Source organism: Flavobacterium aeripolare (genome assembly GCF_013294025.1).
Taxonomy (GTDB): domain Bacteria; phylum Bacteroidota; class Bacteroidia; order Flavobacteriales; family Flavobacteriaceae; genus Flavobacterium.
In genome coordinates this window covers 1-230,686 of sequence record NZ_JABSNL010000004.1, presented here as the reverse complement: position 1 = coordinate 230,686, position 230,686 = coordinate 1, and the positions used below count along the sequence as shown (strand labels likewise).

Annotated in this window: 206 protein-coding genes, 4 tRNA genes and 1 riboswitch (1 of these 211 cut by a window edge); of the genes, 85 read left to right on the top strand and 125 right to left on the bottom strand. The window is 34.8% G+C overall.

From position 1 onward, the window contains the following. On the bottom strand, positions 1–1,543 hold the 5' portion of the coding sequence (locus HNQ00_RS06985) for a hypothetical protein (protein WP_173837601.1). Its footprint begins 89 nt before the window's first position; the window shows 1,543 of its 1,632 coding nt (coding positions 1–1,543); it begins with the start codon at positions 1,541–1,543; the stop codon falls past the left edge of the window. A 193-nt stretch (positions 1,544–1,736) separates the two neighbouring features. Here HNQ00_RS06985 and HNQ00_RS06980 point away from each other — a divergent pair, with 193 nt between their 5' ends. Beyond that, positions 1,737–2,144, top strand: a complete 408-nt coding sequence (locus HNQ00_RS06980; RefSeq protein ID WP_173837600.1) for an OsmC family protein — start codon at positions 1,737–1,739, stop codon at positions 2,142–2,144. Positions 2,145–2,372: 228 nt separating this feature from the next. Next, entirely contained in the window at positions 2,373–3,248 is an 876-nt protein-coding gene (gene fabD / locus HNQ00_RS06975) for an ACP S-malonyltransferase (RefSeq protein ID WP_173837599.1), read from the top strand. A gap of 105 nt (positions 3,249–3,353) precedes the next feature. Here fabD and galE read toward each other — a convergent pair whose 3' ends face one another. After that, entirely contained in the window at positions 3,354–4,367 is a 1,014-nt protein-coding gene (gene galE, locus HNQ00_RS06970; RefSeq protein WP_173837598.1) for a UDP-glucose 4-epimerase GalE, read from the bottom strand. Positions 4,368–4,444: 77 nt separating this feature from the next. Then, positions 4,445–5,575, bottom strand: coding sequence for a DegT/DnrJ/EryC1/StrS family aminotransferase (locus tag HNQ00_RS06965; protein WP_173837597.1), 1,131 nt, complete (start codon positions 5,573–5,575; stop codon positions 4,445–4,447). 169 nt (positions 5,576–5,744) lie between these two features. Here HNQ00_RS06965 and HNQ00_RS06960 point away from each other — a divergent pair, with 169 nt between their 5' ends. Both HNQ00_RS06960 and HNQ00_RS06955 read left to right on the top strand, forming a co-directional pair. Continuing rightward, positions 5,745–6,989 carry a 3-deoxy-D-manno-octulosonic acid transferase gene (locus HNQ00_RS06960; protein WP_173837596.1) on the top strand — a complete coding sequence of 415 codons (1,245 nt, stop codon included), beginning with the start codon at positions 5,745–5,747 and terminating at the stop codon, positions 6,987–6,989. Positions 6,990–7,417: 428 nt separating this feature from the next. Then, entirely contained in the window at positions 7,418–7,636 is a 219-nt protein-coding gene (locus tag HNQ00_RS06955; protein ID WP_173837595.1) for a PG1828 family lipoprotein, read from the top strand. 142 nt (positions 7,637–7,778) lie between these two features. On the opposite strand, the gene HNQ00_RS06950 is transcribed toward HNQ00_RS06955, so the two are convergent. The 4 genes from HNQ00_RS06950 to mutS all read right to left on the bottom strand — a co-directional run bounded on the left by HNQ00_RS06950 (position 7,779) and on the right by mutS (position 11,154). Next, the gene (locus HNQ00_RS06950; RefSeq protein WP_173837594.1) at positions 7,779–8,126 is read right to left on the bottom strand and encodes a DUF1508 domain-containing protein; all 348 of its coding nucleotides are present in this window, start codon (positions 8,124–8,126) and stop codon (positions 7,779–7,781) included. A gap of 105 nt (positions 8,127–8,231) precedes the next feature. Further along, positions 8,232–8,317 (bottom strand) — tRNA-Leu (locus HNQ00_RS06945). An 11-nt stretch (positions 8,318–8,328) separates the two neighbouring features. Then, a tRNA-Gly gene (locus tag HNQ00_RS06940) sits at positions 8,329–8,404 on the bottom strand. Positions 8,405–8,547: 143 nt separating this feature from the next. Beyond that, positions 8,548–11,154, bottom strand: coding sequence for a DNA mismatch repair protein MutS (gene mutS, locus HNQ00_RS06935; RefSeq protein WP_173837593.1), 2,607 nt, complete (start codon positions 11,152–11,154; stop codon positions 8,548–8,550). Positions 11,155–11,313: 159 nt separating this feature from the next. Here mutS and HNQ00_RS06930 point away from each other — a divergent pair, with 159 nt between their 5' ends. Continuing rightward, positions 11,314–11,748 (top strand): DUF1573 domain-containing protein, encoded by a 435-nt coding sequence (locus tag HNQ00_RS06930; RefSeq protein ID WP_173837592.1) that lies wholly within the window; start codon positions 11,314–11,316, stop codon positions 11,746–11,748. A gap of 69 nt (positions 11,749–11,817) precedes the next feature. After that, positions 11,818–12,348: an RNA methyltransferase gene (locus tag HNQ00_RS06925; RefSeq protein WP_173837591.1), complete on the top strand. Its 531-nt coding sequence runs from the start codon at positions 11,818–11,820 to the stop codon at positions 12,346–12,348. Here the strand turns inward: HNQ00_RS06925 and folK are convergent. Continuing rightward, positions 12,345–13,484, bottom strand: a complete 1,140-nt coding sequence (gene folK / locus HNQ00_RS06920) for a 2-amino-4-hydroxy-6-hydroxymethyldihydropteridine diphosphokinase (RefSeq protein WP_173837590.1) — start codon at positions 13,482–13,484, stop codon at positions 12,345–12,347. The two genes, HNQ00_RS06925 and folK, sit on opposite strands and share 4 nt — an antisense overlap. A gap of 139 nt (positions 13,485–13,623) precedes the next feature. Between folK and sppA the strand changes: the two genes are divergently transcribed. Next, positions 13,624–15,381: a signal peptide peptidase SppA gene (gene sppA, locus HNQ00_RS06915; protein WP_173837589.1), complete on the top strand. Its 1,758-nt coding sequence runs from the start codon at positions 13,624–13,626 to the stop codon at positions 15,379–15,381. A 214-nt stretch (positions 15,382–15,595) separates the two neighbouring features. Next, positions 15,596–18,277 carry an AsmA-like C-terminal region-containing protein gene (locus tag HNQ00_RS06910; protein WP_173837588.1) on the top strand — a complete coding sequence of 894 codons (2,682 nt, stop codon included), beginning with the start codon at positions 15,596–15,598 and terminating at the stop codon, positions 18,275–18,277. A 231-nt stretch (positions 18,278–18,508) separates the two neighbouring features. On the opposite strand, the gene HNQ00_RS06905 is transcribed toward HNQ00_RS06910, so the two are convergent. Further along, entirely contained in the window at positions 18,509–19,303 is a 795-nt protein-coding gene (locus HNQ00_RS06905; protein ID WP_173837587.1) for a DUF2797 domain-containing protein, read from the bottom strand. Between the two features lie 96 nt (positions 19,304–19,399). Here HNQ00_RS06905 and HNQ00_RS06900 point away from each other — a divergent pair, with 96 nt between their 5' ends. Then, positions 19,400–20,926, top strand: a complete 1,527-nt coding sequence (locus tag HNQ00_RS06900) for a GH3 auxin-responsive promoter family protein (RefSeq protein ID WP_173837586.1) — start codon at positions 19,400–19,402, stop codon at positions 20,924–20,926. Positions 20,927–21,022: 96 nt separating this feature from the next. Here HNQ00_RS06900 and serB read toward each other — a convergent pair whose 3' ends face one another. From serB to HNQ00_RS06880, 4 genes are all read right to left on the bottom strand, one after another. Continuing rightward, positions 21,023–22,258, bottom strand: a complete 1,236-nt coding sequence (gene serB, locus HNQ00_RS06895; protein ID WP_173837585.1) for a phosphoserine phosphatase SerB — start codon at positions 22,256–22,258, stop codon at positions 21,023–21,025. Between the two features lie 157 nt (positions 22,259–22,415). Further along, entirely contained in the window at positions 22,416–23,648 is a 1,233-nt protein-coding gene (clpX, locus tag HNQ00_RS06890) for an ATP-dependent Clp protease ATP-binding subunit ClpX (protein WP_173837584.1), read from the bottom strand. A 70-nt stretch (positions 23,649–23,718) separates the two neighbouring features. Continuing rightward, on the bottom strand, positions 23,719–24,393 hold the full coding sequence (gene clpP / locus HNQ00_RS06885) for an ATP-dependent Clp endopeptidase proteolytic subunit ClpP (protein ID WP_026707631.1): 675 nt from the start codon (positions 24,391–24,393) through the stop codon (positions 23,719–23,721). A 413-nt stretch (positions 24,394–24,806) separates the two neighbouring features. Beyond that, positions 24,807–26,132 carry a trigger factor gene (locus HNQ00_RS06880; RefSeq protein WP_173837583.1) on the bottom strand — a complete coding sequence of 442 codons (1,326 nt, stop codon included), beginning with the start codon at positions 26,130–26,132 and terminating at the stop codon, positions 24,807–24,809. A gap of 453 nt (positions 26,133–26,585) precedes the next feature. Between HNQ00_RS06880 and HNQ00_RS06875 the strand changes: the two genes are divergently transcribed. Then, positions 26,586–27,164 carry an FRG domain-containing protein gene (locus tag HNQ00_RS06875; RefSeq protein ID WP_173837582.1) on the top strand — a complete coding sequence of 193 codons (579 nt, stop codon included), beginning with the start codon at positions 26,586–26,588 and terminating at the stop codon, positions 27,162–27,164. Between the two features lie 296 nt (positions 27,165–27,460). Next, positions 27,461–27,802 (top strand): DUF3024 domain-containing protein, encoded by a 342-nt coding sequence (locus HNQ00_RS06870; RefSeq protein WP_173837581.1) that lies wholly within the window; start codon positions 27,461–27,463, stop codon positions 27,800–27,802. Between the two features lie 107 nt (positions 27,803–27,909). Here HNQ00_RS06870 and HNQ00_RS06865 read toward each other — a convergent pair whose 3' ends face one another. Both HNQ00_RS06865 and HNQ00_RS06860 read right to left on the bottom strand, forming a co-directional pair. Continuing rightward, on the bottom strand, positions 27,910–28,167 hold the full coding sequence (locus HNQ00_RS06865) for a Txe/YoeB family addiction module toxin (RefSeq protein ID WP_173837648.1): 258 nt from the start codon (positions 28,165–28,167) through the stop codon (positions 27,910–27,912). A 1-nt stretch (position 28,168) separates the two neighbouring features. After that, positions 28,169–28,423, bottom strand: coding sequence for a type II toxin-antitoxin system Phd/YefM family antitoxin (locus HNQ00_RS06860; RefSeq protein WP_173837580.1), 255 nt, complete (start codon positions 28,421–28,423; stop codon positions 28,169–28,171). Positions 28,424–28,697: 274 nt separating this feature from the next. Here HNQ00_RS06860 and HNQ00_RS06855 point away from each other — a divergent pair, with 274 nt between their 5' ends. From HNQ00_RS06855 to HNQ00_RS06830, 6 genes are all read left to right on the top strand, one after another. Beyond that, positions 28,698–29,867: an MFS transporter gene (locus HNQ00_RS06855; protein WP_173837579.1), complete on the top strand. Its 1,170-nt coding sequence runs from the start codon at positions 28,698–28,700 to the stop codon at positions 29,865–29,867. A gap of 118 nt (positions 29,868–29,985) precedes the next feature. Then, a complete protein-coding gene (locus HNQ00_RS06850) occupies positions 29,986–30,501 on the top strand; it encodes a DUF2975 domain-containing protein (protein ID WP_173837578.1) in 516 nt (171 codons plus the stop codon). Between the two features lie 2 nt (positions 30,502–30,503). Further along, positions 30,504–30,719, top strand: coding sequence for a helix-turn-helix domain-containing protein (locus HNQ00_RS06845; protein WP_074721690.1), 216 nt, complete (start codon positions 30,504–30,506; stop codon positions 30,717–30,719). Positions 30,720–30,825: 106 nt separating this feature from the next. Next, the gene (locus tag HNQ00_RS06840) at positions 30,826–31,194 is read left to right on the top strand and encodes a hypothetical protein (protein ID WP_173837577.1); all 369 of its coding nucleotides are present in this window, start codon (positions 30,826–30,828) and stop codon (positions 31,192–31,194) included. Between the two features lie 74 nt (positions 31,195–31,268). Further along, complete coding sequence (locus HNQ00_RS06835; protein ID WP_173837576.1) at positions 31,269–31,451, top strand: hypothetical protein; 183 nt, start codon at positions 31,269–31,271, stop codon at positions 31,449–31,451. Positions 31,452–31,518: 67 nt separating this feature from the next. Further along, on the top strand, positions 31,519–32,508 hold the full coding sequence (locus HNQ00_RS06830; protein ID WP_173837575.1) for a phosphotransferase: 990 nt from the start codon (positions 31,519–31,521) through the stop codon (positions 32,506–32,508). Positions 32,509–32,517: 9 nt separating this feature from the next. Here the strand turns inward: HNQ00_RS06830 and HNQ00_RS06825 are convergent, their stop codons facing one another. From HNQ00_RS06825 to HNQ00_RS06740, 18 genes are all read right to left on the bottom strand, one after another. After that, a complete protein-coding gene (locus HNQ00_RS06825; RefSeq protein ID WP_173837574.1) occupies positions 32,518–33,018 on the bottom strand; it encodes a CAP domain-containing protein in 501 nt (166 codons plus the stop codon). A gap of 257 nt (positions 33,019–33,275) precedes the next feature. Next, positions 33,276–34,100 carry an MOSC domain-containing protein gene (locus HNQ00_RS06820; RefSeq protein ID WP_173837573.1) on the bottom strand — a complete coding sequence of 275 codons (825 nt, stop codon included), beginning with the start codon at positions 34,098–34,100 and terminating at the stop codon, positions 33,276–33,278. A 181-nt stretch (positions 34,101–34,281) separates the two neighbouring features. Then, positions 34,282–34,353: transfer RNA gene (locus HNQ00_RS06815), tRNA-Glu, on the bottom strand. A 264-nt stretch (positions 34,354–34,617) separates the two neighbouring features. Beyond that, the gene (locus HNQ00_RS06810; protein ID WP_173837572.1) at positions 34,618–36,951 is read right to left on the bottom strand and encodes a multicopper oxidase domain-containing protein; all 2,334 of its coding nucleotides are present in this window, start codon (positions 36,949–36,951) and stop codon (positions 34,618–34,620) included. Then, positions 36,941–37,423: a DUF305 domain-containing protein gene (locus HNQ00_RS06805; protein ID WP_173837571.1), complete on the bottom strand. Its 483-nt coding sequence runs from the start codon at positions 37,421–37,423 to the stop codon at positions 36,941–36,943. The genes HNQ00_RS06810 and HNQ00_RS06805 overlap by 11 nt, the downstream gene beginning before the upstream one ends. 23 nt (positions 37,424–37,446) lie before the next feature. Continuing rightward, positions 37,447–40,293, bottom strand: a complete 2,847-nt coding sequence (locus HNQ00_RS06800) for a heavy metal translocating P-type ATPase (protein WP_173837570.1) — start codon at positions 40,291–40,293, stop codon at positions 37,447–37,449. An 86-nt stretch (positions 40,294–40,379) separates the two neighbouring features. Then, entirely contained in the window at positions 40,380–40,940 is a 561-nt protein-coding gene (locus HNQ00_RS06795; RefSeq protein WP_173837569.1) for a helix-turn-helix domain-containing protein, read from the bottom strand. Between the two features lie 74 nt (positions 40,941–41,014). Continuing rightward, positions 41,015–42,229, bottom strand: coding sequence for an efflux RND transporter periplasmic adaptor subunit (locus HNQ00_RS06790; protein ID WP_173837568.1), 1,215 nt, complete (start codon positions 42,227–42,229; stop codon positions 41,015–41,017). 2 nt (positions 42,230–42,231) lie between these two features. Continuing rightward, a complete protein-coding gene (locus tag HNQ00_RS06785; RefSeq protein WP_173837567.1) occupies positions 42,232–43,473 on the bottom strand; it encodes an efflux RND transporter periplasmic adaptor subunit in 1,242 nt (413 codons plus the stop codon). 2 nt (positions 43,474–43,475) lie between these two features. Further along, positions 43,476–44,723 carry a TolC family protein gene (locus tag HNQ00_RS06780; RefSeq protein WP_173837566.1) on the bottom strand — a complete coding sequence of 416 codons (1,248 nt, stop codon included), beginning with the start codon at positions 44,721–44,723 and terminating at the stop codon, positions 43,476–43,478. Beyond that, positions 44,710–46,647 carry an efflux RND transporter permease subunit gene (locus HNQ00_RS06775; RefSeq protein WP_173837565.1) on the bottom strand — a complete coding sequence of 646 codons (1,938 nt, stop codon included), beginning with the start codon at positions 46,645–46,647 and terminating at the stop codon, positions 44,710–44,712. Before HNQ00_RS06775 ends, HNQ00_RS06780 begins: the two co-directional genes overlap by 14 nt. Before the next feature lie 7 nt (positions 46,648–46,654). Next, complete coding sequence (locus HNQ00_RS06770) at positions 46,655–47,935, bottom strand: efflux RND transporter permease subunit (protein ID WP_173837564.1); 1,281 nt, start codon at positions 47,933–47,935, stop codon at positions 46,655–46,657. A gap of 64 nt (positions 47,936–47,999) precedes the next feature. Next, entirely contained in the window at positions 48,000–48,689 is a 690-nt protein-coding gene (locus HNQ00_RS06765; RefSeq protein ID WP_173837563.1) for a DUF3347 domain-containing protein, read from the bottom strand. A gap of 49 nt (positions 48,690–48,738) precedes the next feature. Then, complete coding sequence (locus tag HNQ00_RS06760; protein ID WP_173837562.1) at positions 48,739–49,086, bottom strand: heavy-metal-associated domain-containing protein; 348 nt, start codon at positions 49,084–49,086, stop codon at positions 48,739–48,741. 149 nt (positions 49,087–49,235) lie between these two features. After that, positions 49,236–49,556, bottom strand: a complete 321-nt coding sequence (locus HNQ00_RS06755; RefSeq protein ID WP_173837561.1) for a hypothetical protein — start codon at positions 49,554–49,556, stop codon at positions 49,236–49,238. Between the two features lie 134 nt (positions 49,557–49,690). Then, complete coding sequence (locus HNQ00_RS06750) at positions 49,691–50,035, bottom strand: phage holin family protein (RefSeq protein ID WP_173837560.1); 345 nt, start codon at positions 50,033–50,035, stop codon at positions 49,691–49,693. Positions 50,036–50,049: 14 nt separating this feature from the next. Beyond that, the gene (locus HNQ00_RS06745) at positions 50,050–50,814 is read right to left on the bottom strand and encodes an alpha/beta fold hydrolase (protein ID WP_173837559.1); all 765 of its coding nucleotides are present in this window, start codon (positions 50,812–50,814) and stop codon (positions 50,050–50,052) included. A 155-nt stretch (positions 50,815–50,969) separates the two neighbouring features. Beyond that, positions 50,970–51,683, bottom strand: a complete 714-nt coding sequence (locus HNQ00_RS06740; protein ID WP_173837558.1) for a pyridoxine 5'-phosphate synthase — start codon at positions 51,681–51,683, stop codon at positions 50,970–50,972. 115 nt (positions 51,684–51,798) lie between these two features. Here HNQ00_RS06740 and HNQ00_RS06735 point away from each other — a divergent pair, with 115 nt between their 5' ends. The 8 genes from HNQ00_RS06735 (at position 51,799) to murI (ending at position 60,166) form a co-directional block, all read left to right on the top strand. Further along, on the top strand, positions 51,799–52,455 hold the full coding sequence (locus tag HNQ00_RS06735; protein WP_173837557.1) for a CBS domain-containing protein: 657 nt from the start codon (positions 51,799–51,801) through the stop codon (positions 52,453–52,455). 62 nt (positions 52,456–52,517) lie between these two features. Continuing rightward, a complete protein-coding gene (locus tag HNQ00_RS06730; protein ID WP_173837556.1) occupies positions 52,518–53,402 on the top strand; it encodes an NAD kinase in 885 nt (294 codons plus the stop codon). A 172-nt stretch (positions 53,403–53,574) separates the two neighbouring features. Continuing rightward, positions 53,575–54,327 (top strand): type IX secretion system protein PorG, encoded by a 753-nt coding sequence (porG, locus tag HNQ00_RS06725; protein WP_173837555.1) that lies wholly within the window; start codon positions 53,575–53,577, stop codon positions 54,325–54,327. 4 nt (positions 54,328–54,331) lie between these two features. Continuing rightward, positions 54,332–55,072: an isoprenyl transferase gene (locus HNQ00_RS06720; protein ID WP_173837554.1), complete on the top strand. Its 741-nt coding sequence runs from the start codon at positions 54,332–54,334 to the stop codon at positions 55,070–55,072. After that, positions 55,005–57,728 carry an outer membrane protein assembly factor BamA gene (gene bamA, locus HNQ00_RS06715; protein ID WP_173837553.1) on the top strand — a complete coding sequence of 908 codons (2,724 nt, stop codon included), beginning with the start codon at positions 55,005–55,007 and terminating at the stop codon, positions 57,726–57,728. The genes HNQ00_RS06720 and bamA overlap by 68 nt, the downstream gene beginning before the upstream one ends. A 34-nt stretch (positions 57,729–57,762) precedes the next feature. Then, positions 57,763–58,737 (top strand): OmpH/Skp family outer membrane protein, encoded by a 975-nt coding sequence (locus HNQ00_RS06710; RefSeq protein ID WP_173837552.1) that lies wholly within the window; start codon positions 57,763–57,765, stop codon positions 58,735–58,737. Positions 58,738–58,774: 37 nt separating this feature from the next. Then, the gene (locus HNQ00_RS06705) at positions 58,775–59,275 is read left to right on the top strand and encodes an OmpH/Skp family outer membrane protein (protein ID WP_173837551.1); all 501 of its coding nucleotides are present in this window, start codon (positions 58,775–58,777) and stop codon (positions 59,273–59,275) included. Positions 59,276–59,389: 114 nt separating this feature from the next. Then, positions 59,390–60,166 (top strand): glutamate racemase, encoded by a 777-nt coding sequence (murI, locus tag HNQ00_RS06700; protein WP_173837550.1) that lies wholly within the window; start codon positions 59,390–59,392, stop codon positions 60,164–60,166. A 1-nt stretch (position 60,167) separates the two neighbouring features. On the opposite strand, the gene HNQ00_RS06695 is transcribed toward murI, so the two are convergent. After that, positions 60,168–61,403 (bottom strand): aromatic hydrocarbon degradation protein, encoded by a 1,236-nt coding sequence (locus HNQ00_RS06695; protein WP_173837549.1) that lies wholly within the window; start codon positions 61,401–61,403, stop codon positions 60,168–60,170. Further along, positions 61,404–62,726, bottom strand: coding sequence for a DUF4270 family protein (locus HNQ00_RS06690; RefSeq protein WP_173837548.1), 1,323 nt, complete (start codon positions 62,724–62,726; stop codon positions 61,404–61,406). Between the two features lie 364 nt (positions 62,727–63,090). On the opposite strand from HNQ00_RS06690, the gene HNQ00_RS06685 reads away from it, so the two are divergent. From HNQ00_RS06685 to HNQ00_RS06670, 4 genes are read left to right on the top strand one after another with little or no spacing between them, the layout of a single operon-like run. Continuing rightward, positions 63,091–64,083, top strand: a complete 993-nt coding sequence (locus HNQ00_RS06685) for a Kelch repeat-containing protein (protein ID WP_173837547.1) — start codon at positions 63,091–63,093, stop codon at positions 64,081–64,083. Then, complete coding sequence (locus HNQ00_RS06680) at positions 64,067–64,429, top strand: DUF4907 domain-containing protein (RefSeq protein WP_173837546.1); 363 nt, start codon at positions 64,067–64,069, stop codon at positions 64,427–64,429. Before HNQ00_RS06685 ends, HNQ00_RS06680 begins: the two co-directional genes overlap by 17 nt. Then, a complete protein-coding gene (locus HNQ00_RS06675; RefSeq protein WP_173837545.1) occupies positions 64,429–65,517 on the top strand; it encodes a sensor histidine kinase in 1,089 nt (362 codons plus the stop codon). Before HNQ00_RS06680 ends, HNQ00_RS06675 begins: the two co-directional genes overlap by 1 nt. Positions 65,518–65,550: 33 nt before the next feature. Then, complete coding sequence (locus HNQ00_RS06670) at positions 65,551–66,264, top strand: LytR/AlgR family response regulator transcription factor (RefSeq protein WP_173837544.1); 714 nt, start codon at positions 65,551–65,553, stop codon at positions 66,262–66,264. Positions 66,265–66,277: 13 nt separating this feature from the next. On the opposite strand, the gene HNQ00_RS06665 is transcribed toward HNQ00_RS06670, so the two are convergent. Further along, entirely contained in the window at positions 66,278–66,796 is a 519-nt protein-coding gene (locus HNQ00_RS06665) for a gamma carbonic anhydrase family protein (RefSeq protein ID WP_173837543.1), read from the bottom strand. 222 nt (positions 66,797–67,018) lie between these two features. Here HNQ00_RS06665 and HNQ00_RS06660 point away from each other — a divergent pair, with 222 nt between their 5' ends. The 4 genes from HNQ00_RS06660 (at position 67,019) to HNQ00_RS06645 (ending at position 69,745) form a co-directional block, all read left to right on the top strand. Next, entirely contained in the window at positions 67,019–67,918 is a 900-nt protein-coding gene (locus tag HNQ00_RS06660; protein ID WP_173837542.1) for a NifU family protein, read from the top strand. 116 nt (positions 67,919–68,034) lie between these two features. After that, positions 68,035–68,235: a dodecin family protein gene (locus tag HNQ00_RS06655; protein WP_173837541.1), complete on the top strand. Its 201-nt coding sequence runs from the start codon at positions 68,035–68,037 to the stop codon at positions 68,233–68,235. 162 nt (positions 68,236–68,397) lie between these two features. Next, positions 68,398–68,808, top strand: a complete 411-nt coding sequence (locus HNQ00_RS06650; protein ID WP_173837540.1) for a YtxH domain-containing protein — start codon at positions 68,398–68,400, stop codon at positions 68,806–68,808. A gap of 103 nt (positions 68,809–68,911) precedes the next feature. Further along, positions 68,912–69,745: a mechanosensitive ion channel family protein gene (locus HNQ00_RS06645; RefSeq protein ID WP_173837539.1), complete on the top strand. Its 834-nt coding sequence runs from the start codon at positions 68,912–68,914 to the stop codon at positions 69,743–69,745. On the opposite strand, the gene tsaB is transcribed toward HNQ00_RS06645, so the two are convergent. The 7 genes from tsaB to HNQ00_RS06610 form a co-directional block, all read right to left on the bottom strand. After that, positions 69,746–70,417 (bottom strand): tRNA (adenosine(37)-N6)-threonylcarbamoyltransferase complex dimerization subunit type 1 TsaB, encoded by a 672-nt coding sequence (tsaB, locus tag HNQ00_RS06640; protein WP_173837538.1) that lies wholly within the window; start codon positions 70,415–70,417, stop codon positions 69,746–69,748. A 133-nt stretch (positions 70,418–70,550) separates the two neighbouring features. Beyond that, positions 70,551–71,846 (bottom strand): efflux RND transporter periplasmic adaptor subunit, encoded by a 1,296-nt coding sequence (locus tag HNQ00_RS06635; protein ID WP_173837537.1) that lies wholly within the window; start codon positions 71,844–71,846, stop codon positions 70,551–70,553. Positions 71,847–71,852: 6 nt separating this feature from the next. Further along, positions 71,853–73,223 carry a TolC family protein gene (locus HNQ00_RS06630; RefSeq protein ID WP_173837536.1) on the bottom strand — a complete coding sequence of 457 codons (1,371 nt, stop codon included), beginning with the start codon at positions 73,221–73,223 and terminating at the stop codon, positions 71,853–71,855. 80 nt (positions 73,224–73,303) lie between these two features. Continuing rightward, positions 73,304–74,419: an efflux RND transporter periplasmic adaptor subunit gene (locus HNQ00_RS06625; protein ID WP_173837647.1), complete on the bottom strand. Its 1,116-nt coding sequence runs from the start codon at positions 74,417–74,419 to the stop codon at positions 73,304–73,306. A 35-nt stretch (positions 74,420–74,454) separates the two neighbouring features. Then, positions 74,455–75,723: an ABC transporter permease gene (locus HNQ00_RS06620; protein WP_173837535.1), complete on the bottom strand. Its 1,269-nt coding sequence runs from the start codon at positions 75,721–75,723 to the stop codon at positions 74,455–74,457. A gap of 2 nt (positions 75,724–75,725) precedes the next feature. Then, on the bottom strand, positions 75,726–76,970 hold the full coding sequence (locus HNQ00_RS06615; protein ID WP_173837534.1) for an ABC transporter permease: 1,245 nt from the start codon (positions 76,968–76,970) through the stop codon (positions 75,726–75,728). Beyond that, positions 76,963–77,664 carry an ABC transporter ATP-binding protein gene (locus HNQ00_RS06610; RefSeq protein WP_173837533.1) on the bottom strand — a complete coding sequence of 234 codons (702 nt, stop codon included), beginning with the start codon at positions 77,662–77,664 and terminating at the stop codon, positions 76,963–76,965. The genes HNQ00_RS06615 and HNQ00_RS06610 overlap by 8 nt, the downstream gene beginning before the upstream one ends. 169 nt (positions 77,665–77,833) lie before the next feature. On the opposite strand from HNQ00_RS06610, the gene HNQ00_RS06605 reads away from it, so the two are divergent. Continuing rightward, positions 77,834–79,237 carry a DUF4403 family protein gene (locus tag HNQ00_RS06605; protein WP_173837532.1) on the top strand — a complete coding sequence of 468 codons (1,404 nt, stop codon included), beginning with the start codon at positions 77,834–77,836 and terminating at the stop codon, positions 79,235–79,237. 5 nt (positions 79,238–79,242) lie between these two features. Here the strand turns inward: HNQ00_RS06605 and HNQ00_RS06600 are convergent, their stop codons facing one another. The 19 genes from HNQ00_RS06600 to HNQ00_RS06510 all read right to left on the bottom strand — a co-directional run bounded on the left by HNQ00_RS06600 (position 79,243) and on the right by HNQ00_RS06510 (position 104,108). After that, positions 79,243–79,476, bottom strand: coding sequence for a hypothetical protein (locus tag HNQ00_RS06600; protein ID WP_173837531.1), 234 nt, complete (start codon positions 79,474–79,476; stop codon positions 79,243–79,245). After that, positions 79,469–80,008: a DUF420 domain-containing protein gene (locus HNQ00_RS06595; protein WP_173837530.1), complete on the bottom strand. Its 540-nt coding sequence runs from the start codon at positions 80,006–80,008 to the stop codon at positions 79,469–79,471. The genes HNQ00_RS06600 and HNQ00_RS06595 overlap by 8 nt, the downstream gene beginning before the upstream one ends. Before the next feature lie 5 nt (positions 80,009–80,013). Further along, entirely contained in the window at positions 80,014–80,700 is a 687-nt protein-coding gene (locus tag HNQ00_RS06590; protein ID WP_173837529.1) for an SCO family protein, read from the bottom strand. Position 80,701: 1 nt separating this feature from the next. Then, positions 80,702–81,352, bottom strand: coding sequence for a hypothetical protein (locus HNQ00_RS06585; protein ID WP_173837528.1), 651 nt, complete (start codon positions 81,350–81,352; stop codon positions 80,702–80,704). 75 nt (positions 81,353–81,427) lie between these two features. Next, the gene (locus HNQ00_RS06580) at positions 81,428–81,778 is read right to left on the bottom strand and encodes a cytochrome C oxidase subunit IV family protein (RefSeq protein ID WP_173837527.1); all 351 of its coding nucleotides are present in this window, start codon (positions 81,776–81,778) and stop codon (positions 81,428–81,430) included. An 18-nt stretch (positions 81,779–81,796) separates the two neighbouring features. Further along, a complete protein-coding gene (locus tag HNQ00_RS06575) occupies positions 81,797–82,825 on the bottom strand; it encodes a cytochrome c oxidase subunit 3 (RefSeq protein WP_173837526.1) in 1,029 nt (342 codons plus the stop codon). A gap of 42 nt (positions 82,826–82,867) precedes the next feature. After that, the gene (locus HNQ00_RS06570) at positions 82,868–83,455 is read right to left on the bottom strand and encodes a cytochrome c oxidase subunit 3 (RefSeq protein WP_173837525.1); all 588 of its coding nucleotides are present in this window, start codon (positions 83,453–83,455) and stop codon (positions 82,868–82,870) included. Positions 83,456–83,457: 2 nt separating this feature from the next. Beyond that, positions 83,458–84,372: a heme o synthase gene (cyoE, locus tag HNQ00_RS06565; RefSeq protein WP_371738961.1), complete on the bottom strand. Its 915-nt coding sequence runs from the start codon at positions 84,370–84,372 to the stop codon at positions 83,458–83,460. 287 nt (positions 84,373–84,659) lie between these two features. After that, positions 84,660–85,403: a deoxyribose-phosphate aldolase gene (gene deoC, locus HNQ00_RS06560; protein ID WP_173837523.1), complete on the bottom strand. Its 744-nt coding sequence runs from the start codon at positions 85,401–85,403 to the stop codon at positions 84,660–84,662. Between the two features lie 176 nt (positions 85,404–85,579). Then, positions 85,580–85,960 carry a VanZ family protein gene (locus tag HNQ00_RS06555; RefSeq protein ID WP_371738933.1) on the bottom strand — a complete coding sequence of 127 codons (381 nt, stop codon included), beginning with the start codon at positions 85,958–85,960 and terminating at the stop codon, positions 85,580–85,582. After that, on the bottom strand, positions 85,953–86,333 hold the full coding sequence (gene gcvH / locus HNQ00_RS06550) for a glycine cleavage system protein GcvH (protein WP_173837521.1): 381 nt from the start codon (positions 86,331–86,333) through the stop codon (positions 85,953–85,955). The genes HNQ00_RS06555 and gcvH overlap by 8 nt, the downstream gene beginning before the upstream one ends. A gap of 85 nt (positions 86,334–86,418) precedes the next feature. Then, positions 86,419–93,594, bottom strand: coding sequence for a T9SS outer membrane translocon Sov/SprA (sov, locus tag HNQ00_RS06545; RefSeq protein WP_173837520.1), 7,176 nt, complete (start codon positions 93,592–93,594; stop codon positions 86,419–86,421). 24 nt (positions 93,595–93,618) lie between these two features. After that, a complete protein-coding gene (gene ruvA / locus HNQ00_RS06540; RefSeq protein WP_173837519.1) occupies positions 93,619–94,200 on the bottom strand; it encodes a Holliday junction branch migration protein RuvA in 582 nt (193 codons plus the stop codon). Between the two features lie 71 nt (positions 94,201–94,271). Continuing rightward, positions 94,272–96,557 carry an NADP-dependent malic enzyme gene (locus HNQ00_RS06535; RefSeq protein ID WP_173837518.1) on the bottom strand — a complete coding sequence of 762 codons (2,286 nt, stop codon included), beginning with the start codon at positions 96,555–96,557 and terminating at the stop codon, positions 94,272–94,274. A gap of 152 nt (positions 96,558–96,709) precedes the next feature. Further along, positions 96,710–97,144, bottom strand: a complete 435-nt coding sequence (locus HNQ00_RS06530; protein ID WP_173837517.1) for a CBS domain-containing protein — start codon at positions 97,142–97,144, stop codon at positions 96,710–96,712. A 204-nt stretch (positions 97,145–97,348) separates the two neighbouring features. Continuing rightward, complete coding sequence (locus tag HNQ00_RS06525; protein WP_173837516.1) at positions 97,349–99,091, bottom strand: alpha-amylase family glycosyl hydrolase; 1,743 nt, start codon at positions 99,089–99,091, stop codon at positions 97,349–97,351. 6 nt (positions 99,092–99,097) lie between these two features. Next, a complete protein-coding gene (locus HNQ00_RS06520; protein WP_173837515.1) occupies positions 99,098–100,036 on the bottom strand; it encodes a carbohydrate kinase family protein in 939 nt (312 codons plus the stop codon). 4 nt (positions 100,037–100,040) lie between these two features. Continuing rightward, on the bottom strand, positions 100,041–101,348 hold the full coding sequence (locus HNQ00_RS06515) for an MFS transporter (RefSeq protein ID WP_173837514.1): 1,308 nt from the start codon (positions 101,346–101,348) through the stop codon (positions 100,041–100,043). A 135-nt stretch (positions 101,349–101,483) separates the two neighbouring features. Further along, the gene (locus HNQ00_RS06510) at positions 101,484–104,108 is read right to left on the bottom strand and encodes a TonB-dependent receptor (protein WP_173837513.1); all 2,625 of its coding nucleotides are present in this window, start codon (positions 104,106–104,108) and stop codon (positions 101,484–101,486) included. Between the two features lie 156 nt (positions 104,109–104,264). On the opposite strand from HNQ00_RS06510, the gene HNQ00_RS06505 reads away from it, so the two are divergent. Continuing rightward, complete coding sequence (locus HNQ00_RS06505; RefSeq protein ID WP_173837512.1) at positions 104,265–105,293, top strand: LacI family DNA-binding transcriptional regulator; 1,029 nt, start codon at positions 104,265–104,267, stop codon at positions 105,291–105,293. A gap of 2 nt (positions 105,294–105,295) precedes the next feature. Here the strand turns inward: HNQ00_RS06505 and queG are convergent, their stop codons facing one another. The 10 genes from queG to HNQ00_RS06455 all read right to left on the bottom strand — a co-directional run bounded on the left by queG (position 105,296) and on the right by HNQ00_RS06455 (position 118,736). After that, complete coding sequence (queG, locus tag HNQ00_RS06500; protein WP_173837646.1) at positions 105,296–106,219, bottom strand: tRNA epoxyqueuosine(34) reductase QueG; 924 nt, start codon at positions 106,217–106,219, stop codon at positions 105,296–105,298. 104 nt (positions 106,220–106,323) lie between these two features. Then, positions 106,324–107,346, bottom strand: a complete 1,023-nt coding sequence (gene ruvB, locus HNQ00_RS06495) for a Holliday junction branch migration DNA helicase RuvB (protein WP_173837511.1) — start codon at positions 107,344–107,346, stop codon at positions 106,324–106,326. A gap of 81 nt (positions 107,347–107,427) precedes the next feature. Beyond that, on the bottom strand, positions 107,428–109,224 hold the full coding sequence (locus HNQ00_RS06490; RefSeq protein WP_173837510.1) for a cytochrome c oxidase subunit I: 1,797 nt from the start codon (positions 109,222–109,224) through the stop codon (positions 107,428–107,430). Between the two features lie 28 nt (positions 109,225–109,252). Beyond that, positions 109,253–110,416 (bottom strand): cytochrome c oxidase subunit II, encoded by a 1,164-nt coding sequence (locus HNQ00_RS06485; RefSeq protein ID WP_173837509.1) that lies wholly within the window; start codon positions 110,414–110,416, stop codon positions 109,253–109,255. Positions 110,417–110,435: 19 nt separating this feature from the next. Beyond that, on the bottom strand, positions 110,436–111,788 hold the full coding sequence (locus HNQ00_RS06480) for a cation-translocating P-type ATPase (protein ID WP_173837508.1): 1,353 nt from the start codon (positions 111,786–111,788) through the stop codon (positions 110,436–110,438). A 27-nt stretch (positions 111,789–111,815) separates the two neighbouring features. Continuing rightward, entirely contained in the window at positions 111,816–112,361 is a 546-nt protein-coding gene (locus HNQ00_RS06475; RefSeq protein ID WP_173837507.1) for a c-type cytochrome, read from the bottom strand. A gap of 7 nt (positions 112,362–112,368) precedes the next feature. Beyond that, positions 112,369–112,893, bottom strand: coding sequence for a DUF3341 domain-containing protein (locus HNQ00_RS06470; protein ID WP_173837506.1), 525 nt, complete (start codon positions 112,891–112,893; stop codon positions 112,369–112,371). Further along, positions 112,886–114,289, bottom strand: a complete 1,404-nt coding sequence (gene nrfD, locus HNQ00_RS06465) for an NrfD/PsrC family molybdoenzyme membrane anchor subunit (RefSeq protein WP_173837505.1) — start codon at positions 114,287–114,289, stop codon at positions 112,886–112,888. The genes HNQ00_RS06470 and nrfD overlap by 8 nt, the downstream gene beginning before the upstream one ends. 38 nt (positions 114,290–114,327) lie before the next feature. After that, on the bottom strand, positions 114,328–117,381 hold the full coding sequence (locus HNQ00_RS06460) for a TAT-variant-translocated molybdopterin oxidoreductase (protein WP_173837504.1): 3,054 nt from the start codon (positions 117,379–117,381) through the stop codon (positions 114,328–114,330). A gap of 32 nt (positions 117,382–117,413) precedes the next feature. Further along, a complete protein-coding gene (locus HNQ00_RS06455) occupies positions 117,414–118,736 on the bottom strand; it encodes a c-type cytochrome (RefSeq protein ID WP_173837503.1) in 1,323 nt (440 codons plus the stop codon). 217 nt (positions 118,737–118,953) lie between these two features. Here HNQ00_RS06455 and HNQ00_RS06450 point away from each other — a divergent pair, with 217 nt between their 5' ends. Then, complete coding sequence (locus HNQ00_RS06450) at positions 118,954–119,343, top strand: SPOR domain-containing protein (protein WP_173837502.1); 390 nt, start codon at positions 118,954–118,956, stop codon at positions 119,341–119,343. Between the two features lie 869 nt (positions 119,344–120,212). Here the strand turns inward: HNQ00_RS06450 and infB are convergent. The 4 genes from infB to HNQ00_RS06430 all read right to left on the bottom strand — a co-directional run bounded on the left by infB (position 120,213) and on the right by HNQ00_RS06430 (position 125,302). Further along, positions 120,213–123,161 carry a translation initiation factor IF-2 gene (gene infB, locus HNQ00_RS06445; RefSeq protein WP_173837501.1) on the bottom strand — a complete coding sequence of 983 codons (2,949 nt, stop codon included), beginning with the start codon at positions 123,159–123,161 and terminating at the stop codon, positions 120,213–120,215. Positions 123,162–123,209: 48 nt separating this feature from the next. After that, positions 123,210–124,463, bottom strand: coding sequence for a transcription termination factor NusA (gene nusA, locus HNQ00_RS06440; protein ID WP_173837500.1), 1,254 nt, complete (start codon positions 124,461–124,463; stop codon positions 123,210–123,212). Positions 124,464–124,476: 13 nt separating this feature from the next. After that, positions 124,477–124,941 (bottom strand): ribosome assembly cofactor RimP, encoded by a 465-nt coding sequence (gene rimP, locus HNQ00_RS06435; RefSeq protein WP_173837499.1) that lies wholly within the window; start codon positions 124,939–124,941, stop codon positions 124,477–124,479. A 290-nt stretch (positions 124,942–125,231) separates the two neighbouring features. Then, a tRNA-Gln gene (locus tag HNQ00_RS06430) sits at positions 125,232–125,302 on the bottom strand. Positions 125,303–125,557: 255 nt separating this feature from the next. Here HNQ00_RS06430 and HNQ00_RS06425 point away from each other — a divergent pair. Both HNQ00_RS06425 and HNQ00_RS06420 read left to right on the top strand, forming a co-directional pair. Beyond that, positions 125,558–128,839: a glycosyltransferase family 117 protein gene (locus HNQ00_RS06425; protein WP_173837498.1), complete on the top strand. Its 3,282-nt coding sequence runs from the start codon at positions 125,558–125,560 to the stop codon at positions 128,837–128,839. 96 nt (positions 128,840–128,935) lie between these two features. After that, entirely contained in the window at positions 128,936–129,610 is a 675-nt protein-coding gene (locus tag HNQ00_RS06420; protein ID WP_173837497.1) for a polysaccharide deacetylase family protein, read from the top strand. A gap of 1 nt (position 129,611) precedes the next feature. Here HNQ00_RS06420 and HNQ00_RS06415 read toward each other — a convergent pair whose 3' ends face one another. After that, positions 129,612–129,908, bottom strand: coding sequence for a thioredoxin family protein (locus HNQ00_RS06415; RefSeq protein WP_173837496.1), 297 nt, complete (start codon positions 129,906–129,908; stop codon positions 129,612–129,614). Positions 129,909–129,982: 74 nt separating this feature from the next. After that, a complete protein-coding gene (locus HNQ00_RS06410; RefSeq protein ID WP_173837495.1) occupies positions 129,983–131,215 on the bottom strand; it encodes a metallophosphoesterase in 1,233 nt (410 codons plus the stop codon). 269 nt (positions 131,216–131,484) lie between these two features. On the opposite strand from HNQ00_RS06410, the gene polA reads away from it, so the two are divergent. After that, positions 131,485–134,322 (top strand): DNA polymerase I, encoded by a 2,838-nt coding sequence (gene polA, locus HNQ00_RS06405; RefSeq protein WP_173837494.1) that lies wholly within the window; start codon positions 131,485–131,487, stop codon positions 134,320–134,322. A gap of 77 nt (positions 134,323–134,399) precedes the next feature. Here polA and HNQ00_RS06400 read toward each other — a convergent pair whose 3' ends face one another. After that, a complete protein-coding gene (locus HNQ00_RS06400; protein WP_173837493.1) occupies positions 134,400–135,422 on the bottom strand; it encodes a LacI family DNA-binding transcriptional regulator in 1,023 nt (340 codons plus the stop codon). 328 nt (positions 135,423–135,750) lie between these two features. On the opposite strand from HNQ00_RS06400, the gene rplM reads away from it, so the two are divergent. The 4 genes from rplM (at position 135,751) to tsf (ending at position 138,495) form a co-directional block, all read left to right on the top strand. Further along, complete coding sequence (rplM, locus tag HNQ00_RS06395) at positions 135,751–136,206, top strand: 50S ribosomal protein L13 (protein ID WP_066333626.1); 456 nt, start codon at positions 135,751–135,753, stop codon at positions 136,204–136,206. Next, a complete protein-coding gene (gene rpsI / locus HNQ00_RS06390) occupies positions 136,206–136,592 on the top strand; it encodes a 30S ribosomal protein S9 (RefSeq protein WP_173837492.1) in 387 nt (128 codons plus the stop codon). Before rplM ends, rpsI begins: the two co-directional genes overlap by 1 nt. A gap of 171 nt (positions 136,593–136,763) precedes the next feature. Beyond that, the gene (rpsB, locus tag HNQ00_RS06385; RefSeq protein WP_173837491.1) at positions 136,764–137,558 is read left to right on the top strand and encodes a 30S ribosomal protein S2; all 795 of its coding nucleotides are present in this window, start codon (positions 136,764–136,766) and stop codon (positions 137,556–137,558) included. A gap of 112 nt (positions 137,559–137,670) precedes the next feature. Further along, positions 137,671–138,495, top strand: a complete 825-nt coding sequence (gene tsf, locus HNQ00_RS06380) for a translation elongation factor Ts (RefSeq protein ID WP_173837490.1) — start codon at positions 137,671–137,673, stop codon at positions 138,493–138,495. A gap of 124 nt (positions 138,496–138,619) precedes the next feature. Here tsf and HNQ00_RS06375 read toward each other — a convergent pair whose 3' ends face one another. The 5 genes from HNQ00_RS06375 to HNQ00_RS06355 all read right to left on the bottom strand — a co-directional run bounded on the left by HNQ00_RS06375 (position 138,620) and on the right by HNQ00_RS06355 (position 146,842). Continuing rightward, complete coding sequence (locus HNQ00_RS06375; RefSeq protein WP_173837489.1) at positions 138,620–141,124, bottom strand: carboxypeptidase-like regulatory domain-containing protein; 2,505 nt, start codon at positions 141,122–141,124, stop codon at positions 138,620–138,622. An 84-nt stretch (positions 141,125–141,208) separates the two neighbouring features. After that, positions 141,209–141,868 carry a GLPGLI family protein gene (locus HNQ00_RS06370; protein ID WP_173837488.1) on the bottom strand — a complete coding sequence of 220 codons (660 nt, stop codon included), beginning with the start codon at positions 141,866–141,868 and terminating at the stop codon, positions 141,209–141,211. 1 nt (position 141,869) lies between these two features. Further along, complete coding sequence (locus tag HNQ00_RS06365) at positions 141,870–142,637, bottom strand: GLPGLI family protein (protein WP_173837487.1); 768 nt, start codon at positions 142,635–142,637, stop codon at positions 141,870–141,872. Between the two features lie 671 nt (positions 142,638–143,308). Next, positions 143,309–145,567, bottom strand: coding sequence for a TonB-dependent receptor (locus HNQ00_RS06360; protein WP_173837486.1), 2,259 nt, complete (start codon positions 145,565–145,567; stop codon positions 143,309–143,311). Between the two features lie 465 nt (positions 145,568–146,032). Beyond that, on the bottom strand, positions 146,033–146,842 hold the full coding sequence (locus HNQ00_RS06355; protein ID WP_173837485.1) for a GLPGLI family protein: 810 nt from the start codon (positions 146,840–146,842) through the stop codon (positions 146,033–146,035). Positions 146,843–147,487: 645 nt separating this feature from the next. Here HNQ00_RS06355 and HNQ00_RS06350 point away from each other — a divergent pair. From HNQ00_RS06350 to HNQ00_RS06305, 10 genes are all read left to right on the top strand, one after another. Then, positions 147,488–148,135 carry a queuosine precursor transporter gene (locus tag HNQ00_RS06350; protein WP_173837484.1) on the top strand — a complete coding sequence of 216 codons (648 nt, stop codon included), beginning with the start codon at positions 147,488–147,490 and terminating at the stop codon, positions 148,133–148,135. Further along, on the top strand, positions 148,128–148,700 hold the full coding sequence (locus HNQ00_RS06345) for a DNA-3-methyladenine glycosylase I (RefSeq protein WP_173837483.1): 573 nt from the start codon (positions 148,128–148,130) through the stop codon (positions 148,698–148,700). The genes HNQ00_RS06350 and HNQ00_RS06345 overlap by 8 nt, the downstream gene beginning before the upstream one ends. Before the next feature lie 113 nt (positions 148,701–148,813). Continuing rightward, positions 148,814–148,910, top strand: a riboswitch (TPP riboswitch). An 87-nt stretch (positions 148,911–148,997) separates the two neighbouring features. Further along, positions 148,998–149,204 carry a sulfur carrier protein ThiS gene (gene thiS / locus HNQ00_RS06340; protein WP_173837645.1) on the top strand — a complete coding sequence of 69 codons (207 nt, stop codon included), beginning with the start codon at positions 148,998–149,000 and terminating at the stop codon, positions 149,202–149,204. Between the two features lie 298 nt (positions 149,205–149,502). Continuing rightward, positions 149,503–151,326, top strand: a complete 1,824-nt coding sequence (thiC, locus tag HNQ00_RS06335; RefSeq protein ID WP_173837482.1) for a phosphomethylpyrimidine synthase ThiC — start codon at positions 149,503–149,505, stop codon at positions 151,324–151,326. 40 nt (positions 151,327–151,366) lie between these two features. Then, positions 151,367–151,960 carry a thiamine phosphate synthase gene (locus tag HNQ00_RS06330; RefSeq protein ID WP_173837481.1) on the top strand — a complete coding sequence of 198 codons (594 nt, stop codon included), beginning with the start codon at positions 151,367–151,369 and terminating at the stop codon, positions 151,958–151,960. Beyond that, positions 151,933–152,688, top strand: a complete 756-nt coding sequence (locus HNQ00_RS06325; RefSeq protein WP_173837480.1) for a hydroxymethylpyrimidine/phosphomethylpyrimidine kinase — start codon at positions 151,933–151,935, stop codon at positions 152,686–152,688. Before HNQ00_RS06330 ends, HNQ00_RS06325 begins: the two co-directional genes overlap by 28 nt. Further along, entirely contained in the window at positions 152,681–153,319 is a 639-nt protein-coding gene (locus HNQ00_RS06320; protein ID WP_173837479.1) for a thiamine phosphate synthase, read from the top strand. The genes HNQ00_RS06325 and HNQ00_RS06320 overlap by 8 nt, the downstream gene beginning before the upstream one ends. Further along, positions 153,300–154,076 carry a thiazole synthase gene (locus HNQ00_RS06315; RefSeq protein WP_305793625.1) on the top strand — a complete coding sequence of 259 codons (777 nt, stop codon included), beginning with the start codon at positions 153,300–153,302 and terminating at the stop codon, positions 154,074–154,076. Before HNQ00_RS06320 ends, HNQ00_RS06315 begins: the two co-directional genes overlap by 20 nt. 323 nt (positions 154,077–154,399) lie before the next feature. Beyond that, entirely contained in the window at positions 154,400–155,515 is a 1,116-nt protein-coding gene (thiH, locus tag HNQ00_RS06310) for a 2-iminoacetate synthase ThiH (protein ID WP_173837478.1), read from the top strand. A gap of 459 nt (positions 155,516–155,974) precedes the next feature. Then, on the top strand, positions 155,975–156,685 hold the full coding sequence (locus HNQ00_RS06305) for a HesA/MoeB/ThiF family protein (RefSeq protein ID WP_173837477.1): 711 nt from the start codon (positions 155,975–155,977) through the stop codon (positions 156,683–156,685). Between the two features lie 817 nt (positions 156,686–157,502). Here HNQ00_RS06305 and aat read toward each other — a convergent pair. Next, positions 157,503–158,144 carry a leucyl/phenylalanyl-tRNA--protein transferase gene (gene aat, locus HNQ00_RS06295; protein ID WP_173837475.1) on the bottom strand — a complete coding sequence of 214 codons (642 nt, stop codon included), beginning with the start codon at positions 158,142–158,144 and terminating at the stop codon, positions 157,503–157,505. Positions 158,145–158,213: 69 nt separating this feature from the next. On the opposite strand from aat, the gene HNQ00_RS06290 reads away from it, so the two are divergent. Further along, positions 158,214–158,951 (top strand): phosphatase PAP2 family protein, encoded by a 738-nt coding sequence (locus HNQ00_RS06290; protein ID WP_254598452.1) that lies wholly within the window; start codon positions 158,214–158,216, stop codon positions 158,949–158,951. 55 nt (positions 158,952–159,006) lie between these two features. Here the strand turns inward: HNQ00_RS06290 and HNQ00_RS06285 are convergent, their stop codons facing one another. Both HNQ00_RS06285 and HNQ00_RS06280 read right to left on the bottom strand, forming a co-directional pair. Next, complete coding sequence (locus tag HNQ00_RS06285; protein ID WP_173837474.1) at positions 159,007–159,384, bottom strand: DUF3127 domain-containing protein; 378 nt, start codon at positions 159,382–159,384, stop codon at positions 159,007–159,009. A 27-nt stretch (positions 159,385–159,411) separates the two neighbouring features. Further along, positions 159,412–160,287 (bottom strand): flavin reductase family protein, encoded by an 876-nt coding sequence (locus HNQ00_RS06280; RefSeq protein ID WP_173837473.1) that lies wholly within the window; start codon positions 160,285–160,287, stop codon positions 159,412–159,414. A 187-nt stretch (positions 160,288–160,474) separates the two neighbouring features. Here HNQ00_RS06280 and HNQ00_RS06275 point away from each other — a divergent pair, with 187 nt between their 5' ends. Then, positions 160,475–161,632, top strand: a complete 1,158-nt coding sequence (locus HNQ00_RS06275) for a sensor histidine kinase (RefSeq protein WP_173837472.1) — start codon at positions 160,475–160,477, stop codon at positions 161,630–161,632. Between the two features lie 37 nt (positions 161,633–161,669). Here the strand turns inward: HNQ00_RS06275 and HNQ00_RS06270 are convergent, their stop codons facing one another. Together HNQ00_RS06270 and greA are read right to left on the bottom strand one after the other, a co-directional pair. Continuing rightward, a complete protein-coding gene (locus HNQ00_RS06270) occupies positions 161,670–162,059 on the bottom strand; it encodes an HIT family protein (protein WP_026709582.1) in 390 nt (129 codons plus the stop codon). Between the two features lie 56 nt (positions 162,060–162,115). Next, positions 162,116–162,592, bottom strand: coding sequence for a transcription elongation factor GreA (gene greA, locus HNQ00_RS06265; protein ID WP_026709581.1), 477 nt, complete (start codon positions 162,590–162,592; stop codon positions 162,116–162,118). A 260-nt stretch (positions 162,593–162,852) separates the two neighbouring features. Here greA and HNQ00_RS06260 point away from each other — a divergent pair, with 260 nt between their 5' ends. Next, on the top strand, positions 162,853–163,266 hold the full coding sequence (locus tag HNQ00_RS06260) for a Rieske (2Fe-2S) protein (protein ID WP_173837471.1): 414 nt from the start codon (positions 162,853–162,855) through the stop codon (positions 163,264–163,266). A gap of 3 nt (positions 163,267–163,269) precedes the next feature. Here the strand turns inward: HNQ00_RS06260 and HNQ00_RS06255 are convergent, their stop codons facing one another. The 11 genes from HNQ00_RS06255 to pnuC form a co-directional block, all read right to left on the bottom strand. Further along, a complete protein-coding gene (locus tag HNQ00_RS06255) occupies positions 163,270–165,942 on the bottom strand; it encodes a carboxypeptidase regulatory-like domain-containing protein (protein WP_173837470.1) in 2,673 nt (890 codons plus the stop codon). Positions 165,943–165,947: 5 nt separating this feature from the next. After that, positions 165,948–166,661: a GLPGLI family protein gene (locus tag HNQ00_RS06250; protein ID WP_173837469.1), complete on the bottom strand. Its 714-nt coding sequence runs from the start codon at positions 166,659–166,661 to the stop codon at positions 165,948–165,950. Between the two features lie 82 nt (positions 166,662–166,743). Further along, positions 166,744–166,992, bottom strand: a complete 249-nt coding sequence (locus HNQ00_RS06245; RefSeq protein WP_173837468.1) for a hypothetical protein — start codon at positions 166,990–166,992, stop codon at positions 166,744–166,746. A gap of 342 nt (positions 166,993–167,334) precedes the next feature. Continuing rightward, the gene (locus HNQ00_RS06240) at positions 167,335–168,048 is read right to left on the bottom strand and encodes a GLPGLI family protein (RefSeq protein ID WP_173837467.1); all 714 of its coding nucleotides are present in this window, start codon (positions 168,046–168,048) and stop codon (positions 167,335–167,337) included. A gap of 87 nt (positions 168,049–168,135) precedes the next feature. Continuing rightward, positions 168,136–168,906, bottom strand: coding sequence for a GLPGLI family protein (locus HNQ00_RS06235; RefSeq protein ID WP_173837466.1), 771 nt, complete (start codon positions 168,904–168,906; stop codon positions 168,136–168,138). A gap of 365 nt (positions 168,907–169,271) precedes the next feature. Then, positions 169,272–169,502: a hypothetical protein gene (locus HNQ00_RS06225; RefSeq protein ID WP_173837464.1), complete on the bottom strand. Its 231-nt coding sequence runs from the start codon at positions 169,500–169,502 to the stop codon at positions 169,272–169,274. A gap of 286 nt (positions 169,503–169,788) precedes the next feature. Further along, the gene (locus HNQ00_RS06220; RefSeq protein ID WP_173837463.1) at positions 169,789–170,511 is read right to left on the bottom strand and encodes a GLPGLI family protein; all 723 of its coding nucleotides are present in this window, start codon (positions 170,509–170,511) and stop codon (positions 169,789–169,791) included. Positions 170,512–170,677: 166 nt separating this feature from the next. Then, positions 170,678–172,915, bottom strand: a complete 2,238-nt coding sequence (locus HNQ00_RS06215; protein ID WP_173837462.1) for a TonB-dependent receptor — start codon at positions 172,913–172,915, stop codon at positions 170,678–170,680. A gap of 253 nt (positions 172,916–173,168) precedes the next feature. Further along, a complete protein-coding gene (arfB, locus tag HNQ00_RS06210; RefSeq protein ID WP_173837461.1) occupies positions 173,169–173,573 on the bottom strand; it encodes an alternative ribosome rescue aminoacyl-tRNA hydrolase ArfB in 405 nt (134 codons plus the stop codon). Between the two features lie 31 nt (positions 173,574–173,604). Next, positions 173,605–175,716: a DUF4301 family protein gene (locus HNQ00_RS06205; protein WP_173837460.1), complete on the bottom strand. Its 2,112-nt coding sequence runs from the start codon at positions 175,714–175,716 to the stop codon at positions 173,605–173,607. Further along, on the bottom strand, positions 175,677–176,300 hold the full coding sequence (gene pnuC, locus HNQ00_RS06200) for a nicotinamide riboside transporter PnuC (RefSeq protein WP_173837459.1): 624 nt from the start codon (positions 176,298–176,300) through the stop codon (positions 175,677–175,679). Before pnuC ends, HNQ00_RS06205 begins: the two co-directional genes overlap by 40 nt. 311 nt (positions 176,301–176,611) lie before the next feature. On the opposite strand from pnuC, the gene HNQ00_RS06195 reads away from it, so the two are divergent. Continuing rightward, a complete protein-coding gene (locus HNQ00_RS06195) occupies positions 176,612–176,893 on the top strand; it encodes a hypothetical protein (protein ID WP_173837458.1) in 282 nt (93 codons plus the stop codon). Beyond that, complete coding sequence (locus tag HNQ00_RS06190; protein WP_173837457.1) at positions 176,894–177,292, top strand: group III truncated hemoglobin; 399 nt, start codon at positions 176,894–176,896, stop codon at positions 177,290–177,292. It begins immediately after the preceding gene. Between the two features lie 40 nt (positions 177,293–177,332). Here the strand turns inward: HNQ00_RS06190 and HNQ00_RS06185 are convergent, their stop codons facing one another. Further along, a complete protein-coding gene (locus tag HNQ00_RS06185; RefSeq protein WP_173837456.1) occupies positions 177,333–178,001 on the bottom strand; it encodes a 4'-phosphopantetheinyl transferase family protein in 669 nt (222 codons plus the stop codon). A gap of 270 nt (positions 178,002–178,271) precedes the next feature. On the opposite strand from HNQ00_RS06185, the gene ahcY reads away from it, so the two are divergent. From ahcY to HNQ00_RS06160, 5 genes are all read left to right on the top strand, one after another. After that, positions 178,272–179,588, top strand: a complete 1,317-nt coding sequence (ahcY, locus tag HNQ00_RS06180) for an adenosylhomocysteinase (RefSeq protein WP_173837455.1) — start codon at positions 178,272–178,274, stop codon at positions 179,586–179,588. A gap of 262 nt (positions 179,589–179,850) precedes the next feature. After that, the gene (locus tag HNQ00_RS06175; RefSeq protein ID WP_173837454.1) at positions 179,851–180,366 is read left to right on the top strand and encodes a hypothetical protein; all 516 of its coding nucleotides are present in this window, start codon (positions 179,851–179,853) and stop codon (positions 180,364–180,366) included. Positions 180,367–180,465: 99 nt separating this feature from the next. Next, positions 180,466–181,008, top strand: coding sequence for a hypothetical protein (locus tag HNQ00_RS06170; RefSeq protein WP_173837453.1), 543 nt, complete (start codon positions 180,466–180,468; stop codon positions 181,006–181,008). Between the two features lie 147 nt (positions 181,009–181,155). Further along, a complete protein-coding gene (locus HNQ00_RS06165) occupies positions 181,156–181,566 on the top strand; it encodes an Rrf2 family transcriptional regulator (protein WP_173837452.1) in 411 nt (136 codons plus the stop codon). A 60-nt stretch (positions 181,567–181,626) separates the two neighbouring features. Further along, positions 181,627–182,259 (top strand): NAD(P)-dependent oxidoreductase, encoded by a 633-nt coding sequence (locus HNQ00_RS06160; protein ID WP_173837451.1) that lies wholly within the window; start codon positions 181,627–181,629, stop codon positions 182,257–182,259. Between the two features lie 59 nt (positions 182,260–182,318). Here the strand turns inward: HNQ00_RS06160 and rpmA are convergent, their stop codons facing one another. Both rpmA and rplU read right to left on the bottom strand, forming a co-directional pair. Next, positions 182,319–182,585: a 50S ribosomal protein L27 gene (gene rpmA, locus HNQ00_RS06155; protein WP_026709571.1), complete on the bottom strand. Its 267-nt coding sequence runs from the start codon at positions 182,583–182,585 to the stop codon at positions 182,319–182,321. Positions 182,586–182,609: 24 nt separating this feature from the next. Further along, on the bottom strand, positions 182,610–183,047 hold the full coding sequence (rplU, locus tag HNQ00_RS06150) for a 50S ribosomal protein L21 (protein ID WP_026709570.1): 438 nt from the start codon (positions 183,045–183,047) through the stop codon (positions 182,610–182,612). 248 nt (positions 183,048–183,295) lie between these two features. Between rplU and HNQ00_RS06145 the strand changes: the two genes are divergently transcribed. Continuing rightward, positions 183,296–184,621: a M16 family metallopeptidase gene (locus HNQ00_RS06145; protein ID WP_173837450.1), complete on the top strand. Its 1,326-nt coding sequence runs from the start codon at positions 183,296–183,298 to the stop codon at positions 184,619–184,621. 10 nt (positions 184,622–184,631) lie between these two features. After that, complete coding sequence (locus tag HNQ00_RS06140; protein WP_254598451.1) at positions 184,632–186,050, top strand: M16 family metallopeptidase; 1,419 nt, start codon at positions 184,632–184,634, stop codon at positions 186,048–186,050. A gap of 55 nt (positions 186,051–186,105) precedes the next feature. Here the strand turns inward: HNQ00_RS06140 and HNQ00_RS06135 are convergent, their stop codons facing one another. The 5 genes from HNQ00_RS06135 to mutY all read right to left on the bottom strand — a co-directional run bounded on the left by HNQ00_RS06135 (position 186,106) and on the right by mutY (position 190,622). Further along, positions 186,106–186,993: a DMT family transporter gene (locus HNQ00_RS06135; RefSeq protein WP_173837449.1), complete on the bottom strand. Its 888-nt coding sequence runs from the start codon at positions 186,991–186,993 to the stop codon at positions 186,106–186,108. Between the two features lie 203 nt (positions 186,994–187,196). Next, a complete protein-coding gene (gene gldD / locus HNQ00_RS06130; protein WP_254598449.1) occupies positions 187,197–187,763 on the bottom strand; it encodes a gliding motility lipoprotein GldD in 567 nt (188 codons plus the stop codon). Positions 187,764–187,773: 10 nt separating this feature from the next. Further along, positions 187,774–189,072 (bottom strand): gliding motility-associated protein GldE, encoded by a 1,299-nt coding sequence (locus tag HNQ00_RS06125; protein ID WP_173837447.1) that lies wholly within the window; start codon positions 189,070–189,072, stop codon positions 187,774–187,776. Between the two features lie 23 nt (positions 189,073–189,095). Beyond that, on the bottom strand, positions 189,096–189,536 hold the full coding sequence (locus HNQ00_RS06120; protein WP_173837446.1) for a single-stranded DNA-binding protein: 441 nt from the start codon (positions 189,534–189,536) through the stop codon (positions 189,096–189,098). A 45-nt stretch (positions 189,537–189,581) separates the two neighbouring features. Further along, complete coding sequence (mutY, locus tag HNQ00_RS06115) at positions 189,582–190,622, bottom strand: A/G-specific adenine glycosylase (RefSeq protein WP_173837445.1); 1,041 nt, start codon at positions 190,620–190,622, stop codon at positions 189,582–189,584. Between the two features lie 134 nt (positions 190,623–190,756). On the opposite strand from mutY, the gene HNQ00_RS06110 reads away from it, so the two are divergent. Beyond that, positions 190,757–191,047, top strand: coding sequence for an HU family DNA-binding protein (locus HNQ00_RS06110; protein WP_016989051.1), 291 nt, complete (start codon positions 190,757–190,759; stop codon positions 191,045–191,047). 338 nt (positions 191,048–191,385) lie between these two features. Further along, positions 191,386–192,930, top strand: a complete 1,545-nt coding sequence (locus HNQ00_RS06105; protein ID WP_173837444.1) for an Rne/Rng family ribonuclease — start codon at positions 191,386–191,388, stop codon at positions 192,928–192,930. Positions 192,931–193,218: 288 nt separating this feature from the next. On the opposite strand, the gene HNQ00_RS06100 is transcribed toward HNQ00_RS06105, so the two are convergent. After that, entirely contained in the window at positions 193,219–194,385 is a 1,167-nt protein-coding gene (locus HNQ00_RS06100) for an MFS transporter (RefSeq protein ID WP_173837443.1), read from the bottom strand. Positions 194,386–194,467: 82 nt separating this feature from the next. Continuing rightward, on the bottom strand, positions 194,468–194,911 hold the full coding sequence (locus tag HNQ00_RS06095) for a nucleoside deaminase (protein ID WP_173837442.1): 444 nt from the start codon (positions 194,909–194,911) through the stop codon (positions 194,468–194,470). 122 nt (positions 194,912–195,033) lie between these two features. On the opposite strand from HNQ00_RS06095, the gene HNQ00_RS06090 reads away from it, so the two are divergent. Both HNQ00_RS06090 and HNQ00_RS06085 read left to right on the top strand, forming a co-directional pair. After that, positions 195,034–196,821, top strand: a complete 1,788-nt coding sequence (locus HNQ00_RS06090) for a 1-deoxy-D-xylulose-5-phosphate synthase (protein WP_173837441.1) — start codon at positions 195,034–195,036, stop codon at positions 196,819–196,821. Positions 196,822–196,850: 29 nt separating this feature from the next. Continuing rightward, positions 196,851–197,819 carry a DUF3078 domain-containing protein gene (locus HNQ00_RS06085; protein WP_173837440.1) on the top strand — a complete coding sequence of 323 codons (969 nt, stop codon included), beginning with the start codon at positions 196,851–196,853 and terminating at the stop codon, positions 197,817–197,819. Between the two features lie 2 nt (positions 197,820–197,821). Here HNQ00_RS06085 and HNQ00_RS06080 read toward each other — a convergent pair whose 3' ends face one another. Next, positions 197,822–199,168, bottom strand: a complete 1,347-nt coding sequence (locus HNQ00_RS06080; RefSeq protein ID WP_173837439.1) for a deoxyguanosinetriphosphate triphosphohydrolase — start codon at positions 199,166–199,168, stop codon at positions 197,822–197,824. 210 nt (positions 199,169–199,378) lie between these two features. On the opposite strand from HNQ00_RS06080, the gene HNQ00_RS06075 reads away from it, so the two are divergent. From HNQ00_RS06075 to HNQ00_RS06040, 8 genes are all read left to right on the top strand, one after another. Beyond that, entirely contained in the window at positions 199,379–200,443 is a 1,065-nt protein-coding gene (locus HNQ00_RS06075) for a flavin monoamine oxidase family protein (RefSeq protein WP_173837438.1), read from the top strand. Between the two features lie 11 nt (positions 200,444–200,454). Continuing rightward, positions 200,455–201,279: a helix-turn-helix domain-containing protein gene (locus HNQ00_RS06070; protein ID WP_173837437.1), complete on the top strand. Its 825-nt coding sequence runs from the start codon at positions 200,455–200,457 to the stop codon at positions 201,277–201,279. Between the two features lie 1,926 nt (positions 201,280–203,205). Next, on the top strand, positions 203,206–203,364 hold the full coding sequence (locus HNQ00_RS06065; RefSeq protein ID WP_173837436.1) for a hypothetical protein: 159 nt from the start codon (positions 203,206–203,208) through the stop codon (positions 203,362–203,364). 27 nt (positions 203,365–203,391) lie between these two features. Next, positions 203,392–203,925 (top strand): carboxymuconolactone decarboxylase family protein, encoded by a 534-nt coding sequence (locus tag HNQ00_RS06060; protein ID WP_173837435.1) that lies wholly within the window; start codon positions 203,392–203,394, stop codon positions 203,923–203,925. Between the two features lie 141 nt (positions 203,926–204,066). Continuing rightward, positions 204,067–204,387 (top strand): thioredoxin, encoded by a 321-nt coding sequence (gene trxA, locus HNQ00_RS06055; RefSeq protein ID WP_173837434.1) that lies wholly within the window; start codon positions 204,067–204,069, stop codon positions 204,385–204,387. A gap of 4 nt (positions 204,388–204,391) precedes the next feature. Continuing rightward, complete coding sequence (locus HNQ00_RS06050) at positions 204,392–204,820, top strand: OsmC family protein (protein WP_173837433.1); 429 nt, start codon at positions 204,392–204,394, stop codon at positions 204,818–204,820. Between the two features lie 50 nt (positions 204,821–204,870). Further along, complete coding sequence (locus tag HNQ00_RS06045) at positions 204,871–205,332, top strand: YHS domain-containing (seleno)protein (protein ID WP_217425085.1); 462 nt, start codon at positions 204,871–204,873, stop codon at positions 205,330–205,332. A 165-nt stretch (positions 205,333–205,497) separates the two neighbouring features. After that, positions 205,498–206,232, top strand: a complete 735-nt coding sequence (locus tag HNQ00_RS06040) for a hypothetical protein (RefSeq protein WP_173837432.1) — start codon at positions 205,498–205,500, stop codon at positions 206,230–206,232. 63 nt (positions 206,233–206,295) lie between these two features. Here the strand turns inward: HNQ00_RS06040 and HNQ00_RS06035 are convergent, their stop codons facing one another. Further along, positions 206,296–206,757, bottom strand: coding sequence for an Lrp/AsnC family transcriptional regulator (locus tag HNQ00_RS06035; protein WP_173837431.1), 462 nt, complete (start codon positions 206,755–206,757; stop codon positions 206,296–206,298). A gap of 155 nt (positions 206,758–206,912) precedes the next feature. On the opposite strand from HNQ00_RS06035, the gene metE reads away from it, so the two are divergent. Beyond that, positions 206,913–209,234 (top strand): 5-methyltetrahydropteroyltriglutamate--homocysteine S-methyltransferase, encoded by a 2,322-nt coding sequence (gene metE / locus HNQ00_RS06030; RefSeq protein ID WP_173837430.1) that lies wholly within the window; start codon positions 206,913–206,915, stop codon positions 209,232–209,234. A gap of 44 nt (positions 209,235–209,278) precedes the next feature. On the opposite strand, the gene HNQ00_RS06025 is transcribed toward metE, so the two are convergent. From HNQ00_RS06025 to HNQ00_RS06000, 6 genes are all read right to left on the bottom strand, one after another. Further along, entirely contained in the window at positions 209,279–209,779 is a 501-nt protein-coding gene (locus HNQ00_RS06025; protein WP_173837429.1) for an RDD family protein, read from the bottom strand. 129 nt (positions 209,780–209,908) lie between these two features. Continuing rightward, the gene (locus tag HNQ00_RS06020) at positions 209,909–210,247 is read right to left on the bottom strand and encodes a hypothetical protein (RefSeq protein ID WP_173837428.1); all 339 of its coding nucleotides are present in this window, start codon (positions 210,245–210,247) and stop codon (positions 209,909–209,911) included. Between the two features lie 353 nt (positions 210,248–210,600). Continuing rightward, the gene (locus HNQ00_RS06015; RefSeq protein ID WP_173837427.1) at positions 210,601–211,998 is read right to left on the bottom strand and encodes a cyclodeaminase/cyclohydrolase family protein; all 1,398 of its coding nucleotides are present in this window, start codon (positions 211,996–211,998) and stop codon (positions 210,601–210,603) included. 194 nt (positions 211,999–212,192) lie between these two features. Next, positions 212,193–214,604 carry a ribonucleoside-diphosphate reductase subunit alpha gene (locus tag HNQ00_RS06010; protein WP_173837426.1) on the bottom strand — a complete coding sequence of 804 codons (2,412 nt, stop codon included), beginning with the start codon at positions 214,602–214,604 and terminating at the stop codon, positions 212,193–212,195. Positions 214,605–214,861: 257 nt separating this feature from the next. Further along, positions 214,862–215,839 carry a ribonucleotide-diphosphate reductase subunit beta gene (locus HNQ00_RS06005; RefSeq protein WP_173837425.1) on the bottom strand — a complete coding sequence of 326 codons (978 nt, stop codon included), beginning with the start codon at positions 215,837–215,839 and terminating at the stop codon, positions 214,862–214,864. A gap of 340 nt (positions 215,840–216,179) precedes the next feature. Beyond that, the gene (locus tag HNQ00_RS06000; RefSeq protein WP_173837424.1) at positions 216,180–216,749 is read right to left on the bottom strand and encodes a DUF3109 family protein; all 570 of its coding nucleotides are present in this window, start codon (positions 216,747–216,749) and stop codon (positions 216,180–216,182) included. A gap of 259 nt (positions 216,750–217,008) precedes the next feature. On the opposite strand from HNQ00_RS06000, the gene HNQ00_RS05995 reads away from it, so the two are divergent. The 3 genes from HNQ00_RS05995 to HNQ00_RS05985 all read left to right on the top strand — a co-directional run bounded on the left by HNQ00_RS05995 (position 217,009) and on the right by HNQ00_RS05985 (position 218,792). Beyond that, complete coding sequence (locus HNQ00_RS05995; protein ID WP_173837423.1) at positions 217,009–217,584, top strand: MarC family protein; 576 nt, start codon at positions 217,009–217,011, stop codon at positions 217,582–217,584. 127 nt (positions 217,585–217,711) lie between these two features. After that, positions 217,712–217,918 (top strand): hypothetical protein, encoded by a 207-nt coding sequence (locus tag HNQ00_RS05990; protein WP_173837422.1) that lies wholly within the window; start codon positions 217,712–217,714, stop codon positions 217,916–217,918. Between the two features lie 121 nt (positions 217,919–218,039). Beyond that, positions 218,040–218,792 carry a lysophospholipid acyltransferase family protein gene (locus HNQ00_RS05985; protein WP_173837421.1) on the top strand — a complete coding sequence of 251 codons (753 nt, stop codon included), beginning with the start codon at positions 218,040–218,042 and terminating at the stop codon, positions 218,790–218,792. A gap of 3 nt (positions 218,793–218,795) precedes the next feature. Here the strand turns inward: HNQ00_RS05985 and HNQ00_RS05980 are convergent, their stop codons facing one another. The 3 genes from HNQ00_RS05980 to HNQ00_RS05970 are packed head-to-tail and all read right to left on the bottom strand — an operon-like array spanning position 218,796 to position 221,401. After that, positions 218,796–220,373 (bottom strand): S41 family peptidase, encoded by a 1,578-nt coding sequence (locus HNQ00_RS05980; protein ID WP_173837420.1) that lies wholly within the window; start codon positions 220,371–220,373, stop codon positions 218,796–218,798. A 1-nt stretch (position 220,374) separates the two neighbouring features. Continuing rightward, entirely contained in the window at positions 220,375–220,806 is a 432-nt protein-coding gene (locus HNQ00_RS05975) for a deoxycytidylate deaminase (RefSeq protein ID WP_173837419.1), read from the bottom strand. Position 220,807: 1 nt separating this feature from the next. After that, entirely contained in the window at positions 220,808–221,401 is a 594-nt protein-coding gene (locus HNQ00_RS05970) for a HupE/UreJ family protein (RefSeq protein WP_173837418.1), read from the bottom strand. Positions 221,402–221,590: 189 nt separating this feature from the next. Between HNQ00_RS05970 and HNQ00_RS05965 the strand changes: the two genes are divergently transcribed. Beyond that, positions 221,591–222,025: a TerB family tellurite resistance protein gene (locus HNQ00_RS05965; protein WP_173837417.1), complete on the top strand. Its 435-nt coding sequence runs from the start codon at positions 221,591–221,593 to the stop codon at positions 222,023–222,025. Positions 222,026–222,095: 70 nt separating this feature from the next. On the opposite strand, the gene fbp is transcribed toward HNQ00_RS05965, so the two are convergent. Further along, entirely contained in the window at positions 222,096–223,115 is a 1,020-nt protein-coding gene (gene fbp / locus HNQ00_RS05960; protein ID WP_173837640.1) for a class 1 fructose-bisphosphatase, read from the bottom strand. 169 nt (positions 223,116–223,284) lie between these two features. Here fbp and HNQ00_RS05955 point away from each other — a divergent pair, with 169 nt between their 5' ends. The 3 genes from HNQ00_RS05955 to HNQ00_RS05945 all read left to right on the top strand — a co-directional run bounded on the left by HNQ00_RS05955 (position 223,285) and on the right by HNQ00_RS05945 (position 226,301). Next, on the top strand, positions 223,285–223,794 hold the full coding sequence (locus HNQ00_RS05955; RefSeq protein ID WP_173837416.1) for a GNAT family N-acetyltransferase: 510 nt from the start codon (positions 223,285–223,287) through the stop codon (positions 223,792–223,794). Between the two features lie 34 nt (positions 223,795–223,828). Then, on the top strand, positions 223,829–225,085 hold the full coding sequence (locus tag HNQ00_RS05950) for an aspartate kinase (RefSeq protein ID WP_173837415.1): 1,257 nt from the start codon (positions 223,829–223,831) through the stop codon (positions 225,083–225,085). Between the two features lie 148 nt (positions 225,086–225,233). Beyond that, positions 225,234–226,301, top strand: a complete 1,068-nt coding sequence (locus HNQ00_RS05945) for a glycosyltransferase (protein ID WP_173837414.1) — start codon at positions 225,234–225,236, stop codon at positions 226,299–226,301. A gap of 69 nt (positions 226,302–226,370) precedes the next feature. Here HNQ00_RS05945 and HNQ00_RS05940 read toward each other — a convergent pair whose 3' ends face one another. The 3 genes from HNQ00_RS05940 to HNQ00_RS05930 form a co-directional block, all read right to left on the bottom strand. Beyond that, complete coding sequence (locus tag HNQ00_RS05940; protein WP_173837413.1) at positions 226,371–228,308, bottom strand: OmpA family protein; 1,938 nt, start codon at positions 228,306–228,308, stop codon at positions 226,371–226,373. An 11-nt stretch (positions 228,309–228,319) separates the two neighbouring features. Then, complete coding sequence (locus tag HNQ00_RS05935; RefSeq protein WP_173837639.1) at positions 228,320–229,246, bottom strand: PorP/SprF family type IX secretion system membrane protein; 927 nt, start codon at positions 229,244–229,246, stop codon at positions 228,320–228,322. Positions 229,247–229,276: 30 nt separating this feature from the next. Further along, positions 229,277–230,686, bottom strand: a 1,410-nt coding sequence (locus HNQ00_RS05930; RefSeq protein ID WP_173837412.1) for a T9SS type B sorting domain-containing protein, incomplete at its 5' end; no start/stop codon positions are given.

Here is a 230,686-nt window from a genome sequence, read left to right as displayed (position 1 = left end):
CTATCATTGTAACTGGCAACTGACTCGATATTTGAGAAGATCCTACAAAGATGTTAGGATAGTCTTTTACTTTAAAGTAATAAAAACTATTGCCATTTTTAACGTCATTTTGGATTCTAGTAATCACTGTTGTTAGCACTTTTCTATTAGAAACACTATTTGGATTTACCTTATTATCTGACATGTTGTAGACATTTTTATACGATGTTAATGCCTCACGCATGGTATTCCCTACTCCCACAATAGTATAATCAGATATGGCAACCATAGCAAACATTTTTACTAGTCCCCCTTTATCTTTTAAGGTCATCACATACGTTGGAATATTATTGATATTATATGGAATAGGCAACGAAGCTTGATATCCTTTCTCCTGCACTTTACCCTGTGCTGAACTTTGAGCAGCATACTCTGTAGCGCCACCTTGTTTGTAAAAAGTAGCTTCTTTTGTTCGCGTATCTACTAACACAAATCCTACCGCAGATTCATCTTTTCCTACAGAGGTTAATCCTGTGTACCAATATGATCTGTTGTCGTTACCATACACTAAAGTCAATCCTTCGGTAATTTGAAGTTTGTTTTCATTAGAAAAGTTCCAATATCCCTGCACGTATTCTCCCCAATCGTTTAACTGTTCTTCTATAAATTTAATCGGTTGAATGCGATCTACCCATTTAGGTGTGTTTGCAATCGAATATTCTTTCATTTGGCCTGTTTGTGCATTGATTAGAACAATTCCTGTTGCTTCGTCTCCGCTGAAACCAATTTCTTTTTTGAATGTAGTCACTACCCAAAAAGGCAGTCCTTTATCATCAATCTCAAAACTAAAATCTTCTAAACCTACCGTAGCATAGCCGTTTAAATACAATAATCGTTTAATATTTGATTGAAAATACGCCTTAGGTTGGTACTTAATTTTTACTGGGCTTCCGCCAATGTTTTGCACCAACTTCACATCTCTTTCATTTGTAGCCGAAACCATTACATATCCTGCTGATCCAGATCTATTGTTCATCCATTTAAAAAAACCAGAGTGCAACAACGGAGCTACCCAATACAAGTCATTGTTCACCTTTTGAATACAAAATTCTCCTAATTCTACTTGGCTACCTAATGCAGGTTGTGATCCCAATACTTTCTCTCCTAATAAGTGTGCTAAATCCTCATCTACCACTCTAATTTCATCAATAGAAATAGGAGCAATATGATTAGAAATTTTATTACCATCAGCAACTTTACCTAGGAGTGTTTGATAAGCTGCTGTTCTAAAAACAGGCAAACTAGTCAATAGCGGTGTAATCACGAGATAAGCTAGCACCACAAGCATGAAGTACAAAACAAATTTATTAGGCCTTTTAGCAATTTTTACTTGCTTTTTGTCTGGGGAAATTTGCAAACCTGTTGAGATGATAACCCAGAACACACTTAAGAATAGCAGCGCAATAGGAAATCCCACAAAACCGTAATTGATTGTAGGCATCCCTACATAAAAAAGTAAAATCGCAACTATAATAAAAAGCGAACCCGAAACTATATTTTTCATAATAAAAGAGCATTTAATAATTAGTAGATAAATCCTTATTTTGTTACATCAAACCTAAAGTTAATTCTAGGGAAATTTAGATAAGTTGAGCTCCAAATAATTATTTAAAAAACAGTAAATTAGCACTAGCTCAAACCAATTGTGGCAGCCACTTTATCCTAAATTTCAAATACACATTTTAAAATACTAACAAATGGAAAACGCACTCGAAAATGACATTACAGGACATATAGGAATACAGAAATATTTGTGCACTATTACATGGCGCAACGGCCAATTTATAATGGACGAACCTGAAAAAATTGAAGGCCAAGATTTAGGACCTGATCCCTATACTACGCTGCTTGCCTCGTTAGCAGCTTGTACGCTCTCTACTTTAAGAATGTACATTGATCGAAAAGGATGGGACATACCCGAAATCAATATTGCCTTAAATTTTCATCAAGAAAGCAATCCCGAACTCACTACAACAATTACTAGAAAAATCACTTTTCCTGTTGCTGTTGAAGCTGATATAAAGAAACGATTATTGATCATTGCCGAAAAATGTCCAGTCTCTAAATTATTGAAGAGTACTATTATAATTGATACGCTGTTGTAATAATTCCTTATATAAACTAAACGAAATATCTAGCCCCGATTGCACCGGCATCCTCCTAGTCCTGATCTTTAAGGACTAGGAGATAGAGGTAAAAGCGGGAGAATGGCTTGTTGCTTAACGGGAGTTGCTGCTTCTAAGTAGAAAAATGTTGTTTGTAAAAAAAAATACTATTTTTGCAGCTGGTTTAATTTCGAAAATAGTAAACCATTCAATCTTTAAATTTAAAATATGAAAGCATACGTATTTCCAGGACAAGGCGCACAATTTACAGGAATGGGAAAAGATTTATATGAAAATTCTCCTCTAGCAAAAGAATTATTTGAGCAAGCAAACGAAATTTTAGGCTTTAGAATCACAGACATCATGTTTGAAGGAACGGCTGAAGAATTGAAAGAAACAAAGGTAACACAGCCTGCGGTTTTTTTACATTCGGTTATATTAGCTAAAACTTTGGGCACTGATTTCAAGCCAGAAATGGTTGCAGGACACTCCCTTGGAGAATTCTCAGCTTTAGTAGCTAATGGTGCTTTGTCATTTGAAGACGGATTGAAATTAGTTTCACAAAGAGCATTAGCGATGCAAAAAGCATGCGAAATCAAACCATCAACTATGGCGGCAGTTTTAGGACTTGCTGATAATGTAGTAGAAGAGGTTTGCGCAAGTATTGATGGAGTTGTAGTTGCAGCAAATTATAACTGCCCAGGACAATTAGTTATTTCAGGAGAAACAACTGCTGTTGAAGCGGCTTGTGTAGCTATGAAAGAAGCGGGAGCAAAACGCGCCTTATTATTGCCTGTAGGTGGTGCTTTTCACTCGCCTATGATGGAGCCCGCAAGAGAGGAACTAGCAGCAGCTATTGAAGCAACTACCTTCTCTACTCCTATTTGCCCAGTATATCAAAATGTAACGGCAAGCGCAGTTTCGGACGCAAGCGAAATCAAGAAAAACTTAATCATACAATTGACAGCTCCGGTAAAATGGACACAATCAGTACAACAAATGATTGCCGATGGCGCTACTTTATTCACTGAAGTAGGTCCAGGAAAAGTCTTGGCTGGATTGATTGGAAAAATCGATAAAGAAGCTGCTACTGCAAATGCATAGGTGACATTCTTCAAAGTTTATATTAAGCTATAAAGCAAAAAATCCCAAAAAATCTTCTTGATAGTTTGGGATTTTTTGATAAGTATAATTTAATGTAAAAAACAATTAGCTACGTACTTTTTGTTCCCATTTCCAAGCACTTGCCATCGCTTCGTCTAATGTAGATGCTGCTTTCCAACCTAAAACCGTATTGGCTTTATCAGTATTAGCGTAAGCTTCTGTAATATCACCTTCACGGCGACCTACAATTTTATACGGCAGTTTTGTTCCACTTACTTTTTCGAATGCTTGAATTACTTCTAACACTGAACTTCCGGTTCCCGTTCCTAAATTAAAAGTCTCTACTTTATCAAGATTCTTTTTATCTAATAATCGTTTTAAAGCAATTACATGGGCTTTAGCCAAATCGACTACGTGAATATAATCACGTACCGCAGTTCCATCAATTGTAGGGTAATCATCTCCATAAACGGAAAGTTCTTTTCTTAATCCCATTCCCGTTTGTGTAATAAACGGAACTAAATTTTGAGGCACTCCTAGTGGTAATTCTCCTATCTCCGCTGAAGGGTGCGAACCAATAGGGTTAAAATAACGCAATAAAATAGCATTAATATTAGTCACCTTGGCTGTATCTGTGATGATCTCCTCTCCTATCTGTTTGGTGTTTCCATAAGGTGACATCGCTGTTTGTATAGGAGCATTTTCGGTTATTGGCATTTTTTCAGCTTGACCATATACTGTACATGACGAACTAAAAATGAAATTAGCCGCGTCTTTTTTCTGTAATTCTTGCAAAAGATATACCAGCGCATTGATATTATTTTCATAATACAACAAAGGATTCTCTACACTTTCACCCACCGCTTTTGAAGCAGCAAAATGTATCACCCCTGCAATGTCTTGATTTTTACTAAAAAAATCCTGCACACTAGTTTTTACTCTTAGATCTAATTTTTCAAATGCTGGAACCTTACCCGTAATATTTTTTATACCCTCTAAAACGCTTAGTGACGTATTAGACAAATCATCGATAATTACCACCTCAAAACCTTGATTTTGGAGCTCTACAACGGTATGCGAACCTATAAATCCCAATCCTCCTGTAACCAGTATTTTCATCTTTTATGTTTAAATATTAATGGTTATGCTATTTTTTTGCTTCATAAAAAAGACGCGATTAATCGCGTCTTCATTCCTTATTTTAAAAATTCTAAAACACTATCGGTAATGAATTTTATTTGTTCGTCATCAAGTTCAGTATGCATTGGTAATGACAATACCTCTTGAACCAATTGATTTGTAACTGGAAAATCTTCTTCCTTATATCTTTCGTCTACATACGCCTTTTGTGAGTGTAGCGGAATTGGGTAATAAATAGCACAAGGAATTCCTTTATCTAATAAATGTTGCATTAAGCCATTTCTATCAGCATCAAGAATACGTAATGTATATTGATGAAATACATGACAGTCACAGATATCACAAATTTGAGGCGCAATAATATTTTTGTGCCCTTCAAAAGCTGCAGAGTATTTTCTCGCTGCATCTTGCCTCGCTGCATTATATTGATCCAGTAAAGGTAACTTTGTGTTTAAAACTGCTGCTTGAATACTATCTAAACGAGAATTTACACCCACAACATCGTGGTGGTAACGTTCGTACATTCCGTGATTTACAATTCCGCGTAACGTATGTGCCAGTGCATCATCATTTGTAAAAATTGCACCACCATCACCATAACACCCTAAATTTTTAGAAGGAAAAAACGAAGTCGCTCCTACATGTCCTATAGTACCCGCTTTTTGCTTAGCACCGTCAGACGATTTACAGTTGGCTCCTATAGCTTGCGCATTATCTTCTATCACATATAAGTTATGTTCTTTGGCAATAGCCATAATCGCTTCCATATTAGCAGCACGCCCAAATAAATGAACAGGAACGATTGCCTTTGTTTTTGGAGTAATTGCTTTTTTGATTGCATCAATAGAAATATTCATATTGTACATATCAACATCTACTAATACTGGTGTTAATTGCAACAATGCAATAACTTCAACAGTAGCAGCAAAAGTAAAATCGGCAGTGATTACTTCGTCACCTGGTTGCAAACCTAATCCCATCATTGCTATTTGCAAGGCATCAGTACCATTTGCACAAGGAATTACATGCTTAACACCTAAATAATCCTCTAAATTCTTTTGAAATTTATGAACTTCGGGTCCGTTGATGTACGTATTTGTATCTAAAACTTCTTGGATAGAAACGTTAACAGTCTCTTTTATTTTTTCGTATTGACTTTTTAGGTCAACCATTTGTATTTTTTTCATTCGATAAAAATTATAAATACAAAATTAAGAATTTATAATCACACTAAATTCAGAATAGCTTTTTATTTGCATAGCTGACGCCAACAGTAAGAGTACAGTGCTTGGCGAGCTATAGTAAAAACAAGATTCGGAATAAAATATGTATTTTAGCTTCCAAAAAATACAACTCATGTTTTTCCTATACAATTGTTTTGCAATCATCACTTCAAAAATACTTGCTTTAATAGCACTCTTTAATCCAAAAATGAAGCTGTTTGTCGCAGGAAGAAAAGATGTTTTTACCATTCTATCACAAAAAATAGCACCTCAAGACAAAACGATCTGGTTTCACGCCGCATCTTTAGGAGAATATGAGCAAGGGCTACCCGTTATCGAAAAGGTAAAAGCCACTTACCCTACACATAAAATCATTGTTACTTTTTTCTCTCCATCTGGATATGAGGTTCGAAAAAACAATACAGTAGCTGACCTTACCCTCTACTTACCATTAGACACTAGAGGAAATGCCAAGGAATTTATTGCATTGGCACAACCTGATTTAGTATTCTTCATTAAATATGAATTTTGGCCTAACTATTTAAACGAACTCCAATCTAGAAACATAAAGACATATTTAATTTCGGGTATTTTAAGAGAGAACCAAGCATTCTTTAAATGGTATGGAGGTTTTTATCGAAAGGCACTCGACGCCTTTACCTACTTTTTTGTTCAAAATGAACAATCAAAAAAACTGTTAGCAAGTATAGGCAAAAATAATGTCGCCATCTCGGGAGATACTCGCTTTGATCGCGTAGCAGCTATAGTAGAGAAAGACAACCGCTTAGATTTTATTTCAGAATTTAAAAATGATCAGCTTACCGTAGTTGTTGGAAGTTCGTGGCCTAAAGACGAAGTACTATTAACACAATACATTAATACAACGAAGCTGGCAACCAAATTTATCATTGCTCCTCATAATATAAAACCTGAGCAAATTAATGAATTGAAAACGGGCATCACCCGCAAGACGATTCTATTTTCAGAACGTGAAGGCAAAGACCTAAGTGAATACGATGTCTTAATTATAGATACTATAGGAATTTTGACAAAAATATACAGCTATGCTGATATTGCTTATGTAGGAGGAGGTTTTGGAAATCCAGGAGTCCACAATATATTAGAGCCAGCCACTTTTGGCGTACCTATAGTAATAGGACCTAACTATTCCCATTTTGCAGAAGCTACTGCCTTAATCAATTTAGAGGGCTGTACAGCCATTCAAAATTTAGCCGAGCTAACGTTAAAAATGGAGGAATTAGTACGTGACGAAATGCTGCGTTATGAAAAAGGACACATCTGCAGTACCTTTATTGACATGAATAAAGGCGCAACGCAAATCATAATGAATTATGTTGCACAATCTGCTACAATTTAAACTAGAATAACCCCACTACTATAGTGTTACTTTTTTATACACTTAAAGCTTTTAGTAATTCATAAGTAAAGAATTAATTAGGTTATTTATTAGCCTTATTAAAAAGCAGCTCAATAAATAAAGTAGAAGTAAATAGAGCCTTAAAAACCTATAAACCAACACAAAACAGTCTATACCCGCGTTTTGCTTTTCTAATTCAAGCTTTTCATAGGCGCTGTTTTGTTCAAATATTCCTGCCAGAAGCAGCAGTAATTAATTGCACGTTAATCCCTTTTTAAGGAGCACAATTTTTAGGCACAGATATTGCTCTAAACCACTAAGACAAAAAAGATTAATTATTTTTAAAAAAAAATTCAAAAAATAATTTACATATCAAAAATTTTATATCTTTGCGTCGAATTAATAATTAACCTTTATATTAAATTAAGATGAAAAAAGTATTTTTAAGTTTAGCTGCTATTGCTGTATTAACTGTTGTTTCTTGTAAAAAAGCTGACGCTGCTGCTGAAGACACTATGGCTGTAGATTCTTCTGCTGTTGTTGTTGATTCTGCTGCTCAAGTAATGGATTCTGCTGCACAAGTAATGGATTCTGCTTCTACTGTAGCAACTGATGCTGCTGAAACTGCAACTGAAGCTGCACACTAATCAGAATTAAATTCTAAAATCAAAGCCATCCGCGCAAGCGTGATGGCTTTTTTATTTTAGCTATTTTTTACTTTTAAGTAAACACCAATAAAAAGGCGCTCTTTATAAAAAGAGCGCCTTTGCTATTTATTAAAACCAACGTTTAATCAGTAAACGTAAAATCATTATTGGAAAAATCTAAAATCTCAGCTTTAGAACCATATTTTACAATTTCAGCAATTCCTTTCTGCACCATTAACTCTGTACTGTATTTTCTACTCGTTGCAATCACCACTCCATCGACGACAACCCTAAAAAAGAACTTCCCCTTTGTTGTTTTAAACTTAACATAAGAGCAGCTTTCAAAAAGCAATTTCAATCGTTCTGCATCGGCCTCGCAATCCATTCTTAGCTCATAAGGATTACTAGTAAATATCGTCTTTCCTTTTCTTGAAGTAAGCTCAAATTTATAGTCGCCGCTAAAACGTTTTGTAATTACTAGAGAAGCCATATTTAAATATAATTGTGATTTTGAACAAATAAAAGAGAAAACGATAAATACAAATGCTTTAAAAAAAAAGCAAAAAAAAAGCCTCTTCAAAAGAAGAGGCTTTAGTACTCAGAGCGGGACTTGAACCCGCACGAACATTGCTGTTCACTGGATTTTAAGTCCAGCGTGTCTACCAATTTCACCATCCGAGCATTATGTGACGTGGAGCGAAAAACGGGGCTCGAACCCGCGACCTCGACCTTGGCAAGGTCGCGCTCTACCAACTGAGCTATTTTCGCATTTCAATTCTTGATAAGAACAACAATACTTGTTGTGTATTGCGGTGGCAAATTTAAGACATTTATCCAATTAAACAAGTACTTTAGAAATAATATTTTTAATTATTTTATAATACTCTGATAACCTAAACTTTAAAAATAAATTATTTTCTAGTGATCATTCTTTTTATTTCATTCAGCTTCATTAATGCTTCTACAGGCGTGATTGTATTAACATCTAAGTTTAATATTTCCTCTTTTATCTCTTCTAATAAAGGGTCGTCTAAATTGAAAAAACTCATTTGCATTTCGTCTTGCTCTGCCTTAATTCCGTTTAAAACTTCTCCCGAATGATTTTTCTCAAGCTTCTTCAAAATCTTCTGCGCTTTTAACAAAACAATTTGAGGCATACCAGCCATCTTCGCTACATGAATTCCGAAACTATGCGCACTACCGCCTTTTACTAATTTTCGAATAAAAAGCACATTGTCTTTTAATTCTTTTACTGCTACATTATAGTTTTGAATTCTTGAAAGTGACTCTGTCATTTCATTTAGCTCGTGGTAATGTGTAGCAAAGAGCGTTTTAGGTCTTGAAGGATGCTCGTGTAAAAACTCGGCAATAGCCCAAGCAATCGAGATTCCGTCATAGGTGCTCGTTCCACGACCTATCTCATCCAGAAGCACTAAACTTCGATCAGAAATATTATTCAAGATAGAAGCCGTCTCATTCATCTCGACCATGAAAGTAGATTCCCCCATTGAGATATTGTCACTCGCCCCTACTCGAGTAAAAATCTTATCCACAACACCCATTCGCACACTGTCTGCAGGAACAAAACTTCCCATTTGGGCCAGTAGTACAATAAGTGCCGTTTGACGCAAAATAGCCGATTTACCAGACATATTCGGACCTGTAATCATAATTAATTGCTGGGTTTCACGATCTAAGTACACATCATTAGCAATATAAGACGTACCAACTGGCAGCTGTTTTTCGATAACAGGATGCCTACCATTTTTTATTTCTAATTCGAATGTATCGTCTAATTCTGGACAGCTGTATTTATTTTCGATCGCTAACTGTGTAAACGAACACAGGCAATCTAGTTGCGCAACTAAGTTAGCATTTAACTGTACTGGCTTAATATAAGTAGCAATCCAAGCCACTAGTTGCTCAAATAACTCGGCTTCGATTTTATGAATTTTCTCTTCGGCTCCAAGGATTTTAGCTTCATACTCTTTTAACTCTTCGGTAATATAACGCTCTGCATTTACTAGCGTTTGCTTTCTAATCCACTCTGTAGGTACCTTATCTTTATGGGTGTTCCTTACTTCGATATAATAACCAAAGACGTTATTAAACGAAATTTTTAAAGAGGTAATTCCGGTGCGCTGTGATTCACGCGCTTCTATTCCTTCAAGGAATTCTTTTCCAGAGGTAGATATTGCTCTTAACTCATCAAGCTCTGCACTAATACCCTTAGCAATCGCATTCCCTTTGGCAACAGCCACAGGAGCATCTTGATTTAACGTAACTTTAATTTTTTCACGCAACAAATCACAGCTATGCAAACTATCCCCAATTACTTTTACAGCTTCCTGAGAACTTGCTAGAGCCAATGTTTTCATAGGAATAACAGCATCTAATGATTCTTTAAGATACACCACCTCGCGAGGCGATACTTTTCCGGCTGCGATTTTAGAAATCAAACGCTCTAGATCAGAGATTTGTTTAATTTGAGACTGCATTAGCTGCAGTACTTCTTGATTTTCTTGGAGATAAGCAACCACTTGATGGCGACTTTTTATTTTTGAAGCCTCCTTTAAAGGCAATGCTAACCATCTTTTTAATAAACGACCACCCATTGGCGAAAGCGTTTTATCGATCACATCTAGTAATGTAACCGCATTAGGATTATAACTATGATACAACTCTAAATTACGAATCGTAAAGCGATCCATCCATACATAAGCATCTTCGGCAATACGCTGAATTGCGGTGATGTGCTGCACTCTGTTATGCTGTGTTTCTCCTAAATAATATAAGATTGCTCCTGACGCAATTACTCCTTCTTTTAAATCTTCGACACCAAAACCTTTTAAAGAGATGGTTTGAAAATGTTTAGTCAAAGTCTCAAATGCATAATCTTCTTTATAAATCCAATCCTCTAAATAAAAACTGTGATAGTCTTCACCAAAAGCTTGTTTAAAATCACTTTTGTTATTTTTAGGTATTAAAACCTCTGAAGGATTGAAATTTTGTAATAGTTTATCAATATACTCTGCATTTCCCTGAGCTGTTAAAAACTCACCTGTAGACACATCAAGAAAGGCAATCCCTATAGATTTATTAGCAAAGTAAACTGATGCTAAAAAATTATTAGTTTTAGACTGCAATACTTCATCATTCATAGAAACACCAGGAGTAACTAACTCAGTAACGCCACGTTTTACGATAGTTTTAGTCATTTTAGGATCTTCTAACTGATCACAAATAGCGACACGCAAACCTGCTTTTACTAATTTTGGCAAATAGGTATTTATCGAATGATGCGGAAAACCAGCGAGAGCCGTTTCTGTTTCAGATCCTGCCCCACGCTTTGTTAAGGTAATCCCGAGAATCTTAGACGCTCGCACTGCATCCTCCCCAAAGGTTTCATAGAAATCACCTACACGAAATAATAAGCAAGCATCAGGATACTTTCTTTTTATATCATTATATTGTTTCATCAACGGAGTTTCCTTAACGACTTTATCTTTGGCTGCCAAAATATTTACTTTTAAATGATGTTTATTACAGCAGCGAATTTAAATATTATATCTTCAATAACGAATTACTATAAAAAAAATAACGACTTTTAGGGTAATTTTAAGTTATTGGCACGATTTTTTCTTTAAATTTGTTGAAATAATTATAAAATTAAAATCATGAAAAAAATACTTACACTTGCAATGCTAGTTGTTTTAGGAGTTACAACTTCTCAAGCTCAAGAAACTACTAAAAAAGTTAAAGCTGCAACTGCTAAAGTTGATGGAGCTGGAATGACATTTGTTAATGAAACTATCGATTACGGTAAAATTGCACACAACGCAGATGGAAAACGTGAATTTGTATTTACAAATAACGGTAACAAGCCATTAATCATTACAAACACTCAAGGTTCTTGTGGTTGTACAGTTCCTACTTCTCCAAGAGAGCCTATTGCTCCTGGTGCAAAAGGTGTGATTGGTGTAAAATATGCTACTGATAGAGTAGGTCAATTTACTAAAACAGTAACTGTAACGTCAAACGCTGCAGGACAACCTACAAAAGTACTTACTATTAAAGGTGAAGTATTAGCTGATGCAGCTGCAAAAAGCTAATAGCTCTAAAATATATTTTTAAAAGCTTCCCTCACACGGAAGCTTTTTTTTTACAACAAACAAAATAGCATGAGAAAATTAGAGAATAGCGAGTTAGAGCGTAAAAGTGTCGAGGCATTTAAACAATCAGACAAGACCCCAATCACGATTATACTTGACGACATTAGAAGTTTGCACAATATTGGTTCTGTTTTTAGAACTTCAGATGCTTTTTTAATCGAAAAAATATATCTGTGCGGAATCACTGCCACTCCTCCTAACAAGGAAATTCACAAAACCGCATTAGGCGCTACAGAAACTGTGAGTTGGGAACATCACGAAAATGTATTGGAAGTAATTCAAAAATTAAAAAACGATAATGTGATCACGCTAGCAATCGAGCAAGTAGAAAGTGCAACATTTTTACAGCGTTTTACAATCGATCCTTCGCAGCGTTACGCAGTCGTTTTTGGGAACGAAGTACACGGTGTAAATCAAGAAGCAGTGGCACTATGCGATGGCTGTATCGAAATTCCGCAATTAGGAACGAAGCACTCCTTGAATATTTCAGTAAGTGCAGGAATCGTAATTTGGGACCTATTCAAGCAATTCAAGTATTAATTTGAAGCGAGCTTTTTTCGAATTTCGTCCAGAATAAAAAGGTAATCCGATTGGTTTTTGACAAAGTCTTTATCAGAAACATCCACGATTAAAACATTCAAATCTTTTTGAGATTTAATATAGTCTAGATAACCGCTGTTGATTTTATCTAAATAGTCTGCTGCAATATTTTGCTCATAATCGCGACCACGTTTTTTAATATTTTGAAGTAGTCGATCTGAATTTTGATATAAATACACATAAAGGTCTGGCTTGGGCATTTCCTTATATATAATATCAAATAAATTGCGGTACAAGCGATATTCATCATCTGCAAGAGTGATCTTAGCAAATATCAATGATTTAAAAATATGATAGTCGGCTACTAGAAAATCTTTGAACAAATCAAATTGCGCTAAATCATCTGATAACTGCTGGTATCTATCTGCTAGAAAAGACATTTCTAGCGGAAACGCATACCTATTTTGATCTTCGTAAAATTTAGGCAAAAAAGGGTTATCAGCAAAGCGCTCTAGTACTGTTTTAGCATTAAAATCTTCGGCTATTTTATTAGTTAAAGTTGTTTTCCCAGCACCAATATTCCCTTCAAAAGCGATGTAATTGTAATTTTCTAATGGGATATCCCTAAGCGGGTTTTGTAAAGTCCCAATAGTTACGCACACACTATCATCAACCGATGCAGCAACTAATTCTTTGATTGTTTTCTTTAAAACAGGATGTACAATATCTAGTTTTAAATCAGCAAGCGGCAATAGTACAAAGTTTCTTTCTTGCAATAAAGGATGTGGAACTTGCAAATTACTAGTAGCAATTACTTCATCGTCAAAAAAGATTAAATCAATATCTATCAATCTAGCTTGGTATCCTTCTTGCTCCAATCGTATGCGCCCTAACTTTTTTTCTAATTCTAGAATTTGGTTTAACACAACTTCTGCAGTACTAAAAGTATGAATCAATACCGCGCAATTATAAAACGCATCACTTTCAAATCCCCATGATGGTGATTCATAAAGTGATGACACCCTGACTACTGTTCCCACCTCTTGATGGATCAATTGTAAAGAATGTTTGATATTCTCAAGACGATCGCCTTGATTGCTCCCAATAGCTAATATAACCTGATGCTGTACTTTCATATTAAGGACAAATTAACTAAAACAATTTTAGAATTGCCCTATCTTTGGATAAAGTGTTACCTTATTATTTTAAAAATAAAAACAGCAGTCCGCTGTAACAATTACCCCAATTACACTACTTATTAATAAAAATATAGTTATGAAGTTTTTAGGAAATGTATTAGCCACTATAATTGGCTTATTTGTATTCTGTATGCTCTTTTTCTTTGGAATCATTTTCATAGGAGCAGTTTTTGGAGGCGACTCTGAAGAAGTTACAGTAAAAGAAAATTCTGTTATTCAACTTGACTTAAAAAATATCAGTTATGATTTTGCCGGTAAATACGAAGACCCTTGGGTTACCATTTTTTCTGACAATGAAAAAGTAGGCGTTATAGACATTATTCATGCCATAGCAACTGCAAAAACCGATGATGACATCAAAGGTATTTCTATTTTAAATCAAGAATCATCTTTAGGTATGGCTCAAAGTAAAGAGTTAAGAGATGCACTAGAAGATTTTAAAAAATCAGGGAAGTTCATACTTTCTTATGCTAATACGTATTCGCAAAAAGCCTATTATATTAATTCGGTTGCCAATACCGTTTACTTAAATCCAGTGGGAGACATGGACTTTAAAGGTTTATCATCAGAAGTAATGTTTTACAAAGACCTACAAGAAAAGTCAGGAATCAAAATGGAGGTTATCCGTCACGGAAAATATAAAAGCGCCGTAGAACCTTTCTTAGAAAACGAAATGAGTCCTGCAAATAGAGAACAAGTAACAGCCTTATTGACGTCAATATGGACCTCTATAACTGCTGATATTTCGAAAAGTAGAAACCTATCAGTAGCAAGATTAAACGAAATCGCAGATGGATTATTAGCTCGTACGCCAGAGATGGCAAAGGCAACTAAAATGGTAGATATCATTGCTTATGAAGATGTATACCATAACGACATTAAAAAGAGATTAAAAGTAGCTAGCGATAAAGAATATAATAAAATTTCGATTGTTGACTACACTAAAAAAACAGTAACAACATCAGAAAAAATTGAAGGTGATAATCAAATCGCCGTTATCTATGCTCAGGGCGAAATTCAAAGTGGTGAAGGTGATGTAAACACTATTGGTGAAGGATCTATGCGCAGATCATTACAAGAAGCTAGAGAGAATAAAAAAGTAAAAGCAGTTGTGCTTCGTATTGATAGTCCGGGTGGTAGCGCACTTACATCTGACTTAATATGGAGAGAAGTTGAGTTGACTAAAAAAGTAAAACCGGTAGTTGTTTCAATGGGTAATTATGCCGCATCTGGAGGCTATTACATCGCTTGCAACGCATCAACAATATTTGCCGAAAACAACACGATCACTGGTTCAATTGGTGTTTTTGGAATACTACCTAATTTTAGCAAACTAACGTCAAGAATAGGTATTCATGTGGAGCAAGTAAATACTAATAAAAATGCTGCCGCTTATAGCCCTTTTGTTCCATTAGACGAAAATTTCAAAGCCGTTACTCTTGAAGGTGTAGAATACATTTACAAAACTTTTGTGAATCACGTAGCCGAAGGTAGAAAAATGACCTTTGAACAAGTTGACGCTATTGCTCAAGGTAGAGTTTGGTCTGGTTCAGAAGCGATAAAAATTGGTCTTGTAGATAAAATAGGTGGTTTAGATGCAGCTATTAAAGAAGCCGCTTCTTTATCGAAAACAAAAACATACAGCACACAAAACTATCCTGAATACAAAAAGAACTTTAATGACATGCTATCTGGATTGCCATTTGCTAAGACTAAAGAATCATTCATTCAAGAAATTGGTGAAGAGAATTACATCTTAATGCAAAAAGTTAAAAAGATGCAAACGCAAAAAGGTGTTCAAGCTTTAATGCCATTTGAAATTAGCATTCAATAGTTAGCACTAACCAAAATTCAAATCCGCTACTTATTTTGTAGCGGATTTTTTTTTGCGATAAACTCAGCAGTCACATGCTTTACAAGTAGCTGTAACCACCCCTAAACATACATTTGTGAAAATTTTAAAAGCCTAGTATTGTTAAAATGCTATTTTTGTACTCTTAACGATGTTAATTTCATCATTACAGTATTAAATAAATTAAAAAAACAATATGTTAAAGACAATATTAAAAGTTCTTGCAGGTTTGCTATTGCTACTCGTTGCTTCACTATTTGCAATTCCTTACTTTTTTAAAGACCAGATTACCGCTAAGATTACGACAATTATCAACAGTAAAGTTGATGCAAATGTTAGTTTTAAAGACGCCAATTTGAGCCTTTTTAAAAACTTCCCTAATGCAAGCTTAACCCTAGATAGTTTGACAATTATTAACAAAGCACCTTTTGCTGGCGACACCTTAGTTGCCCTTGGCGAACTAGATTTAAAAATGTCTGTAAAAGAACTTTTTAAAGATGCTAACGAGACCATGAATATTCAAGGAATCTCGACTAAAAATGGTGTCGTAAATATTTTATTTAATAAAGACGGCTTAGGCAATTATGACATTGCTATTAAAGACGACAAGCCTGCTACCGAAAGTGGCGATAGCAAATTATCATTGAATATCCAAAATTATAAAGTAGACAACTTAAGGTTTAAATATTACGATGAATCATCAAAGATTAAGTTGGTACTGGACAGCATTAATCATGAAGGTACTGGAGATTTTGCTGCATCAAAATTAGATTTGGTTACTAAGACCACAACAAAGGTATCACTAGATATGGATAAGGTGAACTACATGAAAAATGTAGCATTGACACTTGATGCTGTTTTAGGAATCGATCTAGAAAATAGCAAATACAGCTTTAAAGAAAATAAAGCACTGATTAATCAATTGCCACTTGCATTTGATGGATTTATCCAAATTGTAGAAGGCGGACAAGATTATGACTTAAAATTCAAAACACCTACATCGTCATTTAAGAACTTTCTAGGAGTTATTCCTGCAGCTTACGCTGCTAGTTTAGACAACGTGAAAACTACGGGAGATTTTAGTATTGTTGGTTTTGCTAAAGGAAGGTATTCTGACACCACTGTTCCTAAATTCAGTATTGCTATTGCATCAAATAACGCCTCTTTTAAATATCCTGATTTGCCTAAATCAGTTCAAAATATCGTAATCGACACTAAAATTATCAACGAAACAGGAATTTTAAATGATACTTACGTTAATCTCGATAAGCTTTCTTTCAAGATAGATCAAGATGTTTTTAACGCTAAAGCAAAAATTACTAATGTTACTCAAAATGCTGTTGTTGATGCAATGTTGAAAGGAACAGTTAATTTAGGAAATCTTTCACAAGCGTATCCTATTAAGTTAGACAAGCCGTTATCAGGGATTTTAAAGGCAGATGTTACTACTAAATTTGACATGCAATCTGTAGAGAAAAGTCAGTACCAGAATATCAATAACGCAGGTACGATGAGTTTATCTGGATTTAAATATACCGATGAAAACGGAAAAGCATTGAACATTAGCACAGCACTAGTACAATTCAATCCAAGCCAAGTTAACTTAAAACAATTTAATGCCGCTACTGGTAAAAGTGATATTAGCGTAACTGGAATTTTAGAGAATTTCTATGGCTTTATATTCAAAAACCAAGAGTTAAAAGGAAACTTCAATTTGTCTTCTAACCAACTTGCGGTAAGCGATTTTATGACTACCGGAAGCGCTACAGCAAGTAAAACAACTACCGAGGGTAAAACAGCTACTACAGCTCCACAAGCAACTGACGCGATGAAGATTCCAGCTTTTTTAAATTGTACGCTTAGCGCGAAAGCCAATACGGTTTTGTATGACAATTTAACCTTAAAAGACGTCTCAGGAAAACTAATTGTGAAAGACGAGAAGGTAACCATGGAAAATGTAAAGACAGCTATCTTTGGAGGAAATATTGGTTTGAATGGATCTGTGTCTACCAAAGGAAAAGTACCTGTATTTGACATGAATTTAGGATTGAATCAAGTAGACATCGCACAGTCTTTTACGCAATTAGACATGCTTAAAAAACTAGCTCCTATTGCAGGAATTATTAACGGTAAATTAAACTCAACAATTAAGTTAAACGGAAACCTGACTAATGATATGAGTCCGGATCTTAAGAGTTTAACCGGAGACTTATTAGGTCAATTACTTTCTACGACTGTAAATGCTAGTAACTCGACTTTATTGACAGCGCTGACTTCAAATATCAAGTTCTTAGATTTAAGCAAAATCAATTTTAACGATTTAAAGGCTGCAATCACTTTTAAAGACGGACAGGTAAGTGTGCGTCCGTTTGACATTAAATACAAAGACATTAAAGCAACAATAGGTGGTACGCATGGCTTTGACCAAACGATGAACTATAGTTTAAAATTTGATGTACCGGCAAAATACCTTGGGTCAGATGCTAATGCATTAATAGCTAAGTTAACACCCGCAGATGCAGCTAAATTAGAAAACATACCTATTAACGCCTTAATGACAGGGAATTTCTCAAGTCCGAAAATCTCTACCGATCTTAAAACTGCCGTGACTAATTTAACAAATCAATTAATCCAACAGCAAAAAGCAGCTTTAATTAGCAAAGGAACAAGCAAGTTAACCGACTTGATTAACAAAAATAAAAAACCTGGAGACAGCTCTAAAACAGTGTTACCTACAACTAAAGCCGAAGTACAGGAACAAGCAAAAGTAGAAGTCAAAAAACAAGCTACGAGTTTATTAAAAGGCTTGTTGAATAAAAAGAAAACTACTACTCCGCCGGCAACCACTACTCCAGCCACGGAAACAGAGGATAAATAGTTATTTAAACTCATTATTACCACAAATAAAAGGGATGCACAATACGCTAATTGTGCATCCCTTTTTTTGTGATATTTAAACTAATCGTTGTGGTTAGCATTCTACTGCGTGAGGGATAGTAGCGGCATCCTTTTTATCTTGTTTTCAAGAAAAAAAGATACAGCGAATAGCCCGACCTTAGATAAAATTAGAACAAATTTTATCTAAGGTCACGCCCAAAACAGTTGCTTATTACACCTGAATGCGTACTACATACCCTTCAGAACTGCGAACATTAAATACAGTACCATCTTCAAAAATCAAGTACTGCCCTTTTATTCCCGTTAATTTACCCTGAAAACTAGGTGTTTTATCGAGACTTAAGCTTTTGACTTTAGCAGGATAGTTTATCACAGGATAGTGCATGCGGTACAAGTCGTTTTTATCTAAATTAAAATAGCTTCTCGCTTCCTCAGGAATTAGATTTTCTAGCTGCGCTCTCTCGGCGATTAAGTCGGCTGGAGGAACATCATTAGTTAGCATTTTGCGCCAGTTTGTTTTGTCGGCAAAGTGATTTTTTAAAGCTACCTCGGTGATTCCGGCTAGGTAACGATTAGGTACTTCGATGATTGCGATCGCTTCGTTTGCACCTTGATCAATCCATCGAGTTGGCATTTGTGTACCACGAGTAACCCCAACTTTCACTTCGCTAGACAACGCTAAATACACAATATGAGGTTGTAGCTGTACTCTTTTTTCGTATTCTAAATCTCGATCTTCGATGTCTAAATGTGCCGTGCTTAACTCCGGCTTCATAATCCAATCTCCAACGGCAGCACTAGAATAGAAACAATCATAACAAAAACCTTGACGAAAAATCTTTTTCTTTTTGCCACAATTTAAACACTGATATCCCAAGAAATCTATCGAAATATCTTTACCTAATAATTGGTTCACATTCAAAAAACTGTCTTCAAAAACCAAGTAGTACTGGATTGGGTCTCCGTATTCAGTTTGCATCTTGGTCAGTACGCCTTCGTATTGCATTTAGTTTACTCTTTAAAGTTTGATGTTTAACAAAAAATGTTATTTTTGGTAAAGTTATCATTCGTAACGCATAATTCATAACTCCAATTTTAAAAAATGCCACTAACCATTATTAATTCATTCGCTTCATGGGTTTTAAAACAACGAATCCATCAAATTGAACTTTTCCTTAAATACCCCAATGAGGTACAAGAGGAGTTGCTAATGAATTTGCTAACGGCTGCAAAAGATACAGTTATAGGTACCGATTATGATTATGCCTCTATAAAATCGTATGCCACATTTGCTGAACGCGTACCTATTGTAACATACGAAGATATTCACCCGTTGATTGAACGTACCCGTAGTGGAGAGCAAAACTTGTTTTGGAACACCCCTATAAAATGGTTTGCCAAATCGAGTGGTACCACAAATGCAAAAAGTAAATTTATTCCTGTAAGCAGTAGTGCGCTTGAAGACTGCCATTATAAAGGCAGTAAAGATTTACTGTGCATGTATTTAAACAATAATGAAAATTCAGAATTGTTCACAGGTAAGAGTTTGCGTTTAGGCGGAAGCTCTCAGATCTATGAAAACAACAATACCTCTTTTGGTGACTTGTCGGCTATTTTAATCGAAAACATGCCTATTTGGGCAGAGTTTAGTAGCACGCCTAGCAGTAAAATATCATTAATGAGCGAATGGGAGTCAAAAATGGCCGCCATCATTAACGAGACTAAAAAAGAGAATGTTACTAGTTTTGCTGGAGTTCCCTCATGGATGTTGGTTTTAATGAACCGCATAATTGAAGAAACTGGAAAAACAGATCTCTTTGAAGTATGGCCTAACTTAGAAGTGTATTTTCACGGCGGAGTAAATTTTGAACCCTACCGCGAACAATATCAAAAAATACTACCTAAAAAAGAATTTAAATATTACGAAATATACAATGCCTCTGAAGGTTTCTTTGCCATTCAAGATTTGAACTATTCTAGCGATTTACTGTTAATGCTAGACTATGGTATCTTTTACGAGTTCATTGCAATGGACACTTTTGACACGCCCAACCAAAAAATTGTTCGCCTTGCTGATGTAGAATTGTTTAAAAACTACGCTATCGTTATTACTACAAATTCAGGATTATGGCGTTATTTAATAGGAGACACTGTTCGTTTTACTTCCTTGAGTCCGTACCGCATTAGAGTTACCGGAAGAACAAAACACCATATTAATGTTTTTGGAGAAGAGTTAATGGTCGAAAATACCGATCAGGCTATAGCCAAAGCATGTAGAGAAACCAACACCGAAGTGGTTGATTATACCGTTGCACCCGTTTTTATGGAAGGCAAGGAAAAAGGCGCACATGAATGGATGATTGAATTCAAGAAAGCTCCTGAAAACACAGATGCTTTTCATAAAATACTAGACGATACCTTGCAATCTCTAAACTCTGATTACGAGGCGAAGCGCACCAACAACATGACATTAAATCCATTGATCATAAATATAGCACGCAAAAATTTATTTTACGATTGGTTAAAAGAGCGAGACAAACTAGGCGGTCAACATAAAATCCCTAGACTATCTAACCAAAGAGATTATTTGGAGCAATTGAAGAGTATGCAAGTTAAAATAGCGTTGTAATCACAAGAGATCCCTTTTAAAATACCACTATTTCAAATGGCAGAAAAGCCTTAAATCGATTACGAGTTAAGGCTTTTTTACTTAGTATTAATGGCACTATTCCATCATCATATCAATATGCCTGTCATGATACCCTAGCAAGTATAAAACACCATCTAATCCTAAGCTAGAAATAGAAGTCGACGCGCTTTCTTTTACCTTTGGTTTTGCATGAAAAGCGATTCCTAATCCAGCTAAATTCAACATCGGTAAATCATTGGCTCCATCTCCTACAGCAATTGTTTGATTGATGTGTACCCCTTCTTTGTCGGCAATTAATTGTAATAATTCGGCTTTCTTTTTACCATCTACAATTTCACCTAAATATTTCCCTGTTAGCTTGCCATCGATTATTTCTAATTCGTTAGCGTGCACATAATCTATACCCAATTCTTTTTGTAAATACTTACCAAAATAAGTAAATCCTCCAGATAGTATCGCTGTTTTATAACCGTAATATTTCAATGCCTTCATCAAGCGATGTGCTCCTTGCGTAATAGGTAAGTTCTCTGCTACCTTTTGCAATACTTCTTCACTTAACCCTTCAAGTAATGCCATACGTTGTTTAAAGCTTTCGCTAAAATCAATCTCGCCATTCATTGCTGATTCGGTTATTGCTCTTACTTGCTCTCCTACTCCTGCAAGATCAGCTAGCTCATCGATGACTTCAGTTTGTATTAAAGTAGAGTCCATATCAAAACAAACTAAGCGTCTATTTCTTCTATAAATACCATCTTCTTGAAATGAGATATCAACGTCTAGCGTTCTCGAAATCTCCATGAACTTAGCGGTAATTAAATTCTTGTTCAATATATTTCCTGACACTGACAATTGCACGCAAGAGCGAGGATACATCCCTTTGTCAATAATGGAAACTCTACCCGTCAATCTTTTAATAGCGTAAATATTTAAATTTTGATCAGACAAAATTTGAGTCACAGCAGCCATTTGTGCAGCCGCTAGTGTTTCTCCTAATATGTTTACAATGTATCTTTTTTTAGACTGTCCCTTTACCCAATTCTCATAATCATCAATCGAAATTGGCGTGAACTTCACCTTTATCTCTAGCTCATAAGCCTTAAATAATAAGTCCTTTAAAATAGGTGCCGATGACGAGCCTGCTTTAATTTCGAATAAAATCCCTAAAGATAATGTATCATGAATATCAGCCTGACCTATATCTAATATAGTGGCTTCATAATTGGCCAAAATCGAAGTTAAACCCGCAGTAACTCCCGGTTTATCTTGTCCCGAAACTTTTAATAAAATAATCTCTTTGTCTTCTAGAGTCATAATAACATGCTTTGATCAAACAAAAATCGGGATTCTAAAACTTATAAGGAAAGGATACTATCTATTTTTTAAAACAATAACAAATACGATAATTTAGACCTAAAAAAACCCGTTCAAATCAATGAACGGGTTTATATTTTTAAGAAAAATGCAATTATTATGATGCAATCTCTAAACGTTTCAACAAGTTTTTATTAAGTGTCTCCTCAGCGTACGTTCTATCAATTTCTAATTTTTTATCCTCAGAACTTGGTAATTCATACATTGCATCAGTTAAGATTGCTTCACATAATGAACGCAATCCACGAGCTCCTAATTTATACTCTAGTGCCTTATCAACAATAAAGTCAAGTGCTTCGTCAGTGATTGAAAACTCCACCTCATCCATTAAGAATAACTTTTGGTACTGTTTGATTAACGCATTTTTAGGCTCTGTTAAAATAGAACGTAAAGTAGCTCTATCTAACGGATCCATATGTGTCAATACTGGCAAACGACCAATAATCTCAGGAATCAATCCAAAATCTTTAATATCTTTAGGAATGATGTATTGCAATAAATTGTCTTTATCTATATTATCTGCTGTCTTCGAAGTCGAATACCCTACAGCCTGACGGTTCAAACGTTTCGATATAATTCTTTCGATTCCGTCAAAAGCACCACCGGCAATAAACAAAATGTTTTGCGTGTTTACCTCAACAAATTTTTGGTCTGGATGCTTACGTCCTCCTTTTGGTGGCACGTTTACAACTGTTCCTTCCAATAGTTTCAATAAAGCTTGTTGCACACCTTCACCAGATACGTCACGTGTAATTGATGGATTATCGCTCTTACGAGCAATTTTATCAATTTCGTCAATAAAAACGATTCCGCGTTCTGCTTTGGTAACATCATAATCAGCAGCTTGTAAAAGGCGCGTTAAGATACTCTCAACATCTTCTCCTACATAACCAGCTTCAGTTAATACGGTAGCATCAACAATAGCTAGAGGCACGTCTAACATTTTTGCAATGGTCTTAGCAACTAATGTTTTTCCTGTTCCCGTTTGCCCTACCATGATGATATTACTTTTTTCAATCTCTACTTCGTCGTCTTGCTGCTGTTGCATTAAACGCTTGTAGTGATTGTAAACTGCAACCGACATCACTTTTTTAGTTTGGTCTTGCCCTATAACGTATTGGTCTAGAAAAGCTCTAATTTCTTTCGGCTTTTTCAAAATCAAATCACCCACAAGATTTGTGCTCCCTGATGCTTTTAATTCCTCTAAAACAATTCCGTGTGCTTGCTCGATACATTTATCACAAATGTGTGCATCGATACCCGCTATTAATAAATTAGTTTCTGGCTTCTTCCTTCCACAAAACGAACATTCTAATTTTTCTTTCGCCATTTTTTTTTGTTTTCAGTCTCGGTTTACAGTCACAGTACTGCATACTGCGACTGTAAACTGCAAACTGATTTTATCCTCTTCTCAATACCTCATCAATCATTCCGTATTCCTTAGCCTCATCAGCTTTCATCCAGTAATCGCGCTCACTATCTGCGTGCACTTTATCAAATGTTTGCCCTGAGTGGTGCGAAATGATGTTGTATAATTCATCTTTCAATTTCAACATCTCTCTCAAGTTGATTTCCATATCAGTAGCTACACCTTGTGCTCCTCCTGATGGTTGGTGAATCATTACTCTTGAGTGTGGCAATGCCGAACGTTTTCCTTCTGCTCCCGCACACAATAGTACCGCTCCCATTGAAGCAGCCATACCGGTACAAATTGTAGCTACATCAGGCTTAATGTACTGCATAGTATCGTAAATCCCTAAACCTGCATAAACACTTCCTCCTGGAGAGTTTAAGTAAATTTGGATATCCTTAGAAGCATCTGCGCTTTCTAAGAATAATAATTGTGCTTGTACAATGTTTGCGATTTGGTCGTCGATTCCTGTTCCTAAAAAGATAATTCTATCCATCATTAATCTAGAAAAAACATCCAATTGTGAAATGTTTAATTGACGTTCTTCGATAATATAGGGAGTCATATTTGTAGGGTTCATAGCCGCAACGATTTTATCGTAATACATGGCATTAACTCCTTGGTGCTTTGTAGCAAACTTTTTAAATTCTTTACCGTAGTTCATGTGTATGTGTTCTAAGTTGTACTTTTTTTTATCTAATAGTATGGTATCTATTGCAAAGGTCGTTCCTATTTATAGATGTGCCAATATGTCTTACTTTTTTAGCTCTTGTTGTAGCTATAACTTTCTAAACGTCATTTTTAAATTAAATAATCATATCAAAGCCTCCGCAAAGGGCTCTTATAATCTATAAAAATCTAAAACAAGTATAAAAACTTACAATTAAAAAGTAGGAGCTGTAATTATTGGGAGCACCTAAATTATAAATAACAAAAGAGCGCCAAAAATAAATTTCTGACGCTCAAATATAACTATTTTTTATTGTTTACTCTTTGTAATCAAATCATAAAATTTTAATAATCTACCGCACAATTAAGGCAGTTGCTATTGCAACTTACAACTTGACGACCTTGAATTTATTCTCCGTAAGACGCAGCAATAAATTCGTCGTAAGTAACTTCTTTAGTTGTTGGGTTTGCTTTTTCTTTAAACAATTCCAATAATTTCTCTGCAACCACTTGGTCAGAAAGTCTTTTCACTTCATCTTGGTTAGACAAAACTCTTGCAACAATTCCTTGAACTTCTTCATCCGTAGGATTTGTTTGTCCGAATTGTGCCATTTGCTGACGGATATTTTTTGTAGTAAATGTTTTTAAGTCTTCAAAAGTGATTTTAATGTCAGATTGAGCCATAGCTCTACCTTCGATTAATTGAAAACGCAATCCTTTTTCAGAACGCTCGTATTCAACTTCAGCTTCTTCTGGAGTCATTTTTTTCTCACCTACAGTTTGCAACCATTTTTTCAAGAATGCAGCAGGTAATTCAAACTTTGTGCTCTCAATTAAGAACTCAGTAACATCACCTAATAATTTTTGGTCTGCTTGAGTTGCAAATTGGTTCTCAGCATCTTCTTTAATCTTAGCTTTCAATTCGTCAAGTGAAGCAACTTTACCTTCACCAAACAATTTATCAAACAATTCTTGGTTCAATTCAGCTGGCTCAGCCGTGTTGATTCCTTCGATAGTGAAGTTTACATCAACCTCTAAACCGTGAACATCATCATGCTCTACTTTCATAACGTCCATCAATTGGTGGTCGTCATTAAATAAACCTTTAGTATTTACAGTCACAACATCACCTACTTTTTTACCTATAAAAAGTTTAAAAGTTGCTTCATCTTTAAAAAGTTCAGCATTGATTGTAGTTGCGTTATTAATTCCTTTTTCTTCGTTAGAGAAAGTTCCCGTAACATCAGAGTCAGCAGCAACAACCTCTTGAGGAATTGCAGTACCAAATTGTTTTTGGATACGCGCTACTTGATCATCAATTAATTTATCATCAGCGGTAACAACATATTTTACGATATCATTCTTAGCCTCTAAGTCTAAAGTAAAGTCAGGAACTAAACCAATTTCGTACTCAAAAGTCAACTCTTCAGCATCCCAATCAAAGTTTTCGTCTACTTTAGGAAGCGGAGTTCCAAGAAGGTTTAATCTTTCAGATTGAATGAAACGCTCTAAAGCCAAATCAACAACTTTCTTAACTTCCTCTTCTTTAATTCCTCTACCGTATTGTTTTGCAACAAGATCCTTAGGAACCTGCCCTTTTCTAAAACCTTTTACAGTTGCAAGAGGCATTTTTTCATTTATTCTTTTTGCTACTTGACCTTTATAATCCATGTTCACAACTGTCATTACAATTGTTTCATTAACAGCGTCTATTGCTACTCTTTTGATATCCATCTTGTTCTTTAATTTACATTATAAATTCGGAATGCAAAATTATAAAATTTTTCGAAGCCAACCAAGCTTTTTTATCCACCATCGTTTTGCGTGTAATTCCACATAAAAGCCAGTTCCTTTTATCACTTTAAAATAAAAATTAGACACTTTTTTTGGGCGTGCCCGCAAGGGTCAGGCTGTTCGTTCCCGCTTTTATTATTTACCCTACGGGATAAAAAAATAAAGAGCTCCACTGCCATCCTTCACGCATTGCCTGCGCCATAATATTTTTTTTACAACTCCGAACAATAACTTTACTAAATTCGATTGTTTCAAAATAACAGAAATAAAAAAAACATTTTACAAGAATAACTTTTATATTTGAGAAAGGGTAAGTCATATAACGTTTCGTGCCCACAACTAATTTATAGTTGAAAAACAAATATTTACTTCTTAAAAAGAGAGTCCTATACAATGAAAATTATAGACATTAAAAATTTTATTGAATTTCACAATGTAATTGAGAAACATTCATCAGCTAATTATGTATTTAGAGGTCAGCAAGATTTTGATTGGGAGCTAATTCCTAAAATCGGTAGACCTGAATTTTCTAAAAACGTCCCATCCTACTTTAAGGAAGAAGATATTATTAGTTCTTGGCTGAGATATTCTGGCCATCTTTTAAATAGTAGTCCAGTTGATGAATGGGATGAATTGACTCTAGGACAACATCATGGTTTAGCAACAAGACTTTTAGATTGGACTAAAAACCCATTAGTCGCACTTTATTTCGCAACTTTTGATTTAAACCAAAAAAGCGATGCTTCCGTATTCATTATGGATTTTAAAAACAAAGTATTAAAAACAAAAGAAATCAAACCTTTTGATAGCAAAATTATTGTTTCCGGGGTATTTTACCCTAAAGGTCTCTCCGCTCGCGTTATAAACCAAAGAGGTGTATTCACAATATCTAATAAACCACAATTGAGTTTAGAAAAAATTTTAAATAAAAATACTTTTATAAAGCTTCGAATTAAAGGAACAGCTAAATAAGCGATGTTACGAAACCTTGAACAATATGGAGTTAATGAATTTTCAATATATCAAGATCTTGACAATTTATCCAATTATTTAAATCGTTTCATTATAAGTAGAGAATTAGACATAATGGATTAAAGTTATGCTTTTGCAGATTAAAACTGCTAGCATTAGCATCTCGCTCGTCCCGCTAAAACAAGACATAAGAAAGTAACCTCTTAATTATTTAGCAACTGAGATAGCTCATGTTCCTAGCAATAATTACACAATCAGAAGGCAGGAACTACTCAAACTGATAAAATACATACGTAATGAAATTCGAAATAGCCAGTATCGAGATAGAAGAAATTGAAAACTATTTATCCTACATTCGTCCAGAGGAAGAAATGAGGTCTCAAATTGACATTGGATACCGTGTTGATAAACAAAGTGTGTTCATCTTCGAAATCAGACCTAATTGGATGGATCCCAAAAAGAAAGTTGAAAACGATATTGCCAAAGCCACTTATGTTCAAAAAGATGATCATTGGAAAGCTTTTTGGCAAAGATCCGATTTAAAATGGCATGCCTATAAACCGCAACCAGTCGTAAAGCACTTATTAGACTTTATTCGATTAATCGAGAAAGATGAGTACAGTTGTTTTTGGGGATAGCATTCTTGAACTTATGGCTATTGCGAACTTCTAGTTTTTTTTTTGACTAACCGAAAATACGATTTAAAACTAGCAATAGCTACAAACTAATATCACTTTAAGAACTATCAATCGTAATGATGTCTGCATTTTAAGATTTGGATCTCATCACCAATAAATCGATAAATCAGCCGATGTTCATCATCAATTCTTCTAGACCAAAAGCCAGCATATTTGTGTTTTAGTGCCTCTGGTTTCCCGATGCCTTCAAAAGGGTTCCTCGAAATATCTTTGAGCAGTTCATTTGTTTTTTTTACTTTCTTCTTGTCTATTTTTTGCCAGTACAAATAATCTTCCCAAGACTCGTCAACAAATACATATTTCATTTTAGTCCTCAATTAGGTCTTTAGAAAACGAGTTTCCATTCTTTAATTTTTCAATTGCCGAATCTAATCTTCTCTCGTTTGCTCTGGTCGACAATTCATAATTTGTTGCCATTAACGAATTGTATTCTTCCAATGAAATAACAACGATTCCTGAATCTTTTCCGCGGTTGATAATTAGCGTTTCAAAGTTAATTGAAACTCTATCAAAATACGATTTAATATCTTTTCTGAAATCTGAAATATTTGTGACTACCATAATTACTATATTTTGTACAAATTTATGTACAATATTTCATTTTTATGCACTATTTATCCAGTTAATGAAGATAACTAATTTCTAATTCGTGAAATATCCTTTTATAAATTGTGACTTTTCAGCCTTAATCATTTCGTTCCTCGCAATGATTTTTTTAAGCTAGACATATTCTAGTTAAACCATAAAGCCAAAAGAATATTAAATAAAAGGCTCAATCGTAAATAAAACTTTAATTTTGCTTTCCTACTTTAAAAAGGCTGTAAAACATAAGTAAATGAAACCCTTAAAAAACGTTCTCCCTATAATTGTTATCGCTCAATTTTGCTGCACCTCTCTTTGGTTTGCTAGCAATGCCATCATGAGTGATTTGGTATTGCATTTTAACCTCAACCCAAGTGTTGTGAGCTACTTGACCTCAGCGGTGCAATTTGGCTTCATCCTAGGAACATTAGTCTTTGCATTATTAGCGATTGCCGATCGGTTTTCGCCTTCAAAAGTGTTTTTAATTAGTGCTTTACTTGGTGCCGCATGCAACCTTGGGATTCTATGGGACGGTAATAATCTAGCAAGCATGTTAAGCATTCGGTTTTTGACCGGTTTCTTCCTAGCCGGAATCTATCCTGTAGGAATGAAAATTGCCGCTGATTATTTCGAAAAAGGGCTAGGGAAATCACTAGGGTTTTTAGTTGGCGCACTCGTTTTAGGAACTGCTTTTCCGCATTTCCTAAAGGGTATGACTTCAGGACTTCCGTGGGAACTTGTTATTCTTTGCACTGCTGGGCTCGCTATTTTAGGTGGTTTGATGATGGCGTTTTTAGTTCCTGACGGCCCTTTTAGAAAACCAAGTCAAGGAGTCAACATCAAAGCCTCCTTTGGAATTTTCGAAAATAAAAATTTACGCACTGCTGCCTTTGGCTACTTTGGTCATATGTGGGAACTCTATGCTTTTTGGGCTTTCACTCCGTTGATGCTTACCGCTTACTCCAACCTACATCCCGAAGCACAGTTCAATGTTCCTATTCTATCTTTTATTATCATTGGTATTGGCGGACTAGCTTGCATTTTAAGTGGTTATTTATCAGAAAGTTTTGGAACCAAAAAAATAGCTACCATTGCTTTATTATTGTCTTGTATTTGCTGTCTTATTTCGCCATTACTATTCAACCAACCTTCAGCTACACTATTTATTACTTTCCTACTATTTTGGGGCATGGCCGTAGTTGCTGATTCACCCTTGCTTTCTACACTAGTAGCACAAAACGCTCCCGCCGAAGTAAAAGGCACAGCGCTTACCTTGGTAAACAGTATTGGATTTGCCATAACAATAGTTAGCATCCAATTAGTTAGTTCGTTACAATTGTTGACTAACAGTAGTTTGATTTTCTCTTGTCTGGCAATTGGTCCTATTTTTGGATTATTGGCTTTACGCCAAAAAAACAAATGAAAGTGATTTTAAAATTCCGCATAAAATAAAAAAATATTGTTTTATATTATTTTATTATTGTTTATCGATAATTAATTATTATGTTTGTCATGAATTATAAAACCTAAAAAACATAATCATGAAAAAATTAACCTATTTAAAATTCTTTATTAATTTATTTTTCTTCGCATCTATCTTTTCCACTTTCCTTGTATCTGTTAAATTAAGCAAAATACTTTTTAATTATAAAATTCAAAAGCCGTATGAAATAGAAAATATCGATTTATCAATAATTGATGTAAATTCAAAAATCGTTTTCAGTCTTATCACAGTAAGCTCTTTTATATTTATCTATAGTATTTATCTACTTAGAAAAGTTGTCTTTTTATTCATGGAAAATAAAATTTTTGACCATCAAGTTATTTTACTTTTAAATAAAATAGGGAAAAGTCTAATTTTATCAACAATATTAAAAGGCACACCTATTTTATTTATTAAAATAATCTATCTTATAAAAATAGGAAACACCCCTGTTAATTTGAATTACATAGGTTTAAATTTTCCTGTAATTATAATAGCATTATTTTTTATGGTATTAAGTGAAGTATTTAAAATCGCAAAAAATCTTAAAGACGAAAACGAACTAACAGTATAATTATGGCTATAGTAATAAACGTTGATGTGATGCTTGCAAAAAGAAAAATGCGCTCTAATGAGCTTGCTGAAAGAATTGGCATCACCACCGCAAACCTCTCTATTTTAAAAACAGGAAAAGCCAAAGCAATTCGTTTTTCTACACTCGAATTAATTTGCGAAATTTTAGAATGTCAACCAGGAGACATTATGGAATATGTAAAAGAATCTACCTCTTAATTGAGGTAGATTCTTTTTTTTGAATAATCACAAACCTATTACCTTGTAGGTCTTTATTATATAAATACAAAAACACTTATATTCGCTCTAACTTTAGAACCATCAATTGATCAAACAACTAAAATATCTTATTGCGCTCTTTCTTGCTTTTGGCTTGATGGTAAACGATGGTGCTTTGGTTTCTCCTATTAATTCGGTTGAACAGTATCACTTTTCGAATGCAATTGTCAGTAGCGATGCAAAAACAGCTCGCTCAAAAACAGTCTATTTCAAGCAAATTCTAGCGGTACAATCGGTAATTTCGATTCCGATTACCTACCTTCAATTTGCAATTAGCTTCAGTCTAAGTCTTCCGGATATCTTAAAAATCAGAAGACAACTGTTTCAAAAAATCGTTTCTTCTATTGCCCAAAACCTATTTTTAAACGAGACCCTTAATTCTCGTAACGCACTCTCTAGTTTATACATCGCTTAGAAAATTTTCTAAGTGTTTATGCTTTTTATGGCATAACGATGCTATCAAATGTTCCATCATTTACAAATTACATCATGTATAAACAGAAAAAAAAATCGCGTTTAGAGCAATCTACGCACCCTATTCTTTGGGCTAAAAGAAAAATTATGGTAGTCCTAACCGCTTTTATGATCGGAATGGCTTCCGGAATGAATGTAGGCGACAGCTTGCCGCACCAAAAGCAAAATCAAACCGAACAACAAGACAAAAAAGATTGATTGAGCAGCTGTAAGACTTATTATCAATCCTCAAATGATACCTTTGTGCTCCACTAAAAACCACAACATGACCCATTTTCCAGTTACTAGCACTACACTCTCCGCAACTGCACTTGGACAATTCGCTATCGAAAAATACAATTTGAGTCCGAATGCAATTTGCAAATTGTTTAGAACAGGCATCAACCATACGTATTTCATTACTGATGACGATCATAAATATGTGCTGAGAGTGTATTGCTATAATTGGCGTTCTAAGCGCGAAATAGAAGCTGAAATGGATTTGCTGTTGTATTTAAAGCAAAATAACATTGGCATCTCATACCCTATTGCTGATCGAAATAAGCAATTTATCCAAGATATTAATGCGCCCGAAGGATTGCGTCATGCGGTACTTTTCTCTTTTGCCGAAGGCGGAAAAATGAGGTTTATGAATACTGAAACTTGTTTTAAAATTGGGGAAATGATGGGGAAAATTCACCAAACTACAGTAGACAAAAGCTGCAACCGAATTACGTATAATTCTGAAAGTTTATTACAAAAACCTTACGAACTAACATTACAACATTTTCCGGTAGAGAATCTAGAAATGCAATATATAAAAACTGTTTGCGATACCTTAAAACAAACTCTTGAAAGTATTGATTATTCAAAGGTTTCGACAGGAATTATACATTTGGATATTTGGTACGACAACATGAGTATCACTGAGGACAACCAAATTACCTTATTTGATTTTGACTTTTGTGGTAAAGGGCCACTAATATTAGACGTAGCCTATTTTTGCAAGCAATTATTTCATATTGAAAACGATAAAAACGAATATGAAATAAAGAAAGTGGCATTTTTAAAAGGCTATCAGAACGTAAGAGAATTAACTAATAAGGAAATAGGTTTAATTCCTGAAGCTGCAGCGGCGGTTTGGATTTTTTACCTCGGCGTACAATCGCAACGATTTGATTGGTCTAATGTGTTTTTAACTGAAAACTATTTAGAATTATTGTACGTAGCCCGATTGAAATCGTGGTTGGAATATCATATTGCGATTATCAACTAAGAACAGTGACTAGATTTTAGCAAAAATTGTAGTATAGTACTTTTTACCAGTGGTTTCACATTTTTTAATTGCCACTCCAATATGCGTAAAATTACCTTCGATATTTACTTTGTGTCTTGCACTTTCTAACCATGCGTTAAATGCCTTTGTAGGCTTGTTATAATTGAAGGCAACATTCTCCCCTACTTTTAAAGCAGCAACAGTTTTAATAACTTCATCACAACGCTCTGCAAATCCGTCGTGGCTTGCTACAGCATTCTCAATCATATACCCTGTATGGTCATCTGCTGTTACAGATAGAAAACTAATTCTTTCTAATCTATTTAACCCTACACTTTCTCTATGGTCATTAATTAATTCGATAGTTTTAAGCTCATCAGAATTATAACTATAATAGACCGATTTAGCAGAAGTCTTTTCAGTGATGATATCCATCGCATCAGAAGCACATGAGTTAAACATTAAAAGTGATGATAAAGCTAAAAAAATGTATAAGATATTCGTTTTCATAATGTTGTGTTTTATTTTTGAAACTTTTAAATTCCAAAATCAGTTAGTAATTAAATCATATTTCCTTGATCTCTTTTACTAATTTACAACCTCTTTACGCTTTAATTCTCCATTTTTCGGTGAGTGAACCGTAAGTGTAGACAAAGGGAAGATTAAAACCATTAATCGACTATAAAACAAATACTTAAACAAAAAAAAGCCATGAATTTATCATGACTTAATTTTATTATATATACTGTATTACTACTTCTCTATATCTAAATATCCTTATTGGGAAAAGTAATTTCGTTACCTACCTTAATCTTACCTAAGATTGTAGCAATAACATTTTGACCAAAGATTACATTCTTTCCTGATCTTTTATATTTCGACAATGTAAACAATGGCTCTTTACCTGCAATAACTCCGGTCTCTGGATCCACGGTAGTTAATACACAACGCTCGCATGCATTTGTACCAAAAAATGATACAGAACCAATTTTAAAATGCTTGAATGTCTCTTCTTGATAAGCAGCTCCACCAGTGAAAACAAAATTAGGTCGGAAACGTTTGATGGTAATAGGTGATGCCATACGAGCATTTAGATCGTCTAATGATAATTGACCAATAATTAAATAGGGAAATCCATCTGAGAAAGAAGTAATATCTCCTGTAGTCACTGCATATTTAGGATCTACCTGTCGGGTACTGTCCTCAGGCATGTATACCAATCGTACCTTTCGATTTAAAATAGTAGAAAACCAATCTGAAACTGCTGCACCCACTTCGTAAGATTCAACGCTATCCTCCCAAACTACAGCAGTACATTTTTCACTAACCGCGGTAAATACCGGAAACAAATCTATTTTTACAGCTTCATGACTATTTGATTTATGCGAAATCACTAAGTGCGCACCTTCAATAGCCGTATTAAATAAAGCTAGTTCTGGCGTCGTTCTCTGTGACAAAAACAATCCTTGCTCATCTACTAGCATCCATCGGCGATCGTGCTCTAAACCACGTTGTAAAACAGTAGCAGCATCAAGACTGATTCCGCCTAAAGATTTTATTGGATAGATCCAAATTTCAGAAAGTAGTAACATAAGGTTTTTATTTTTGCTCAAATTTACAAAAAAGGGATTGTGGAGCAAGCAAAAAAAAGCCTCAAAAACAGTTCGTTTTCGAGGCTTATCTTTAATTTGCAATAGGTAAGTTAAACAACTTACATCTTTTACTACCGAACTATTTTTATTTAAAAAAATTATTCTACGTAATAGAATTTTGTAGCCCGTAGCGGAATCGAACCGCTCTTACATGGATGAAAACCATGCGTCCTAACCGATAGACGAACGGGCCTTGCTTTTCTATTGCGGGTGCAAAAGTAGCACTATTTTCCAGTTGTGCAAGCAATTTTTAAAAGAGAATGCAAAATTAATTACAGCCTCATTAAAAAATTAATTCTAAATAATTAATAACTAGACTATAGCATTAAAAACTTAATTCAATATTTTTTTACTACGAAAGCGCACTTTAATAGAAAGCGGCTTTTTTCTGATAGTAATTCAACTTAAAACTAACTACAATTTTAAATTTCGCAATCAAACAAATTGAAAAAACAGTCTAATAATTCAAATTCAATCCAAAACCTACACCCATATCGCTATCATAGTGAGTCGTTATTCCCATATTTTTGCCGACAATATATTTGAGCCCGCCCATATATTCTTTGTCAGTATTGACCATGAATGCCATTCGTAATCTTTTGGTCAATGGTATATCTTCACGCATCAATTGAAAACGAACGTTTCCATCATGGTATACTTCGGCTTGAGCTACTACTAATAGAGGTAACGTATAATTAAATCCTAAACTTACTTGCAGTCTTTTGTCTTTGGTACTACTTTGTCCAAACAAATTTTCTTCTATTTCACCACGATCTAATTTTCGATACCGTGCATCAAAACCTATAAAAGGCATAAACCATTGATTTCTTCCAATGTATCGCCCAATATGCGTTTCAGATTCATAACCATGTTCATCATGATATCCTAATCGCCATTCGGTTCCAAAACTCCATCTTGCATTTTGTAACATCGCTTGACCATCATTTCCATTGGTCGCAAAATCATTTTCGGCCATAAAATGAAGCTCGTTACTTTCGGCTTGTAATTTCTTATATGCTTTCTCTTTATTTGGCAACAGAGGATTTGGTGCTGAGTTTTCATAACTAAAAACCCTGTTCATTCCCGCCATCATGTGATAGAGAATATGACAATGAAAGAACCAATCACCATCAGCATTGGCTTCAAATTCAATTACATCGGTTTCCATTGGCATAATATCTAGAACGTTTTTCAATGGTGCATAATCCCCTTTTCCGTTCAATACTCTAAAATCATGACCATGTAAATGCATTGGATGACGCATCATCGAATTGTTGTATAAAGTGATGCGAACAATTTCTCCTTTCTTGATTAAAATCTTGTCACTTTCTGAAAGTACTTTGTTATCCATACTCCAAACGTAACGATTCATGTTTCCTGTCAGTTCAAAACGAAGCTCTCGAACTGATGCCTCTTTTGGCAACGTAGTTTTTGTTGGAGATTTGAGCATCCCGTAATTCAATGTTACCATCTTGGATTTTTTTGAACTCATGTCCATTTTTGAATGATCCATTTTGGCGTCCTTCATATCCACTTTATCAGACGTCATTCCCATCTCTGAATGGTCCATTTTGGAATGATCCATTTCTTCTGGTTTCATGTTCATCTTGGAATGGTCCATTTTACCATCCATCTTCATGTTTGCACTTGCTGATAATTCTGGATACATAACGGTATTCATATCCATTTTTTGCATGCTCATACTCATTCCCATGTCATCCATGGTACCGTCCATATTCATCATGTTGTTCATCATCTTCATTCCTTCAAAATATTTCAATTTTGGCAGAAGATCGGCGGCTTTTTTTTCACCTTCTCCAATATAAATTGAAGTCGATTTTGTTCTATCCTCCGGAGTTGCTAAAAATGCATAGGAAGTATCTTTTTCAGGAACAGTAACAATCACATCATAGGTTTCAGATACCCCAATAATTAATCGATCTACTTCAATTGGATCAACATCATTCCCATCATTGGCTACCACTGTTATTTTCCCTCCCCCGTAAGTCAACCAAAAATAAGAAGAGGCTCCACCATTAGAAATGCGTAACCGTACTTTATCCCCTGCTTTAAATTGTGATAACTGACTTTCCATTTTTCCATTAATCAAAAACTTATCGTAGTACACATCGCTTACATCCATCGCCAACATTCGCTTCCACTCGTTGGTTAATTTGGTTTTAAAATGCCCCTCTTTAATGGCTTCGGCATAACTTTGTGTCGTTCCTTTTTTTATTGCAAACCAATCTGAAGCATTGTGCAACATTCTATGCACATTTTCTGGTTTATAATCTGTCCATTCACTCAAAATAATGGGAACTTGCGGAAGATCATCAATGCCTTTCCTAAAAGTTGAATCGTCTACTTTTTTCTTTAAAATTAAAGAACCATACATCCCAATTTGCTCTTGCAAACCGCTATGACTGTGGTACCAATGCGTACCCGATTGAACAATCGGGAATCGGTACACATGCTCAGTTCTTGGCTTTATAGGCATTTGTGTCAAATAAGGAACACCATCTTCTTTATTGGGTAAATACAAGCCGTGCCAATGCAAAGAGGTTCCTTCTTTCAATTCATTATACACATGAATTTCTGCAGTATCCCCTTCTGTAAAAGTTAAAGTCGGCATTGGAATTTGTCCATTGACTGCAATAGCTCTTTTCTCTTTTCCTGTAAAATTCACTATGGTATCTCTAACATACAAGTCGTATCGAACTACCTTCTGTGCTTTAATTGCCGATGAAGTTAGTAGTAGTAAAGCGAATAGAATTATAGTATTATTTCTCATTCTCCAACCTTTTTATCATTAATTTCATCTCTTGAATTTCCCTTTTTTGAGCTTTAATTATATCGTTAGCTAGCTTTTTTACTTCAGGATCTTTGATGTCTGCTCTTTCACTAGTCATTATAGCGATAGAATGATGAGGAATCATTCCTTTTAACCATAAAACATCACCTATAATTGGCTTTTGAGTACGAACTAGAAACAAGGCAGCACTAAAAAGAATGACACTCCCTAGAAATATTGCTGCGTTTTTCTTCTTATTTTTATACATCCCCATCATCAGCGACAACATTATCACTGCCATTGCAGCTATCCCCAGACAGCTCATGTAGAACCTAGTAAGACTAAAATATACGTGGTCTATCGAATAAGTATTCAAATACATTGTGATATACATAGCTACGAATGAAAGACCTAACATTAAAAAAAATGTATTGTACTTTTTGTTGTTGTTGTTGTTGTTTGATTTTTCCATGTTTTATCATTTTTATATTACTACTACAATTTTAAATTTCGCAATCTAAGTGCATTTGCAATTACAGAAACGGAACTGAAACTCATGGCCAAAGCAGCAATCATTGGCGATAATAATAATCCAAAGAATGGATATAGAATTCCGGCTGCTACTGGGATTCCGATCACGTTGTAGAAAAACGCGAAGAATAAATTCTGATTGATATTTTTCATCACGGCATGACTCAATTTTTGTGCTTTTACAATTCCTTGCAAATCTCCCTTTACTAACGTGATTTTTGCACTTTCAATAGCAGCGTCAGATCCCGTTCCCATTGCAATTCCTACGTTGGCTTGAGCCAAAGCTGGCGAATCATTAATTCCGTCACCTGCCATAGCAATAATCTTACCTTCGGCTTGTAAACGTTTGATTTCATTCAATTTATCTGCTGGTAAACAACCTGCAATAAAAGAAGTCAAATGCAATTCATCTGCCACGGCTTTAGCGGTATTTTCGTTATCACCAGTAAGCATAATCACTTCAATTCCTTGTGCCATCAATTCTTTAATCGCATTTGCACTGGTAGCTTTGATGGCATCTTTGATCGTTACAAACCCTACTGCTACCCCATCAACTGAAATGTAAGAAACTGTTTTTCCTAGTTTTTGCTCAGCTATGATTGCATCTTCAAGTTCTGCATCGATTTGAGCATTCACTTGATCCATTAATTTTTTGTTTCCTAAAGCTACTTTCTTACCCGCAACAGTTCCCAAAACTCCTTTTCCTGTAATCGAATCAAAATCATTTACTTCCGTTAAGGTTGTGTTTTTCGCTTTCGCAAAATCGACTACGGCTTGCGCCAAAGGGTGTTCGCTATATTGATTTAGTGAAGCAATCATTTGCAGCAACTCTTGCTCATTCTTTTGCGTAGCGTATACTTTATCCACAGAAGGTTTCCCTTCTGTAATGGTTCCTGTTTTATCAGTAATCAAGACATCTACCTTATTCATAGCTTCAAGCGCCTCAGCATTTTTAATTAAAACACCAGATTGCGCTCCTTTCCCTACTCCTACCATAACCGACATGGGTGTAGCCAGACCTAATGCACACGGACAAGCAATAATCAACACCGCAATAGCATTTATGAATCCGTAAACCAAAGCAGGATCAGGTCCATAAATTGCCCAAATGAAGAAGGTAATTATGGAAACCCCAACAACAATTGGCACAAAGTATTTTGCAATTTTATCTGCTACTTTTTGAATTGGTGCTCTAGAACGGCTAGCATCCGTCACCATTTGTACTATTTGCGAAAGCAAGGTTTCAGCACCTATTTTTTCTGCCACCATCACAAACGATTTGGTTCCGTTAATCGTTCCTGAGATCACCGAATCATCAACCGTTTTATCAACAGGAATAGGTTCTCCAGAAATCATCGACTCATCGATCGTAGTTTCCCCTTTAGTTATTTTTCCATCAACGGGAATTTTGTCACCTGGTTTTACACGCAATAAATCGCCTTTTTTAATATCATGGATGGAGATTTTTTTATCTAGTCCGTCCACCACAATTGTTGCCTCAGTCGGCGCCAGTTTCATTAATTCCTTAATAGCCCCACTTGTTCTGCTGTGCGCTCTGGCCTCTAATAATTGTCCTAATAAAACTAAAGTCAGAATTACGGTGGCAGCTTCAAAGTAGAGATGCACTGTTCCATCTTCGGTTTTGAATTCCGCCGGAAATAAATCTGGAAAAAACAATCCAAAAACACTAAATAGAAACGCAACACCAGAACCAATTCCGATAAGGGTAAACATGTTTAGATTCCAAGTGATTACGGATTTATAGGCACGAACAAAAAACATACTGCACGCATAAAAAACTACTGGAAGTGACAAAACAAATTGCACCCAATTCCACGTTTCCATATCAAAGATTTTCATCAAAGGATTATTTGGAATCATATCTGACATTGCAATGATAAAAATAGGCAATGTAAAGGCGATCGAAATTTTCATTTTACGCCATAAATCATTGTAAGTTTTATTGTCTTCGCTTTCGTCTGGTTCTAGAGGCACTAAGTCCATTCCGCAAATTGGGCAATCACCAGGTCCGTTTTCAATAATTTCGGGGTGCATCGGGCACGTATATTGCTGTCTTTGATTCAGCACAGGTTGTTGCACTAAATCCATTCCGCATACTGGACAATCTCCTGCTTCATCATATACTTTATCTCCTTCACAGTGCATTGGGCAATAATATTTGCCTGGCTCTGCAGCGTGCGAATGTGTCGCGCTATGATCGTGATTGTGTGGTGCTGTAGACGCACAATATGATTTTTTTTCAGCTGCAGGAACAGCGGCTTTTTGATTTGTTTCTAAAGGCACTAAATCCATTCCGCAAATTGAACATTTGCCAGGTTCGTTTTCAACAATTTCGGGATGCATCGGGCACGTAAATTGTTGTCTATGATCAGGAACAGGTTGTTGCACTAAATGCATTCCACACACAGGACAATCTCCTGCTTCATCATATATTTTATCCCCTTCGCAGTGCATCGGGCAATAATATTTACCTGGCTCTGTAGTGTGAGAATGTGTGCCGCTATGATCGTGATCATGATTTTGGGGTGTTGCAGATGCGCAACATGATTTTTTTTCAACCTCAGGAATAGCAGCTGTTTCGTCGCCTTCCATCTTTATGGTATAATTACCCAAAGCGGCTAATGCTGTAGCAAAAGTCGTGGTTGGGATATGATTTTCCATTGTGATCACCGCTTCTTTATTATCAAGTGAGACAGTCGCTTGAACACCTTCTATTTCGTTTAATGCTTTTTCTACTTTTTTACGGCAGCCATCGCAGGACATTCCGTCAATTATATAGGTATGTTTCATAGTGCGGCTCTTTTAATCTTTAAACACAAAGATCCGAATACTAAACCGCAATGTTGTTACACAATTATGGAAGACATTTGTATCATTTACAAAGCATCAATCTGTTTTCGGTTTTTATCTTTCATTTTCTTGAAATTCGTTGGAGTTAAGCCTGTTACCTTTTTGAATTGATTACTCAAATGTGCCACGCTACTGTAGTTTAATTGTTCTGCTATTTGGCCTAAACTCAACTCATCATAAACTAATAATTCTTTAGTTCTTTCTATTTTCTGCGCAATAAAATAATGCTCGATCGTCATACTTTCAACCTCAGAGAAAAGTTTACTCAAAGCACTATAATCCTGACCTAGTTCTCCTGAGAGATAAGTAGAAAAATTTACCTTTAACTTGTCATTTTGATGGTGTACCAAATCAATGATTCTATTCTTAATTTTTTCGATTGTTTGTGTTGTTTTGTCTTCTAGCAGTTCGAAACCAAGCGCATGCAAGCCCACAGCTAAATCCTGTTTCTCACCATTTGAAAGCGTTCTTGACAAAGTAGCTTCTCCCAAAGTTAATTCCACCAATGGCAGTTTTAAATTTTCGAATGCCTTTGTTACTGCCATTTCGCAGCGATTGCAAACCATATTTTTTATGTATACTTTCATTAAAACAAAGCGTTTATTTTATATTAAAAACAGCATTCGAACCTCATCAATTATTGCATTCGAATCAAACCAGTTTACATTTTCATTCCGGCCATAGGATCTTTTCCTTTTCGAAATTCAAACTCACTGTTAACAGCGTAAGCTCCAGTGATTACTATTTTAGCTTCAGGATCTAGATCTGAAATAAGTTCTACCATTCCATTAGATTCAGTCCCCAAGGTAACCTTTATATTTTTGAAAACACCTTTACTTTTTTCGACCCAAATCGAACTACCATTTTGGTCTCTAATTACAGCGTCTGCAGGAATAAAAATTCCTTTAGTATTTGACTTGGTCAATTTTACAATGGCTTGCATTCCGGGTTTTAAAGTTAAATTAGTATTGGGCACTTCCATCTGGATCAACAACAATCTCGAACTTGCATTAATCTCAGGATTGATAAACGATACTTTTGCCGAAATTTCCTTCGACGGAAAATCTACAAACGAAATCAAAGCCGTCTGCCCTACTCGCAATTGCTTGGCGTAATTCACATTCACTTGCGTTTCTAACCATAAAGTTGAAAGATTCCCGATTTTCAAAACAGGCGCTCCCTCCATGACATAGCTTCCTTCGGTAGCTGTGATTTCGGCAACGGTACCACTGTAATTACTATAAAGCGTAGTATAAGGTGATACTTCTTTGCCTCTTTTAATCGCTTCAATTTGCGCATTGGAGAGTCCGTAAAAAGATAGTTTTTGCTTAGCCGCTTGCATCATGCTTTTGGCATTTTTACCAAAATCTCCCGGAATCTCCATTTGCTTGTAAGCCGAAATATAATCTTGCTTTGCGATCGCAATGTCCTCGCTGTAAATTTGGTAAACCGCCTGTCCTTTTTTGATTGAAGCACCTTCTGTTTTAAAGTACAATTTTTCTATACGACCCGTAGCTCGTGCCGAAATACTCTTGACATTAGACTGATTCAGGGTTAAAACTCCTGTGAAATTTTCTTGACTCGATTGTTCAGAGGCACTACTTTCTTGCATAGTAATGTTCCCCAATTTTATTTGCTGATCGCTTAATGTGATTTCGTTATAAGCGCCGTTGTCCTTTTGCATCGGCGTTAGCTCCATATGACAAATAGGACATTTCCCTGGATTTTCTTCTTTGATTTGAGGATCCATCGAACAAGTGTAATAAATACTTTCTTGATACTTATGGTCAGCATGTTTTTCTTCATTTTTAGAATTACAACTTACTACAAGTGCAATCATTAAAATAAGCATCCCAAATTGATGTAGCTTCTTCATCTTTATTTTGTTTTTATAAAGCTCCCGCTATCTATTAAATATTGTGCATTTGAAACTAATGCATCCTCAGTAGTTACTCCTTCTAAAATTTGAACCAAATTCTCTCTTTCTAATCCCGTTTTTACTTTAACAGCACGATAGCCTTTTTCTTTCTTTACAAATGCAACTTTATCTGTACCTAGACTTACTAAAGCTTCTTTTTGCAACCACAATCCCGCTGTGGCATTTGTCGTAACTTTTGCTTCTAAGCGCAAGCCTACGGGCAACTTCAATTTTGAATTATCAAGGTATACCCTGATGCGATTAGTCTTTTCGTTAGGATCTAATTGGGTGTCTATGAAGTTTACTTTTGCATGAATCACTTCTTTTGCATCTAATTCTGTTGTAATGGCAATCGCTTGATTTAACTGCACAAGACTAGCATAACCTTGAATGATATTAAAAACGCCCCAAACTTTATCTGTGTTTAGCAATCTAAAAACGGTAACATCCTTTGTAATATAATCGCCTTCTTTTAATCCTAAAACTTCGGTGGTACTACTTTGCATTTTAGTTTCAGCAGCAGCGTCCATTTTCTCGGTTCCATCTACAATTCCGTTTGCAGGACTGTAAATAGTGATAATAGGATTTACTTTTTTGGCTGCAGCCAAAGCATTAATTTGTGCTTTAGTCATTCCGTAAAGTGCTAGCTTTTGCTTAATGGCATTGATGATGGTCTTATTTTCAGCGTCGTTAGTGATGAGGTAGATAAAATTTTGTTGTTCAGTCACCAATTCTGGACTGTAAATATCAAAGAGCTTTTGCCCTTTGGCTACAGCCTGAAACTTTCGATTCACATACATTCTTTCGATTCGACCACTAATTCGAGCCGAAATGGTAACTGCCGAATTAGGATCATATGTTAGCAGTCCTGGTAAATTCACCAGACTACCTATAGCCGTATCTTTTAACCTTGTGTTTTCAAATTCTCCTACTACAAAACCATCTGTGCGCTGCAATAAATAGGCAATATCCTGACTATCTTCAGGCTGCTCTTCACTTACTTTTTTTACTAAATCCATTCCGCAAATTGGACAACTTCCAGGCTCGTGCTTGATAATTTCAGGATGCATAGAGCAGGTATACACATCAGTAGCACTATCATGTGTTGCTTCATTATGGAACAATTCTGATTTGTAATATACCGCTAATCCGGCCAATACAACTATCAAAAACAGCACACTATATTTTATATATTTGTTCATACTTATTCTATTTCGAGTTGTTTTTCGATTGCGATTTGCGTCTTGAAAATGTTCTGTAATTTATCTAGCTTATCAATTTGAGCCATATTTAAAGCTTCCCAAGCATCTAAAACTTCAGATAATTCTCCTGTGTTATTTTGCCATGACAACACCGATGTATCATAATTACGTTTTATAGCGGGAATGATACTTTTTTCGGCAATTTCGAACTGCTTTTTGAGATTAACTAACTCTTGACGCATTCCTGAAATGGCACCAGCAGCTTCGTTTAGAATCATTTGCTTTTGCCACTCCAGACTTTCATTTTTGATTTGGATACTATTAATAGCTGCCTTATTTCCTTTAGTAGACCACGGCATTGGGATAGTCACCATTCCCATTAATGAAAATTGTTGTGAACGATCCCCAAACGGAACCATGTGATCGTATTTTACTCCAAACTCTGGCAGTAATTTTGACTTTTCGATCGCAATTTTCATTTGGTTTAATTCCATTGTTTTATCAATAGCTTTCAAGTCGCTTCTACTTTCTGACAAGGCAGCATCATCCATAAGTACTAAGTCAAAATTCTTGACAGTATACGCAGTGTCAATTTCGAAATTGCTGTTTTTATCGCGAGACATCAAAGTGTTAAGCATCACTTTTTTCTGAATCAAATCATTTTGCATGGTTACAATCAAACTTTGTTGTGCACTGTATTGCGATTTGGCTTTGTAATAAGTCGAAAGCTTGTCTTTATTGTACTTGAATCGTACTTCGATACTTTTAATCATGTATTCGAGTAAGAGCAAATTCTCTCTGGTGATTTTTAGCTTTTTATCTATAACAACCCACTCATAATAATTTGTCTTAGCCAGTGCATTCAATTCATTAATCGTGAAATTTTTGTTTTCAGTTTCTACAGATGACATGGCATACATATAATCAGCATCTGCTTTTAACCTTGAAGCATTAGGAATCATCTGCGTTACCCCAATCATGTAGGATCCCATTCCCGGACTTATATCTGTGGCTTTCCACATTTTAGTATTATAAGGTGTCATGAAAAAACCGGTTGTTACCTGAGGAGCACTCCAGCTTTTAGCCCCTTTTGCATTAGCATCCATACTTTGAATCTCAGCATCGTACATTTTCAACTGCGGGTTATTTTCTTTTACAGCTGTCAATACCTCCTCTATAGAAAGTGTTTGCCCATTGGTTAAACCAAAAATTAAAAAGCAGAAGAACGTATATATTTTAATGTTTCGCATCGATAATATCTATTTTACCTTTTGTTTTTAGTTCGTGTAATTTTGACATTTCAAAAACAACTGGTGTTACTAGTAATACATAAATTATAGAAGAAATTGTTCCCCCAATTAAGGGAACCGTGATTGGAATCATCACATCGGCACCCGTTCCTGTGGACCAGAGAATAGGAATCAAACCAAAAAGCGCTACAAAAACCGTCATTAATTTAGGACGCAACCTTTTAGCAGAACCTTCAATAACATATTCTCTAATAATGTCTTCGTTGATCGTTTCGGCCGTGTTTCCGTGTTTTGCAACCATTTTTGTCATGGCCTCGTTGAGGTAAATTGTCATTAACATTGCGGTTTCTATCGCCATACCAAATAGTGCAATAAATCCAACAGCCACCGCCACTGATAAATTAATACCGTAGAAATACACCATAAAAACCCCACCTATTAAAGCAAAAGGAACTGTTATCATGGTAATCATTGCCTCTTTCATCGAATTGTAAGTAAAGTATAAAATGATAAATATGATCACGATAACGATAGGTAGAATCAACGCTAGAGTTTTATTGGCTCTAATTTGGCTTTCCCACTGTCCACTCCATTCTACGTAATATCCTTTTGGCATTTTGGCCATCATGGTATTCAATTTATTCTGTGCGTCTTCGACAGTACTTCCTAAATCGCGATCACGAACATTAAACAAAACACTTCCGCGCAACATTGCGTTTTCGCTATTAATCATCGGAGGTCCGTCACTAATGGCAATATCAGCCACTGTTTCTAAAGGAATGGGACCAAAATCCATAGTTTGCACCTGCAATTTTTTAAGTCCGTCAATGCTGTTTCGATATTCTTGAGCGTAGCGTGCATTTACAGAAAAACGTTGTCTCCCTTCAATAGTTGTCGTTAATGTCATTCCGCCAATGGCAGCTTCTACGACATTATTGACATCGTCAACGGTGAGTCCGTAGCGCCCAATTACATCTCTTTTTGCCGTAACATCAATATATTTTCCGCCAGTAATAGGCTCTGCAAATAGATCCTTAACACCTTCTGTACCTTCTAATGCTTTTTTAATTTTTTTCGAAAGCGCATCAATTGTGTCTAAACTTGCACCGTAAATCTTGATTCCTACATCGGTGCGAATACCTGTAGAAAGCATGTTGATTCTATTAATAATAGGCTGCGTAAAACCATTTGTCACTCCAGGAATTTGGAGTTTATTATTAATTTCGTTAACGATATCACTCTTCGTCTTGCCTGATCGCCACTCATTATGCGGTTTTAACAATACAATGGTTTCGATCATACTGATTGGGCTATTGTCTGTAGCCGTGTTTGCTCTTCCTGCCTTTCCTAAAACATGGGTAACCTCAGGAATAGATTTAATCAATTTATCTTGGACCTGTAAGATTCTTTTAATCTCAGCATTGGAAACATCAGGTAAAGTAACTGGCATAAATAATATCGAGCCCTCATCAAGAGCCGGCATAAACTCAGATCCTAGTCTTGTGTACATGAGTCCGCCAATTAGTAAAGCTATAATATTTACAGCCAAAACAGATTTGCGCCATTTCAAGCAAAAAATCAAAATGGGTGTATATATGGTCTCTAATTTTCTATTGATAGGATTTTTAGACTCAGGTCGTAATCTTCCTTTAATTAAATAACTAATTAGAACCGGAGTTAAAGTGATGGCGACAAATGCATCTACAATTAGTATGAATGATTTTGTCCAAGCAAGCGGGCTGAACAACTTTCCTTCCATTCCTGTTAAAAGGAAAACCGGTAAGAAAGAAGCAATCACAATTAAAGTCGAATAAAAAACCCCAGGTCCTACAAGCTTAGAAGAATCCTCGATGAGTTTCATACGTTCCTCGTGAGACAACGGATCGTGCTCTTTTTTAAATATATTTTTGAATAATTTTTTCATGGCCAAATTAGGGATTACTATCAAGTTCTTCTTGCCTTTCAGATATGCTTCTATATGCGTTCTCGACCATTACGATTCCGTCATCGACCACCACACCTATTGCAAGAGCGATTCCGGTAAGCGACATAATATTTGACGAGATACCAAAAGCTTGCAACAAAATAAATCCCACCGCGACCGAAATTGGCAACTGTATTAAAATAATCAATGCACTTCGCCAGTGGAAAAGAAACAGTAAGATTACTACTGAAACAGCAATCATCTCTTCGATAAGTGTTCCTTTAACTGATGCTACAGCTTTTGAAATCAAATCAGAACGATCATAAGAGGTTTCGAATGTCACGCCATCAGGCAAACCCTTTTGCACTTCTATCATTTTCTCTTTGACTGCAGCAATAACTTTGTCAGCGTTTTCACCATAGCGCATCACTACGATACCACCTACAACCTCACCTTCACCGTTTGCATCAAATACACCCAAACGTAAGTCACCACCCATCTGTACTGATCCCACATCGCTCACCTTTACAGGAACCGAATTGTAGTTTTTGATAGCGATATCCTCAACATCCTTGATATTCTTAATATACCCTAATCCTCTCACAACATACGAGCGATCACTCATTTCAAATTTTCGACCACCCACATCGTTGTTACTTGTTTTGACTGCTTTCATTATCTCCATCATGCTCACATTGTAGTACTGCATTTTAAGAGGATCTAATACCAATTGATATTGTTTTTCGAAACCACCAAAAGAAGCCACCTCAGCAACACCAGGAACTGTTTGCAAAGCAAATTTCACGTACCAATCTTGCAAAGCACGCTGTTCCCCAAGATCCATCTTATCTGTTTTTAAGTGGTACCAAAAAACATGACCAACACCCGTACCATCAGGCCCAAGTGTAGGTGTGACATTTTCTGGCAACAAGCGTTGCGCAAAATTCAAGCGTTCTAGCACTCGGGTTCTTGCCCAATAGGGATCTACCTCATCATCAAAAATGATATAAACAAAACTCATCCCAAACATAGAAGAGGCACGAATGTTCTTGATTTTAGGAATTCCTTGAAGGTTTGAAACCAAAGGATAGGTAACCTGATCTTCAATTACCTGTGGGCTTCTACCCATCCACTCCGTAAAAACAATCACCTGATTGTCAGACAAATCAGGGATTGCGTCAATAGGATTTTGCTGTACGCTATAAATTCCCCATCCAAAAAGGACAAGAGAAACGAGCAACACGGCTGCACGATTTTTTAAGGAAAAGGATATTAATTTTTCAACCATAACCAGAGGATGTTAGACAAAATTATTTTTTTGTCAAAAAGATTAGAGGACATTGCGTTTATTATTACAACTCTTTGCTTATTCCACCACAAGTCAACATCTCAGCACCGTAGTAAGGATTTTTAATATCTTTAACTTCACTAATCCAGTATCCATTTTTACCGTGGTTGTACATTGGGCAATAGTCTTGATACAATTTTTTATCGGTATCAAACATTTGGATTAAATACGTCATGTTTTGACTTAGAGCTGCAAATTGTGCTCTTTGATCTGCAATTTTACCTGAGTTGGTTGCAATATTAGTCGTTTCTTCAACTACTGCTTTTGTGATTGTAGTGTATTGATTTTGCAATTCTTTTTCGATCACATCAGACTTTGCTCCTTTAATAGCACGTTCTAATTCCATACTAGCGGCAGCGGCAGCTTTACTATTATCAGCAGCAAGTTTATTTTTAAGGTCGATATATTTATCTAAAATTAAATCGATAGAAAAAGCTGCCTTGCTTTTTACAATTTGTAATTCTTGTACTGCTACAGTATCGTCCTTTTCAACTACTTTCTCTGTTAGTTTCATGCCGCACTCTGTACAAGTATCTCCTTTTTTTCCAATTACTTCTGGGTGCATTGGGCAAGAATATTTTTCGTTGTCAGCCAACATTTCTTTTTTGTCTGCTGCTGAATCTGCTTTGTTGTCTTTACAAGATGCTAGCGCTAAAACTAATGATAAGACTCCTACTTTTACTAAATTTTTCATGTTAGATTTTTTAAATTGTTTGAATTAAATAAATAGAATTGATTGGTAATTATTTTGACTCTTCGCGGTATTTACAGCAAGAAGGTAGTTTTTTATACACATTTTCGGGAGCTATACTATGATCACTGTCGTAACCTGCTGTTGCAATGCGTTTAAGTATTTCATCCTGAGTAGTTGCATTTGCATCATAGACTAATGTTGCTTGCTGAGACTTTTGATCCCATGTAACCATTGCTACATCTTTTATTGAGCCTGCTTTTTCAATCTTTCGTTGGCACATTTTACAGTTGCCTTTAACTGAAGCTGTAGTAGTTTTAGCATTTTTAATTTGGGCTTGCATAGCCGCTGCTGATAATAACAAGCCTGTTACCATCAATACTTTTTTAATTGATTTCATTCGATAAAAATAAGATTAAAATAAACGGATAAAACATACAAACAACAGTATTGGCACTATTATTAAGTGTAGTTCTAACGTTTATAAGTAATGGGATAAAGCGAATAAAGCTTTGAATTTGACAGAATAATGGCTGTCACAAAATGCTTTTAGCTTATTTTAGGAATAAGCCAGATAGATGAATACCCTTCAGAGGTGAAGGATACTGAATGATAAAATTTTTGTCTTTTAATAGCAAAATTAAAAACATCAGGTTTTGTTTCGATATATAATGGCGCAACAACTCCTATATTTAATGATGAGACACTGCAAAGTGCGTTGCCACATTTACCCGTGCAACCGCTATGTTCTTTATCCTTTGAACCAGCGTCTTTTTTGCAACAGTCTTTCATGCCTTTATGAGAAGACATCTCTTTATTACAAGACTTACTACTTGAATTATCCCCACAAGCAAATACTGATGTTGGCATCAAGAAGACACCTATCAAGAGTATTAATATATAATGGATTTTTTTCATTGCGTTGTAATTGGGGGCAAAATTAGTAAAACTATACCAGCAATTTACTAAAAAGTTGTTAATATAGTTTTACTAGTGCGCTTTATTTATTTTGTTTCACCAAAAATAGCATACATAATAGATTGAGAAACAGACAATATAATACTAAATAGTAAAGCAGTTATAAAAGAATCTACTCTAAAACCACCCACAATATTATCGCAAACTAAAATCATTATGGCATTAATAATTAGTAAGAACAGCCCTAGAGTTATGAATGTTATGGGCAACGTCAATACAACTAGTATAGGCTTGATAAACAAATTTAAGAGTCCGAGAACAATGGCAACATAAATTGCTTTTACAAAACTTTCTACATGCACACCAGGCATTAAATGTGAAAGCACAACAACTAATAGTGCGGTTATTAAAATTCTAATTAAGATTTTCATATTGTATATATCATTTAATTATCTAAGAAGTCTTTAGCTAGTTGATGAAACAACTTTGGATTTTCGGCATGAAGCCAATGTCCCGCATTAGGAATTGTTTCAAAAATGGCTAACGGAAAGTGTGTTTTTATAGCGTCAAAATCACTGTCTAGAATATAGTTGGAGTTTCCACCACGAATAAAAAGTGTTGGCTTATCATAAGAAGCTTCTTCAGGAAGTGCTACACCTATCTCATCTAATTTATCATTAAAAACAGAAAGATTAAAGCGGAAAGCCAACTGACCTGGCTCTTGCCAAAACAAACTTTTCATTAAAAACTGACGGGTACCAAAATCAGTTATGTATTCTTCTAGAGTCGCTTCGACATCAGAACGACTAGGTTTTTTAACAAAATCAACTGCGTTCAAGCCAGCCAAAATGGTTTGGTGGTGTCGCGGATAAAACTTAGGTCCGATATCAGCAACGATTAATTTATCAATCATTTCAGGATAGCTCGTTGCAAACAACATAGCTGTTTTTCCTCCCATTGAATGCCCAATAACAGCTACTTTTTCTAAATTATTTCCTTTACAATAGTCATATACATCTTGTGCCATTAAAGCATAACTAAAGTCCTTCGACTGAAAACTGCGACCGTGATTGCGCAAATCAAGTAAGTGTACTTGGTACCCTTCTGTTGACAATTGTACGCCAATAGTTTTCCAGTTATCTGACATTCCTAAAAACCCGTGTAGGATTAAAAGCGGTTTTCCTTCTCCTTCTATTTTTGAATATAGCATTTTCTACAGTTTTTATGGTTTTGCGTGAGGGATAGCAGCGAAAATCCTTTTTTATTATGAAGCGATAGCGAAATATTAAAAAAGATTGTAGCGAATAGCCCGACCTTTATAATCCCGAGATCAATCGGGATTATAAAGGTCACGCCCAAATTGTCTTACTTTAATTTTTGTAAATACATGTTTACGACATTTTCTAGTCCTAAATATAGTGACTCTGCGATTAACGCGTGTCCTATAGAAACTTCTAGTAATCCTGGTATATTCTGCTTGAAAAACTGAATATTATCTAAACTCAAATCGTGTCCTGCGTTGATCCCTAGTCCCAAATCACTTGCTAGCACTGACGCTGTTACATACGGATTGATTGCATCCTGATTCCCAAGACTGTATTGATGCGCAAATTCCTCTGTGTACAACTCGATGCGATCAGCTCCCGTATTTTTTGCGCCTTCGATCATAGCGAGAATTGGATCTACAAAGATGGATGTTCGAATATTATTACGCTTGAATTCTTGAATCATTTCAGTCAAATAAGCTTGGTTTTTTACTGTATCCCAACCAGCTGATGACGTTATTGCACCAATTGCATCTGGTACTAAAGTCACCTGCTCAGGTTTGCATTCGAGAACCAAATCAATAAAATTATGTTGCGGATTTCCCTCAATATTGAATTCGGTGTGAACAATTGCTTTTAAATCACGTGCATCTTGATAGCGAATGTGGCGCTCATCTGGACGTGGATGAATTGTGATTCCTTGTGCGCCAAATTTTTGTATGTCTGCTGCAACTTTTAATAAATCAGGTACATTCCCTCCTCTTGCATTACGTAAAGTAGCTATTTTATTGATGTTTACACTTAACTTTGTCATTGAAATACTTTTTGATTAAAACTATCTTATTACTGCGTACAAAAATACAAAGTAAAAGGTAGGAGATTTTGCCTTTTTTTGATTATTTTGCATAAAAATAGAGGATTCACCACAGATGGAAATTACAAACTACATAACGACTGACTTTAAAGCCATTGACAGCCAAGATAGTATTGCGGCAGTCAACGATTTTTTTACCGAATCGAATTTTTCACACTTTCCTGTGCTTGAGAACGGCGTTTTCATTGGGAATATATCTGCTGAAGATACGGCAACTTTTGACGAGGATAAAAAAGTGATCGATTTCAAGTATACTTTAGAGCATTTTTTTACGAGATCTGACGCAATATGGCTGGAGGTATTAACTGTATTTGCAAAAAATCACGCTAATCTAGTTCCGGTTTTAAATAACGAGAATCATTATGTAGGCTATTACGAAATCGAAGATATCCTTACCTTTTTTCACCAAACTACCTTCTTGAAAGAACAGGGTAGTATTATAAAAGTTCGCAAAGGACTTGTAGATTATTCTATGAGCCAAATCACACAAATAGTAGAGAGTAATAATGCTAAATTATTAGGTTTGTTTATTTCTGATTCAGATAACGACACTGTGGAGGTAACTTTAAAAATTACCACAGGAGCAATCAATGAAATTATTCAAACATTCAGAAGATACAATTACGAAATAACTTCAGAACATTATGAAGACGATTATATCAATAACTTAAAAGAACGTTCTGATTATTTAGATCGTTACTTGAACATGTAAAAAATAAATAGTAAAATCTTTATTCACGCTCTCCTTACAATAAAATAGCACAAGTCAACACAATGAAAATAGCCATTTACGGTCAATATTACCAAAATAGTACAGAACCAATTATTAAAGACATATTTGTTTTTTTTAATCGAAATAATGTGGAGCTCGTAATTGAAGCTAACTTTCTAGAGATGCTATATGATAAAGAAATTATTCAAAGAGATTACAAAACATTTTCATCGCACACGGAGTTAGACAGTAGCTTTGACATTCTATTAAGTATAGGAGGTGACGGAACTATTTTAAGAGCAGCAACATTAGTGCGTAATTCTGGAGTCCCTATTTTAGGGATTAATGCCGGAAGGTTAGGTTTTCTAGCCACTGTACAAAAAGAGAATATCGCTTCTTTTTTACAAATTGTTATAGACAAACAATATACTTTATCTAAAAGGACATTGCTAAGTTTGAGTTGCTCGCCAACTAATGAAGCTTTACAGGACATTAATTTTGCTATGAACGAAATTACTGTAAGCAGAAAAGACACTACTTCGATGATCACCATTGACACCTATTTAAATGGTGAATTCTTGAATTCTTACTGGGCAGATGGATTAATTATCTCTACCCCTACTGGATCGACCGGATACTCACTAAGCTGCGGCGGACCTATATTAACACCCGATGTAAAAAGCTTAGTTATTACTCCTATCGCACCTCATAATTTAAATGCAAGACCACTGGTAATACCTGATGACACCGAAATAGAATTGCGTGTTTCAGGTAGAGAAGAAAACTATCTCGTGTCTTTAGACTCCCGAATCACATCTGTAGGTAATGACTCCATTTTAACTATTAGAAAAACAGCGTTTAAAATAAATATGGTCGAAATTCCCGAGGCAACTTTCTTAAAAACCTTACGCAGTAAATTGTTATGGGGAGAAGACAAGAGGAACTAAAGCATAAATTATACAACCAGTATACGAATTCATTGTTTTATTTCGTTTTAAACTTATAAACTATCAACTGCACTCATTAATAGTTGTTATTATCTAATTAATAAGCACTTTTAACAGATAAGGCATTGATTAGTATCGATAATTATTATATTTGCACGCAATTTTAAGACAAATGAATAAATTTTTCACTCTTATTTTATCGCTATTTTTAAGCGCTTCTATGTACTCTCAGATTAACGAAATTGGAGTATTTGTAGGCGGTAGTAACTTTGTTGGTGACGTAGGGTCGACTAGTTACATCGCTCCTAACAAACTCGCCTATGGTGCATTATATAAATGGAATCAAACTACTAGGTTAGCCTATAGAATTTCTTTAATGCACACTAAATTAAGTGCAAACGACGCCGAATCTAACGATTTAGGTAGAAAAAGTAGACAAGATCGATTTGACACTAAGTTGACTGAAGCTTCTGCAGGTATTGAATTTAACTTTTTTGATTTTGATCTTTACAGAGCAGGCAGACAATTTACACCTTATATATATACTGGAATAAGTTACGCTTCTTACAAAGGAGATCTTACTCATAATATCCCCGTAGGAACAAGTATTTCAGGAATACCAACCATAGCAAATAGAACAATTCAAGAAAATTATAGTAATACCAGCTTTGCGATACCTTTTAATGTAGGAGTAAAAACAACTTTGAATAGCAGGTTTATTTTAGCCCTTGAAGTTGGAGCACGGTATACTTTTACAGATGATTTAGACAGTAGTGCCCCTTTAAAGCTGGTTGACAGGTCAGTTAGACCGGTGACTGTTAATAACATCTCTTTTGGAAATTTAAATAATAATGATTGGTACCTTTTTACAGGAGCTACGTTAACGTATACTTTTGGACAAAAACCATGTTACTGTGCAGACTAAAAAAATGAATTTACTAGAACATATAGATACTACCAACTTACCACGCCACTTAGCAATTATAATGGATGGTAATGGCCGCTGGGCAAAAAAACAAGGCTTGCTAAGAGCTTTTGGACATGAAAGCGGAACCAAATCAGTAAAAATTATTATTGAGACCTGCGCTAAACTAGGTATAGAGAACCTTACATTATATGCATTCTCTACTGAAAACTGGAACAGACCCAAACTTGAAGTAGACACTTTAATGAAGATTTTAATTAAATCTTTAAAGAAAGAATTACCTACATTGATCAAGAACAACATTCGATTAAACACTATTGGTAATCTAGAAAAGATGCCTGAAACGGCTCAGAAGGAATTACTAGATGTAATTGAAAAAACTAAAAACAATACGAAACTCACATTAACTCTAGCATTAAGCTACGGATCTAGAGAAGAAATTGTTAATGTTGTGAAGTCTATAAGCGATAAAGTTAAAAATAATATAATTTCAATTGACGCTATTGACGATTCAATTATAAATGAGCATCTTTACACGCAAAATTTACCTGATGTAGATTTATTGATACGAACAAGTGGAGAACACAGGATAAGTAATTTTCTGTTATGGCAGATAGCCTATGCTGAATTGTATTTTACTGATGTATTATGGCCAGACTTTAAAGAACAAGAGTTATATGAGGCTATCATTAGTTATCAAAAGAGAGAGCGCAGATTTGGAAAAACAAGTGAACAAATTAAATAAATTTTTAGTGTTGAATAAAAGTATAAAAGCAGTCCTTACCATCGCCCTTATAGCGAGTTTCTCAAAAGCTAAAGCCCAAGACAGAGTTCCTTTTGACGAAGGAAAAAAGTACATACTTGGTAATGTAACAGTTACAAGTAAAATAAGCTTTAATGAGCAAACAGTGGTAACCTTTGCAGGATTACAAAAAGGACAAGAAATTACAGTTCCAGGAGAGCAAATTAGTAGCGCAATCAAAAAGCTAGGAAAGCTAGGTCTCTTTGACGAAATTTCTTTTTATATCAATCACATTGAAAATGATAGTATCTATCTTGACTTAGATATTAAAGAGCTTCCTAAACTTAAGGAAGTGAAATTTGTAGGTATCAAGAAAAACAAAACTGAAGCACTTATCAAAGATAACGGCTTGACTAAAAGTAAAGTGGTAAATGAGAATTTATTGACAACCACTAAAAACTACATTGAAAATAAATACAAAAAAGACGGTTACTATAATACTAAGGTAAACATCAATATCTCTAAAGACACCACAACTACAAATGAGGTGAACATGTTAGTTAATATTGACAAAGGAGATAAGGTTAAAATTAGCAGTATTGACTTTGAAGGTAATGAACAAATGTCTGACAAAACATTGCGTAAAGCAATGAAAGATACTAAACAGAAGAACTTTTTACGCATTCTAAAGGCGTCAAAATTCATCAAAGACAAGTACAAAGCCGACTTAGAAAGTGTTATAGCAAAGTACAAAGAAAAAGGATATCGAGATGCTCGTATCATTTCTGACTCTGTTAAATACAATAAAGCTAAAAATACTTTAGCTATAAATGTGAATATCGAAGAAGGTAGAAAATACTATTTTGGAGATATTAAATTCTTAGGAAACACGGTATATTCAGATCAGTTATTATCACGAATATTAGGAGTTAAAAAAGGAGAAACATACAACGGTGTTTTACTTGAAAAAAGAATTGCAGACAAAACCAAGCCTGATGGTGAAGACATTACAAACCTGTATCAAAACAGCGGTTACTTGTTTTCAAACATCAATGCTGTTGAGGTAAAAACTGCGAATGACACTATTAATTTCGAAATTAGAGTTACCGAAGGTCCATTAGCTTACTTCAACAAAATTACTGTTGTAGGAAACGACAAGACAAATGACCGTGTAATTTACCGAGAATTAAGAACTAAACCAGGTCAAAAATATAGTAAAGATGAATTAGTTAGAACCATTCGTGAGATTGGTCAACTAGGATTCTTTGATCCTGAGGCTATCAATCCAGCATTTAAAAATGTGGACGCTGCAGCAGGTACTGTTGATATCGAATACCAATTAGTAGAAAAAGGATCAAGCCAGATCGAACTACAAGGTGGTTACGGTGGAGGTGGTTTCATTGGAACATTAGGATTATCATTTAACAACTTCTCAGCGAGAAACATGTTAAACAAAGATGCTTACAAACCATTACCAATGGGAGACGGACAAAAAGTTTCTTTACGTTTACAAGGAAGTACTTACTTTCAAACGTATAGTGTTTCGTTTTCTGAGCCATGGTTTGGAGGAAAAAAACCAGTACAATTTAGTTCATCTATCTCATACAGTAAGCAGTTCTTAAATGACTTTCAGACACAAAAAGCTGATAAAACTAAAAGCTTTAACATCTTGACATTGTCTGTAGGTTTAGCTAAAAGATTAACAGAACCAGATGACTTTTTTGTTCTATCGCAATCTGTAAGTTACCAACACTATAGTTTGAATAACTACAACACAGGTTTATTTACTTTTGGAGATGGAAATTCTCGTAATTTAGCTTACACCATTGGGTTAACAAGAAACAATAAAGGGGTGAATCCTATTTTCCCTACTTATGGGTCTGAATTTAGTATCTCGGCAAAAATAACACCTCCGTATAGTTTATTAAACGGATTAAACTACGCTACATTAGGTGATAAAGAAGAATACAAATTAAAGAGCACGGTGGATCAAGTAGATGCAAATGGAAACATAACCATCCCTAAAGGATCTTACCTAGACGCTTCAGGAAATAGAGTTTCGACTTTTCAAGAAGCTGCTGCAGATGCTGCCATTGTTGACCAAAAGAAATTTAACTGGTTAGAGTACTATAAAATTAAATTTAAAGCTGATGCCTATACTAAAATTTATGGTAAATTAGTTTTAAGAACATTAACTGAATTTGGATTCTTAGGGGCATACAACCAAGATCGTGGTGCTGTACCTTTTGAAAGATTCTATGTAGGTGGAGATGGTCTTGCAAACTACTCACTAGACGGTAGAGAAACCATTCAATTAAGAGGATACAAGAACAATACGTTAACACCTATCAATAGCGCCGGAGAACAGATCGGGGCAACAGTTTATAACAAGTTCTCAATGGAATTACGTTACCCTATAACACTAAAATCATCTGCATCTATTTATGCACTTGGTTTTGTAGAAGCAGGTAACTCTTATGAAAACTTTAAAACTTTCAATCCTTTTGATTTAAAAAGATCAGCAGGTGTAGGATTGCGTGTATTTATGCCAGCATTTGGATTATTAGGTATCGACTTTGCTCATGGATTTGATGCTGCAACAGGTCAAACTCAGCCTAATGGATGGGAAACACACTTTATCATAGGACAACAATTCTAGAATTAACCGCTATCAATATTCTAACCACAAAAATATGAGAAAACAATTTTTATTTTTATTTTTAGCCACAATAGTTGGATCTCTTTCTCATGCTCAAACAAAGGGTACAAAAGTAGGATACATTGATATGGAATACATATTACAAAATGTATCTAGCTACACCGAAGCAAATATGCAGTTAGAGCAAAAAGCCCAAAAATGGAAACAAGAAATTGAAGTCAAAAAGGTAGAGATTGATAAAATAAAAGCTGCATTACAAGCAGAAAAAGCGCTGTTAACAAAAAATCTAATAGAGGAACGCGAAGCAGAAATACGTTTTTTAGAACGTGAGATGCTAGATTACCAACAAAAGAGATTTGGAGCTAATGGTGACATGATGCTTCAAAAATTGCAGTTGACAAAGCCTATTCAAGATCAAGTTTTTACTGCTGTTCAAGATTTAGCTGAAACTAATAAATACGATTTCATATTTGATCGCTCTTCTGATTTGACCATGTTGTTTGCTGCAAAGCGTTACGACATAAGCGATCAAGTATTGCGAGCACTTAACCGCACAGATAAGAGAGAGCAGTTAAGTAAAAAGCAATTAGAGCAACAAGAAGCAAAGGAAAGTAAAGAAGATGCAATCGATAGTAATGAAGCTTTACAAGAACGTCAAAAATTGCTAAATGAACGCAAAGCTGCTAGAGATAAAATATTAGAAGAACGCAAAGCTGCAGTTGAATTAAAGAAAAAAGAATATTACGATCGTAAAGCCAAAATAGCTGCTGAAAGAGAAGCTAGAAAAAATGGCACGGTTTCTGCAAATACTACTACAACTAGTACTAGCAAAGAAACTGATAGTAAACTAACTGATGAAAGTGCACAACAGAAGTTAGATGACATGAAAGCTCAAAAAGCAGAAGAACGTAAAAAACTAATTGAAGATCGTAAAAAAGTTCTAGAAGAAAGAAGAGCACAAATCCTTAAACAAAGAGACTCTATATTGAAGTCTAGAGAACAGAAGTAAAACCAAACAAAAATTAATACTTAATATTTTAAAAACGATGAAACAAATCAAAACTTTAGTAATTGCTGCATTATTCATTTTAGGAGCAGGTCAAACTATGAATGCTCAAGCAAAAGCGGCTCATGTTGATGTGAGTGAAATTATGTCTAAAATGCCTGCTATGCTAGATGCTCAAAAACAATTAGATAAATTGAGTACAACATATGATGCAGATTACAAAAAAATGGTTGAAGAATACCAAGGTAAATTAAAAAAGTACGAAACTGAATCAGCAACTGTATCTGATGCTATCAATGGAGATCGCTCTAAAGAAGTTCAAGACATGCAAAAGAGAATTGTAGACTTTAGAGACAACGCTCAAAAAGAATTACAACAAAAAGAATCAGATATTATCAAACCGATAATGGAAAAAGTAAGACTTTCTATCCAAAAGGTTGGAAAAGCTAAAGGATACCAATACGTATTAGACGGTTCTACTCTATTACTTGCTGACGGTCCTAACTTGACTGCAGATGTAAAAAAAGACTTAGGATTCTAAGAAACCTACAAGCATAAATAAGAAAGCCACTCCTTCACATCGTGATCGAGTGGTTTCTTTTTTTACCACAGTAATATTTAGGAATTTTAAAAAAGAGCAGCTAACTTTGTTATAATGAACAACGACAAACCCATAGGTATATTTGACTCTGGCATTGGAGGTACTTCCATCTGGAAGGAGATTCATCAGTTACTGCCTGGTGAAGAAACAATTTATTTAGCCGATAGTAAAAACGCGCCGTACGGCCAAAAGTCTAAGGAAGAAATTGTTGCTTTAAGTATCAAAAACACCAAGCTTTTACTAGAAATGAATTGCAAGCTGATTGTAGTTGCTTGTAACACCGCTACTACTAATGCAATTGAAGAATTACGTAGCAATTACCTGGTACCGTTCATAGGTATTGAGCCAGCGATTAAACCCGCAGCCTTATATTCAAAGACACAAACAATAGGGATATTAGCAACAAAGGGAACCTTGAGTAGCGCGCTGTTTGCTTCAGCGATACAAAAATATAGCAACACAAAGATTATCGAGCAAGTAGGACACGGTTTAGTACAACTCATTGAAGCAGGCAAAATTAATTCGCCTGAGATGCACGCATTACTACTATCGTATATCCAACCCATGATTGCCGAGAATATTGATTATTTAGTACTAGGATGCAGTCATTACCCCTACCTCATACCTCAAATTAGAAAGATGTTACCAGATCACATTAAAATAATTGATTCTGGAGAAGCTGTTGCCAAACAAACAAAAAACTTGTTAGCTGACAACATTGGCTTCAATAGTACAAAATCTAGGAAAGCAATATTCTATTCGAATACAGAGGCTACCGTTTTAAAAGGAATTTTAGGCACTGACTATCCTGTTATAGAAAAGGATTTCTAATTTAATCGAATTTTCGCTTGACGAACCATATCGCATCTAAACTTAAATTAAGTGATAATTTATGGTAGTTTTCTTTAATTAACCCATCACCAATGCTTCCTTTTTGTCCGTACGAATAGCTAACATTTAATGCCGTTCCTGAATTTTCTAAAGGCAATGAAAGTCCTAACGATAACGATACATTTTTAACACGATTGCTATCTATCTCTAGATATCCCGTATCATAGTTAAAACCCGTTGAATATTTTATTCGATCAAAATACGATCTAATTGCTGAAGGCTTGCTATAAGACAAACCTACTGCAAACTTATCTTGATCAATGTAATCACCATAAATAGTAGACTGATTAGTGCTATTCCAAAATCGGCGCTCATAGTCAACAGTAAGATTAATATTGTTTTTGAAAACTTTACTAATTCCAAAAGCTGCTTCAAATGGCATATAATAACTGTCAACATCTGATGTGACTTCAGATTCAATTGTACTACTTCCTGAAATATTTATAGTACTTAGATTACCCACTTGCGTCCCATTGATTTTTGTAGGCAACTTCAAAGTCGAACCAATAGTCAATGTCGAATCAACAACATATTGTCCACCAACAGACAAGCGTGCGCCCGAATAATTAGTAGTCTTATAGCTGTTAGTAATCGAATTTCCAATGGTGAACGTTTTGTCGTCAGTAGTATTACCGAACAAAACCGAAGCAGAAACTCCTAGTGATAATTTTTTAGAAAATTTTCGACCATACGAAATATCTACATCGTTAAGCCCACCTGTACCAGTAGCGTCTAAAATGTAATCACTATCACTATCGATAATAGGCAGGGATAAGTTAGAAATAGTATACGCACTACTTGAATATGGTTTTAGCGCAAAACTAAAAGCCGCTTTATCACTTAGAGGAAATGCGATCGCTAAATGAGAAAACTGAACATTATTACGGCTTTCTTTATTAGCGCTATTTTCGTAACTAGTTAGAATTGCCTTCCCTCCTACGTCAAATAAAAAGTGATTTAAATTCATAAACCCTAAGGAAGCAGGATTCAAATTATTTATAAATTGTGTAGACGGCAACGCAATTCCTGACGAACCTATTCCAGGAATCCCTCCAAAATCGGCATCATAAACTGTACCTAAACCATAAAGAGAATAAGGCGAACTAGAAATACTTTGACCAAAGGATTGTAAACTAAAGAGAACAAAAAACACTAAAACTGCTATGCTATTTTTCATCTAATAAGAAATATAATAAATTTTCATTTTTAAGTTGTTGGAAGAAGCATTCTGGTCAGCCAGAACCAATCTATCAACTGTTTTTGATACATTAGGCGAAGCCAGAATCAAGGAGTAGCGAGCATCAGAGGCTTTAATCATTTCTGATTGCAAGAACGATCCTATCGAAAGTGTATAAGCAGTGCTCTCATTAAATTCGTCGGCGCTTTGATTTAAAAGAGCATAAATAGGCTCTCCAGCAGCATTTGTAAGCAAACCTTTTACTCTATTAAGGTCATCTGCTACGTAAACTAGCAGTGATTCAGGCAATGGATACTTACTAGAAAATGTACCGTTAACTGGTTTAATCGATAATTGCGCATCTACAATAGCACCTTTATCAAAGGCAAATTTAAGTTGCTTTATATTAGGGAAATCAATTCTACAAGAAACACCACTCCCTGATTGTATGAAACTTTGGTTAGCGGTTTTTGTACTAACTAATTTACTTGTTGCAATGGGCAGATCTTCAATCACAGTACCAGCTCTATCTGTCGTAACAGCATTGAACTGCTTGCTTGTATCGTAAATTCCGAAATTTAATATATAAGACGTTTCGCTACTAGACAAATATTTAGAATAGTACAAACGGAGTTCGCTTGATAAATCAAATCCTAGAACAGCGGAGCTATTATCACTGTCGGCAGTGACAACAAATCCTTTTAAGTATTCGACAAACTCATCTGAATTAGCGATTTCATTCTTTTTTATTTTTTGGAAGAGCTCGTTTCCAAAATCATCACTTAGCACCACACTCACTGAATCGGTACTTAGTGGCTTGGGTTTAAAACTAATGCTTCCTAAACTCGCGCTCTGATAACTTAACTTAGAGTCATTGTGAAAAGTATTATCTTCTAAGCTAGTCTTAATTTGCTCTGTTACTTTATGAATATTGAATGTATACGTTTTAGTCGTATCTCCATAATAGTATTTGTCTAATTTCATAACCATTCGAATAGAATCAAATACATAATTTGTGCTCTCAGTATCGGTATTATCATTGTATAAAGAATAGTTAGTACCATACAACTGAAAGTAACTATCTGATTTTATTTTACCAAAAATAGGATCATTATAGGCACCCACTAAAATCCTACTCTGACTTGATGTAACTAGCGAATCTAACTTAACTGTTGATAGCGCTACAGTAACCGTGTCAATTTGAATAACATTATTATTGAGTGCTAAGTAATCAGCACCTACCACAAATTCTCCCGTATCAACATCAGAATTGCAGGAAGTGATGACCACGCTTAAAAATAGGAAACAAATAAACTTGTACATAAACGTTTTTGAACAAATATATATGTCCATTACGGCAACCAAATTATAAGTTATACCAACAAGCATATTTTATCTATTGAGAGTCATTATCTAACGACGAGGTCAACTTAGATAATGGTGGTAGCATTCATCTATTTTAACGACAATTTCGTCTATACAATCAGCGCATCTATATATATTCTTTTTTTAGAATACTTATTGCAGTTATTTTTGAAACTGCAAGTTCATTTTGACTGAGAAAACACTGCTTTATAAGAGCAACTAGCAGCTTATAAAACGTCTCAATACCTTGCAAACAACCTAATACTAAAACCACTCTTTTTTAAGTGGATTCAAAATATAACTTATAATAAAAATGATGAATATGAATATATTAAAGAAAGGATTGCTGTTTACTACACTTTTTATCAGTATTGCCTTTGTAGGTTGCAGCAATGATGACGATGAGGATGCTTTAGGAAACTGGATCAAAAGATCGTCATTTGACGGGCCAGCGCGTTCAAGTGCTACTAATTTTGTTATTGGGTCGTATGCCTTTATTGCTACCGGCTATACCGGAGACCAATATTTAACTGACTTATGGGCATACAATTCTGATGGAGATTTCTGGGAGCAAAAAGCAGATTTTACTGGAGTAGCTAGAAGCGCAGCATCATCATTTGAACTTAATGGAAAAGGATATGTAGGATTAGGTTATGATGGTACAAATAAATTACGTGACTTTTATCAATACGATCCTAATAGCAATACTTGGACACAAAAAACGGACTTTGCAGGAACGGGTCGTTATTCTGCTATAGGTTTTCAAGTGGGCGGTAAAGCTTATTTTGGAACTGGATACGACGGAAATTATCTTAAAGATTTTTATCAGTACGACGACACTGCAAACAACTGGTCACTAGTTACCGGTTTTGGAGGTAATAAACGTCGTAACGCTACTGTATTTGTAATCGATGATAAAGCCTATATTGGAACAGGAATCAACAACGGAGTGTACCAAGTAGATTTTTGGGAATTCGATCCAAGTACCGATGTTTGGACTAAAAAAAGAGATCTTGATGATGAAGAAGATGATCACGATACCTATTTAATCACAAGAGCTAATGCTGTAGGTTTCTCTATGAATGGTTTAGGATATATCGCTTGTGGCGAAAGCTCAAAATCGATTTGGGAATACAACCCATCAACTGATTTATGGAATGAAAAAACACCGCTTGAAGGTTCTGCAAGAACAGATGCTTCTGGGTTTGCAATTAATCAACGTGGTTTTGTAATACTGGGTAGAGCTGGTTCAGCATACTATGATGATGTATGGGAATTTAAACCATTAGAAGAACAAAATGATGATGACAACTAAAAATACAACAAAAAACTTCTGGTCTATTGATCAGGAGTTTTTCTCTATTAAAATAGTAATACAATCGCTATTCTTGTTTGTAAGCATGATTTGTTTATCTTGCAATAACAATCGCAGCTTTGCACTAGATACCATCAAAGTAGAAAACGGTTGGGGATACACAATCAAGCAAGATAATAAGATTATAATAAAGCAATCTGTCATTCCTGTTATCACAAATAACCATAGTTTTAAATCTGAAAATGATGCCAAAAAAGTGGGAAACCTCGTGATGCATAGATTACAACAAAATAGTTCACCTACGGTAACTCAAGATGATTTGAATACCCTAGCAATTCAATTTTAATGACGATCGATAAATTAAAAAGCACTTTCTCAAGCAGGCTAATTACGCATAGTATTCTATGGGCACTTGTTGTTTTAATTGCCTTGTTGCCAAATTATGAAAACAATAAATTTGGTGATATTAATTTCTATATGAAATGGGCTCTAGGGATTATGCTTTTTTATGGGAACTACTATTATCTCGTCCCACAATTATTATTACAAAAGAAAACCGCCATATACCTTTTTATCATTGCTGTATTAATGTGCCTTCTAGTATTAATTAACATCAATTACTTAAGTCCAGAATTCAAGAATGAGATGCCTAGGGAAATGATGGAGGCAGTAAGAAATAGAGTCGCACAAAGCTCAGGCATTAGAAGAAAGCCTCCCGTTTTCTTTAAAGTGATTCCGTCATTATTTTACGTTTTTATTTTGGCGGCAAGCACCGTAATTAGAACGTTAGCCGAGTTTCATATCAACGAGCAAAATAAAATCTTAGCTGAATCTAATCGCAATGCTACCGAGTTAAATTACTTGCGCAAACAAACAAATCCTCATTTTTTATTTAATGCTTTAAACAGTATTTACTCTCTGGCTTATAAAAAATCAGATTTGGTTCCAGACGCCATTGTAACCTTATCAGAAATGATGCGTTACATGCTTTATGAAACAGACAATCAAACCGTTTCTTTAGAAAAAGAGATTAATTATCTCCAGAATTATATTGCACTTCAAAAGCTTCGTCTCAATAACATCGAGAACATTTTTATCAATGTTCATGGCAATACTAGAGAAAAATACATTGAACCCTTACTCCTAATTTCGTTTGTGGAAAACGCTTTTAAGTACGGGACTGATTACAAAGGAGTAGCCTACGTAAAAATCAAAATCGTAATCGAAAACGACACACTAGATTTTTTTATCGAAAATAAAATACAAGATTACAGTAAGGATCCAGACAACTCTGGGATAGGGATGAACAACATACAAAGCAGACTAAACCTACTATACCCTAACACCCACGAATTAATAGTAACGGAGACTAAAACCCATTACAGCGCAAACCTAAAATTAAAACTCGACACCACAAAAAAGCCCATTGTTTAAATACCTTATCTTTACCCAAATAAAACTATAAAAATGAAATGTGTAATAATTGATGACGAACCGCTAGCAGTTGATTTGATAAAAGAATTTGTCAGCAAAGTCGAAGCACTTGATCTTGTTTATACGTTTAATAATGCTATAGATGCCATTGCTGTGATTAATCAAAATCCTGTAGATTTGATTTTTCTGGATATCGAGATGCCCCATTTTTCAGGAATCGACTTTTTGAATGCTATCGATAAAAAGCCACTAATTATTTTTACAACTGCTTATGAAAATTATGCAGTAGAAGGATTTAATCTAGGAGCTGTCGACTACCTCGTAAAACCCATACCCTTTAACCGTTTTTTAAAAGCAGTCACACGTGCTCAGCAATTATTTAATCCCGTAGCAACAGTTGTAAATACCACCAATCTCGCAACTGTAGAGACATCACATGATTTTATGTTTGTAAGAGCAGAGTATGAAAATGTAAAACTAAACTACTGTGATATTTTATATATCGAAGGCTTAAAAGACTATGTAAAAATTTACACTACAGATAATAAATACGTTTTAACGCTGATTAGTTTAATAAAATTAGACGCACAACTTGCTTCAAAAGGTTTTTCAAGAATACACCGTTCTTACATTATCAATATTAAGCACGTTACATCGATTCAAAAAAACAAAGTAATCATCGCCGAAAAGCGAATTCCTATTAGTGAGAGTTATAAGAATTCCTTTTTCGAAAAAATAAAACTGTAATTTAAAGTAGTACTTATTCGCCTTCTTTAAACCAGCTAGAGTACATCACATAGTTATCTGATATTCTAGCGATCTCTCCAGCAAAATTAGATTGATCAATATCTTTTACTTTTTTTGCGGGCACACCGGCCCATATGCTTCCTGACGTTATTACCGTGTTTTGAGTAACAACGGCACCAGCAGCCACAATCGAGTTGCTTTCGACCACGCAATTATCCATCACAATCGCTCCCATGCCTATTAAAACATTGTCATGAATAGTACAGCCATGAACGATTGCATTGTGACCTATAGAAACGTTACTCCCTACAATTGTGGGATGTTTTTTGTAAGTACAGTGAATTACTGCACCATCTTGTATGTTTACTTTATCTCCAAAACTGATAAAATTAACATCGCCTCTTATCACTGCATTAAACCACACACTACATGATTTACCAAAAGTAACTTCTCCTATTATGGTGGCATTTTCTGCTACATAGCAATCTTCGGGAATTACGGGCGTTTTACCGTTTACGGTTTTTATAAGCATGATTAAAATGATTTAAGAAGTAGTAAGATAGTATGTTTTTTATTCGAATAAAACGAAATCTAAATAGCAGTTTGAAACTTAAAATAAGGCTTTTTATCGAAAGTAAAGTAGCTCAAGACAAGTACCAAATGTGAAAAATAGTTAATTTATTCATTTATATATCAAATATAGCTATTGGTAGAAAATAACTTCACTAAATTTGTAAAAATTTACAATAACGTCATGACAAAGATCACCATAAAGGAAACTCAAAATCCTACTATATTAAAATTTGAGCTAGAAGATTTTATCACTAAAAACGAAAGTTACGAATTCAAAAATATTGATGAAGCTAAAGGATCACCATTAGCTCAAAAATTATTTTACTTACCATTTGTGAAAACAGTATATATCTCAGGAAATTTTATTGCTGTAGAAAAATACAGTATTGTAGAATGGGACGATGTAAAGGAGGCTGTAGCAGAGCAAATAGAAACATTTCTTAACGACGGTGGAATAGTAATTAACGTTGATGAGAATAAGGTTAAGAAACAACCTATCACTGTTTATGGAGAAACTACTCCTAATCCATCTGCCTTGAAATTTGTAGTTAGTCGTATGTTGACAAAAAACGCAATTGAATTCAAGAATATCGATCAAACAGGACCATCTCCTTTAGCTAAAGAATTATTTAAGTTCCCTTATGTGAAAGAAATTTTCATTGATGAGAACTATATTTCGGTTACAAAATACGAAGTAAATAACTGGGAAGAGATTACTTTAGAATTAAGAAGCTTTATCAAGCAATACATCGAGAACGGTGGTACAGTACTAGATGAGAGTTTAGTTAAACCAACTGCTGTAGAAGAAAAAACTAAAGACGAGAAATTTGATTCGCTAGATGAAACATCTCAAAAAATCATCAACATTCTTGAAGAATATGTAAAACCTGCTGTAGCTGCAGATGGTGGAAACATTGCTTTTGACTCATTTGACGAAACAACAAAAACAGTAAAAGTAGTGTTGCAAGGAGCTTGTAGTGGTTGCCCATCGTCTACCTTCACATTAAAAAGCGGAATCGAAAACATGTTAAAAAGCATGTTAAATGATGAAAAAATCAATGTAGAAGCTTTAAACGCTTAAACTTATATTTAGAAAACACCTCATTAGCAAGCATATAACTTTATAATTAGTGTTTTTAATTTTGATAATTGTACGAAAATTTGTAATTTTAGTTTTTAACCATATAAACCAAAATTATGTCTGTATTAAAAGTTATCGAAGTATTATCAGGATCTACTAAAAGCTGGGAAGACGCTACACAACAAGCTGTAATGAAAGCGGCAAAATCAGTAAAGAATATTAGATCTGTTTATGTGCAAGAACAAAGCGCAACAGTGAAAGATGATAAGGTTGCCGAGTTTAGAGTGAATGTAAAAATCACTTTTGAAATAGAGTAATTTAAAAAATATGCATAGTAAGGCGCTTCAATCGAAGCGCCTTTTTTTATACCTCATCACAACACTTAATTTACTGAAATACAATTAAATAATAAAGGCACTGATATAAAAAATTAAAAAAATGCTTATCATTGTAATCTAATCTAAACAAACTAGCAAACCATGGGAGTATCTTCATTTTTCAAAAATCTATTTGGCGCAGCCAAAGAATCTACAACAGCATTTTCAGATAAGGCCGAATCATTTACTGAAGGAGCTATAGCAAAGGCAAAAGAAACCGCTACTGAACTTGCTGACAAAGCCGAAAGCGCTTACGAAGATGCAAAAGTTGCTGCAGCGCCACTACTAGACAAAGCAGATGATTTTGCTGACAAAGCAAAAGAAACCTTAGGAGAATACTCCGATAAAGCTGCTGATGCTCTTGAACAAACAGTAAATACCGTTAAAGAGAAAACTAAAACTGCTATGGATAAGGTAGAAGACTTTGCAGAAGATACTAAAGAAGCTATCGAAGACAAAATTGACAGTTTTAAGGAGGGCAACGTGCTACCTGAAAAGAAAATCGAATCATAACACCCCAACAATAAAAAATTGTTCACCAATAAAACAATAAAGTTGTATTTTTGTAAACAAACATGAACCTTCTCTATTGAGAGGGTTTTTTATTAGTACAAAAATGGCGATCAAAGGCAATATAGCAGTAAGTTACATCGATATTTATTTTAAAGAATTTATTGCGTATTCTCCGCGATTAATATCTGCATTTGTTATCCTTTTTATAGGCTTGTATGCCATAAGAATCATAAACAGATTGATTAGAAAAATCATGGTAAAACGTGATTTAGATCCTACTCTCACAAAGTTCCTGGCTGACATATTGTTATGGGCTTTACGAATTTTATTATTTGTAACCTTCATCTCTAAACTGGGTATTGAAACTTCATCGTTTGTAGCCATTTTAGGAGCGATGGGGCTAGCGATAGGATTGTCGTTGCAAGGGTCTCTATCTAATTTTGCGGGAGGAATGTTGATTATACTATTTAAACCCTTTAAAGTAGGACATACGATAGAAGCGCAAGGTGTTATCGCTACTGTATGCGAAATACAAATTTTTGTAACTAAGTTAATAACTGCAAACAATCAAACGGTATTTGTTCCCAATGGTATTTTGTCAAACGGGATCATTACCAATTATTCTTTATTAAAATACCGTCGAGCAGATTTGAGTTTTTCTATATCCTATGATGCAAATATCAAGATAGCTAAGGACCTAATCCTTGATATTTTGAACAATAACCCAAAAATCCTGCAAACCCCTAAACCGGAAGTATTCGTTAAAAACTTGACAGATAGTGCTATCATATTAGCCGTGAGACCATGGGCAAATAACGAGGATTATGGAGTAGTTTTTACCCAAACATTAGAAGATTGTAAAGATGCTTTTGACAAAGCGGGAATCGCTATTCAGCCCTATGTGAAAGAATTATCTCAAAGCAATTCAGCGAAATAATTACTGTTTTTTAGGAGCAGTAATCATAAAATCTTTTAGATAAAAAGGTTCAAAGTAAGCAACGTCTACAGTATCATTATTTTCAAATTTTACTTGACTTAACTTTGCCATTTCTCTAGCAGATGGATATTTAACGGTATCTAAAAATGTAAAATTTTCTTTAGTTAATACTGTTTTACATTTTTCATTGCAATCACCTACAAAATATATTTTCTCACTGATAACGTTAAACGAATCTTCGGTGATAACTTCTGCCTCAACTTTACGTTGCAATGAACCGTCATGAGAGAATATGGCGCTATACACTTCCATTCTTCGAGCATCAATCATTGGGATTACTATACCATCGTTTACATTTGCTTGTGCAGCTAGTGACGCTAGCGTATCTACAGCAATCAAAGGTATCGACAAAGCATAACAAAGCCCCTTTGCCGCCGAGACACCTATGCGCAGCCCTGTATAACTACCTGGACCTTGACTAATGGCAACAGCTGCTAAATCATTGTAAGTAATACCCACAGCTTGCAAACTTTCCTCAATGAACACATGTAAGCGCTCTGCATGAGAATAACCTTCCTCAGCAATTTCTTTACAAATTAATACTTGACCATCTTTTGCGATTGCAACAGAGCAGTTTTTTGTTGCCGTTTCAATATTTAAAATGTATTCCATAATAGAAGAATTGTAATCGATGTTTAGAACTGCAAAGGACGTTAAAAAGGCTTTAATAAGCAATTAGATACTAAAACAAATAGCCGCTTAATACAATGATTAAGCGGCTATTTTTAGTATTTAAATAGAAATGTTATTTCTTTTTATTCTTGCTTTCGTCTTTTAAACTTACTTTATCTCCAGAGTTAAGTTCTTTTGTAACCGTAGAATATGGTCCTGTTATGACAACATCGCCTTTTTTAAGTCCTGATAAGATTTCAATATTAGTATCATCTTGAATTCCGGTTTTGATAACGCGAATCTTTGCTTTGTCACCTACTTTAACAAACACACATTCAAACTTTTTATCGCTCTTTGCTTTGACTTCTTTTTCTTCATCAGTATCTACTAATGCAATTGCTGAAACCGCTGTGGTATCTGATTTGATCACTACAGAACTAATAGGCACATTAATTACATTTGCTTTAGTTTTAGTCATAATATCAACCGTTGCAGTCATCCCTGGTCTAAAAGGAGAATAAGCAGCTGGCTTACCTTCTAATAAATCCTGGTATGATTCTTTTACAATTCTTACTTTCACTTTAAAGTTAGTTACTTGATCAGCAGTCAAAGCGCTACTCGCTGAGTTTGAAATACTAGTTACCACACCTTTAAACTTCTTTTTTAGGTAAGCATCTACTTCAACATTAGCCTCATCACCTACTTTTATTTTAACAATATCATTTTCATTGACATCTACTTCTACTTCCATATTATTTAGGTTAGCCACTCTTAACAGTTCAGTACCTGTCATTTGTTGTGTCCCTAAAACACGCTCACCCAACTCCACATTAAGCATTGAAACAGTACCGTCAGCAGGAGCATAAATAATTGTTCGTCCCAAGTTGTCCTTTGCTTCACTTACAGATGCAGAAGCACTTTGAACATTAAAATAAGCCGATTGCTTCGTTGCTTTAGCTACTTCGTAAGAAGAAATTGCCTTATCCCAATCAGACTTAGATATAATCCCTTTTTGAAACAAGGTTTTATTTCGATCATAACTAGACTTAGCCTCATTAAACTGCGCATCTGCTTGTGTTAGACCTGCCTTAGATCCAGATAAACCAGCAATTGTTCTATTCAAACTTGAAGTATATAAATCTGGATTTATTTTTACTAATAATTCCCCTTTTTTAACTACCTGTCCTTCTTTTATGGGTAACGAAATAATTTCACCAGAAACCATTGACGAAATTTTAACCTCTATTTCAGGTTGGATTTTTCCAGTTGCAGATACTGTTTCGATAATAGTAGCGCTATTAACAGTAGCGATTTCCACCTCTATTCCTTCATCTTTGTTACCTATAACACCTGCTTTTGACAATGCGATTAATGCAACAATAACTAGGATAGCTCCCCCAACAATATAATAAATTGTTTTCTTTGACATAATGAATTAGTTTTTAATGATAGGAATTCCAAAATAGAATTCTAATATTTTGATTTTGAATATATAATCGTATTTGCTTCTAAGTAGTTCTGATTGTGCGTTTGAAAATAACGTTTGTGACTGGTTTAAATCAAATGAGTTCATCAAACCTACATCAAATTTTTCCTTAGCATAATCATAAGATTGTTCTCTAGCTTCTAGAGCGCTTACAGCAGACTCATATGATTTTAAAGCACCTTTAGCATCTGTAAAAGCGGTGTACACATTGCGCTGCAAATCTAAACTTTCTTGTTCTAAAGCTATTCTGGATTTCTCCAAATTTACCTTTGAACGTGCTACATTGTTCTTAGCCGAGAATCCGTTAAATATGGGAATACTCAATTGTAGTCCATAAGACTGTCCTTTATTATCACTAAATTGATCAAAAAATGGTGGTGCTGATTGCGTCCCTGTAAAATTTCCCGAAGCATCTCTAGCAGGAACATCGGCATAAGCTACCCTAGTATTAAAATTGTAAAAACCTTGTACTGTAGGTTGGTAAGCACCTCTTGCAATAGCAACATTTTTTTCAGCAACTTCAAGATTAACCTGTGCGATTTTTAATCCAGTACGCTCTTCTTTTGCCTTATTATAAATCACATTTACATCTTCTGCAAGAATATTATTTTCATCCTTAGCAGCAGTATCATCTGTAATAACAAATTTAGTAAAATCGTCTAATTGTAAGAGTTGCGCTAAACTTAATTTTGAAATCAGCAACGTATTTTCGGCTGCGATTACATTTTGATTATTTGTCGCTAGCGTGGCTTTGATATCAAATAAATCTCCTCTAGGAATCGTACCCGCATTCACTAGTTCTTGCGTGCGAGCTAACTGTTTCTCGTTAATATCCATCTGCTGGTGCTGCACCTTCAAATTTTCTTTATTAAAAAGTACTTGCAAGAATGCATTAGCAACATTAAGAGCAACATCTTCCTGCATTTTAGTCAATTGATATTGTGCTGCAATAAGGGAAAGTTTAGCTCTCCTCATTGTATTTTGGTTTTGCAAACCTTTGTAAATATCAACTCCTACAGAACCATTTAAAGAAGTAAACTGCGTTGTTTGATTTTGCAATAAACCAGTAGTGATGTTCTGGTTTAAACCAATGTTCCATGAATGCGAAGCCGAAGCATTTAAACTAGGCAGAAAGTTTCCTAACGCGCCTTTTTTATCAATCAAAGCCGACTCTGTTTCTAGAGCAGTAAGCTTAATCGAGATATTATGATCAACAGCATATTTAACACATTCCTCAAGCGTCCATTTTTTATCCTGCGCCGATGACGACAGGTTAAACGCGAAGAGCAATACTAAGGGTATCCAACTATTTTTTTTCATATTTTTTATATGGAAGTGTAACAAAGGTATTACACAAATTTAACATTTATCTACAAACTTAATTTCTTTTAATTGCTTTTTTATTTTTCGGTATCTTCTTCTTTAACACCTTGATTCCAAATCTTAATCTTATCTTTTGCGCTAATTCCGCTTAAAATTTGAACATAAATTCCGTCACTTACTCCTAGCACAAGGTTTTTTCGAACAAATTTTTGAGGACCATTTAAAACTTCGACAAAAGGCTTTTGAGTGTTCTTATCAAATTGAACTAAGCCTTCTTTGATAGCCAAGACTTTTTCAGCTTTTTCTAATATGATAGAAGCATTTGCACTCAAACCAGCTCGTATAAAAGTATCCTCTTTATTTTCGAGAGAAGCCTTTATTTCAAATTGTACTGCTCCGTTTTCCTTTACCCCTTTAGGAGCAATGTACTGTAATATGGCATCAAATTTTTTATTTTCGATTGCCCCCACTGTAATTTCGATAGGCAGTTTCTCTTTAATTTTACCCACTTCTGATTCGTCAATTTTACCCACAAAAATCATACGTCCTACATCAGCAACACTAGCAATTGTTGTCCCTTCATTAAAATTATTACTTTCAATTACTTGGTTTCCCACTTTTACGGGAACATCCAGCACCATTCCTGTGACTGTCGAACGGATTAATGTGTTTGCATAGCTTCCTAAACCAGACGTTGTCCCTGTTTTCACAATATCAAGCGTACGTCTAGAAGCACTATAATTTTGCTTAGCAGAACTGTAAGCTAGTTGTGCAGCATCAAAATCATTTGCCGAAATAACTCCTTTGTCAAAAAGCGTTTTTTGTCTTTTATATAATTTCTCTTGATTGTCTAATTCAATCTTTGCAGATTGTACTTGATTTTGAGTATTACTAACGTTTGATACACTAGCGACAACTTTAATCTTTGCAATTAAATCCCCTGCATTGATATGCTGTCCAGCTTTGATATACACCTCGTCTATTATCCCTGAAATATTTGGTTTGATAAGAACCTCTTCGTCAGGCACAATATTTCCGGTAGCTATTGTGTTTTTCACAATCGTTTTGGTCTCTGGTTTTTCAGTTTCAAATACCACGGGAGGCTCTTGATTTTTAGCATACAAATAGTACAGCGCACCAAAGAATGCAACAGCTATTAATACCAAGATTGTAATTGTTATTCCTTTTTTCATCATGTTTGATTTAATCGATTATTTTGATTGATTAATTATTCGGCTCTTAAAGCGTCGACTGGTTTAATATTTATTGCTGTTTGTGCAGGAATATATCCAGCCAATAATCCTGATCCTACTAATATAAATAAGGCTACAAATACCACCGTAAGATCAACACTAGGATTTGCAAACATCATGTCGCCACTAGGCATCGAATCTAGTACTATATTAACGATTACTACAACTCCTGTCGCCATAGCGATACCTAACATACCCGCAACAATGGTCAAGAAAATTGATTCTAATAAAATTTGTGAACGTATCATTGCAGGAGTCGCTCCCAGAGCTCGTCTAATACCTATTTCCTTAGTGCGTTCCTTTACTACAATCAACATAATGTTAGAAATACCAATTACTCCCGAGAGTAAAACCAATGTCCCTACAAAGTATGCGATCACTTTTAGAATAAGAAATAACCCTTGAACTTTACTAAATTGTTCGTATAAATCAAAATTCCCAATCGCACGATCATCCAAAGGGTCTATAGAGTGCCTGCTTTTCATGAACTCTAAAATCGCTGGTTTTAAAGCTGTTATAGAAGCATCATCTTTTGCTGTTATAGCCATCCACCCTACTACATCTACATAATCAAAAGCTTGTTGAAAAGTAGAAAAAGGCAAATAAATTCTCTTCTGTTGGCTCTCAGGATCTCCATTTACACGCGAAATAGATTTGTACACGCCAACCACAATAAAATTAACCCCGTTAACTTTTATATAGGTTCCTATAACATCTTCAGCCTTGTCATACAAATCTTTAATCACACCACTACCTATAACCGCGGTTTTACGTTTTAATAGTATGTCTTGCTGATTTATAAACCTTCCAGACACAATACGCATTTGTTCTTGAAACATTAATTCAGGACAGTCACCAAAAATGCTGTATGCTCCTGTTTTTGTACCTCTAATCACATTAGAAGACTGTGTATTATTTCCTCCTAGCTCGTTACGAGGAGATACATAAAGTAAATCAGGAAACTTCTCTTTAAGAGCAGCTACATCACTATTGTTGAATTCGTAATTGCGAAGACTAGGCAACCCTTTATACGGCTTAGAAGTAGTTTTACTCCACATGAACATGGTATTAGTCGCGATTCCGTCAAAACCTTTTTTAACACCATTCTCGAGACCTTTTCCGGCAGCAAGCAAAATCACTAGAATAAAGATCCCCCAGAAAACCCCAAAAGCGGTTAGCAGCGTTCTAAACGTATTCGCGGTAAGCGCCTCTATAATTTCGATCCATTTATCTCTATCAAACATAATTATTCGTCTCTTAATGCTACAATAGGTTTTATTTTTGCCGCTCTATAAGCTGGAAAAAATCCTGCTACTCCCCCCGCTACTACTAATAGCAGCACCGTACTTAACGCTACTCCAAAATCGACTTCTGGATTTAAAAAATAATCACTTTTTATTAATGGCCCTACAATTTCGAGTAGAAGCAAACTTGCTAACAAGCCTACAAAACCTGAAATAGTAGTTATAAAAATAGACTCATGTAAGATCATCACCACAATGGATACTGGAGAAGCTCCTAATGCTTTTCGAATACCAATCTCCTTTGTGCGTTCCTTTACAATGATGAGCATAATATTACTAACGCCAACGACTCCAGCGATTATAGTACAAATTCCCACCCACCAAAAAAACAAGCGGATGTAGAGATTTAAATCATAAAATTGTTTTGCATCCTCCACAGAATTATTAAATCCTATTCCACCATCATCATCTGGCGCTATCGAATTTTTACTCTTCAGCAACTGGCTAACACCTTCGGTAAATTTTACAGACTGTGCTAAAGCCTCCTCGTAGTCATCAGTCTTTTTTAGAGTGAAATCTAGGTTACTAATGTTATCTCCTATTCCGTACGCTTTTTGTGTGGTTGTAATAGGAATATATGCTCTGGTTTCCTCGCGCTCTCCAGCAGGATCAGTGAATACACCTACTATTTTAAAGTTTACATCGTTAATTACCAACTGTTCTCCAAGAGCAATCTCATCCTTAAACATGTTTTTCTTAAGTGTCATCCCTATCACAGCAACTTTTTCACTATTAACCAAGTCATTGTGATTGATGAATCGACCTTCGACTATCGAGGCGTTTTCAACTGCTAAATAATCTGGATTCACACCTACAAAACGATAATTCCCAGTTTCTTTGCCGTGACTCATGATACCAGACCAAAATATATAATTCGCCGATTTGATTTCCAGGTTTTCATTAAACTTTTGAACAGCCACATCGTAATCACTGTTTCTAAATTGGATTTCCCTCCCTGGATTTAAGCCTTTATATTCTTTAGTTGTTGTCCCTGACCAGAACGAAATCAGTCCCGAGGCATCATTTTCAAACTGCTTTGCAATTCCGTTTTGCAATCCTTTTCCAACACCTAGAAGAATTACCAAAATAAATATTCCAGAGGCCACAGAAACGCCCGTCAAGAAGGTGCGCAACTTATTTTTAGCAATTGCTTCAAATATCTCTTGCCATCTTTCTGCGTTAAACATAAGCTGAGGCTCTAACTTGTTCTACCATCACATCGTCAATGATTAATCCATCCTTTAAAACTACATTTCGCTTACACATAGCAGCAATATCTGGTTCATGTGTAACAATTAAAATGGTTTTACCTTCATCGTTTATCCCTTGTATTAGTTCCATCACCTCGTAGGAGGTTTTTGTGTCTAAGGCACCGGTAGGTTCATCAGCTAGTAATACTTTTGGGTTTGAAGCCAATGCTCTAGCGATGGCAACACGCTGTTTTTGTCCTCCTGAAAGTTCCGATGGTAAATGATGAGAATGTGTAGCCAAACCAACTTTGGACAAATATTTTAATGCTATTTCGTAGCGCTCTTTTCGTTTTATACCTTGATAGTACAAAGGCATAGCAACATTGTCTAAAGCACTTTTATAATTAATCAGATTGAATGATTGAAATACAAATCCTAAAAATTTATTGCGGTATCGAGAGGCTATTGTTTCGTTTAACTTTTTTATTGGAACATTATCTAAAATGTAACTTCCAGAATCAGCTTCATCTAGAATCCCTAAGATATTTAAGAGAGTAGACTTACCCGATCCAGACGAACCCATTATTGCCACTAGTTCTCCTTCTTGAATATTAAAATTGATTCCCTTGAGAACATGTAGCTCAGAGTTACCCATTTTATAGGACTTATGTAAATCTTTAATTTCGATCATAATTTAAATAATATAAAATGGCACTCCTATTATCAACTTATAGACACTTTTCAAAAAGCACCTCAGAATAATAATCCCTTAAAGCATAAGACTTAATTATAATATAATTGTTACAGTTTTATCTTAAAATATATTTCTTTTACTAATTTTACCACTTAAACTACATACAATGTCAAAACATCTTTTTGCTTCAATTGCAGTAAGTATTTTATTTTTTAGTTGCGGTACAACGCATAAGATAGACACATTAAAACCGGAACCAGATGATGCTACACCTGTAGTTTATGAAAACCAAACGTCATTTTTAAACATACCTATAAGTGTACAGTTAAAAGATGTAGAAAATCAAACAAACAATTTATTGAATGGTCTGATCTACGAGGACAATGATATCACTGACGATGATATTGAAATGAAGATTTGGAAACTTGCACCAATCACGATTCAAAATGACAACGCAAAATCAGGGGAGAGAATTAGAACTATTTTACCGTTGAGAGCAACAGTTAAATATCGTATAGGCACAAAAACATTAGGAGTTGAATTATACAATACACAAGAATTTCATCTCAACGGTGTAATTACACTGAGCAGCGATGTAGCACTAGACAACTGGAAACTGGTAACCAAAACGGAATTAAAATCACTGGAATGGAAAGAGAGTCCGACGTTAGTGGTTTTTGGTAAAAATGTACCCGTGACCTACTTAATGAATCCAACGATTCAATTGTTTAAAGCAAAATTAGCTAAGTCTATAGATGGGGCTATAGAGAAGTCAATGGATTTTAAACCGAATGTACTTGAAGCATTAGAAAAGATATGCACGCCTTTCCAGATGAATGAATCTTATGATAGCTGGTTGCGTGTGGTCCCTCAGGAAATATATAGTACTGCAGCAAAATTGAAAGGAGAAACATTTTTACTCCAAATGGGAATGAAGTGTACTATGGAAACTATCGTAGGTAGAAAACCCGAAACAAAATTTGATTCGAATAAAATAATTCTAAAACCAGTAACTAAAATTCCAAACCAAATAACAGCTAACATTGTTGCTGTATCCACTTATCAAGATGCTTCAAAGATTATGCGCAGCAACTTTGCAGGACAAGAATTTGGATCAGGCTCAAAAAAGGTGAAGGTAAACGATGTTACTTTATGGCACAAGAGCGGTAAAATGGTGGTAGCTCTTGATCTAACAGGAGCTGTAAATGGCAAAATATACTTGACAGGGTTTCCAAAATATGATGAAAAAACAAAAGAAATTTTCTTTGACCAATTGGATTACGTCTTAGACACAAAAAGTAAATTAATGCGCACAGCAAACTGGCTAGCTCAAGGCGTTATATTGAAAAAAATTCAAGAAAGCTGTCGCTATTCAATACAAGAAAATCTAGCGGAAGGAAAAGCGAGCATGATGAGTTACCTTACTAACTATTCGCCTATACCAGGTGTATTTGTAAATGGATCTATGGATGATATTGCATTTGAGAAAGTGCAAATAACCTCTAATGCTATATTGGCATTTATCAAAGTAAAAGGCAATATTAACATTGCTGTAAATGGTCTTAAATAAAACTCTTAGTTTGCTTTCTTTTTTTGATACAAGCGATAAACAGCATAACCAATAATCCCCACTAGGACATAAGGAATAGCCATCAAATAAACGATACCGTCATTTACAGCTTGTGCTTGAGCATTATTAGATTCTCCCCCTAATGCGGCTCTACACATAGCACATTGTGCCTGACTAATTCCAGAGGAAAGCAGTAATAAAACAAGGAAAAGCGATTGTATTTTACTATTTTTAAACATAATAAGGAGATATCATTAAGTAGACAACAACACCAGTAACAGCGACATACAACCATATTGGGAAAGTGATTCTCGCCAATCTTTTATGTTTATCAAATACTTGTGCCAATGCCCTAACATAAGTAACTAAGACCATAGGTATAATAATTACTGAGAGCACTATATGAGTAACGAGTATAAAATAATAAACGTATTTAATAACACCTTCACCACCAAATTTTGTTGAATCTGAGGTCATGTGATAAGCCACATACATACCCAAGAATGCTATAGAACAACCAATAGCGGCTTTCATCAAATTCTCATGAAGCTTTCTATTTCCGTTTTTAATTGCTAGTACAGCGCTTACTAATAACACCGCAGTAATTCCATTTACGCAAGCATAGATGGGAGGAAGAAAAGTTAATGGCTCGACATCAAATCCTAACTTTTTTAAGTTCACACCAAAAAGGATAACAACAACAAGAGGGATTGCAACTGATAGTAGTACAATCCACTTTCTATATTTCTGTTCTAAATTTTCATTATTCATAACACTTACTCCTCTAATAAAATACTAATATCTTGTTGAATATCTCTAACCCCTTTTTTATCTAATCCATCGTAATATAAAATAGGATTACCAAAGTCATCTTTTCTACATCTAATATTTCCATCCTTATCAATCAAAGCAAAAAGACCAGAATGCTCAAATCCACCAGCAACATTACTATTTGCAGCAGCATATAGATTAAAACCTTTGTTAGCGATACTGTAAATATAATCTTGGTCCCCTCTTAGAAATTGCCAATTAGTAGATTTGACACCTAAAAATTCAGCGTGCTCTTTTAGAACTTTGGCAGTATCATGATTAGGATCAATAGTAATAGAAGCGATCCCGAAATTAGGATTACCAAAGAATTTCTTTTCGATCAACAGCATGCTTTGATTCATCTTCGGACAAATTGAAGGACAAGTAGTAAAGAAAAACTCCACGACATATACTTTACCTTTATAAAAGTCATTATTTATCTTTTCGTCGTTCTGATTCGTTAAATCAAATTTTGGTGCTGGACCAATCATGACTAATTTCTCATCTTTAGTAGCCGCTGTACTAACGTTGTCTAAGCGATCCGCTTTTACCACAGAACCGTTTTGAATGCGCTCTATAATTTTAGGAATTGCATAGATACCAAAAACTAAAATTATAAATGAAATACCGATGTATGATTTCTTCTTAAACATATTATTCTTTTAAAAGTTGTTTAGTTGCATTATGATTTTTCTTTAATGCAGCACGATATTCATAGAGGATTATTTTAAAGTCATCAAGCATCTCATTACTTAACTCAGATGGATGAAAAGTATTATACCCCTCCTTGTAGTCCTTTTTATCTTTACGTCCTCTTAAATCTCTAGCTTTATCAACTATGTAAACATTAGAGGTTCCAGCATATTGATCTAACTTCCCTTTCAAATGCAGTTGGTTATAATAGGCTTGAATATTCTCGGGTGTGGTGAAAACGAAATGCCATTGAGAAACATCTGTAAATTCGTCTAGCGCATCTAGTATACTTCGAACATCATCCTCTGTACCAAGAGGGCAAATCATTACAAACTGTAAATCCTTGAAGGTATGATAGCGTTGGTATATTTTTTCGTTAAGATTGAAAAGATTCCCTCTATTCTTTAAAATTTCTGAACCTGAGAAGCCCAGGATAGTAATTTTACCAGTTAGTGTCACCTTTTCCTTATTCAAGGATTCCCACTCAGCTAACTCAGGAATTCCTTTAGTAACTGTAGGCAATCGAGTAAAACTATTGACGCCTGATGCAAAAAAAAGATAGGCTACGATAGGGAGAATAAAAAGCACAAAAAGAACTATATTTTTTTTCATTGCAACATTAAAATTTAAAGTACAAAAATAAAAAAAGGTACGCAATGCGTACCCTTTTTTTTGAATTAATATGTGTTAAAAATTCCACTTAATTGTAGAATCTTTAAAAACCCCATAAATATAATGCCCTTCGGTTAAGAAAATGAAAAGTATATATATAATTAAGAAAACAACAGGCAAAACAATCGCCCATCTAAGACTACTTTTCTCGCCCCCTAAGTGCATGAATGACCATACAATGTAGTACGCTTTAAAAACAGTCAATATATAAAATACCCAGTTCAACAAGTTCATACCTAAAAGGTGGTTCATGTGTAGAAAATCTGGTTTAAGTATTCCTAAAAATACTTCTATAATAGTAACAGCAGACAATATTGCGAAAACTTTCCAGATCCCTGCAGTATTAGAAACATGTTCGTGTGACATAATAATTATTTTTAAAAATTAAACTAGATAGAAAACGGTAAATACAAATACCCAAACTAAATCAACAAAGTGCCAGTATAGACCCACTTTTTCAACCATCTCATAACTTCTTCTTTTTTCATATGTACCCATAAGCACATTAAAAAACACGATGATGTTTAAGATTACTCCTGAAAACACGTGGAATCCGTGGAAACCTGTGATAAAGAAAAAGAAATCAGCAAACAATTTGTTTCCGTATTCATTTCTAATCAAGTTAGCTCCTTCTACAACATAATGTCCATCAGCTAATCTTGAAATAGATTCTTCTCTAGACAATACCGTTTTGTGCTTAAATTTACTCAAATCATGATTGATCTTAGCATCTTTAACCGTTTCTGGAGTTGCCTCATAGATTGATTCGATACGCACTGATAATTCAGGATGAGCTTTGAATCCAGCTTGAACTTCAGCCATTGAGTAAGAAGGCAATTCACCTTCGCTCAAGAACCAAGTCCCTTTGTTACTTGTGTGCTGTACTCTCTCTCCATGAAGACTAGCAGCAAAATCAGCTAAGGCAACACGATTACCATCTTTATCCACAAACTGAAGTAAACTACCTCCCTTTGTTTCAACAGCACCATATTCTCCTTTGATGAAATTTTTCCATTCCCAAGCTTGAGACCCTACGAAGATCAAACCACCGATAATGGTTAAAAACATGTAAACAATAACTTTGTTCTTTTTCATTTGATGACCTGCATCAACGGCTAATACCATTGTTACAGATGAGAAAATTAAAATAAAAGTCATTAACGCCACATAGTACATAGGTGCAGAAACACCGTGCATAAATGGGAAGTGAGTAAACACTTCATCGGCCAATGGCCACGTTTCAATAAATTTAAATCTAGATAAACCGTAAGCTGCTAAAAATCCAGAGAACGTTAAGGCATCTGACATGATAAAAAACCACATCATCATTTTACCATAACTTGCTCCCATTGGCTCATTGCCGCCTCCCCAAGTTTTATCTTCACTATTTGCAGTAGTAACTGTCGCTTCCATAAAAGTTATTCGTTAAAAAGTTCCCAAATTTACGTTTTTTTCTTATTTAAAGAAATATAAAAATACAAATAAATAAATCCACAAGAAATCAAGAAAGTGCCAGTACATCGCACCTAGTTCTATTCCAAGAGTTTGACTCGAATTGTATTTCTGTTTAAAATGATTATAAATTATAATTAGCAATGATATTAACCCACCAGCAAGGTGAATCATATGCACAACTGTTACAATATATAAAAATGTTGTTGTTATTGAACTCTCGCTTCCGGTGAAGTAATAGCCATTTTCAACGATTTGTCCGAATCCTACAAATTGTAAAATCACGAATAAAATTCCAAGCGCTAAAGTAGACAAAAGAAAAACAGTAGTCTTACTTTTTTCATCTTTTTGGATTGATTTTTTTGCCATGTGTATGGTTACACTAGCCATAATTATAGCCAAAGTGCTATAATAAAAAGCGGTAGGCAATTGAAAATCCTTCAACCAGTCTACCCTTGCTTTACTTACCACAAATGCGCTAGTAAGCCCTGCAAACATCATAATCATACTGACCATAGCAAAAATCAAGATCAACTTATACGATCTTGCAGTCTTTAGCTTATGCTCCTCCTGTGTCATTGTCATTTCCATAACTATCTTAAAAATTTATCAATTATATATACTAATTGAAGTAGCGTAATATAAGATACGCTAACTAGCATTAATGTTCTTGCTGCTTTTGCTGTTTTAATCTTATACAACTTAACTGCATAAAAAAGCATCCACAAACCTAAAAGGAACACTACTACTGCTGCTATAGGAGTAATATAAAATCTACCCGTATAACCTAACGCAGGCAACAATGAAGCAACAAGCAACCATACCGAATACAAAATGATTTGAAGCGCTGTTCCTTGGTCTTTTTTACCCGTAGGCAACATAAAGATTCCTGCTTTTTCATAATCTTCATATAAGAACCATCCTATAGCCCAAAAATGAGGGAATTGCCAAAAAAACTGAATTAAAAATAATGTACCTGCTTCGATTCCAAAATCCCCCGTAGCAGCCACCCATCCTAACATGAAAGGTATAGCACCTGGAAACGCGCCTACAAATACAGACAAAGACGTTACTGTTTTTAAGGGTGTATACACACTCGTATATAGAAATATCGAAATCGCACCAAACATGGCTGATTTAGGATTTATCATATATAAAAGGGAAATACCTATAATCGTCAATACACTAGCAACTACTAGCGCCACTTGCGGTGACATTCTTCCTGAAGGAACAGGGCGATTCTTTGTTCGATCCATTAAAGCATCAATGTCTTTCTCGATCACTTGATTAAAAGCATTAGAAGCTCCAACCATGCAGTAACCACCTACAATCAACATTAACAACACCGACCATTGAAAAGGATTTTGCTCATTGATACCTAAAAAATATCCAGCTATAGATGAAAACAAAACACTAATAGCAAGTCCTGCTTTAGTGATTTCTTTAAAATCTAGAAAAACCGATTTAAAAGTGAAGGTATTTGGAGTAGTGTTCAATGCAGATTTAATTAAGTTTTTTAAAACTTCTGCAAAGGTACAAATTACAAGAGGATTTAATATTGTAGATTTTGTGTTTTTTTCAATTATAATCTGTTAAAAGTGCATCTGCTTTGTGATTAAGCAACATTGTAGATCGCTTTTTACAATAAGTATCTAAATTGTTTCTTTTCGAAAGTACAAATAGCGCATTGAAGTACCTGCTTACTAGCAGAGAATAATTCACTTTCGAGAAAAAAAACTTCAATAACCACAATTAAGGAGCGCTACTTTATTCCCCATTTTAATAGCTACTACTTTTAATATTCTTGATTCGTGTCTTCTCCGTTTGCAATTGCTTTTGCACCAGAAGTCCCTATGCGCTTAACACCCAAACTCACCATCTCAACTGCATCTTGATATGAGCGCACTCCACCAGCAGCTTTGATAGGTAACGGTGACGCATTTTCAAGCATCATAATTATTGTACGCACGGTAGCACCGTTAGGCAAATCGTCTTCTGTTTTATAGAAACCAGTTGATGATTTCACAAAAACACAATTATAATCCTCTTCTTTAAAATTAGAAATAATCACGTTTTTAATTAGAGACGATAGTTGGATAATTTGCTTATCAGTAAGCGCAGCCACTTCTATAATCCACTTTACCGTTTTATTGTTATCCAGACCTAGTTTTGTACAACGCAAGACCTCTTTTTTCACAATGGCAATATCGCCCTCTTTAAAGGCTTTATAATTACAAACAAAATCAAGATCATCAGCACCTTCTTCAATAGCTCTTTGTGCCTCTTCTAATTTAGCCATAACATCTGACTCCCCTTCTGGAAAATCAATTACAGTTCCTACTAGTGTCACCGCATTTGCCTCGACAATAATTTTTTTTGCCTTTACTACCATATCAGGCCTGATCATGATAAGCTTGAAATTGCCATCAATCGCTTCTTGAACAAATTGCATTACTATTTTTTCATTTTCAACCTCACTAATCCCTGCTTGATTAGCAGTTTTTAAATAAGTTGAGTCTAGGTAGTTTCTGATATTCATAATAACATTATTTCTAAATTAGTAAAAAACTTTGTAAACAAAAATACACTTATTATTCATAAGCTTTATTACAATACAGAATTGTTTAACAAACTCTACAGTGAAGCAAGCGTGTGCTTAACCTTTACTATCAAACAAAAAAAAGCCCCACAAAAGCGGGACTTTAAATATAATTTTTATTGCTTAGTGCCTCTCAATTTTATGAAAATAAGAATTGAAAAACTTGCTAAGGCTGCGCCGGTTATATTAGCTAGTATATCAAACATATCTGGACTTCTAGTTGTTGTAAACATTTGCTGTGCAATTTCGATAAAAACACCAAAAAAGACAGAAAGCACGAAGGAAAAAAACAACGGCTTATAAATGTTTTTATTTCTAACTTGAGTTCTAAAGAATAACACCCAAAGCGACGTAAAAACAAAATGAAAAAATGCATGTACTGCCTTATCTAAATTAGGGATATCGATCGAAGGAATATTACTTGACTTTGTTAAGCACAAGAATAAGATTACAGCCGACCAAGCTACCGCTGAGACAAGAAAAAATAATTTACGCACCAATCAAATCATTATAAGCATCACTTGATAATAATGTATCAAAATCAGCAACATTTGCTACTTTAATTTTAATCATCCATCCTGCTCCATAAGGATCAGAGTTTACCGTTTCAGGAGTACTTTCTAAAGCATCATTGAATTCGATAATCTCTCCTGCTAAAGGAAGAAACAAATCAGAAACAGTTTTCACTGCCTCAACAGTACCAAAAACTTCATCTTTTTCAAGAGTTTGATCTAATGTTTCCACTTCTACATAAACGATATCACCTAGTTCTTTTTGCGCGAAATGTGTAATTCCTACTGTAGCTACATCACCTTCTAAACTCACCCATTCGTGATCTTTTGTGTACTTTAAATTTGCTGGTATACTCATAATTAATGCTTATTGAAAATTGATAATTTTATTTGTTTCGCAAATGTAACAATCTTGCGCTCAATTCTAGTTTAGATTTTCAAAATTAATTCCCAAAATTGTAACGTATTGTAAAGCCCGATCTAATATTAGTCAACGGGAAAGCAGTAGATATAACGGCTTCAGAAAACGAGTGATCGTAGTAAAAGATAGCCGTTAGGTTCTTACTAAATGAATAGTCAGCAGTTAATTTAAGAGACCATATATTTTGCCCTCCTGCTAATTGATTGTTATCATAATCTAAATACCTAACAATGGTTTGATTGTTACGATAAGAGAAATCGGCTTTCATGTTGATATCTCCTTTAATCACGCCAGTAGGGTTATCTGCTAAACGAGAAGAGAAAATAACATCTTTAAATCGATATCCTAATCCCACTACGTATTCTATCCCTTTAACTTCTGTCAATAAATTATTATCAAAACTCATTGATAACGCCCTATCTTTCTTAATCTCTGTTAATATTTTTAAAGAACTTTTAAGTTCAAAATCCATTCGCAATAAAGGATTAAATTGTTCTACTAAGTTAATATTAGACAATATCGTTTTATTAAAAAAGTTCCCATTATCATCAACACCGTTAGGATCTTTATCATATTCAAAGTTAGAACGATATTGATTGATAGTGTATGAAGCACGATAATTGTGCTGCAATGAAAAGCGTTTAAAATTACGTTTAAACATATCAAATCGCATTAAACCATTGTACTTAACAGACCAGTTAGGTATGGGTACGCTTCTAAAAATTCCTAACGAAGAACTTGAAGCATCTGCACCTGCGTATGCAGCCATGAAAGCTGGCAACAATACCGCTTGATTATTCTTACCGTATCCTAATGGATATCCATCTCCGTCTAAATTAGCTGGATTATTTAAATCTATCCCTCTATTAGTTGCTAACCTATTAGCTATTGTCAACCTGTTTTTTCTAAACTCACTAAAAGCAATTGATGAGTTCTCATCACTTGCAGAGAAAGATGTTTTGATAAGCACAGTAGACACACTAAACAATCCATAACTATATGGAGATAATGAATTGTAAGTTCCATCTGCTGACACATCATATTGCTCAGAATAATTTTCTGAGAATGATCTATCGGCATTTAAATCTATTTTAAAATCAGGAAACAGGTCGATGTTTGCACTTGCTTTTAATGTTTTATTAGTTACCTGAGTGAAATTTTGATTAAAATTATCATACAAAGTAAGCCAACCTTTCTTAGCAGCTTCATAACGCACATCTTGTTGGCTTCCAAAAATGAAACCTAACGTAGGTTTAGAAGAACCAAAAAATCCAATTCCCGGAGTATACCCTGGTAAAACAGTTCCACTATTTTCAGTGTAATTAAACTGAATATTTTTTACACTAGTTAAAATTCCTTTTAGCCCATCTAAGAACGGACTCCCTTTTACATCTTGATTATTAGTTTTAACTACTTTCTCTCCAGGTTTAGGTAAAGCAACCTTTGGCTTAGAGCCAAATTTTTGAGTAGTCTTAGTTAGTCCTAAATATTTGTACAACATCTCCATGTTAAAGCTAGCATTCAAATTATTTGAACGCGCATTTTGCACCGTGTTTCCAAGATTATAGTTCTCGCCATCTATGATAATATCTGATAAAGCATTTGAAGTACGCTGCCAGTTGTAATCCCCTGTGTAGCTATAATTAGCTTTTACAAAACTAAACAACGGTATCTTATTGATAGGAATTTCATAATTCACAATAAGTTGTTGCATATGTTGATTAGGATCCCCTACATTCAAGTAACTATCCCAAATAGAAAAATCATCAATTGGTTCGTTATCGTCATTCAAATAATTTTTCACAATATTACTTGATGAGGCAATGTAACTGAATTTTAATGATTTCGTTAAATTGTAATTGAAGCCATATTGATAGTTGAAAGAAAAGTTCCTACGATATAATGGGTCTAGTCCAATTCCTTCAATATCCTCTATTTGTCTAAATTGCTGAGTATTGAATTGTCTATTAATATTTGTGCTAAAAGTAACATTAGAAGGCAAGTAATTAAAGTTAAAATCGCTTAACATTTTCCAATAATCACTTTTCTGCATCATCTTACTATTCTTGAACGGTTCTACAGGTTTAGATTGAAAAGTATACGCATAATCAACTGATGAACTACTTTGCTGATCTTGATAATTTTCAATTTCGTAATCATGTCTTTCCACTTCATTATACGACTGAGAGAATGTAAAATTCTCTACATCATATATTCTTTGTTTTTGCTCTGCGCCACGTTGTTTTCTAACCCCTATAAAGTTAATGCTACTGCGTTTAGTATAGTCTACAGCTCTATTTCTATAGTTTTCACGTACATCAGCATCAGCAGTATTATCTAATAGCTGTTGCAATTTGATATCTTGGTTAAAAGGGTCGTATTGTGGAGTAATCACTTCTTCGCCTATTGCATAATTAAATGGCAAATTAACCCCCCATTTAGCAGGTAATAGTTTTCCTAAATTTACATTAGTAACAAAATTATATTGTTGGATATCTTCACGACTTCTTTCGTTTGGACCTTGTTCTAAAGAGCCAAAACCAATCGTTGATTTTCTACCAGTAGCTGAAACAGTAGCAAAATCAGCAAAATTTGTATCTACATTTAACACGGCAGCCATACCACCATTGTTATCCATATCAGCAAGACGTAGTTCATTAAACCACACCTCACCTTTAACCCTTTGCATTGTTTCGTTGTTTTTTACACCCACCATCAAGGTTCTAACCAGACCAAAGTTAGGATTACCCTTTATCCCTATTCTCAACTTATTACTCTTACTCGCAGCAGAAGCATCAAGTTGCTCTTCATCTTGATAGTAGATTCCATCTAGTGGTAATGTACTTAAATCAATACTCATTGCTTGTATTTTTAACTGCGTTAAAAGTGCTAATGACAAGTCAATTTGATTGTCTTCTGGCCATACACTTTCTGCACTTAAAGGAGAACAATTAGCAGCACCTGATCGACTAGGAACAGTCACTTTTAATGGTATTTCGACTTGATAAAAATTATCTGTAAAGTCATTTCCAAAACGAATAAAAGCAACCATTTGATCATCGCTTAAAGTGGCTTCATTTTGCAACGATTCAGCATGTAAAAACATCTTAAGCTTTTTAAACTGACGCATATCTAAGCTCACATTTTTAAATACTGCTCTAGAATCTTCGGCCTCTAATCCATCCCCAGAAACCCTAAGAGATAAGGACTGCTCATTTTGATTTATGATTGTATTATTATTATACAATTGCTCGCGCACTACTCCTGGAGGCGTAATATAATTAATAGGACAACGCTCATTATTTTCTTGAACATTTACTGACAACACATCTAGTATTGTACCATCATCAGTAACATTTGTATCATCAAATTCTAAGGTATTTGTATACCTTCTCCATTCTCCGCGCACAAGATCTAACGAACCAAAACGCACTGTAATCTCATCGGCAAAACCAGTCATAAACATTCTCATGAATCGAATAGACCTAAAATCAGATATAGTACCAATAGTGTTTTGAGGTTGTGACACCGGAATTTTAAACTGTATCCATCTCGCATCGGTCACTTGTCCGTTTGCTAATGTAACCTGAGTGTTTCTAATATCGGTAATATTATTTTGACCAATTTCCATATTAGGCTGTACATCTATACTGTACTCATAATAGGCATTGATGGTATTCATTGTATTATCCTTGTTGACATCCTCAACATCTGGAAGTGTGGTAGCAGCTCTATTGGCATCATTAATATCAACCGCCGAGTTTCCATCAACACCATTGTAATTTTTATATCTCTCAGAAACATTTCCATTCGCATTCAAATAATAGGTGTAATCATCTGCAGCTGGATCTGATTCAGAAGCAAAATTTGAATACACACTAGCCTCTTGCGCATTGTTGAGTCCATCAAAACCAACATCTTGATTTTGTCTGTTTTCGGCATTTGTATCAAATGCATAAATCAAAGATTGTGATGCAGGAACATCTCCCCATAGCGGTCTTGGATTTACTAATATTTGATCAGGGCCTAAACCATTTTCATATTGTTTTCGACCATCTTTCAATATATCCTCAGAAATTTCTCCAAGGTTAAAATAGATTTTCCCTGTATTAGACATAGGGATTTGACCCGCTCCTATATAAGGATCCATTACCCAAAACTGAATATACTCTACATTACTTTGTTCGAAATTTGTAGAGTTAATAGCCCTCGTTATCCCTCCAAAGTTATCTCTAGGATTAGCACTAAAATTTGAATTATTATTGTAAGGTCCGCGATCAGATGGGTAGTAACTCAAATTCAATGTGTTTACTACCTGTGATTGCCCTTGCGCAATATCAGTCAATGGATATAGTTCTTCACTAAACACACGTCGAGTTGTATTTAAAGACAAATCATCATCTGTAATCCCTGATGGTCTCGAAGTGTAAAAAATAGGATCAATTGTGTTCCATGCCAACTTTGCTCTTTTAAACCCATAGCTTAAATCATTAGATGTAGCATTAAAATCATAAGCACTTCTAACATTTCTATCCGGTGTAGACGACAAGCTCCATGCATAAGCAGAACGCATGTCTATAGTAGATTGTGATCCTTCAAAATCATCAACATAAATTGTAGATTCTCCCTCAAAATCAGCTGCTTTTGGCGAATTTGGTTTTAAGAAAGCGACTTCTGCTCTAACCGAAAGATTCGAAGGAACATCAGTATCTACATTAGGTAGCATATTAGCTAATCTAGTAAAGAAAGGAACTTCTGTAGCATAGTTAGTGTTGAACCCAAAAATAGTATTGTTTACTGACTCTTGTCCATAAGTTGCTTTTTGAGTAAACGGCTTTTCGCTCATTTTTAAAAAAGTCGCTCCTACAAGAAATTTTTCTGAAATTTCATGCTCAACATTCACTCCCATAAAGCGGCGTGTTTGCTGTCCAAAAATAGAATTGTTTTCTAGCGAAATTTCAACCGGTGTATTAGAAGCTTGCAGTGAAGCATCCAGAATTTGAACACTCCCTAGTTGGTAATTTACACTATAATCGATTCCTTCTAATAAAACGCGACCACCCGCAGTAACCCTCACAGAACCTTGAGGCACATTGTAAGCCCCAATAGGAATTCCGTTACTCGCTGCTGATTTATACTTCCCTCTTAATAAAAATTTGTTTTTGTCACTATCTTGCAACGCTCCAGATTGCGTACTTCGATACATATTTCTAAAAACGTATTTTTGCTGATTTTCGTTATAAGTAGTCAAATCATCGTAGTTACTTACATCTGCAGGATTGTTTTTATCTTTTAATTTCGAAAATAATAATTCTCCAAATGGTTCCTTAGTGGTAAAAATAATACGTCCGTTTTGAGAGTCAATCGTTAAACCAGATAAGAAGTCAAAGAATCCATCTCCTCCAGTTTGTGGATCATTATTATAGTTTAATTTATCTAAGTTAAAAACTTTAAGTAGCGTCGTTTCCTTCACTTTATTATCAGCAGTTGGATTAGCGGGAAACGGAAAAATATTCCCTGCAGCATCTGTAGCTTCTTTAATATAGTTGATAGGCGAAGGATCAGTGTATAAAATATTGAATCTAAAATCTTCTTGATTAATTTGATAAGCACCTGGAATTTGATAAATATTCTTCATCATTAAATTCCACACCGGGTTATTCACATTAGTCAAGTTACTCTTCAGCATTTTCAAAATCAAACTCTGTGTAATTACAGCAGTGTTTGCTGTAGTTGCGCCAGTAACGACAGTAGCATCTACACCGTCATTACCAAACTCCCCTACTTGATACACCTTGTCACCTACAGTATATTGATAGGCAACTGCAAGAACTTCATCATTAGATAATCGTTGTTGCAGAGAGATATATCCTAGCTGTGCATTATAAGAAAACTCATTAGAAGTTAATTTTCTTGCATTCTCTAATTTCGAATAATCTTGCCCTTCACTTACAGTCACATTAAATCCAGAACTTGAGGTCACTATTTCTCTAATATTATCATTCAATAAACCAGAACCGTTTTTAATTTGGCCAGGATCAAATTTATTATTTCCATTGTCAGAAGGAGAATTTGCAGGAACATTAAACATTCCTGTAGAAGGATCTAAAACGACTACTTGATTATCAGCAAGACCACTAATAGGACCTTCACCTAAATCTTGAAGCGCAATAATATTCCTTAAATTATTTGAATTTGTATTTATTCTAGATTGCTTATTTGTAACCCAAACCTCAATACGAGTGATTTGCACTCTACTATCGATGTATGGATAGTTTTGTAATGATTCGTCATATTTATCTCTAAAATATTGAGATAAAAAAAAGTGTCTATCATTGTCATAGTCTAAAGCGAACATATCAAAGTCTTGAATCGTACCACCACCTTCGGCGATAACACTTTTTGTTTGTGACTTTTGTTCAGAGAACACTCCTGTAACGGTTGTTTTACCAAATTGTAGTTGTGCCTTTACTCCAAATAAGCTTTGTGCACCTCTTATTAATGAGCTATTCAAAGGCATACTCACATTACCTACTTCGATTTTTTGTACAATATCATCCTCAGTAGGCGTATATTCTAATTTAATAAGATTTTGAAAAGCAAATGTTGATTGTGTATCATAATTTGCGTTCACATTTAAACGCGTACCCACTTTTCCCATCAAGCTCATGCTAATTCTTTGATCGAAGTCAAATGCTAAATTAGAGCGATTTCTAGGTGAAAAAGAAGGATTGTCTTGCTTAGTAAATCGGGCACCTAAATCCATCTCAATAGACCCTGTAGGACGCACATCAATTGTATTACTTCCAAAAATAGATTCGAATATCCCGGAATTAACATAGTATTTAGGCAGTAAATCTTTCTTTGCCTCTTCGCTACCCGTTTTCTTACCATCAATTGCATCTGTCTTTTTTCTAAAATAGTCACGCATTGACTCTTTTAAAACAAGTTGTTCGTATTCACGTACCGATAATATGATAGGATAATTAATAGAAAAACCGTCCACAGAGCTCGTATAAATATACTTGTCTGTAACGGGATCATAAGTGTAAGCAGAAAGAACACTTTTAGGGTCTTTAATTTGGATTTTTCCTGTCGAAAAACCCGTTCTAATTGTATCCTTAGGCTCTTCAGTAACTTGAGCTTCTGCTAGAAACCCACCAAATAAAACCAATAGAAAAATACAAATCTTTTGCATATAAATCTTTGTTTTACAGCCTTTCTATAAGGCTTTTAATGCTTTTTTAATGATAGCTTCCACAGATGCATCTGGATCTTCTTTCACAATTTTTTCAATAATTTTTTCCGAAGCCTTTCTTACAAAACCAAGAACTTCTAATGCAGATAACGCTTCATCCCTATTTGTATTGCTTTGTGACATAGAAACTTCGTCTAAATCATACAACTTAAGCATTTTATCTTTTAAATCTAGAATAACTCTTTGCGCAGTTTTACTACCTATACCTTTAATAGTTTGAATAGTTCCCACATCACCTGAGCCTATCGCATTGATTATTTGTTTAGGTTCTAATGAAGATAACATAGTTCTTGCTATACTCGCTCCAATACCAGAAACAGACAAAAGCATTTTAAAAATCTCCCGTTCTGACTTCTCTACAAACCCAAATAAAGTGTGAGAATCTTCCTTTACTTGCAAATGAGTGAATAATTTTACAAAATCAGTAGCAGGAAGAAGCGAAAAAGTATGCAAAGAAATATGCACTTCATAACCTACACCACCGCAATCTATTACCACCTGAGTAGGCGTTTTCTCTACTAATTTACCTTGTAAATGTCCAATCATAATCTCTTAATTTTAACCAAAAAAAAACTTACCATAATCATAAATTATGGTAAGCAAGATAGTATTTTATTTTATTTTATGATCTGTTTCTTTTGCTTTTCTTGAGCATCGATTACAGCGATTGCAGCCATGTTGACCATCTCTTCAACGCTAGCTCCTAATTGAAAGATATGAATAGGCTTACTCATTCCTAACATTATTGGTCCAATTGAATCGACTTTGTTCAACTCTTTTAATAGTTTATAGGTAATATTTGCTGAATCTAAATTAGGGAAAATTAAGGTATTTACTTTTTTTCCCGCTAATTTAGAGAATGGGAATTTCTCTTTTAACATCTCTTGATTCAAAGCAAAATCAGCTTGAACCTCTCCATCGATAATTAAATCGGGGTGGTTCTCGTGTAAATATTTAACAGCATCTCTAACTTTAGAAGCACGTGGATCGCTTGACGAACCAAAATTTGAGAAAGAAACCATGGCAATTACAGGCTCAACACCAAACATTCTTGCCGTTTTAGCCGTCATAACAGCAATTTTTGCTAATTCATCAGCTGTAGGGTCAATATTTATAGCTGTATCAGATAAAAACATTGGGCCACGAGCAGTCATCATCATGTTTGTAGTAGCGATAATTGAAGCACCAGGTGCCTTATCTACTAGTTGCAACATTGGTTTAACCACTGACGAATAACTTCTAGAATGCCCAGTCACCACACCATCTGCATCTCCTTCATTAACCATCATTGCAGCAAAATAATTACGCTCACGCATTAACTTTTGTGCATCAAATAGCGAAATCCCTTTGCGTTTTCTAGCTTCCCAATAGATATTAGCAAACCTATTACGTCTTTCATCTTCTTCTTTAATCTTAGGGTCAATAATTTCGAGATCAGCAAAAAAGCCTAACTCCTCTTTTAACTCTAAAATGATTTCTTTATTCCCTAGTAAAATTGGATGGCATATTCCTTCCTCCATTACAATTTGGGCTGCTTTTAAAACATCTAAATGATCTGCTTCGGCAAAGACGATGCGTTTTGGATCCATCTTAGCTCTATTAGTGATAAGACGTACCATTTTATTATCATTACCTAAACGATCTAGCAGTTCTTCTTCGTATTTATCCCAATCAGTAATTGGGTTTAGCGCAACACCTGAGTCCATCGCCGCTTTTGCAACAGCAGGAGCAACAATACTTATCAATCTTGGATCAAATGGTTTTGGAATAATATATTCTCTACCAAAGTTTAATTTTGTTTCACCATACGCAATGTTCACTTGCTCAGGAACAGATTCTTTAGCCAGTAAAGCCAAAGCTTTTACTGCAGCCATTTTCATAGCTTCATTAATTTTTGTAGCACGTACATCCAGCGCTCCTCTAAAGATATATGGAAAACCTAAAACGTTATTCACCTGATTAGGATAATCTGAACGACCTGTTGCCATGATAAGATCATCTCTAGTACCTATAGCTAAGTTATAGTCGATTTCAGGATCAGGATTAGCCATCGCAAAAACGATTGGATTATCAGCCATTCCTAATAGCATGATAGGAGTCAAAATATTACCCGCAGAAAGACCTAGAAAAACATCAGCTCCTTTTAAAGCTCCTTGCAAATCAATTCCTGGAATTCCTTTAGAATATTTTAGTTGAACTTCTGACAAGTCAGTTCTTTCGCTAGAAAGCACTCCATCTTTATCAAACATGATGATATTATCAGGATTTACTCCTAGCAACACATATAAGTTGGCACAAGCTAAAGCAGCCGACCCAGCACCAGAAACAACAATCTTAGCAGTTTCAATAGTTTTACCAGCAAGCTCAAGAGCATTTAATAATGCAGCTGAAGATATAATTGCAGTTCCGTGTTGGTCATCATGCATTACTGGAATATTCAACTCCTCAACTAACCTACGCTCAATCTCAAATGATTCGGGCGCTTTGATGTCCTCTAAGTTGATTCCTCCAAAAGTGGGAGCGATATTTTTTACTGTTTGAATAAATTCATCAATATTTTTAGTATCTATTTCAATATCAAAAACATCAATATCAGCAAAAATTTTAAATAACAAACCTTTACCCTCCATTACTGGCTTAGAAGCTTCGGGTCCTATATCACCAAGTCCTAATACAGCCGTACCATTTGTAATCACAGCAACAAGATTCCCTTTTGCAGTATATTTATAGACATTATTTACGTCTTTTGCTATTTCTAAACAAGGTTCAGCTACACCTGGAGAATATGCCAGAGACAAATCTCTTTGAGTGGCGTATTTTTTAGTAGGTACTACTTGAATTTTTCCTGGTGTTGGCTTAGCATGGTATAATAATGCTTCTCTTCTTTTACTATCTTTATTCATCTTTAATTAGATTTTTATCTAGCTTGCAAAGATATGAGTCTTGCGCCAAAAAAGTAGGCTATTGTAGCATTGATTTGCAAAACACCTAAAATTAGCTCACAAAAAAAGCCACTAATACAGTGACTTTACATTTTATATCTTGCATTATAAGCTTATGTGTTACTCCCATTAATATAAGAAGCCAGATGCTGAATAGTCTCTTTTTGAACTTCGATAATAGCTTTTACCACATCACCTATTGAAATAACGCCTAGAACCTGCTTGTCTTTCACGACAGGTAGATGTCTAATTCTTTTGGTACTCATTAATTCCATACAGTAATCCAGACTGTCTGTAGGACCAACAGTAATTAAGTTGGTTTCCATAATTTCGCTAACCAAGGTATCCTTTGAAGCTTTATTTTTCAAAACTATTTTTCTAGCATAATCTCTTTCAGACAAGATCCCTTTTAAAGCGCCGTCCTCTATTACTAAAACGGCTCCTACATTTTTCTCCCCTAAAACTTTTAAAGCATCGTATACTGAAATTGTAGAAATTATCGAATAAACATCCGCACCTTTTTCGCTTAATATTTGATTTACAGTCATATCCAAAGTATTTTATTAACCCTAAAGTTAATTAAAAAGGAAATACAAATTGTTTTATTTTTTTAAACGAGTAATTTATTCCATACAATAAAAGCTGTACGGTTATAAAATATAGGCATGAAAAATCAATTCTAACGTAATTTTCTACCATCTAATCATTACGGTCTTTATACTCCTAATGAATTATTTTATGTCTCAAAATTTTCAAATGAAATAAGATTTTTTACTTTCAGTTCCGTTTTCAAGCAGTACTATGTCGAATTTGTAATTTGTTAAATCAGCTATTAAACAAGCTTCAGAGTCCTTATTCTTCCATTTAATATTTAGTATGCGATCATCTTGATCATTAATAATGACGTGACCCGAAAATGCTTCGCAGTTGTTTCTCAATTTTATAAGCTCTAGTTGTTCTTTCACAATTGCAGTCCCCAAACCCATTTCAACATCATCCATAGAAAGTGTAGTTCGGTTAATTTCTTTATGTCCCGCACTCCCTCCGTTATTTGCAGCATCGTAATTGTTTTTACCTGCAAAAATGTCTAAGTACCATACTTGTGGAATTCCTGGAACAAACATTTGGATGGCTCTAGCCAATAACATTTTTTGATTACTCTCTCCTAATGCACTGAAAAAAGTGGCATTAATTTGATAATAAGAAATTTTATTGCCCTCAGGATCATAGAGATTTTTTACACGCCCACCACGTTCCATAATAGTGTTCATGATAGCATCAATCTCAACATCATCTAATAATCCTTTATTGTAATGCCCGTTTACCTCTTTACCTTTTAAATCTAATACTGGAATTCCATCATGACAACCCAGCATATTAATTGTTTTATAACCCTTATCTATTAGCTCCTTAATCCAAACCAATAATGCTTTGCTTGTTGCATTTTCAAGAGTATGTATTGTAAGTCCGGGAAGAAAGAAATCGTAAATAGCATAACCCTGACTTGCTACTTCATCATGTAGATGAAGTCCGTATTCAGCATGGATTTCTGGTAATAACATTAAGTCATTTTTTTGAGCGATTTTATTAATATGATCTAAGTATTCCCATGTACCCGGTTTATTAAAAAAGTTAGATTCACCAACTTGTTTATGCAAATAAGCAAAAGCATCAAGCCTTAAAATATTACATCCATAGCCATTAAGCTTATTTAATGTCTCCTCATAAAATTCCCAAACTAATGGAGATGCAGCATTAACATCCATCTGCCCTAAATAAATACGCTTTTTTTCAACTATATGAAGAATCTTTGATTTTAATGAATTGAATGCTTTAAAATCTATTGTTCTAAAATCACTTCCTAAGACGATTGCCTCATTTAGTATTTTAACTAGCCATTTAACATAATCTGCTGTTAATGCAGTTAGACTCGAAAAATCAGCAGATTCCACAGAATTGTAGGTAACTTGCTGGTAGAATGTGTTCCAATAGGGGCGTTCAGATCCATCAGGAAAAATAACATTTAAAATAGGCAAACCTGATTTTCTCATGAAAAGCTTATTTAAATATTCGGGCTTTGGAATTATAACACCTTGGTTATTTAAAGTCCCATTCCCCTCCCAGAAGTCATTCCAATTAATAAAAAAATCTTTAAACTTAGAGTCTTCTCCATTTTTGAGAATATCTTTAAATTGCGGTGAAGCAACTGAAAGATGATTGAGTACAATATCAAACTTTAACTTTACGTTTAGTTTCTTTAAATCAATTAGATCATTTGGCCCTACCAATTCCTTGTTTATATTATAATCAATGATCGAAAACCCTCTATCAAGGTCGCTATTAAAAAAAGTAGGTAAAACATAAATTAAAGAAAACACATCTTTAAACTCTTCCTTTTTAAGCATTGTTACTGTGTCGCTTAACGTTTTCCCAATACTATCAGGATACAAGTTAAGCATAACACCATTGCTAGTATTTTGACTGTTTTGCTGCATCTTAGTTTATAATAATTTTGAAAGTATGTTAATATTATCTGGTAATCTCCCTACATTCTGCAATTTTAAAGCTGCTAATTTCAGAGCAATATCAAGGCACTCATGCATTGTTTTGTCCTTGATGTAAGCAAATAAAAATCCAGACCAAAAAGCATCACCTGCTCCTGTTGAATCCATGACTTTGTCAATTTTTATAGCAGGCATATCGATAACATCTTTTCCTATTTGCGACAACTTTACTCCTTTACTCCCTAAAGTTAAGCATACAATATCAACACCTTGCTTGTGGAAAAAGCTAAATATTTCATCATGAGGCAATGCTTTTTTAAATAGTCGTAACATATCATCCTCACTGATTTTTATTAAAGGATTATATTGGCAATATTCTTTGATTACTTTAAAAGCTTTCTTTTCACTTTTCCATAATTTACTTGCGTAGTTTAAGTCGATACTTAATTTACAACCGGCACCATTAGCTTCCTGAGCTTTTTTCAAAATTGTCTTTTGAGCTGGGTTTTTACTTAGTGCAAAACAAGTAGTATGAAATATTTTAGTATTACTAAGTATTTCTGGAGAAATTTGCTCATCATAGATACAGCAATCAGCGGCACGGTAAGGTATAAAATCAGGGGTTCCTTTTGACCTAGAAACAAAAATGACGCTTGTAGATTTATCTCCGATAACACTTAAATGATCTGTATTTACTCCAACACTGTTTAACCTCTTAGTAATGTAATCACCAAACCCGTCGTTTCCTACCGTTGCAACCATAATTGTTTTTAATCCCAACCTTGTTGAATTCATCGCTACATTAGTTGGCGAACCACCCAAATAGCGATGATAATCTCTTGTATCATTAATAAGTACATCCTCTTGATGTCCAATAAAATCTACAAGTACTTCTCCCACGCAAAGAATGTCAATTTCTTTTTTATTTATTTTCATTGAGCTATTCATTTAGTTTTGTATTTCTTATTTTAATGAGTAAAGTGCACATTGCTGCAATAAGCAGAAGAACAGCAGCAAAATTTATTGCCTGACGAGGATCATTATCTAAGAAGTTCCTTAAAATATATCCAAATGAAACATTTTGTATTATCATAGGAATAACAATCATCATGTTTATAATTCCCATATAAACCCCGTAACGCTCTTTAGGAATTACCGCTACAACCATTAAATAAGGAATTCCCATCATACTAGCCCAAGCTATCCCATAACCTATGATTACTAGAAAAAATAGATATTGATTATGTACCTGAGGAAAAAAGAACAGTGAGATAGCTCCTAAAAAAAGGCATACAAAATGAACAATTTTAGCCCCATGTTTCTTTGCTAATTTGGCTAAGTAAAATGCAATTGAAAAGGTGACTATAAATCCAAAAGCACCTATTAATCCATTCCACTCTACAGCTTTCTCATATGCTTCTGGATTTGAGGGAGTCGTATCCCATACAGACAATGCTATACTCTTAGAGTTATTTTGCCAGTAACACATCATAGCATACCACTGAAACAAATAAACTAAAAAAAGTTGCCACATCACTGAAGGCATATTTAAAACTGCTTTATATATATCTACAAAAGGAGACAAAATATTTAATGGCTCTGATTTTAAGATAGCTAGTTCAATTGCCGTTGGAGGAATTTCCTCTGTTTTTCTCATGCTCCACCAGATGGATCCTATAGAAAGTATGGCGCCTAGAAAAAAAGATGCATAAATCCACGTGGGTAAAGAACCCGTATATCCAACAAAAAAAATTGGAAATAAGAAAAGTGAAATATAAGATAAGAATTGGCCAAAACCAGTAAAAAAACTCTGCGCCTGAAAACCCATGGGTTGCTGTTCCTCATCGAGTGTATCGGCAATAAAAGCGCGATATGGTTCCATAGCAGTGTTATTACCTACATCTAAAATCCATAGTAAACCTGCAGCCATCCACAATGAACTACTGAAAGGAAACATAAACAAGGCGATACTACAAATGATAGCTCCTACAAAAAAATAAGGTTTACGCCTACCCCATTTTGGATGCCATGTTTTATCACTCATTGCCCCAATTATAGGTTGAATTAATAAACCCGTTAATGGACCAGCAAGGTTTAATAATGGTATTTGGTCTGGACTAGCATGTAAGAAATCATAAATGGGATTGACCGCACTTTGTTGTAGACCAAAACTGTATTGGACACCAAAAAAACCAATATTCATATTGATAATCTGCCAAAAACTTAATTTTACTTTAGGGATGTCCATTACTTAAGTTATTATTTATTTATTTTATATTATCACTTAAAATTACTTCATTTATTAAGCCAACTTTAAAAATAGCAATTCCTACATATGGACTGTAGAAATTGCTAAACATTCAAAGAATTATAAAATTGGTCATTAAAATTTATACGCGACCGCCATGGACAAAGACCTACCTGTTAACGACCTTGCTCTCACGTAATTTACAGTATTGTCAGTTATACTGCCTTCCTCAACTTCTGTGATGGCTAAAGAGTTAAATAAATTGTTCCCTGATATATTTAAGGAAAGACCTTTTGCTAATTCTATTTCTACAAATCCATTAACAATAACATATCCATTCATTACTAATTGATTTGAATCTTGTGCGAATGCCCTAGTTTGTCCTATAAAACTTAATCCTAAAGTATTTTTATTATCCATAAATTTGTACGTAGGCATGATTCCATACATTAGTTTAGGTTGTCTTCTTGGCTGATTCCCCTCATCTGAACCTGAAGTAATTTCAGCTTTGGTATACGTTAATGATCCTCTAACATTAATATCATCCGTCACATCATAAGCTGATTCTACCTCTAAACCATACGATTTATAGTTGTTCTGTCTAATTGTATTCGATCCTGCCTCATAGCCAGATTGCTCGTCCGTTTTCGAACTAAAAGCTGTTGCATATACGTATCCTTTATCAAATTTTTGTTTATATCCAACTTCAGCTTGCGTCAGAAAATCAAGTGCGTTTATTTTATCACCGTCTAAATAGTCCAATCCACTAAAAAGAATTCGGTCCGCTTTTGCAGCAGCACCTTTACTAACTCTAGCAAATAGAGACTGTCTTGAATTAAACAAATAATTAGACCCTAATGTGTAAGAAACATAATCATACTTATAATTTACTGGAGTTGAATTAGCGTTGTTTATTGCATAAACATTTTGCTCCGGAGTTGATATCACGCCATCATTATTGATATCATATTGAGTGGAAGTACCTCCCGTAAATGAGCCAGTAGCTTTTCCAATATCATATCTTATACCCCCTTCAAATGACAGACTCTCTGTTGCGTCAAAAGAAACATTAATGTACGGAGCAGAAACATTATACTGAGTATCATAGTTTCTAGCCAAGTTACCCCATGCTGGAGTACCGTAAGCATACAGACCATTTTCAGACAACAAATTTCCTGCAGCATCAGTCACATTAAGTAAACGTGGATTGCTATCAGAAACCTCTTGTAAGTATGAGTTCCATAACCATGACATTGAAACATTTTGCATAGATTTGAAAAAACCAAACGTTACAGCTACATTATCAATTTTCTTTGTCAATCTTAAATCATTCATGAAGTTACTCATATCATTTAATTGTGTATCAAACATATGAATTCTAGCCACTAAACCATTGGCTGTATTAAATGCCGTACCATCATTAGCATAAGATAAACTAGCACCCGCTCCAAAAGAAGTGGCTATTGCAGCTGCTGTTGCTATTTCTGCTGGAAAAGGAGCTATGAAACCGCCACTATTAGCAGAATAACGCAAATTATCTGAAATTTTCCAGTTGTTATCTAGATCAAAAGAGGCATTAGCCCCGATTGACTTTGATATAGGGTGCATACCATTTGCAACACTTTCTCTTCTCACATTACCTTCGGTTCCTAAGCCTACATTGTGATTCAAATAAATTGACTGTAGCGCTCCTTTTGTCGCATTGTAGCCGTCAACACTTCCCCAATCAGGGTTAGCATTTGTCCCAGTAACCTTAACAGGCATGGGCATATAAGCTACCGCTCTATCATTTAAAAATTTAGCATACACAGTTATTGATCCTTTTTCAAATTCCTTTGTAACGTTAAACTTTATTTGACCACCGTTATTGCTATTAAATCCCGTCTTTCTAACACCCTCACCTGTTCTATAAAATCCTCCTACATGAAAATACAAGCCGTCTCCTATCTTGGTTCCGTAATCCAAATCTGTTCTAAAATTTTCATAATCTAAACCAAATGTCGTGCGTAAGCTACCCCCTTCTGTTTTTCCTGTTTTACTAATAAAATTTATTATTCCTCCAGGCGAGTTAGATGAGAGCGTTGACGCAGATCCCCCACGAATTGCCTCCACTCTAGCCACATTCCCATCAAATCGTGTAAAAATATCTGCTGTTGCAAAAGAAATATCTCCAAATAATAATACTGGCAAGCCATCTTCTTGAATTTGCAAATATTTAGAACCTCCAGAAGAAATTGGCACGCCACGAACAGCTATATTAGAATTACCTTCTCCACCGGAAGATTCTGCTCTTATTCCTGGAATAGTTCTAAAAATTTCAGCTGTTGATCTTGGAGCTGCTTGCTCAATTTGTGTATTGTTAATCGATGTAACAGAAACACTCGATTTAATTTTAGTTCTAGGATTTACAACCCCGGTAATAATAATATCATCTAACACATTAGATTCTTCTAATAAGGTTATATTTTTTACTATGTCTTGGTTTGCAATTATCGTAAAGCTTGCGTTTTTGTATCCAATATAAGAGGCGGTAATCGTTAGAGTACCTGATTTGATATTGGGGAAGAAATACCTACCGTCGAGATCTGTTGCAACAGCTTTTGAAGATTCTTTGATTAAAATATTAACACCAGGGATAGGCGCGCCACTCTCATCTGAAACTGTACCACTTAGTGAGGCATTTTGCGCAAACGAGATATTAAATAGCATTGCTGTGATAAATAAAAGCAAAGGCTTAAAATTAAATGTGTAAAATTTCATAGCTTTAATAGTTTAGTTAGTAATATTTTGTGGTTTTTTTTACCAAATATATAATTACACACTGCTTTCTATATATATTATTTTATCGAAAACGTTTTCGATTTTACGAAAACGTTTTCGATTTGATAAGTAAAATTATTTCATCATATTTGTTTTATGAAAGAAGCAACTCTTAAAGAAATTGCCGAACAATTAGGCATTTCTATCACAACAGTTTCCAAAGCATTGAAGGGCTATTCAGACGTTAGCTTAAAAACTAAAAACGCTGTAATTTCGTTAGCAAAAGAGTTAAATTACACTCCAAATTCATTTGCTGTAAATTTACGGACTAAGGAATCGAAGACTATTGGCTTGATTGTTCCTGAAATTGTACACCACTTCTTTTCAAATGTAATAAACGGCATTGTTGCCGAAGCAGAAAAAAATGGATATTTAGTAATTATTCTACAATCAAACGAGTCTTTAGAACTAGAGAAAAAGCAAGTTGAGCTCTTAATAAACAAAAGAGTAGACGGCATAATCATGTCCCTATCTAACGATAGCAATGATGATAGCCATTTGAAAGAAATCCTAGAACGTAAAATACCTTTTGTACAATTTGATAAAATAGCTAAGCTTATTGCCAGCTCAAAAGTTATAATCAATGATCAGGAAGCATCGTCTAATGCCACACAGCATTTAATTGATGCAGGTTTTAAAAAAATAGCGTACATAAGAGGTCCCATTAATCCTCAAAATTCAATTGATAGATTTATAGGATTTAAGAAAACCATACAAGCCAATGGCTTAGAATACAATCCAAGATTGGTGTATACCTGCGAACAGGTAACATTTAAAGAAGGTGTAGATTATGCTGCAGCTATAATTAATGATCACCCTGATGTTGATGCTATCTTTTGTACTACTGACTTAGTTGCAGTGGGTGTTTTATCCTACTTGAATGACCATCAAATAACTGTCCCTGATAAGATAGGTTTGATGGGATTTAGCAATTGGTTCATGTCACAAGTCTTGACACCTAAACTTTCAACAGTAGAGCAGCCTAGCTTGGAGATGGGTATAATTGCTTTTAATTTATTACTAGACGAAATGAATTGCCATAAAGATAATATTCCTTTCAAACCGCGAACGATTGTATTAAAGACAGAAGTAATTATACGTGAATCTACAATAAAAAACAAATAGTATTATTTCAAAAAATCAATATTTCTCTTTAGTCCTGAAAACTTCGTGCGTTTTATAGGAGAGTTTTTAAAAACTACTTTAAATGTCTCTTCAGTAATTTCTTCCCAGTCTTTTTTAGTTAAAGACAGTAAATCAGGATTAGGATTAAATAACGGCTCTTTGTGAGGTTTAGAAAAGCGGTTCCAAGGGCATACATCTTGACAAATATCACAACCAAATGCCCAATCATCAAAACTACCCTTCATCTCCATAGGCAAATTATCTTTGAGTTCGATAGTGTAATAAGAAATACACTTACTGCCATTGACTTTATACGGTTCAATTATTGCCTCTGTAGGGCAGGCGTCTATGCAAGCGGTACAATTACCGCAATGATCTGTTACCGCATAATCATAGTCGAGTTCTAAATCTAAAATTAATTCAGCGATAAAATAAAACGAACCAACTTTTTGAGTAAGCAAATTACTATTCTTCCCTATCCATCCAAGTCCGCTTTTAGCAGCCCAGGCTTTATCCAATACCGGAGCAGAATCTACAAATGCACGTCCTGAGACAGCTCCTATATTCTCTTGTATCGAATGCAACAACTCTTTTAATTTTTCCTTAATTACAAAATGATAATCCTGACCGTAAGCATATTTAGATATTTTGAAAGAATCAGAAATTTGAGTGTCAGAAGGGTAGTAATTCAATAATAAAGATACCACACTTTTTGCATCATCAACTAACAAGGTAGGGTCTAACCGCTTGTCAAAATGGTTTTCCATATAGACCATTTGACCATGCTGATTTTTATTTAACCAGTCTTCTAAACGAGGTACTTCTTCCTCAAGAAAACCAGCTTTGGAAATACCACAAGACATAAATCCGAGACGTTTGGCCTCGGATTTAATTAGTTGTGTATATGTACTTTTTGAGTCTATGATATCTAATTGTATTTGTGCCTTAGCCCTGATGGAAGCGGCATCCTTTTACTGCTGTCTTTAAGCAGAAAAAGATATAGCGTACAGCAGGAAAAAGCTACTAAAAATTAAAATAAACCACCTTGAATATTGGCTTTAATTTTACCAAGATGGCGATATGCTTTATCAGTGACTTCTCTACCTCGAGGGGTACGCATAATGAAACCTTCTTGAATTAAGAAAGGTTCATAAACCTCCTCAATAGTTTCACTACTCTCTGACACTGCAGTTGCCAGCGTTGTCAAACCAACTGGACCACCTTTAAATTTATCAATAATTGTATTCAGAATTTTGTTGTCCATTTCGTCAAGACCGTGCGCATCTACATTCAAGGCTTTCAAAGCGTAACGAGCAATTTCGATGTCGATGGTACCATTACCTTTGATTTGAGCGAAATCTCTAACACGACGTAAAAGCGCGTTAGCGATACGAGGAGTTCCCCTACTTCTACCGGCGATTTCTATAGCTGCCTCCATTGAGATTGGCATCTTGAAAATAGAAGCACTACGCTCAACAATTGATGTCAATAATTCAGTGGTATAATATTGTAAGCGTGAAGCAATTCCAAAACGAGCTCTCATGGGAGCGGTCAGTAATCCAGACCGAGTGGTTGCCCCTATCAATGTAAAGGGATTAAGATTAATCTGCACGGTTCTAGCATTAGGACCAGATTCAATCATAATATCGATCTTGAAATCCTCCATTGCTGAATACAAATATTCCTCTACAATAGGACTTAATCGGTGAATCTCATCAATAAACAAAACATCACGTTCTTCTAAATTGGTAAGCAAACCGGCTAAGTCACCTGGTTTATCTAAGACAGGCCCAGAGGTGATTTTTATTCCCACATTAAGTTCGTTAGCTAAAATATTAGCCAAAGTAGTTTTACCCAATCCTGGAGGGCCATGAAACAGCGTATGATCGAGTGCTTCATTACGTTGATTAGCTGCCTCAACAAAGACCTTTAAGTTCTCTAATACCTGATCTTGACCTGCAAAATCGTCAAACGAGAGTGGTCTTAATTTTTTTTCGATATCAAATTCCTCTGAATTGTAACCGTTAGTTGTAGGGTCTAAATTTTCATTCATAAAACAAAGATACTATAAAGTTATATGTAAAAGAAAATGCCTTTCTAAAATAGAAAGGCATTTTTTGTATGTTTTAAAATTCTAGTGATGTAAAACTTCTTCACCAGGTTTCATAGGAGTAGTTTGTAGTACAAAATCTTCTTCATGATTAGGATTACTATAATCATAAGGCCATCTGTGTACTTCTGGAATTTCACCTGGCCAGTTACCGTGAATGTGTTCTACTGGTGTAGTCCATTCTAAAGTATTTGATCTCCATGGATTTTGAACTGCTTTCTTACCGTAGAAAATACTACTAAAGAAATTGTATAAAAACACTAATTGGAAAGCACCACCAACTAAAGCAAATGTTGTAATTAAAACGTTTACATTTTGTAAATCGTCAAACAATGGAAAGTTAGTATTTGTATAGTAACGTCTAGGTAAACCAGCTAATCCAATGAAGTGCATTGGGAAGAAAACTCCATAAGCACAAATTGCAGTTACCCAAAAGTGAACGTATCCCATGTTTTTATTTAACATTCTACCAAACATTTTTGGGAACCAGTGGTAAATACCAGCAAACATTCCATAAAGCGCAGAGATACCCATCACTAAGTGAAAGTGAGCTACTACAAAGTAAGTATCGTGAACATTAATATCAAGTGTACTATCTCCCAGAATAATTCCTGTTAAACCTCCTGTAATAAAGGTAGAAACTAAACCTATTGAAAACAACATAGCAGGATTTAACTGTAAATTACCCTTCCATAAAGTTGTAATATAATTAAATGCTTTTACCGCAGATGGAATTGCAATCAATAAGGTTGTAAAAGTAAATACAGAACCTAAGAATGGATTCATTCCTGAGATAAACATGTGGTGACCCCATACAATTGTTGATAAGAACGCAATCGCAAGGATTGACATAATCATCGCTCTGTATCCAAAAATAGGTTTACGAGAGTTTGTTGCAATAACTTCTGATGTGATACCTAATGCAGGTAGTAATACAATATAAACTTCAGGGTGTCCTAAGAACCAGAACAAGTGTTCGAAAAGCACTGGAGAACCACCTTGGTAATGTAAAACTTCACCAGCAATATAGATATCAGATAAGAAGAATGATGTACCAAAACTTCTATCAAAGATTAATAGCAAAGCTGCAGAAAGTAAAACTGGAAAAGATACTACACCAATAATAGCTGTTACAAAGAAAGCCCAGATAGTCAATGGCAATCTTGTCATTGTCATCCCTTTTGTTCTTAAGTTAATAACTGTAACGATATAATTTAAAGATCCCATTAAAGAAGAAGCAATAAATATAGCCATAGAAACTAACCATAACGTCATTCCCAATCCTGACCCGGAGATCGCTTGAGGCAATGCACTCAAAGGAGGGTAAATCGTCCATCCAGAGTTTGCAGGTCCAGATTCAATAAATAATGAAGAAATCATGATTATACTTGATAAGAAGAATAACCAATATGAAATCATATTCATAAATCCAGATGCCATATCTCTAGCACCAATTTGAAGTGGAATTAATAAGTTACTAAAGGTTCCACTCAAGGCGGCGGTTAGTACAAAGAAAACCATTATCGTTCCGTGGATGGTTACTAAAGATAAATAAATATCATTAGCCATTACACCGTCTGGTGCCCATTTATCACCAAGTAGGATATTAAATATTTTAAATGACTCTTCAGGCCATGCCAATTGCATTCTAAAAAGCATCGACATACCAACACCTATGATTCCCATAAAGATACCCGTAATTAGGTACTGCTTAGCAATCATCTTGTGGTCAGTACTAAATATATACTTAGTAATGAACGTTTCTTTATGGTGATGTTCGTGTTCGTGATCGTGTCCGTGATCGTGAGCTTCTGCTGACATATATGTATACTTTAAATTTTCTTAATAATTATTTTTTTGCTATTACAGAAACAGCAATCGTATCTTTTACCGCAACAGTATCAGTAGTAGCAGCTGCTGTAGCAGTAGCATCAGCTGGAGCAGCTTTAGACTCTTTAACCTGTTGTGCTAAAAGTGCTTGTTCAGCAATCCATTTTTTATAATCTTCTGGAGTATCTACAATAATTTTCATTTGCATATTATAGTGCGATGCACCACAAATTTTATTACAAAGAAGTAAATAATCAAAAGTGTAAGGATCTAATGCCGTACCACCTTTTGCGATAATATCAACACTCTTTTTAGCTCTAAGCTCATTAATATGCGATACTTTCTCCACCATGTAAGGTAACTCTCTATACTCTGCAGTAGTGTAAACTGGCTCAAAAGCAAATTCAGTAACCATACCAGGAACACAGTTCATTTGAGCTCTAAAGTAAGGCATGTATGCAGAGTGTAGTACATCTTGAGATCTCATTTTGAAATGAATTTTTCTACCTTTTGGGATGTGCAATTCAGAAACAACAATATCATCTTGAGCATAAGGGTCAGACATATCTACACCTAAAGTATTGATACCTTCTATATACCTAACATTTGCTTTACCTAATACATTGTCTTCACCAGCATATCTAGCAGTCCATTTAAATTGTTGTGCATATAATTCAACAACAACAGTATCATCTTCATCATCGATAAACATAATATTAGTCCATGCATATAATCCGTAAAGGATTAAACCAGCTAAGACCACTGCAGGAATAATACTCCAGATTGCCTCTAACTTATTATTATCAGCAAAATACAATGCTTTTTGACCTTGTTTACCTCTATATTTAAAAGCAAAGTAATGTAGTAAAACTTGTGTAATCGCTTGAACTATGAATAATAGTACCCATGAAATGTTCATTAAATTATCTACTAATGCACCATGTGCAGAAGCCGGAGTATGCAACACTAAACCACCCCATGCAAACAATCCATATATTGAAAATATATAAATGAAAGCAAGGAAGCCAAACATTAAATATCCTTGAATATTATTGTCGTTATCAGTCGCTACTTCAGAACTATCTCTATTTGCTCCAACTTGAGTTAAATCAAATATCTTTGTCAATTGCCATAATGCAACGGCTAATAAAACTAAAACTATAATTACCAACAAACTTGTCATCTGTTTATTTCTTTAAATATTAATAATGAAAATGCTTACTCTCTTCGATATAAGGATTTCTTTTTGGTAACAAAGGAGCTTTGGTTAATGCAGTGAATACAACAAAAACAAATAAACCTAAGAAGAACAACACAGAAGCTATTTCTGGTATTCCGATGAACCATTTATCACCTACAGTTCCAGGCATAATCATATTAAAAAAGTCAATATAATGTCCTGCTAAGATAACAACTCCTGCCATAACAATCACCCAAGTAATTCGTTTAAAATCAGTATTAACTAAAATTAACAATGGAAAAACGAAGTTCATAACAACAGCACCAAAGAATGGTAAATTATATAACTGAATTCTTGTAATAAAATAAGTGATCTCTTCAGGTATATTAGCATACCAAATCAACATAAACTGAGAGAACCATAAATATGTCCAGAAAATACTAATACCAAACATGAACTTAGCTAAATCATGAACATGACTTGTATTTACATATTCTAAATAACCTCTAGATTTCAAGTAAACTGTTACCATTGCAATCATAGTAATTCCGCTTACAAAGAAACTTGCAAACACATACCATCCAAACAAAGTGCTATACCAGTGAGGATCGATTGACATAATCCAGTCCCAAGACATAATAGATTCTGTTACAATGAAGAAAACCAAGAACATCGCAGAGATATTGAAGTTTTTCTTGTAAAATAAATCATCATTAGCATCATCTTGAGCTAAACAGTTTTTAGCAGAGTAAAATCTATACGCATTCCAACCAATTAAAAAGATAGCTGCTCTAACGATCCAGAAAGGAAAGTTTAAGTAACCTGCTTTATTAGCGATAAGCGGATCGTGTGCTACAACCTCTGGATCCAACCAGATAAACAAATGATTGAAGTGTAGTCCACATAAAATTAGGATTACAAAGAATATTACAGAACCCCATGGCAAATAAGCCGTGATTCCTTGCATTACTCTAAACAACACTGGAGACCAACCTGCCTGAGCAACTTGTTGAATAGCATAAAATGCTAACACTCCCATTGAAAGAAGCATAAAGAAAATACAAGCAACATATAATGCAGCCCATGGTTTATTTTGTAATTCGTGTAAAACGTGAGTTAAATGTTCTTCATGTTTTGCTGCAGCATCTGCTTCAGTAGCATCATGACCTGCTGTTTGGACGTGTTCTCCATCTGAAGAATGTGCCTCACCATGAGCGGCTTTCTCACCGTGAGCTCCGTGACTTTCTGCTGCTAAAAGAGTTTCCACTTCGTGAATATCTTTTGGCGCACTATAAAAACCATACCCCATACCTAATATACCGATGGCCATTAAGATGAAAGAAAGAGTCTTTAATTTACTTGAAAATGTATACATATCTATTACGATCAGTTTGTTCAACAATTATAATTGGCTTTTTAGTTTAAGGACATAGTCAGCAACTAACCAACGCTCATGTGCACTTAATTGATTTGCATGTGAACCCATTGAGTTTAAACCATAAGTCACAACAAAGAAAACGCTTCCTTCAGTAATTTCCCTATCAGCGTAACTAGGAACTCCTAAGAACTTTTCTCTTTCTACTAATTTTCCTTTTCCATTACCAGCTGCACCATGGCAACTGATACAGTAAATATCAAATAGCTCTTGTCCTTTACCATTATTTCTATCTAAAGAGTCTAATGGAGAAACAAGATTAGCTTTAGCTCTATTGTAATCTTCCGTAGTGTTAGCATATTCAAAAGTTTCGAAACCTCTGTTTATAGTCCCATCTACTGGAAGTTGACCCTCTTTACCATTTTTAAATGCTTTTGACTCAGAGTAAGTTTCATAACCTACTGATTCATACATATTAGGAAAGTACTGGTAATTTGGCGCTTTATTATTGTGGCATGATGCTATTAGCATAGCAAAACCAAATAATAGTGTTATTTTATATACGGTTTTCATATCTAAATTAATTCTTTTCTATTACTTTAACTTCTACAGCTCCTGTATTTTGGAAAAAAGAAACTAACTCTTCTTCATTGTTGTTAATGGAGATTTCCATTAAGAAGTGGTCATCAGTAGTTCTAACATCCGGATTCTCTGCTTCTTTAAATGGCCAGATTCTACTTCTCATATAGAACGTAAGAACCATTAAATGCGCTGCAAAAAATACAGTCATCTCAAACATAATTGGCACGAAAGCAGGCATATTTTGAATATAACTGAAACTTGGTTTCCCTCCAATATCCTGTGGCCAATCTTGAATCATAACAAAATTCATCATCCAAGTGGCAAATGAAATACCAATACATCCGTAAATGAAAGCACATATTGCAAGTCTTGAAGGCGCAAGCCCCATTGCTTTATCCAAACCGTGAACCGGGAAAGGTGTAAAAACCTCTTCAATATGATGATGAGCTGCTCTAGTCTTTTTAACCGCATCCATCAAAATATCATCGTCATTATAAATGGCGTATATTACTTTATTATTCATGATGTGTATCTTTATTTGCTTCTCTTTCTCTTTTGTAATTATCTCCTGTTCCTTTCAAAATAGTTTTTACCTCTGCTTGAGCAATCACTGGGAATGTTCTAGAGTATAATAAAAACAATACAAAGAAGAAACCAATTGTTCCAATGAATATACCAATGTCGACAAATGTAGGTGAAAACATTGTCCATGAAGACGGTAAATAATCTCTATGTAAAGAAGTAACAATAATTACGAATCTTTCAAACCACATACCAATATTTACTACTATCGAAATAACGAAAGAGAACATAATACTAGTTCTTAATTTTTTAGACCACATAAATTGTGGAGAAAACACATTACAAGTCATCATCGACCAGTAAGCCCACCAGTAAGGTCCAGTAGCTCTATTTAAGAAAGCATATTGCTCATACTCTACTCCTGAATACCAAGCTATAAATAACTCAGTAATGTAAGCAACACCTACGATAGAACCAGTAATCATGATTACAATGTTCATCAATTCGATATGCTGTAGAGTAATGTATGCTTCAAGATTTGAAACTTTTCTCATAATAATCAACAACGTATTTACCATTGCAAATCCTGAGAAAACCGCCCCTGCAACGAAGTAAGGAGGGAAAATCGTAGTATGCCATCCTGGAATAACAGAGGTAGCAAAGTCCATAGATACAATCGTGTGAACCGAAAGTACAAGTGGTGTAGCTAAACCAGCTAATACCAATGAAACTTCCTCAAAACGTTGCCAATCTTTAGCTCTACCACTCCATCCAAAACTAAGGATAGAATAAATTCTTTTATTAAAAGGAGTTATCGCTCTATCTCTAAGCATAGCAAAATCAGGTAACAAACCAGTCCACCAGAAAACTAATGATACTGATAAATAAGTTGAAATTGCAAATACATCCCAAAGTAATGGTGAGTTAAAATTTACCCATAACGAACCAAACTGATTTGGTATAGGAAGTACCCAATACGCTAACCATGGACGTCCCATGTGAATAATTGGGAATAAACCCGCTTGTATAACTGAGAAAATTGTCATGGCTTCAGCAGAACGGTTAATTGCCATTCTCCATCGCTGACGGAATAATAATAGAACGGCGGAAATTAATGTTCCTGCGTGACCAATACCAACCCACCAAACGAAGTTTGTGATATCCCAGGCCCATCCAACAGTTTTGTTTAATCCCCATGTTCCAATACCTGTAGATACAGTGTAAATAATACAACCTATTCCCCAAAGGAAAGCAGTTAGTGCGATTGAAAATACAATCCACCAATGTTTATTAGCTTTACCTTCAACAGGTGCAGCAATATCTACTGTTACGTCGTGATAAGATTTATCACCTATAACTAAAGGTTTTCTAATGGTTGCTTCGTAGTGAGACGACATAATCCTTTATCTTGTTTCTTAATTAATATTTTTTTTTACTAGGTATTTCTAACTTTAACATGATAAATCACATTAGGCTTTGTTCCAACATGCTCTAACAAATGATACATTCTATCATCAGCAGCTAATTTTGTAACTTTACTTTGGCTATCATTAACATCTCCAAATACCATTGCTCCAGTAGAACAAGCATTCGAACATGCAGTTTGAAATTCTCCATCAACGATAGATCTACCTTCTCTTTTTGCATTTAGAATTGTTGCTTGTGTCATTTGAATACACATAGAACATTTCTCCATTACTCCACGAGAACGAACATTCACATCAGGATTCAATACCATACGACCTAAATCATCATTCATATGATAATCAAACTCGCTATTCTTGTTATATAAGAACCAGTTGAATCGACGTACTTTATAAGGACAGTTATTTGCACAGTAACGAGTACCTACACATCTATTATATGCCATATGGTTTTGACCTTGACGGCTATGAGATGTAGCAGCAACAGGACAAACAGTCTCACATGGAGCATGATTACAATGTTGACACATTACAGGTTGGAAAGAAACTTGAGGATTATCTCCTGCTTTTTCCATTTCATTAAATGTAGACAAAGAACTAGATAATCCAGCAATATTGTCTTTTCTTTCGTTGTCTTCAGCAAAAGTACTTTCAGAAGAATAATATCTATCAATACGCAACCAGTGCATATCACGACTTCTTCTTACCTCTGATTTACCAACAACAGGAACGTTATTTTCAGCATGACAAGCAATTACACAAGCCCCACATCCAGTACAAGCATTCAAGTCAATTGATAGATTAAAGTGATGTCCTACTGAACGATCAAAAGAATCCCATAAATCAACAGTAGTACCAGCAACCTCTTCATGGTTTAAAGACACCATAGGAACTTCATTCCATACTTTAGCATCCTTAGTATTGAAGATTTCCAAAGTAGTTTCTTTGATAATATCTCCTCTACCCATTAAAGTTTTCTGTCCTTGAACAGATGCAAATTCATGCTCACCAGATGCTTTTTCTAAAGTAACAGCTTGCAATTCATTGAATCCTTTATATAGACTGTAAGCATTTACACCTACCATCATTTCTTCTTTCATAGCCGCTTTACGACCATAACCTAAAGATAAACCAATTGTACCAACAGCCTGACCTGGTTGAACAATTACAGGAACATTTTCTAATTTAAGACCTCCAACAGTCGTTAAGTTGGCATAACTTCCGTTTAAACCACCATTAGCAACGATTTCATTACTTAACCCTAAGTCTTTTGCATCAGCATTAGAAACAGTTACATAGTTATCCCATGACACTCTAGTGATAGGATCAGGAAACTCTTGCAACCAAGGGTTATTAGCTTGTTGACCATCACCTAAACCTGTCTTAGTATACAATACTAATTCAAGACCTTTAGCAGGTTTAGCCTGAGCTAAAGCAACAGCAGCTCCAGAGAAGTCTGCACTTCCACCAGATAAACCAGCTGTCTCCGTAACAACGATACCATCATGTAAAACTTTATTCCAAGTTGTACCAACCATCATTGAAGCAGAAGCTCCTTTTAAATAATCATAATAAGAACCAGCAGCACCATTTAAAGACATCAAAACTTCTTGAAATTGTTTTGTATCAAATAACGGACGAATAGTTGGTTGTGTTAAACTGTAAGAACCTTTAGTAAGACTCAAATCTCCCCAAGACTCTAAATAATGAGGAACAGCCGCAGCAACAGTAGTCAATGAAGCAGTTTCATCTTCTTTTGTAGCGAAAGCTACAGAAGTTTTAACTTTTTTAAGCCCATCAACAAACAAAGCAGAATCTGCTAAAGTATATACAGGATTCACGCCACTCATTAAAAGAGTGTGAACGTTTCCTGCTTTCATATCTTGTAAAAGCTGAGCAACTTTTTCGTTAGATCCTTTTCTAATTTGCCTAACTCCAGCAGTACTATAAGCAGCACTTGATAAAGCCTGATTAATTGCTAGAACTAATAACTGAGCATTTTTATCTTGAATACCTGAAACTAAAACCCCATTAGCACCAGCAGCCTTCAATTGTTGACCTGCCTTAGTAACATCTGTTTTAAATTTAGCATCCAAACTTACAGGAACAGTAGCCCCGGTAACGATGTTATATATTTGAACTAAAGCTTGCTTTTGATTCGCTACAGTCATAGCTAATCTTTTATCAGCAGCAGCTCCAGACAATGTCATATTTGCCTCTAATTGAAAGTGGCGAGACATTTTTCCGTTTTGCGGAATTCTACCTTTAGCATATCCTGAATCATATCCACCACCTTGCCAGTCTCCTAAGAAATCAGCACCAACAGATACAATTAATGAAGCTTTTGAAAAATCATAATCAACTAGAGCTCGCTCACCGTATACAGTTTCAAAAGCATCTAAAGCTTCTGAAGAAGACACAGCATCATAAACCACATGCTTAGCAGATGGATTAAGAGCAATAAACTCACTAATTAATTTTTCAGTAGACGGACTAGCTAAAGTATTTGTTAACAATACTACTTGACCTCCAGTTGACTTCGCTTCCGCTAGACTAGTTTTGATCTTAGCATCAACTGCTGACCATGAACTATCTTTTCCATCAATCTTTGGCTGCTTCAAACGCATATTATCATATAGTGATAATATAGACGCATGAATTCTAGCGTTAGCTGCAAATTTAGCTCCTGCAATAGTATTATTATCTATTTTAATAGGGCGCCCTTCGCGTGTTTTAACAAGAAGATTTGCAAAATCAAAACCATCAAATACAGAAGTAGCATAATAATCAGCTACTCCGGGAATGATTTGTTCTGGTTGTAATACATAAGGTATCGACTTGTTAACAGGACCTTCGCATGCTGCCAAGGTAGCTGCCGCAGTACTAAACCCTACGTACTTTAAAAAATCACGACGTGAAGTTGAAGAAGATGACATCGCATCATCGTTTCCTAAAAATTCATCAGTAGGAATTGCTTCAACAAATTCGTTATTTCTAAGCGCCTCAACAATAGAACCATTTTCTAGTTCCTCAACACTTTTCCAGTATTTTTTGTTTGATGACATTGTATATAAATATTAAAATCTTAATAATTTGATTAATAGTGGCATTTACCACATTCTAAACCTCCCATTTGCGCTGCAGTCAATTTGTCTACACCGTATTTCTTAGAAAGCTCTTCATGAATTTTAGTATAATAGTCGTTTCCTTCCATTTTTACCTCAGTTTTTCTATGGCAATTAATACACCATCCCATTGTTAATGGAGCAAACTGTTTTTGAATTTCATAAGTTTCAACTGGACCGTGACAAGTTTGACATTCAATTCCAGCGACAGTAACGTGTTGCGAGTGATTGAAATAAACAAAATCAGGTAAGTTATGAATACGCACCCATTTAACAGGCTGTGTTTTTCCAGTATAAGATTGCGTAGCTTTATCCCAACCTACTGCAGTATACAACTTTTGAATTTGCTCATCGTAAAATGCTTTGCTGTACTCAGGAGTAGCAGTAGTTTCAGCAACCTCGGCAATATTTTTATGACAGTTCATACAAACATTTAAAGAAGGTATACCCGCATTTTTACTTACCCTAGCAGCAGAGTGACAGTATTTACAGTTAATCTCATTATCACCAGCGTGAATCTTATGAGAGTAATGAATAGGTTGAATTGGCTCATAGTTTTGATCTACACCTACTTGCATTAAGAAACCATAAACAAAGTAAGCACTAGCTAACAACAAGAAGATAGCCGTAACCAATACTAAAAATTGATTTTTAGCAAAAGCTTTCCATATTGGAGTAGTTGGAGTACTTGGAGCGACTTGAATACCGTTTGCCTTAGCAACTTTAGTCAAGACATTGTTCACCAAGAACAACATCACAACCAACATCAACATTACAAGCGCTAAAGCACCTAAAATAATATTATTTGACACCCCACTATCAGTACCGGCACCAGCAGTAGCGGCTTGTCCAGGAACAGCAGCAGGAGCCGCAGCTTTCTCTTCAGAAGTATACGCAATGATATTATCAATATCTCCTTCTGACAGTTGAGGAAAAGCAGTCATTACAGACTTATTGTTTTCTTCATAAACCTTAACAGCAGCAGCATCACCTGACTTTATCAATTCAGAACTGTTATGAATCCACTTATAAAGCCATGCTTTATCGTGTTTCCCAGCCACACCCCTAAGAGCCGGCCCAGTTGATTTAGAATCTAACTTATGACACGCAGCACAGTTTGAATTAAAAAGCTCCTTTCCTTTTACAGGATCAGCGCCTTGTGCAGCCGCAGGAGCCTCAGTTGCAGCCGCAGGAGCAGCATCTTGTGCAAATGAAGTAAAGGAAATTGCAAGCATTAAAGTAACGCCTAACAGTAGTTTCCTTGAGATCGAATTATGGTTACCCACCTTTTTCATAAAATATAATGATTATCTACTAAAAATTGAAACAGTTTTCTATTTAAAAATTCGCAAACAGAACGTTCCTTTATTTTAAACTTCGACAAAAATACGACTTATGAACTATTCTCAAAACCTTAAAATAGTCTTAAATTCAATTTATATTAATTCTAAATAATAATTGGCTTTCGCATTCTTCGATTAAATAGTACTTTTGCTTAAAAACCATCACTTTATGAGAAACACATCAATAAAACTAGGCTTATTTTTAACATTTCTAATTTGCTTATCGGTAAATTCATTAATGGCTCAAGACCAAAATCTTAACGTAAAACAAGACGCCAAGTTTCAACAATTACTTAGTGAAAGAAGAAAAATTAGCAGCGCAGCGACAATCAACGATAGGTATAAAATCCAAATATTTAGCGGAGACAGCGACAAAGCAAAAAGCGAACTTTACAGCTGCAAGCAAAAATTTAGCGAACTAGATGGAACTATTGTTTTCAACACTCCCAACTATAAAGTGTGGATTGGAAATTTTAGAACTAGGATTGAAGCAGAGCGAAATTTAGTTCAAATAAAAAAAGAGTATTCAAATGCTTTTTTGATCAAGCCACAAAAATAATCTCGTCGTTAAGATTTATTAAGAGCCACTTCAATTTAGAAGTGGCTCTTTTGTTTGCCTTAAACCGTCATTGTGAAATTAGCTCTAACTACCCACTATAAATTCACGCAACTCCTACATCTGCGTATATGGTTCAAATCACTATTTCTAACTTAAGCCCTGCTGCATGACAAAAAATCAAACAGTAGCAATAAGATCAAACATTTTCCTGGATAACACTTCAATACTATACAAAACCGAACTTAATATTATAAATTTATAGAACAGTGCTTAATTTCAAATGAAATATAGGTTCAAAATTTAACCGAATGAAGCAATAACAATTATAAATAAAATATAAACCAGATAATCTCAGCAGAACAAAACTAATAATATATTTTTTCTACAATTTGGCAGACTACACTAGGTTAGCATTTAGAGATTAGAATTTAAGAAAGTTATAACCTGAAGAATGTGTTAATAACTCTGAATTGGAAGCATCAATCAGTATCTGCTATTCACATAATTCCAATCTTTCTTAAAAACATCAGCTGCTCTACAGAATAAAATAAAGAAACTAAATGAACTCCACACTTATTACCAAACAGTAAATCCTAAAGCACAACACAAAAACTGCTCTTTTAAGCAATTAAAAGAATCGAATCAACCAATGCTATAAAAAATAAAGATTAACAGTCAGGATCAATTACTACTTGCATTAAAACTCCGTTGTAGCATAACTTACAACGTACAATTTAATAAGATGCCAATTAGAGTTTAATAAAATTCAAAACACAATACAATGCTTGCGAATTTGATCTTTTTCCAAATAGTATAAAACACAAAAAATCCCGACGAATCGGGATTTTTTAATATAATTATACTGAATTTTATTTCAATTTCTTCTTAATAGCAACCTCATGGTATGACTCAATAACATCTCTTTCTTCGATGTCGTTAAACCCTTTAATTTGAATACCACAATCGTACCCTTTTGCAACTTCTTTCACATCGTCTTTGAAACGTTTTAACGCTACTAATTCACCACCGTGAACTACAACACCGTCTCTAATAACTCTGATTTTAGCGTTACGAGTAATTTTACCATCCATAACCATACAACCTGCAATTGATCCAACTTTAGAGATTTTGAAGATCTCTCTAATTTCAGCTGTTCCAAGAATTTCTTCTTTCATTTCAGGAGCTAACATTCCTTCCATCGCATCTTTTAAGTCATCAATCGCTGCATAAATAATAGAGTAGTAACGAATGTCGATTTCTTCTTTATCAGCTAACTGCCTAGCATTTCCTGCAGGACGAACGTTAAATCCTATGATAATTGCATCAGAAGCAGAAGCTAACATAACATCAGTCTCAGTAATTGCTCCAACACCTTTATGGATAATATTTATTTGGATTTCTTCAGTAGACAATTTAGAGAACGAATCAGATAATGCTTCAACCGAACCATCAACATCTCCTTTAAGGATTACATTCAATTCTTTAAACTGACCTAATGCAATACGACGTCCAATTTCATCAAGTGTAATGTGACGTTGTGTACGTACTGATTGTTCACGCATTAATTGAGAACGTTTAGCTGCAATTTGTTTTGCTTCTTTTTCGTCTTCAAAAATATTAAACTTATCACCCGCAGTGGCAGCACCATCAAGTCCTAAAACAGATACTGGTGTAGATGGACCCGCTTGTTCAACAGAATTCCCTCTTTCATCATGCATCGCTTTAATTTTACCGTGATGTTTACCAGCTAGCATATAATCTCCAATTTTCAAAGTACCATGTTGTACTAAGATTGTAGATACATACCCCTTACCTTTATCAAGGAAAGCTTCAACTACAGTTCCTTGAGCCGCTTTATCTGGATTAGATTTCAAATCTAAAACTTCAGCTTCAAGTAATACTTTTTCTAATAATTCTTTTACTCCAGTACCAATTTTAGCAGAGATATCATGAGATTGGAATTTTCCACCCCAGTCTTCTACAAGTAAGTTCATACTTGCTAACTTCTCCTTAATTTTCTCTGGATTTGCATTTGGTTTATCAACCTTATTAATCGCAAAGATAATTGGCACACCAGCTGCTTGAGCATGGCTGATTGCCTCTTTTGTTTGCGGCATGATATCATCATCAGCAGCAATCACAATAATAGCAATATCGGTAACTTGAGCTCCACGGGCACGCATGGCAGTAAACGCCTCGTGGCCAGGTGTATCAAGGAATGCAATTTTTTGACCATTATCTAATGTTACTCCGTAGGCACCAATGTGTTGTGTAATTCCTCCAGACTCACCTGCAATAACGTTTTCTTTACGAATGTAATCTAGTAACGAAGTTTTACCGTGATCGACGTGACCCATTACTGTTACAATTGGCGCTCTAAAAACTAAATCTTCTTCTTTATCTTCTACAACCTCTATTGCTTCTTCAATATCTACAGTAATGAATTCCACTTCATAACCAAATTCATCAGCAACGATGGTTAATGTTTCAGCATCTAGACGTTGGTTCATGGTAACCATGATACCTAATGACATACAGGTTCCAATAACTTTAGTAATTGGCACATCCATCATGATTGCAATTTCACCTACAGTAACAAACTCAGTAACTTTAATAGTTTTACTTCCTTCATCAATGGCTCTTTGCTCATCATCAGATTTTTGACGGTGCGTATCCCTCTTGTCTCTTCTGTATTTCGCAGCTTTAGATTTACCACCTTTTTTACCTTGTAGTTTTTCTAAAGTTTCACGAATTTGATTTTTAACTTCTTCTTCTGTAGGCTCTACTTTTGCAACAATAGCAGGTCTGTTTCCTTTAACGAAACCAGGTCTTGAACTCCTGTTAGCATTGTAACCACCACCACCAGTGTTAGGAGTGATTTTATTAGGATTTGGCGCTCCAGGAACTCCTGGAGGTCTTGGTGTACCCGGTTTAGGAGCAATCCTTTTTCTCTTATTTTTATTAGCGCTATTTGCTCCAGCAGCACCAGGCTTATTAGGAGTAATTTTAGGCTCTTCTTTCTTTTTCTTAGGTTTGTTAAACTGAGACAAATCAATTGTTTGACCCGTAAGTTTAGTTCCTGATAATTTTTGATACTGTGTCGCAATAGCTTCTTCAGCAGGTGCTCCTTCTGTTTTAGCAGCGGCATCTGTATTATCATTAGTTACAGCAGTTGGCGCTTCTGCTTTAGGAGCAGCTTCACTTTTAGCTTTAACCACTGGTTCAGTAGCTGTACTTTTAACCGCATCTTTTACTGGAGCTGCTTTAGCAACTTCCGGCTTGTCTTCCTTTTTTGCTTCTTTAACATCAACAGCAGGCTTTATTTCTTTTTTATCAGAAACAAGTTTTTCCTGAGCTGGCGTCGTAGGAGCAATAGTTTCAGCGGGAGCAGCTGGTTTAGGCGCTTCGGTAGTTTTTTCAGCAGTTGCTTTAGCTGGACTAGCTTTTTTAGGATTCAAGTCAATCTTACCAACTTGAACAGGACCAGTTACTGTAGCTCTCGCTTTGATAACTTCTTGTTGTTGCTTCAATATCTCCTCATCATGCTTGCGCTTATCCTCTATTTCTTTTTCACGTTCAACACGCAAAGCTTCTTTTTCCTTTCTCTTTTCTTCACCTACTTCCTTAGAAGCTTCTTTTTTCCCTCTGTCACCTGCAAATTGACCGCACAGAACATTGTATACATCATCAGAAATTTTTGTGTTTGGATTTGCTTCAATAGCAATCCCCTTATCTTTTAGATAATCCACAGCTCTTTCCAAAGAAATATTCAATTCCCTTAAAACTTTGTTTATTCTAATAATTCTCTCTTCAGACATAAAACCTTTTTATTATTACCTTTTTCGTTGTGTTGTTAGAAGCATAGATTAACTATCAAATTCTTCCTTCAATATTCTCATTACATCTAGAATAGTTTCCTCTTCTAGGTCAGTTCTTCTTACTAAATCATCTACTTCTTGTTTTAAAATACTTTTCGCAGTATCCAATCCAATTTTAGCAAACTCTTCTATAACCCATCCTTCAATCTCATCTGAAAACTCTGTCAACTCAACATCGTCTTCATCTGCAGTAGCACCAGCAACATCTCCTTCACGTATTACATCAAGTTCATAACCTGTAAGTAAACCCGCTAGTCTAATATTGTGACCACCTCTACCAATTGCTTTAGACACTTCTTCCAATTTAAGGAAAACGTCTGCCCTTTTAGTTTCCTCATCAATTTTTATCGACGAGATTTTAGCAGGACTTAAAGCTCTAGTAATAAACAATTGTACGTTACTAGTATAATTAATAACATCTATATTCTCATTCCCTAATTCACGAACAATACCGTGAATACGTGATCCTTTCATACCTACACAAGCACCTACAGGATCTATTCTATCGTCGTAAGTTTCTACAGCTACTTTTGCTTTTTCACCTGGAATTCTTACTACATTTTTAACTATGATAAGACCGTCAAAAACTTCAGGAATTTCTTGCTCAAACAATTTCTCTAAAAACTTCTCAGAAGTTCTAGACATAATAATTTGAGGTTTGTTTCCTTTTAATTCAACACTCTCTATAATTCCTCTTACGTTATCTCCTTTACGGAAGAAGTCAGATGGAATTTGTTTTTCTTTTGGAAGAACAATTTCATTCCCTTCGTCATCAACTAAAATAACAACTCTAGGTCTTACATGATGCACTTCGGCAGTATAAATATCACCAATTAAATCTTTAAATTGCTTGTAAAGATTTGTATTATCGTGCTCATGGATTTTCGAAATCAAATTTTGGCGTAAAGCTAAAATTGCTCTTCTCCCTAAATCAATTAGTTTAACCTCTTCAGAAACTTCTTCTCCAATTTCAAAATCCGCTTCAATTTTTCTAGCTTCTGTTAAAGTAATCTCTTCGTTTTCAAAATCTAAATCTTCGTCAGCAACAATGACCCTTCTTCTCCAAATCTCCATATCACCTTTATCAGGATTGATAATGATATCGAAATTATCATCTGAACCGTATTTTTTCTTCAATGCATTTCTAAATACATCTTCCAAAATTGCCATAAGCGTTACACGATCAATAAGTTTATCATCTTTAAACTCTGAGAATGAATCGATTAATGCTAAATTTTCCATGCGAATTCTTTAATTAAAATGTTACTGTAACAATTGCTTCTTTTATATCTGAGTAAGGAATCTCTAAACGTTTTTGAACAGTCTCTTTTCCCTTACCAATCTTTTTAGGTTCTCTAGCTTTCCAAGACAAAATTACAAAATCATCATTAGCTTCCACTAATTCTGCTTCTAAATTTTCAGTAGCTGTTTTCACTATCAGTGTTCTACCTACATTTTTCTTGTACTGTCTTACTAATTTCAACGGTGATCCCACACCTACTGACGCTACTTCAAGAGAAAAATCTTGCTCTTCTCTATCTAAATTACTTTCGACTAAACGACTTAAATCAATACAATCTTGCAAAGCAACACCGTTATCTCCATCTATAGCAACAATAATCTTGAATGCATCTGTAATAGTAAAATCAATCAGGAAAAGCTCTGGCTTCTCTGAAAGACTCTCAATCAACAACTTATTTACTTTTTCTTTAAATGTCATATTTTTATAAAAAGAGGGGACAATTAGCCCCCTCATTATCTAGATTTTAATAAATAACGGTGCAAATATAGTGTTTTTTTTTATAAACCGAAATATTTGTCAGCTGTTAAAATATTTCTTACGCTAATATAATTAGAGTAAGTAAGGTTTTTCCTATTATAATCTAATCTCAATTAATAAATTCAACTAATTTTAAATAAATTGTAGCCAACCAAATTAAGCTTAAGCAACAATTCTACAAATCTTTAGTCCAAAAAAAAAGTCTCTCAAAAAAATTTGAGAGACTTAAGTTGGTCCACAAGGACTCGAACCTTGAATGACTGCACCAAAAACAGTAGTGTTACCATTACACCATGGACCAGTTTGTTTGCCGTAGCAGCTTTATTGCTTAGCGAGTGCAAATTTATACTTATTTTTAGTTTGCGCAAACTTTTTTAGCATTTTTATTCAAAAAAAATGAAAGTTTTTTTCGCCAAGCATTAAAAATATCCAAAAAATATTCAGAATCAATTAGTTAGTAAAACCGCCTACTTTGAAAGAATTTTATGTTAATGCACTTCTCCTTAACTAAAAAAACATTTTCTTTGTATCTCGAAATTAAACTAAAATTTTAAACATGATTAAGGCGACATTCAATTTCAATAAATGGAATACAATATTAGGCTGGATTACATTTGGAATCGCACTATTAACTTTTACACTTACTGTTGAACCCACAATGAGTTTCTGGGATTGTGGTGAGTATATTGCTACCGCTGCAAAACTACAAGTAGGACATCCTCCTGGAGCTCCCTTATTTCAAATGATTGGAGCTTTCTTTGCCATGTTTGCTACAGATGCGCAACATATAGCCTTAATGGTAAACATGACTTCGGTATTTTCAAGCGCATTTACCATCCTATTTTTGTTCTGGTCGTCTTCAATGATTTTAAGAAAATTGGTTGCCGCAGTTTCTGAATTAAATGATAATAATGAAATCGTTATACTAGGAAGTTCCTTTGTAGGAGCACTGGCTTTTGCCTTTTCAGATAGCTTTTGGTTTAACGCCGTAGAAGCCGAAGTTTATGCAATGGCATCTTTATTCATCGCACTACTGCTATGGCTAGGACTACGCTGGGAGCAAGAAATGAATACAGAGCGAGGTGACCGATGGCTATTGATCATTTCATTGGTTGTTGGACTTTCTTTTGGAGTTCACTTTATGGCATTACTAACCATTCCAGCAATAGGCTTTTTATATTTCTTTAAAAACTATAAAGTAGTCACTGTAAAAAGTTTTATCATCGCAAACATCGTAGTGGTTTCTATCTTACTTTTTATATTTAAATTACTACTTCCTGTAACGATGGCTTTTTTTGGGCAAACAGAGATATTCATGGTCAATAGCCTAGGATTACCTTTTAACTCAGGAACTATATTTGTTGCACTTCTATTTATTGCATTTTTCTACTTCGGTTTAAAATACACACGTAGCAAAGGATTAATCAAATACAATACGATTTTACTATGTATCCTATTTATACTTATAGGTTTCTCTACTTGGATGATGCTACCAGTGAGAGCTAATGCAAACACTGTTATCAACGAAAACAAGCCCTCTGATGCAGCCGAAGTATTGGCCTACTACAACCGTGAGCAATATGGTGTTAATCCTTTATTTTACGGACCACAATACACAGAAACTTTTTCTGGACTAGATAAAAACAATCCTTACTTAGACAAAGCACCTAACTACGAGAGAGATTACAAACTTGGAAAATATGTAATCGTAAATAATTTCAAAAATGCAGATCAAAATAGTGATGATAATCAAAAAACTATTTTGCCTAGAATGTGGAGTTCTGAGCATATTGAAAACTACATGAACTTCACTAATGCGCCAGAATTCTCTATTGACCCTAGCTATGATTACGAGCAAGACTTAGCACAATATGGTATTGATGTGAATACCTTATCTCCTGAAGATTACAACAAAGCTATAGCGCAATTAAAAAACGAAATATATAAAAACGTTAATGAGTTTCGCCAGGCCTATGCTCAAAAACAAATTGACAATGAAGGATACATTAAATTCTTAAAAAGCTACAGTCAATACCTAATTGTCGAAAAACCAACAACAGCTGATAATTTAAGTTTCATGGTCGAATACCAATTTGGCTATATGTACTGGAGATACCTGATGTGGAATTTTGTAGGCCGTCAAAACGATATTCAAGGTAGATACAGCAATCAGGAAGGAAACTGGCTAAGTGGAATCAACTTTATTGACAGCTTACATCTAGGGTCACAAGATAATCTACCATCTGATGTATTAAACAACAAAGGAAGAAACACCTATTACTTTTTACCATTTATTCTAGGACTAATTGGTATGATGTATCATGCAACAAAAGACCGTAAGAGCTTTTACGTACTACTATCACTGTTCTTATTTACGGGATTAGCATTAAAAATATACTTAAACGAACGTCCTTTTGAGGTGAGAGAACGCGACTATGCCCTTGTAGGATCATTTTACGTATTTGCAATCTGGATTGGTTTTGGAGTATACTCCTTATATGAGTCGTTACGCAAATACCTATCCCCTAGCATCGCAGGTCCGGCAATTATAACTGCAAGTTTACTGGCAGCTCCTGTATTAATGGGATATCAAAACTGGGATGATCATGATCGCTCAGGAAAATATACTGCAACAGCAATGGCAAAAGCGTATTTAGAGTCATGTGACCCTAACGCTATTTTATTCACTATTGGTGATAACGACACCTTCCCATTATGGTATGCTCAAGAAATTGAAGGCGTACGTACAGATGTTAAAATTGTAAATACTAGTTTATTCAATACAGACTGGTACATTGACCAAATGAAACGTAAAAGCTATGAGTCAGCAGCATTACCTATTTCATTTACACATGATGAGTACGTGGGTGATAAGTTAGACTACGTGATCTACATTCCTAAAATAGAAAGTAGATGGGAAATTAAAGAGTTCTTAAGATTTCTTAAAAATCCTGACGCCACTGTACAAATGAACAATGGGCAGTCAATGCACTTTTACCCTACTGACAAAATTAGAATACCAGTAGACAAACAAGCAATTATTAAAAATAAAGTTGTAGCACCTAAGTATTATGACTCTATTGTTCCTTATATTGATATTAATATTAAAGGGAGAGCCTTGTATAAAAACAGGGTAATGATGCTAGATATTGTTGCAAACAATGACTGGAAAAGACCTATTTACTTTAGCCCAGGGTCATTTGATGATGATGACTACTTATGGATGAAAAACTACCTTCAATTAGAAGGATTGGTATATAAGTTAGTTCCTGTTAGAACAACTATCCCTAAAGACGGTAGCCCTCTAGACTTAGGATCTGTTGATTCTGATAAAATGCTACAAATCGTTAAAAAATGGGAGTGGGGAAATAGCGACAGTGATAAAATTTACCATGATCCTGAAACGCGTAGAGAGTCTATCAACTATAGAACAAACCTAGCGCGTTTAATGAAAAAATTAATCGAAGAAGGTAAAACTAAAAAGGCTGCAGAAGTTATCGATCTTGCAATGACAAAGATGCCGGTAGATAAATTTTACTATTACGCTTTATTAGAACCTTTCACAGATGGTTATTACAAAGTGGGTGATAAAGCTAAGGCAGTAGCATTGTTACAAAAGTTGATTGGAAAATACCAAGAGAATCTAAATTATTACAAAACATTAGATCCATCTGAACAAAGCGGATTAGTAATGGACATCATTACCGACATTGAGCGATATAGAGGCTTAATCCAAGTAATGCGTGATAACAACGATCTTGACAATTACAATAAATCTAAAGTCGTTTTTAATACCTATATCGACATGTTCAAGAGATTTGGTAGAGACAAAGAATAAGAACAGTCCCCAATTTTAACATAAAAATGTAGCAGTATCACTATGGTATTGCTACATTTTTTTTTAACTTTAAGTCTATCAAAACAAATCGTGAAAATGAATTTATATTGGGTTAAAACAAACGCATTTATCCGAAAGCTATTTTCTAATTATATTTGGCTACTGCCAAATAATGACAAGAAAATATACTTGACGTTTGATGACGGACCTATTCCAGAAATAACTGAATGGATACTCGAAGAATTACGCATACATAATGCTAAGGCAACTTTCTTTTGTATCGGAAAAAATGTAGAAGCAAATCCTGAACTTTTTGAGAAAATAGTTACTCAAGGACATAGCATAGGAAACCATACCCACAATCACTTAAATGGATGGAAATCAAACACCTCAGATTATCTAGAGAACTTTCAAGATTGTGAAAAAACGCTTGCAAGGTGTAGCGAAAAATTAAACTATGCTCTACCTAAGTTTTTCCGTCCGCCTTATGGCAAGATAAAAAAAAGTCAGGCTAAGAAAATAAAAAATAAAGGCTATAAAATTATAATGTGGGATATTGTGAGTGGCGATTTTGATCGCAACATATCGCAAGAGAAATGTTTGAACAATATTATAAAAAATATTGAAGCAGGAAGTATTGTTGTATTTCATGACAGCTTAAAAGCATATAGAAATCTTAAATATGCACTACCTAAGGTTTTAGCATACTTACAAGACAACAATTTTAAATGTGTGCAACTTGATACAAAAAATGTACCAGCAAGGAAGTAAACTATATTTTTTCTTTTAATATACTTATTAGCGTGTTTGCATCCAATTCTCCAGAATGCCTCCAGATCATCTCTCCTTCTTTGTAAATCATCAAAGTAGGCAATCCTTTTATGCGTAATGCAATAGCAAGCTCGTGATTTTTATCCACGTCAATTTTAATGACTTTCGCCTTATCCCCTACTGCTGCCGCAACATCCTTAATTACAGGATCCATAGACATAGAAGACTCGTTCCAATCTGTATAAAAATCGATTAACACAGGAATCTGTGTGCTTATAAGTTCTCCGAATTTTGACATAAGACCAAAAATTTTATTATTTAAATCTATTCAATCAATAGATATTAAGTTACAAATGTAGCATATTTAACGTATTATGCTACTCTCTCTCCTTTTTTTAGCTCAATTACAGTAATTTCAGGCATAATTCCTACTCTTCCAGGATAAGCATGAAATCCAAAGCCTCTATTCACATAAACGTAACGACCTAGATTTTCATATAGTCCAGCCCATTGCGCATAAACATATTGCGCTAAACTCCACTTAAAATAACCGGGTATCTCTATACCAAATTGCATACCGTGGGTATGTCCTGCTAAAGTTAAATGAAAGTTCTTATCATGATTTTTTATTTCATAATCCCAGTGACTAGGATCATGACTCATTAAAACCTTAAAATCTGTAGTAGCAACACCTTGTGATGCTTTATTAATATCACCTGCCTTTTTAAAGTTATGCCCCCAATTTTCTACACCAATAAGTGCAAAACGATCAGTACCTTTTTCTATGTACGTATGTTCGTTTAAAAGCAATTTAAAATCAATTTGACCATAAAGCCCTTTTATAGCTTTAAAATTAGCTTCTTTTTCTTGCTCGTTTGGCCATGTTACATATTCTCCATAATCATGATTTCCTAGCACCGCATATTTTCCGTAGGCATGCTTTTTTATTCGATTAAAAGTATCAATCCAAGGATACATCTCCTTAGCATGTGTATTAACGATATCCCCAGTGAACAAAATCATATCAGAGTCTTGTTCGTTTACTAGGTCAATTGCATAATTAATCTTCTCAGCATTATCAAAACTTCCACTATGCACATCAGATATTTGCGTAATCTTAAATCCATCAAATGCCTCGGGTAAATCTGGGAAGTAAATACGCTGTTTAATCACCTTATAATTATACTTACCCACAGTGACACCATATATTAAAGAAGCAAATGGAATCGCTGCTAACCCTAAACCTATTTGGCTTATAAATTTTCTTCTCGAATTCAAAAATTCAAAATTTTCGCTTTGCATAAAAAATCGCGTAGAGCCAGATCCTACTCTAAAAATGTCTTCACCAAGCATAAACAATGTTAGTATCAACTTAGGCGTGTATAGGATTAAAAACAAAGCCATAGTAATCATGGTTTGCTGAGTTTGCCCCACTGATCTATCAAATTGTGTGAAAGAATACACGATGTACAGCAACGCTATAGCACTAAGAATTTGATAAGTAAGTATCGCCCATTTTGGCTTTATCAATGTCTTCACAGCCTGAAAAGCATAAAGTTCGATAAAAAACAAAAAAAGTGTCAGAAAGAAAATACGAAAAACCATTATAAATTATTTTTCGGCAAAATAACAAATTAACAATTCAGTTATGGTTAATGTTAATCAATATTTAACTAAAATTCACTTTAATTACTACTACCGTCAAATTGCGATTATCAATTGCATCCGCATTTACATGATCAGGTAGACGGTCATACATTCGAACAAAATTAATTCTTGAAAACAGGCTAAGATGCCCATACTATAAATTAACCGTGAGATTGCACTATGTGTTTTAAGTTTTGTACTTTTGAAATCTTTACAAAAACTCAATTATGTCACAACAAAAACGCCTTTTCTTACTCGATGCTTACGCCTTAATTTTTCGTGGGTATTACGCCTTTATAAAAAACCCTAGAATCAACTCTAAAGGAATGGATACTTCTGCCATTATGGGCTTTATGAATTCCTTAATGGACGTTATAAAAAGAGAAAAACCAGATCATTTAGCAGTGGCATTTGACAAAGGCGGAAGTGAATTAAGAAACGAACTGTTCCCTGAATACAAAGCCAATCGCGACGCCACTCCTGAAGCTATAAAAATCGCGGTTCCTTATATTCAAGATTTATTGAGAGCAATGCATATTCCTATTATCGAAGTTTCTGGCTTTGAAGCCGATGACTTAATAGGTACGATTGCAAAACAAGCAGAAAAAGAAAATTATAAGGTTTACATGGTAACACCCGATAAGGATTTTGCTCAGTTAGTATCTGAAAATATTTTCATGTACAAGCCGGCTCGAATGGGTAACGGAATCGAAATATGGGGAATTCCAGAAGTGCTAGCAAAGTTTGAGATTGAAAGACCAGAACAAGTTATCGACTACCTTGGAATGATGGGAGATTCAGCAGATAATATTCCGGGATTGCCTGGAGTAGGTGAGAAAACTGCAAAGAAATTTCTAGCCGAATACGGTTCCATGGAAAACCTTCTAGCCAATACCCATGAATTAAAAGGAGCGATAAAAACTAAAATCGAAGCCAATAAAGAACTGGGATTACTCTCTAAAAGATTAGCTACTATTTTATTAGACTGCCCCGTAACATTTAATGAAAGTGATTACGAGCTGTCGACTCCTGATGTAGAAAAAACGGATGCTTTATTCAATGAGCTAGAGTTTAGAAGGATGGCTGAGCAATTTGACGCCATCTTTAAAAAAGGAGGTGCAGATAGTGGTAATAATCCTTCAGATGCGGCATTATATAAAAAACCGCAACCAAGAAATGACGATCAATTTGATTTATTTGCTAGCGCTACGACTAATGAAGCAGCCACTGAAATTCATCAACAATTTTACAGCACACTAGAAAACACACCACACTCTTACCAAATTATACAGGGTGAACTAGGACTTAAATTGTTATTACAAAATATCCAAAAGCAAACTGCGGTATGTTTTGATACAGAAACTACTGGTTTAAATGCCTTACATGCAGAATTAGTAGGGATCTCATTTTCTTATGAAAAAGGAAAAGCTTTTTACGTTCCGTTTCCTGAAAACCAAGAGGAAGCACAAGTTTTAATCAATCGCTTTATTCCTTTTTTCGAAAATGAAAATATCGAGAAAATTGGACAAAATTTAAAATACGATCTAAAGATTTTATCGAATTATAATATCGTTGTCAAAGGAAAATTATTTGACACTATGATCGCGCATTATCTTATCAATCCTGATATGCGTCACAATATGGATATTCTATCGGAAACGTATTTGAAATATTCCCCTAAATCTATTGAAGCATTGATAGGTAAAAAAGGAAAAAACCAAAAATCGATGCGCGATATTCCCTTAGAGGAAGTAAAAGAATACGCTGCCGAAGATGCTGATGTTACGTTTCAACTAAAGGAATTATTTGCAATTGAATTAGAAAAAACAGCGACGAAGAAATTATTCGAAGAAATCGAAATTCCGTTAGTCGAAGTTTTAGCTAGTATGGAAAAAGAGGGTATTCGCTTAGATACTGAATTTTTAAACTCCTTATCTGAGGATTTGAATAATGATATAAAAACATTAGAAGCAACAATATATGAGGTCGCCGGCGAGCAATTTAACCTAGCTTCTCCTAAACAGCTTGGTGATATATTATTTGATAAATTAAAAATTGGTGGTGCAAAACAAAAGAAAACTAAAACCGGTCAATACGCTACTGGCGAAGAAGTTTTAAGTTACTTAGCGCTAGAGCACCAGATCGTAAAAGACATATTAGAGTGGCGACAATTAAACAAGTTAAAAACTACTTACGTTGATGCTTTGCCAACTCAGGTTGACCCTGACACTTTGCGCGTACATACTGATTACATGCAAACAGTTGCCGCAACAGGAAGGTTGAGCTCGAATAATCCTAACTTACAAAATATTCCTATTCGAACAGAGAGAGGGCGCCAAATTAGGAAAGCCTTTGTAGCTCGTGATGAAAATTACACATTAATATCTGCCGATTATTCCCAAATTGAATTGCGCGTAATTGCCGCTTTGAGTGGTGAAGAAAACATGATTGCTGCTTTCAATAATAACGAAGACATTCATAAATCTACAGCTTCAAAAGTATTTAATGTACCTTTAGAAGAAGTAACTCGTGAACAACGTAGTCATGCTAAAACAGTGAATTTTGGGATTATATACGGTGTTTCGGCTTTTGGACTATCCAATCAAACTGATTTATCTCGCGCAGAAAGTGCCGCATTAATCGAGGCCTATTATAAAAGCTACCCTCGCTTAAAATCATACATCTCAGAGCAAGTAGAATTTGCTAGAGACAATGGATATGTGCAAACTATATTGGGGAGACGTCGTTATTTAAAAGATATTAATTCGCAAAACGCTATCGTTAGAGGTGGCGCAGAGCGTAATGCAGTAAACGCACCTATTCAGGGAAGCGCTGCTGATATTATTAAAATCGCAATGATTAACATTCATAATAAATTGAAATCAGAGAACTGGAAGTCAAAAATGCTACTACAAGTACATGATGAATTGGTCTTTGATGTTCACAATGATGAACTAGAAAAAATCCAACCGATGATCAAGCACGAAATGGAAAATGCCTTTACACTCGACGTTCCTTTAATAATTGATTTAGGAATGGGAAAAGATTGGCTAGAGGCACATTAATATCTGATCATTACGCCATAAAAAAACTCCATTTACACAAACTGTAAAAGGAGTTTTTTATATCTTAAATCGAGCTTCTAGCTTCTTGTAGATTCTCTTTCTTTCAATTTGGTTTTAATCACTACCGTTTCATAAGGAAGATTCTCTTCTTTAGAATTCAGGCGATCTATCAGCAATTTTGCAGCTACCTCTCCTATTTCTACTCCGTGCTGACTCACCGTAGTTAAACTTGGTGTTAATCTACGCGAAGCAAGGATTCCATCAGCAAACCCTATGATTGATAATTCCTCCGGAATTTTGTAACCATTTTTAATACCGTATTTTAATGCCGCTACAGAGTCTACTTCATCTAAGGCAAAAATAGCATCGATCTCCGTATTCTTAGGTATTTTGCCAATATTCTTATTTAGATCTTGCTCAGAGTCTGTTCTAATAATTATAGTTTCATTAATAGCAATGTCATTATTCTCTAAGGCTTTAAGGTAACCATTTGTACGCAGTTTACCCACACTTAAATTATCTACTGACGAAAATAAAGCAATATTTTTACAGCCTAAATCTATCAAACGTTGCGTAGAATTCAACGCAGAATTGAAATCGTCAACCACAACCTTATCGCATTCGACCCCTTCGGCAATTCGATCAAACATTACTATAGGAGTTCCATCGTTAATAATTTCGGTAAAGTGCGAATAATCATTTAATTTCTGTGCCTCTTCAGATACCGACAAAATAAAGCCATCGATGGTACCATTGCTTAACATTTCTAGCGTATTGATTTCCTTAACAATAGACTCATTAGAAATACAAGTGATGACATTATATCCATTCTCATCAGCCACCTTCTCGATACCACTAAATACTTTAGCAAAAAATGCATTCAAGATATTAGGGATAATCACTCCAATGGTTTTAGTCTTTCTATTTTTAAGGTTTAAACCAATAACGTTAGGTTTATAATTTTTAAGTTTAGCATATTCCTTAATTTTGATCTTGGTTTGATCACTAATTTCTGGACTATCATTAAGTGCCTTTGAAACCGTAGAAACAGATACATTAAGCTCTTTGGCTATTTGCTTAAGGGTCGCTTTAACTTTCATAATTATAGTATGGATTAATTGAGTAAAAAATAGATTAAAGTAAGCACTTATAAATGGTATATTCATCACATAAAGCAGCTCCTTTATTCCTTGAAAAATGCAAGGTAAAAATTTTATTGTTGATAACAAAAGTAACTTAAAAAAGGAGTTACTGCTTTTAGCCTGCTTACAAATTTTGCTAGATAATAATTTTGATAAATATACAATTGATAATCAGGCAAAACGCATAATAAAAATAATCTTTTAAGGTATTTGTATTTAAAATAATTAATTGTACTTTTGCATCCCCTTTATTGGGGACGGAATGTTTAATTAAAATTTATTTATTGTGAACGCATTAAGCTACAAGACAATTTCAGCAACAAAAGCCAACTCTACAAAAGAGTGGATCGTTGTAGACGCTGACGGTCATAACTTAGGACGTCTTGCTTCAAAAGTCGCTATGATTTTAAGAGGTAAGTACAAGCCAAGTTACACACCACACGTGGACTGTGGAGATAACGTAATCGTTATCAACTCAGAAAAAATCAACCTTACAGGTAACAAAATGGACGAAAAGATTTACATGCGTCATACAGGTTACCCAGGAGGACAAAGAACTTTAACTGCTAAAGTATTGCAAGCAAAAAACCCTGCATTATTAGTAGAAAAAGCAGTAAAAGGAATGTTACCAAAGAACAAAATTGGTGCTGAACTTTTCAGAAATTTAAATGTTGTTGTTGGTTCAGAGCACAAACAAGGAGCTCAAAAGCCTAGAACAGTTAACCTAAACGATCTTAAGTAATGGGAGTTATTCACAAAATCGGTAGAAGAAAAACCGCTGTTGCACGTGTTTATGTTTCGGAAGGAACAGGAGTAATCACTGTAAACAAAAAAGAATTCGCGACTTACTTCCCAACATCTACTTTACAGTACAAAGTTATGCAACCTATGTCTATGACAGATAATGCAACTAACTATGACGTAAAAGTAAACGTATACGGAGGTGGTTCAACTGGACAAGCAGAAGCTGTAAGAATGGCATTAGCACGTGTTATGTGTGAAATCAATGCTGAAAACAGATTAATCTTGAAACCAGAAGGTTTATTGACAAGAGATCCAAGAATGGTTGAACGTAAGAAATTCGGTCAGAAGAAAGCTCGTAAGAAATTTCAATTCTCGAAACGTTAATATTGCCTGTCTTGAGTACCTTTATTCAAGACTTATTGAATTTATTGAATTTAAAACAATGTTGTTGTTGTCTCATTGAGGTGAGAAATTAGTTTAGCATCTAAATGTATTTAGCCGAGAAATCGCCATTTATACATTGCTAATCAACAGAACGTAAACTAGTACAAAAAAATGTCAAACAAAGTAGAAGTAAAAGAATTACTAGAAGCAGGTGTTCACTTTGGACACATGACTAGAAAATGGGATCCAAACATGGCTCCTTACATTTATATGGAGCGTAATGGTATACACATTATCAATCTATATAAAACTGCAGCAAAAATTGAAGAAGCTAATGAAGCTTTGAAAAAAATCGCTGCATCAGGTAGAAAAATATTATTTGTTGCTACCAAAAAACAAGCAAAAGACATCGTTGCTGAAAAAGCAAAAGCTGCAAACATGCCTTACATCACTGAAAGATGGCCTGGTGGAATGCTAACTAACTTCGTAACTATCCGTAAAGCTGTTAAAAAAATGGCTACTATTGATAAAATGAAGAAAGATGGTACTTTCATGACACTTTCTAAGAAAGAGCGTTTACAAGTTGATCGTCTTCGTGCTAAATTAGAGAAAAATTTAGGTTCAATTTCAGATATGTCTAGATTACCAGCTGCATTATTTGTAGTTGATATCAAAGCGGAACACATCGCAATAAAAGAAGCTCAAAAATTAAACATTCCAGTTTTTGCAATGGTAGATACTAACTCTGATCCTCGTGAAGTAGAGTTCGTAATTCCATCAAATGATGATGCTTCTAAATCTATTGATAAAATCTTAACTTTAGTAACTAACGCAATCACTGAAGGTCTTTCTGATAGAGGGGCTGACAAAGATGCTGAAACTGCTGAAAAAGTAGCTCCTGCTGCAACTGAAGCTGCGGCTCCTGCTGCAACTGAAACTGCTGCTCCAGCTACTGAAGAAAAATAATAATAAATTTGAAGATTGAAAGATTTAAAGATTACTTAAAGTGTCAATGTCAAATTAGCACTATTTTTAATCTTTAAATTCTTCGATCTTTTAATCTTTTAAATAAAAAATTATGGCAACGATAACTGCTGCAGACGTAAATAAATTAAGAACAGCTACTGGTGCAGGAATGATGGACTGCAAAAAAGCATTAGTTGAAGCAGAAGGAGATTTTGATTTAGCGATCGAAAACCTTCGTAAAAAAGGACAAAAAGTAGCTGCAAATCGTTCAGATAGAGAATCTACTGAAGGAGCTGCAATTGCTGTTGTTAACGCTGACAAAACTGCTGGTGTAGTAATCACTCTAAACTGTGAGACTGACTTCGTAGGAATGAACGAAAGCTTTGTGAAAATGGCTACTGAAATGGCTAACCAAGCATTGAACTACGATTCTAAAGAAGCATTTTTAGCTTCAGATTTCAACGGAATTACTATTGCTGATAAATTAATCGAGCAAACTGGAGTTATCGGTGAGAAATTAGAAATCAGAACTTTTGAGAAATTAGAAGGTGCTTTCGTAGGATCTTACATCCACTCTGGAAACAAAATCGCTACTTTAGTATCTTTATCTGCAGCTCCTGCAGGTTCTGAAGAAGTTTCTAGAAACGTAGCTATGCAAGCTGCTGCAATGTCTCCTATCGCGTTAAACGAAGAAGGTGTTGATGCTGCAACTATCGAAAAAGAAATCGAAATCGCTAAAGATTTACTTCGTCAAGAAGGAAAACCAGAAGCTATGTTAGATAACATCGCTAAAGGTAAATTAGCTCGTTTCTTTAAAGATAACACTTTAGTGAATCAAGACTATATTAAAGATAACAAATTAAGCGTTGCTGCTTATGTTGCATCTTTAGATAAAGATCTTATCGTTACAGGATTTAAAAGAGCTTCTTTAGGTTAATCCTTAAGCAAGTTTAAAAATAGTAAACTCCATTTCAAAGCAATTTGAAATGGAGTTTTTTTTTTATAAATTTCAGACTAAGTAACTACTACTTTCTCGAACTAGAAATTAAAAGCGGATACTCTTAAAAAGAATAATTAGCTCCTAGCATCATATACCCAGGCATAATCGAAATGACCGATTCTGTAAAAAAACTTTGATTGTATGCTGTAGTTATTAGCTGACTATTTTTTAAATTCAGCATATTATTACCATTAAACAACAACTTCAAATTTTTAGCGACTATATACTGTACGTTGCCATTCAATAAATAAAGCTGATTGCTATTAAAACTTGAATCTTGATTATCAACCACAAATCCCAAATCCCATTTTAACTTATTAGTGCTTTTACCTCGTAATTTTAAAGCAATTTGATGATTTACCGTTACATTGCTAAAAGCAAATAAACTTTGTTCTAAGCGACGTCTGCTAAACTTATAGTCGACGGCAACTTGCACATTCGAATTTTTGAAATTAGAATTCACATTAATTTTACCACTAAAATTATTCGACTTAAATTCATTGCCTACTCCACTATACTCAGAGAAACCTTTTGTGGCTAAATATACTAGGGTACTTTTAATAGAGAACGGCAATTTCTTAATCTTTAAATCGTAACTAAAAATCCCTCTTAATGTCCTAGAACCAGATATTAAAGTTGCTTGATTCTCGACGTAATCCTCTTGATATATTACATTATTTGCAACTGCTTCACGATCTTCACTATAATTTAGTGATGAAAACAACACAGAATTAGTCTTTGCGTTGACATTAAAGTAATTTAAAGAGAAACTGTCTTGAGGTAAAATTTCATTATACTTTACTAAACTCTCTTTATTAATTGTTTGAAAATCTTCAATGACATCATTATTTAATAGTTGCGAGAGCAGTGGCAACCGATGACTCAAAGCGTATCCCAAGCTAACTTTGCTAAGAAAACCAAGATTATAGGATACATTCAAATTTGGCTCTATTCTAGAATAGTTAGTTTGCTCACTGTTATAAGTACTTGTAACGTTGCTATTAGTAAGTCCAGCAACAGACTGAATTTTTGATGTCCATTGTCGTGTCCAACTAATAGTAGTCTGTAGCATAGCGTTCTGTAACTCTAAATCATTTTCGAATAATGGTTCTTTATCAATGTCATTTTTGAATCGATCCCTTTGCGTCAACAAATCCAACTTTACGTTGAAGATATTTGACTTCTTAGATAGCGTGAATGAGTTATAAAAATCCAAATTACTATTCCTGTTCTTGCTTCTTTGCTGAAGCGATTGCACACCCAAATCAAACAATTCTTGATTAGCATTTAAACCTAATTTATCGCTGTTTGAATTTAAAGCATGCCTTATAATCCCTTTATACTTAATATCCTTTACGAACGAAGTTTGAACCTTAAAAACTTGCGAAAAGCTTAAGCCACTACTTCCATCTTTATACGATGTGCGATTTAATTCATTATCTAAATTTTGATTCACAGCATCGTCTGTTGGTGTAACCGTAGCAGCATAAGATATAAAGGTCGTTGCCGATTTATTAAACTCCCACTTCACAGCAGTATTATTTAATAAGTAAGACGCTTTCTTTCGATCAAAAAAAGAGAGACCATTGTTTTCCTCACCCAAATTTGTTTGCGTTTTATAATTCTCTTCTAATAAATTTGCTGCATTAAAAGTGTTAGAAAACGTGATTTTTGACCGGGGCGAAACAAGATTTGTATAAGTAAGCCCAAGGAACTTATTGTTTTTTTCTTTGTAAAAAGGCGTAGGATTTAAGAATGAAGGTACTGCTATATCATGTAATCGATTTAACTCAGGACTGTCATCTACAGCAGTTTTCATCTGGCTGTAATCCTCAATTGAAATAGGTACGTTACCAATAGTATTGTAATCAGAGATAATCGCTAAATTACCCTTTTTAAAAAATTTAAATGAATTAGAATGAAAACGCACTGCCTTTTTACCGCCATAACCTAGCTCGATATCAGATACCCATTTACTTTTATAAGAATCTTTAGTTTTTAAATTTAGCGCCACCCCTTTGTCACCTCCAGAAGCGATAGCAATGCCGGAATAATTGGTGTACAAATCAATCCCTTCAATCATATCAGCATTGATATTTTGAGTGGCCATTTGATGTTTGTTACCAAAAAACTCATTACCATCAATCAATACATTATTAATCTTCTCTCCTTTATAGAAAACTTTACCATCAGTATTTACCTCAAGACCAGGAAGCTTATTTATAACATCCTCGATTTTATTTTCGGTTCCATCAACAACAGCTTTTAGGTTGTACGAAATACTATCTCCTCTAATTCGCATTATTTTAGGTCGCGCCTTAATAATAACATCTTCGAGCTGGTTTAGCTCCGGCAGCATCTCAAAAGTTAATAAGGCATCTTTCTCTATTATAATTTGGACCACAACAACGCTGAAACCTAATTTCTTAAGGGTTATAGTGTAGGTACCGGCAGGCAGGCTTTTAATAAATACACCATCAGTATTAGTAGCACCAAAAGCAACTTGCTGTTCTCCTTGTGATAGAAGCACAATAACTCTAGAAAGAGGTTCTTTTTGTTGATTCAAAATTGTAATACCCAATTTATTTTGCGAAAATAAAAGCACTGGGAACAGTAGAAAGAGAAGTTGTTTTAAATTCAAATTACAGGTCTATAAAAATTTTGTAATGAGTGGCTGATTCTTCTCCACCTTAATTGCTTTACCAAAGGCGTGTCCATACTGATATTCTAAAATAACGCCATTTACAAATGGAAGCTTATCCGGACTAGCAACTCCTGGCAAGGCCTTTGTAAAGTACACTGTCAGTTGCTGGTTTTTATAAACACCAATCGCTTCTACACAAGAATATCCCAAAATATTTTTTTTATTATTGGTATACTTCCAAGAGGTTTTAGGCAATTTCTCAGTGGTCACCTTATTATTAATGGTTTCTTTATAGCTATTTGTTTTATAATCTTTTATTATTTTTAACGGTGTGTAGCTAGTTGACACAGACATATTACTAACAAATTGCACATCGCTTTTTGGATCATCTACTTTAGTAATTCCTTTACTAACTTCTTTTTGTTCATGTGCTGTAATTTCATAATAAACTTTATTTCCTTGAATTGTCATAGTCGACGCTCGCTTACTACTCTGGACCAATGTTAAAGCACGTTCTCTAATATATTCTGGCAATCCCTTAACAGCATCTTCTTTCAAAATCGTTTGCCTTTCGAATGCAATTTTAATACCTGATTGGGCATTACTTTGTATAAAAAACAAACTACATACAATAGCTAAGCCTACTTTTTTCAATATATATTTCATCTTAATTATCATTTTTTATGCGTACTGAATAGCTTTCATGTTTAACTCCTGCATCATCAACATATGATTGTGGCTCCAAATATTTTGCTTGTAATATATCCAATTCTTTCTTACTGATGAAAAGGGCATTATTAGGTACAGGAGCAATGGGCATATCATCAAAGAATTCTATTTTAGTTGCGTAAACCACTTTTTTATTAGATTCCATGCTCAGCACTAATCCAGGTATATCGATTGGTGTCATTGGACCGTCAATTACAGCTATGTCCTGTGTATACCAGTATTGAATAGTGTCCTTATTTGATCTTAATGCATATGCCGATAAACAATTATATCCATCGATAATTTTAGTTTTACCATCGTAATGTAACACCTCTTTTTCAAATGGTGCTTCTACAAAATACTCTTCGTTGCTAACAGTCGTGCTAGTAATACTACTTTCCTTTTTAAAATCTTTTAAAAACCAGACTTTAAAAGGTTTAAATATCATACCTAAATTTTGATGCGTTGCTGTACTTTTCTCATTCGAGGCAATAACTTTTTCTTTAGTATTGACACTTTCGTATAAAGAAAGATCCCCGTTGTTAGTCAATTGAAGATAGGTGGGTGCGGTCATAAAGCTTTTTAACTCTTCCCTACTGTCTTCTGGAATTTGATTAAAAAAACTATCATTGTAAATAAACTTCTGCTCATAAGAAACCTTGATTGTCTTTTGAGCTACTGACAGAATAGGAATAAGTAAAGAAAAAAATAATAAATATGATTTCATGGTAAGATAATTTAAAAAGGAGTGGTAAACCATTCCCTAATATGTGAACTTAATATTAATTAACAATAGCGGTAAAACCATCATCGCATTTAACTAAAGTTGCTTTATGAAATGTCAGAATTATTCCTCCGCGGCCATCACCTATCGCACTTGACCATCTAATAGTACTAGTTTCACAACCGTCTAAAATTTGACCTTCTACTATATTTGATTCTGCCGATTTGGACAAACTTGAAGATGTCTCAAAATCCGTAGCTGTTTCAGATGAGTTTTTCTCCCCTGCTAACGAAGTTAAAGAAAAAGCAACTAATAAAGTTGCACTTAGTAAGAATTTTTTTATGATTTATACTTTTTAGGTTTGTTCCTTGTTAAACTATTTTAACAAGTGGTTATGGACGTCCGAGAACAAAGCAAAAAAAAAGAACGATTAAACCTAATTATTTTACTACAAAAATAAAATTATTTTTAATATTAAACTTACAATCTAGAAAACACAAGGCTTCGCAAAGCACCGATAATCTATTCTTTGTGAATAAAACTAATTTAAAACTTTTAAAAAACCACAAAACAATATTAAATTGTAACTAGAACTACTCCAACTTTAATTTCACGACAATTCGAATCACAAATTACTGACTAAAAATCTATCTCAAAGAGGGTATCATTTTGACTTAAAAACGATACTCCATTTTAAGCAACACATACCTAGGAACTAATCGATACTCTGTTTGCGAAATACTGATATCCGAAACACTGTAGTTTTTGAAAGTTTGGGTATTAAAAAGGTTGTTTCCAGAAAGGAAAAAAGTGAGCTTATTCGGTTTTACCACATAGCGAGCCTCGACATCTACAAAATAATATTGATTACTCCCTTTGTTTAAATTTCCAAAAAAGTAGCGCTCTCCTTGCACTTGCACATTGAACGTATCATTAAACTGCATCGACAAGTCTAGAAAACTCATATTATCCGTGAAATCGTTTTTTATAGTAGTTTTGACTTGGTTATAATTCCATTTTGAACCCAGGTGATAATTAAAAAGCCCTTTAAATCCTGACCTTAGCTCAAAACCATAATCAGCGCCTAGATTAGTGACTTCTCTTAAGTTGGTGTTGTTTACACTATTCTTAAAGTTGCTTTTATTTGCTCCTAGTGTCAATTTTAAATTGGACTGTATTGATTTAAAGTACCTATCAATACTTGAGGACATAGAGATAAATTCTCTATCCTTAATAATGATTTTTTCAGCCTGCGAATAATTTTGAGTTATGATCGAATTAGTAGTATAAAAATCATTATTCTTAGAATACAATAGAAAGCTATTAGCAAAAAACTTGTCGCCCCAACTACCAAAAGTGTAATTTAAAATTGCAGAAGAGGAACTTAATTGATTAAAACCATCGAGTCCTTTTGAAAGCGAACGAAAACCAGTTTGCACAAAGCCTGAATACACATCCAAAACACCCGCGTTGGTCTTATTCAAGGTGTAGCTCGTCATGATCTTATTCTTTTCATTTATTTTCCAATCTGTACCTATTTTTGGAATAATAAAAAATGGACTTTCGTTTCTACTAACATCAAAATTTTCTATCCGATTAAATAATTGGTGAAAATCAGATTGCGTGAGTATTGAGAAATTGTTGAGCTTAAAACGGTACTTGACTGAGGCATACAAATCTGTGGTGCCATACTTTAAATTATTTTGATAACCGTTAGGATTCATCGTACTAGATTGGCTATCCACTAATTCAAAACGAGTATTTAAATGGTCTAATCTAAACTGACTCCCGCCCTTTAATTCTAGTAAATCTCCATTTTCTCTTTTATCTAACAGATGCCCCTCTACTCCAGCAAATTGCATACTATTCTCTGAAAATTGCTTTGTATCATTTGCGTTTACTGAAAATAAATCTTGAAAAAGAAACTGATTAGTCGAATAATTCTGTGGCGTTTTTTCATTGATATATCGACCTGAAAGTACAAAAACTTTCTTGTCCTTAAACTTATCCGTAAAAACTATTTTTTGATCAAAAAGCTGATTATTCAAATTTAATCGCTCGTTTAACAAATCAGTATTAAAAAGTAAATCACTGCTATTTTTTTCGTCGGTTTTATTAAATTTACCAGTGTATTCGAGTGTTTTATTTTTAGAGATATCGTAGGTTAAATCTATTTTTCCAAAACCTGTCACCTTAGTTTTTCTTCCTACAAAATCTTCTGTGTTTTGAAAACGCGTTGTTCCTGCGGCGAAGGTTTCAAAGCTATTCCTAAAAAAATCATTTTCATCCGTATTTAAAAACCCTAATGTCTTTATTTTCACTTTATCTGAAAATGTGAAAATGCTATTTAGTGAAAGGGTCTCTGCATTATTAAAATTAACTCTCTTCAGTTTCAAGTCAGGTAAGTCAGCAGCCAAACCTAATAAACTAGTAGCGCTTTGATTATCACCAATACTGCCCGGCTCATCAAATCGTAGAGGTCGCACTAACATATTGATGTCCCCCACGGCGTCAAAACCTACATTGTTAACATTAGTAAAAAAATAATGTTTCGCTTTTTTACCAAAGTTCATTAGATTGGCTCTAAAGTCATATCTGTTTTCTGATACTAAGCCATAGCCTCCAGCAGCATTTCCAAACCAAATACGCTTGGCATCTTCTTTTAAAGTGAGATTTAATGCTACTTTATTACTGTTTTCAATACCTTTTAAATGTTTATTATTGGAATAATTTTGATAAAGCTCAACCTTATCAATTGGACTTACAGGCATGTTTTTAGTAAGCAATTTATATCCTTTTTCAAAAAAATCATCTCCATCAATCATGACTTTTTCAATTTCCTGGTTGCCAATTTTTATAGTTCCTTTGACATCAATATTTAATCCAGGTATTTTTTTCAATAAATCTTCTACTACTTGCTCATTTCCTTGCAAAAACGATTTTGCATCAAAAACAATAGTGTCTTTTTTGATAAATATTGGCTTTTTTATATCAAGTACTATTTCTTTAAGTTCTATTGGCTTCGTCTGCAGTATGAGCCCATCAAGGTCAACTAAATTTGTTTTATTATTAATTAAATCTTGTTTTCATCATAACCGATTGCCCTGAAAACTAAAAATTTTCTAGTACTATCATAAACTTCAAATGAAAAAGATCCATTTTTATTTGTAGAAGCGTAGTTAAGCAAATCCTCGCTTTCGTTCATTAGCAAAACGCTTACATTCTGCATATTTACATTTTCGCTATTCTTTACGCTACCTTTAATTAAAGTTTGAGAAAAAACTGTGCTGCTCAGGATAAGAAAGAAAATAGTAGCGTACACTGTTTTACTATTGATAAGCAATTTTTTAAGCTTTTGTTTATTATGACTAATACTAAAAAAAATAAAGCGCATACTTTTAATTAAATTGCATTTCTGTGCGATACTCATTTATAGGTTCTTTATCAAACTCAAAAGTAGTAGTCATCCCAAATTGAGCACCTCTACCGCCGCTTCTTGACTTAATTGTTTGAATTTTATCTTGAATTTTTTTTACTATTTTAGTATCAAAATCTTTAAATGAAATATCCTCAAACCTTGAATCATTTTGAACTTTGACTAGAATCTCTTTTTCGGAAACATGGCTATTATAAGAAACCGTTTTCGCCTGCCATTTATAAACTTCTTTTACATCATCAACTTCTAGAATAAGACCCGGGAGACCATTAAATTTCCAAGGACCAAGCGAGACAGGAATTTCCATAGTGTACCAAGCATAATAGGTTCTACCTCTAAATTCAACAGAAGCTTTTTTACAGTCGTATTCTCCTATTTTTTTTCCTTCATTTAATAATTTCCAGTTCATTTTTGGCAGAGGTTCTTGAACAGCAAAGTAACCATCTATATATAGATTTTCAAAAACTCTTTCAGTTAATAAATTGTTTGCTCTGTCAATAATAATTTCTGGTAATAATTCTTTCTTGTCACTACCTTTTGTGAACATTAAAGCATTTTCATTAGAGACCAAATTATCTGTTATTTTATTTTGCACCACTGAATTGTAATACGAGGTATTTTTTGAAACAAGTAATGTTCCTAAATCTAAATTTATAAAACCCTGAGTATATATTCGATATTCGTCGTATTCGACTTTTAAAATTGCATCGTTAGCACTTTGGCTAAAACAAAATTGTGACAATAAAACCACTCCAAAAATTAATTTTTTCATTTATTTTATTTTTACTAAAGGCAGTCTTATGACCAGCTTATGTGTTTAAACAATGTTTATTGAATAATATAAGCACTTATATCTTTCATTTCATAAGTTGTCAATGGTTACCTGATAACATTCAGGTCTTGAGTCACTATGATCTCACCAATTTTTTGAAAAGTCCTAATACACATAACTTCATAAATACAAGATTTAATAATAAGACTATCTAACTTAACAAATGATATCATTACAAAATTTAGTTTTTCAATTTATTATATAACTTTACTTAAGTCTGTAGCGTATGCAAAAGCAGGTGTTCCAGTTCGCATAAGTATTACAGACAATACGAAGTTTTTAATAATATTAAAATAATTTAGCTGCTTAGCTGTTAAAATATTAAACAAATGGTTTTATACGTTCGGGAACAAAGCAAAAGAAGAAAAACAATTAAACCTAATTATTTTACTACAAATCACAAAAAAGACATAAGATAAATCCTAAGAGCTTAGAAATAGTAGGCGCTTTATATAGTTCGATTACAACGAATTACTTTATAAACGTACGAGAGCACTAAAAAAGGAACAATAAAACTTGTTTCATTAGATGTAATTTGGTTTCCGATAAAAAAATAAAAGACTAAATTTGAGTTTTACAATTTTTATGCTTCAATCCAAAAAAGAAACCGTTTACATCATCCTAGCCGGAATATTTATCACCAATGCCGTTGTAGCCGAGTTGATTGGTGGGAAATTAATTCAAGTTGGTCCCTACCTCATGAGCGTTGGCATCTTACCATGGCCCATCGTATTTGTTACTACTGATTTAATCAATGAATACTTTGGGGAGAAAGGCGTCAAAAAACTATCCCTAATAACAGCTTGCCTTATTGCCTATACCTTTATAATTATCTACGCAGCGATGCAAATTCCAGCCGTTGCAGGTGACGGACTCGTGTCTGACAATCAATTCAATGGCGTTTTCGGTCAAAGTTTGTGGATAATTATTGGTAGTATTATCGCCTTTATGGTTTCTCAACTCATCGATGTTACTATTTTTCATTTTCTAAAAAACAAAACGGGTAACAAAATGATCTGGCTAAGAAGTACGGGGTCAACTGTAATATCGCAATTATTTGATAGTTTTATAGTATTAGGAATTGCGTTCTGGATGACGGGTAAAATGACCACCGAAGTCTTTATAGCATCGGCTTTTACAGGATATTTTGTAAAGCTAATTATCGCCATCGCTTTGACTCCTTTAATTTATTTGGGACATTCTCTAATCGAAAAATACTTGCACAATGAATAGTATCACAGACGAAAAACCAAGATGTGGCTGGTGCTTATCCAGCGATTTGTACAAAGAGTATCACGATCAAGAATGGGGAACTCCCGTTTATGATGATGCTACATTATTTGAATTTTTATTACTTGAGACTTTTCAAGCAGGCTTGAGTTGGATTACTATTCTCAATAAAAGAGAAAATTTCCGTGCTGCCTTTGACCAATTCGATCATACAAAAATAGCAGCATACAACGATGACAAAATCCTAGATTTATTACAAGATGCAGGTATCATCCGCAACAAACTCAAAGTATATTCGACGGTAACCAATGCCCAAAACTTTATTACTATTCAAGAAGAATTTGGCTCTTTTTCGAAATATATTTGGGAATTCACAGATGGAAAACCGCTCATCAATAACCCAAAAACGCTAAAAGACGTTCCTGCTACTACCCCACTTTCTGATAAAATTAGCAAAGATTTAAAAAAAAGAGGCTTTAAATTTGTTGGATCTACGGTTATTTATGCCTTTATGCAAGCCACCGGAATGGTCAATGACCACGTGGAAAGTTGCTGGAAAAAAAGCTAATTTCCACACGCTATTCTTTACTCAAGAGTAGATGATTTCACAAAAATCACTATTTGACGACAAAAATTTAACTTGAAAAAAAATCTTAAAACTAAAAAAACCCTTACATTTGTGGCACACTTTAGGGGTGTCTACAACTTTGTAGGCTGAGAATTACCCTCTGAACCTGATCTAGTTCATACTAGCGTAGGGAAAAGTACGATGACTTCTATGGTCCCTTTTTTGGGACAACTTGTAGCCATTCCTAAAGTTGAGCCGCGTTTTAATACGGCGCTAAAACAACTAAACTCAAAAGGAATGGAACTTAAAATCAACAATCAAAACAAACATTTTGCCAGCAGTAACTTAACTGTTCAGGCACTTCTTGACTTGGAAATTCCCGAAAAACAAAACGGAATCGCCATAGCCATTAACGACACCGTAATTCCTAAATCCAATTGGAATTCCCATCCCCTAAAAGAAACCGATACCGTTTTAATTATTTCCGCAACCCAAGGAGGATGATTGGTGAAGAGTGATTGGTGATTAGTGATTGGTGAGGAGTAATTAGAGATTAGTAAGTATCAATTACTACAATTAAAAATTCTACCTGCTATTTTACATCCAATCAAACTTTGACGAACAAATTCCAATTATTAAGCTGCAATAAAAATAAAATCCGCGTCAATCCGCGTTTTTGCTTTTGCAAATCTGTTGAATCCGCGTGCAATCTGTACCCAATAAATATAAAAATTGTATACGATGCAGTTCGAATCAGTCCGCATGCCATTTACGCCTAAACTAACTTTTAAGACATATTAAAATGACAAACGAAGAAAAAATTTCAAGAACACCATTTCCCAATTCAAGAAAAGTATATATCGACGGTGACATCCACCCGATAAAAGTGGCGATGCGTGAAATCACACTAGCTGATACAAAAATGTCGAACGGTCGTATCGAAAAAAATCCACCGGTTACTATATATGATACATCAGGACCTTTCACTGATCCCAATATCGAAATTGATATTCGAAAAGGATTGCCTCGCATTCGTGAGCAATGGATTATAGACCGTAATGATGTGGAAGAACTAACAGAAATTAGCTCTGATTACGGAAAGCAAAGATTACACGATGAAAAATTAAATCACCTTCGTTTCGAGTATTTACACAAACCAATGCGTGCCAAAAAAGGCGCCAACGTTTCGCAATTGTATTACGCTAAGCAAGGTATCATCACTCCAGAAATGGAATACATTGCGATTCGTGAAAATCAACGTATCGAGCAATTAGATACCCAAACTAAAGCGATGCAGTGTCAACATCCTGGACACAGCTGGGGAGCCAACACACCTAAAAGCAAAATCACACCCGAATTTGTTCGTAATGAAGTAGCTATTGGTCGCGCTATAATCCCAAACAACATCAACCACCCTGAAAGCGAACCAATGATTGTAGGGCGCAATTTCTTGGTGAAAATAAATGCTAATATTGGGAATAGTGCTGTAACCTCAACCATCGAAGAAGAAGTAGAGAAATCAGTTTGGGCTTGCCGTTGGGGAGCCGATACGATTATGGATTTATCGACTGGAAAAAACATACACGAAACCAGAGAATGGATCATCCGTAATTCTCCCGTGCCTATTGGAACCGTACCTATCTACCAAGCTTTAGAAAAAGTAAACGGAATAGCCGAAGATTTAACTTGGGAGGTTTTTCGTGACACACTGATTGAACAAGCAGAACAAGGTGTTTCTTATTTCACTATTCACGCGGGCGTACTATTGCGTTACATTCACCTTACTGCTGAGCGTGTTACGGGAATTGTATCTCGTGGGGGTTCGATCATGGCAAAATGGTGCTTGTTTCACCACAAAGAAAACTTTCTTTACACGCATTTCGAGGACATTTGCGAAATCATGAAGCAATACGATGTCGCTTTCTCTCTTGGTGATGGTTTGCGTCCAGGCTCAATTGCTGATGCTAACGATGCTGCACAATTCGCCGAATTAGAAACTTTAGGTGAGCTATCTAAAATTGCTTTCAAACACGATGTACAAGTATTCATAGAAGGTCCTGGTCACGTTCCCATGCACATGATTAAGGAAAATATGGAGAAACAATTGGAACATTGTAACGAAGCGCCTTTTTACACTCTTGGTCCACTAACGACTGATATTGCACCTGGTTACGATCACATTACATCAGCCATTGGTGCTGCTATGATTGGTTGGTACGGTTGTGCGATGCTGTGTTATGTAACACCAAAAGAACACCTTGGTTTACCCAATAAAAAGGATGTAAAAGACGGTGTAATCACCTATAAAATTGCTGCCCACGCTGCTGATTTAGCCAAAGGACATCCAGGATCTCAATACCGTGACAATGCATTGAGTAAAGCTAGATTTGAATTCCGTTGGGAAGATCAATTCAATTTATCGCTTGATCCTGATACCGCAAGAGAATTTCACGACGAAACTTTACCTGCTGAAGGGGCTAAGATCGCACACTTTTGCTCGATGTGCGGACCTAAATTCTGCTCTATGAAGATATCACAGGAAATCCGTGACGTTGCCGAAGCAGAAAAAGGAATGGCAGCAAAATCAGAAGAGTTTATTGAGCAAGGAAAAGAGATTTATAGTTAAAGCCTAAAGAAAATAGAATAAAGATCCAAGAGTCAAGATTATGATTGTAATCACGAATCCAATTGCTATAGCAAATGAAACCAACACCATTCAAGCTCTTTTTGAGTGTGGATTGGAGTTGCTTCATGTGCGTAAACCTAATTATTCAGTTGAAGAACTAAGGTTGTTTTTATCGAAAGTAAATCCTGAATTTCGATCGCGATTGGTTTTACATCAGCAGCATCAAGTGGCAAATGAATTTGGAATTCATCGCATTCATTTTACTGAAAGTGCCAGAGCAGCTTTGGATTTGGAATCAAAAGATAATAACGATGGTTTTATCAAATCGACTTCAATTCATACAATGGCTAATTTTAACCAACTTGACAGTTGTTTTGAATACGCCTTTTTGAGTCCGATTTATCAAAGTATTTCCAAACCCGATTATAAATCTGATTTAGATGCTGAAAAAGCAATTGCCGAGCGAACCAATTTTAAAACTAAAATAGTGGCTTTGGGAGGAATCTCAATTGAGAATATAGCGAAAACCTACCAACTTGGATTTGATGATTTAGCGCTATTAGGAAGTATTTGGAACAGTAATCAACCCATTCAAAATTTTAAAATATGCCAGAAAATCGCCCATTTGTATTAAGTATTGCTGGTTTTGATCCTTCGGGAGGCGCCGGAATATTGGCCGACTGTAAAACATTTGAACAGCATCAAGTATATGGTCTTGCTATCAATACCGCAAATACAATCCAGACAGAAAATAATTTTCATGAAATTGAGTGGACTTCCTTAGAATTCACCATTCGTTCCGTGGAAAGACTTTTCGAAACTTATAAAATTAAGGCTGTTAAGATTGGGATTGTTCCTTCATTATTTTATCTAGGAACCATTGTCACATTGATTAGGCAAATTGCTCCAACAACTAAAATTGTATGGGATACTGTGGTAAAATCCTCGACTACATTTGATTTTTTAGAGATCAAAAACTATGAATCTCTAAAACTCATTTTAAGCGAAATAGATTTAATCACTCCCAATTATAATGAGATTATAAAGCTATCTCAAGAAGAAATAGATCCTAAATCTATAGCCGAAATGCTATCGGAATATTGCACTGTTTTACTTAAAGGTGGTCACAATCCTAACGAACTTGGAGTAGATTATCTGTATACTAAAGATCGGTTTTATAGATTAGAACCACGTCTTACTGATGTAGATGAAAAACACGGTTCGGGCTGTGTGTTATCTTCTGCAATTACAGCTAATCTTGCTAAGGGTGAAACGGAATTAAATGCGTGCGAAAACGCTAAAATTTATATCGAAAACTACCTATTGTCTAACCACACAAAACTAGGATATCATAATGTTTAACAAATTACAATACATCTCGCAAGGAAACTCGGTTGAGGAGCAAACTAGAAATATTCATGAAGCACTAGACGGCGGTTGCAAATGGATTCAGCTTCGTTTTAAAAATCATTCCCCCGAAGAAACTTTTGCTTTGGCGGAAGCCGTAAAAATTTTATGCGAAGAGTACTTAGCGAATTTTATCATCAACGACAATGTTTATCTCGCGCAGCAAATCGCTGCAGACGGCGTACACCTCGGATTAACCGATATGTCGATAACAGAAGCACGTAGCATTCTAGGAGACACGAAAATCATTGGAGCGACTGCAAATACATTTGAGGATATTCAAAACCACATAAAAAACGGCTGTGATTATATAGGTTTAGGTCCGTTTCGATTCACAACTACAAAGGAAAAATTGAGTCCGATTTTAGGTCTTGACGGCTATCAAAACATCCTGACAGAGATGAAAAACAACGGACTTACTACACCTGTGTATGCTATAGGCGGCATTACAACAGACGATGTTCCTGCATTAATAGACACCGGAATTTATGGCATTGCCGTTTCAGGATTAATAACAAAATCAGAACACAAAAAAAAGACAATCAAACTACTTAAAAACGACCTTTATGGAACCATCATTGTTTAAAATAGCGGATAAAATATTGCAGTCTCGTTTGTTTTTAGGAACGGGAAAATTTGGTTCGAATGCCCAAATGGAAGAAGCCATTTTAGCTTCAGAAAGTGAGTTGGTTACCGTAGCTTTAAAACGCATTGATTTCGAAACAGAAACAAATGCTATTTTGAAACACCTGCAGCATGCACACATTAATTTATTGCCCAATACCTCTGGAGCAAGAAACGCTAAAGAGGCAATTTTTGCAGCTCAATTAGCCAGAGAAGCATTAGAAACCAATTGGCTAAAGTTAGAAATCCATCCTGACCCTAAATATTTAATGCCAGACGCTATCGAGACTTTGAGGGCCACAGAAGAATTAGCCAAGCTAGGTTTTATTGTATTGCCCTACATTCATGCTGATCCTGTTTTATGCAAGCGATTAGAAGATGCAGGAACTGCTGCCGTGATGCCATTAGGTTCGCCAATAGGGAGCAATAAAGGACTTAAGACAATCGATTTTCTCGAAATTATTATCGAACAATCTAAAGTTCCTGTAATTATTGACGCGGGAATCGGAGCACCATCGGATGCAGCAAAAGCAATGGAATTAGGCGCTGATGCTGTTTTAGTAAATACTGCTATTGCCGTTGCAGGAAATCCTAAACTAATGGCAGAGGCTTTTAAAGAGGCCGTAATTGCTGGTAGAAAAGCGTATGAAGCGAGATTAGGACAACAGTATAAACACGCCATGGCATCAAGTCCGTTGACGTCGTTTCTAACCCAATAATCCTCCCCCAACCCCTCCGAAGGAGGGGAGACCTCATCAATAAAAATTATATTAATTGCTCGATAACCTCATACGCGTTGCGTTTAAGGTGATCAATTCAAGCATAAATGTTACAAGGTAAAAATGCTAGGTAAGTCTAGCTTAGCGAACCTTGCGAAAAAAAACATAGCGCACTTTGCGTAAAACTTAGTGTCCTATGCGGTAAAATCACAATATATAGCAAAGCTCTATAAACTTTCTTAAAACAAAAAAAACATAACCTAGCGAACTTTGCGCAAACCTTCGTGCCCTTTGCGGTAAAATCACAGTATAAAAACGAACTAATGACAACATTTAAATCTACTTTCGAACAATACAATTGGGATGAGATCCAATCCAAAATTTACGCTAGTACTGCAAAGCAAGTGGAGCAAGCCTTAGCCAGATCTAAAAGAGACTTAGATGATTTTTTGGTTTTGATCTCCCCAGCTGCGCAACCTTACTTAGAAGAAATGGCGCAGGAATGCCATGAACTAACTAAAAAACGTTTTGGTAAAACCATCCAAATGTATGCTCCTTTGTATGTGAGTAACGAATGCCAGAACATTTGTACCTACTGTGGCTTTAGTCTTGACAATAAAATTAAGCGAAAGACCTTGCTTGATTCGGAGATTAGGCAAGAGGTAGCAGCATTGAAATCCTTAGGTTTTGACCATGTATTGTTAGTTGCTGGAGAAGCAAACTATACGGTGAATATCAACTACTTTCTAAACGCTGTTGATGTAATCAAGAATGACTTTTCGATTATTTCTATTGAGGTGCAACCGCTTTCGCAAGAAGAATACGAACGCTTGCATGAAGCTGGTGTGTACTCCGTGTTAGTGTATCAGGAAACCTATCATCAGGAGGTGTATAAAAAGTATCATACCAAAGGGAAGAAATCCAACTTTGATTTTAGACTAGACACGCCGGATCGCATTGGGAAAGCGGGCATACACAAAATAGGATTGGGTGTGTTATTGGGTTTAGAAGATTGGCGAACCGATAGTTTTTTTAATGCCTTGCATCTAGATTACTTACAAAAAACCTATTGGCAAACAAAGTACTCCGTTTCGTTTCCAAGATTACGACCTGCAGAAGGTACCGCTCCGCCTAATTTTATCATGGACGACCGTGATTTGACTCAGCTGATTTGCGCTTATCGTTTGTGGAATGAAGACTTGGAGATTTCGATTTCGACTCGAGAGAATGAAAACTTTAGAAACAACATTGTCCCTATTGGAACGACCAGCATCAGTGCGGGTTCAAAAACAAATCCTGGTGGTTATGTGGTCGATCCCCAATCGTTAGAGCAATTCGAAATTAGTGACGAGCGCTCTGTAGCAGAGATTGCAGACATTATTAGATCTAAAGGCTACGAGCCCGTCTGGAAAGATTGGGACAAGAGTTTTGCCCCCTAACCCCCGAAGGGGGAATTCCTTGATTGCGGTAACTGTTTTTGATACCGTTTAAGTAAATCTAAGAACTTCACAATAACTGACATTCAATTTACTTTTCACTAGTTACTTTTAACATAGTACTATTCACTTATTACTATTCACTTAGGATGAAATAAATTACCACTTAAAAAAGGTTCTCGACTCCGCTCGAACTGACAGCTGATTTGCTAATTACTATTAACTAATAACTTGTCACTAGTTACTTATTACTATTCACTTAGGATGAAATAAATTACCGCTTAAATAAAGGTTCTCGACTCCGCTCGAACTGACAGCTAATTACTATTAACCAATAACTTCTCACTAGTTACTTATTACTATTCACTTAGGATGAAATAAATTACCGCTTAAAAAAGGTTATCGACTCCGCTCGAACTGACAACTGATATACTAATCACTTTTCACTAATTACTAAAACACATGAGCATTATACAAGATTTTTTACGTTACAACCGCCAAGTGATGTTACCCGAAGTGGGTGACGCTGGGCAAGCAAAAATTAAAAAAGCCAAAGTATTGGTTATTGGCGCGGGAGGTTTGGGTTGTCCTATCTTACAATATTTGGCCACGGCTGGTGTTGGCAATATTGGTATCGTTGATTTTGATACTATCGAAATTCACAACCTGCACCGTCAGATTTTATATACTGAAGACCAAGTGGGATTATCAAAAGCTGCAACTGCCAAAGCGACTTTACAAAAATTAAATCCGTTAATCAATGTGATTGCTATTCCCGAAAAGCTTACTGCAGCTAATGCGGCTTCTATCTTGAATGACTTTGATATTATAGTCGATGGTTCTGATAATTTTGCAACCCGTTATTTAGTTAACGATACTTGCGTGAGTCTAGATAAAACATTGATTTATGGTAGTCTCTTAGGTTTTGAAGGGCAAGTTGCCGTTTTTAATCATCGAAAGAGTAAAAACCTGAGAGACTTGTTTCCAGATTCGCCTGACCCAAAGGATGTGCCTAATTGTAATATGAATGGTGTGCTAGGCACTTTACCTGGGATGATTGGGACTATGATGGCGCATGAGACATTGAAGGTGATATTGGAATTGCCTAGTTTAAGGAATGAGTTGGTTTTATTTAGTACGTTGAATTGGCAGTTTACTAAGTTGAAGTTTTAGTTTTTAAGTGGAGCTGTATTGTGGATATTGGAACACGGATGACGCGGATTTGCTAAAGCAAAAACACGGATGAAAACGGATTTTTGCTCATTTATAGTTGTATTGGGGAGTTTTTTGGGGAGTTGTGTTGCAGAATTGCGTTGCGAAATGGAACACGGATGACGCGGATTTGCTAAAGCAAAAACACGGATGAAAACGGATTTTAACTCACTTGAAGTTGTATTGGGGAGTTTTTTTGCAGAGTTGTGTTGCGAAATGGAACACGGATGACGCGGATTTGCTAAAGCAAAAACACGGATGAAACGGATTTTAGCTCATTTATAGCTGTATTGGGGAGTTTCTTGGGGAGTTCTGTTACGAAATGGAACGCGGATGACACGGAATTGCTAGAGCAAAAACACGGATGAAAACGGATTTTAGCTTATTTGAAGTAATAGTAGGGAATTTTATTGTGGAGTTTCTCGTAGAATTATTTTGTGGAGTTCCTTGTGGAGTTGGATTGGGGAATAGAACACGGATGAAAACGGATTTTATACTCTATGCTGTTTACTTTGATTGTATGATTTTTGCACGCAGATTTAAATGGATCTTAAAGGAGTTATTAACTGTACTTTTTTGCTTTATGAGGTAGTGAACTTCTCATGCTTTGCTATTTTCTTTGTGAGAGGGATGTGTTTTGCCCCAGATGGGAGGGGAAAGCCCAGAGGGAAAAAACTATTTTTTCTAGGAGTAAAAGAGCGACCGGAGGAAGCTCCTTTTACGACTTTAGAAAAAAAGGTTTTGAGCGAGGACTTGTACCGCACAGCTGGATTAGGCTCTAATTATTATCTTTAAGAATCGAAATGAAGTCTTGACGTGGTATTTCGCGGCAACCTAGACTTTCTAGATGTTCGTTGTAGACTTGGCAGTCTAGGAGTTTGTAGTTTTCTTGTTTTAAATGGCGGACTAAAGTTATAAAGGCGACTTTGCTTGCGTTAGAAACTTTTGAGAACATGCTTTCGCCACAGAAAATATGACCTAAATCAATGCCGTATAATCCGCCTACGATTTGGCCATCTTGCCACACCTCAACAGACTTTGCGATACCTAGTTCATGCAACTTGCAATAGGCTTCGATCATGTCATTAGTAATCCAAGTTCCGTTTTGACCGTCTCGCTTTATTTGCTGGCAATTAGAAATTACTTCTCTAAAATTTTGATTAAAAGTAACTGTAAAGGTATCTCGGTTGAGGATATTTCGCATGCTTTTTGTCACCACTAATTCGTCTAGAAATAAAACCATACGCGGATTGGGAGACCACCAAGTGATGGGTTCGCCATCTTCAAACCAAGGAAAAATGCCGCTTTTATACGCTAATAGTAATCTTTGAGGCGATAAATCACCTCCTAAGGCAATAATTCCAGAAGAATGCGTTAATGATACGTCAGGAAAAAATAAATCTTGCGATAAATAACGCATGTTTTTGTTATTATAATTAAATTATAAAGTCCTATTTTTGATCAAATTGCTACTCAATTAACAACTACAATGAAAAAAACATTTTCTATACTTTTACTCATTTTGATGACTCCGTTCCTGCAAATGTATGCACAAAATGTGGATTCTTTAAAAGTACAGCATAAACTAACTTATAAGTCTTTTATTGCTCCGGCAGCGCTATTAGTGACTGGTGCTTTTTTATTAAACTCAGAGATTAATGGTGACATTCAAACAAAATCAGGTAAAGTTTTTGGTACTGCTTTTAGTTCAGGAGCTGATAATATTTTCCCGTTTGTTCCTATTGCGCAAATCTACATGGGGAAATCATTAGGCTTTACTCCCAAGACCAATTATAGGAACCAAACGGTGAATATTCTTGTTGCAAATACTGCTTCTGTCATTGTGACTGAAATTGCAAAGAGAATTGCAAAACGAGAGCGTCCTGATTTGTCTGATAATTTAAGTTTTCCATCAGGCCATTCGGCTGTGGCATTTACAAATGCTACTTTATTGTATTATGAATATAAAGATTCTAATTTTTGGTATGCCAGCAGTGGCTTTTTATTTGCAGGTGCAACGGCGGCTTTTAGACTTGCTAACAACAAACATTATGCATCAGATGTGCTTGCTGGTGCGGGTATAGGAATGGCATCAGGAATTATATTTTCGCATGTGAGTCCGCTTAAATCTTTTAGAGTTTCTAAGAAAACAAATACAACCGCATTTGTATACCCACAAATAGACAATCAAATAGGATTGGGTGCTATTATAAACCCCAATTTTTAAGCATAAAAAAAGCCTTGAAATTTCTCTCAAGGCTTTTTGAATATTTACTTATTTCTTAGAACGGTAAATCATCTGCTTCTTCATCATTGATGTTTGTCGCTGGTGCAAAAGTTTGTGCAGAAGGCATAGGAGGCGTTGCTCCACCTTGCGGCTGATCAGCTGCTACCTTTTCGATTCTCCATCCTTGAATACTGTTGAAGTATCTAGTTTCACCTTGTGGGTTCACCCATTCTCTACCTCTTAAATTGATTGAAACCTTAACTGGCTCACCAATACTATAGTTATTCAATAAATCACATTTATCTTGAGTAAACTCAATCATGATATGCTGTGGATACTGCTCTTCTGTAGTAACAACTAGCTCTCTTTTTTTAAATGATGCACTAACTTGTTGCTCTGGATTAACAACTTTAATTTTCCCTGTAACTTCCATCTTCGTTATTTTAATTGTTATATAAGATTATTTTTTTGCTAAAAGCACTTTCCATGCAGAAACAACATCATCGCCATTCAAGTACTTTTTTGCTTCTAAATGCACTTTTTCTAGATCATCAGCACTTAAAACGGCCTTAACAGAAAAGTTATTTGATACAAAGATACTAACTTCTTCTGGCGTAGGCAAGGCTTCTACATTACCTAATTTTCCAAAATCGTTCCCATCAAAAACAGTACTTGCTATAACTTCCTTAGGGATAGCATCTACGCCTATTCCCAGAGTTGCTAAAGGTTTTGGCACTTCAAATAATCCTTGATTTGATCTCGAATACCAGTTTCCTCCTAGCCTTGAAACTAAGTCAATCTTATATTGGTCTATAGTTCCGTTTTCATCTAAGATTGCTTCATCGATATGGATTTTAACTACTTCACATAAAATTAAATTCCCTGCTCCTCCTTCCTCTCCTAAAGCGATAATCTGGGTTACTTTACACTCAAATTGTACGGGAGATTCTTTGACTCTAAAAGGTTTCACCAAGTCTGAAGGCAGTTGTGTGAGTCCTGATTTTATAAATTCGTTTACACCATCAGCATATTCTGTACTGGCTAAAGAGGTTTGTTGTACTAGATCAAAGTTGACCACATTTATCACCACTTCCTTAGTCGCCTCACAATTGATTAAAGTATGTTTAATCGAATTGTCACGCACGCGTCTAGCGGGTGAAAAAACTAAGATAGGAGGATTAGCACTAAAGACATTAAAAAAGCTGAAAGGCGATAAATTAGGATTACCGTCAGCATCAATCGTACTTGCAAAGGCGATAGGTCGTGGTCCTACTGAGCCTTGTAAGTATCCTTGTAATTTTGCTGTTGGGATTGTTTTTGGGTCTATTGTAAGCATACTGTAGTTTGTTTTGTGTTTGTAATAAGTAGTGTCATACAAAAGTAATCAAATGAAGTAACTTTAAGAATGCACGATGCTTTTTATACTGCGATTTAAAATACAACAGCTGTGCCTTGCTTTGTAGTGTACAAGTAAAATAATAAGAGATAAAATTCGTTATATTTATAGCTCAAAGAATAAATTTATGCAGTTTTCTGATAGAAGAAATACAAGTAGGTGGATCATTATCGCTACTTCTTTTTTAATAATTACACTGATTTTATGGAACACCTATACTTTTTTCCAAATATTCAAAAATGAAGAACGTTTAAAAATGAATTTATGGGCAAAGGCTCAAAAAACCCTGATTACCGCTGAGGCTGATGCCGATGTTGAATTGCCCTTACAAATTTTTAGTAATAATACCTCGATTCCTATTATATTAACAGAGCACGACAGCATTGTGAGCACTGTTAATATCGCTGATAAGATCATTAAAGATAAAGAAAAAGCAGCTAATTTATTAGTTGATTTACAACGTGAAAACCCACCTATTGTAATTGAGTATGTTCCCGGGAAATTCCAAAAATTATATTATGGAAACTCTGAATTACTGAACAAACTAAAATATTACCCTGTTGCGCTAGTGCTTATTTTAGTATTGTTTATTGCCTTGATGTATTATTTTTATCGCAGTACAAAAATCGCTACCCAAAACAAATTATGGGCTGGAATGGCAAAGGAAACAGCACATCAAATAGGTACGCCGCTATCGTCATTGATAGGTTGGGTCGAAATATTAAAAGGGGACGAAGTCGACGAATCTATTATCATCGAAATCGAAAAAGATATTGAAAGACTGCAAACAATAACAGATCGTTTTTCTAAAATAGGTTCTAAACCCATACTCGAAAATCAAGATATTATTGCGACTACACTCGCTTCATATACCTACTTGCAATCCCGCTTTTCTAAGCAAATTGAATTTACTTTTACAGCCCCAGAAAAACCTATCAATGTATTGTTGAATTCGAGTCTACACAGCTGGACAATAGAAAACTTAGTCAAGAATGCTATCGACGCTATGAAAGGAAAAGGAAAACTTGGATTGGTAATCGAGCAAGACGGGCAGTTTGTAAAAATTAATATTGTAGACACCGGAAGCGGCATACAAAAAAGTCAGTTTAAGACTATATTTGAACCTGGATTTACTACAAAAAAGAGAGGTTGGGGATTGGGGTTATCGCTTACAAAGAGAATTGTAGAAGAATATCATAACGGTAAAATCAAAGTCCTTCAATCAGAAATAGGAAAAGGGACAACCATACAAGTTGCCATAAAAAAAACACAGGAATCATCATAAGCAATGACAATTCCTGTGTTTTATTATAGTTGTTAAATTATAGATTAGCTTGAATGCTTTGCGCTAAGTCTTTAAATTCTTGTTCCGTTAAGGACACTTTATTATGAAAACGCATTTCGTCCATTTCGTTTAATGGAATCAAATGTACATGCGCGTGCGGTACTTCAAGACCTACAACGGCCATACCCACACGTTTACAAGGAACCGCTTTTTCTAAGGCAATGGCTATCTTTCGAGAAAAATGCATCAACCCTAGATAATGTGCTTCGTCCATTTCAAAAATCTTATCGATCTCAAATTTCGGAATACATAACGTATGCCCTTTTGCATTTGGGTTTACATCTAGAAAAGCCAAATAATTTTCGTCTTCAGCTATTTTATAACATGGGATTTCTCCCTTTACTATTTTTGTGAATATCGAACTCATGCTGTTTTTATTAGATCATTAAATCCAGGTTTTACACCTAGTAGGAACGCTTTAAGTTAGTCTCTTGTGATTTCGATAATTTCAAATTTCAAGACACCATTAGGAACAGAAATCTCGGCAACATCACCTACTGATTTCCCTAGTAAACCTTTCCCAATGGGAGAAGTCACAGATATTTTACCTGTTTTTAAATCGGCTTCACTTTCTGCTACTAATCGGTAGCTCATTTCCATTCCGTTAGATTGGTTTTTAATCTTTACATTAGAAAGCACTAATACTTTTGAAACATCAAGATTTGACTCGTCAATAAGTCTTGCATTAGAGTGAATTTCTTCAAGTTTAGCAATTCTCATTTCTAGCATTCCCTGTGCTTCTTTAGCTGCATCATACTCTGCATTCTCAGATAAATCCCCTTTATCTCTTGCCTCTGCGATATCAGCAGATGCCTTAGGACGCATCACACTTTTTAAGTGATCAAGTTCTTCCCGTAATTTTTTTAATCCTTCTGCTGTGTAATAAGATATTGCGCTCATATTTTTTAAATGTATTATTTTATGTGTTTACTTATAAGCTGTTCATGCGTTTGCTTGAAGACCTTCCTCCTTCTAATTCATTCTAATCAAACAGACGCTCTGTGGCTTATATAAATAGAAAAAATCCCATCTAGACGGGATTTGTTATTACAAAGATAGTATATTTTTTTTCTTGTATATAATTATATGTTAATCATATGTAATTCAAAGTTAAATAAATTAAATTTGTTTTTTTAGCGTATTTAACAAACTATTTTATAATGAAAAAATTCATTTATTCTCTTATCATTCTAAGCATTTTAAGCAGCTGCACGACAAATGATTTTAATAATGCAAATCCCAATATTCCTAATTACCCCTTTACTGTCGATTTGAACTTGTCATTACCTTCTTATAGCAATTTAAAATTTGCTGGTAATGCCATTTATTATGCAAATGAAGGCGCAAAGGGAATATACGTTTTTAATACTGGTAGTGGCTACAATGCTTTTGACGCCGCATGCCCTAATCAAGCATTAAATAGCTGTACGGCCATGACCCTTAACGGGATCAATATCGTTTGTCCTTGTGATGAAAGTGAATATAGTTTGTTTACCGGTTTAGGAAAATTAGAATATCCTTTAAAACAGTACCGTGTAGAATTAAATGGAAACGTATTGCGAGTTTATAACTAGTTTTTATAACTTATAAGATATGGAGAGCATCCATACTCTAGGTAAAACGTAAGTTGTGCGCTCACTTATTACGTAATCTGAAAAAGAAAAATCATTCTTTGTTTTATTATCGAATACATTATTGACAAACATTTCGAACCCAAAAGGACTGTTCTTTTTTTGGTATCGAATAGACGCATTCATAATATCATAAAAGTTACTTTGGTCGCGATCATCAGTGTTTTTTAAGTTCTCATAATCTATTTTGAAATTCCAAAACTTAAGAAAATCAATTTGAGCACTTGATGTAAAAGCATCTGTTTCATATTTTGAACTTGTTAAGCCCGAAAATTGACTAAAGCCTTTGTTGTAACCAACACTAAAATCTGGCCACTTTTTATAAGCCGTTTTAAAAAGCAATCCCACATTCTGGCTTGTTCGATCATTTACGGTAGTAACTGCATTTAATGTTTGTGAATAGCTAAACCAATTGAGACGTGTATTTAATTTTAGACTAAAACGATAGATCCTTTTGGTAAAATAGCCCGTAATGCCGTAAGTAGTTTCTGGATTATCCGTTAAAATTGGGCTACTAAATTGATTAATTCCGTCGAGTGTAATTTCATTTCTAAAAGCTTTAACCTTTTTTAAATAGCTAGCGGTAGCATTGTAGGTCACACCCTGATACAAATTATACTTTGAATACCTCAACATTGCCGAATGGTATTTTTCATTTTGCAATAGCGCGTTCCCTTTGTAGACTAAATTATAGTTTTGCAAGTCAAATTGATTTGCAAGCTGACTCACCTCAGGAAAATCGTTCTTTAATTTGTAAGTAAAATTCAAGGTTTCTGATTTGTTGAACTCATAGTCAATGTCCCACTGCGGTTGCAGTAAACTTTTAGTCAAGCTGTTTCCTATTGTACTTTGAGTAGTAGATAAGTGATACCAATGCAGGTATAACCCTGGCTTGCTAGTAAATTTCCCAATTCTGAATTTGTATTCAACACCTACATAAGCATCATTTAATTGGTATCTTACATTATTATTAAATCCAGCTGAAGCAAAATCATTGATCGTACCATCAGTTAATAATTGCCTGTTTGCTGTTTCTAAATGCGACGTAGCAAAATTATTTCCCACATTAGTATAGATGTGGTTAAAATTATTCAAAATCCAATAATGTTTGAATAAGGCATCAATACTATTCGTTTTTACCTTTTTAATTTGAGTAACAGTATAGGTATCGTCCTGTTGAAGCGGAATCAATCCTGCCAAAAAAGTTTGATCTGTAAACCAATTGTTGATGGGTTTATTGTTATCATAGGCTTGATTTACCACCAGTGTAGTGGTGTGGTGCTCATTGTAACTTTTATGCCATTCTATGTATTGCTTTATCGAAGTATTATCAGCCTTAGAGATAGTTTCAAACAGACTTGTGTTGAGATTTGTAGTCGAATTTATGGTATTGATTAAATCATTTGTACTCGATTGATACTGGCCGTTGTAGTACCATTTTTCTTTTTTGTTAGGCGAATAATCTAATTTTACATTACCAATACCCAACATGGTACGATTATCCCCATCTTGTAATTTATTTTCGAAAGCGATAGCGCTATTTTGTAAATACTCATTAGTACTTTCTGTCTTAGAAGCCGTAAGCACTTTTGAAAAAATTGAAAATCCAGAAATAGCTAATTTTGGAGAAAAATCGTGGCTAATATTAAAAGCTCCAAACTGAGATTTATTTTGTACAACATCTCTATTGTCACCAGCAAAGGAATACAAGTTAGTCAATGATTTCCTGCCTGATAAAAAAGTGCTCATACCACCACCAAAACGCGTTAAATCATCAAATGTAAATGTCCTTTTTCCAATGTTATTCCCATCGGCTATAACGCTTACATTTGTTTTGGGAGCATAATAAAACAATGCTGCATGCGCTAGATAAAATCCGTAATCGGCAGTTCCTATTTCTGCAGCTGCTTCGACATCTCCAAAAACAAATTTCTTTTTATCCTCTTTTAATTTCACGTTCATAGCCAGATCGTCACTATCAGAAACTTGCTTCATAAACCCCACCTCGTTAAAGTTATCGATGACTTCGATTTTGTCCAAGGCATCTGCCGGAATATTCTCGACTGCAAGTTTTGAACCACCTCCAAAAAAGGACTTTCCTTCTACAAGCATTTTAGTCACTTTTTTTCCTTGTACGGTAACACCACCGTTTTTATCAACTTCTACGCCTGGTAATTTCTCTAATATTTCTTTCATTTTGCGTTCGTTTCCTTTAGCAAAACTTTTCACGTCAAATATCAAAGTATCTTTTTTTATAATTATAGGCTTGAAATCATGTTTAATTACAATCTCATCGAGTTGTTCTCCTGTAGCCTTTAGTTTAAAATCGTGGGTAGTAACAGCTGCATTAGCTTCAAGGATAAATACCTCCTCAATAAAGCTAATATAAGATACGGTAATTTCATACTTGACCTCTTTTTCTAGTTCTAAGCGATAGCGTCCTTTATTATCAGCAATGGCAAACTTAAGGCTTGCTTTTTCCTGCAAAGGTTTTGCGATTACATTAGCAGATTCTAATGGTTTGTTTGTATCGTCAGAAACCACACCTGTAATAGTGCGGGACTGAGAATAAGAAAAGAAGGTTGTAAATAAAAGAAAATACAATAGGACTTTATACATATTAATTATTTCGATAATATTTTTTTGTTATAATCTTCACTGTTTACTGTTTTTCCTTTGGGAAATTCGACTTCCAACTGCTGATTTTTTAAAATGCTTATAGAGGATGCTAGAAAAGTTATCTTTCTGTCGGTTAATTCTAAAATAAGACCTGGTAAGCCAGTAAAATACTTTGGCCCATAAGAATATGGTAAACTTGGTGCAAACCAAGCAATTATAGGAATAGTGGTAGCTGTTCCACGTCTATTGGTAAATTTCCATAGATGTATTGCTTTATAGCATAAATACCCATCAATTTCCTTGCTTTCGGTTGTAATTTCCCATTCTAATTTTTCATTTTCCTTTTCGATAAGAAAACCATCCATATTTTCTAGTATACTACTATTACTTACTTTATCTATAAAATAATTTTGTCCATTGATTTCAATAAAAGCAAGCTTCTCAGCCATGCCCGTTAAACCATTTTGTTTGCTATCTGATGATAAATAGTTATCCAATACAAAACTTGATCTTTTGCTATTAAATGTCAAAGTAGCGGTTTTACTATTAGCTATACTAACTATAGTTTCATTTAATTCTTTATTTTCAGGACTCGCATTTTGGGATCCGAAACCAGCCAACTGAATTTTGTATACTACTTTACCAGAGGCTGCCTGCCCAAAAGAATTCCGAATTGTAGCAAAAACTAAGCAAATAATTATATTTCGTAATTTCTTCATATTTTAAAATTTTAAAAGGCAAACAAAACTCGAAAAGTTTTATTTGCCATTATTAAAGTTGATAAGTTGAAAGTGATAAGTCTTAATCTTTACAACCTGCTAGATAAGCCTGATAAGCGTCATGATTTTCCATAGCAGTGTGATCACCATCGCTATCGTAATCTCCGTCAATATAATCCATTGCTTTTGTTTCACAACTTTCACCTAAAATTATCAATTTACTCTGAATGCTTATAACAACTTCATCTTTCACTTCCGCGGAATTTGCCATTGCTACTCCATTAAACGCCAATACTGCCACTGCAGAAAATAATAATTTTTTACTCACCATATTAATTATTTTTGGTGTTCGTGAATCTTCGGTTTCATAATTAATTTGTTAAAAGTTTAATAATAGTTTATCGGTTAACCATTCCAAATTTGAAAAAAAAAAAGGGAAAGCATACACATTTTTAACTTTTATTTAACAAAATAAAGTTTATAAAAATAATCGTAACACCCCGTTTATTAGTATCTTATCTATAACCAACCCTACTAAAATAGGGGCACAAGCAATTTAATTTAACATATTATAAAGTTATGCACCAATAGAAATCTACATTATACAAAAGATATTTAAAGCTGCCAAAAATTCAAAAAACCTATAAATCATATAGTACTTTATGCGTGTTAATTATCTTGAAAATACCTTCTTTTTGTAATCTTCAATACTTACTATTTTTCCTTTGGTAAATTCGACTTCCAACTGCTGGTTTTTTAAAATTGTTATAGAAGATGCTAGAAATGTTATCTTTCTGTCGGTTAATTCTAAAATAAGACCTGGTAAGCCAGTAAAATACTTTGGCCCATAAGAATATGGTAAACTTGGTGCAAACCAAGCAATTATAGGAATAGTGGTAGCTGTTCCACGTCTATTGGTGAATTTCCAAAGGTAGACTGCTTTGTAGCATAAATAGCCGTCAATTTGCTTACTTTCGGTTGTGATTTCCCATTCTAATTTTTCATTTTCTTGTTCGATAAGAAAACCATCCATATTTTCTAGTATACTACTATTACTTACTTTATCTATAAAATAATTTTGCCCATTGATTTCAATAAAAGCAAGCTTCTCCGCCATGACCGTTAAACCATTTTGTTTGCTATCTGATGATAAATAGTTATCCAATATAAAACTTGATCTTTTGCTATTAAATGTCAAAGTAGCGGTTTTACTATTAGCTATAGTAACTATAATTTCATTTAATTCTTTATTTTCAGGACTCGCATTTTGGGATCCGAAACCAGCCAACTGAATTTTGTATACTACTTTACCAGAGTCTGGTTGTGCATAAGAATTTTGTAGTGTAGCGAGAACTAAGCAAATAATTATATTATGTAATTTCTTCATATTTTAAAATTTTAAAAGGCAACAAAACTCGAAAAGTTTTCAATAAGAAATTGATTTTTATAAGACTACAAGGCTCCTAATTGTTATTTATCCATTAATATCTTTAAATATTTTAGTAATAATATCAAGATACTCTTTCTCAGTAACATTTTTACCCTTACTAGGTTTTTCAATTACAATTTTATCTATGTAATTTAAATTTATCTTTGTCGCGTACATAAACTTCTTTCCATTCGCTGAACCCTCCAAAACTAAGCCTGGCAAACCATCTAAACCATCTGGACCAAACGAAGAAGGAATTTCTGGGGTAAACCAAACAACGGGATAAAAAGAATTTTTTCTATCCCTAATCTTATCGTATTCTTCCTTATATGAAGTAGCTTTATAGCACTTATAGCCATTAATCATTTTAGTCTCTGAAGTTATATTCCACAAATATTCTTCAAAATCAAGGTTGACAGTAAATTTCTCTCCAGAACTTTCAATTTGATATAATTTCTCTTTAGTGACATTATTTTTATATCTAATTTTTTTTCCGCCTGCCAGGATTTTTGCAAATCTGTTAGCTAAATCATTATTAACTTCCAAAGCATCAACCATCTTATACAAGCTTTCATTCTTATTATAGTACAACTCAAAATCAATTTGATACTTAAGTTCGTTCGCTTTTCCTATAGTTTTCCTAAGATCATCCGACACATTATTATTTGCAAATTTTATTTTGGCGTCGTTAGACTGATTTTCTATCGGTAATGCCATCTTATATGTAACGCAGACTGTTTTCTCTTGCAAATCTCCTTTTTTAGTGGGTAAGAACAAAAAAAAAGATATAAACAACATAATTTTTAAATAGGTCATCTTTATTAAATTTGATTAAAATTTAATATGGTTGTATTTACATACAACCATATTATCATGCTTACTATCTCATACATTCATTATAAGCCTCCATGTAAATGGCATTATATTCACGAGAAGACAAGCACTCTACACTGACATTTTCTGAGTATTCTTCCATTACCGTAGCTGTAATATGTGCTACATCCGTGCACGTACTAGTAAAATCTACACTCTCATCGACAAAATCTTTAGTTTTTGCATTAATACTAGTACCCAACGTGACAATAGCAATAGCGATAAATAATAATCTTTTCGTTTATGATAGTTTTAAATTTATAAATATTTTCTGGTTAACCAAAACTAAAGTAATAAAAAAAAAATATTCAAGAATCAACCTTGTTATTTAACATTTTTTTAACAATATCTGACATAGTAGCTATTTTGTCACTTACTACTACCGTTAATTTTAAAATGACTTTCTTGTGACGTAGTTTAGCAATAACGATAGCTAACTCTAATGGTTGGTTTGTATCGTCAGCAACCACAGCTGTAATAGCGCGGGATTGAGAATAAGAAAAGGTCATTAAAAATAAAAGAAACAGAATATGGAGCATGTAATTAGCGATTTGAAATTGAAATTATTGAGATAGAAATACATACAACAAACTATTTAAAGCCGCATCGATCTTTAAAAAAAATTGCCTCTTTACTTTTTAAAAGTCCTGAGTTCTTTTCTAGAGAACCTCCAGTTGGTTCTATTTTATAAATATTGGGAACCAAATTTTGAGAAAATAACACACAAAAATTAAACAGTAAAATTTGAAATAAACTCTATATAAATAAAAATTAAACTCATGGCAATTCTTAAACCTATTAATAACACAAATCACCTCTAGTGTTTTACTTTCCCTTTTCTCTCTTCTTTGATAAAATTACCGCGCCCATACTCGACTTAAGCATTTTTTCGTATGCAGCTCTAGATACTGTTCTTCCTTTAGGTATATTTATTTTTAGTGCAGTATCTGAGAATTCTATTTTTGATGCCACACAGGTTTTTTGACTTTCTGTTAACTCTAAAATTAAACCAGGTAAACCGTAATAACTTTTTGGACCAAAGCTATAAGGCAAACTAGGTGCAAACCAACATACTACTTCCTTAGTTTTAGATTCACCATATCTATTTACATATGGAATCATAAGCGTTGCTTTGTAACACAAATAGGCTCCAATCATTTTAGAATCCGTTCCTATTTGCCAATCTTGCTTGTCCAATTTTTCTTCTATCAAAGTTCCGTCACTCATCGTTATAATTTGCCTACTAGTTTCAAAATCAGTATGCGTTTCATGAGATGCTTGTAAAGCTCTAGCGACTGCGCTTAACTTTTTATCCTTTTCTGACTCAAAATTTAATTTGGTGTTTTGGATGAAGTGTGATTGCTGCTTATTAAAAGTCAACTGAAATTCCAGTTGATTAGCTGCACTTAAAATGTTTGTTGCAAAATCTTTAGATTCTTTCGACTTAAGATCATCTAGATCCATTTCATAATTAAAATTATACGTAACACTGCCTGATGTTTGCGCCAAGGCTACTGTGGTAAATAATAGTAAAAAAAGGTACTTCATAGGTCTATATGGATAATTGATTCTGTTTTCGAAAAGATAAATTAAACTTCAAAATTAAAAATATAGAATTTTTCTGATAAAGCAAGTGAAAACAAAAAAAAATACCTACAAAAAAAAACCTGAAAGCCCAAAACTTTCAGGTTGTACTACAAGTCAATTTTATTACTTAAAACTTCAATGTTAATCCTACTAGAAAATTGATTCTTGCTTGAGGATAATAGCCCGCTCCTTCGATCGTGGTTACTGCCGGAGGATTAGAATAATCGTCGTCATAGGTATAAAAATATCCGTTAGAAATGTATTTATAATCAAAAACGTTGTTCACTAATCCAGTAATCAAAATAGATTTAAAAACCGACTTAGGTTTAAACTCATAAGAAACATTAATATCGTTTACAAAGTAGGATTTCAATTTAGAATTATCTGAATCTATATTCCCCATGTATTGCTCCCCTACAAACTTAGAAAGTAAAGACACTTGAAAATTAGTAACTGGTAAAAATGTAATGATATTTCCAGCAATAAAATTAGGAGAATAAGCAATATTAGTATTTCCTAAATTAGTTAAAACGCCATCACGACTAAAAAAGAAATCTTTGTTTTTATTATTGCTAATGGTAACATTAGTCCTGATAATTAGGTTGTCTAAAATTGCCACAGTAGCATCAAGTTCTATTCCTACACGGTAACTATCACCACTGTTTTTACGTATTGGTGCTCCTACGTCGTCTAGCGCTCCAGTTAATATCAATTGGTCTTTGTAATACATTAAATAGGCGTTTGCGTTAAGCTTTACCTTAGCCGAATTATGACGGAATCCCAATTCGATATCATCTAATTTTTCAGGTCTCGGACTCCCATTTTCGTAATCTGTTCGATTAGGTTCGCGATTTGCTCTTGCGTAAGAAGCATACAGTTGATTCTTAGTATTTATCTCAAAGCTAAACCCTGCTTTAGGATTAAAAAAACTGAAATTATCGTTTACTATTCCCGTCTCGGCAGCATTGGCCTTGTAATGTACATTTCGCAATTGTAAGTCTCCAAACAAGCTTAGCTTATCGGCAATTTGGTAATTTGCTTTCGCAAAAATGTTACCGTCCGTTTTAGTAGCATCATCGTCATAATAACGATCTCCTAATTCAAATGGTAAAGCGTAACGTGACCATAACAAATTACCGTAATGATTTCCTTCGTATTTATTATAGCCCCCACCAAGAATCACATCAAGTCCCTCAGTTTTATAAGTAGCTGAAAATGTCGTTCCATAAAAATCATTATCCAACCATTTTTGACGTACTAAATCTACTTTTTTCACTGTCGCTCCATTTACTACGATAGGTGCAAAACCGTAGTCCGCAATTTTTGCATCTTCTTTGAAGTTCTCATAATATCCTTTTCCTTTGGTATAATGAAACGCGAGATTTGTACTCCAGTTATTTGTGACTCTCTCGTTCCAATGCAATTGATAATGATCTTGCTGGTAATTATCTGTCTCATTGTCATAAAAACGGATGTTTCCAGCTTCATCGGTATAAATACCCGAAACATTGAATGTTCGATTATTCTTTAAAACATCTAGGTCTTCTAAACCATTCCACGATTGATATGTTTTCTCTGTTCCTCCAAAAGCTAGCGCTTTTATCAAAGTAGTTTTACCCACATACGTCCCTTGTAAGAAATACGATTTTAAATCAGAGGAAGCTCTATCAATATACCCATCACTTTTTAAAGCCGAAAGTCTTCCTGCTAGTTCAAAATGGTCATCGATGAGACCTGTACTAAATTTAACTGTGTGTTTGCGAGTATTAAAACTTCCAAAAGAGTTGGAAATTTCTCCATTACTTTTTTTAGCATAACTATCTGTAAGCATGTTAAGGCTTGCGCCAAAAGCACCCGAACCATTCGTAGACGTTCCCACTCCTCGTTGTAACTGTAAACTCTCTAGAGAAGAAGCAAAATCAGGCATGTTTACCCAGAAAGTTCCATGACTCTCAGAATCGTTATAAGGGATTCCGTTGATCGTTACATTGACGCGAGTTGCATCACTACCACGAACTCGTATTCCAGTATATCCTACTCCGTTTCCAGCATCAGATGTAGTGACAACTGAAGGCAAATAGTTCATTAAAATAGGAATATCTTGTCCTAAATTGCGGTATTTGATTTCCTTTTTATCTAAATTGCTAAAACTTACAGGGGTTTTTGTAGTAACCCGAACAGCCGAGACCAGCACCTCGTCTAATTTATTTACAGCGGTAGTGTCTTTTACTTGCGCAAAAGAAGCCGTACTGCATAAAATGGCAAAAAGAGAAAGTGAAACTGTTTTAAGAGCAGAACATTTTTGGATTTCTGCAACGGTGCAACTTTGAGGTTGTGCAACTTTGATACTTTTAATTGTTTTCATTCGTAAAAAAAAATCACGAATAAAAGGGGGAATTATTCTTGTTGTTAAATTTGTAATTAATTGTTCCTATATCAAAAAAGCACAACACTTCCTTGATATTTTTTCCCTTGACAACATTACTCGTCCAGGTTCGTTGGGTATAATCTCAGCTTTCACTCTATCACTAGAATTGGGCACCCCTTTGAGACATCGCAAATGTACTTCTAATTGTTTAAAAAACAAACAACAATCACCAAATCTCAATCTAACTAGTCTAATCTAAATCAGGTCTCTTTCTGCTTATTTTCAACTTAGAAGTATTCTTTTTATTAGTAATTCTTTTTCTAATTGCCGATTTTGGAATCTTTGTAGCTTTCCGCTCTTTAGGAACTAGGAGTCCGTTTTTTATAATTTGGAGAAAACGCTTGGTAACAATTTCTTTATTTTTGAGTTGGCTTCTATCTTCATCACAATTCAAAATTAATACAGCGTCATTAGTGAGTCTCGAAGACAAATTTAAAAACAACAATGCTTTCTCATTATCGTCTAATGCCTCTGATTTATCAAGCACAAAAGAAAGCACCACCTTAGAGGATACTTTATTCACATTTTGTCCACCAGCACCACTACTTCTTACAGCTTTGTAATTGAGTTCGCTGATTATTTTTGGAATGTCCATTTTATTCTATTTCAATTTTAGTGTGGTCAATCTATTGTTGGTGCGCGTGCTTCAATAAATCATTAACCGTTTTTACTGGATTAAATGTTAGCAGCGGCACCTGTACAAAAATTGTCAACCAGTGCCCCATCGCACCATTCCATAAACCAGGTAATTCGTAGCTTTTTATTTCGTTACCACAAATAGTTTTATTCACAATGAAACCACTGTTGCCATTTACAAATTCTAGCAAATTGAACTTTTCTCCTTTGTAATTTTTAATACTGCAAACCAAGTCTACTGGATTAAAATGCGTGGCACCATTTAAAATTGCAAGTTGTTTTTTGTCTTCAAGATCGATTTGAGAAGTCTCAACAATTTGCAACGAAACTTGGTTATTATCGTCTCTAACCCAAAATGGACCACCACCAGCTTCACCTTCATTTTTTACCATTCCGCAAATACGAATGGGTCTATTTAGCACTGCTCTAATGGTAGCTACTTTACTTTTGGTTTTAAAAGAGTCAAAATCCTTAGGAAGTTTTATTCCTAATTCTTCTTGAATAAAAGATGCTACCTTACTTAAATCAGCTTCTTTATTCTTACTATCATCTAATAACTCTAAACAATGAAAAACGCTCTTTTGCTTTTCGATTAAAATACCTGCCAACGCCTTTTTATAAAGTGCCGTTTCATTATTGTTGTGTAGAATTACATTGTCTATATTTTTAATAAAGACGATATCGGCATCTAGATTATTTAAATTATTAATTAAAGCACCATGTCCTCCTGGTCTAAAAACGAGTGCACCGGTTTCAGCAGTGTAAATTCGGTTTTCAGCAGTAACGGCAATAGTATCGGTACTTTTATGCTGGTATGAATACGCCACAGCTACAGTACTATTTGTCTCGCTTTCTACTCTATCCTTGATTTTGTTTATAACCTTTTCAAAGCGCTCTTGATGTTCCTCTGAAATGGTAAAATGAAGATTTGACTGCCCATTTGAGCATGCATAATAGCCACACTCATACAAATGCTCTTCGATGGGAGAAGCAATATTAGCATAATATTTGTGGAAAGGCAGAATCCCTTTTGGCTTATTTCCAAAATCAAAATATTCTGGATCTAGCAACATTTTTATAAAATAGTAATTTTTAAGATCGCGGCTTAAAATATTAAAATTAGGGTATACTGTTTTAAGTTTATCATGAACCTTAGGAAAAAAGGCAAATTTATCCATACCAACAATAAAAACAGAAAGTTCAGTATCTTTTTTACGGTTTATATAGGCATTAATACTCTCTTCCTCAACATTGAACTCCGCTAGAAATACAGATAAAAACTTAAACATTCTACTTGCTGCTCCTGAGGCTGGCACAAATTTTAATAATTTAAAATTGTCTTTCTCTTGGTCAAAAATGGTTGCTTTTTCTTGATATTGCTGGTCTGTTAATTTCAGTATTCCGTTAGCAAAAGTTGCCGGAGCCACTAGATCTGCCTTTGCTATTCCGTTTTTAAAGATATCCAGCTGTCTTTCAATATTCTCAATAGGAATTCCGTGCTCATAGATTTGCACATAATTTTCTGATGATAACCCTAATTTTTTGGCCACGGTCAAATCATCAATGATTTTTATCGCCTTTGCCAATCTCAAATCTTTATTTCCTGACAAAGTGATAAAAGGTTTATGATTATCTATCAAACTTTGTTTAAAAACTGAAAACACAGATTCTCTACCAGTAGGTCGATCACGGAGGTCGTCTTTCTCCCATGGCACATCGATATCAGTCAAAAAGAATAAATCATATTGATGTTCTTGTGCTGCTTTTACTAGCAATGGATCACAATAATTATAATACACATCAGAGAAAACCTTTGTAACCATTAAATTAGTATCACAAAATAAGTAGTTGTGTGCTGTTTTTAATTTTAGATTTTCAAGATGCGTTTGCCCGTAAGCTATAGGCATCATGTCATTGACATCACAAATTTCTTTAGAATTATTCCATTTATCTTGTAAATAGTCGCGCGCAAATTCAGGAACCCATTCTGTTTCATAATGAGCTGCTAATTGTATTGCTAATGTTGTTTTACCCGTACTTTCAGGTCCAAACATTGCTATTTTTATAATTCCTGACGCGTCTTGTTTAAGATTTTCTTCCATTCTAAGTAGCCATAAACGGCAATAATTGTGAATACTATATATTGAATACTAGTAAAAGTGTAGCCTTTTGCAAAATAAAGCGGTATCGAAAGTAGGTCACCTAATATCCAAAAAATCCAATTTTCTATTTTTCTTTTGGCCATAAGCCACATACCTACAAAAAATATTGCTGTTAAAAGTGTATCTAAATAAGAATACCAGCTTGTGAATTTATTAAAATAAAGATACACAAAAACTACAAATACCAAAGTAGAAAGAAAGATAATTCCCGCTTGTACCTTATTTTTATTAGTCATCACTGATATAGGAAACTCGACAACATCACCAGTTTTACGTGTCCAGTGGTACCAGCCGTAAATACTCATGATAAAATAGTACACATTTATCATTGAATCTCCCAGTAAATTCCATTGCCATAATAGGTACGCATAGATAGATGTGCTAATTAAACCCGTAGGAAATACTAAGATATTATCCTTTTTAGCAAACCACACGCTACACAACCCAAAAAAAACAGCAATAAGTTCTAAGTACACTTCATGAACTGGATACGCGCTATACTGCGCAAAAAAGTAATCAAACATACTATTCTAAGTTTTTATTTATTCGAAAAAAAAGCGCTAGTTCAGCTACAATTATGGGATATTACAGCTGATTACTGCAGCTATCTCAAAGTATTATGCTGACCATTTCTACTGCTACGTAATAGTACGGCATAAGGAATCTAGGGCAGTCTTATTGTTAATTTGTAATAGATTGTAAAAGTAACCGCTTTTTTTAATTAGTCTACTAGAATTTTACAATAGATTATATGATCACTTTATGGCAGCATGACATTTATCATAAGTTAAGAGGAAGTGCTGTTGTAAATTTGCTATAACAAAATCACAGTATTATGACACTTTATAACAAATCATTCGCAAATTTTGACAATGGCTTTTTTGGATACGCAACAATGGGAATCTTGGGACAAAGTTGCCTAGGTGGCGCTGCTGCAATGACCGTATTGTCTAATGGAACATCTTTAATACAAATGGCACAGCTTGCATTAATCGTATTGGTTAGTATGCTTGCAAATACATTTATATTGGCCCAAATGAACCATAAAGTAATTTTCAATACGCTGCTAATAAGTTTTATTACAAGTACACTTTTGATTGTAGCAAATTCATTGTAAATGTTAAAAGACCTAACAAACAGAGCAGATGTTTCCTTATTAGTACATGCTTTTTACAGTAAAATAAGAGCCGACAAAGAGATTAATTTTTACTTTAACGAAATGATTTCTGACTGGGATGAGCATCTCGAGAAACTAACCAATTTTTGGGAGATGAATCTCTTTGGCGGTAAAATGTATACCGGAGATCCTTTACAAGCTCACGTAAAAGTAGAGCACAACTTTAGCGGAAAAATAGGCCCTAACGAGTTTGGAATCTGGTTGAACTATTGGGCGCAAACAATCGATGAATTATTTGCCGGTGAGAACGCAGCTATATTAAAACTTAGGGCTAGAAAAATGGGCACTTTCATTTATATGGCGATGTTCAATAGTAGAACAAAAGAATCTTTGCAGTAACGAGTTAAAACAGCATGACAGCCGCAACTGTATCGATAGCCTATCCTTTATCTTTTCCTTTAGAGGTATGAGTTTTTTTTTGTTCGAAAGCATAGACTAAAGTAAAATCCTCGATTTCTTGATACACAACATTATATTTTTGACTGGCGCCTTCAAAATTCACTTGTGCAACAGTATCATTATTACCTAAATCAAAAGCATTTACTACAATATGATCTTTAAAGCTTAAACCTTTTTCACTCCTAATTTTATAAATTGCCTCTTTAGCACCCCAGATAACGGTTAGCTTTTTAATATAATTTAAAGCGTTTATTTTATTGAGATAACTTGCTTCTTTATCTATAAACTTATCAGCAATGCGGATTATCTTCTCTCTTTGTAATTCGATATCAATTCCTACCACTTCATCACTAATGATAATTGCCGAAAAATTGTGAGAATGAGTAATCGAGATATTTTTAACATCTTTGAGATGCGGCTTCCCATCTTCGTTATAATAAAGATCTAGATCGTTAAACCTAGCCTCTTGCAATAACTTGCGTACACTTAAAAAACCACGCTGGTGCATCTCTGATTTCATAGAGGCTAAACGCACGCGATTTTTCATATTTAAAACCACCTCACTAAATAATTGATCGTACGATTCTGTGATTTTCCAAACAAGGATTTGGGTAGAAGCATTGTGCTGTATAACGGTGTGTAAAGGCATCTGGTTTATTCTGGTTTTTTAGCCCCGATGGAAACGGCATCCTTTTTATCATGAACATATTTCTAATGTATAAAAAGCGTTCTTGATAAAAAGATATAGTGTACAGCGGGATTAGCTCCTGACAATGAAGCTAAACGATCTTAATAATTATTATTTTACTGATTTTTAAAAGATTACAATACTAAACAATTCACAAATATTAATGAATCCTTTTAAAATAGTAAGTTAATGCGTAAATTTGCAAAAATTACAATTACAAATATACTATAAATGAGTACTACAACTATGCCTTTTGTGGCTTTCAAAGTAAAAGATATCTCTCTAGCTGCCTGGGGAAGAAAAGAAATTGAATTAGCAGAAGCTGAAATGCCAGGTTTAATGGCACTTCGCTCTGAATATAAAGACGAACAACCACTTGCTGGTTCTCGTATTGCTGGATGTTTACACATGACGATCCAAACTGCAGTTTTAATCGAGACTTTAATTGCTCTTGGTGCTGAAGTAACTTGGTCATCTTGTAACATTTTCTCTACTCAAGATCAAGCTGCTGCTGCTATGGCTGCTGCTGGAATTCAAGTTTATGCTTGGAAAGGTTTGAACGAAGAGGATTTTGACTGGTGTATTGAGCAAACATTATTCTTTGGTGAAGATAGAAAACCATTGAACATGATTCTTGATGATGGTGGAGATTTAACTAACATGGTTATTGACCGTTACCCACACTTAGTTCCTGGAATTAAAGGTTTATCTGAAGAGACTACAACTGGAGTTCATAGATTGTACGAAAGAATGAAAGCGGGAACATTACCTATGCCTGCTATCAATGTAAATGACTCAGTAACTAAATCAAAATTTGACAACAAATACGGTTGTAAAGAATCTGCAGTTGATGCAGTTCGTCGTGCTACTGACATTATGTTAGCTGGTAAAAGAGTAGTTGTATGTGGATATGGTGACGTAGGAAAAGGTACTGCTGCTTCTTTTAGAGGTGCTGGATCTATTGTTACAGTTACAGAGATTGACCCTATTTGTGCTTTACAAGCTGCAATGGACGGTTTTGAAGTTAAAAAATTAAACACTGTTGTTGGAAATGCTGATATCATCATTACAACTACTGGAAATAAAGATATCGTTCTTGGAGAGCACTTTGAGCAAATGAAAGATAAAACTATCGTTTGTAACATTGGTCACTTTGATAACGAAATTGCAGTTGCTTGGTTGAACACTAACCACGGAGCTTCTAAAGTTGAAATCAAACCACAAGTTGACAAATATACTATCAACGGTAAAGACATCATCTTACTTGCTGAAGGACGTTTAGTAAACCTTGGTTGTGCTACAGGTCACCCAAGTTTTGTAATGAGTAACTCATTTACAAACCAAACATTAGCGCAAATCGAACTATGGAAAAACAGTGCTGACTACAAAAATGAAGTTTACATGCTACCTAAGCATTTAGATGAAAAAGTTGCGATGTTACACCTTGCAAAATTAGGTGTTGAATTAGAGACTTTACGCGATGATCAAGCTGCCTACATTGGAGTTGAAGTTGCAGGTCCATTCAAACCAGAGTACTACAGATACTAATTTTAGTAAATAGTTACTATCAAATAGTAATTAGCTACAATTGATAATAGAAAAACCCTTGCATTACCGATAACTATCGGGAGCAAGGGTTTTTTATTTTTAGACCGACCCCGATAGCTATCGGGGATCGGGGTCGGGGGTCGGGGATTGGGGATCTTTAAAAGTATGCCGCTGCTACTCCTCACGCAAAAAGCTGCAACACAGCGCCCTCACTCCAATTGTTTTTATTACTTTTAATACAAATTAGTCAGCATTCTCAATTATGAAAACAGGTATCCTCCTACTACTCTTTATACTAGCACCATTTTTAGCTACAGCACAATTTTCAAGTGCACAAAGACAAATGAACATGTCTAACAATATGGTTAGACAACAAAATCAAATGTCTTTACAAATACAAAGACAGCAACGCGATTTAGCCAGCTATTCAGCTATACAAGCTTCCAATGAAAATAAATTAGCTAAGGAAGAAAAACAAAACAAAAAATTTAATCAAAAATCTGAGCAAAAGGAAATAGCTTTAAATACTGAAAAAACGAGATTAAACAATTTAAAAAACAGTAAATCCACCATTAAAAACATAGCTAAAGCTGAAAAAAAAGTAACTAAAGCAGCAGTGGATTTGGATAAAATAAACGAAAAAATTGAAACAAGTAATTCTAATATAGCTAATTACAAAAAGACAATTTCTGAATCTGAGCAGAAAATGAATGCACTAAAAGCCGATAAAGCAGAAAAGAAAAGACTTAAAAAAGAGAAAAAAGAAGCCAAGAATTAAAGTTCACTGTAGCAAATATAAAAATGCACTCCTTTAACTTTTATCATTTGGCATATATTTTGTAATATAAAAAGTAATAATTTAACAAAAACCAATCTAATGAAAAAAATTATCTTAAGTATGGCTGTTGTAGCTTTAATTTTTGCTACCTCTTGTAAAAAAGAAACAGAAGAAGAAGTTAAAACAGAAATGACAACTGAGGGAACACAAGATGTTACTGCCTTAGAAACAGCATATAACGATGCCGTTTTAAAACTAGAAGAAGCTAAGAAAAGTGGAGACGCTGAAGCTGAAAAAGTAGCACAAGAAGCAGTTGATCAAGCAAAGGCGTCATGGGATGCTGCAGTTAATTCCACTACAGAAATGACATCTGACCTTAAAGAAGGACTTGAAGAAACTAAGAGTGACTTAAAGGATGCAAAAGAAAATGCTGAAGCAGAAATTGACAAATCGACTACGGAAGCTAAAGCAGCAATTAACACTGCAAAAACTGACGCGGTAAACAGCGCAAATGCTGCAAAAGACAATGCAGTAGAAGCAGCTAAAAAAGCAAAAGCAGATGCTGAAGCAGCTGCAGCAAAAGCAAAAGAAGACGTTAAAAAAGGGTATAACAATTCTCTTGAAAAAATGAAAGTTAAATAATTCAGCTTTTAATTTATATTAAACCTTGCTACGAGAACTACGTTCAACTAGCAAGGTTTTTTGAATTTAAAAAACATTAAGAAACCAATCAATTTAAAAAAAAATAGCACTACATTTGTACTGTAATAAAAATTAATACAGAATAAAATGGTTAAGTCAAAATTTTCTATAGCTTTACATATCATGACCATTCTAGCTCATAATAAGGACGAATGGCATACTTCTGCATTTATTGCCGGGAGCTTGAATATCAATGCAGTATTAGTTAGAAATGAAATTAAAACATTAAAAACTGGCGGACTTATCGAAAGCAAAGAAGGTAAAAATGGAGGTGTTCGTTTAGCACAAGACGCAAATAAAATTCTCCTATCTACAATTTTTAAAATAGCAAAAGGGGACAATCATGTCCTAGGATTTTGCAGTAATACGCCAAATCCCAACTGCCCAATTGGTAGACAAATTCAAAGCAAATTAGACAATATCTTTATTAGTGTTGATGATGCTATTATCGAATCTCTAAACGAGCAAACATTAGAATCTTTCAAAAATCAATTTTAGCTTTTTTTTAAAATAAACTGTCATAAAAATTATTACAAATAATAATTAAAAACAAAACAAATGAAAATTTCAATTTTAGGAGCTGGTGGAAACATCGGACAAAGAATCACAAGAGAGGCTGCTTTACGCAAACACGATTTGCATTTAATTACTTCGAAACCAATATCTTTTTTTAAGCTAGAGAATACACCAACTACTGTTGTAGATATTTTTGACACCGAAGCTTTGGCAAATGCCCTGAAAGATAGTGATCTAATTATTAGTGCCTACGCACCACCTTTAGATAATCCAGCTAAACTTTCTACTGCGAGCGAATCAATTTTGGGAGCTGTTAAAAAAAATGCACAACGTCTAATAGTTGTTGGCGGAGCAGGTAGTTTACTGATTGGAAAAAATGAACTATTAGTAGATTCTCCAAATTTTCCAGAAGCATACAAAGGCGTTGCACTTGCACATAAAGATGCCTTATATAATATTTACCGCAAATCAGAAGGAGTAAACTGGACCAATGTATCTCCAGCTGCATACATTTTTGAAGGTGAAAAAACAGGTCAATTCCGTATAGGAAAAGATAATTTAATTGCCAATGAAAAAGGAGAAAGCTCTATTTCTATGGAAGATTTTGCGGTGGCAATTCTTGATGAAGTTGATAACAAACAATTTTCTAATCAACGATTTACTGTTGGGTATTAATCTAAAATAAAAAACCCAATCTTTTCAGATTGGGTTTTTAAATAAATTGAGAAAATCAATTATGCTTCTACTTCAAATGGAAGGATTGAAACGTATGATTTGTTATCTCTTTTCTTTTGGAACTTAACAACTCCATCTACTCTTGCGTGTAGTGTGTGATCTTTACTGATGTAAACATTTTCACCTGGATTGTGTTTTGAACCTCTTTGTCTTACGATGATGTTCCCTGCAATAGCAGCTTGTCCACCAAAAATCTTAACACCTAAACGTTTTGATTCTGATTCTCTACCATTCTTCGAACTACCGACACCTTTCTTGTGAGCCATGACGTATTAGTTTTAATATTGTTATTATTCTTTAGTATCGTCCTTTTTAGCAACTTTTGCTTTTGGAGCTTTTTTTACTTTAGGAGCTTCTGCTTCTTCTGTAGTTGCTTCAGCTGCTGCTTTTTTCGGAGCTGCTTTTTTAGTAGCACCTGAGGCAGTAATACCTTCAATTACAATTTGAGTAAGATACTGTCTGTGACCGTTTCTCTTTTTGTATCCTTTTCTTCTTTTCTTCTTGAAAACGATAACTTTATCTCCTTTTAAGTGTTGTAACACTTTAGCTTCTACTGAAGCACCTTCTATAGCTGGGGCGCCTAAAGTGATTGATCCATTGTCATCTAATAAAAGAACTTTGTCAAAAGAAATTTTTGAACCTTCTTCACTAGCTAGACGATGAACGTAAACCTTTAAGTCTTTGCTTACTTTAAATTGTTGCCCTGCTATCTCTACGATTGCATACATATCAAATTGATTTATTGATTTTTAAGGTTGCAAATATACAATTTAATATTTATCATGCAATTCCTTATCCAAAAAATAATCGATGATTTAGTTAAAAAACCATAATCAACACTTTATAACTGCAGATTACAGCATTCTTTGATAATATAGTAACCAACTGAAGCTAACTCATTAAAAAAAGGTATTTTTGAGCTACTAATTATTCGTTATGCACACACACTGCAATAACAGCACTTTTATTAATCTTTATGAAAAAATCTATAATGATTTTAAGTACCGCCCTAATGCTTGGAGGAGTAGCAGATGCTCAAAATATAAACTTTGAAGAATACGATTTAAATAATGGAATGCATGTTATTTTACATCACGACCCTTCAGCACCAGTTGTCGTAACATCTGTGATGTACCACGTAGGATCTAAAGATGAAGACCCTGCAAAAACTGGTTTTGCACACTTTTTTGAACACCTCCTTTTTGAAGGAACAGCTAATATTAAAAGAGGAGAATGGTTTAAAATCGTCGCTTCAAACGGTGGTAAAAATAACGCCAACACCTCTGACGACCGTACCTATTACTATGAAATATTCCCTTCTAATAATTTAGAGCTAGCCCTATGGATGGAATCAGAGCGCTTACTGCACCCTGTTATTAACCAGATTGGTGTAGACACGCAAAGAGGCGTCATCAAAGAAGAAAAAGCCTCTCGATATGATAATCGTGCTTACGGTAAAATAATAAACGAAGTTAAAAAAAATCTTTTTATCAAGCATCCTTACCAGTGGTCTACCATTGGTTCAACGGAACAGTTAGAAACTGCCACTCTAGAAGATTTTCAAGCTTTTAATAAAAAGCATTATATCCCCAACAATGCTGTACTAGTAGTAGCTGGGGATTTTGAAAAAGAAAATGCTAAGAAGTGGATCGAAAAATACTTTGGAGAAATCCAAAAAGGAGAAAAGATAGAAAAACAAACATTTAACGAAACGCCAATTACCCAGACAATAAGAGCAACCTATGAAGATCCGAACATTCAAATCCCAATGGTGATCGCATCTTATAGAACACCTTCGATGAAAACCAGAGATGCCCGTGTACTAAATTTAATTTCTTCCTATTTAAGCGATGGAAAAAGCTCAAAACTTTACAAGAAAATTGTAGATGATAAAAAAATAGCGCTACAAATAGGCGCTGTAGGCTTTAGCCAAGAGGATTACGGCATGTACATTGTTTATGGACTGCCAATGGGAACACACACTTCTGAAGACTTACTAGCTGAAATAGATGAAGAGATAGTAAAAATTCAAACAGACTTAATCTCTGAGCGAGATTATGAAAAATTGCAAAATAAATTTGAAAATCAATACATTGACATCAATTCAAGCGTGGAAGGAATTGCCGAAAACCTAGCCAAGTACTATTTGTTGTACGGCGATATCAATCTTATCAACACTGAAGTGGTGACGTATCAATCTATCACTCGAGAAGAGATACGAGCGGTTGCAAAAAAATACTTGAACCCTAACCAACGTTTAATTCTTGATTACATTCCTACCACAGATCCTTCTAAGAAATAAGCATTTACCTATGTCAAAAAGAACAATATTTTTATTCATCCTATTATACATAACAGGAATCATGCAAGCACAAAAACGCCCGCAACCAAGATCTGGAAAAGCTCCTACAGTAAACATCAACAAACCACAGACGTTCACCCTTAAAAACGGATTAAAAGTTATGGTAGTTGAAAACCATAAATTACCTAAAGTTACCTTCAATTTAACGATCGACAACCCAGCTTACTACGAGGGAAACATTAAAGGAGTCGATGATTTATGCAGCAGTTTAATAGGTAGTGGCAACTTAAAAATTGCAAAAGATGCTTTTAATGAAGAAGTAGATTTCCTAGGAGCTAATATTAATTTTAGCTCACATGGAGCCTATGCAAATGCTTTGTCTAAATATTCTGCACGTATCCTACAACTAATGTCTTATGGCGCTTTGTACCCTAATTTTAATCAAGAAGAGCTTGATAAGGAGAAGGCAAAAATACTTGAAGCGATACGTTCACAAGAAAAAAATGTTCCTACTATAGCCAACAGAGTCACTGAGGCATTAGCTTTTGGTACTACGCATCCTTCTGGTGAATACATCACAGAAACCACTGTAAACAACATCACTCTAGAAGACATTAAGGCTAATTATGAGAAATATTTTGCTCCAGACAATGCCTATTTAGTAATTATAGGTGATGTCAAATTTAAAAACATCAAACCTATTGTTGAAGAACTTTTTGGGGATTGGAAAAAGAAAAACATCAAATTCGACAGCTACCCTAACCCTACTAACGTGCCGTTCACACAAATTAATTTTGTAGACACGCCAAATGCTTCTCAAACAGAACTAGCCTTGGTAAACACGATTAATTTAAAGATGAGCGACAAAGATTTTTTCCCTGCTGTTCTGGCCACTTACATTTTAGGAGGCGGTTTTAACAGCTACTTAAATATGAATTTAAGAGAAGAAAACGGCTGGACATACGGAGCAAACGCACTTATTGGGGCTGGAAAATATCCGTCTAAATTGAAAGCAGCTTCTTCAGTGAGGACCTCAGCTACAGACAGCGCTGTCGTAGAAATGATCAAAGAAATCAAAAGAATACGTACCGAAAAAGTCTCTGAAATTTTATTACAAGAAGTAAAAGCAGGCTACATAGGTCGCTTTGTGATGCAAGTAGAAAAACCACAATCTGTGGCTCGCTATGCGCTAAATATTGAGACAGAGGATTTACCGTTAGATTTTTACGAGAATTATATTAAGACAATTGCCGCCGTAACTACCGACGATGTTTTAAAAGCGGCTCAAAAATATTTCATGCTTGATAATATGCGAATAGTTATAACCGGTAAAGGGTCTGAAATACTTTCAGGTTTAGAACAGCTAAATATTCCCATATCCTACTTTGATAATTATGCGAATCCTGTCGAAAAACCGCAATACGATTAAAACAAATTCATTATAAAAAAGGCCGTTTAGAAATTTTCCTAAACAGCCTTTTTTATTATTTCTTAGCAGATAGATACACCCCTATTAATATAATGAATGCACCAAAAAACTGCACTGAAGTCAGCATCTCATTATCAAGTAAACCCCAGAAGAAAGCAACTATAGGAATCAAGTACGTCACCGAAGTTGCAAAAACTGGCGACGAAATTTGGATTAATTTAAAGAACAATATATTAGCAATCCCCGTTCCCACAACACCTAGAATCATGATATACAATATTGATTCCTGCATAGCCGTCAAGGACCCACCTATTTCAGTAAGCGAGCTATTATTAAAAAAACCAGTAAAATACAAGATTGTTAGAGAAGGTAGAGACAAAATTAAAAAGTTACCCGTAGTAATACTTAACGGAGTCAAATCAGACAGGTATCTTTTTATAAGGTTTACATTTATTGCATAACACATAGAAGCAATCACTACAAGAATAGCATAAAAATAGTTCTGATTAGGATGATTTACAGCTCCGTTAAAAACCAATAGTAAACTACCCGCTAAACCAATTAACACACCCCAAACCTGCCTCTTTTGAAAAGCAACACCAAAAAACACGATCCCTAGCAACAGAGTACTCAATGGCGTGAGTGAGTTTAATATAGCTGTAACACCACTATCTAATTCCGTTTCAGCAATAGCAAATAAGAACGCGGGGATAAAGGTGCCAAAAACAGAGGTAAGAACAATAAATTTCCATTTGTGTTTTGGGATTTTCGATAAACTATTGAAACCGATTATCAGTAAAAATAGGGCTGCAAAAACAATCCTTAACGAACCAACCTGAATTGCCGTAAGACCAAGTAATCCTTTTTTTATTAGAATAAAAGAACTTCCCCATACTAAAGAAAGCACTAATAAATAACCCCATTTTAATTGTTTCGATTCCATAAAATAATTTTACACCAAAAATGTAATAATTTTATCAATTAGCCGAAGTTTTTTCAAGTTATATTTTACTAACCGGGAATATTACTCCTATCAACGGCAGCATTTACCTTTAAAAACAAAGCACAATTATTTAACTGCTATTTGACTTTTAAGAAATCAAAACACAGACAGTAATAGGAATAATGTTATTTATTGTAAAAAGATTACTTCCATTTAAGAGTCTCTACAATCCTTTGCATGTCATTTTTAACATAACTAGCAGCTGGCATGATAGAATCAAAATTAGGTTTAGCATAGAAGTAAACAGCACCAGTCATGAAATGTTTTGTACTATCAGTAACATAAAACTGAGAGTTAGTAGCCGCATTTCCATCAACTTGATAAAACATACCATAGACTTTTTTAGAAGCGTTTAAAAAAGGTTGTTCTAAGATGTCGTCTGCTTTTATCACGTGCTCATAAGTAAGTTTTTGAGCATCTTTTAATAACGCATTTATGTTACCATTTACAGGTTTATAATTAAGGTAGATTGTGGCTTTCATCTTTGGATAATTTATGGTAAAACCACAATTTTTATCCTTCTCGATTTTAGCCTCTGAATTCACCTCAAACTCAAACGGACAATCGTCTTCAAAACGTGCGTATCGCGCCTCGTTGTAATCTAAGCGCAGGTAACTTGCCGGCTTAGGCACAACATCATTTTTACAGCTAGATAAAAACACCAGGCATGACAATACCACTAAGCCAAAAACGAAACCACTTTTATTCATTACCTTACAGTTAACCATTGATTGTTACTTTTATCTGTTTTATGCGTTTATTATCTACAGATTCAATTACAAAAAGACAATTTTCAAATGCTATGCGTTGTCCCTTTACGGGGAAATTACCTGAGATCTCAAGAATAAATCCAGCTAGCGTTTCGGCTTCCCCTTTTTGCTCTTCGAATGCATCATCATCGACTGCTATTATTCGATAAAAATCTTTTAAATTTATCTTCCCTTCAAAGATATAGTTGTTATCATCTAACTGCGAAAAGTTAATATCCTCATCGTCAAATTCATCACTAATATCACCAACAATTTCTTCTATTACATCTTCTAACGAAACCAGACCCGAAGTTCCTCCATATTCATCTACGACAATCGCTAAGTGACTTTTCATGTTCTGAAAATCCTTTAACAAGTTGTCTAACTTTTTATTTTCTGGCACAAAGAACGGCTCTCTAATTAAAGCAGTCCAATCAAAATTGATGGTATTAATATGTGGCAATAAATCCTTAACAAACAATACGCCTTCAATCTGGTCAACATTGTCTCTATAAACCGGAATTCTAGAATAGCCTTTCTCAATGATCTTAGGATATATTTCGACGAAAGTCTCCGTCACTTCAAGAGCAAAAATATCAATCCTTGGACTCATAACCTGCTTCGTATCTGTATTACCAAAAGACACAATACCTTCTAAAATCTTTTGCTCCTCTGAAGTTGTGTCATCAGACGAGGTTAACTCTAGCGCTTGTGATAATTGATCTACAGAAAAATTTGTTTTTTGCTTCCCTAATTTATTATGTAAAAAAACCGTCAATTGACGCATCGGAATACTTATTGGCATAAGCAACTTGTCTAAAACAACGATAGGATACAAAACAAATTTAGCAAACTTCACGTTGTTTCGGCTTGCGTAAACCTTGGGTAAGATTTCACCAAAAAGCAAAAGTAAAAAGGTAACGACAATAACCTCTAATGTGAATTTTAAAGCAGGAGAAGTAATTCCGTCAAATAAGTTTCTACCTATAAAAGAGAATAAAATTACAACACCTATATTAATAAAGTTGTTAGCAACAAGTAGCGTCGCTAATAATCTTTTTGGGCGATCAAGTAAATCAGCTAAAATTGTTCCTTTTGAATCATTCCCTTGGATAGCCTCGTCAATATCTTTTTGTGACAAAGAAAACAAAGCCACTTCGGCGCCTGATATTAATGCTGAGCACAATAGCAAAACAAATATTCCGAAGAAACCAAACACTAGATTCATATCTAATGTATACGCAAAGTTCAAACTGGGATCTGGGTCCAAATTAAAAAAGATTAGTTAAACAATTAAAATGGCAAATCATTGATAGGCAAGCCATTATTTTGTGGGTCAAAGTTAGTGTTTTTTACGGATTCTGAACTGTCATTTTTCTTGTTGTTTTCAGCATCCTTCTTTGTCGATAAAAAAGTAAACTCAGTCACCTGAATTTCCGACGTATATTTTGTTGTTCCATCCTCAGCTTGCCACTGCCTTGACCTAATTCTACCTTCAACATAAATCTTATCTCCCTTTGTCAAATATTTTTCACAAAGTTCAGCAGCTTTATTTTTAACCACTAGATTATGCCACTCTGTAGAAGTGATTTTCTCATTTGTAGTCTTATTAACATAGACCTCATTAGTTGCAAGTTGGAATCTCCCAATGCAATTTCCTCCATCAAAATAATGCATTTTTATATCGTCCCCTAGGTGACCTATTAGCATTACTTTATTTAACGTTCCATTCATAATTACTAGTACTCAATTTATATCAAAGATACATTATTATAAAACCTACTCTAATTCCTTTTCAATAAAATTATGAATCACTATTGGAAAAGGAAAACTGCGCAATACCTTACTGTCGATACCGTTTTCAACAAGCCCTGCAACAGTAATTTTCCAGAACTTTATATATAGGTGTTGGTGCGACAATTTGTGAACAGTGCTTTTATCATTATAATCCATGATGCTAATCACTTTATTATCGACTATCAGACTCGCTTTTAAACTGTTCTCGATATATTCAAATCCTTCCTCCTTTTCAGATTCTATTAAAGGAAACTCATATAAGTTATGCCAAATCCCTTTTGCCGTTCGTTTTTGAACAAGCATATTATCATTTTCATCAGCGATTACCAAATAATTAAAATATCTTTTGGTCACTTTTATTTTCTTAGACTTGACTGGTAATTGATCTACTTTCTTTTTCTGCAATGCAACGCAACTAGCATTAAACACACATATAGTACAATCCGGGTTTCTAGGCACACATTGCAGGGCGCCAAATTCCATTATCGCTTGATTAAAAGTTGCTGGGTCATCTTTTGGCATCAACTCATAAGCTAGTGCTGCAAATTCTTTTTTGGCGGAAGCAAAAGCAATATCAGTCTCAACATCAAAATATCGTGACAAGACTCTAAATACATTACCATCAACAACAGGGACTGCTTCGTTATATGAGAAAGAAGCAATTGCAGCAGCAGTATAATCTCCTACTCCTTTTAAATTTAATAACTCTTTATAAGTAGGAGGGAAAACTCCACCTAGTTCAAAAGCGATATGCTGTGCGGTTTTATGTAAGTTCCTTGCTCGAGAATAATACCCCAAACCTTGCCATAATTTCAAGACTTGTTCTTCATCGGCTTTCGCCAAATCAAAAACGGTAGGAAAAGCAGTCGTAAAGGAGAGAAAATAAGGCGTTCCTTGCGCTACTCGAGTCTGTTGTAACATGATTTCTGAGAGCCAAATAGGGTACGGATTAGACGTATTACGCCATGGTAAATCACGCTTATTCAGTAAATACCACTGAATTAACAAGTTAGAAAAATTCATTATTAAATATTTGTTTACAAAAGTAAAAGTTTATGTGATTAAAATTTAATGAATTAGCTTGAATATTTGTTTTTTAAATTCATATATTTGCACACTCAAAAAAATTATTACAATATAATAAATAAGGAAAGAAAATGACGAAAGCAGATATCGTAGCAAAAATTTCAGAAAAACTAGGTCTTGAGAAGGGTGATGTACAAGCAACAGTTGAAACTTTTATGAATGAAGTTAAAAACTCATTAGAGACTGGAGACAATGTTTACTTAAGAGGTTTTGGAAGTTTTATCGTAAAAACTAGAGCTGAGAAGACTGGTAGAAATATTTCTAAAAATACCACAATAAAAATTCCTGCACACAACATTCCTGCTTTCAAACCTGCAAAAGTTTTTGTAGAAGGAGTAAAAATAAATAACGAAGCAAAATAATATTAATTAATCATAAAATCAACTCGATATGCCAAGTGGTAAAAAAAGAAAGAGACATAAGGTAGCAACTCACAAACGTAAAAAAAGAGCGAGAGCTAACCGTCACAAGAAGAAAAAGTAGTTTTAAACTACTTTTTTCTTTTTAAAAGTTCATTGAAATCGAAAATTAGTAATCAGTCCGCAGTTATAAGTATGCAGTTTTCTGCTAACTCAAGCTTACTTGCTGCCAGCTAGTTTTCCCCGGGTTCAATACCTGTTAAAATTATTGTTTAATCCATCCTTACAATTAGCAAGTAGCCAAAAGCTACAAGCCAAAAAGTACGGATAAAAATTTACAGATGAATAAAGAATTGATCATTAGATCTAGTTCTGATTTCGTAGATTTTGCCTTATTAAAAGATGGAAAACTAATTGAATTACACAAAGAAGAAGAAAAAAGCAACTTTCAAGTAGGTGATATTTTTATCGCCAAAATAAGAAAACCTGTTGCTGGACTTAATGCTGCTTTTGTAAACGTAGGCTTCGAAAAAGATGCCTTTTTACATTATCACGATTTAGGACCTAATTTATCTTCCCAACTGAAATTCATAAAACTTGTAAGCGCAGGTAAAATAAAAGATTTCTCCCTAAAAAACTTTCAGTTTGATAAAGAGATTGATAAAGACGGTACTATTACTGAGGTAATTAATGCCAATCAATCTATCCTTGTCCAAGTTGTAAAAGAGCCAATATCTACTAAAGGACCAAGAATTAGCGCTGAGCTTTCTCTTGCCGGACGTTTTATTGTTCTTGTCCCTTTCTCTGACCGTGTCTCGATTTCTCAAAAAATTGAAGACAAAAAAGAAAAAGACAGACTTAAAAAACTTGTACAATCTATCAAGCCAAAAGGATTTGGTGTTATTGTTCGCACAGTAGCCGAAGGCAAAAACACAGCCGAATTAGAAAAAGATTTGCAGAACCTGCTTAGCAGATGGGATGCAATGTGTAAAAAATTACCAACCGCTCATCATCCGTCAAAAATTTTAGGAGAACTCAACAGAGCTTCTTCTATTTTAAGAGACGTATTTAACGACACTTTTACAAGTATCCAGATTGATGATGAAGAGTTGTACAATCAAACGAAGGATTATTTGCAAGAAATTGCACCTTCAAAACAATCAATTGTTAAGTATTATCAATCAAATGATACACCTATTTTTGAGAAATACAACGTAGAGAGACAAATCAAGACCTCGTTTGGAAAAACGGTATCTATGAGTAAAGGGGCTTACCTTATTATTGAACACACTGAAGCTTTACACGTTATTGACGTGAACAGCGGAAACCGTTCTAATAAAGCAACCAACCAAGAAGATACTGCCATGGAAGTAAACATGATAGCTGCCGCCGAAATCGCTAGACAATTGCGTCTTAGAGATATGGGTGGAATTATTGTGATTGATTTTATCGACATGTCAAATCCCGAAAATCGCAAAGTCTTGTTCGACTTCCTTAGAGAAGAAATGAACGACGACAAAGCAAAACACAAGATCTTGCCTCCTAGTAAATTTGGATTAGTCCAAATCACAAGACAGAGAGTAAGACCTGAAGTAAATATTAAAACTAGAGAAGAAGACCCTAACGATGTAAATGGCGAAATTGAAGCGCCAATATTAGTCATCGATAGAATTAACTCTGATCTGGAAAGAATTTTAAAAACTCACAAAGATGTTGTACTTAATGTACATCCATTTGTGGGAGCATACCTTACCAAAGGTTTTCCATCATTACGTTCAAAATGGTTTTTTGAACATAAAAAATGGGTGAAAATTATACCACGTGACGCTTACACGTATTTAGAATATCATTTCTTTGACAAAAAAGGAAATGTTATAAAAGACTAAACAAGAAACCGCTTTTCGCAAGATTGGCGGTTTTTTTGTGTCTTGTTCCCACCTTAAAATAAAAAACTAAGCTATTGTAAGAGCCTTAATAAATGCAATTATCAGGAGCTATTTCCGGCTATTCGCTGCAATCTTTAATCCCTAAAGGTCGGGATGAAAGGATTTTCACTACTATCCGGGCTAAAAAAAAATAGAGTTATGAAACCCATCACAACTCTATTATATCATTATTTACGGCTAATTATAGTAGTGTAATTAGTATATGAACTACTATTCCAACAGTTTAAATTAACTACTCAGAAGACGCGCTAATCGACGTTTCCTTTGTAAAAAGAAAACAGTAATTAACGCACCACTTAACGACATTACAACTCCTACTAAATTAGGTGTTGCATAGTTCAATCCTGCCACTAATGGCAATCCTCCTAAAAAAGCACCTAGCGCATTCCCCACATTAAAAGCAGCTTGTATAGAAGCCGACGCAATCAACTCGGAGCCCACCGCTGTTCTAATCATTAAGATTTGTATCGCTGAACCAATCGAAAAGGAAATGCAGCCTGTTGTAAACACTAAAATTAAACTTGCATACTGATTTGAAGAAAACAAGTAAACCAACACCAAATCAACCGCAAGCGACAGTAAAATAGCTATAATCGAAATCTCAGGAGAAAACCGATCTGTCAACTTCCCTCCTATTAAATTTCCTATTACCATTCCTAATCCAGCCAAAACCAAAATATAGGATACGTTTTCAGCTGAGAATTTAGAGACGTTTGTTAACAATGGAGCAATATAACTAATCCAGCAAAACAATCCTCCGGTTCCTATCGCAGTAATCAAAATCACCAACCAAGCGTCTAGTTTCTTAAATACTTGCAATTGACTTTTTACTGTCACTTTTGCTCTGGCTTCTAAATTTGGCATCCAAAAATAAAGCGCTGCAATCGTTAATAGTCCAATAAAGGCAATAATAATAAACGTGTACCGCCAAGCAAAGTGATGCCCTATATAGGTTCCAAAAGGAACTCCAGCGAGATTTGCCACAGTTAAACCTGAGAACATAATGGATATAGCTTGTCCTTCTTTTCCTTTTTCTGCTAGTCTAGTTGCCACCACAGCACCCACCCCAAAAAAAGCACCGTGTGGTAGTCCTGAAAGTAAACGAGACAAAAACAAGAAATTATAAGAAGGCGCAATAATCGATAGCGAGTTAAAAATAGTCAACATCACCGCGAGAATCATTAAAATCTTTTTGGGAGGTGCATTTCGAGCAATCATTACAATTAATGGTGCACCAATCACAACTCCTAACGCATAGGCTGATATTAAATACCCAGCCACTGGAATGGAAACTTTTAAATCTGATGCTATGTCTGGCAAAAGCCCCATCATTACAAACTCTGTTATTCCTATTGTCATACCGCCCAACATGAGCGACAGTAAACTTTTCTTCATTTTTAAATTATAATTACAAATTGATTTAATCACCATAAAATCTAGCAAATTCCGGTAATTAATATTAATTTAGAAACAGTTATTATTTCCTTCTCTCTGCAAAAAAGCGTTTCATTAAATCAGCAGCTTCATCAGCTAAGATACCTCGCACGACCGTAGTTTTAGGATGCAATTGCGTTCCCCTTTTTTCATAACCACGATGCTCGTCACGCGCTCCATATACAATTTTAGAAATCTGACTCCAGTATAAAGCACCTGCGCACATTTGGCACGGTTCAAGCGTAACATACAAAGTGCAATCTTTTAAATATTTACCGCCTAGATAATTTGCTGCGGCTGTAATTGATTGCATTTCGGCATGTGCGGTCACATCATGTAACAACTCTGTTAAATTGTGACTGCGAGCAATTATAATATTGTTCACTACAACTATAGCTCCCACAGGAATTTCGCCTTTTTCAAAAGCCATTTCGGCTTCATTCAAAGCCTTCTTCATAAAATACTCGTCAGTAAAAGGATTTATCATACTATAGGGTACCAACTCACAACTTACACACTGCTGCAAATCTTTGTTTTTTTTTGTGATTCTTAGTGAAACAACTTTTTTATCGAATGCAAAAATACAATTTCAAATCGTACATTTGCTATATGTCAGACACATTACTTTCAAGCATTTTTTACCCAGCAGATCTACGCAAACTAGATGAAGAACAACTTCCGCAAGTTGCTCAAGAACTCCGTGATTTTATTATTGATATTGTTTCGGTGAAAGAAGGTCATCTTGGCGCTAGCTTGGGTGTGATCGAACTCACCATTGCTTTGCATTATGTGTTTAATACCCCAGATGATTTATTGATTTGGGATGTAGGCCATCAAGCTTATGGACATAAAATAGTAACTGGCCGAAGAGAAAACTTCGATACCAACCGACAATTAAATGGAATCTCTGGTTTCCCAAAAAGGACCGAAAGTGAATATGACACCTTTGGCGTAGGCCACTCTTCCACTTCTATTTCTGCCGCTTTAGGAATGGCAATCGCTTCAAATATAAAAGGAGACTACAACAAACAGCACATCGCTGTCATTGGAGACGCATCCATCGCATCTGGAATGGCATTTGAAGGATTAAATCACGCTGGAGTTACAGATGCTAATTTATTAGTGATTCTCAATGATAATGCCATCGGGATTGATCCAAGTGTAGGGGCTTTAAAAAATTATTTAACGGCAGTTAAAAACGGAAAAAATCACAAGCAAAACAACATGATCAAATCCTTGAATTTTGACTATTCGGGACCAATAGATGGAAATGATATGTTTGCCGTAATCAAAGAATTAAAACGTTTACAAAAAATAAAAGGACCTAAATTCCTTCACATTACCACTATTAAAGGTAAAGGATTAAAGCAAGCTGAAGAAGATCAAGTAAAGTACCATGCACCCGGAAAATTTGATGCAAAATCTGGCGAAATAATTTTAAAATCAGAAGAAAATCTTCCTCCTAAATATCAAGATGTTTTTGGTTTGACCGTGCTTGATTTAGCTCTTAAAAATAAAAATATTATAGGAATCACTCCTGCCATGCCATCTGGGAGTTCGTTAAAATTCATGATGGAAGCGCTACCTCAGCGCGCCTTTGATGTAGGAATCGCAGAGCAGCACGCCGTAACACTAGCTGCAGGAATGGCTACACAAGGAATGATTGTTTATTGCAACATCTATTCTACTTTTTTACAACGCGCTTACGACCAAGTTATTCACGATGTAGCTTTACAAAATCTACCTGTAATATTTTGTTTAGACCGCGCAGGATTAGTAGGCGAAGATGGTGCCACTCATCATGGTGTTTATGACATTGCTTATTTGAGATGCATCCCTAATATGATTGTATGTGCACCTTTAAACGAATTAGCCCTTCAAAATATCCTGTATACTGCTCAACTAGGTCTTGCACATCCTATCGCGATCAGATATCCGCGAGGGCGTGGTCAATTTCCAGAGTGGCAAAAAGAACATTACAAACACTATAAAAAAATAGCTATAGGAAAAGCGAACCAATTGCAAAAGGGAACAAAGGTCGCCGTATTATCAACTGGTGCTATAGGTAACAATGTTATCAAAGCTTTAGGCAATATTGAAAACTCAGATTTTATAGGGCATTATGATTTTCCTTTTATAAAACCGTTAGATGAAAGTCAACTGCATGAAATATTTGCTAACTATCAAGAAATCATAACAATTGAAGACGGTACTATCAAAGGGGGCTTTGGCTCATCTATATTAGAATTTGCTGCCACACATAATTACAAGAAGGTTTTCACAATTTTAGGTGTGCCAGATGAATTCATAGAGCATGGAACAGTTTTTGAGCTGCAACAATATTGCAAAATCGACGTTAAAAATTTGGAAATGATTTTTTCAAGTAAATCAAAATAATTATTTTGCGTCCCCTAACCACCAGCCTTATGTCTAAACTATTGTGCTCACTTTGTTTGTTGTTTCTTTTTTCGGCAACCGCATTCTCTCAGAAAATTGTTACTACAAAAAGAACTCCTAAGTCTACAGTACAAAGAGACACTTTAAGTCATTGGACAAAAAAAAACCAAATAGGATTTGACATATCAGAAATTGCATTTTTAAATTGGAATGCTGGAGGAACAAGTTCTATTTCTGGTCTATTAAAAACTAAATTCACACGTATCTATACTAAGGAAAATTACAACTGGACTAATGAGTTAGTCATGCGTTACGGCCTTAATAAGCAAGACGGGATAGAGCTAAGAAAAACAGAAGATGCCTTTCAATACAACACTGCTTTTGGATATAGAACAGATACAATTTCAAACTGGTACTATACCGCAAAACTAAATTTCAACACACAGTTTACAGAGGGATATTCGTATCCTAATACTAGTACTGCAGTTTCTAAATTATTTGCACCTGCTTATTTATTTGTGGGTATGGGAGCTGAATATGCTACTAAAGAAAAAAATAAATTACTCTACATTTCGCCTTTTACCTCAAAGATGACTTTTGTACTAGACCAGCGCTTGGCTAATTTAGGATCTTTTGGTGTAGTAAAGGCAACTTATGATACTGATGGTACACTTTTAACGCCTGGAGAAAAATCTAAAATCGAACTCGGTTTTTTAATAACAGCGCTCTATAAAAAAGAAATTCTTAAAAACATCATTTTAGAAAACCGACTCAGTCTCTACTCTGATTACATTAATAGGTTTGGAAACGTCGACATCGATAATGACTTACAAATTGAACTAGTTGTAAACGATCATGTAAGAACTAATATAGGAGCGCACATTATTTATGATGACGATATCAAAGCAAAAGAAGAAGTTGAGGGAGTACAAGTTACTGTAGGCCCTAAACTTCAACTTAAGCAAGTATTAGGTGTGGGAATCACTTATGCTTTTTAAGCTTAAACCCCTTTTTTACCATTAATTATATTAAACAATTCTAATGCATTCCCGTCAGTTAATAACGAAATGTAATGGCATATATGAAGCAATCTTTCATATAAATTATCTTTTTCTATATGGTGTTTCTCAGGCAACATTTTTAAAATGAGCGCATCATAATTTGACGCCACTCCATTGTATTTATTATCATAAGCAGTGATGAATTTATCCAGTAGTGTTTGTATGATTTGGTATCCTACAATTTCCTTTTCGATTACCTCACGACTTTGATATATATTGTTTACACTAATCTTGATAATGTCATCCATTTGTGCTTTGTACTTACTTTTATCCGTTAAAGCAAAAGGAAACTTACCTTGTAAAATAGCCTCTTCATTATCTATAAATACTTTTACAGCATCATTGATTAAACTTCCTATCGCTAAGGCGCGTAAGTAGCTTATTCTATCTTCCTTAGTCTCTAGCGTTTTGTATTTTCGGGTATCAATACTGTCTTTTACCAACTTAATTAAATACTCCAAAGCAAAATCTTCAGAAACCAACCCTAAGTTTATTCCGTCTTCAAAATCAATGATGGTATAGCAAATATCATCGGCCGCCTCTACAAGATATGCTAATGGATGTCTTTCAAATCCAATGTCGTCACCCGTTTTATTGGCTATAAGACCCATATCGTTTGCCGCTTGCTCAAAGAATTTTTTATCTGTTTGGAAAAAACCATATTTTTTATCAGCAATATTGTTGGTCGGCTTCTTAGGCAAGCTCTCCTTTGGATATTTCATGAAAGCACCTAAAGTTGCATACGATATTCTCAAACCTCCTTCTATACCTGGACGATTTGCCGTAAGCACAGAAAAACCATTTGCATTTCCTTCAAAGTCTATTAGATCTTGCCATTCTTTAGATGACAACTGCTCTTTATATTTCTTTCCGTTCCCAATAGAAAAATATTCACCTATAGCTTTCTCTCCAGAATGTCCAAAAGGGGGATTCCCTATATCATGCGCCAGTGAAGCTGCTGCTACTATCGCACCAAAATCATTCATCTGGTAACCGTGTACTTCTTTTAAATGGGGGTATTTTTCAATTATTTTTTTCCCCACTAACCTTCCTAGTGAACGACCCACTACTGAAACTTCTAAACTATGTGTTAGTCTCGTGTGCACAAAATCGGTTTTTGAAAGCGGAATCACTTGCGTTTTATCTTGCAAACTTCTAAAAGCGGCCGAGAAAATAATTCGGTCATAATCAACCTCAAAACCTAATCTTGTGTCGTCTTGCTCTATTCGTAATCGCTTGCTAGTATCCCCTTGCCTTTTTAATGATAGTAGTTGTTCCCAGTTCATGCTATATATTGTAGGATTAAAATAATTGAATTATTCTTCAAAGATAGAGAAATCAAAAGGAGATAAAGTAGCTTTTAGTCGTTTAATGACGCTATAAATGCGAACATCATTCTAAAATTTAAATACAGATACTTTCTCAAAAATCAAAAAACCAATTGCTATTATCTAGTAAATAGCTCGTATTTTTACTGCCACTTACAGTACTACAAAATGACTAAAAAAATTACTATACTTGGCGCAGGATTAAGCGGGATATTAACTGCTTATCGCCTACTTGATAAAGGGTTTGAAATCGAAATAATTGAAGCGCGAGATCGCGTGGGCGGTCGCATTCACACCGTTAAAGATGCTAAAACCCAGATAGAAATGGGCGCTACTTGGTTCAACGAAGTACATATAAATTTGCAAAAATTATTGAAAGAATTTAATATAGCGCATTACGAACAATTCATGACAGGGACATCTTATTTCGAACCTTTTTCTGCAGCTCCTGCACAAGAAATTGATATTCCACAAAATAGTCCTAGTTATCGCATTGCGGGCGGCACAAGCCATCTTATAGACAGTATAAAATTAAAATTACAAGACGTACGTATTCATTTAAACGAAACGGTAACCGCTATCAATTTTGAAAACGAAAAAACAATAATTACTACTAATAATTCCGTTTTAAAAACAGATTATGTTATTTCGACAGTACCACAAGCGCTATTTATTCATGATATAAAGGTCGTTCCTAGTTTACCTAATCAACTACAAGATCTAGCAGAAAAAACACATACGTGGATGCAAGATTCTATTAAAGTAGCTTTTGTGTACGATACCCCTTTCTGGCGTAATAAAAATGTCTCTGGAACTTTATTTAGTAATGTTGGCCCTATAACTGAGTTCTACGATCAGTCAAATGAAGCACTCACAACCTTTGCTTTATGCGGATTTATAAGCTCCGGAATGGAAATGTATACTAAGGAGGAACGCTTAGCAAAATTAAAAATACAATTAGAGAAAGTTTTTGGTCAGGAAGCATTAACCTTTACGTCTTATCATGAAACTGTTTGGTCTAAAGAAATACATACTAAAAGCACCAAACAAATAGGTTTTATGTACCCACATCAAAACAATGGCCATCCGTTGTTTAGAAAAAACTATTGCGACAATCGCTTGTTATTTGCAGGAACAGAAACCGCACAACAACATCCTGGCTACATGGAAGGCGCAGTAGTAGCTGCTCAACGTGCTGCTACCGAAATTTTAAAATTAGAAAACAAGCTTTAAACACCAACTCTATGTTATTTACAGGTCAGCTCAATGAATTCATCAGATTAGCAGAAATAGACTCAAGCAATTGCGACTTACTCAAGGAGAAAATCACTGATGGATTAAGTGTGATCTGGTCACTCAAACCTATGGAAATAAGAGTTGACGGAATCAAACATAGCTTTCCTACAAATACAGTTTTATTTTTAACCGAATACCACAAAGTAGAAATTCTAAAGATAGATTCGGCCAGATTAATCCGTTTTAATAGAGCGTTTTATTGCATTGCTGATCATGATAATGAAGTAGGCTGTAAAGGCATCTTGTTTTTTGGAGCGTCACAATTTCCTAAAATAGCCATTCCAGATGCTGAGTTAGAGAAACTAGAAATCTTATGGAAGATGTTTGCTATCGAAATGATTTCCAAGGATGATTTGCAAAACGATATGTTACAAATGATGCTAAAACGATTGCTCATTTTATGCACCCGCATTTACAAAGAACAAACAGAACTCACCACCTTTGACAAAAAGTCGCTAGATATTGTGCGCGATTACAATTACCTAGTAGAAACCAATTTTAAAACTAAGAAACAAGTAGCAGATTACGCCGAAATGCTTCACAAAAGCCCTAAAACACTCTCTAACTTGTTCAAAAAGTATAACGAAAAATCCCCTTTACAAATTATTCAAGACCGCACAGTTCTAGAAGCACGCCGCTTGTTACACCACTCTGATCAAAGCATCAAAGAAATCGCATACGAAATAGGTTACGAAGACATCCAATCCTTTAGCCGATTTTTCAAAAAAATGGAGGGTGTTTCCCCATCTGAATTTAAAAAGGCAGTTAACTAATTCCTTGGAGCTATTCCAGCTATCCGCTCTATCTTTTATGCTGAACCCCAGCATAAAAGGATGCTGCTTCTATCCGGGCTAGGGCGTTTTATAGTTTCCATTACATCTGCTTTTCATTCCCTACTTTGTCAGATCGAGCGGAGTCGAGATTTCATTATCGCTTTTATTTACTCACAAAATTTGTCACTCTGAAAGAGTCTCAGCAAAGGAACTCGACAAACAACCCCCACCACCGTTTGTCACGCTGAAAGCGTCTCGGCAAAATAACTCGACAAACTTGAGATGCTTTCAGCATGACAAACTATGAGGAGTTACGAACTGATTAAAAAAAGCAACACTTTGTTAGTAAACTATAAATTACTCATTAATACAATCCAATTACGCAAAAACACATCACCACAGTTTGTCACGCTGAAAGCGTCTCGGCAAAATAACTCGGCAAACTTGAGATGCTTTCAGCATGACAAACTATGAGGAGTTACGAACTGATTAAAAAAAGCAACACTTTGTTAGTAAACGACAAATTACTCATTAATACAGTTCAACTACGCAAATAGTAACCACTACCGTTTGTCTCGCTAAAAGCGTCTCAGTAAAGTGAATCTGCAAACTTGAGATGCTTCCAGCATGACAAACTATGAGGAGTTACGAACTAATTAAAAAAAGTAACATCATATTAGTGCACTATAATTACTCACTACTACAATTCAACTACACAAAGAGTAACCACCACCATTTGTCCCGCTGAAAGCGTCTCAATACAGTAGCTCGGCAAACTTGAGACGCTTTCAGCATGACAAACTATGAGGAGTTACGAACTGACTAAAAAAAGCAACACTTTGTTAGTAAACTATAAATTACTCATTAATACAATTCAACTACACAAAGAGTAACCACCACCGTTTGTCTCGATGAAAGCGTCTCAGTATAGTAGCTCGACAAACTTGAGATGCTTCCAGCATGACAAACTATGAGGAGTTACGACCTGATTAAAAAAAGCAACACTTTATTAGTAAACTACAAATTACTCATTAATACAGTTCAACTACGCAAATAGTAACCACTACCGTTTGTCACGCTGAAAGCGTCCCAGTAAAGAAACTCTGCAAACTTGAGATGCTTTCAGCATGACAAACTATGAGGAGTTACGAACTCATTAAAAAAAGCAATACTTTATTAGTAAACTATAAATTACTCATTAATACAATTCAACTACACAAACACTAACCACTACCGTTTGTCTCGCTGAAAGCGTCTCAGTAAAGAAGCTCGACAAACTTGAGATGCTTCCAGCATGACAAACTATGAGGAGTTACGAACTGATTAAAAAAAGCAACACTTTATTAGTAAACTACAAATTACTCATTAATACAGTTCAACTACACAAAGAGTAACCACCACCGTTTGTCTCGCTAAAAGCGTCTCAGTAAAGTGAATCTGCAAACTTGAGATGCTTTCAGCATGACAAACTATGAGGAGTTACGAACTGATTAAAAAAAGCAACACTTTGTTAGTAAACTATAAATTACTCATTAATACAATTCAATTACGCAAACACTAACCACCACCGTTTGTCACGCTGAAAGCGTCTCAGTGAAGAAGCTCTGAAAACTATTGTCGTCATTATTTTGCGTGATTGCTTCGTTCCTCGCAATGACCCTTATTGAGAACAAAACGTCATCCCTTAGCCCCGATTGCAGTGGAAATCCTTTTTATTTTTTCTTTAAAAATAAAAAGATTGCAACGAAAAGCGGGACGAGTCTTCTTGAAAGCACTTCACTTTCTGCTCCTAAAACTGGTAAAGAAAGCCTTTTTGTCGTAAAAAAACACCAAAAGGGAAGAATGAACAACTCTGCGGGAAAAGCGACCTAACTTGAAGGCCTTCTTTCGTCGCACCTTTGTACCATCAAACTGAAACAACCAATTATGAGAACAATACAAACACTTATTTCAGGATTTAAAAATGCTTTTAACCTGAATCAAACAAAAAAATCACCGCAATTAATTGCAGTAACTCAAGAAAGTTTTTGTCAAAATATGGCAATTACAGATTACTACTGTAACGAAAGCAACTTATTTATATAATTATTAATTCACAAAAAATAAAAAATCATGTCAAATTTCAACGTACCAACAAGAGAAGAAGTATCAGCAAATAATCAAGCAATTTTTGATAACCTAAAAAAAGCAGTAGGTTTTGTACCTAATATTTATGGAGCAATGGCACACTCTGAACACGCTTTAGGAAGTTATTTACAGTTTTCAGGAGCAGCATCTTCTTTCAACAAAAAACAAAAAGAAGTAATTGACTTAGCTGTAAGCCAATTAAACGAATGTAGATATTGCCAATCTGCACATACTGTAACTAGTAAAATGAACGGTTTTACAGATGAGCAAATTATCGAATTAAGAAAAGGTGGTGCGAGCTGGGATGCTAAAATCGACATTTTAGCTAAAACTGCAGTAAACATAGTTTCAACAAAAGGAAAAATAGGCAATGTCGCTTTAGAGGAATTTTATACTGCTGGATATACAAAAGCTAACGTTATCGATTTAATTATGGCTATAGGAACGATCACCGTAACAAACCTACTACATAATGTAACAGATGTTGCAATTGACTTTCCTCTTGCTCCAGCACTATAATTTTTAATTCATTCATTAAAACCAATACCATTTTGTCCCATCGAGCGCAGTGAAGATGTACTCGTGGTTTTCGACTCCGTTCGAACTGACAATTGGGATTTTTTATAAATCGTATTGGTATACAATATAAAAACCATTAAGATGATACAACATTTAGATAAAACCAATTTTGAAGCTACTATTAATAATAACGATGTCGTACTAGTAGACTTTTTTGCTGACTGGTGCGGACCATGTAAAGCTTTGCATCCTGCCCTTGAAGAATTAGCAAATAACTTTGACGGTAAAGCAGTGATTTCGAAAATCAATGTAGACAAAAGTCCAGAGCTTGCAGCACAGTTTAAAGTGAGAAGCATCCCGGCATTATTCTACTTTAAAAACGGAGAAATTGTAGGTAGTCAAAACGGAGTACAAAGTGCATCAGTGATGGGTAGCCATTTGAAAAACATTATAAAAGGATAAGATCATGGGAAAGAAAATAAACATCAAAAACCTTCCAACGGGTTACCAATCATTGATTACAAACGGTAGACATGCGATTGTGGGTGACGAGCCTGCAAATAGCAAAGGAACTGATCTAGGGTTCTCACCAGAGGACTTAATCTTATCCAGTATTGCGATGTGCAAAGTGGCAACGGTGCGATACATTGCCAGAAAAAATAACTGGACGATAGGTGAAGTAGATGGCGAGTTTGAACTTAATGTAAAGCGTGGCGAAGGTGGTAAACTAACCTCTAACGTTACCGCAAAAATCAAAATTGAAGGCGACCTAACTGCTGAACAAAAAGCAGAATTATTAAAACAAGCCGATGCCTGCTACGTACACCGCATGATTGAAGGCGAGTGGAATATAGAAAGTGCTCAGGAGCTAGTTACAGAAGCGGTTACAGCTTAACACACAACAGAATTACAGCCTTACAAATAGAAATAATTAGAATCAAAAACATGAAAAATTTAAAATCAACATTAGTAGTGGCATTTATTGCTTTATTTTCAAACGGAGTATTTGCACAAGTAGATGCTATTGACAAATCAGGTTTAGCTATAGGTGGATATGATGTCGTTTCATACCAAAAAGACCACAAAGCAATGAAAGGAACCGCTAATTTTGCAGAACAAAACGAAAAGGTTACTTACTACTTTACGTCAAAAGAAAATGCAAAAGCTTTTAAAGCAAACCCTAAAAAATACTTACCACAAGTAAACGGTTACTGCGCATGGGGTGTAGCTGAAAAAGATTCAAAATTTTCTATCAATCCTGAAACGTTTAAAGTGGTTGACAATAAATTATACTTGTTTTTTAATGGCGACATAAACGGCGCTAAAGTAAACACATTAGATATTTGGAACAAAGATGAATCTAAATACCTTTCAGCAATTGACAGCAAGTGGGCTGCAATTAAATAATTACGATACAAATAGTTAATTACCACTACAAATTGTCCTAAAAGAGCTTGACGCTATAGCGTTGAGCTCTTTTTGTTTGCGCAAAATACTAAAAAAGATTTTTCTACTAATGCGCTTATTTTAGTACTTTTGAAACGCATTAATAAAATAGCACAATTAAAAATAATGAAAAAAACATTTAAAATAATCGCAGTCATTCTGCTGGTTATTATCGTTTTATTACTTGGTTTCTCCTATTTCGCTAGCAAGCCTATTCCTCAAGGAGAGCGTGGCTCAAAAGCCGAAGCGCTTACTAACAAAATTCAGCTTGAGATTAATCAAAAAGCATGGGAGACAACGGCGGCAATTTCGTTTACCTTTAGAGGAGAACATCATTACTTGTGGGACAAAGCCAATAATAATGTACAAGTAAAATGGGATGGCAAAACGGTTATTTATAACAACCAAACCTTAAAAGGGATTGCTTATGATAATGAACAATTGCTAACAGGCGACGATAAAACAGCCGCTATTAAAAAAGCAAATGATTACTTTAATAACGATTCATTCTGGTTAGTAGCTCCGTTTAAATTACGCGATTTAGGCACTACAAGAAGCATTGTAAAAATAGGCAATCAAGAAGCACTTTTAGTTACTTATGCCTCTGGAGGCAGCACGCCGGGAGACTCTTACTTGTGGCTACTGGATGCCGATGATTTACCTAGAGCATGGCAAATGTGGGTAGGAATTATTCCTATAGGTGGTATCGAGGCAAGTTGGGAGGACTGGACAACCTTCCCTAGCGGACTTAGAATTGCAACCATGCATAGAGGATTGTTTGATTTAAAATTAGATAATGTCAAAGTAGGACAATCTGTTCAGCAAATTAATGATGGCAACAACCCATTTACGGCCTTGTAATATGCTGCATTTATAAAATTTAAAAGCTGTTAGAAAAGTAATTTTCTAACAGCTTTTTTTTGCTTAAAAATTTAAAGCAGTACTGTGCTTGATCTCGCCCATCACAAATATGGTTTGTGTGTTCCCTATGTTTTCAATTGTAGAGAGTTTATTCATTACAAAATCTTGGTAGCTCACCATGTCTTTGACTAATATCTTCAACATGAAATCATAATCACCTGCAATATTGTACGATTCGATTATTTCAGGAAGCGCTACAATATCTCTAACAAAATTACTCCCTACATTGCGTGCGTGTTCTTTTAAACGCACATTGCAAAAAACGATCATTCCTAGATTCATTTTTTGCTTGTCTAATAAAGCAACGTACTTCATGATGTAGCCATCTTTCTCTAATCTCTTAATGCGTTCGTAAACCGGAGTAGCCGTTAAAAATAACTTGGCTGCCAAGTCTTTTATATTGATATGAGCATCTTCTTGCAGGTGTTTTAATATCTGTAAATCGGTTGTGTCTAAATTTTCCATAGCGTTTTTTACTGTTGGTGTTCTCTTTTTAAGCCCTAAACAATAAAAAATACTGCTTAAAATGCCTTATTCAGTTCTTATTACTTAGTTAATGCACAAAATTAAGTAATAAACACTAAGCACATACCTTTGTAAAGAAATAAATACTAAAAAATATGAAAACAAACAACTTAGGATTTCCAAGAATAGGTAGCAACAGAGAATTAAAAAAAGCAAGTGAATTATACTGGTCTGGTCAAATTACTGCCGATGCTCTTTTAACTGTTGGTAAAGAGATTAGGTTAGCTAACTGGAAACTACAATCTCAAGCAGGTATTGATTTGATTCCGTCAAATGACTTTTCTTTTTACGATCAGGTGCTGGATTTATCATTAACATTAGGAGTGATTCCGGAGCAGTATGCAGCTTTCGCGAAAGAGAATTCGGTTCTCGATTTGTATTTTGCTATGGCAAGAGGAGCACAAAAAGAAGGACAAGATGTTGTAGCTATGGAAATGACGAAGTGGTTTGATACCAATTACCATTATATCGTACCTGAATTCACAAAAGATCAAGAGTTCAAATTGTTTTCTAATAAAATTATAGACGAATACAAAGAAGCAAAAGCTGCTGGTTTTGAAACTAAGCCGGTAATTATAGGACCCGTTTCTTACTTGCTGCTGGGAAAAGAAAAGCAAGACGGTTTTCACAGCATTGACCTTATCGAAAAATTACTGCCGGTTTATTTCGAAATTTTACAAAAACTACAGGACGAAAAAGTAGCCTACGTGCAGTTTGACGAACCATTCCTGGCCTTAAACCTTACTGATGTTGAGCGAGCTGCTTTAGTGTATACGTACACAAAGATAAACGAGAAATTCCCTCAAATAAAAATCATTCTAGCCAACTACTTTGATTGCTTTGGAGAAAATTTGGCCACAGCCTTATCCCTACCCGTGCATACTTTCCATTTAGATTTAGTGCGTTGCCCTTTGCAACTTGATGATATTTTAGAGTCTAATCTATTAGCCGAAACAACCTCGCTTTCGCTAGGAGTTGTAGATGGAAGAAACATTTGGAAAAACGATTTTAAAAAATCAGTAGCGCTAATTCAAAAGGCGGTAGATGCCCTTGGTGCTGATCGCGTTTTAATTGCGCCATCTTGTTCCTTGATTCATTCCCCTTGTGACTTGGATCTAGAAACTAACGAAGCAACTCTAACAGCCGAAGTGAAACAATGGTTGGCTTTTGCCAAACAAAAAATAAACGAAGTGGTGGTGCTTCGCAATCTGGTATCGGGAGAAATCACTGATTATGACCAAGCCTTATTTGAAGAAAATACGCTTGCAAACGAGAATAAAAAGAAAGCCACCATCATTCATAACGCAGCCGTAAAAGAAAGAGTTGCTGCGATTACCACTGAAGATTCACAAAGAAACAATCCATTCTCTGTGCGAAGACAACTTCAAATTGATGCCTTGCAACTGCCTTTATTCCCTACGACAACTATAGGTTCGTTTCCACAAACTCCTGAAGTGCGTAGCTGGAGAGCGAAGTTTAAAAAAGGAGAATTATCACAAGATGCGTATGATGCTCTTATTCGAAAAGAAACAGAAGAGACGATTCGTTTTCAAGAAGAATCAGGAATTGATGTTCTTGTACATGGCGAGTTTGAGCGTAATGATATGGTAGAGTATTTTGGGGAGCAACTAGACGGATTTGCTTTTACAAAAAACGGTTGGGTTCAAAGCTATGGTAGCCGTTGTGTAAAGCCTCCCGTAATTTACGGTGATGTATCGAGACCACAACCCATGACTGTAAAATGGGCTGAGTTTGCACAATCGCTTACGCCAAAATGGGTCAAAGGAATGCTTACTGGACCAGTAACAATTTTGCAGTGGTCGTTTGTACGTAATGACCAAGCAAGATCGGTAACCTGCACACAAATTGCATTGGCGATTCGTGATGAGGTCGTTGATTTGGAGAAAGCAGGAATTAAAATAATCCAAATCGACGAACCCGCTATTAGAGAAGGACTGCCTTTGCGTAAAGAAGAATGGGCCACGTATCTAGATTGGGCGATTAAGGCTTTTAGAATTTCGGCTAGTGGTGTGAGTGACGATACCCAAATTCATACCCACATGTGTTATAGTGAATTTAATGATATCATTGAAAACATTGCTGCTATGGATGCCGATGTAATCACGATTGAATGTTCGCGCTCACAAATGGAATTATTAGATGCTTTTGCCGACTTTAAATATCCTAACGAAATAGGCCCTGGAGTATATGATATACACTCTCCTCGTGTTCCATCACGTCAAGAAATGGTTGATTTATTAGAGAAAGCTGCAGCAGTAATTCCTGTAGATCAACTTTGGGTGAATCCTGATTGTGGTTTAAAAACACGTCACTGGGACGAAACCAAGAAGGCATTAATCGAAATGGTGAACGCCGCAAAACAAATGAGAGTTGCTGTGAGTGCAGCAGTAATTTAATACCTATAACAAAGCCAAGTTCATCGTTAACTTGGCTTTTTATATTAAAATAGGATGTATCGGTCTTTTCGTTTTTTAAAAGCGGTACGGTCTTTTATAAAATCCCTTCTATTCACTACGTAAGTTCGAGACAAGGCATCATGCCACCCACTGGGAACAGCACCCATGTAAGAAATAAAATCAATAGGTATCAATCTACTAGCGGTGCGGTAAAATATAGCCGTGATTGTAGGTTTGCTACCATCAAATTTTACAACAATAGTTTTAGTAAGCATTTTAGCTAAGGTTCTAGAGAAATAGACTTCGGTAAGGAAGTAATATAGAAATGCAATTAAAATACTGTAAAAGATAATTTCAGCTGGCGTCAAGTGCTTAACCCACTTTGATAAAGTGAGATTATTAAAAGTATCCCCTATAAGTACTAAGGTAGTTCCTGCGCTCAAGATTAAGATATAAACGAATATAGAATCAAGTACAAAATTCCAAAAACGTTGTGCTTTTGTAGCAAGTAGGTGGTTAAAGATTTGGTATTGCTCAGTAATCATGACAAGAAGATTTAGTTAAATAGTTTGCCTTTAAAATATTATACTCTTAAAAATGTGAGAATAAAAGATTAAATGTACTGATTTATAGTCAAATAAAAAAAGTTGTCTTAGAAGACAACTTTTTTTGTATTAATGAATAGTATTTTCCTTACTGTAATTTCCACTTAGTAACTTATTGTGAAAAAACAGCGATGCGTTAGTCTCTTTCATTTCGAACCATTTATGCTCAGTGATATTATTTTTTACTGTTATGTACGCTTGCATACGGTTAGAGTAATATTTCTGTAAGACGTTCATTGCAACACTATCGGCAATAAAAAGCCTATTACACTCTATAAAAAAGGCTAAAATGAATAGTTCGATATTACTCGCTTGTTTTGAATAAACGATTAAATCATTAGTACAAGTAGAGTAAACTAGGTGGATTATATTTTTGGCTATATGTTTTGTATGTTCAATTGTTTTCATAACTGTGTCATTTGATATTACAAATATACTCAGCACTAGGGTGTTGACTTTTACAGTATTTTTTAATAGTGTTATGAGATTGTTGGGACACTCTTTAGAGGGACTTGTGATTGATATTTCAATGTTCCATAGCTAATAGCGGGTAAATCGTTAGTGAGATTTCTAGCCCCGATTGCAGTGAAAATCCTTTTTATTTTTTTTTTAAAGATTAAAAGATTGTAATGGAAAGCGGGAAATAGCTAAAAAAAAGCAGCTATCAAATAAATGATAACTGCTTTTGTATTTAAACTTGTGAATTATATTAAGCTCCACACATTTCACAATCCTCTATTTCGTCAGCTTATACTCTGAAATTAAAATTCCAGCAAACCTAGTTCCTCAAGTCTAATTGCCATAGTTTCTACAGAAACATTAAATATTTCCGAAATTGATTTAAAATGTTCATTGTTATAAGTTTGTGCTGAGGCTAATTTTCTCGATAATCCTCTATTACTTCGAGATTCCATTCTTAATTTTTGCGGTCCTTGTTTAATCAAATTAAAAGCTGAATTTTCATCGATAACAAACTTATTTGTCAAGAACAATTCTTTAAAAACAAATATAACTTGCTTTGTTGGCATTAAAAAATATGATGCAAATTTATCAGCCTGATACTCTTCAATATTGCGATTTGTTCTGGATCCATCAATAGGCAAATCACGATGTAATACCATTTTTTTATGTAGTAGAGCGTGGCCTAATTCATGTGCAAATGTAAAATTCTGAATCTCCTTTTTAACTTTACTTGATATTAAAACAATTTTATTACGCTGATCAATTATACCTGCAACTTGATTTTTAGAATTTTCAGGAGTTAAATCAATTTCATCTTTTACATAGCAGTTATACGACAAACCTTTTTTAAAAATACAATCTGGTTTTAAAATATCAATTGGATGTAAGGAACTATTTTTACCCCAAATAATCATTCTATGTTTCCAAATTACATTTTGCAATGCAATTGCATACGCTTCAATTTCTTGATCAGTTAAGTACTTCCTCCCTTTATATTGATTAATTAAAAAATTAATATCGTTATTCAATAGCAAGTTGTCTTTCACTTCATTTTCAAGAATTTCAAGTTTTGCATTAACCAACATATTTAATTCTTTGAATTTTATTTTTAGGGGATTAGTTTCCTCTAGCTTTTGCTTAATCCATAAATGATCGGTTCCAGGAAAAGATTTTAAATTTAATTGAATTATCGACAAGCAACTTGAAAGCCCTGAAAGTGCAGCACTTAATGCTACATGTGAATCCCCCCTAACAGCCTGAAATCCATTGTCAAATACAAAACCTGCCATTTTGCCAAGTTCAGCACACAATTTGGCGATTTTTAAAGGAATATCAACCGCTACTTTTAACTCCTCTAGCGCTTTAATTGATAAATTATTATGAAGATAAGAGTCATTACGAGAAACTCTATCTCTTTCTTTCCGAGAATTAATAGTCCTTTCAAAATGATCAGAATCTTGCTGAAATAACAAACATAAATCTGGATAAATATGTGATTCTATACGTTCATTTATTTGTATTAAAGCCGGGAAAAATGAAGCATATTTTTCTTTTCCTCGTGTTAAGCTAATTACCGTGATAAGTAGTTTTGCAGATAACATTCCTTGAAATGCTGCAGCGCTTCCTGATCCAGGAATTTCCTTTCCTGAACCAAAGTGATCTAAAAGATCTTCTGTTATAGTTTTTAATAATTCCATCTTTATAGATTATGATTTTAATTGCTAAGCTAGTTTAAAGACTATTTAACAATATGTGTGTATAATTATTCTTGATTTTACTTGTTAAATAAAAAGTTGACTGCCAAAAAAAGCAGTTACCACTACAATAACTGCTTAAATTGAATTTTATCAAAGAGATAAATATTCTCTACTTTTTATTTTATTTCTAAAAATTAAGCTCCACACATTTCACAATCCTCTGGACCTGCATTTTTAGCTAGTTCGATCATTGCTTTGTATTCGTCTGCTGTCATCTCTACTGCAGCTGCTACAGGCGCAGGAGCTGGTTTAGATTCTACAATAACAGGCTCTGCTTTTTTATCATTATTTAAGGTAAACTTAATCGCATCAACCGCAGCTTTTGTTCTCAAGTAGTACATTCCTGTTTTTAATCCTGATTGCCATGCATAGAAATGCATTGACGTTAGCTTAGAATAGTTTGCATTTTGCATGAACAAGTTCAAAGATTGCGATTGATCTACAAAATACCCACGCTGACGTGACATATCGATTATGTCTTTCATAGACATCTCCCAAACTGTTTTATATAAATCCTTTAAGTCTTGAGGAATATTCAAATCTTGAACCGATCCGTTGTTACGCATCAACTCTTGTTTTAAAGTTTCGTTCCACAATCCTAATTCCACTAAATCATGTAATAAGTGTTTGTTTACCACGATAAACTCACCTGAAAGCACACGACGCGTGTAAATATTAGAAGTATATGGTTCGAATGCTTCGTTGTTACCCAAAATTTGAGAAGTAGAGGCTGTAGGCATTGGTGCTACTAATAACGAGTTACGCACACCATGCTCCATAACCTCTTTACGTAAAGAAGCCCAATCCCAACGTCCTGATAACTCTTCATCTTTCATTCCCCACATGTTGAACTGGAATTCTCCTTTTGACATAGGCGACCCTTCAAATGTAGAGTAAGGCCCTTCTACTTTTGCCATTTCCATAGAAGCGGTTACAGCAGCAAAGTATAATGTTTCAAAGATTTCTTGGTTCAATTTTTTAGCCTCATCAGAGGTAAAAGGCAAACGCAACATGATAAAAGCATCTGCTAATCCTTGTACTCCAAGACCTACTGGTCTGTGACGCTTGTTAGAGTTCTCAGCTTCTTTTACTGGGTAGTAATTTCTGTCGATTACTTTATTCAAGTTTTTAGTCACACGTTTTGTTACATTAAAAAATGTTTCGTGATCAAATTTACCGTCTTCAACAAACATCGGTAAAGAAAGTGACGCTAAGTTACAAACCGCAACTTCATCAGGAGAAGTATACTCCATGATCTCTGTACACAAGTTTGACGAACGAATAGTTCCTAAATTCTTTTGGTTTGATTTACGGTTAGCCGCATCTTTATATAACATGTATGGTGTTCCAGTCTCGATTTGAGATTCTAGAATTTTCTCCCACAATTCATGTGCTTTTATTGTTTTTCTACCTTTACCCGCTTTTTCATAGCTTTCATAAAGTGCTTCAAACTCTTCTCCATAAACATCGTACAATCCAGGACATTCGTTAGGACACATTAAAGTCCAGTTTCCGTCTTCTTGTACACGTTTCATGAATAAATCAGAAGTCCACATAGCAAAGAATAAATCTCTTGCACGCATTTCTTCTTTTCCTGTATTCTTTTTCAAGTCTAAGAAATCAAAGATATCTGCATGCCACGTTTCGATATAAATAGCAAAACTACCTTTACGTTTTCCACCACCTTGATCCACGTAACGCGCTGTGTCATTAAAAACACGTAACATAGGAACGATTCCGTTAGAAGTTCCATTTGTACCACGAATATAAGATCCTGTCGCACGAACGTTGTGTATTGCTAAACCTATTCCACCTGCTGATTGCGAAATCTTTGCCGTCTGTTTCAAGGTGTCGTAGATTCCGTCAATACTATCGTCTTGCATCGATAATAAGAAGCAAGAAGACATTTGCGGTTTTGGCGTACCTGCGTTAAATAATGTAGGTGTTGCATGTGTAAAGAACTTTTTAGACATTAAGTCATAAGTTTCTAATACAGCATCAAGATCATCTAAGTGAATACCTACTGATACACGCATTAACATATGTTGAGGTCTTTCAACAATTTTCCCGTTTATCTTTAATAAGTAAGAACGTTCTAATGTTTTAAAACCGAAATAATCGTAATTAAAATCTCTATTATATATGATATGTGAGTCTAAAAACTCAGCATTATCTTGAATTACTTTGTAAACATCATCAGCCACAAGCGGAGAATATTGTCCGTTTCTTGGGTTTACATAGTTAAACATTTCAGTCATCGTCTCTGAAAACGATTTTGTTGTATTTGAGTGTAGATTTGATATTGCAATTCTCGCTGCTAGTTGCGCATAATCAGGATGTGCAATAGTCATTGACGCAGCTGTTTCTGCAGCTAAGTTATCTAATTCAGATGTTGAAACCCCATCATACAAACCTTCAATCACACGCATAGCCACCTTTACAGCATCTACTAAATCATTTAAACCATAGCATAGTTTTTTAATTCTATCTGTGATTTTGTCAAACATTACTGGCTCTTTACGACCGTCTCTCTTTACTACGTACATACTTTTGGTTTTTGTTTAAAATAGAAAATCCCTTTCCTATTTTCATTGTTATTTGTAATATATTTATTTTTGAACAACCCTTTCAAGAATCATTCCTTACTGGTTTTCACCGCTTGAGACCCACTACAAAAAGAGCATAAGAGTCCTGTCGCTATAAAAGCAAGTAAAATTTTAATCAGCCTTTTTTAAAGCATTAACGCTTTTGCGAAAGCAAATTAAGTGTGGTATTAATTTTCTTTTTTAATTAAGATGCTGGATTAAAAATCAGCGTCGAAAGAAATCTTTTGAGCGTCACCATCTGTGTTCATTACACCAGATTTTTGGTATTCGGCTACTTTCTTCTCAAAGAAATTTGTTTTTCCTTGAAGCGAAATCATATCCATAAAGTCAAATGGATTTGAAGTATTGTATTCTCTCTCACAACCTAGCTCTACTAATAATCTATCAGCAACAAACTCTAGGTACTGTGTCATTAAAACCGCGTTCATACCAATCAGACTTACCGGAAGAGACTCTGTAATAAACTCTCTTTCGATATTTAAAGCATCAACAATAATACTTCTAATTCTCTCTTTAGGTACTTTATTTACTAAGTGGTGGTTGTGTAAGTGTACTGCAAAATCACAGTGAACACCTTCATCACGAGAAATCAACTCATTAGAAAATGTTAATCCTGGCATTAAACCACGTTTTTTCAACCAGTAGATTGAGCAAAACGCGCCTGAGAAAAAGATTCCTTCTACAGCTGCAAAAGCAATTAAACGCTCCGCAAACGAATCAGATTCGATCCATTTAAGTGCCCAGTCTGCTTTTTTCTTTATTGCAGGAAAAACCTCTAACGCATTAAATAACTCGTCTTTTTCTTCCTCATCTTTTACATAAGTATCAATCAATAATGAGTAAGTCTCACTATGAATATTCTCCATCATGATCTGGAAACCATAGAAGAATTTTGCCTCAGCATATTGCACTTCGTTAACAAAGTTCTCAGCAAGATTTTCATTTACAATTCCGTCAGAAGCAGCGAAGAAAGCAAGAATATGCTTTACAAAGTAACGCTCATCATCAGACAATTTGTTATTCCAGTCATTTAAATCTTGTGATAAATCAATTTCCTCAGCTGTCCAAAAACTAGCTTCCATTGACTTATAAAACTCCCATATATCATGGTGCTTAATTGGAAAAATTACGAATCGGTTTTTATTTTCTTGTAAAATTGGTTCTATTTGCGACATTATAGTTGTGTGTTTTTTAAAAATTTATAGCGAATTTTTTGGTCTTTCGGTACATTACAAAGGTTGTGATTTGTAGTCAGAAATGAAAGCCAAACTTATCCACAATTAGCTTGAGTTTTTAACAAAGACGAAGAATTATGCAAAATAAAAACAAAACACAATTGACTGTATTTCAATTACTTAAATTTTAACAATCTCTGTTAAGCACCGTAAATAGTGGGTTTTTGAAATCTTAAAAACAGTAAAAAACAGTTACTAAGCACGCTTAAATAAAATTAAACTGTTCTAGATTTCAGAAATTAAAAAAATAATTTAAAAATAGGTGAAAGCCATTTCTTGACTAGCGATTTTTGTGTTCTTCGGCAACTTTATCAAGTTCAGCATACCAGTCCTCACCAAACCTTCTAATTAAGGCCTCTTTGACAAACTTATAGACAGGAACTTCTAATTCTTGTCCTAAAGAGCATGCTGGATCACAAATATCCCATCGGTCGTAATTGACTGCTGCAAATTCAGTAAAGTCTTTTACTCGAATAGGATACAAATGGCAAGATACTGGTTTTTTCCATTCGACTAATCCCTGATTGTATGCTTGCTCGATCCCGCACAAAGCAGTAGGACCATCAAAAATTACATAGGCACAATCCTTACCTTCAATTAGTGGTGTTTCAAGATCACCATCTGTACCGTTTACCCATATTCCTTGTGCTTCGATAGCCTCAATTCCCTGCTTTCGTAAAAAAGGTTTTACCTTAGGATAAATATCTTCTAGTATTTTAGTTTCTGCAGCACTTAGAGGCGCCCCGGCATCACCATCAACGCAGCAAGCCCCGTGACAAGCAGACAAATTACAAACAAAATCTTTTTCTAATATATCTTCTGAGACGATGGTTTTTCCTAATTGAAACATGGTAGTGAACTTGTGATTACAGAGTGCAAAGATAGACAATCAGACTGAAAAGCAGTCCTTAAAAAAACGTTTTTAAAAGTTTGATAATACCAAATCACAAACGTATTTTTTCAAAATTAGAACTGATTTAATAAAAATAATGACAGTAAAATCATTTTTAAACAGAGCAAAAAGCGAATCGCACCGAAAATTTGTATTTGAACCTCATTTTCCTCAAATTTTCACTAAAATGTTTACCTTAGCAGCCTAAATTAATTATATGTTTCTTGACTTAAGAGAAATCATTACCGTAGGCATGGTATTGTTTGCAGTGATTGATATTATAGGATCTATTCCTATTATAATAGACTTACGCACAAAGTTTGGACACCTAGAATCTGGCAAAGCCTCAATTACTTCAGGAGCCATTATGATTGTGTTTCTATTTGTAGGTGAAGAAATCTTAAAACTAATTGGTATTGACGTAGCGTCATTTGCTGTTGCAGGTGCTTTTGTGCTATTCTTTCTAGCACTCGAGATGATCCTAGGAATTAGAATATACAAAGATGAAGAAGCAAGCTCTGCTTCTATAGTACCGTTAGCGTTCCCATTGATTGCTGGAGCGGGTACTATGACAACCTTACTATCATTAAAATCTCAGTTTCATACAATCAATATAATCATTGCCATTGTTCTAAATATTATTGTTGTTTATGCCGTACTAAAATCATCTTCTAAAATCGAAAGAATGCTAGGCGAAAACGGCTTAGGAGTCATCAGAAAGACTTTTGGAGTAATATTACTGGCAATTGCTGTTAAATTGTTTGCAGCGAATGTTAAAGGTTTGTTTGTCTAACATTTTTTTTTATAAATTTACCCCCTAATGTATCTTTTGCTTCTAAAATAATAAAGGAATACTATTGGTTGCCAATGGTATAAAATTTAAAAGCAGCTTACTGAGGCAGAATAAAAAATACCATATCATGAAAATTTTCACTAGCATTTTAGTGTTTTTAGCTTTAGCACTAATCGTATTCAACATTACATTATTAGACTTTAAGCATCCTTTTCAAGGCGATAGTGTTGTAGCTTTTATAGGAATTGCAGCTTCTTTTTGCGCTGTTTTGATCCTGTTAATCTTTAGAATGTCTAAGGCAATCGAAGAAAAAACTAACGATAGACAGTTGTAAGCATTTCTATTTTAAAGCAATTTTGATCTCATGGCATTTTATTTAAAATGCCAAAAGACTTCCATTATCATGCATTAATGAAAAATAGCACTATATTGACCATTCAATATAAAACCACTTCATGCTATCATCATTAATAGGCATCGTTCGCCTGATCGTTTTTGTACTTTTTATTTCGATTTTATCCTTTTCATTTTACGTGGCTAGTTTTTTCATGAACAAAAAAACAGCACAAAAAAACGCTTTACTACTTCGAGACTTTATTTTAAAAGTTGTCAATAAAATTTTAGGTATTCGAGCTACCATTACCGGAGACCTACCCACAATTTCAGGTTTAATCATCGCCAATCATCGGTCTTACTTTGATCCTATCCTTATTGTCACGCACATGAATGCTTTTCCGGTAGGCAAAAAAGAAGTCGCATCCTGGCCATTAATTGGATATTTATGCAAAATATCGGGAGTGATTTTTGTAGAAAGAGAATGTCAAAACAGTAGGGACCTAACGTGTCAAAAGATTAAAAACACCATAAACGAAGGACACTCTGTAATCAACTTTCCTGAAGGCACCACTACTACATTACCCACAACAACCACATTTAAGTACGGCTCGTTCAGGACCGCAACCCAAATAAAAGCTGCAATTATTCCCGTAGCAATCGATTATAAAATTATTTCAGATGCTTTTGTAGGTGACGATACTTTTATACCTCATTTTTTAAAATGTTTTGGAAAACGAACTACAGAAATTAAAATCACCTACTTCCCTCCCATCATTTCAGAAGACCCTGATTACCTATTAAAAACCTCAAAAGAACTTATAGACGCAGAGTTAATCCGATTTAGAAAAGACTGGCACGACGAAAAAAAGTAATCGTTATTTCTTCTTAAGAACTGCTTTTATCATCGCATCCTCCTTAAGAACGATTTCGTAATAGTATTTTTCTCCATACAATTGTCTAGCAAATTCGGCATTAAGATACCTTTTAACTATTGCTTTATTCCCTATTAATCGAAGATCAAGTCCGTTGTTAGAAAGAAACTTCTGGAATTTAGTAAAGTACACATCTGAGGCAGCCATTTTTGTCTTGAAATCAGCAAATTTCATTCCGGAGAACGCTTTTCTATCCTGATCTAATTGTTCGAAAACAAAATTACCTACAATTCCGGATTGCATTAGGTATACTGTATTTTCGTTTCCGTGTTCGAGCTCTAAACCCACAAATAAATCAGGAACGATTCCGCCACCTCCGTATACAATCTTACCTTTGGGCGTTTTAAATTTCAAACTATCCGCTACTTTAATACTGTCTTTATCATAGAGTTCACCATTTTTAAACCTAGACTCTGATTCTTTAAAATACGCCTCCTCATCACCTTTTGCATATGGCTTTTGTATCGATCTCCCGGTAGGCGTATAATATCTAGCCACCGTTAAGCGTACGGCTGAACCATCATTAAAATCCATCTCACGTTGTACTAAACCTTTTCCAAACGAGCGGCGACCTACAATTATTCCTCGATCGTTATCTTGAATAGCACCAGCAAGAATTTCACTAGCTGAAGCACTATTTTCATTGATTAAGACACTAACTGTTCCTTGCTCAAAATCACCTTTTTTTGTAGCGTAGGTTTTCTCAATACTACCTTTTTTATTTTTTGTAAAGACAATTAGTTGCTTATCCTTCAACAACTCATCTGCGATAGCAATAGCTTCTTCCATGTAACCACCACCATTGTCACGTAAATCAATTATAAGGTTTGTTGCTCCCGCCTTTTTTAAAGAAAGCAACCCCTTTCTAAACTCTGCGTAAGTAGTAGCAGCAAAACGATTGATTTTGATATATCCCGTGCTTGCATTGATCATTAAAGAAGCATCAACGCTTTTTAAAGGAATTACATCACGCTTTACTTTTATTTTGATTTTCTTATTTTCTGATTTTCGGTAAATCGTCAGTTCGACTTGTGATCCCTCAGCTCCTTTTAACGAAGAGAATAAGCTATCACTAGGCAGCTTGCGACCAAACAACTTAGTTTTATCGGCATATAGAATTCGATCACCTGCTTTTAAACCTGCTTTAGCTGAAGGCCCGTTTTCCACTGGTTTTATAATAGCCACAGAGTCTTTATACATATAAAAATTAACTCCAATACCTATAAAATCACCGCGCATATTCTCAGCTACTTGCGTTTGCTCACTTGGTGGAACATACACAGAATGCGGATCAAGTTGGCCCATAATACTGTTTACGGTTACATTGACAATTGAATCTGTATCAACATCATCGACATACTCACTGTCTATAAAATCTATTAATTTATTGAGTTTTGTACGCGAATTATTTTTAGCAAAAATTTTATCCTCACGAGGCATTCCTAGGCTTCCGCCAATGACAATCCCTACCGCTAGAGCAGCACATAAATATAAAGGTAAATACGTATTCTTGCTTTTCATTTTATTCTTCTAAATCGGGTATATGATCTACAACTACTCCTGCTTTTAACAAAAATTGAATTCCTGAATCGTCACGATAACCGTTATGATACACCACACGTGTTATGCCTGACTGATGAATTAATTTACTGCAGTCTTTACAAGGTGACAGGGTAATATATAAGGTAGCTCCTTCACAAGATTGAGTTGACTTAGCAACTTTTAAGATGGCATTTGCCTCAGCATGGAGTACATCCCAGCGTGTTAAACCCGCTTCGTCTTCGCAGCAATTATCAAAGCCTGAAGGCGTGCCGTTATACCCGTCAGATATAATCATGCGATCACGTACAATAATTGCACCTACTTGCTTTCGTTTGCAATAAGACAACAATCCCCACTCAGTAGCGATTCTTAAGTAAGCCTTATCGTATTTATTCAATTTCTCTGTATCCATATTATTGTGTCCAAATTTCGTTTTCGATAATCATAGGTACGACTACCCCAATTACAAATGCCGACATCACCAGAGTCCAATCTCTCTTAGAAAATCTAAAAACCGTTTGCGCAATGTACGACAGTATTAAAATTGCAAAAACTACTGCAATTTGCGCTCCTTCTATTCCTAAAGCAAATTCAGCCAAAGGAAGTGTTTTTGAAAGAGCCGATCCTCCTAATATTGATTTAAAATAATTAGAGAATCCTAAACCGTGAATAACTCCAAAAAACAAGGTTGTAAATAATATTACACCTCCTTTATTATTCTTAGCAGCTTTACCTGAGCTAAACAAATTAAACATTGCTGTTAGCAAAATCGTAATAGGTATCAATAACTCAACAAGCGCTGCTTTTACGGTTACGATTCCAAAAACAGAAAGAACAAGAGCAACGGTGTGACCTAGCGTAAATAGCGAGATTAAAAGCAATATCCTTTTCCAATCTTTAAAAGAATATGGAATAGCCAAAGCCATTAAAAACAACACATGGTCGTAAGCATTTATATCTAAAACATGCTTTAATCCTATTTGAAAATAAATCCAAAACTCTGACATAGACTCTTTAATATTAATTGGGTAATGGGATTGTAAACTTACGATTTATTTTGAAGAACAAAGATTAGCTTATGCAAATCCTAACATAAAATTAAGTACAATTAGAATGTTTAATAAAGAAAAATTAAAAAGAAAATTAAAAATTTAAAAATTGAATTATCTTTGTGCGATATAAATAAAAAACTAACTATGTCATTTTCAGATTTATTTGATAGCGAATTCAAACAAAGAAACAAAGGTCACTTTTCATCTATTGTTAGATTAGCATTAGCAGACGGAGTTTTTGCACCAGAAGAGCGCGCTTTTTTAGACAAACTAGCGATTAGACTTGAGATATCTGCTGCAGAATACGAAGAGATTTTAGAGAATCCTGCTAAGTATCCACTCAACCCTCCTTATTTAAATGTAAAAAGAATCGAACGTTTATACGATTTAGCTCGAATTGTTCATGTAGATCATCATTTAGGTGACAACCAAGAGCTAATGTTACACAAACTATGTCTAGGACTTGGTTTTACAACTGAGAATGTCCATAGTGTCGTGACTAGAGCACTTGAATTAGCAGATCAAAAAGCAGATCTTGACTTATTCATCACAGAGATTGAAATCGCAGAGAAAGCGTAACAATAACAGCATAAAAAAAGCTTCCGATCATACAATCGGAAGCTTTTCTATTTTAATGCAGGGTAGTATATTAGTACTTACTTAATTTTGCTTCAAGCATAAATTCTTCTGCTTTTTCCACCATATTATAGCTACCACAAAAGAAAGGTACTCTTTCATGAAGCTCTGTAGGTTGAATTTCCATTATTCTACCAAAACCGTCTGTCGCTTTACCACCAGCTTGCTCTACAATAAAAGCCATAGGATTGCATTCATATAGCAATCTCAGTTTTCCTTTAGGTGCTTTTGAGCTCGTAGGGTAAATATAAATTCCTCCTTTGATCATGTTTCTATGAATATCAGAAACCAGACTTCCTATGTAACGGGAGGTGTACGGTCTATCTCCTTCTTCAGATTGACAATATTTCAAGTAGTTTTTTACTCCTTGAGGAAAATGAATATAGTTCCCTTCGTTGATAGAATAAATAGTTCCATCTTTTGAAAACTGCATGTCAGGATGTGACAGGTAGAAGGTACCAATTGCTGGATTCAATGTAAATCCATTTACACCATGACCTGTTGTATAAACAATCATTGTAGACGTACCATAGATAACATATCCTGCAGCTACTTGATTGATTCCAGGTTGTAAAAAGTCTTCCATAGTAACTGGAGTTCCTATTGGAGTGATTCTTCTATAAACAGAGAATATTGTTCCTACAGACACATTAACATCAATATTTGACGATCCGTCTAATGGATCCATCATTACAATGTATTTGTTGTTATGGCTGTTATCACTTCCTTCTACAGTGATGTATTCATCATTTTCTTCTGAAGCAATACCACAAACAATCTCACGATTAATAAGCGTTTGAATAAAAACTTCATTAGCATAAACATCTAGCTTTTGCTGGTCTTCACCTTGAATATTCTGCTCTCCTGCAGCTCCTGTAATATCTACTAATCCTGCTTTGTTTACCTTATAGTTCACTACTTTGGCCGCCAAACGGATGGAGTTGATAATTCTAGATAATTCACCTGACGAGTATTGAAAGGCATTTTGGTTTTCGATAATAAATTCGCCTAAAGTCTTGTTGCGTTCTTCCATTAAGAAATCGTTGTAGTTAATTTGAAGTAACAAATATCGGTTTTTTTGTGAAAATGAAATCAATAAAGTTTACTTAGTTTGCGAGTATTGTATATTTGCTAATAAAAGAACTATTTTAAAACCAAATTGCATAGCTATTAGGCTACTACATTTTATAAAAAACAAGAATATGGTAATTAGAAAAGGAGAAAAAAAGGATATGAAAGCCGTATTAGGTCTTATTCAAGAATTAGCTGACTTTGAAAAAGAACCAGATGCCGTGCTTATCTCCGAGGAGGATTTAATACGTGATGGTTTTGGACCTGAGCCATTATTCTCTGTTTTTGTAGCCGAAATACCTTCAAACACTAGCGCAGCTGTAGATGGAAATGAAATCGTAGGCATTGCCTTGTATTACTATCGTTACTCTACCTGGAAAGGCAAAACACTTCATCTTGAAGATCTTGTTGTAAAAAGCGAACAACGCGGTACTGGAGCAGGGTATGCACTGTATTCTGAAATTATAAAACAAGCCAAAAAAGACCAAGTAAGAAGAATCGATTGGAATGTTCTTGACTGGAATACTCCAGCGATAGACTTCTATGAAAAAACTGGAGCAAAGGTTTTACAAGAGTGGCACAGTGTACAAATGGATGAGGCAGGAATAAATGATTTTGTTGCCAATAAATTAAGAGACTAAATAAGTAGCATTATAAATACCGTATAGATAAGATATGAGAGTATTCAAATTTGGAGGGGCATCGATAAAGGATGCAGCAGGAATAAGAAATGTACATGATTTACTAGAGAAAGTGGGATATGAGGATGTGCTACTGGTTGTTTCTGCAATGGGGAAAACAACAAATGCGCTTGAGGTAGTAATCAAAGACTATTTTGATAAATCTCCAGCACTAAAGTCGTCAGTTCAAGAAGTGAAAAAATACCATAACGAAATCATTATGGATCTTTTTGAGGATGAAAAGCAAGAAGTCTTCGGGGCGGTGAACAAATTATTTGCCGATTTAGAGTACTTCTTAGAAAACAATAAATCACCTAATTACAATTTTGTATACGATCAAGTGGTGAGTTATGGTGAATTGATCTCGACCACCATTCTTGCTTACTACATGAATTTTAAAGCTATAGATACGCAATGGATTGATGTACGTCATTTTATTAAAACAAACGCAAACTATAGAGACGCAGAGGTAGACTGGGAGGCAACACAATACAACATTTCGAAAAATATAAAGCGCAAGAAATTAAATATTACACAAGGTTTCTTAGGATCTGATGATAATAATTTTACCACTACATTAGGTAGAGAAGGATCAGATTATACTGCTGCAATTTTTGCTTACTGCTTGAATGCCGCAAGCGTAACAATCTGGAAAGATGTACCGGGAGTCATGAACGCTGATCCACGTTATTTTGAAAACGCTAGTTTATTAAATCAGATTTCGTACCGTGAAGCTATCGAATTAGCATTTTATGGTGCGACTGTAATTCACCCAAAAACGTTGCAACCATTACAGAAAAAGGAAATCCCTTTGTATGTTAAATCATTTATTAATCCTTTATTAAAAGGAACTAGTGTCTCTAAGGGAACTGCACTAGAACCTTATTTGCCCTGTTTTATCGTCAAAAGAAAACAACTATTAATTTCGTTATCATCAATTGATTTTTCATTTATAATGGAAGAAAATATTAGCGAAATATTCTCTTTGTTTCACCAGTATAAATTAAAAGTGAATTTAATTCAAAATTCAGCAATTAGCTTTTCTGTTTGTGTTGAAGATAAATTTGACAATTTTACAGAGATGAATACTATTTTATCTAAAAAATTCAAAGTAGACTTCACTGATAATGTTACTCTATATACTATTAGACATTTTAATGATGCCGCAGCAGAGACTGTTGAAAGCGGCAAAAAAGTGATCTTAAAGCAAGTGAGTAAAGAAACCATGCAAATCATTACCAGCGAGGATTAACTACTTTCATACTATCAAAAAGGGCAATCGTATATTTTATGTGATTGCCCTTTTTTAATGGACTATTACTTAATATTTTGGTAATCTACAGTATATATCTCTGTGCTTTTCTGTATGTACCTTACAGTTTATAAAAGATTTACATACAATGGTAGCTACAAAGTGCAAAACAATCCTAATAGCCGTTTCTAATTCTGGTTTAGAAAATGCGATACAAAGTATCGTATTAATCAAAGCGATGCAGGAGCATAACTTAATTCCCATCCTTGCTTCAGAGGGAGAAACATACCACTTTCTTATCAAAGAATTCCCCTACATCAAGATTTTACAACTCCCATCATACGCCATACAAGTAAACACAAAAACATCCCGGTTGTCATGGAACTCGTTACATACTATCCCAGGACTTCTTCTAGCCATTAGAAATGAGAAAAAAATACTTAAAAAATGGATCGAAAAATATGAGCTCGAAGGAATCCTATCCGACGGACGATTAGGCTTAAGTAGTAGAAAAATCCCTTCTGTTTATATCGATCGACAATTAAATCTTAGTCTGAAGTATCCTAAGTCGATTGTAGTGAATTTCTTTTATTCGAAAATAAAGAAGTTTGATGAATGCTGGCTGCAGACCGATAGCGCAAATCATACGGAGAATAATACAGCTGCAAACGCTCCTTTATTCGGTTTAAAACTCAAATATCTAGCAAAGATTAGTCGCATGCACTACAGAGATCTCCCGATGAAGAATAAATTGTTAATAGTAGTTTCTGGAAGCGAACTACAACGAGCAGCCATGCAGCAAAAATTGCAACGTGATCTAGAACATTTTAGCAGTAAGGTTATTTTCATAAAAGGTGTTTTCGAAAAAAACCAAGAAAAAGTGACAGCCAACAACATTACTTATTACAATTATCTAACTACAAAACAGTTAGAAACAGCACTCAATGAAAGTGAGATTATACTGTGTAGACCGGAAGATTCTATACTACTAGACTTGAAAGAACTAAGCAAAAAAGCCTTTTTTATTCCTGAATATAATCATGACCTACAACTAAAAATAGCATCTAAATTACAAAACAGCTTACAAGCACCTTACGCTTTATTAGAAAATTTTAAAACAGACTGCTTAAATGAAATACCCAAGTATCAAGGCTTAACTAAAACAAGTGTAACTGTAGATTGGGAGGGCTTGTTTAAAATTTTCAGAACTGCATAGCCTTCCCTTATTGGAATAAAAAAAGCAACCTGATTATAGGTTGCTTTAATTTTTAAATATATCTATTTTTTAATTCATAGAGACAATAATAAATTCACTTCTTCTATTGGCTTGGTGCTCTGTTTCTGAACATTGTACTCCATCTGCACATTTATTTACTAATTGAGATTCGCCATACCCCTTAGCAGTCAAACGATTTGCAGCAATACCTTTCTTAATTAACCACGCCTTTGTTGCTTTAGCTCTTCTATCAGATAAAGCCTCATTATAGCTTTTTGTTTGTCTGCTGTCAGTATGTGAACGAATATCTATTTTCATAGTTGGATTTTCTTGCATAACAATCAAGACTTTGGCTAATTCAAATGCAGCATCTTTACGAATGAAAGACTTATCTAAATCGAAGTAGATAATTGGAATCTCTAACGTTTTAGCTAAGTCAGATCCAACACCAACTTGCTTGATTCGTTTTGACAAAGCCAATGGTAAAGTACTACTACCACTTTCATTTGGAATAACTATACTAGACTCTGCAACTTGATATTCCTTTTTATCGGCTCGAACGTAATATTTATTAGCACATAAAACGCTGAATGAATACATCCCTTCCTGATTTGAAAAGGTCTCTTCAATCACTGCAAACTTCTCATCAAATAGCGTCACTTTTGCATTCCCAATAATTGCATTGCTCTCGCTATCGGTTATCAACCCTTTTAAAGATTGCTCGCATAATAACGGTTTAGTTTCAACAAATTTGTAGATATCATCGTAACCTAATCCTCCAGAACGATTTGAAGTAAAGAAACCTTTACGCGTTTCATTGTTAATCAAGAAAGAAAAATCATCACTCTCGCTATTAATTGGAGAACCTACATTTTGAATATCATTAAAATTCTCATTTTTAAGTGAAGTAACATAAACATCTAATCCTCCCAGTCCTGGTCTACCATCAGTTGCATAATATAGTTGGTTATCACTTGATATAAACGGGAAAGTCTCTCTTCCTTCTGTATTTATTTTAGCACCTAAATTTACAGGAGTTGCATAACTTCCATCTGCATTAATTGCCACTTTGTACAAATCAGACTGGCCAAAAGTTCCGGGCATGTCTGAGGCAAAATAAAGAGTTTTTTCGTCAACACTTAATGTTGGATGTGCCACGCTATAATTGTCGCTGTTGAAAGGTAGCGCAACTATATTTGACCATTTTCCATCGGTCAAAGTAGACTTATAAAGTTTTAACAAAACTACTCTTTGCTCATCTTTTCCAATCTTTCCATCTAGGTAATTATTTCTTGTAAAGTACATCGTCTTTCCATCTTTTGTAAAAATAGGCGTAGACTCATGAAATTTTGAATTAACAGCATTTGCTAATCGCTGAGGAGATGATAGCGTTCCATCCTCATTTATATCTGAACTATATAAATTTGTGAAAGTTTGATTTGTCCACCTGAATATCTTTTTTGAAACTCCTCCAGTATCTCTTGCTGAGGCAAAAATTAATTTACCGTCATAAATAGCAGCTCCATAATCCGAATAATTTGAATTTATCCCTGCATCTTCAATCGTGAATCTGCCTGAATTTGCTTTAATAACGGCTAGATAATCTCGATTATTACTAAATAATTTTCCTCGTTGATCATTGCCAGATTTTTCATTAAACAATTCTAGCATTTTATCTGCCTTTTTATAATCCTCTACTGCTTTTAAAGATTGAGAATATCGGTAATAATATTCCGGTTCTTGATCTTTATTCATATCAAATAGAGCTTCGTACCATTTTGCAGCTTTATCTAGCTGAGCATTGAAATAGTAGGCATTCCCTAACTTTTGGAACATATCCTCATCCTTATACCCTCGCTCAGCAATTTTCTCATAAGTAGCAATTGCGTCGTAATAAGCATATTTATCATATTGTTTGTCTGCTCTAGAAACAGCTCCATTTTGAGCATAAACCGCGCATGCAAAAAAAGATAATACTATGCTGTATAATATATTTGTAAATTTCATAATTGGTAGTTTTAAAAGAATCTTGGAGAAACCATTTTATTGTATCTATTAAACAATTCAAAACGCAAGAAAATCTCATGTGACCCTGAATTGTAATTCGCTAGACGTGTAGTCTCTAAATCATACCCATAACCTATAAACCATGAATCACTTACTTGAAAACCTGCCAATGCACTCAATGCTGCACTCCATCTGTAAGCTACTCCTACAGTAAACTTTTCATTAAACATGAAGTTTCCCGAAACATCAACTTGTAATGGAGCTCCTGAAACAAGCTTAGTCATTAATGCCGGCTTGAACTTAACGTTGTAAGACAAATCAAACACATGTCCAGCAGTTAGGAAATAGTGAATACGTTCACTTGCCAAATAAGTATTCCCACCTGTTTTAGCATACTTATCAAAATGTTTTGTCTCTAATAAATTAGGAGCCGAAATACCTATATAAGTATCATCAGAGTGCCAATAAAGCCCTACTCCAATGTTAGGCGAAAATTTGTTATCAATATTTGTAGCAAAACTATATTCATTACTATCATACAAGTTTAACTTATTGAAATCAACGTTTAATAAATTGGCAGACCCTTTGATTCCAAATGATAATTTATATTGTTCGGATGTCTTAATTGAATATGAAAAGTCAACCGCTAAATTATTCTCATCTGAAGGACCTATTCTATCATTAATCAATGAAATCCCCAATCCCACATTACTGTTATTTATGGGTGTATGCACTGAAAACGCATTAGTCACTGGAGCACCATCTAGTCCTACCCACTGCGTCCTATGTAAAGCAAATACACTTAGAGCCTCACGTGAACCAGCATAAGCTGGGTTCACATTAATCGTGTTGTACATATACTGTGTAAACTGAGCGTCTTGCTGTGCATAGATCGCTCCAGATAATAACAGTAAGAATATCATTAGTTGTCTTTTCATCATTTTCTATTTTAAGTCTTATTGTTTTTACTATCTGTTTATGTATAAATATCCTGCTTTCTGCTGAGATGTAGCTGAACCATCGTTGTATCGTAGGATATAGAAATACGTTCCTTCAGGTAATTCTGCAGATTGATTAACCGTTACTCTTCCTTCTGATCGTCCTCTAAACGCTCTATCACTATTGTTGTATCCGCTTGTTTCAAAAACTAATACACCCCATCTGTTGTATATTTCAATTGTGTTCTCAGGATAGCATTCTAATCCTCTAATTCGTAATATTTTATTATCACCACTACCATTAGGAGCTACTGCATTAAAGACTTCAATAACACAACCAACAACTCCTAAGACTGTTTGTTCGTCATTTGCGTCACTGCTGCTATCAGATAAGTCACTTACGGTAGTTCCTTCAGGACTTGTACCTTCAACCATTGCTTGGTTGCTTACCGATCCTAAATTAATATCATTTTGAGTTAAAGCGTAAACACCTGTATAAGCTGTTGTGTTAATCTCGCCCACTCCTAAACTAATTAGCGGACTTCCTGTTAATACTAACCCTGGCAAGTTATCAGTAATAGTCACATTTGATAACGGTACGTTACCCGTATTTGTAATTTGGAAGCTGTATGTAATTGTTTCTCCTGCTTGTGCAAAACCATCTCCATTGTTGTCATCAAATACAGCTGTCTTAATAACTGCGATACTTGGTAACTCTTCGACAATAATAGTTGCTTCAGCTGTTGCACAATTTAATGGATTAACAATATCACATATAGTATAGTTTATAGTGTAAATACCTCCCATAGTATTCGGCTCAATAAATACATTCCCATTAGCCGCAATGCTTAAAGGTCCATTTGTAACTGGTAATAAAGTAATTCTAGATGGATCTAAAATAGCACCATTACCTAGGTCATTATCTAAAACATTTAGACCAGTGTCTCCACCTGCTACCCCACTAATTGGTCCATGAATATCGTCTAATGCATTTAGTATATTAACACCTACAACGACAGAAGCAGTTGTAATTGCGCAATTAACTGGATTAGCACCAACTTCACAGATAGTATATTCTATTGTATAAGTTCCTGCTGGCGTATTTGGCGCTAAGGTCAATACCCCTTCAGAATCAATACTCAACGGTCCAGTCATGATTGGCGTTACATCTGTATTCGCAGCCGTAACTGGCGCTCCATTTAATAAGTCATTGTCTGTTACTGTTCCAACTATAGTTGGGTTTGTAACACCTGGAATCTGCAAATCAAAGGCAACATCACTATTTGCAATTATTGGATTCAAGACTACAACTGTAGCTGTGGCTAAATCACAATTTGCTGGATTAGCTCCTACTTCGCATAATTGATAAACAACACTGTAGGTTCCCGATACCGTATTTGGCGCTAAGGTCAATACGCCTTCTGAATCAATGCTTAATGG

Bases quoted from the DNA above. Each gene is read 5' to 3' on its own strand.
- HNQ00_RS06980 (WP_173837600.1), top strand. From the start codon at position 1,737: ATGGAAAACGCACTCGAAAATGACATTACAGGACATATAGGAATACAG.
- fabD (WP_173837599.1), top strand. From the start codon at position 2,373: ATGAAAGCATACGTATTTCCAGGACAAGGCGCACAATTTACAGGAATG.
- galE (WP_173837598.1), bottom strand. From the start codon at position 4,367: ATGAAAATACTGGTTACAGGAGGATTGGGATTTATAGGTTCGCATACC.
- HNQ00_RS06965 (WP_173837597.1), bottom strand. From the start codon at position 5,575: ATGAAAAAAATACAAATGGTTGACCTAAAAAGTCAATACGAAAAAATA.
- HNQ00_RS06960 (WP_173837596.1), top strand. From the start codon at position 5,745: ATGTTTTTCCTATACAATTGTTTTGCAATCATCACTTCAAAAATACTT.
- HNQ00_RS06955 (WP_173837595.1), top strand. From the start codon at position 7,418: ATGAAAAAAGTATTTTTAAGTTTAGCTGCTATTGCTGTATTAACTGTT.
- HNQ00_RS06950 (WP_173837594.1), bottom strand. From the start codon at position 8,126: ATGGCTTCTCTAGTAATTACAAAACGTTTTAGCGGCGACTATAAATTT.
- HNQ00_RS06930 (WP_173837592.1), top strand. From the start codon at position 11,314: ATGAAAAAAATACTTACACTTGCAATGCTAGTTGTTTTAGGAGTTACA.
- HNQ00_RS06925 (WP_173837591.1), top strand. From the start codon at position 11,818: ATGAGAAAATTAGAGAATAGCGAGTTAGAGCGTAAAAGTGTCGAGGCA.
- folK (WP_173837590.1), bottom strand. From the start codon at position 13,484: ATGAAAGTACAGCATCAGGTTATATTAGCTATTGGGAGCAATCAAGGC.
- sppA (WP_173837589.1), top strand. From the start codon at position 13,624: ATGAAGTTTTTAGGAAATGTATTAGCCACTATAATTGGCTTATTTGTA.
- HNQ00_RS06910 (WP_173837588.1), top strand. From the start codon at position 15,596: ATGTTAAAGACAATATTAAAAGTTCTTGCAGGTTTGCTATTGCTACTC.
- HNQ00_RS06905 (WP_173837587.1), bottom strand. From the start codon at position 19,303: ATGCAATACGAAGGCGTACTGACCAAGATGCAAACTGAATACGGAGAC.
- HNQ00_RS06900 (WP_173837586.1), top strand. From the start codon at position 19,400: ATGCCACTAACCATTATTAATTCATTCGCTTCATGGGTTTTAAAACAA.
- serB (WP_173837585.1), bottom strand. From the start codon at position 22,258: ATGACTCTAGAAGACAAAGAGATTATTTTATTAAAAGTTTCGGGACAA.
- clpX (WP_173837584.1), bottom strand. From the start codon at position 23,648: ATGGCGAAAGAAAAATTAGAATGTTCGTTTTGTGGAAGGAAGAAGCCA.
- clpP (WP_026707631.1), bottom strand. From the start codon at position 24,393: ATGAACTACGGTAAAGAATTTAAAAAGTTTGCTACAAAGCACCAAGGA.
- HNQ00_RS06880 (WP_173837583.1), bottom strand. From the start codon at position 26,132: ATGGATATCAAAAGAGTAGCAATAGACGCTGTTAATGAAACAATTGTA.
- HNQ00_RS06875 (WP_173837582.1), top strand. From the start codon at position 26,586: ATGAAAATTATAGACATTAAAAATTTTATTGAATTTCACAATGTAATT.
- HNQ00_RS06870 (WP_173837581.1), top strand. From the start codon at position 27,461: ATGAAATTCGAAATAGCCAGTATCGAGATAGAAGAAATTGAAAACTAT.
- HNQ00_RS06865 (WP_173837648.1), bottom strand. From the start codon at position 28,167: ATGAAATATGTATTTGTTGACGAGTCTTGGGAAGATTATTTGTACTGG.
- HNQ00_RS06860 (WP_173837580.1), bottom strand. From the start codon at position 28,423: ATGGTAGTCACAAATATTTCAGATTTCAGAAAAGATATTAAATCGTAT.
- HNQ00_RS06855 (WP_173837579.1), top strand. From the start codon at position 28,698: ATGAAACCCTTAAAAAACGTTCTCCCTATAATTGTTATCGCTCAATTT.
- HNQ00_RS06850 (WP_173837578.1), top strand. From the start codon at position 29,986: ATGAAAAAATTAACCTATTTAAAATTCTTTATTAATTTATTTTTCTTC.
- HNQ00_RS06845 (WP_074721690.1), top strand. From the start codon at position 30,504: ATGGCTATAGTAATAAACGTTGATGTGATGCTTGCAAAAAGAAAAATG.
- HNQ00_RS06835 (WP_173837576.1), top strand. From the start codon at position 31,269: ATGTATAAACAGAAAAAAAAATCGCGTTTAGAGCAATCTACGCACCCT.
- HNQ00_RS06830 (WP_173837575.1), top strand. From the start codon at position 31,519: ATGACCCATTTTCCAGTTACTAGCACTACACTCTCCGCAACTGCACTT.
- HNQ00_RS06825 (WP_173837574.1), bottom strand. From the start codon at position 33,018: ATGAAAACGAATATCTTATACATTTTTTTAGCTTTATCATCACTTTTA.
- HNQ00_RS06820 (WP_173837573.1), bottom strand. From the start codon at position 34,100: ATGTTACTACTTTCTGAAATTTGGATCTATCCAATAAAATCTTTAGGC.
- HNQ00_RS06810 (WP_173837572.1), bottom strand. From the start codon at position 36,951: ATGAGAAATAATACTATAATTCTATTCGCTTTACTACTACTAACTTCA.
- HNQ00_RS06805 (WP_173837571.1), bottom strand. From the start codon at position 37,423: ATGGAAAAATCAAACAACAACAACAACAACAAAAAGTACAATACATTT.
- HNQ00_RS06800 (WP_173837570.1), bottom strand. From the start codon at position 40,293: ATGAAACATACCTATATAATTGACGGAATGTCCTGCGATGGCTGCCGT.
- HNQ00_RS06795 (WP_173837569.1), bottom strand. From the start codon at position 40,940: ATGAAAGTATACATAAAAAATATGGTTTGCAATCGCTGCGAAATGGCA.
- HNQ00_RS06790 (WP_173837568.1), bottom strand. From the start codon at position 42,229: ATGAAGAAGCTACATCAATTTGGGATGCTTATTTTAATGATTGCACTT.
- HNQ00_RS06785 (WP_173837567.1), bottom strand. From the start codon at position 43,473: ATGAACAAATATATAAAATATAGTGTGCTGTTTTTGATAGTTGTATTG.
- HNQ00_RS06780 (WP_173837566.1), bottom strand. From the start codon at position 44,723: ATGCGAAACATTAAAATATATACGTTCTTCTGCTTTTTAATTTTTGGT.
- HNQ00_RS06775 (WP_173837565.1), bottom strand. From the start codon at position 46,647: ATGAAAAAATTATTCAAAAATATATTTAAAAAAGAGCACGATCCGTTG.
- HNQ00_RS06770 (WP_173837564.1), bottom strand. From the start codon at position 47,935: ATGGTTGAAAAATTAATATCCTTTTCCTTAAAAAATCGTGCAGCCGTG.
- HNQ00_RS06765 (WP_173837563.1), bottom strand. From the start codon at position 48,689: ATGAAAAATTTAGTAAAAGTAGGAGTCTTATCATTAGTTTTAGCGCTA.
- HNQ00_RS06760 (WP_173837562.1), bottom strand. From the start codon at position 49,086: ATGAAATCAATTAAAAAAGTATTGATGGTAACAGGCTTGTTATTATCA.
- HNQ00_RS06755 (WP_173837561.1), bottom strand. From the start codon at position 49,556: ATGCCAACATCAGTATTTGCTTGTGGGGATAATTCAAGTAGTAAGTCT.
- HNQ00_RS06750 (WP_173837560.1), bottom strand. From the start codon at position 50,035: ATGAAAATCTTAATTAGAATTTTAATAACCGCACTATTAGTTGTTGTG.
- HNQ00_RS06745 (WP_173837559.1), bottom strand. From the start codon at position 50,814: ATGCTATATTCAAAAATAGAAGGAGAAGGAAAACCGCTTTTAATCCTA.
- HNQ00_RS06740 (WP_173837558.1), bottom strand. From the start codon at position 51,683: ATGACAAAGTTAAGTGTAAACATCAATAAAATAGCTACTTTACGTAAT.
- HNQ00_RS06735 (WP_173837557.1), top strand. From the start codon at position 51,799: ATGGAAATTACAAACTACATAACGACTGACTTTAAAGCCATTGACAGC.
- HNQ00_RS06730 (WP_173837556.1), top strand. From the start codon at position 52,518: ATGAAAATAGCCATTTACGGTCAATATTACCAAAATAGTACAGAACCA.
- porG (WP_173837555.1), top strand. From the start codon at position 53,575: ATGAATAAATTTTTCACTCTTATTTTATCGCTATTTTTAAGCGCTTCT.
- HNQ00_RS06720 (WP_173837554.1), top strand. From the start codon at position 54,332: ATGAATTTACTAGAACATATAGATACTACCAACTTACCACGCCACTTA.
- bamA (WP_173837553.1), top strand. From the start codon at position 55,005: ATGAGGCTATCATTAGTTATCAAAAGAGAGAGCGCAGATTTGGAAAAA.
- HNQ00_RS06710 (WP_173837552.1), top strand. From the start codon at position 57,763: ATGAGAAAACAATTTTTATTTTTATTTTTAGCCACAATAGTTGGATCT.
- HNQ00_RS06705 (WP_173837551.1), top strand. From the start codon at position 58,775: ATGAAACAAATCAAAACTTTAGTAATTGCTGCATTATTCATTTTAGGA.
- murI (WP_173837550.1), top strand. From the start codon at position 59,390: ATGAACAACGACAAACCCATAGGTATATTTGACTCTGGCATTGGAGGT.
- HNQ00_RS06695 (WP_173837549.1), bottom strand. From the start codon at position 61,403: ATGAAAAATAGCATAGCAGTTTTAGTGTTTTTTGTTCTCTTTAGTTTA.
- HNQ00_RS06690 (WP_173837548.1), bottom strand. From the start codon at position 62,726: ATGTACAAGTTTATTTGTTTCCTATTTTTAAGCGTGGTCATCACTTCC.
- HNQ00_RS06685 (WP_173837547.1), top strand. From the start codon at position 63,091: ATGAATATATTAAAGAAAGGATTGCTGTTTACTACACTTTTTATCAGT.
- HNQ00_RS06680 (WP_173837546.1), top strand. From the start codon at position 64,067: ATGATGATGACAACTAAAAATACAACAAAAAACTTCTGGTCTATTGAT.
- HNQ00_RS06675 (WP_173837545.1), top strand. From the start codon at position 64,429: ATGACGATCGATAAATTAAAAAGCACTTTCTCAAGCAGGCTAATTACG.
- HNQ00_RS06670 (WP_173837544.1), top strand. From the start codon at position 65,551: ATGAAATGTGTAATAATTGATGACGAACCGCTAGCAGTTGATTTGATA.
- HNQ00_RS06665 (WP_173837543.1), bottom strand. From the start codon at position 66,796: ATGCTTATAAAAACCGTAAACGGTAAAACGCCCGTAATTCCCGAAGAT.
- HNQ00_RS06660 (WP_173837542.1), top strand. From the start codon at position 67,019: ATGACAAAGATCACCATAAAGGAAACTCAAAATCCTACTATATTAAAA.
- HNQ00_RS06655 (WP_173837541.1), top strand. From the start codon at position 68,035: ATGTCTGTATTAAAAGTTATCGAAGTATTATCAGGATCTACTAAAAGC.
- HNQ00_RS06650 (WP_173837540.1), top strand. From the start codon at position 68,398: ATGGGAGTATCTTCATTTTTCAAAAATCTATTTGGCGCAGCCAAAGAA.
- HNQ00_RS06645 (WP_173837539.1), top strand. From the start codon at position 68,912: ATGGCGATCAAAGGCAATATAGCAGTAAGTTACATCGATATTTATTTT.
- tsaB (WP_173837538.1), bottom strand. From the start codon at position 70,417: ATGGAATACATTTTAAATATTGAAACGGCAACAAAAAACTGCTCTGTT.
- HNQ00_RS06635 (WP_173837537.1), bottom strand. From the start codon at position 71,846: ATGTCAAAGAAAACAATTTATTATATTGTTGGGGGAGCTATCCTAGTT.
- HNQ00_RS06630 (WP_173837536.1), bottom strand. From the start codon at position 73,223: ATGAAAAAAAATAGTTGGATACCCTTAGTATTGCTCTTCGCGTTTAAC.
- HNQ00_RS06625 (WP_173837647.1), bottom strand. From the start codon at position 74,419: ATGAAAAAAGGAATAACAATTACAATCTTGGTATTAATAGCTGTTGCA.
- HNQ00_RS06620 (WP_173837535.1), bottom strand. From the start codon at position 75,723: ATGTTTGATAGAGATAAATGGATCGAAATTATAGAGGCGCTTACCGCG.
- HNQ00_RS06615 (WP_173837534.1), bottom strand. From the start codon at position 76,970: ATGTTTAACGCAGAAAGATGGCAAGAGATATTTGAAGCAATTGCTAAA.
- HNQ00_RS06610 (WP_173837533.1), bottom strand. From the start codon at position 77,664: ATGATCGAAATTAAAGATTTACATAAGTCCTATAAAATGGGTAACTCT.
- HNQ00_RS06605 (WP_173837532.1), top strand. From the start codon at position 77,834: ATGTCAAAACATCTTTTTGCTTCAATTGCAGTAAGTATTTTATTTTTT.
- HNQ00_RS06600 (WP_173837531.1), bottom strand. From the start codon at position 79,476: ATGTTTAAAAATAGTAAAATACAATCGCTTTTCCTTGTTTTATTACTG.
- HNQ00_RS06595 (WP_173837530.1), bottom strand. From the start codon at position 80,008: ATGAATAATGAAAATTTAGAACAGAAATATAGAAAGTGGATTGTACTA.
- HNQ00_RS06590 (WP_173837529.1), bottom strand. From the start codon at position 80,700: ATGTTTAAGAAGAAATCATACATCGGTATTTCATTTATAATTTTAGTT.
- HNQ00_RS06585 (WP_173837528.1), bottom strand. From the start codon at position 81,352: ATGAAAAAAAATATAGTTCTTTTTGTGCTTTTTATTCTCCCTATCGTA.
- HNQ00_RS06580 (WP_173837527.1), bottom strand. From the start codon at position 81,778: ATGTCACACGAACATGTTTCTAATACTGCAGGGATCTGGAAAGTTTTC.
- HNQ00_RS06575 (WP_173837526.1), bottom strand. From the start codon at position 82,825: ATGGAAGCGACAGTTACTACTGCAAATAGTGAAGATAAAACTTGGGGA.
- HNQ00_RS06570 (WP_173837525.1), bottom strand. From the start codon at position 83,455: ATGGAAATGACAATGACACAGGAGGAGCATAAGCTAAAGACTGCAAGA.
- deoC (WP_173837523.1), bottom strand. From the start codon at position 85,403: ATGAATATCAGAAACTACCTAGACTCAACTTATTTAAAAACTGCTAAT.
- gcvH (WP_173837521.1), bottom strand. From the start codon at position 86,333: ATGAGTATACCAGCAAATTTAAAGTACACAAAAGATCACGAATGGGTG.
- sov (WP_173837520.1), bottom strand. From the start codon at position 93,594: ATGCAAAAGATTTGTATTTTTCTATTGGTTTTATTTGGTGGGTTTCTA.
- ruvA (WP_173837519.1), bottom strand. From the start codon at position 94,200: ATGATTGGACATTTACAAGGTAAATTAGTAGAGAAAACGCCTACTCAG.
- HNQ00_RS06535 (WP_173837518.1), bottom strand. From the start codon at position 96,557: ATGAATAAAGATAGTAAAAGAAGAGAAGCATTATTATACCATGCTAAG.
- HNQ00_RS06530 (WP_173837517.1), bottom strand. From the start codon at position 97,144: ATGACTGTAAATCAAATATTAAGCGAAAAAGGTGCGGATGTTTATTCG.
- HNQ00_RS06525 (WP_173837516.1), bottom strand. From the start codon at position 99,091: ATGCAGCAAAACAGTCAAAATACTAGCAATGGTGTTATGCTTAACTTG.
- HNQ00_RS06520 (WP_173837515.1), bottom strand. From the start codon at position 100,036: ATGAAAATAAATAAAAAAGAAATTGACATTCTTTGCGTGGGAGAAGTA.
- HNQ00_RS06515 (WP_173837514.1), bottom strand. From the start codon at position 101,348: ATGGACATCCCTAAAGTAAAATTAAGTTTTTGGCAGATTATCAATATG.
- HNQ00_RS06510 (WP_173837513.1), bottom strand. From the start codon at position 104,108: ATGAAATTTTACACATTTAATTTTAAGCCTTTGCTTTTATTTATCACA.
- HNQ00_RS06505 (WP_173837512.1), top strand. From the start codon at position 104,265: ATGAAAGAAGCAACTCTTAAAGAAATTGCCGAACAATTAGGCATTTCT.
- ruvB (WP_173837511.1), bottom strand. From the start codon at position 107,346: ATGAATGAAAATTTAGACCCTACAACTAACGGTTACAATTCAGAGGAA.
- HNQ00_RS06490 (WP_173837510.1), bottom strand. From the start codon at position 109,224: ATGTCAGCAGAAGCTCACGATCACGGACACGATCACGAACACGAACAT.
- HNQ00_RS06485 (WP_173837509.1), bottom strand. From the start codon at position 110,416: ATGACAAGTTTGTTGGTAATTATAGTTTTAGTTTTATTAGCCGTTGCA.
- HNQ00_RS06480 (WP_173837508.1), bottom strand. From the start codon at position 111,788: ATGTATACATTTTCAAGTAAATTAAAGACTCTTTCTTTCATCTTAATG.
- HNQ00_RS06475 (WP_173837507.1), bottom strand. From the start codon at position 112,361: ATGAAAACCGTATATAAAATAACACTATTATTTGGTTTTGCTATGCTA.
- HNQ00_RS06470 (WP_173837506.1), bottom strand. From the start codon at position 112,893: ATGAATAATAAAGTAATATACGCCATTTATAATGACGATGATATTTTG.
- nrfD (WP_173837505.1), bottom strand. From the start codon at position 114,289: ATGTCGTCTCACTACGAAGCAACCATTAGAAAACCTTTAGTTATAGGT.
- HNQ00_RS06460 (WP_173837504.1), bottom strand. From the start codon at position 117,381: ATGTCATCAAACAAAAAATACTGGAAAAGTGTTGAGGAACTAGAAAAT.
- HNQ00_RS06455 (WP_173837503.1), bottom strand. From the start codon at position 118,736: ATGAAAAAGGTGGGTAACCATAATTCGATCTCAAGGAAACTACTGTTA.
- HNQ00_RS06450 (WP_173837502.1), top strand. From the start codon at position 118,954: ATGAGAAACACATCAATAAAACTAGGCTTATTTTTAACATTTCTAATT.
- infB (WP_173837501.1), bottom strand. From the start codon at position 123,161: ATGTCTGAAGAGAGAATTATTAGAATAAACAAAGTTTTAAGGGAATTG.
- nusA (WP_173837500.1), bottom strand. From the start codon at position 124,463: ATGGAAAATTTAGCATTAATCGATTCATTCTCAGAGTTTAAAGATGAT.
- rimP (WP_173837499.1), bottom strand. From the start codon at position 124,941: ATGACATTTAAAGAAAAAGTAAATAAGTTGTTGATTGAGAGTCTTTCA.
- HNQ00_RS06425 (WP_173837498.1), top strand. From the start codon at position 125,558: ATGATTAAGGCGACATTCAATTTCAATAAATGGAATACAATATTAGGC.
- HNQ00_RS06420 (WP_173837497.1), top strand. From the start codon at position 128,936: ATGAATTTATATTGGGTTAAAACAAACGCATTTATCCGAAAGCTATTT.
- HNQ00_RS06415 (WP_173837496.1), bottom strand. From the start codon at position 129,908: ATGTCAAAATTCGGAGAACTTATAAGCACACAGATTCCTGTGTTAATC.
- HNQ00_RS06410 (WP_173837495.1), bottom strand. From the start codon at position 131,215: ATGGTTTTTCGTATTTTCTTTCTGACACTTTTTTTGTTTTTTATCGAA.
- polA (WP_173837494.1), top strand. From the start codon at position 131,485: ATGTCACAACAAAAACGCCTTTTCTTACTCGATGCTTACGCCTTAATT.
- HNQ00_RS06400 (WP_173837493.1), bottom strand. From the start codon at position 135,422: ATGAAAGTTAAAGCGACCCTTAAGCAAATAGCCAAAGAGCTTAATGTA.
- rpsI (WP_173837492.1), top strand. From the start codon at position 136,206: ATGGGAGTTATTCACAAAATCGGTAGAAGAAAAACCGCTGTTGCACGT.
- rpsB (WP_173837491.1), top strand. From the start codon at position 136,764: ATGTCAAACAAAGTAGAAGTAAAAGAATTACTAGAAGCAGGTGTTCAC.
- tsf (WP_173837490.1), top strand. From the start codon at position 137,671: ATGGCAACGATAACTGCTGCAGACGTAAATAAATTAAGAACAGCTACT.
- HNQ00_RS06370 (WP_173837488.1), bottom strand. From the start codon at position 141,868: ATGAAATATATATTGAAAAAAGTAGGCTTAGCTATTGTATGTAGTTTG.
- HNQ00_RS06365 (WP_173837487.1), bottom strand. From the start codon at position 142,637: ATGAAATCATATTTATTATTTTTTTCTTTACTTATTCCTATTCTGTCA.
- HNQ00_RS06355 (WP_173837485.1), bottom strand. From the start codon at position 146,842: ATGAAAAAATTAATTTTTGGAGTGGTTTTATTGTCACAATTTTGTTTT.
- HNQ00_RS06350 (WP_173837484.1), top strand. From the start codon at position 147,488: ATGCTTCAATCCAAAAAAGAAACCGTTTACATCATCCTAGCCGGAATA.
- HNQ00_RS06345 (WP_173837483.1), top strand. From the start codon at position 148,128: ATGAATAGTATCACAGACGAAAAACCAAGATGTGGCTGGTGCTTATCC.
- thiS (WP_173837645.1), top strand. From the start codon at position 148,998: ATGGAACTTAAAATCAACAATCAAAACAAACATTTTGCCAGCAGTAAC.
- thiC (WP_173837482.1), top strand. From the start codon at position 149,503: ATGACAAACGAAGAAAAAATTTCAAGAACACCATTTCCCAATTCAAGA.
- HNQ00_RS06330 (WP_173837481.1), top strand. From the start codon at position 151,367: ATGATTGTAATCACGAATCCAATTGCTATAGCAAATGAAACCAACACC.
- HNQ00_RS06325 (WP_173837480.1), top strand. From the start codon at position 151,933: ATGCCAGAAAATCGCCCATTTGTATTAAGTATTGCTGGTTTTGATCCT.
- HNQ00_RS06320 (WP_173837479.1), top strand. From the start codon at position 152,681: ATGTTTAACAAATTACAATACATCTCGCAAGGAAACTCGGTTGAGGAG.
- HNQ00_RS06315 (WP_305793625.1), top strand. From the start codon at position 153,300: ATGGAACCATCATTGTTTAAAATAGCGGATAAAATATTGCAGTCTCGT.
- thiH (WP_173837478.1), top strand. From the start codon at position 154,400: ATGACAACATTTAAATCTACTTTCGAACAATACAATTGGGATGAGATC.
- HNQ00_RS06305 (WP_173837477.1), top strand. From the start codon at position 155,975: ATGAGCATTATACAAGATTTTTTACGTTACAACCGCCAAGTGATGTTA.
- aat (WP_173837475.1), bottom strand. From the start codon at position 158,144: ATGCGTTATTTATCGCAAGATTTATTTTTTCCTGACGTATCATTAACG.
- HNQ00_RS06290 (WP_254598452.1), top strand. From the start codon at position 158,214: ATGAAAAAAACATTTTCTATACTTTTACTCATTTTGATGACTCCGTTC.
- HNQ00_RS06285 (WP_173837474.1), bottom strand. From the start codon at position 159,384: ATGGAAGTTACAGGGAAAATTAAAGTTGTTAATCCAGAGCAACAAGTT.
- HNQ00_RS06280 (WP_173837473.1), bottom strand. From the start codon at position 160,287: ATGCTTACAATAGACCCAAAAACAATCCCAACAGCAAAATTACAAGGA.
- HNQ00_RS06275 (WP_173837472.1), top strand. From the start codon at position 160,475: ATGCAGTTTTCTGATAGAAGAAATACAAGTAGGTGGATCATTATCGCT.
- HNQ00_RS06270 (WP_026709582.1), bottom strand. From the start codon at position 162,059: ATGAGTTCGATATTCACAAAAATAGTAAAGGGAGAAATCCCATGTTAT.
- greA (WP_026709581.1), bottom strand. From the start codon at position 162,592: ATGAGCGCAATATCTTATTACACAGCAGAAGGATTAAAAAAATTACGG.
- HNQ00_RS06260 (WP_173837471.1), top strand. From the start codon at position 162,853: ATGAAAAAATTCATTTATTCTCTTATCATTCTAAGCATTTTAAGCAGC.
- HNQ00_RS06255 (WP_173837470.1), bottom strand. From the start codon at position 165,942: ATGTATAAAGTCCTATTGTATTTTCTTTTATTTACAACCTTCTTTTCT.
- HNQ00_RS06250 (WP_173837469.1), bottom strand. From the start codon at position 166,661: ATGAAGAAATTACGAAATATAATTATTTGCTTAGTTTTTGCTACAATT.
- HNQ00_RS06245 (WP_173837468.1), bottom strand. From the start codon at position 166,992: ATGGTGAGTAAAAAATTATTATTTTCTGCAGTGGCAGTATTGGCGTTT.
- HNQ00_RS06240 (WP_173837467.1), bottom strand. From the start codon at position 168,048: ATGAAGAAATTACATAATATAATTATTTGCTTAGTTCTCGCTACACTA.
- HNQ00_RS06235 (WP_173837466.1), bottom strand. From the start codon at position 168,906: ATGACCTATTTAAAAATTATGTTGTTTATATCTTTTTTTTTGTTCTTA.
- HNQ00_RS06225 (WP_173837464.1), bottom strand. From the start codon at position 169,502: ATGCTCCATATTCTGTTTCTTTTATTTTTAATGACCTTTTCTTATTCT.
- HNQ00_RS06220 (WP_173837463.1), bottom strand. From the start codon at position 170,511: ATGAAGTACCTTTTTTTACTATTATTTACCACAGTAGCCTTGGCGCAA.
- HNQ00_RS06215 (WP_173837462.1), bottom strand. From the start codon at position 172,915: ATGAAAACAATTAAAAGTATCAAAGTTGCACAACCTCAAAGTTGCACC.
- arfB (WP_173837461.1), bottom strand. From the start codon at position 173,573: ATGGACATTCCAAAAATAATCAGCGAACTCAATTACAAAGCTGTAAGA.
- HNQ00_RS06205 (WP_173837460.1), bottom strand. From the start codon at position 175,716: ATGGAAGAAAATCTTAAACAAGACGCGTCAGGAATTATAAAAATAGCA.
- pnuC (WP_173837459.1), bottom strand. From the start codon at position 176,300: ATGTTTGATTACTTTTTTGCGCAGTATAGCGCGTATCCAGTTCATGAA.
- HNQ00_RS06195 (WP_173837458.1), top strand. From the start codon at position 176,612: ATGACACTTTATAACAAATCATTCGCAAATTTTGACAATGGCTTTTTT.
- HNQ00_RS06190 (WP_173837457.1), top strand. From the start codon at position 176,894: ATGTTAAAAGACCTAACAAACAGAGCAGATGTTTCCTTATTAGTACAT.
- HNQ00_RS06185 (WP_173837456.1), bottom strand. From the start codon at position 178,001: ATGCCTTTACACACCGTTATACAGCACAATGCTTCTACCCAAATCCTT.
- ahcY (WP_173837455.1), top strand. From the start codon at position 178,272: ATGAGTACTACAACTATGCCTTTTGTGGCTTTCAAAGTAAAAGATATC.
- HNQ00_RS06175 (WP_173837454.1), top strand. From the start codon at position 179,851: ATGAAAACAGGTATCCTCCTACTACTCTTTATACTAGCACCATTTTTA.
- HNQ00_RS06170 (WP_173837453.1), top strand. From the start codon at position 180,466: ATGAAAAAAATTATCTTAAGTATGGCTGTTGTAGCTTTAATTTTTGCT.
- HNQ00_RS06165 (WP_173837452.1), top strand. From the start codon at position 181,156: ATGGTTAAGTCAAAATTTTCTATAGCTTTACATATCATGACCATTCTA.
- HNQ00_RS06160 (WP_173837451.1), top strand. From the start codon at position 181,627: ATGAAAATTTCAATTTTAGGAGCTGGTGGAAACATCGGACAAAGAATC.
- rpmA (WP_026709571.1), bottom strand. From the start codon at position 182,585: ATGGCTCACAAGAAAGGTGTCGGTAGTTCGAAGAATGGTAGAGAATCA.
- rplU (WP_026709570.1), bottom strand. From the start codon at position 183,047: ATGTATGCAATCGTAGAGATAGCAGGGCAACAATTTAAAGTAAGCAAA.
- HNQ00_RS06145 (WP_173837450.1), top strand. From the start codon at position 183,296: ATGAAAAAATCTATAATGATTTTAAGTACCGCCCTAATGCTTGGAGGA.
- HNQ00_RS06140 (WP_254598451.1), top strand. From the start codon at position 184,632: ATGTCAAAAAGAACAATATTTTTATTCATCCTATTATACATAACAGGA.
- HNQ00_RS06135 (WP_173837449.1), bottom strand. From the start codon at position 186,993: ATGGAATCGAAACAATTAAAATGGGGTTATTTATTAGTGCTTTCTTTA.
- gldD (WP_254598449.1), bottom strand. From the start codon at position 187,763: ATGAATAAAAGTGGTTTCGTTTTTGGCTTAGTGGTATTGTCATGCCTG.
- HNQ00_RS06120 (WP_173837446.1), bottom strand. From the start codon at position 189,536: ATGAATGGAACGTTAAATAAAGTAATGCTAATAGGTCACCTAGGGGAC.
- mutY (WP_173837445.1), bottom strand. From the start codon at position 190,622: ATGAATTTTTCTAACTTGTTAATTCAGTGGTATTTACTGAATAAGCGT.
- HNQ00_RS06110 (WP_016989051.1), top strand. From the start codon at position 190,757: ATGACGAAAGCAGATATCGTAGCAAAAATTTCAGAAAAACTAGGTCTT.
- HNQ00_RS06105 (WP_173837444.1), top strand. From the start codon at position 191,386: ATGAATAAAGAATTGATCATTAGATCTAGTTCTGATTTCGTAGATTTT.
- HNQ00_RS06100 (WP_173837443.1), bottom strand. From the start codon at position 194,385: ATGAAGAAAAGTTTACTGTCGCTCATGTTGGGCGGTATGACAATAGGA.
- HNQ00_RS06095 (WP_173837442.1), bottom strand. From the start codon at position 194,911: ATGATAAATCCTTTTACTGACGAGTATTTTATGAAGAAGGCTTTGAAT.
- HNQ00_RS06090 (WP_173837441.1), top strand. From the start codon at position 195,034: ATGTCAGACACATTACTTTCAAGCATTTTTTACCCAGCAGATCTACGC.
- HNQ00_RS06085 (WP_173837440.1), top strand. From the start codon at position 196,851: ATGTCTAAACTATTGTGCTCACTTTGTTTGTTGTTTCTTTTTTCGGCA.
- HNQ00_RS06080 (WP_173837439.1), bottom strand. From the start codon at position 199,168: ATGAACTGGGAACAACTACTATCATTAAAAAGGCAAGGGGATACTAGC.
- HNQ00_RS06075 (WP_173837438.1), top strand. From the start codon at position 199,379: ATGACTAAAAAAATTACTATACTTGGCGCAGGATTAAGCGGGATATTA.
- HNQ00_RS06070 (WP_173837437.1), top strand. From the start codon at position 200,455: ATGTTATTTACAGGTCAGCTCAATGAATTCATCAGATTAGCAGAAATA.
- HNQ00_RS06065 (WP_173837436.1), top strand. From the start codon at position 203,206: ATGAGAACAATACAAACACTTATTTCAGGATTTAAAAATGCTTTTAAC.
- HNQ00_RS06060 (WP_173837435.1), top strand. From the start codon at position 203,392: ATGTCAAATTTCAACGTACCAACAAGAGAAGAAGTATCAGCAAATAAT.
- trxA (WP_173837434.1), top strand. From the start codon at position 204,067: ATGATACAACATTTAGATAAAACCAATTTTGAAGCTACTATTAATAAT.
- HNQ00_RS06050 (WP_173837433.1), top strand. From the start codon at position 204,392: ATGGGAAAGAAAATAAACATCAAAAACCTTCCAACGGGTTACCAATCA.
- HNQ00_RS06045 (WP_217425085.1), top strand. From the start codon at position 204,871: ATGAAAAATTTAAAATCAACATTAGTAGTGGCATTTATTGCTTTATTT.
- HNQ00_RS06040 (WP_173837432.1), top strand. From the start codon at position 205,498: ATGAAAAAAACATTTAAAATAATCGCAGTCATTCTGCTGGTTATTATC.
- HNQ00_RS06035 (WP_173837431.1), bottom strand. From the start codon at position 206,757: ATGGAAAATTTAGACACAACCGATTTACAGATATTAAAACACCTGCAA.
- metE (WP_173837430.1), top strand. From the start codon at position 206,913: ATGAAAACAAACAACTTAGGATTTCCAAGAATAGGTAGCAACAGAGAA.
- HNQ00_RS06025 (WP_173837429.1), bottom strand. From the start codon at position 209,779: ATGATTACTGAGCAATACCAAATCTTTAACCACCTACTTGCTACAAAA.
- HNQ00_RS06020 (WP_173837428.1), bottom strand. From the start codon at position 210,247: ATGAAAACAATTGAACATACAAAACATATAGCCAAAAATATAATCCAC.
- HNQ00_RS06015 (WP_173837427.1), bottom strand. From the start codon at position 211,998: ATGGAATTATTAAAAACTATAACAGAAGATCTTTTAGATCACTTTGGT.
- HNQ00_RS06010 (WP_173837426.1), bottom strand. From the start codon at position 214,604: ATGTACGTAGTAAAGAGAGACGGTCGTAAAGAGCCAGTAATGTTTGAC.
- HNQ00_RS06005 (WP_173837425.1), bottom strand. From the start codon at position 215,839: ATGTCGCAAATAGAACCAATTTTACAAGAAAATAAAAACCGATTCGTA.
- HNQ00_RS06000 (WP_173837424.1), bottom strand. From the start codon at position 216,749: ATGTTTCAATTAGGAAAAACCATCGTCTCAGAAGATATATTAGAAAAA.
- HNQ00_RS05995 (WP_173837423.1), top strand. From the start codon at position 217,009: ATGTTTCTTGACTTAAGAGAAATCATTACCGTAGGCATGGTATTGTTT.
- HNQ00_RS05990 (WP_173837422.1), top strand. From the start codon at position 217,712: ATGAAAATTTTCACTAGCATTTTAGTGTTTTTAGCTTTAGCACTAATC.
- HNQ00_RS05985 (WP_173837421.1), top strand. From the start codon at position 218,040: ATGCTATCATCATTAATAGGCATCGTTCGCCTGATCGTTTTTGTACTT.
- HNQ00_RS05980 (WP_173837420.1), bottom strand. From the start codon at position 220,373: ATGAAAAGCAAGAATACGTATTTACCTTTATATTTATGTGCTGCTCTA.
- HNQ00_RS05975 (WP_173837419.1), bottom strand. From the start codon at position 220,806: ATGGATACAGAGAAATTGAATAAATACGATAAGGCTTACTTAAGAATC.
- HNQ00_RS05970 (WP_173837418.1), bottom strand. From the start codon at position 221,401: ATGTCAGAGTTTTGGATTTATTTTCAAATAGGATTAAAGCATGTTTTA.
- HNQ00_RS05965 (WP_173837417.1), top strand. From the start codon at position 221,591: ATGTCATTTTCAGATTTATTTGATAGCGAATTCAAACAAAGAAACAAA.
- fbp (WP_173837640.1), bottom strand. From the start codon at position 223,115: ATGGAAGAACGCAACAAGACTTTAGGCGAATTTATTATCGAAAACCAA.
- HNQ00_RS05955 (WP_173837416.1), top strand. From the start codon at position 223,285: ATGGTAATTAGAAAAGGAGAAAAAAAGGATATGAAAGCCGTATTAGGT.
- HNQ00_RS05950 (WP_173837415.1), top strand. From the start codon at position 223,829: ATGAGAGTATTCAAATTTGGAGGGGCATCGATAAAGGATGCAGCAGGA.
- HNQ00_RS05945 (WP_173837414.1), top strand. From the start codon at position 225,234: ATGGTAGCTACAAAGTGCAAAACAATCCTAATAGCCGTTTCTAATTCT.
- HNQ00_RS05940 (WP_173837413.1), bottom strand. From the start codon at position 228,308: ATGAAATTTACAAATATATTATACAGCATAGTATTATCTTTTTTTGCA.
- HNQ00_RS05935 (WP_173837639.1), bottom strand. From the start codon at position 229,246: ATGAAAAGACAACTAATGATATTCTTACTGTTATTATCTGGAGCGATC.